Origin of the sequence: Marilutibacter maris, assembly GCF_003233695.1 — a bacterium.
GTDB classification, from domain to species: domain Bacteria; phylum Pseudomonadota; class Gammaproteobacteria; order Xanthomonadales; family Xanthomonadaceae; genus Marilutibacter; species Marilutibacter maris.
The window spans coordinates 961,611-1,188,957 of the sequence record NZ_CP029843.1 but is presented as its reverse complement, the minus strand read 5'-3'; the positions used below and the strand labels follow the sequence as shown (position 1 = coordinate 1,188,957).

205 protein-coding genes, 2 tRNA genes, 2 pseudogenes and 1 riboswitch (2 of these 210 only partly in view) are annotated in these 227,347 nt (G+C 69.1%); of the genes and pseudogenes, 113 read left to right on the top strand and 96 right to left on the bottom strand.

What is annotated here, in order from left to right; translation table 11 throughout:
• The 7 genes in view from C9I47_RS05355 to C9I47_RS05325 are tightly spaced (at most 2 nt apart) and all read left to right on the top strand, a layout consistent with a single transcriptional unit that may run on beyond the window.
• A protein-coding gene (locus C9I47_RS05355) for an acyl-CoA desaturase (RefSeq protein ID WP_111265835.1) crosses the window boundary here: on the top strand, window positions 1–682 show its 3' portion. 296 nt of this gene lie to the left of the window's left edge; only the last 682 of its 978 coding nucleotides appear in the window; the start codon falls outside the window, past its left edge; the stop codon is at window positions 680–682.
• A gap of 2 nt (window positions 683–684) precedes the next feature.
• Window positions 685–1,965 carry an NAD(P)/FAD-dependent oxidoreductase gene (locus tag C9I47_RS05350; RefSeq protein WP_111265834.1) on the top strand — a complete coding sequence of 427 codons (1,281 nt, stop codon included), beginning with the start codon at window positions 685–687 and terminating at the stop codon, window positions 1,963–1,965.
• Window positions 1,962–2,738 carry a DUF1365 domain-containing protein gene (locus C9I47_RS05345; protein ID WP_111265833.1) on the top strand — a complete coding sequence of 259 codons (777 nt, stop codon included), beginning with the start codon at window positions 1,962–1,964 and terminating at the stop codon, window positions 2,736–2,738. The genes C9I47_RS05350 and C9I47_RS05345 overlap by 4 nt, the downstream gene beginning before the upstream one ends.
• On the top strand, window positions 2,735–3,994 hold the full coding sequence (locus C9I47_RS05340; protein WP_111265832.1) for an SAM-dependent methyltransferase: 1,260 nt from the start codon (window positions 2,735–2,737) through the stop codon (window positions 3,992–3,994). The genes C9I47_RS05345 and C9I47_RS05340 overlap by 4 nt, the downstream gene beginning before the upstream one ends.
• Window positions 3,994–4,803, top strand: a complete 810-nt coding sequence (locus C9I47_RS05335) for a DUF1295 domain-containing protein (protein ID WP_111265831.1) — start codon at window positions 3,994–3,996, stop codon at window positions 4,801–4,803. The genes C9I47_RS05340 and C9I47_RS05335 overlap by 1 nt, the downstream gene beginning before the upstream one ends.
• Window positions 4,800–5,885: an SAM-dependent methyltransferase gene (locus tag C9I47_RS05330; protein WP_111265830.1), complete on the top strand. Its 1,086-nt coding sequence runs from the start codon at window positions 4,800–4,802 to the stop codon at window positions 5,883–5,885. The genes C9I47_RS05335 and C9I47_RS05330 overlap by 4 nt, the downstream gene beginning before the upstream one ends.
• Window position 5,886: 1 nt before the next feature.
• Window positions 5,887–6,414, top strand: coding sequence for a lipocalin family protein (locus C9I47_RS05325; RefSeq protein ID WP_111265829.1), 528 nt, complete (start codon window positions 5,887–5,889; stop codon window positions 6,412–6,414).
• 17 nt (window positions 6,415–6,431) lie between these two features.
• Here C9I47_RS05325 and C9I47_RS05320 read toward each other — a convergent pair whose 3' ends face one another.
• The 5 genes from C9I47_RS05320 to uvrB all read right to left on the bottom strand — a co-directional run bounded on the left by C9I47_RS05320 (window position 6,432) and on the right by uvrB (window position 14,228).
• Window positions 6,432–9,539 (bottom strand): error-prone DNA polymerase, encoded by a 3,108-nt coding sequence (locus C9I47_RS05320; RefSeq protein ID WP_111265828.1) that lies wholly within the window; start codon window positions 9,537–9,539, stop codon window positions 6,432–6,434.
• Complete coding sequence (locus C9I47_RS05315) at window positions 9,536–10,942, bottom strand: Y-family DNA polymerase (RefSeq protein WP_111265827.1); 1,407 nt, start codon at window positions 10,940–10,942, stop codon at window positions 9,536–9,538. The genes C9I47_RS05320 and C9I47_RS05315 overlap by 4 nt, the downstream gene beginning before the upstream one ends.
• A gap of 6 nt (window positions 10,943–10,948) precedes the next feature.
• The gene (gene imuA / locus C9I47_RS05310; RefSeq protein ID WP_111265826.1) at window positions 10,949–11,557 is read right to left on the bottom strand and encodes a translesion DNA synthesis-associated protein ImuA; all 609 of its coding nucleotides are present in this window, start codon (window positions 11,555–11,557) and stop codon (window positions 10,949–10,951) included.
• Window positions 11,558–11,991: 434 nt separating this feature from the next.
• Window positions 11,992–12,066 (bottom strand) — tRNA-Val (locus tag C9I47_RS05305).
• 98 nt (window positions 12,067–12,164) lie between these two features.
• Window positions 12,165–14,228, bottom strand: a complete 2,064-nt coding sequence (uvrB, locus tag C9I47_RS05300) for an excinuclease ABC subunit UvrB (RefSeq protein WP_111265825.1) — start codon at window positions 14,226–14,228, stop codon at window positions 12,165–12,167.
• Between the two features lie 150 nt (window positions 14,229–14,378).
• On the opposite strand from uvrB, the gene C9I47_RS05295 reads away from it, so the two are divergent.
• Both C9I47_RS05295 and C9I47_RS05290 read left to right on the top strand, forming a co-directional pair.
• On the top strand, window positions 14,379–14,933 hold the full coding sequence (locus C9I47_RS05295; protein ID WP_190238651.1) for a GspH/FimT family pseudopilin: 555 nt from the start codon (window positions 14,379–14,381) through the stop codon (window positions 14,931–14,933).
• Window positions 14,934–14,992: 59 nt separating this feature from the next.
• Window positions 14,993–15,069 (top strand) — tRNA-Asn (locus C9I47_RS05290).
• Window positions 15,070–15,554: 485 nt separating this feature from the next.
• Here the strand turns inward: C9I47_RS05290 and C9I47_RS05285 are convergent.
• The 7 genes from C9I47_RS05285 to C9I47_RS05255 form a co-directional block, all read right to left on the bottom strand.
• Window positions 15,555–18,872, bottom strand: coding sequence for a pilus assembly protein (locus C9I47_RS05285; protein WP_223250284.1), 3,318 nt, complete (start codon window positions 18,870–18,872; stop codon window positions 15,555–15,557).
• A gap of 860 nt (window positions 18,873–19,732) precedes the next feature.
• A complete protein-coding gene (locus C9I47_RS05280; RefSeq protein WP_111267979.1) occupies window positions 19,733–20,191 on the bottom strand; it encodes a type IV pilin protein in 459 nt (152 codons plus the stop codon).
• Window positions 20,192–20,223: 32 nt separating this feature from the next.
• Window positions 20,224–23,427 carry a pilus assembly protein gene (locus C9I47_RS05275; RefSeq protein WP_223250283.1) on the bottom strand — a complete coding sequence of 1,068 codons (3,204 nt, stop codon included), beginning with the start codon at window positions 23,425–23,427 and terminating at the stop codon, window positions 20,224–20,226.
• An 11-nt stretch (window positions 23,428–23,438) separates the two neighbouring features.
• A complete protein-coding gene (locus tag C9I47_RS05270; protein WP_111265822.1) occupies window positions 23,439–23,975 on the bottom strand; it encodes a pilus assembly PilX family protein in 537 nt (178 codons plus the stop codon).
• The gene (locus C9I47_RS05265) at window positions 23,972–24,910 is read right to left on the bottom strand and encodes a PilW family protein (protein ID WP_223250282.1); all 939 of its coding nucleotides are present in this window, start codon (window positions 24,908–24,910) and stop codon (window positions 23,972–23,974) included. Before C9I47_RS05265 ends, C9I47_RS05270 begins: the two co-directional genes overlap by 4 nt.
• A gap of 71 nt (window positions 24,911–24,981) precedes the next feature.
• Window positions 24,982–25,494, bottom strand: coding sequence for a type IV pilus modification protein PilV (pilV, locus tag C9I47_RS05260; protein WP_223250281.1), 513 nt, complete (start codon window positions 25,492–25,494; stop codon window positions 24,982–24,984).
• Entirely contained in the window at window positions 25,491–26,075 is a 585-nt protein-coding gene (locus tag C9I47_RS05255; RefSeq protein ID WP_111265820.1) for a GspH/FimT family pseudopilin, read from the bottom strand. Before C9I47_RS05255 ends, pilV begins: the two co-directional genes overlap by 4 nt.
• Before the next feature lie 145 nt (window positions 26,076–26,220).
• On the opposite strand from C9I47_RS05255, the gene C9I47_RS05250 reads away from it, so the two are divergent.
• On the top strand, window positions 26,221–27,255 hold the full coding sequence (locus C9I47_RS05250; RefSeq protein ID WP_111265819.1) for a sensor histidine kinase: 1,035 nt from the start codon (window positions 26,221–26,223) through the stop codon (window positions 27,253–27,255).
• A gap of 9 nt (window positions 27,256–27,264) precedes the next feature.
• Here C9I47_RS05250 and ppnN read toward each other — a convergent pair whose 3' ends face one another.
• The 5 genes from ppnN to grxD form a co-directional block, all read right to left on the bottom strand.
• Window positions 27,265–28,656 carry a nucleotide 5'-monophosphate nucleosidase PpnN gene (ppnN, locus tag C9I47_RS05245; protein ID WP_111265818.1) on the bottom strand — a complete coding sequence of 464 codons (1,392 nt, stop codon included), beginning with the start codon at window positions 28,654–28,656 and terminating at the stop codon, window positions 27,265–27,267.
• A 123-nt stretch (window positions 28,657–28,779) separates the two neighbouring features.
• Window positions 28,780–31,944, bottom strand: coding sequence for a TonB-dependent receptor (locus C9I47_RS05240; protein ID WP_111265817.1), 3,165 nt, complete (start codon window positions 31,942–31,944; stop codon window positions 28,780–28,782).
• Between the two features lie 251 nt (window positions 31,945–32,195).
• Window positions 32,196–32,792, bottom strand: coding sequence for a YhgN family NAAT transporter (locus C9I47_RS05235; RefSeq protein ID WP_111265816.1), 597 nt, complete (start codon window positions 32,790–32,792; stop codon window positions 32,196–32,198).
• Between the two features lie 120 nt (window positions 32,793–32,912).
• A complete protein-coding gene (locus C9I47_RS05230) occupies window positions 32,913–33,671 on the bottom strand; it encodes an SDR family NAD(P)-dependent oxidoreductase (RefSeq protein ID WP_111265815.1) in 759 nt (252 codons plus the stop codon).
• Window positions 33,668–34,015, bottom strand: coding sequence for a Grx4 family monothiol glutaredoxin (grxD, locus tag C9I47_RS05225; protein WP_111265814.1), 348 nt, complete (start codon window positions 34,013–34,015; stop codon window positions 33,668–33,670). Before grxD ends, C9I47_RS05230 begins: the two co-directional genes overlap by 4 nt.
• A gap of 193 nt (window positions 34,016–34,208) precedes the next feature.
• Between grxD and sodB the strand changes: the two genes are divergently transcribed.
• Window positions 34,209–34,787, top strand: a complete 579-nt coding sequence (gene sodB / locus C9I47_RS05220; protein WP_111265813.1) for a superoxide dismutase [Fe] — start codon at window positions 34,209–34,211, stop codon at window positions 34,785–34,787.
• Window positions 34,788–35,248: 461 nt separating this feature from the next.
• Here sodB and C9I47_RS05215 read toward each other — a convergent pair whose 3' ends face one another.
• A complete protein-coding gene (locus C9I47_RS05215; RefSeq protein WP_111267976.1) occupies window positions 35,249–36,388 on the bottom strand; it encodes a 5-(carboxyamino)imidazole ribonucleotide synthase in 1,140 nt (379 codons plus the stop codon).
• 35 nt (window positions 36,389–36,423) lie between these two features.
• Window positions 36,424–36,933 (bottom strand): 5-(carboxyamino)imidazole ribonucleotide mutase, encoded by a 510-nt coding sequence (purE, locus tag C9I47_RS05210; protein WP_111265812.1) that lies wholly within the window; start codon window positions 36,931–36,933, stop codon window positions 36,424–36,426.
• A gap of 183 nt (window positions 36,934–37,116) precedes the next feature.
• Here purE and C9I47_RS05205 point away from each other — a divergent pair, with 183 nt between their 5' ends.
• The 3 genes from C9I47_RS05205 to C9I47_RS05195 all read left to right on the top strand — a co-directional run bounded on the left by C9I47_RS05205 (window position 37,117) and on the right by C9I47_RS05195 (window position 38,661).
• Window positions 37,117–37,386: a Trm112 family protein gene (locus tag C9I47_RS05205; RefSeq protein ID WP_111265811.1), complete on the top strand. Its 270-nt coding sequence runs from the start codon at window positions 37,117–37,119 to the stop codon at window positions 37,384–37,386.
• Window positions 37,383–38,258 carry a carboxylating nicotinate-nucleotide diphosphorylase gene (nadC, locus tag C9I47_RS05200; RefSeq protein WP_111265810.1) on the top strand — a complete coding sequence of 292 codons (876 nt, stop codon included), beginning with the start codon at window positions 37,383–37,385 and terminating at the stop codon, window positions 38,256–38,258. The genes C9I47_RS05205 and nadC overlap by 4 nt, the downstream gene beginning before the upstream one ends.
• 82 nt (window positions 38,259–38,340) lie before the next feature.
• Complete coding sequence (locus C9I47_RS05195; protein ID WP_111265809.1) at window positions 38,341–38,661, top strand: DUF3301 domain-containing protein; 321 nt, start codon at window positions 38,341–38,343, stop codon at window positions 38,659–38,661.
• A 607-nt stretch (window positions 38,662–39,268) separates the two neighbouring features.
• Here the strand turns inward: C9I47_RS05195 and C9I47_RS05190 are convergent.
• The 6 genes from C9I47_RS05190 to C9I47_RS05165 all read right to left on the bottom strand — a co-directional run bounded on the left by C9I47_RS05190 (window position 39,269) and on the right by C9I47_RS05165 (window position 44,637).
• Window positions 39,269–39,805: a ClpXP protease specificity-enhancing factor gene (locus tag C9I47_RS05190; protein WP_170288305.1), complete on the bottom strand. Its 537-nt coding sequence runs from the start codon at window positions 39,803–39,805 to the stop codon at window positions 39,269–39,271.
• A 163-nt stretch (window positions 39,806–39,968) separates the two neighbouring features.
• Entirely contained in the window at window positions 39,969–40,604 is a 636-nt protein-coding gene (locus C9I47_RS05185; protein ID WP_111267974.1) for a glutathione S-transferase N-terminal domain-containing protein, read from the bottom strand.
• A gap of 193 nt (window positions 40,605–40,797) precedes the next feature.
• Window positions 40,798–41,535: a cytochrome c1 gene (locus tag C9I47_RS05180; RefSeq protein WP_111267973.1), complete on the bottom strand. Its 738-nt coding sequence runs from the start codon at window positions 41,533–41,535 to the stop codon at window positions 40,798–40,800.
• A gap of 76 nt (window positions 41,536–41,611) precedes the next feature.
• Window positions 41,612–42,871: a cytochrome b gene (locus C9I47_RS05175; RefSeq protein WP_111265808.1), complete on the bottom strand. Its 1,260-nt coding sequence runs from the start codon at window positions 42,869–42,871 to the stop codon at window positions 41,612–41,614.
• A gap of 3 nt (window positions 42,872–42,874) precedes the next feature.
• Window positions 42,875–43,522, bottom strand: a complete 648-nt coding sequence (gene petA / locus C9I47_RS05170) for a ubiquinol-cytochrome c reductase iron-sulfur subunit (protein ID WP_111265807.1) — start codon at window positions 43,520–43,522, stop codon at window positions 42,875–42,877.
• A gap of 188 nt (window positions 43,523–43,710) precedes the next feature.
• The gene (locus C9I47_RS05165; RefSeq protein ID WP_111265806.1) at window positions 43,711–44,637 is read right to left on the bottom strand and encodes a lytic transglycosylase domain-containing protein; all 927 of its coding nucleotides are present in this window, start codon (window positions 44,635–44,637) and stop codon (window positions 43,711–43,713) included.
• 154 nt (window positions 44,638–44,791) lie between these two features.
• Between C9I47_RS05165 and miaB the strand changes: the two genes are divergently transcribed.
• Together miaB and C9I47_RS05155 are read left to right on the top strand one after the other, a co-directional pair.
• Entirely contained in the window at window positions 44,792–46,240 is a 1,449-nt protein-coding gene (gene miaB / locus C9I47_RS05160) for a tRNA (N6-isopentenyl adenosine(37)-C2)-methylthiotransferase MiaB (protein ID WP_111265805.1), read from the top strand.
• Window positions 46,241–46,260: 20 nt separating this feature from the next.
• Window positions 46,261–46,917, top strand: coding sequence for a phosphatase PAP2 family protein (locus C9I47_RS05155; protein ID WP_111265804.1), 657 nt, complete (start codon window positions 46,261–46,263; stop codon window positions 46,915–46,917).
• A 15-nt stretch (window positions 46,918–46,932) separates the two neighbouring features.
• Here the strand turns inward: C9I47_RS05155 and C9I47_RS05150 are convergent, their stop codons facing one another.
• A complete protein-coding gene (locus C9I47_RS05150; RefSeq protein ID WP_223250280.1) occupies window positions 46,933–48,174 on the bottom strand; it encodes a bifunctional alpha/beta hydrolase/OsmC family protein in 1,242 nt (413 codons plus the stop codon).
• A 102-nt stretch (window positions 48,175–48,276) separates the two neighbouring features.
• Here C9I47_RS05150 and msrB point away from each other — a divergent pair, with 102 nt between their 5' ends.
• Window positions 48,277–48,723: a peptide-methionine (R)-S-oxide reductase MsrB gene (gene msrB / locus C9I47_RS05145; RefSeq protein WP_111265802.1), complete on the top strand. Its 447-nt coding sequence runs from the start codon at window positions 48,277–48,279 to the stop codon at window positions 48,721–48,723.
• Window positions 48,724–48,938: 215 nt separating this feature from the next.
• Here msrB and C9I47_RS05140 read toward each other — a convergent pair whose 3' ends face one another.
• From C9I47_RS05140 to C9I47_RS05120, 5 genes are all read right to left on the bottom strand, one after another.
• Window positions 48,939–50,042: an ABC transporter permease gene (locus C9I47_RS05140; RefSeq protein ID WP_111265801.1), complete on the bottom strand. Its 1,104-nt coding sequence runs from the start codon at window positions 50,040–50,042 to the stop codon at window positions 48,939–48,941.
• Entirely contained in the window at window positions 50,039–50,980 is a 942-nt protein-coding gene (locus C9I47_RS05135; protein WP_111267972.1) for an ABC transporter ATP-binding protein, read from the bottom strand. Before C9I47_RS05135 ends, C9I47_RS05140 begins: the two co-directional genes overlap by 4 nt.
• A 40-nt stretch (window positions 50,981–51,020) precedes the next feature.
• Window positions 51,021–51,680 (bottom strand): glutathione S-transferase family protein, encoded by a 660-nt coding sequence (locus tag C9I47_RS05130; RefSeq protein ID WP_111267971.1) that lies wholly within the window; start codon window positions 51,678–51,680, stop codon window positions 51,021–51,023.
• A 67-nt stretch (window positions 51,681–51,747) separates the two neighbouring features.
• Complete coding sequence (locus C9I47_RS05125; protein ID WP_111265800.1) at window positions 51,748–52,737, bottom strand: HlyD family secretion protein; 990 nt, start codon at window positions 52,735–52,737, stop codon at window positions 51,748–51,750.
• The gene (locus C9I47_RS05120; RefSeq protein ID WP_111265799.1) at window positions 52,734–53,453 is read right to left on the bottom strand and encodes a TetR/AcrR family transcriptional regulator; all 720 of its coding nucleotides are present in this window, start codon (window positions 53,451–53,453) and stop codon (window positions 52,734–52,736) included. Before C9I47_RS05120 ends, C9I47_RS05125 begins: the two co-directional genes overlap by 4 nt.
• A 138-nt stretch (window positions 53,454–53,591) precedes the next feature.
• On the opposite strand from C9I47_RS05120, the gene C9I47_RS05115 reads away from it, so the two are divergent.
• The 8 genes and pseudogenes from C9I47_RS05115 to C9I47_RS05080 form a co-directional block, all read left to right on the top strand.
• Complete coding sequence (locus tag C9I47_RS05115) at window positions 53,592–53,846, top strand: hypothetical protein (RefSeq protein WP_141482876.1); 255 nt, start codon at window positions 53,592–53,594, stop codon at window positions 53,844–53,846.
• Between the two features lie 196 nt (window positions 53,847–54,042).
• Window positions 54,043–55,038: a PhoH family protein gene (locus C9I47_RS05110; RefSeq protein WP_407067501.1), complete on the top strand. Its 996-nt coding sequence runs from the start codon at window positions 54,043–54,045 to the stop codon at window positions 55,036–55,038.
• Window positions 55,039–55,048: 10 nt separating this feature from the next.
• Window positions 55,049–55,531, top strand: a complete 483-nt coding sequence (gene ybeY, locus C9I47_RS05105; protein ID WP_111265796.1) for an rRNA maturation RNase YbeY — start codon at window positions 55,049–55,051, stop codon at window positions 55,529–55,531.
• Window positions 55,532–55,677: 146 nt separating this feature from the next.
• On the top strand, window positions 55,678–56,586 hold the full coding sequence (locus C9I47_RS05100) for an HlyC/CorC family transporter (protein WP_111265795.1): 909 nt from the start codon (window positions 55,678–55,680) through the stop codon (window positions 56,584–56,586).
• Entirely contained in the window at window positions 56,579–57,874 is a 1,296-nt protein-coding gene (locus C9I47_RS05095) for a lipoprotein N-acyltransferase Lnb domain-containing protein (protein ID WP_111265794.1), read from the top strand. The genes C9I47_RS05100 and C9I47_RS05095 overlap by 8 nt, the downstream gene beginning before the upstream one ends.
• A 40-nt stretch (window positions 57,875–57,914) precedes the next feature.
• Window positions 57,915–58,904, top strand: a complete 990-nt coding sequence (locus C9I47_RS05090; protein ID WP_111267970.1) for a magnesium and cobalt transport protein CorA — start codon at window positions 57,915–57,917, stop codon at window positions 58,902–58,904.
• Between the two features lie 430 nt (window positions 58,905–59,334).
• Window positions 59,335–60,090: an ankyrin repeat domain-containing protein gene (locus C9I47_RS05085; RefSeq protein ID WP_407067500.1), complete on the top strand. Its 756-nt coding sequence runs from the start codon at window positions 59,335–59,337 to the stop codon at window positions 60,088–60,090.
• Between the two features lie 66 nt (window positions 60,091–60,156).
• Window positions 60,157–60,963, top strand: a pseudogene (locus tag C9I47_RS05080) (Mbeg1-like protein); the annotation flags it as partial.
• Window positions 60,964–61,269: 306 nt separating this feature from the next.
• Here C9I47_RS05080 and C9I47_RS05075 read toward each other — a convergent pair.
• The 5 genes from C9I47_RS05075 to C9I47_RS05055 form a co-directional block, all read right to left on the bottom strand.
• Entirely contained in the window at window positions 61,270–62,310 is a 1,041-nt protein-coding gene (locus C9I47_RS05075) for an ArsA family ATPase (protein WP_111265791.1), read from the bottom strand.
• A 7-nt stretch (window positions 62,311–62,317) separates the two neighbouring features.
• A complete protein-coding gene (locus tag C9I47_RS05070; RefSeq protein ID WP_111265790.1) occupies window positions 62,318–62,596 on the bottom strand; it encodes a cory-CC-star protein in 279 nt (92 codons plus the stop codon).
• Window positions 62,596–64,281, bottom strand: coding sequence for a carbon starvation CstA family protein (locus C9I47_RS05065; RefSeq protein WP_111265789.1), 1,686 nt, complete (start codon window positions 64,279–64,281; stop codon window positions 62,596–62,598). The genes C9I47_RS05070 and C9I47_RS05065 overlap by 1 nt, the downstream gene beginning before the upstream one ends.
• Before the next feature lie 194 nt (window positions 64,282–64,475).
• The gene (locus tag C9I47_RS05060) at window positions 64,476–65,738 is read right to left on the bottom strand and encodes a DUF819 family protein (protein ID WP_111265788.1); all 1,263 of its coding nucleotides are present in this window, start codon (window positions 65,736–65,738) and stop codon (window positions 64,476–64,478) included.
• Window positions 65,739–65,799: 61 nt separating this feature from the next.
• Window positions 65,800–67,869 carry an alpha/beta hydrolase family protein gene (locus tag C9I47_RS05055; protein ID WP_111265787.1) on the bottom strand — a complete coding sequence of 690 codons (2,070 nt, stop codon included), beginning with the start codon at window positions 67,867–67,869 and terminating at the stop codon, window positions 65,800–65,802.
• Window positions 67,870–68,059: 190 nt separating this feature from the next.
• Between C9I47_RS05055 and C9I47_RS05050 the strand changes: the two genes are divergently transcribed.
• Window positions 68,060–69,787, top strand: coding sequence for a peptide MFS transporter (locus tag C9I47_RS05050; protein ID WP_111265786.1), 1,728 nt, complete (start codon window positions 68,060–68,062; stop codon window positions 69,785–69,787).
• Between the two features lie 76 nt (window positions 69,788–69,863).
• Here the strand turns inward: C9I47_RS05050 and C9I47_RS05045 are convergent, their stop codons facing one another.
• The 5 genes from C9I47_RS05045 to rfbB form a co-directional block, all read right to left on the bottom strand.
• On the bottom strand, window positions 69,864–71,861 hold the full coding sequence (locus tag C9I47_RS05045) for an alpha/beta hydrolase family protein (RefSeq protein ID WP_111265785.1): 1,998 nt from the start codon (window positions 71,859–71,861) through the stop codon (window positions 69,864–69,866).
• Between the two features lie 231 nt (window positions 71,862–72,092).
• Window positions 72,093–72,995, bottom strand: coding sequence for a dTDP-4-dehydrorhamnose reductase (gene rfbD / locus C9I47_RS05040; protein WP_111265784.1), 903 nt, complete (start codon window positions 72,993–72,995; stop codon window positions 72,093–72,095).
• Window positions 72,992–73,549, bottom strand: coding sequence for a dTDP-4-dehydrorhamnose 3,5-epimerase (gene rfbC, locus C9I47_RS05035; RefSeq protein ID WP_111265783.1), 558 nt, complete (start codon window positions 73,547–73,549; stop codon window positions 72,992–72,994). The genes rfbD and rfbC overlap by 4 nt, the downstream gene beginning before the upstream one ends.
• Window positions 73,546–74,430: a glucose-1-phosphate thymidylyltransferase RfbA gene (gene rfbA, locus C9I47_RS05030; RefSeq protein ID WP_111265782.1), complete on the bottom strand. Its 885-nt coding sequence runs from the start codon at window positions 74,428–74,430 to the stop codon at window positions 73,546–73,548. The genes rfbC and rfbA overlap by 4 nt, the downstream gene beginning before the upstream one ends.
• A 10-nt stretch (window positions 74,431–74,440) precedes the next feature.
• Entirely contained in the window at window positions 74,441–75,493 is a 1,053-nt protein-coding gene (gene rfbB / locus C9I47_RS05025) for a dTDP-glucose 4,6-dehydratase (protein WP_111265781.1), read from the bottom strand.
• A gap of 488 nt (window positions 75,494–75,981) precedes the next feature.
• Here rfbB and C9I47_RS05020 point away from each other — a divergent pair, with 488 nt between their 5' ends.
• Genes C9I47_RS05020 through C9I47_RS05000 form a run of 5 tightly spaced genes read left to right on the top strand, consistent with a single transcriptional unit; the run spans window position 75,982 to window position 81,109 of the window.
• Window positions 75,982–76,893 carry an STM4015 family protein gene (locus C9I47_RS05020; RefSeq protein ID WP_111265780.1) on the top strand — a complete coding sequence of 304 codons (912 nt, stop codon included), beginning with the start codon at window positions 75,982–75,984 and terminating at the stop codon, window positions 76,891–76,893.
• A 27-nt stretch (window positions 76,894–76,920) separates the two neighbouring features.
• A complete protein-coding gene (locus C9I47_RS05015; protein ID WP_111267969.1) occupies window positions 76,921–78,036 on the top strand; it encodes an STM4014 family protein in 1,116 nt (371 codons plus the stop codon).
• A complete protein-coding gene (locus C9I47_RS05010) occupies window positions 78,029–78,850 on the top strand; it encodes an STM4013/SEN3800 family hydrolase (protein WP_111265779.1) in 822 nt (273 codons plus the stop codon). Before C9I47_RS05015 ends, C9I47_RS05010 begins: the two co-directional genes overlap by 8 nt.
• Complete coding sequence (locus C9I47_RS05005) at window positions 78,847–80,205, top strand: STM4012 family radical SAM protein (RefSeq protein WP_111265778.1); 1,359 nt, start codon at window positions 78,847–78,849, stop codon at window positions 80,203–80,205. Before C9I47_RS05010 ends, C9I47_RS05005 begins: the two co-directional genes overlap by 4 nt.
• A 19-nt stretch (window positions 80,206–80,224) precedes the next feature.
• On the top strand, window positions 80,225–81,109 hold the full coding sequence (locus C9I47_RS05000; protein ID WP_111265777.1) for an STM4011 family radical SAM protein: 885 nt from the start codon (window positions 80,225–80,227) through the stop codon (window positions 81,107–81,109).
• Window positions 81,110–81,288: 179 nt separating this feature from the next.
• Here C9I47_RS05000 and ssb read toward each other — a convergent pair whose 3' ends face one another.
• Window positions 81,289–81,786: a single-stranded DNA-binding protein gene (gene ssb, locus C9I47_RS04995; protein WP_111265776.1), complete on the bottom strand. Its 498-nt coding sequence runs from the start codon at window positions 81,784–81,786 to the stop codon at window positions 81,289–81,291.
• Window positions 81,787–82,054: 268 nt separating this feature from the next.
• Here ssb and C9I47_RS04990 point away from each other — a divergent pair, with 268 nt between their 5' ends.
• Entirely contained in the window at window positions 82,055–83,068 is a 1,014-nt protein-coding gene (locus C9I47_RS04990) for a polyprenyl synthetase family protein (protein WP_111265775.1), read from the top strand.
• 23 nt (window positions 83,069–83,091) lie between these two features.
• On the opposite strand, the gene C9I47_RS04985 is transcribed toward C9I47_RS04990, so the two are convergent.
• The 4 genes from C9I47_RS04985 to C9I47_RS04970 all read right to left on the bottom strand — a co-directional run bounded on the left by C9I47_RS04985 (window position 83,092) and on the right by C9I47_RS04970 (window position 89,343).
• A complete protein-coding gene (locus C9I47_RS04985) occupies window positions 83,092–83,892 on the bottom strand; it encodes a dienelactone hydrolase family protein (RefSeq protein WP_111265774.1) in 801 nt (266 codons plus the stop codon).
• Window positions 83,893–83,960: 68 nt separating this feature from the next.
• The gene (murD, locus tag C9I47_RS04980) at window positions 83,961–85,379 is read right to left on the bottom strand and encodes a UDP-N-acetylmuramoyl-L-alanine--D-glutamate ligase (protein WP_111265773.1); all 1,419 of its coding nucleotides are present in this window, start codon (window positions 85,377–85,379) and stop codon (window positions 83,961–83,963) included.
• A complete protein-coding gene (gene murL, locus C9I47_RS04975) occupies window positions 85,360–86,751 on the bottom strand; it encodes a UDP-N-acetyl-alpha-D-muramoyl-L-alanyl-L-glutamate epimerase (protein WP_111265772.1) in 1,392 nt (463 codons plus the stop codon). The genes murD and murL overlap by 20 nt, the downstream gene beginning before the upstream one ends.
• Before the next feature lie 9 nt (window positions 86,752–86,760).
• Window positions 86,761–89,343: a bifunctional aspartate kinase/diaminopimelate decarboxylase gene (locus tag C9I47_RS04970; protein ID WP_111265771.1), complete on the bottom strand. Its 2,583-nt coding sequence runs from the start codon at window positions 89,341–89,343 to the stop codon at window positions 86,761–86,763.
• Between the two features lie 204 nt (window positions 89,344–89,547).
• Between C9I47_RS04970 and C9I47_RS04965 the strand changes: the two genes are divergently transcribed.
• A complete protein-coding gene (locus C9I47_RS04965) occupies window positions 89,548–90,444 on the top strand; it encodes a PhzF family phenazine biosynthesis protein (RefSeq protein WP_111265770.1) in 897 nt (298 codons plus the stop codon).
• Window positions 90,445–90,755: 311 nt separating this feature from the next.
• On the opposite strand, the gene C9I47_RS04960 is transcribed toward C9I47_RS04965, so the two are convergent.
• Together C9I47_RS04960 and C9I47_RS04955 are read right to left on the bottom strand one after the other, a co-directional pair.
• Entirely contained in the window at window positions 90,756–91,472 is a 717-nt protein-coding gene (locus C9I47_RS04960) for an alpha/beta fold hydrolase (protein WP_190238610.1), read from the bottom strand.
• 9 nt (window positions 91,473–91,481) lie between these two features.
• On the bottom strand, window positions 91,482–91,919 hold the full coding sequence (locus tag C9I47_RS04955; protein ID WP_111265768.1) for an OsmC family protein: 438 nt from the start codon (window positions 91,917–91,919) through the stop codon (window positions 91,482–91,484).
• A gap of 328 nt (window positions 91,920–92,247) precedes the next feature.
• On the opposite strand from C9I47_RS04955, the gene fusA reads away from it, so the two are divergent.
• The 4 genes from fusA to C9I47_RS04935 all read left to right on the top strand — a co-directional run bounded on the left by fusA (window position 92,248) and on the right by C9I47_RS04935 (window position 95,935).
• On the top strand, window positions 92,248–94,299 hold the full coding sequence (fusA, locus tag C9I47_RS04950; protein WP_111265767.1) for an elongation factor G: 2,052 nt from the start codon (window positions 92,248–92,250) through the stop codon (window positions 94,297–94,299).
• Window positions 94,296–94,955 (top strand): hypothetical protein, encoded by a 660-nt coding sequence (locus tag C9I47_RS04945; RefSeq protein WP_111265766.1) that lies wholly within the window; start codon window positions 94,296–94,298, stop codon window positions 94,953–94,955. The genes fusA and C9I47_RS04945 overlap by 4 nt, the downstream gene beginning before the upstream one ends.
• 42 nt (window positions 94,956–94,997) lie before the next feature.
• Window positions 94,998–95,321, top strand: a complete 324-nt coding sequence (locus C9I47_RS04940; protein WP_111265765.1) for a helix-hairpin-helix domain-containing protein — start codon at window positions 94,998–95,000, stop codon at window positions 95,319–95,321.
• A gap of 104 nt (window positions 95,322–95,425) precedes the next feature.
• Window positions 95,426–95,935, top strand: a complete 510-nt coding sequence (locus C9I47_RS04935) for a hypothetical protein (protein ID WP_111265764.1) — start codon at window positions 95,426–95,428, stop codon at window positions 95,933–95,935.
• A gap of 84 nt (window positions 95,936–96,019) precedes the next feature.
• Here the strand turns inward: C9I47_RS04935 and C9I47_RS04930 are convergent, their stop codons facing one another.
• Window positions 96,020–96,610 carry a carboxymuconolactone decarboxylase family protein gene (locus C9I47_RS04930; protein ID WP_111265763.1) on the bottom strand — a complete coding sequence of 197 codons (591 nt, stop codon included), beginning with the start codon at window positions 96,608–96,610 and terminating at the stop codon, window positions 96,020–96,022.
• Window positions 96,611–96,709: 99 nt separating this feature from the next.
• On the opposite strand from C9I47_RS04930, the gene C9I47_RS04925 reads away from it, so the two are divergent.
• Window positions 96,710–97,165, top strand: a complete 456-nt coding sequence (locus C9I47_RS04925) for a putative toxin-antitoxin system toxin component, PIN family (protein ID WP_111265762.1) — start codon at window positions 96,710–96,712, stop codon at window positions 97,163–97,165.
• Between the two features lie 9 nt (window positions 97,166–97,174).
• Here the strand turns inward: C9I47_RS04925 and C9I47_RS04920 are convergent, their stop codons facing one another.
• The 3 genes from C9I47_RS04920 to C9I47_RS04910 form a co-directional block, all read right to left on the bottom strand.
• On the bottom strand, window positions 97,175–99,439 hold the full coding sequence (locus tag C9I47_RS04920) for a DUF5916 domain-containing protein (protein WP_111265761.1): 2,265 nt from the start codon (window positions 99,437–99,439) through the stop codon (window positions 97,175–97,177).
• Between the two features lie 171 nt (window positions 99,440–99,610).
• Window positions 99,611–100,411 (bottom strand): 3-hydroxybutyrate dehydrogenase, encoded by an 801-nt coding sequence (locus C9I47_RS04915; protein WP_111265760.1) that lies wholly within the window; start codon window positions 100,409–100,411, stop codon window positions 99,611–99,613.
• A 155-nt stretch (window positions 100,412–100,566) separates the two neighbouring features.
• Window positions 100,567–101,070, bottom strand: a complete 504-nt coding sequence (locus tag C9I47_RS04910; protein ID WP_111265759.1) for an SET domain-containing protein — start codon at window positions 101,068–101,070, stop codon at window positions 100,567–100,569.
• A gap of 150 nt (window positions 101,071–101,220) precedes the next feature.
• Here C9I47_RS04910 and C9I47_RS04905 point away from each other — a divergent pair, with 150 nt between their 5' ends.
• From C9I47_RS04905 to C9I47_RS04835, 15 genes are all read left to right on the top strand, one after another.
• Window positions 101,221–101,676: an SUF system Fe-S cluster assembly regulator gene (locus tag C9I47_RS04905; RefSeq protein WP_111265758.1), complete on the top strand. Its 456-nt coding sequence runs from the start codon at window positions 101,221–101,223 to the stop codon at window positions 101,674–101,676.
• 19 nt (window positions 101,677–101,695) lie between these two features.
• Window positions 101,696–103,189 (top strand): Fe-S cluster assembly protein SufB, encoded by a 1,494-nt coding sequence (gene sufB, locus C9I47_RS04900; protein ID WP_407067499.1) that lies wholly within the window; start codon window positions 101,696–101,698, stop codon window positions 103,187–103,189.
• Window positions 103,186–103,587: a lysozyme inhibitor LprI family protein gene (locus C9I47_RS04895; RefSeq protein WP_111265757.1), complete on the top strand. Its 402-nt coding sequence runs from the start codon at window positions 103,186–103,188 to the stop codon at window positions 103,585–103,587. Before sufB ends, C9I47_RS04895 begins: the two co-directional genes overlap by 4 nt.
• A 34-nt stretch (window positions 103,588–103,621) precedes the next feature.
• Window positions 103,622–104,386, top strand: a complete 765-nt coding sequence (sufC, locus tag C9I47_RS04890) for a Fe-S cluster assembly ATPase SufC (RefSeq protein ID WP_111267967.1) — start codon at window positions 103,622–103,624, stop codon at window positions 104,384–104,386.
• A 1-nt stretch (window position 104,387) separates the two neighbouring features.
• Window positions 104,388–105,683, top strand: a complete 1,296-nt coding sequence (gene sufD / locus C9I47_RS04885; RefSeq protein WP_111265756.1) for a Fe-S cluster assembly protein SufD — start codon at window positions 104,388–104,390, stop codon at window positions 105,681–105,683.
• Window positions 105,680–106,936 carry a cysteine desulfurase gene (locus C9I47_RS04880; RefSeq protein WP_111265755.1) on the top strand — a complete coding sequence of 419 codons (1,257 nt, stop codon included), beginning with the start codon at window positions 105,680–105,682 and terminating at the stop codon, window positions 106,934–106,936. The genes sufD and C9I47_RS04880 overlap by 4 nt, the downstream gene beginning before the upstream one ends.
• Before the next feature lie 415 nt (window positions 106,937–107,351).
• The gene (locus C9I47_RS04875) at window positions 107,352–107,876 is read left to right on the top strand and encodes a GNAT family N-acetyltransferase (RefSeq protein ID WP_111265754.1); all 525 of its coding nucleotides are present in this window, start codon (window positions 107,352–107,354) and stop codon (window positions 107,874–107,876) included.
• A gap of 64 nt (window positions 107,877–107,940) precedes the next feature.
• A complete protein-coding gene (locus C9I47_RS04870) occupies window positions 107,941–108,264 on the top strand; it encodes a Rieske (2Fe-2S) protein (protein WP_111265753.1) in 324 nt (107 codons plus the stop codon).
• 272 nt (window positions 108,265–108,536) lie between these two features.
• Window positions 108,537–110,879 carry a catecholate siderophore receptor Fiu gene (locus C9I47_RS04865; RefSeq protein WP_111265752.1) on the top strand — a complete coding sequence of 781 codons (2,343 nt, stop codon included), beginning with the start codon at window positions 108,537–108,539 and terminating at the stop codon, window positions 110,877–110,879.
• Between the two features lie 74 nt (window positions 110,880–110,953).
• The gene (locus tag C9I47_RS04860; RefSeq protein WP_111265751.1) at window positions 110,954–111,646 is read left to right on the top strand and encodes a Fe2+-dependent dioxygenase; all 693 of its coding nucleotides are present in this window, start codon (window positions 110,954–110,956) and stop codon (window positions 111,644–111,646) included.
• Between the two features lie 118 nt (window positions 111,647–111,764).
• Window positions 111,765–112,406: a PepSY-associated TM helix domain-containing protein gene (locus C9I47_RS04855; RefSeq protein WP_111265750.1), complete on the top strand. Its 642-nt coding sequence runs from the start codon at window positions 111,765–111,767 to the stop codon at window positions 112,404–112,406.
• Between the two features lie 61 nt (window positions 112,407–112,467).
• Window positions 112,468–112,983: a DUF2271 domain-containing protein gene (locus tag C9I47_RS04850; protein ID WP_111265749.1), complete on the top strand. Its 516-nt coding sequence runs from the start codon at window positions 112,468–112,470 to the stop codon at window positions 112,981–112,983.
• A gap of 76 nt (window positions 112,984–113,059) precedes the next feature.
• Window positions 113,060–113,881, top strand: a complete 822-nt coding sequence (locus C9I47_RS04845) for a DUF4198 domain-containing protein (protein ID WP_111265748.1) — start codon at window positions 113,060–113,062, stop codon at window positions 113,879–113,881.
• A 24-nt stretch (window positions 113,882–113,905) separates the two neighbouring features.
• On the top strand, window positions 113,906–114,967 hold the full coding sequence (locus C9I47_RS04840) for an FAD:protein FMN transferase (RefSeq protein WP_111265747.1): 1,062 nt from the start codon (window positions 113,906–113,908) through the stop codon (window positions 114,965–114,967).
• Window positions 114,964–116,640, top strand: a complete 1,677-nt coding sequence (locus C9I47_RS04835) for a sulfite reductase subunit alpha (protein WP_111265746.1) — start codon at window positions 114,964–114,966, stop codon at window positions 116,638–116,640. The genes C9I47_RS04840 and C9I47_RS04835 overlap by 4 nt, the downstream gene beginning before the upstream one ends.
• 58 nt (window positions 116,641–116,698) lie before the next feature.
• Here the strand turns inward: C9I47_RS04835 and C9I47_RS04830 are convergent, their stop codons facing one another.
• Both C9I47_RS04830 and C9I47_RS04825 read right to left on the bottom strand, forming a co-directional pair.
• The gene (locus C9I47_RS04830) at window positions 116,699–117,331 is read right to left on the bottom strand and encodes a HutD/Ves family protein (RefSeq protein ID WP_111265745.1); all 633 of its coding nucleotides are present in this window, start codon (window positions 117,329–117,331) and stop codon (window positions 116,699–116,701) included.
• Between the two features lie 269 nt (window positions 117,332–117,600).
• A complete protein-coding gene (locus C9I47_RS04825; RefSeq protein ID WP_111265744.1) occupies window positions 117,601–117,942 on the bottom strand; it encodes a ComEA family DNA-binding protein in 342 nt (113 codons plus the stop codon).
• 307 nt (window positions 117,943–118,249) lie between these two features.
• On the opposite strand from C9I47_RS04825, the gene C9I47_RS04820 reads away from it, so the two are divergent.
• Window positions 118,250–119,758 (top strand): M20 family metallopeptidase, encoded by a 1,509-nt coding sequence (locus C9I47_RS04820; protein WP_111265743.1) that lies wholly within the window; start codon window positions 118,250–118,252, stop codon window positions 119,756–119,758.
• A gap of 79 nt (window positions 119,759–119,837) precedes the next feature.
• Here the strand turns inward: C9I47_RS04820 and cysN are convergent, their stop codons facing one another.
• The 3 genes from cysN to C9I47_RS04805 all read right to left on the bottom strand — a co-directional run bounded on the left by cysN (window position 119,838) and on the right by C9I47_RS04805 (window position 123,482).
• Window positions 119,838–121,736 carry a sulfate adenylyltransferase subunit CysN gene (gene cysN, locus C9I47_RS04815; RefSeq protein ID WP_111265742.1) on the bottom strand — a complete coding sequence of 633 codons (1,899 nt, stop codon included), beginning with the start codon at window positions 121,734–121,736 and terminating at the stop codon, window positions 119,838–119,840.
• Window positions 121,736–122,653, bottom strand: coding sequence for a sulfate adenylyltransferase subunit CysD (gene cysD, locus C9I47_RS04810; RefSeq protein ID WP_111265741.1), 918 nt, complete (start codon window positions 122,651–122,653; stop codon window positions 121,736–121,738). The genes cysN and cysD overlap by 1 nt, the downstream gene beginning before the upstream one ends.
• A gap of 76 nt (window positions 122,654–122,729) precedes the next feature.
• Window positions 122,730–123,482: a sulfite exporter TauE/SafE family protein gene (locus C9I47_RS04805; protein WP_111265740.1), complete on the bottom strand. Its 753-nt coding sequence runs from the start codon at window positions 123,480–123,482 to the stop codon at window positions 122,730–122,732.
• A 166-nt stretch (window positions 123,483–123,648) separates the two neighbouring features.
• On the opposite strand from C9I47_RS04805, the gene C9I47_RS04800 reads away from it, so the two are divergent.
• The 5 genes from C9I47_RS04800 (at window position 123,649) to C9I47_RS04780 (ending at window position 130,739) form a co-directional block, all read left to right on the top strand.
• A complete protein-coding gene (locus tag C9I47_RS04800) occupies window positions 123,649–125,496 on the top strand; it encodes an assimilatory sulfite reductase (NADPH) flavoprotein subunit (protein ID WP_111265739.1) in 1,848 nt (615 codons plus the stop codon).
• Window position 125,497: 1 nt separating this feature from the next.
• Window positions 125,498–127,213, top strand: a complete 1,716-nt coding sequence (gene cysI, locus C9I47_RS04795; RefSeq protein WP_111265738.1) for an assimilatory sulfite reductase (NADPH) hemoprotein subunit — start codon at window positions 125,498–125,500, stop codon at window positions 127,211–127,213.
• Window positions 127,210–128,001, top strand: coding sequence for a phosphoadenylyl-sulfate reductase (locus C9I47_RS04790; RefSeq protein ID WP_111265737.1), 792 nt, complete (start codon window positions 127,210–127,212; stop codon window positions 127,999–128,001). The genes cysI and C9I47_RS04790 overlap by 4 nt, the downstream gene beginning before the upstream one ends.
• A gap of 440 nt (window positions 128,002–128,441) precedes the next feature.
• The gene (locus tag C9I47_RS04785) at window positions 128,442–129,449 is read left to right on the top strand and encodes a WD40 repeat domain-containing protein (RefSeq protein WP_190238609.1); all 1,008 of its coding nucleotides are present in this window, start codon (window positions 128,442–128,444) and stop codon (window positions 129,447–129,449) included.
• Between the two features lie 120 nt (window positions 129,450–129,569).
• On the top strand, window positions 129,570–130,739 hold the full coding sequence (locus tag C9I47_RS04780) for a hypothetical protein (protein WP_111265736.1): 1,170 nt from the start codon (window positions 129,570–129,572) through the stop codon (window positions 130,737–130,739).
• 289 nt (window positions 130,740–131,028) lie between these two features.
• On the opposite strand, the gene C9I47_RS04775 is transcribed toward C9I47_RS04780, so the two are convergent.
• The gene (locus C9I47_RS04775) at window positions 131,029–132,015 is read right to left on the bottom strand and encodes a LysR family transcriptional regulator (RefSeq protein WP_111265735.1); all 987 of its coding nucleotides are present in this window, start codon (window positions 132,013–132,015) and stop codon (window positions 131,029–131,031) included.
• Between the two features lie 265 nt (window positions 132,016–132,280).
• Here C9I47_RS04775 and cysG point away from each other — a divergent pair, with 265 nt between their 5' ends.
• From cysG to C9I47_RS04740, 7 genes are all read left to right on the top strand, one after another.
• The gene (gene cysG, locus C9I47_RS04770; protein WP_111265734.1) at window positions 132,281–133,783 is read left to right on the top strand and encodes a siroheme synthase CysG; all 1,503 of its coding nucleotides are present in this window, start codon (window positions 132,281–132,283) and stop codon (window positions 133,781–133,783) included.
• A gap of 101 nt (window positions 133,784–133,884) precedes the next feature.
• Entirely contained in the window at window positions 133,885–134,844 is a 960-nt protein-coding gene (gene cysK / locus C9I47_RS04765; RefSeq protein ID WP_111265733.1) for a cysteine synthase A, read from the top strand.
• 299 nt (window positions 134,845–135,143) lie between these two features.
• Window positions 135,144–136,199, top strand: a complete 1,056-nt coding sequence (locus tag C9I47_RS04760) for an aminoglycoside phosphotransferase family protein (protein WP_111265732.1) — start codon at window positions 135,144–135,146, stop codon at window positions 136,197–136,199.
• Entirely contained in the window at window positions 136,196–136,921 is a 726-nt protein-coding gene (gene murU, locus C9I47_RS04755) for an N-acetylmuramate alpha-1-phosphate uridylyltransferase MurU (RefSeq protein ID WP_111265731.1), read from the top strand. The genes C9I47_RS04760 and murU overlap by 4 nt, the downstream gene beginning before the upstream one ends.
• A 127-nt stretch (window positions 136,922–137,048) precedes the next feature.
• Window positions 137,049–137,663 carry an RNA polymerase sigma factor gene (locus C9I47_RS04750; protein WP_190238608.1) on the top strand — a complete coding sequence of 205 codons (615 nt, stop codon included), beginning with the start codon at window positions 137,049–137,051 and terminating at the stop codon, window positions 137,661–137,663.
• 8 nt (window positions 137,664–137,671) lie between these two features.
• On the top strand, window positions 137,672–138,067 hold the full coding sequence (locus C9I47_RS04745) for a hypothetical protein (RefSeq protein WP_145985424.1): 396 nt from the start codon (window positions 137,672–137,674) through the stop codon (window positions 138,065–138,067).
• A gap of 8 nt (window positions 138,068–138,075) precedes the next feature.
• Window positions 138,076–138,870, top strand: a complete 795-nt coding sequence (locus C9I47_RS04740; RefSeq protein ID WP_190238607.1) for a PDZ domain-containing protein — start codon at window positions 138,076–138,078, stop codon at window positions 138,868–138,870.
• A gap of 97 nt (window positions 138,871–138,967) precedes the next feature.
• Here C9I47_RS04740 and hda read toward each other — a convergent pair whose 3' ends face one another.
• Genes hda through C9I47_RS04725 form a run of 3 tightly spaced genes read right to left on the bottom strand, consistent with a single transcriptional unit; the run spans window position 138,968 to window position 142,085 of the window.
• Window positions 138,968–139,675, bottom strand: coding sequence for a DnaA regulatory inactivator Hda (gene hda, locus C9I47_RS04735; protein WP_111265727.1), 708 nt, complete (start codon window positions 139,673–139,675; stop codon window positions 138,968–138,970).
• The gene (locus tag C9I47_RS04730; RefSeq protein WP_211371838.1) at window positions 139,672–140,901 is read right to left on the bottom strand and encodes an AI-2E family transporter; all 1,230 of its coding nucleotides are present in this window, start codon (window positions 140,899–140,901) and stop codon (window positions 139,672–139,674) included. Before C9I47_RS04730 ends, hda begins: the two co-directional genes overlap by 4 nt.
• An 8-nt stretch (window positions 140,902–140,909) precedes the next feature.
• Complete coding sequence (locus C9I47_RS04725) at window positions 140,910–142,085, bottom strand: DUF2066 domain-containing protein (RefSeq protein WP_111265726.1); 1,176 nt, start codon at window positions 142,083–142,085, stop codon at window positions 140,910–140,912.
• Window positions 142,086–142,282: 197 nt separating this feature from the next.
• On the opposite strand from C9I47_RS04725, the gene purM reads away from it, so the two are divergent.
• The 4 genes from purM to C9I47_RS04705 all read left to right on the top strand — a co-directional run bounded on the left by purM (window position 142,283) and on the right by C9I47_RS04705 (window position 145,712).
• A complete protein-coding gene (purM, locus tag C9I47_RS04720; RefSeq protein WP_111267965.1) occupies window positions 142,283–143,308 on the top strand; it encodes a phosphoribosylformylglycinamidine cyclo-ligase in 1,026 nt (341 codons plus the stop codon).
• Between the two features lie 4 nt (window positions 143,309–143,312).
• Window positions 143,313–143,969, top strand: coding sequence for a phosphoribosylglycinamide formyltransferase (gene purN, locus C9I47_RS04715; RefSeq protein ID WP_111265725.1), 657 nt, complete (start codon window positions 143,313–143,315; stop codon window positions 143,967–143,969).
• 76 nt (window positions 143,970–144,045) lie between these two features.
• Entirely contained in the window at window positions 144,046–144,849 is an 804-nt protein-coding gene (locus C9I47_RS04710; protein WP_111265724.1) for a DUF3108 domain-containing protein, read from the top strand.
• A gap of 155 nt (window positions 144,850–145,004) precedes the next feature.
• On the top strand, window positions 145,005–145,712 hold the full coding sequence (locus C9I47_RS04705) for a DUF3108 domain-containing protein (RefSeq protein ID WP_407067498.1): 708 nt from the start codon (window positions 145,005–145,007) through the stop codon (window positions 145,710–145,712).
• An 84-nt stretch (window positions 145,713–145,796) separates the two neighbouring features.
• Here C9I47_RS04705 and murA read toward each other — a convergent pair whose 3' ends face one another.
• The gene (murA, locus tag C9I47_RS04700) at window positions 145,797–147,053 is read right to left on the bottom strand and encodes a UDP-N-acetylglucosamine 1-carboxyvinyltransferase (RefSeq protein WP_111265723.1); all 1,257 of its coding nucleotides are present in this window, start codon (window positions 147,051–147,053) and stop codon (window positions 145,797–145,799) included.
• Between the two features lie 22 nt (window positions 147,054–147,075).
• Window positions 147,076–147,306: a BolA family protein gene (locus C9I47_RS04695; protein ID WP_111265722.1), complete on the bottom strand. Its 231-nt coding sequence runs from the start codon at window positions 147,304–147,306 to the stop codon at window positions 147,076–147,078.
• Between the two features lie 210 nt (window positions 147,307–147,516).
• On the opposite strand from C9I47_RS04695, the gene C9I47_RS04690 reads away from it, so the two are divergent.
• The 17 genes from C9I47_RS04690 to C9I47_RS04610 all read left to right on the top strand — a co-directional run bounded on the left by C9I47_RS04690 (window position 147,517) and on the right by C9I47_RS04610 (window position 161,652).
• Window positions 147,517–148,530, top strand: coding sequence for a KpsF/GutQ family sugar-phosphate isomerase (locus tag C9I47_RS04690; RefSeq protein ID WP_111265721.1), 1,014 nt, complete (start codon window positions 147,517–147,519; stop codon window positions 148,528–148,530).
• 115 nt (window positions 148,531–148,645) lie between these two features.
• The gene (locus tag C9I47_RS04685; RefSeq protein ID WP_111265720.1) at window positions 148,646–149,218 is read left to right on the top strand and encodes a KdsC family phosphatase; all 573 of its coding nucleotides are present in this window, start codon (window positions 148,646–148,648) and stop codon (window positions 149,216–149,218) included.
• A complete protein-coding gene (lptC, locus tag C9I47_RS04680; protein WP_111265719.1) occupies window positions 149,215–149,781 on the top strand; it encodes an LPS export ABC transporter periplasmic protein LptC in 567 nt (188 codons plus the stop codon). The genes C9I47_RS04685 and lptC overlap by 4 nt, the downstream gene beginning before the upstream one ends.
• Window positions 149,762–150,322 (top strand): lipopolysaccharide transport periplasmic protein LptA, encoded by a 561-nt coding sequence (lptA, locus tag C9I47_RS04675; protein ID WP_111265718.1) that lies wholly within the window; start codon window positions 149,762–149,764, stop codon window positions 150,320–150,322. The genes lptC and lptA overlap by 20 nt, the downstream gene beginning before the upstream one ends.
• The gene (gene lptB / locus C9I47_RS04670; RefSeq protein WP_111265717.1) at window positions 150,322–151,041 is read left to right on the top strand and encodes an LPS export ABC transporter ATP-binding protein; all 720 of its coding nucleotides are present in this window, start codon (window positions 150,322–150,324) and stop codon (window positions 151,039–151,041) included. The genes lptA and lptB overlap by 1 nt, the downstream gene beginning before the upstream one ends.
• Before the next feature lie 143 nt (window positions 151,042–151,184).
• On the top strand, window positions 151,185–152,612 hold the full coding sequence (locus C9I47_RS04665; protein WP_111265716.1) for an RNA polymerase factor sigma-54: 1,428 nt from the start codon (window positions 151,185–151,187) through the stop codon (window positions 152,610–152,612).
• A 166-nt stretch (window positions 152,613–152,778) separates the two neighbouring features.
• Window positions 152,779–153,108 (top strand): ribosome hibernation-promoting factor, HPF/YfiA family, encoded by a 330-nt coding sequence (gene hpf / locus C9I47_RS04660; protein WP_111265715.1) that lies wholly within the window; start codon window positions 152,779–152,781, stop codon window positions 153,106–153,108.
• Between the two features lie 171 nt (window positions 153,109–153,279).
• Window positions 153,280–154,230 (top strand): HPr(Ser) kinase/phosphatase, encoded by a 951-nt coding sequence (hprK, locus tag C9I47_RS04655; protein ID WP_111265714.1) that lies wholly within the window; start codon window positions 153,280–153,282, stop codon window positions 154,228–154,230.
• A 74-nt stretch (window positions 154,231–154,304) separates the two neighbouring features.
• Window positions 154,305–155,141 (top strand): RNase adapter RapZ, encoded by an 837-nt coding sequence (gene rapZ / locus C9I47_RS04650; RefSeq protein ID WP_111267963.1) that lies wholly within the window; start codon window positions 154,305–154,307, stop codon window positions 155,139–155,141.
• Between the two features lie 188 nt (window positions 155,142–155,329).
• Window positions 155,330–155,680 (top strand): EF-hand domain-containing protein, encoded by a 351-nt coding sequence (locus C9I47_RS04645; RefSeq protein WP_111267962.1) that lies wholly within the window; start codon window positions 155,330–155,332, stop codon window positions 155,678–155,680.
• Window positions 155,681–155,761: 81 nt separating this feature from the next.
• Window positions 155,762–156,112 (top strand): hypothetical protein, encoded by a 351-nt coding sequence (locus C9I47_RS04640; RefSeq protein ID WP_111265713.1) that lies wholly within the window; start codon window positions 155,762–155,764, stop codon window positions 156,110–156,112.
• Window positions 156,113–156,257: 145 nt separating this feature from the next.
• Window positions 156,258–156,650: a PTS sugar transporter subunit IIA gene (locus C9I47_RS04635; RefSeq protein ID WP_111265712.1), complete on the top strand. Its 393-nt coding sequence runs from the start codon at window positions 156,258–156,260 to the stop codon at window positions 156,648–156,650.
• Between the two features lie 20 nt (window positions 156,651–156,670).
• Entirely contained in the window at window positions 156,671–156,940 is a 270-nt protein-coding gene (locus C9I47_RS04630) for an HPr family phosphocarrier protein (RefSeq protein WP_111265711.1), read from the top strand.
• Window positions 156,941–156,954: 14 nt separating this feature from the next.
• Window positions 156,955–158,676: a phosphoenolpyruvate--protein phosphotransferase gene (gene ptsP, locus C9I47_RS04625; RefSeq protein ID WP_111265710.1), complete on the top strand. Its 1,722-nt coding sequence runs from the start codon at window positions 156,955–156,957 to the stop codon at window positions 158,674–158,676.
• A 261-nt stretch (window positions 158,677–158,937) separates the two neighbouring features.
• Window positions 158,938–160,299, top strand: a complete 1,362-nt coding sequence (gene mgtE, locus C9I47_RS04620) for a magnesium transporter (RefSeq protein WP_111265709.1) — start codon at window positions 158,938–158,940, stop codon at window positions 160,297–160,299.
• 27 nt (window positions 160,300–160,326) lie between these two features.
• Entirely contained in the window at window positions 160,327–160,713 is a 387-nt protein-coding gene (locus C9I47_RS04615) for a nuclear transport factor 2 family protein (protein ID WP_111265708.1), read from the top strand.
• Between the two features lie 93 nt (window positions 160,714–160,806).
• A complete protein-coding gene (locus C9I47_RS04610) occupies window positions 160,807–161,652 on the top strand; it encodes a carboxylesterase family protein (RefSeq protein WP_190238606.1) in 846 nt (281 codons plus the stop codon).
• A gap of 195 nt (window positions 161,653–161,847) precedes the next feature.
• On the opposite strand, the gene C9I47_RS04605 is transcribed toward C9I47_RS04610, so the two are convergent.
• From C9I47_RS04605 to C9I47_RS04595, 3 genes are read right to left on the bottom strand one after another with little or no spacing between them, the layout of a single operon-like run.
• Window positions 161,848–162,801, bottom strand: a complete 954-nt coding sequence (locus C9I47_RS04605) for an aspartate carbamoyltransferase catalytic subunit (RefSeq protein ID WP_111265707.1) — start codon at window positions 162,799–162,801, stop codon at window positions 161,848–161,850.
• A 16-nt stretch (window positions 162,802–162,817) separates the two neighbouring features.
• On the bottom strand, window positions 162,818–163,312 hold the full coding sequence (gene ruvX / locus C9I47_RS04600; RefSeq protein ID WP_111265706.1) for a Holliday junction resolvase RuvX: 495 nt from the start codon (window positions 163,310–163,312) through the stop codon (window positions 162,818–162,820).
• The gene (locus C9I47_RS04595) at window positions 163,305–163,871 is read right to left on the bottom strand and encodes a YqgE/AlgH family protein (protein WP_111265705.1); all 567 of its coding nucleotides are present in this window, start codon (window positions 163,869–163,871) and stop codon (window positions 163,305–163,307) included. The genes ruvX and C9I47_RS04595 overlap by 8 nt, the downstream gene beginning before the upstream one ends.
• 163 nt (window positions 163,872–164,034) lie before the next feature.
• Here C9I47_RS04595 and C9I47_RS04590 point away from each other — a divergent pair, with 163 nt between their 5' ends.
• Window positions 164,035–164,601 carry a DNA-3-methyladenine glycosylase I gene (locus C9I47_RS04590; RefSeq protein WP_111265704.1) on the top strand — a complete coding sequence of 189 codons (567 nt, stop codon included), beginning with the start codon at window positions 164,035–164,037 and terminating at the stop codon, window positions 164,599–164,601.
• A gap of 126 nt (window positions 164,602–164,727) precedes the next feature.
• Here the strand turns inward: C9I47_RS04590 and C9I47_RS04585 are convergent, their stop codons facing one another.
• The 6 genes from C9I47_RS04585 to C9I47_RS04565 all read right to left on the bottom strand — a co-directional run bounded on the left by C9I47_RS04585 (window position 164,728) and on the right by C9I47_RS04565 (window position 173,962).
• Entirely contained in the window at window positions 164,728–165,210 is a 483-nt protein-coding gene (locus C9I47_RS04585) for an FKBP-type peptidyl-prolyl cis-trans isomerase (RefSeq protein ID WP_111265703.1), read from the bottom strand.
• Between the two features lie 229 nt (window positions 165,211–165,439).
• The gene (locus tag C9I47_RS04580) at window positions 165,440–165,688 is read right to left on the bottom strand and encodes a hypothetical protein (protein WP_111265702.1); all 249 of its coding nucleotides are present in this window, start codon (window positions 165,686–165,688) and stop codon (window positions 165,440–165,442) included.
• A 134-nt stretch (window positions 165,689–165,822) separates the two neighbouring features.
• On the bottom strand, window positions 165,823–166,209 hold the full coding sequence (locus tag C9I47_RS17440; protein WP_223250277.1) for a hypothetical protein: 387 nt from the start codon (window positions 166,207–166,209) through the stop codon (window positions 165,823–165,825).
• A complete protein-coding gene (locus tag C9I47_RS04575; RefSeq protein WP_223250276.1) occupies window positions 166,145–170,950 on the bottom strand; it encodes an RHS repeat domain-containing protein in 4,806 nt (1,601 codons plus the stop codon). Before C9I47_RS04575 ends, C9I47_RS17440 begins: the two co-directional genes overlap by 65 nt.
• Before the next feature lie 737 nt (window positions 170,951–171,687).
• Window positions 171,688–172,818 carry a PilT/PilU family type 4a pilus ATPase gene (locus tag C9I47_RS04570; RefSeq protein WP_111265700.1) on the bottom strand — a complete coding sequence of 377 codons (1,131 nt, stop codon included), beginning with the start codon at window positions 172,816–172,818 and terminating at the stop codon, window positions 171,688–171,690.
• Between the two features lie 106 nt (window positions 172,819–172,924).
• Window positions 172,925–173,962 (bottom strand): type IV pilus twitching motility protein PilT, encoded by a 1,038-nt coding sequence (locus C9I47_RS04565; RefSeq protein WP_111265699.1) that lies wholly within the window; start codon window positions 173,960–173,962, stop codon window positions 172,925–172,927.
• A 169-nt stretch (window positions 173,963–174,131) separates the two neighbouring features.
• On the opposite strand from C9I47_RS04565, the gene C9I47_RS04560 reads away from it, so the two are divergent.
• The 3 genes from C9I47_RS04560 (at window position 174,132) to C9I47_RS04550 (ending at window position 176,550) form a co-directional block, all read left to right on the top strand.
• The gene (locus C9I47_RS04560) at window positions 174,132–174,860 is read left to right on the top strand and encodes a YggS family pyridoxal phosphate-dependent enzyme (protein WP_111265698.1); all 729 of its coding nucleotides are present in this window, start codon (window positions 174,132–174,134) and stop codon (window positions 174,858–174,860) included.
• A gap of 307 nt (window positions 174,861–175,167) precedes the next feature.
• Window positions 175,168–176,019 (top strand): pyrroline-5-carboxylate reductase, encoded by an 852-nt coding sequence (gene proC, locus C9I47_RS04555; RefSeq protein WP_111265697.1) that lies wholly within the window; start codon window positions 175,168–175,170, stop codon window positions 176,017–176,019.
• A gap of 9 nt (window positions 176,020–176,028) precedes the next feature.
• Complete coding sequence (locus C9I47_RS04550; protein WP_111265696.1) at window positions 176,029–176,550, top strand: DUF4426 domain-containing protein; 522 nt, start codon at window positions 176,029–176,031, stop codon at window positions 176,548–176,550.
• 36 nt (window positions 176,551–176,586) lie between these two features.
• On the opposite strand, the gene C9I47_RS04545 is transcribed toward C9I47_RS04550, so the two are convergent.
• Both C9I47_RS04545 and pdxH read right to left on the bottom strand, forming a co-directional pair.
• Window positions 176,587–177,387 carry an ABC transporter substrate-binding protein gene (locus C9I47_RS04545; protein WP_190238605.1) on the bottom strand — a complete coding sequence of 267 codons (801 nt, stop codon included), beginning with the start codon at window positions 177,385–177,387 and terminating at the stop codon, window positions 176,587–176,589.
• A 5-nt stretch (window positions 177,388–177,392) separates the two neighbouring features.
• Window positions 177,393–177,995: a pyridoxamine 5'-phosphate oxidase gene (gene pdxH / locus C9I47_RS04540; protein WP_111265695.1), complete on the bottom strand. Its 603-nt coding sequence runs from the start codon at window positions 177,993–177,995 to the stop codon at window positions 177,393–177,395.
• A gap of 17 nt (window positions 177,996–178,012) precedes the next feature.
• Between pdxH and C9I47_RS04535 the strand changes: the two genes are divergently transcribed.
• On the top strand, window positions 178,013–178,840 hold the full coding sequence (locus C9I47_RS04535) for a kinase (RefSeq protein WP_111265694.1): 828 nt from the start codon (window positions 178,013–178,015) through the stop codon (window positions 178,838–178,840).
• Window positions 178,841–178,862: 22 nt separating this feature from the next.
• Here the strand turns inward: C9I47_RS04535 and C9I47_RS04530 are convergent, their stop codons facing one another.
• Complete coding sequence (locus C9I47_RS04530) at window positions 178,863–179,066, bottom strand: dodecin family protein (protein ID WP_111265693.1); 204 nt, start codon at window positions 179,064–179,066, stop codon at window positions 178,863–178,865.
• A 147-nt stretch (window positions 179,067–179,213) separates the two neighbouring features.
• On the opposite strand from C9I47_RS04530, the gene C9I47_RS04525 reads away from it, so the two are divergent.
• Both C9I47_RS04525 and aroB read left to right on the top strand, forming a co-directional pair.
• Window positions 179,214–179,756 (top strand): shikimate kinase, encoded by a 543-nt coding sequence (locus C9I47_RS04525; protein WP_111265692.1) that lies wholly within the window; start codon window positions 179,214–179,216, stop codon window positions 179,754–179,756.
• Window positions 179,753–180,856: a 3-dehydroquinate synthase gene (gene aroB / locus C9I47_RS04520; RefSeq protein WP_111265691.1), complete on the top strand. Its 1,104-nt coding sequence runs from the start codon at window positions 179,753–179,755 to the stop codon at window positions 180,854–180,856. Before C9I47_RS04525 ends, aroB begins: the two co-directional genes overlap by 4 nt.
• 113 nt (window positions 180,857–180,969) lie before the next feature.
• Here the strand turns inward: aroB and C9I47_RS04515 are convergent, their stop codons facing one another.
• Window positions 180,970–181,611: a cysteine hydrolase family protein gene (locus tag C9I47_RS04515; RefSeq protein WP_111265690.1), complete on the bottom strand. Its 642-nt coding sequence runs from the start codon at window positions 181,609–181,611 to the stop codon at window positions 180,970–180,972.
• A gap of 95 nt (window positions 181,612–181,706) precedes the next feature.
• On the opposite strand from C9I47_RS04515, the gene C9I47_RS04510 reads away from it, so the two are divergent.
• From C9I47_RS04510 to hemE, 3 genes are all read left to right on the top strand, one after another.
• Window positions 181,707–182,669: a GlxA family transcriptional regulator gene (locus C9I47_RS04510; protein WP_111265689.1), complete on the top strand. Its 963-nt coding sequence runs from the start codon at window positions 181,707–181,709 to the stop codon at window positions 182,667–182,669.
• A 27-nt stretch (window positions 182,670–182,696) separates the two neighbouring features.
• Complete coding sequence (locus tag C9I47_RS04505) at window positions 182,697–182,951, top strand: WGR domain-containing protein (RefSeq protein ID WP_111265688.1); 255 nt, start codon at window positions 182,697–182,699, stop codon at window positions 182,949–182,951.
• Window positions 182,952–183,078: 127 nt separating this feature from the next.
• The gene (hemE, locus tag C9I47_RS04500; RefSeq protein ID WP_111265687.1) at window positions 183,079–184,146 is read left to right on the top strand and encodes a uroporphyrinogen decarboxylase; all 1,068 of its coding nucleotides are present in this window, start codon (window positions 183,079–183,081) and stop codon (window positions 184,144–184,146) included.
• A gap of 75 nt (window positions 184,147–184,221) precedes the next feature.
• Here hemE and C9I47_RS04495 read toward each other — a convergent pair whose 3' ends face one another.
• The 3 genes from C9I47_RS04495 to C9I47_RS04485 form a co-directional block, all read right to left on the bottom strand.
• Window positions 184,222–184,857 carry a copper chaperone PCu(A)C gene (locus tag C9I47_RS04495; RefSeq protein ID WP_223250275.1) on the bottom strand — a complete coding sequence of 212 codons (636 nt, stop codon included), beginning with the start codon at window positions 184,855–184,857 and terminating at the stop codon, window positions 184,222–184,224.
• Between the two features lie 236 nt (window positions 184,858–185,093).
• The gene (locus C9I47_RS04490) at window positions 185,094–185,522 is read right to left on the bottom strand and encodes a DUF2946 family protein (protein WP_111265686.1); all 429 of its coding nucleotides are present in this window, start codon (window positions 185,520–185,522) and stop codon (window positions 185,094–185,096) included.
• Between the two features lie 100 nt (window positions 185,523–185,622).
• A complete protein-coding gene (locus tag C9I47_RS04485) occupies window positions 185,623–189,216 on the bottom strand; it encodes a hybrid sensor histidine kinase/response regulator (protein WP_190238604.1) in 3,594 nt (1,197 codons plus the stop codon).
• 252 nt (window positions 189,217–189,468) lie between these two features.
• On the opposite strand from C9I47_RS04485, the pseudogene C9I47_RS04480 reads away from it, so the two are divergent.
• From C9I47_RS04480 to C9I47_RS04470, 3 genes and pseudogenes are all read left to right on the top strand, one after another.
• Window positions 189,469–190,176, top strand: a pseudogene (locus C9I47_RS04480) (YceI family protein); the annotation flags it as partial.
• A 125-nt stretch (window positions 190,177–190,301) separates the two neighbouring features.
• Window positions 190,302–190,874 carry a cytochrome b gene (locus tag C9I47_RS04475; protein ID WP_111265683.1) on the top strand — a complete coding sequence of 191 codons (573 nt, stop codon included), beginning with the start codon at window positions 190,302–190,304 and terminating at the stop codon, window positions 190,872–190,874.
• A gap of 11 nt (window positions 190,875–190,885) precedes the next feature.
• On the top strand, window positions 190,886–191,467 hold the full coding sequence (locus C9I47_RS04470; RefSeq protein WP_111265682.1) for a YceI family protein: 582 nt from the start codon (window positions 190,886–190,888) through the stop codon (window positions 191,465–191,467).
• Window positions 191,468–191,494: 27 nt separating this feature from the next.
• On the opposite strand, the gene C9I47_RS04465 is transcribed toward C9I47_RS04470, so the two are convergent.
• Window positions 191,495–192,016, bottom strand: a complete 522-nt coding sequence (locus tag C9I47_RS04465; protein WP_111265681.1) for a DUF2938 domain-containing protein — start codon at window positions 192,014–192,016, stop codon at window positions 191,495–191,497.
• On the bottom strand, window positions 192,013–192,909 hold the full coding sequence (locus C9I47_RS04460) for a class I SAM-dependent methyltransferase (protein ID WP_111265680.1): 897 nt from the start codon (window positions 192,907–192,909) through the stop codon (window positions 192,013–192,015). The genes C9I47_RS04465 and C9I47_RS04460 overlap by 4 nt, the downstream gene beginning before the upstream one ends.
• Window positions 192,910–192,983: 74 nt before the next feature.
• On the opposite strand from C9I47_RS04460, the gene C9I47_RS04455 reads away from it, so the two are divergent.
• A complete protein-coding gene (locus tag C9I47_RS04455) occupies window positions 192,984–193,535 on the top strand; it encodes a helix-turn-helix domain-containing protein (protein ID WP_111265679.1) in 552 nt (183 codons plus the stop codon).
• Here the strand turns inward: C9I47_RS04455 and C9I47_RS04450 are convergent.
• Window positions 193,436–193,690, bottom strand: coding sequence for a glutaredoxin family protein (locus tag C9I47_RS04450; RefSeq protein WP_111265678.1), 255 nt, complete (start codon window positions 193,688–193,690; stop codon window positions 193,436–193,438). The genes C9I47_RS04455 and C9I47_RS04450 overlap by 100 nt on opposite strands.
• Before the next feature lie 95 nt (window positions 193,691–193,785).
• Here C9I47_RS04450 and C9I47_RS04445 point away from each other — a divergent pair, with 95 nt between their 5' ends.
• A complete protein-coding gene (locus C9I47_RS04445) occupies window positions 193,786–195,168 on the top strand; it encodes an L-serine ammonia-lyase (protein WP_111265677.1) in 1,383 nt (460 codons plus the stop codon).
• Between the two features lie 523 nt (window positions 195,169–195,691).
• Window positions 195,692–197,764: a glycosyl hydrolase family 18 protein gene (locus C9I47_RS18145; protein WP_407067512.1), complete on the top strand. Its 2,073-nt coding sequence runs from the start codon at window positions 195,692–195,694 to the stop codon at window positions 197,762–197,764.
• Between the two features lie 117 nt (window positions 197,765–197,881).
• Here C9I47_RS18145 and C9I47_RS04435 read toward each other — a convergent pair whose 3' ends face one another.
• The 3 genes from C9I47_RS04435 to metX are packed head-to-tail and all read right to left on the bottom strand — an operon-like array spanning window position 197,882 to window position 201,347.
• Window positions 197,882–199,009, bottom strand: coding sequence for a homoserine dehydrogenase family protein (locus tag C9I47_RS04435; RefSeq protein WP_111265676.1), 1,128 nt, complete (start codon window positions 199,007–199,009; stop codon window positions 197,882–197,884).
• Window positions 199,006–200,205 carry a cystathionine gamma-synthase gene (gene metB, locus C9I47_RS04430; RefSeq protein ID WP_111265675.1) on the bottom strand — a complete coding sequence of 400 codons (1,200 nt, stop codon included), beginning with the start codon at window positions 200,203–200,205 and terminating at the stop codon, window positions 199,006–199,008. Before metB ends, C9I47_RS04435 begins: the two co-directional genes overlap by 4 nt.
• Window positions 200,202–201,347: a homoserine O-succinyltransferase MetX gene (metX, locus tag C9I47_RS04425; protein ID WP_111265674.1), complete on the bottom strand. Its 1,146-nt coding sequence runs from the start codon at window positions 201,345–201,347 to the stop codon at window positions 200,202–200,204. The genes metB and metX overlap by 4 nt, the downstream gene beginning before the upstream one ends.
• Before the next feature lie 110 nt (window positions 201,348–201,457).
• A riboswitch (SAM riboswitch) is annotated at window positions 201,458–201,566 on the bottom strand.
• 143 nt (window positions 201,567–201,709) lie between these two features.
• Here metX and C9I47_RS04420 point away from each other — a divergent pair.
• The 5 genes from C9I47_RS04420 (at window position 201,710) to C9I47_RS04400 (ending at window position 207,444) form a co-directional block, all read left to right on the top strand.
• Window positions 201,710–202,843, top strand: a complete 1,134-nt coding sequence (locus C9I47_RS04420) for an NHL repeat-containing protein (RefSeq protein ID WP_170288340.1) — start codon at window positions 201,710–201,712, stop codon at window positions 202,841–202,843.
• A gap of 52 nt (window positions 202,844–202,895) precedes the next feature.
• The gene (locus tag C9I47_RS04415) at window positions 202,896–203,816 is read left to right on the top strand and encodes a peptidoglycan DD-metalloendopeptidase family protein (RefSeq protein ID WP_190238603.1); all 921 of its coding nucleotides are present in this window, start codon (window positions 202,896–202,898) and stop codon (window positions 203,814–203,816) included.
• A gap of 604 nt (window positions 203,817–204,420) precedes the next feature.
• The gene (locus C9I47_RS04410) at window positions 204,421–204,834 is read left to right on the top strand and encodes a pilin (RefSeq protein ID WP_111265672.1); all 414 of its coding nucleotides are present in this window, start codon (window positions 204,421–204,423) and stop codon (window positions 204,832–204,834) included.
• Between the two features lie 180 nt (window positions 204,835–205,014).
• Window positions 205,015–205,425 carry a prepilin-type N-terminal cleavage/methylation domain-containing protein gene (locus C9I47_RS04405; RefSeq protein WP_111265671.1) on the top strand — a complete coding sequence of 137 codons (411 nt, stop codon included), beginning with the start codon at window positions 205,015–205,017 and terminating at the stop codon, window positions 205,423–205,425.
• A gap of 69 nt (window positions 205,426–205,494) precedes the next feature.
• A complete protein-coding gene (locus C9I47_RS04400) occupies window positions 205,495–207,444 on the top strand; it encodes a hypothetical protein (protein ID WP_111265670.1) in 1,950 nt (649 codons plus the stop codon).
• 18 nt (window positions 207,445–207,462) lie between these two features.
• Here C9I47_RS04400 and C9I47_RS04395 read toward each other — a convergent pair whose 3' ends face one another.
• From C9I47_RS04395 to C9I47_RS04385, 3 genes are read right to left on the bottom strand one after another with little or no spacing between them, the layout of a single operon-like run.
• Window positions 207,463–208,404: a lysylphosphatidylglycerol synthase domain-containing protein gene (locus tag C9I47_RS04395; RefSeq protein WP_111265669.1), complete on the bottom strand. Its 942-nt coding sequence runs from the start codon at window positions 208,402–208,404 to the stop codon at window positions 207,463–207,465.
• Window positions 208,401–209,030 (bottom strand): class I SAM-dependent methyltransferase, encoded by a 630-nt coding sequence (locus tag C9I47_RS04390; protein ID WP_223250274.1) that lies wholly within the window; start codon window positions 209,028–209,030, stop codon window positions 208,401–208,403. The genes C9I47_RS04395 and C9I47_RS04390 overlap by 4 nt, the downstream gene beginning before the upstream one ends.
• Complete coding sequence (locus C9I47_RS04385) at window positions 209,023–209,880, bottom strand: glycosyltransferase family 2 protein (protein WP_407067497.1); 858 nt, start codon at window positions 209,878–209,880, stop codon at window positions 209,023–209,025. The genes C9I47_RS04390 and C9I47_RS04385 overlap by 8 nt, the downstream gene beginning before the upstream one ends.
• A 134-nt stretch (window positions 209,881–210,014) precedes the next feature.
• On the opposite strand from C9I47_RS04385, the gene pilB reads away from it, so the two are divergent.
• From pilB to coaE, 4 genes are all read left to right on the top strand, one after another.
• Complete coding sequence (pilB, locus tag C9I47_RS04380) at window positions 210,015–211,733, top strand: type IV-A pilus assembly ATPase PilB (protein ID WP_111265667.1); 1,719 nt, start codon at window positions 210,015–210,017, stop codon at window positions 211,731–211,733.
• Window positions 211,734–212,041: 308 nt separating this feature from the next.
• Window positions 212,042–213,301: a type II secretion system F family protein gene (locus C9I47_RS04375; protein WP_111265666.1), complete on the top strand. Its 1,260-nt coding sequence runs from the start codon at window positions 212,042–212,044 to the stop codon at window positions 213,299–213,301.
• A 3-nt stretch (window positions 213,302–213,304) separates the two neighbouring features.
• Window positions 213,305–214,168 carry a prepilin peptidase gene (locus tag C9I47_RS04370; RefSeq protein WP_111265665.1) on the top strand — a complete coding sequence of 288 codons (864 nt, stop codon included), beginning with the start codon at window positions 213,305–213,307 and terminating at the stop codon, window positions 214,166–214,168.
• A gap of 93 nt (window positions 214,169–214,261) precedes the next feature.
• Window positions 214,262–214,873, top strand: a complete 612-nt coding sequence (gene coaE / locus C9I47_RS04365; RefSeq protein ID WP_111265664.1) for a dephospho-CoA kinase — start codon at window positions 214,262–214,264, stop codon at window positions 214,871–214,873.
• Window positions 214,874–215,093: 220 nt separating this feature from the next.
• On the opposite strand, the gene C9I47_RS04360 is transcribed toward coaE, so the two are convergent.
• From C9I47_RS04360 to C9I47_RS04350, 3 genes are all read right to left on the bottom strand, one after another.
• Complete coding sequence (locus tag C9I47_RS04360) at window positions 215,094–216,044, bottom strand: Nudix family hydrolase (protein ID WP_111265663.1); 951 nt, start codon at window positions 216,042–216,044, stop codon at window positions 215,094–215,096.
• 117 nt (window positions 216,045–216,161) lie between these two features.
• A complete protein-coding gene (gene secA, locus C9I47_RS04355) occupies window positions 216,162–218,903 on the bottom strand; it encodes a preprotein translocase subunit SecA (protein ID WP_111265662.1) in 2,742 nt (913 codons plus the stop codon).
• A 1,115-nt stretch (window positions 218,904–220,018) separates the two neighbouring features.
• On the bottom strand, window positions 220,019–220,930 hold the full coding sequence (locus tag C9I47_RS04350; protein WP_111265661.1) for a M23 family metallopeptidase: 912 nt from the start codon (window positions 220,928–220,930) through the stop codon (window positions 220,019–220,021).
• Here C9I47_RS04350 and C9I47_RS04345 point away from each other — a divergent pair.
• Complete coding sequence (locus C9I47_RS04345; protein WP_190238602.1) at window positions 220,914–221,396, top strand: DUF721 domain-containing protein; 483 nt, start codon at window positions 220,914–220,916, stop codon at window positions 221,394–221,396. The two genes, C9I47_RS04350 and C9I47_RS04345, sit on opposite strands and share 17 nt — an antisense overlap.
• Window positions 221,397–221,674: 278 nt before the next feature.
• On the opposite strand, the gene lpxC is transcribed toward C9I47_RS04345, so the two are convergent.
• The 5 genes from lpxC to C9I47_RS04320 all read right to left on the bottom strand — a co-directional run.
• A complete protein-coding gene (lpxC, locus tag C9I47_RS04340) occupies window positions 221,675–222,586 on the bottom strand; it encodes a UDP-3-O-acyl-N-acetylglucosamine deacetylase (protein ID WP_111265659.1) in 912 nt (303 codons plus the stop codon).
• A 491-nt stretch (window positions 222,587–223,077) separates the two neighbouring features.
• Window positions 223,078–224,298: a cell division protein FtsZ gene (ftsZ, locus tag C9I47_RS04335; protein WP_111265658.1), complete on the bottom strand. Its 1,221-nt coding sequence runs from the start codon at window positions 224,296–224,298 to the stop codon at window positions 223,078–223,080.
• A 139-nt stretch (window positions 224,299–224,437) separates the two neighbouring features.
• Window positions 224,438–225,688 carry a cell division protein FtsA gene (ftsA, locus tag C9I47_RS04330; RefSeq protein ID WP_111265657.1) on the bottom strand — a complete coding sequence of 417 codons (1,251 nt, stop codon included), beginning with the start codon at window positions 225,686–225,688 and terminating at the stop codon, window positions 224,438–224,440.
• Window positions 225,685–226,422, bottom strand: coding sequence for a cell division protein FtsQ/DivIB (locus C9I47_RS04325; protein WP_111265656.1), 738 nt, complete (start codon window positions 226,420–226,422; stop codon window positions 225,685–225,687). Before C9I47_RS04325 ends, ftsA begins: the two co-directional genes overlap by 4 nt.
• Window positions 226,419–227,347: the 3' portion of a D-alanine--D-alanine ligase gene (locus C9I47_RS04320; protein WP_111265655.1), read on the bottom strand. Its footprint extends 61 nt past the window's final position; 929 of the gene's 990 nt are visible here — the last part of the coding sequence; its start codon lies off the right edge, out of view; the stop codon is at window positions 226,419–226,421. Before C9I47_RS04320 ends, C9I47_RS04325 begins: the two co-directional genes overlap by 4 nt.

Here is a 227,347-nt window from a genome sequence, read left to right as displayed (position 1 = left end):
CCGGACCTTTCGCGCATCGCGCGCGGTCCAGTTCGTGTTCGCGCTGATCGGCGCTTCCAGCGTGCAGCGCGGCCCCTTGTGGTGGGCCGCCCATCATCGCAACCACCATCGGCACGCCGACACCGTCGCAGACCCGCACTCGCCGAGCCAGCGCGGGTTCTGGTGGAGTCACGCCGGATGGTTCCTGACCCATGACGGTTTTCGCACCGACTGGGAGCGGATTCCCGACCTGGCGCGCTACCCGGAGTTGCGCTGGCTGGACCGCTTCGACACCGTCGTGCCGGTGCTGTTGGCGGCGGCGCTCTATGGCCTCGGCGCGACCCTGGAACGCTTCGCTCCGCAGCTGGACACGAATGGCCCGCAGTTGCTGGCATGGGGATTCTTCGTCTCGACGGTGGTGTTGTTCCACGCCACGGTCACCATCAATTCGCTCGCGCACCGGTTCGGTCGCCGCCGCTTCGAAACCCGCGACGACAGTCGCAACAACCTGTGGCTGGCCCTGCTGACCTTCGGCGAGGGCTGGCACAACAACCACCACTTCTTCCCGGGCACGGCGCGGCAGGGATTCCGCTGGTGGGAGGTCGACCTCACCTGGTACGGGCTGCGTCTGCTGGCGACCCTGGGCCTGGTGCACGACCTCAAGCCGGTGCCGACCTGGGTCCTGGCCAGGATGCGGAGCTGATCATGCGCATCGCCGTGGTCGGTTCCGGCATCGCTGGCCTCGCATCGGCGTGGAAGCTCTCGCGCCGGCACCGGGTGGTGCTTTACGAAGCCAACGACTACCTGGGCGGGCACACCCATACCCACGAGCTCGAGCAGGCGGGGCGCCGCTACGCGGTCGACAGCGGCTTCATCGTCTTCAACCCCGCGCACTACCCGCTGCTGTGCGCGCTTTTCGACGAACTTGGCGTGGCCTCGCGCCCCACCACGATGAGCTTTTCCGTGCACAGCGCGCGCAGCGGCTTGGAATACAACGCCACCTCGCTGGATGGACTGTTCTGTCAGCGGCGCAACCTGCTGTCGCCGCGTTTCTGGGGCATGCTCGGCGACCTCGCGCGCTTCTATCGGCGTGCGCCGGCACTGCTGGAAGGCGCCGGTCCCGGCCCCACCCTCGGCGACTACCTTGAGGCCGGCCGCTACGGAACCGCGTTCCGCGACGAACATCTGGTGCCGATGGCCTCCGCGCTGTGGTCGTCGCCGCCGGAGCGCATTCTCGCCTTCCCCCTCCGCTACCTGATCCGGTTCATGGCCAACCATCAGATGCTGACCCTGGGCCGGCGCGCGCCCTGGCGCGTGGTGGTCGGCGGCTCGGCCAGCTATGTGCGGGCGTTGCGCGCCCGCTGGCAGGTCCGGGAGCGTGTCGGATGTCCGGTGCGCGCGGTGCGGCGCGACGCCGACGGCGTGCGGGTGGAATCGGCGGCCGGAAGCGAGCGCTTCGACCACGTGGTGATGGCTTGTCACAGCGACGACGCGCTGGCGCTGCTCCCGGATGCCGACGCGCGCGAGCGCGACATCCTGGGCGCGATCCGCTACCAGTCCAACGACACGGTCCTGCATACCGACGCTCGCCTGCTGCCGCGCAACCGCAAGGCCTGGGCAGCCTGGAACGCGCATGTTCCTGACGACCCCGGCGCCCCCTGCACCGTCAGTTACTGCATGAACCTGCTGCAGGGGTTCGAATCGCCGGACCCGTTCGTGGTCACGCTCAATCGCAGCGATACGATCGACCCCGCACGGATACTGCGCCGGATGCACTATCGGCATCCGGTCTACGACCACGCCATGATCGCCGCGCAGCATCGCCGGGCCGAGATCCAGGGCCGGCGGCGCACCTGGTTCGCCGGGGCCTACTGGGGGTGGGGCTTCCACGAGGACGGCATCCGCAGCGCCTACGAGGCGGTCGACGCATTGGAGGCGAGGGCTTCGTCCGACTCGCACCATCGGCCCGAGACGGCGATCGCATGAGCGCGCCACTGGCCAGCGCGGTGTACGAAGGACGGGTATGGCACCGGCGGTACGCGCCCAGTCGCCATGCGTTCCGCTACCGGATGGCGCAACTGTATCTGGACCTGGACGAGATCGGGCAAGTGTTCGCCCACCGCTGGCTGTGGTCGGTGGATCGACGCAACCTGGCCGAGTTCCGCCGCGACGACTACCTGGGGCCGCACACCAAGCCGCTCGCCGACGCGGTGCGCGACCGCGTGGCCGAACGTCTTGGCCGCCGCCCCGAAGGCCCGGTGCGCCTGCTCACGCATCTGCGCTACGCCGGCTACGTGTTCAATCCGGTCAGCTTCTACTACTGCTTCCGGCCCGACGGACGCACGCTGGATGCGGTGCTGGCGGAGATCACCAACACCCCGTGGCGCGAACGGCACAGCTATGTGCTGCCGGTCGAGGAAGGCATCCGCTACGGCGACGGCTGGGAGTGGCGATTCGACAAGGCCTTTCACGTATCTCCGTTCATGCCGATGGCCTGCGCCTACCGGTGGCGACTCGATGCGCCCGAACGCAGGCTTCGCGTGCACATGCGGGTGAGCCATGAGCACCAGCGCACCTTCGACGCCAACCTGTCCCTGATCCGCCAGCCGCTCGACGGCCGCACGCTGGCGCGCGTGCTGTGGCGCTATCCGCTGATGACCGCGCAGGTGATCGGCTCGATCCACTGGCAGGCATTGCGCCTGTGGATGAAGCGGACGCCCGTGCACGACCACCCTTCTCCCGCCGACGGTGCCCCATGAATCGGATCGCGAACTTTTCGACTCCCCTCTCCTACGGTGCGATGGAACGCTGGTTGCGCGAGCAGTTGATGGCTCGTCTGGATGGCCTGTGCGGCGGTGCGCTGATCGTCCACGATGCGCTGGGCGAACGGCGCTTTGGCGGGACGGCGGACGGCGACCTGCCGACCGTGCATGTCCGCATCGACAATCCGGCGTTCTATCGGGCGGTCGCGGCGCAGGGCAGCGTGGGGGCCGGCGAGGCCTACCTGGACGGTCACTGGCGCTGCAACGATCTGGTGACCCTGGTGCGCCTGCTGGTGCGCAACCGGGCACTGCTGGACGGCATGGAGCGCGGCGTTGCCCGCCTGGGCGGGTGGGCGCTGCGCGGCTGGAACGCGCTGCGCCGCAATACGCGCGGCGGCAGCCGGCGCAACATTGCCGCGCACTACGACCTGGGCAACGATTTCTTCGCGCTGTTCCTGTCGCCGGACCTGATGTACTCGTCGGCGATGTTCGCCTCCCCGGACGAGGATCTGGAGTCGGCCTCGCGACGCAAGCTCGACACGGTGTGCCGCAAGCTGGCGCTGGCGCCCGGCGACCGGGTCGTCGAGATCGGTACCGGCTGGGGCGGATTCGCGCTGCATGCCGCCCGCCACCACGGCTGCCACGTCACCACCACCACCATCTCGCGCGAACAGCATGCCCTGGCCAGCCGAAGGATCGCCGAGGCCGGCCTGCAGGACCGCGTGACCCTGCTGCTGCAGGATTACCGCGATCTGCGGGGCGAGTACGACAAGCTGGTGTCGATCGAGATGGTGGAGGCGATCGGCGCGCAGTACCTGGACACCTTCTTCGACCGGCTCGGCCGCCTGCTCAGGCCTGGTGGCCGGGGCCTGTTGCAGGCGATCACCATCGAGGACCATCGCTATGTCCAGGCCCGGGACTCGGTGGACTTCATCAAGCGCTTCGTGTTCCCGGGCAGTTTCATTCCCTCGCTCACCGCGCTGCACCAGGCCAAGACCCGCGCCAGCGACCTGCAGGTGATCGGACAGGAGGACTTCGGTCCCTCGTATGCGCTGACCCTGCGCGCCTGGCGCAGACGGTTCATGACACGGCTGCCCGAAGTCCGCGCGCAGGGCTTCGATGAGCGCTTCATCCGGTTGTGGGAGTTCTATCTGGCCTATTGCGAGGGCGGCTTCATGGAGCGCTCGATCGGCGTCTCCCATCTGCTGATGGCCCGCCCAGGCCGCGCCCCGGCCGGAGCCACCGCTTCGTGATGAATCCGATACACGCACTCGCCGTGATCGGATCGCTGGCCATGGCCGCGATGAGCGTGGGCTGGTGGTGGCAACGCCGCCATGCCAATGCCGGCATCGTCGATGTGTTGTGGGCCGCCTGCGTCGGCGCCAATGCCGTGCTGCTGGCCATCATCGGCGACGGCGCATGGCAGGCGCGCGTCGCACTGGCCGTATTGGGCGGCAGTTGGGGACTGCGGTTGTCGCTGCACCTGTGGCGACGCGTGCGCGACGAACCCGAGGACGGCCGCTATCGCCATCTGCGCGCGCACTGGCACGGCCACCAGGGCAAGTTCTACCTGTTCTTCGTCGGACAGGCGGTGCTGGTGGTGATGTTCTCGTTGCCGTTCGCGGCCGTCGCCCGCAGTCCGGTCGCCGGATTCTGGCCATGGATCGCGCTGGCGGTGGCGATCGGCGCTGCCAGCGTGGTCGGCGAGGCCATCGCCGACCGCCAGCTGGCGCGCTTCCGCGCCTCCGCGGGCCGCTCCGACCGGGTCTGCGACCAAGGGCTTTGGCGCTACTCGCGGCACCCGAACTACTTCTTCGAATGGCTGCACTGGTTCGCCTATGCCGCGTTGGCGGTCGGGTCGCCCTGGGCGTGGCTGGCATGGTCGGGGCCGCTGGTGATGTACCTGTTCCTGCGCTGGATCAGCGGCATCCCGTACACCGAGGCACAGGCCTTGCGCACGCGCGGCGAATCGTACCGCGAGTACCAGCGGCGCACGCCGATGTTGATCCCCTGGTTTCCCCGCTCCCCCGCGAGCGTCCGTTCCGAGGAGGCAAGACGATGAACTCGATGGCAGAAGCGCTGCCCGGCGAACGCGCGGCATCCGGCGTTCTGGGACTGGCCGAACGCGGATTGCTGCCCGACGCGCTGATACGCACGGGCATCCGCCGCCTGTGCGCGCAACGCCTGCGCGAGGAGTCCGCAGGCGGGCTGGAGGGGCAGTCCGCGCGCCTGTCCCTGCGCCTGCGCGAACTGCTCCGGAGCCCGTTGGCCGTGCATACCGATGCGGCCAACCGCCAGCATTACGAACTGCCCCCGGCGTTCTTCCGGCACTGTCTGGGCCGGCGCCTGAAGTACAGCGCCTGCTTCTATCCCGAAGGCACGCGGACCCTGGACCAGGCCGAGGAGGCGATGCTGGCCCTGTATGAACAGCGCGCCGCGCTGGCCGACGGCCAGGACATCCTGGAGCTGGGCTGCGGCTGGGGTTCGCTGACGTTGTGGATGGCGGAACGCTATCCGAACGCGCGCATCACCGCCGTGTCCAACTCGCACTCGCAGCGCGAGTTCATCATGGCGCGCTGCGCCGAACGCGGCCTCGGCAATGTTCGCGTGATCACCGAGGACGTCAACCGTCTGCAGTTGGCGCCGGCAAGCTTCGATCGCTGCGTGTCGGTGGAAATGTTCGAGCACGTGCGCAACCACGGCGAGCTGATGCGCCGCATCCACGACGGCCTGCGGCCCGGTGGGACGCTGTTCGTCCACATCTTCGCCCACCGCCAGCTGATGTATCCGTTCGAGATCGAGGGCGAGGACAACTGGATGGGACGGCATTTCTTCACCGGCGGCATCATGCCGTCGGCCGACCTGCTGCTGTTCTTCCAGGAGCGACTGCAGTTGCGTCAGCGCTGGCTGCTGGATGGCCGCCACTACCAGCGGACCGCCGAGCACTGGCTCGAGCGCCACGACCGCAATCGCGATGCGGTGCTGGCGGTGCTGAAGGAGGCCTATGGCGATGCCGCTGCACCGCTCTGGCACCAGCGCTGGCGGATGTTCTGGATGGCCTGCGCGGAAATGTTCGGCTATCGCGACGGACAGGAATGGCTGGTCGCTCACTACCGTTTCGAGCGTCCCCGGCCGGGGCAGTGACATGCGACCGCTCCGACTCGCCCTGCTGATCGCGCTCATCGTCGCGGCAACCGCCTGCCGCTCCGGCAACGTCAAGCCAGACATTGCGCCGGTGGCGAACGTGGACGTGCCCCGATTCATGGGCGACTGGTACGTGATCGCACACATTCCGTCCTACCCCGAACGCGAGGCCTACGCCGCGGTCGAGTCCTATGCGCTCAGGCCCGACGGACGCATCCAGACCACGTTCCGCTTCCGCAAGGGCTCGCTGGATGGCCCGCGGAAGACCATGCGACCGATCGGAACCGTTCGCCCCGACAGCAACGGCGCGGTCTGGGACATGCAGTTCGTATGGCCGATCCAGGCCGAGTACGTGATCGTCTACCTGGACGAGGATTACCGGCAGACCATCGTCGGCCGCAGCAAGCGCGACTATGTCTGGCTGATGGCGCGCACACCGGACATTCCCGATACCGACTACCGGGCCCGGATCCGCCAGATCGAGGCGTTGGGCTACGACGTATCGAAGATCCGCCGGGTGCCGCACTGACGGACGATCGCCGTGGGCTAACGGAAATCCCGGCTGCGCGCGTCGATCCCGTCCAGCAAGGCGTCGACGCATTGCATCCGCTCGACGATCAGATGCTGGACGCCGTCGACGCGCTCCAGCCGCCCGTCGATCGCCAGCAGGCGGCTGTCGACCAGGACCCGGTGCTGGCGCTCGGCGACGTGGTGCCAGACCACCGCGTTGACCATGCCGTCCTCGTCCTCGAGGGTGACGAAGGTGACCCCGCTGGCGGTCTGCGGCCGCTGGCGCATGCGCACGATGCCGGCGAAGCGCACCCGGCGCCCGTGCGCGAGCGTGGCCAGCTCCGAGGAGCGCCGGAACCGGCGTGCGGCCAGCTGGCGGCGGATGAAGCTCATCGGGTGCCGGCCCAGGGTGGTGTCGGTGGTCGCGTAGTCGGCCTGCATGTCCTCGAACGCGCTGGGCACCGGCAGCGACGGTGTCGGCTCGACCGTGGCCGGCACGCCGTCGAACAACGGCAGCGGTTTCTCCACCCCCGACACCTTCCAGCGCGCGCGATGGCGGTGCCCTGCCAGGCCCTTGAGCGCGGCCGCATCGGCCAGCAGGGCCAGGTGACGCGGGTCGAGACCGGCACGGCCGGCGAGGTCGGCGGCATCGATAAAGGAACGCTGCCCGCGTGCGGCGGTCAGCCGCTCGGCGGCATCCTGCCGGAAGCCGGCGATCATTCGCAGGCCCATGCGGATCGCGGGCTGTCCCGCGCCTTCGGGACGCATGGGCTCCAGCGTGCAATCCCAATGGCTGTAGCGCGCGTCCACCGGCAACACCCGGATGCCGTGCCGGCGCGCGTCCTGCAGGATCTGGTCGGAGGTGTAGAAGCCCAGCGGCATGCTGTTGATCAGGCTGGCGGCGAAGGCGGCCGGTTCGTGGCACTTGAGCCAGGCGCTGGCGTAGGCGATCAGGGCGAAGCTGGCCGAGTGGCTTTCCGGGAAGCCATAGCTGCCGAAGCCCTTGATCCGCTCGAACAACTGCTCGGCGTACTCGCGGCTGTAGCCGCGCTCGAGCATGCCGGCGGTCAGCCGCTCCTGGTGCGGCTCCAGTCCGCCGCGACGCTTCCAGGCCGCCATCGAGCGGCGCAGCTGGTCGGCCTCGCCGGGGGTGAAGCCGGCCGCGGTCACCGCCAGTTGCATCACCTGCTCCTGGAACAACGGCACTCCCAGGGTCCGCTCGAACACCCCCTGCAATTGCGGCGGATAGTCGATCGCCTCCTCGCCGCGGCGCCGGCGCAGATAGGGATGGACCATGTCGCCCTGGATCGGTCCGGGGCGGACGATCGCGACCTGGATCACCACGTCGTAGAAATCCTTCGGGCGCAGCCGCGGCAGCATCGACATCTGCGCGCGCGACTCGATCTGGAACACGCCGACGGTGTCGGCCCGCCCCATCATCGCGTAGGTCGGCTTGTCGTCGGCCGGGATCGTCGCCAGGGCCAGGTCGCGGCGCCCGGTATCGCGCAGCAGGTCCAGGCATTTGCGCACCGCGGTCAGCATCCCCAGCGCCAGGCAGTCGACCTTCATCAGCCCGAGCGTGTCCAGGTCGTCCTTGTCCCACTGGATCACGGTGCGCTCGTCCATCGCCGCGTTCTCGACCGGCACCAGGGTGTGCAGCGGATATTCGGAGATCACGAAGCCGCCCGGGTGCTGCGACAGGTGGCGCGGGAAGTCGATCAACTCGCCGGTCAGCGCGATCACCCGTTGCATCAGCGGCGTGTCCGGGTCGAAACCGCGTTCGCGCAGCGCCTCCGGCAACGGCGCGCTGCTGCTCCAGTGATGCAGGGTCGCGGCCAGTTCGTTGACCTGGTCCGGCGGCAGCCCCAGCGCCCGGGCCACGTCGCGGATCGCGCTGCGCCCCCGGTAACTGATCGCGACCGCGGTCAGCGCGGCGCGCTCGCGGCCGTAGCGCTGGAACACGTACTGCAGCACTTCCTCGCGGCGCTCGTGCTCGAAATCGATGTCGATGTCCGGCGGCTCGTTGCGCTCGCGCGAGACGAAGCGCTCGAACAGCAGATTCATCCGCGAGGGATCGAGTTCGGTCACTCCCAGCGCGAAGCACACCACCGAGTTCGCCGCCGAACCGCGACCCTGGCACAGGATCCCGCGTCCGCGCGCAAAGCGGACGATGTCGTGCACGGTCAGGAAGTACGATTCGTAAGCCAGTTCGGCGATCAACGACAGCTCATGCTCGATCAGCGCGCGGGCCTTGTCCGGCACCCCGTCGGGCCAGCGCGTTCGCGCGCCCTGCTCGGCCAGATGGCGCAGCCAGCTGGTCGGCGTATGCCCCTCCGGCACCAGCTCGCGCGGATAGGTATAGCGCAACTGGTCGAGGCTGAAACCGCAGCGACGGGCGATACGCACGCTTTCGGCCAGCAACGCCGGCGGATGGATCGCCGCCAGCGCGCGGCGGGTGCGCAGATGACGCTCGCCGTTCGGGAACAGCCGCCATCCCGCCTCGGCCAGGGTGCAGTGATGGCGGATCGCGGTCAGGGTGTCCTGCAACGCGCGGCGACGGCGCACGTGCATGTGGACGTCGCCGGCGGCGACCATCGGCAGCCGGTGGTGCGCGGCCAGCCCGGCCAGCGCCTGCAGGCGTCGCTCGTCGTCAGCGCCGCGATGCAGTTCGACCGCCAGCCACAGCCGCCGCGGGAACAGCCGCTTCAGCCACTCGATATCCTGGTCCGGACTCGACCGCACCTGGCACAGCAGGCATGACAGACCGTCCATGCCATCGTCGAAGTCCTCGCGCAGGCAGCGGTATTCGCCCTTCCTCGCCCGCCGCCGCGCCAGCGTGATCAGCCGGCACAGGCGCTGGTAACCGGCCAGCGTCTCGCACAACAGCACCAGTGTCGGGCCGTCCTCGACACGGAACTCGGCGCCGACGATCAGCGGTACCCCGGTCTCCTTCGACGCCTCATGGGCACGGACGATACCGGCCAGCGAACATTCGTCGGTGATCGCCAATGCCGCATAGCCCTGCTCGCGGGCGCGCTCGAACAGCTCGGCCGCGGTCGAGGCGCCGCGCTGGAAGCTGAAGGCCGACAGACAGTGCAGCTCGGCGTAGTCCGGCAACGCGTCGACGGCATCCGGCGCGCTCATGCGAACCATCCGTGCAGCATGAACGGGCCGCGCTCGCCCGGCGCGGTGAAGGCCCAGGCACGCTGGCCTTCGCGGGTCTGCACCACGTAGTAGTCGCGGCGCACATCGCCACCGTCCCACCATCCGGACTCGATACGCTCGGGCCCGGCCAGGATGCGCAGGTCGAAGCCGCGCAGCGGCACCGGCTGCGGCAGCAACCAGGCCGGGCGCGGCGGCAGCGATGGCGGCAGCAGCGAATCCGGCGCCTGGCCCGATGCCCGCTCGGGCCGGTGCTCGGCCCGCACCGACAGGTCCTGTACCGCGGCGTCGCCGAGCCGTGCGCGCAGGCGTTCGCGCAACTGCTCCCACGGCAGCGCCTGCTGCGGGCGGGTGTCGAACAGGTCGCGCGCCAGCGGCACGAACGGCGGCAACTCCTCGGCGACCAGCACCATGCCGCGGGTGGCGGCCGGCAAACTCAGATGATCGAGACGGCTGCGGGCCAGATCGAACAGCACCGCGGCCTCGCGCTCGGCGCTGAGCAGGCCCACGGCCAGCTCGCTGTCGGCATGACGTTCGTGCTCGAAGCGCAGCACGAAACGCTGCACGCCGCCGTCGCGCGAGGACAGGAACGCGGCCAGGTCGCCGACCAGGCGACGCAGCGGGAACAGCAGCGCGGTGCTGGACTCGACCTCGTACTCGAACTCGATCCGGGCCTCGAAGCGGTCCGGCGGCTGGAAGTAGCGCAGTGGCGGCGACTGCCGTCCGCGCATCGCGTCCAGTTGCGCGAGCACCTCCGGCGGAAAGCGTCGCACCAGGCTCTCGCGCACCAGCGCGAACACCGCCCCCAGCGTGCGCAGGCCCGAGCGCGCCAGGGTCGCGACCACGTTGCGCGGCAGGCCGCTGCGTTCGACCGGCACCTGCGCCAGCGCGGTCTCGACCCGGCCTTCATCGACACCCAGGCCGTCATGGACATGGGCCAGCACATGCGCCGCATGCGGGTAAGGCGCGGCCACCAGCCGGTGACGGAAGCCCAGTGCCTCGAGCTCGATGCGCAGGCGTCGCTCGATCGCCGGCCAGTCGCCGAACAGGGCGCGGCTGGCGCCGACCTCCAGCACCAGCGCGTGCGGGAAGTCCGTGCAGACCTGCGAACTGAAGCCGTAGGCCCAGGTCGCCAACAGGGTCCAGGCCTGGAACTCCTGGCGCGGGTCGTGGGCCTGGATCGCGAACTCGCGGGTCAGCACCTGCGCGGCCGAGAGCAGCATGCCGCGACGCAGGCCAAGCCGGCGCGCGGCCGGACTGACCGCATGCAGGACGCGCCGCTGGGCCGGACCGCTCACCAGCGCCAGCGCGGCGTCGGGATCGCTCTGCTGGCGCAGGACCGCGTCCATCGCCAGTTGCGGCAGGAGCAGGCAGGCCCAACGCATCGCGGCTCACTGCGCCAGCGTCAGCGGTCGCGCCGGCACGACCCCGCCGCGACACTTGAGCACCCGCACCTGGCCGGCCTCGAACCGCAAGCGCAGCGGTGCCGGCGACGGATTGCGCGCCTGGCGCGCATCGCGGAACACGAAGCCCAGGCACTGCCCGCTCTCGGCGGCGACCTGCAACCGGCGCAGCGCCTTGTCGTCCGCCTTCTGCGGCCAACACAGCACCGCCGCACAGGCGGCCGAACGCAGGCACTGCTCGGCCGCCCACAGCGCATCGCGGGGCGCGGCCTGCACGACCTGCACGCGGCGCAGGTCGAGCCCGGCCCCGGCCCAGGCCGGCGCATGCGGCCGATACGGCGGCGCGATCAACACCACCCGCCCTCCGGCCGTGCTCAACCGGGCCAGCACGGGCCACAGCAGGGCCAGCTCGCCGACGCCATCGTCCGACATCAGGATCTCCGACAGTCCGGTCGCCGGCCAACCGCCGCTCGGCAGCGCCGCATCCAGCATGGGATGCCCGGTGGGCTGGGCCGATGCCGGCACCTCCACCGTGGCCTGTCCACGCCAGACCCGGCCGGAACCGAGCAGCGAATCGATGGCGACGACCGCCCCCATCACACGGCTCCGGAAGCCGGCAGGGACGCGCTATCAGGAGCTTGGGCAAGTGGCATGGAGACAGTCTCGCGGGCGGATGGCGCACAGCCTGAGACAGCTCATGGTATCTCAATTTAGTAGCAATGCTACTAACGACCTCGACCATTGGTCGGCTCGCGTACCTGGCGGTCCCGACGCCGGAATGCGTGCCGCAGCGACCCGGCAAGCGTCCGGGCAGGCGCTCGAGACAAGCATCGGACAGAAAGCGACGGCCCCGGACAGGTGGCTCGCGGACGGGCATCGCATGCCTGGCGCCGGCCGCTCATGCTGCTGTGCGGAACCCGGCACTTGAACATGCGGCCGGCTCATCGTCCGCCCCATACGAAAACAGCCCCGAACCGTCACCCAGGACAATTCGGAGCTGCTCGTTGGGCCATCGATGCGACCCGATAGTTTGGTGGGCGGTACAGGGTTCGAACCTGTGACCCCTACCATGTCAAGGTAGTGCTCTACCGCTGAGCTAACCGCCCGTCCCGCCGGCCAAACCACCCGGCGAAGGGCGCGCAGTGTATCCCACCCGATCGGCTTCGACAATACCCGGATCGATGATCGGCGCGCGGATCTCGATTCAGCCGGCGAAGCCCTGCTCCTTCAGCCGATGGAGTTCGTCGCGGACCGCCGCCGCCTGCTCGAACTCCAGGTCGCGGGCGTGCTGGTACATGCGCTGCTCCAGCTCCTTGATCCGCGCCGCCAGTTGCCTGGGTTCCATCGAGGCGTAGTCGGCGGCGGGCTCGGCGACCTTGCGGCCACGGCCGCGGGTGCGGGCGGCGTCAGGCTCGGCGCGGGCGCCTTCCATGATGTCGGCCACCGCCTTGTTGATCGATTGCGGGGTGATGCCGTGCTCGGTGTTGTGCTCGACCTGCTTCTGGCGGCGGCGGTCGGTCTCGTCGATCGCCGCCTGCATCGACTTGGTCACCCGGTCCGCGTACAGGATCGCCTTGCCGCGGACGTTGCGGGCGGCGCGGCCGATGGTCTGGATCAACGCCCCGGTCGAGCGCAGGAAGCCCTCCTTGTCGGCATCGAGGATCGCCACCAGCGACACCTCGGGCATGTCGAGGCCCTCGCGCAGCAGGTTGATGCCGACCAGCACGTCGAACTTGCCCAGGCGCAGGTCGCGGATGATCTCCACCCGCTCGACGGTGTCCACGTCCGAGTGCAGGTAGCGCACCCGTATGCCGTGCTCGCCGAGGTACTCGGTCAGGTTCTCGGCCATGCGCTTGGTCAGGGTGGTGATCAGCACGCGGTCGCCCATCGCGACCCGCTCGTGGATCTCGCCCATCACGTCGTCGACCTGGGTCGCCACCGGGCGGATCTCGACCTCGGGATCGATCAGGCCGGTCGGCCGCACCACCAGCTCGATCACCTCGTCGCCGGAGTGCCGCAGCTCGTAGGGGCCCGGGGTCGCCGACACGAAGATGGTCCGTGGCGAACGGCCTTCCCACTCCTCGAACTTCAGCGGCCGGTTGTCCAGCGCCGACGGCAGGCGGAAGCCGAATTCGACCAGGGTTTCCTTGCGCGAGCGGTCGCCCTTGTACATCGCGCCGATCTGCGGGACGGTCACGTGCGACTCGTCGATCACCAGCAGCGCGTCCGACGGCAGGTAGTCGAACAGGCACGGCGGCGGCTCGCCGGGCATGTGCCCGGTCAGGTGACGGGAATAGTTCTCCACGCCGTTGCAGTAGCCGACCTCGGCCAGCATCTCCAGGTCGAACTGGGTGCGCTGGGCCAGGCGCTGGGCCTCGACCAGCCGGTTGTCCGCGTAGAGCTGCTCCAGGCGCACGCGCAGCTCCTCCTTGATCGTCTCGATCGCGTCGAGCACGGTGCGCCGGGTGGTGACGTAGTGCGAGCCGGGGTAGATCGTGTAGCGCTGCTGCTTCTCGCCGGTCTCGCCGGTGAGCGGGTCGAACAGGGTCAGCTGCTCGATCTCGCCGTCGAACAGCTCGATCCGCAGCGCCTCGTCGTCGCTCTCGGCCGGATGCACGTCGATCACCTCGCCGCGCACCCGGTAGGTGCCGCGACGCAGCTCGGTGTCGTTGCGGGTGTACTGCATCTCGGTCAGGCGCCGGATCAGCTCGCGCTGGTCGATCCGCTCGCCGCGCACCATGTGCAGGACCATGCGGAAGTACTCGTTCGGATCGCCCAGGCCGTAGATCGCCGAGACGGTGCAGACGATCAGGGCGTCGCGCCGCTCCAGCAGGGCCTTGGTCGCCGACAGCCGCATCTGCTCGATGTGTTCGTTCACCGAGCTGTCCTTCTCGATGAAGGTGTCGGAGGACGGCACGTAGGCCTCGGGCTGGTAGTAGTCGTAGTAGCTGACGAAGTACTCGACCGCGTTGTGCGGGAAGAACGCCTTGAACTCGCCGTACAGCTGCGCGGCGAGGGTCTTGTTGTGGGCCATCACCAGGGTCGGCTTCTGCACCTGCTGGACCACGTTGGCGATCGTGTAGGTCTTGCCCGAGCCGGTCACGCCCAGCAGGGTCTGGTGGGCCAGGCCGTCCTCGAACCCCGCCACCAGACGCTCGATCGCCTGCGGCTGGTCGCCGGCGGGGCGGTACGGGGAGACCAGCTGGAATCCGCTGGCGGAGGCATCGTCCGCGGCTGCGGCGCGTATCGCGGTACGGCTGTCGTTCATGTGGGGAAGCGCGGCCGGGCCTTTCAGTGTAGTCAGACAATGGGATGGGGGCGACGGGCGCTTTTCCTACCCCTGCCCGGCCAGCGCACCGATACGGAGGCGACCGGTGCGCGGCGCAGGATCGGGTTTCCCGGCAAGGAGCCCGACGACATGAGAACACCCGGCACCCGAACACCCCGCATCGCCCGCAACAGCGGCTTCACCCTGATCGAACTGGTGGTTGCGATGGCGCTGGCCGCCGTGGCCGCCGCCATCGCCCTGCCCTCGCTCGCGGCGCTGATCGAGCGCGATCGAAACACGGAGGCGCTGCATCGGCTGACGGTCTCGCTGGCACTGGCGCGGATCAGCGCGATACGGCAGGGCCGGCCGGTCAGCGTCTGCCCCAGCCGGGACGGCCGCCACTGCCTCCAGGAAGGGCTCTGGAGCGGCGGCTGGCTGGTGTTCTCCGACCCGCGACGGCGCGGCGAGCCGGCCGCGCCGTCGGCGATCATCGAGGCCTTCGAGGGCACCGGCGGCGGCCTGCGGGTCAGCACCACGCCCGGGCGGTCCCGGGTCACCTACGACGCCCTGGGCTGGTCGGCCGGCAGCAACGCGACCTTCCGGATCTGCTCGGCGGAGGGCCTGATGCTGGGCAAGGTGGTGGTCAACAACGCCGGGCGGACCCGGATGGAGCGCCCGCGGACCGCAACCGCCTGTCCCGGCTAGCGGATTTCGCCCGTCGGGGGCTTGACCCCGGCCGGACAGGCCTTACAATTCACGTCCCCGCCCGAATAGCTCAGCTGGTTAGAGCACTTGACTGTTAATCAGGGGGTCGTTGGTTCGAGTCCAACTTCGGGCGCCAGATTCCAGAAAGCAAAGAGCCCGCCTCCGGCGGGCTTTTTGTTGTCCGCTCGAAGCCGGGATCGCGCTACCGGCAGCCGTCGGCCGAGGCCGTGCGGCCCACCCCGCCCTTGAGGCCCCGCGGGCTCAGGGTCGGGGCCGGCACTTGCTGCCATCGCTTGCCTGCCTGCACGGCGGCACGGCCTGAGCGTGCAACCGAGCCCAGGGGCCCCGTAGGCGCTCCGTTGAAGCGGAGGCTGTGGTACGTGGCAACGTCGGTATCGCGGCCCGGGCAGTGCCGCCAGCGCCCCTGTCGCGGGACATGCCGATCACGGGGAAGCGCTTGATGAACCGCGGGCCCGCTCCGTCAGGCAAGCGGTCGCCGCCCCCGTCGTGGCGCCGGCTCGGTCAGAGGGAAGCCCGCACGCCACGACGCCCGCGGCCCGAGCGGATCCGGTTGTGGTTCACGGCCGTTTCACGGGTTTCCAATGCGGGTCGTGGTGCGCGTCAGTTCCTCAATATCTCGCGCCAGGAGATTCGGCCGGGCGCGACCGGATTGTTGACATTCACGTCGTCGGTATTGCCCTTGGTGCCGCCGGCGCCGAGCAGCTTGTCGAACAACACGCCATCGCCGACCATCCCCACGTCGAGCTCCAGCGAACCTATAGCGTTGCCATTGAGCTCATCGTCAGAGAACACACCATCGCCATCGGCGTCGAAGAAATAGTCGGTGACGCTGGCCCCGGTGAAGGGATTCAGCACATTGACAAATCCCCTGCCGCCCGGCGCGCATGGATCGTCGCTGGGAACGATGCTGGAGAATTGCAGCACCTGCGCGACCACATCGGGATTCCCGATCATCCGCTCGCCCTCGGCCGTGCCGGGGGCCGGCGGCGCAAAGTCGACATACCACCCCTCCTTGTCGGGCGGCATGGCGGTGCTGGAAGGCTCGAACGTACGCACCCGGCGCCCGCCGACGACCCCTGCCGCGGCCGTCGTCCGCTTCACCAGGTCGGCACGCGAGGCGATTGCCGCCGCCTCGTCGATCAAGCCATACATGGTCTGCACCGACTTGTCCTGCGGATCGGCACTGGTGATGTAGCGGCCGGTGCCGAAGAATACCCAGCGCCTGAAAGTCCCCGGCTCGACCGCAGTGGTCACACCACCACTGATCGGCTGGCGGTTGCCATCGGCGTCCCTGGCGACGAACAGCGGCACCGGCGTGCTGCCGACCTTGTTGGCGGACTCCCACCTGCTCTCATTGCTGTTGCTGAGATCGAACTTCCACAGATTGCCGAGCAGGTCGCCGGCATAGACATGATCCACGTCCCCGTCGAGGTCTTCGTCCACGCCCCTGGGCGAGGACAGGCCGTTGTTGACCGAACCGTCCGCCGGAATCGTCGCCAGGACCGTGCCGTCGGCGATATCGATGACGATCAGGTAGGCCTTGTCATCAGGGCTGTTGACACCGTTGCCGATGATCACGCCGGTCTTGCCGTTGTTGAGCCTGGCGATGAACGGGTCGCCAATTACCTGCCCCATGTCCGGAACCGAGGCCAGATCCCACTCGACATCGGACGCGCCGAAGCTCCGGGGGTTGGTGACGTCCAGCGCGAACACGCCACTGCCTCCCCGCCCCATCGTTCCGACCAGGACATTCCTGTTCGGAGTCTGGGCCTTGGTGGAAACGACGACCGGCCCATCGACGAAGTACTTGTGCGCGTAGTCCGGCGCGACCAGCGTCTTGAGGTCGGTCATTGCAATGCCGCCGGGTATGTAGGCGAAACGCTCGACTCCCGAGCTCGCGTCGAAGGCGTGCAGCATGCCGTCATTGCTTCCGACGAATACGGTGTCGTTGTCCCTCAGATACGCCGGCGAACTATGGATGATGTCGCCGAGCAGGCCCACGCGATCGCGGAAGCTGCCGCCATTGCGTATTTCCTGCGAGGTATCGCCCTTCAGATAATTGGCAACAGCAGCCCCGTTCGACGCGGCGGGCGCGGCCACCGTATTCAGCGCCCCGATCTGCGACAGGGTCGGAAACGCGGCGCCGGTGGTTGCGAGATCGGAAGTGAAGATCTTGCGACTGGCAAATGCGGGCAATTGCTGGGATGCCTCCCATTTCGGATTCGAGCCATCGATTCCCGACGCCGTCACTGCCAGCCCTCTCAGCTCGCCTGTCCACTGCCCACCGACGAAGGTCGCCTGGAACAGGGTGCTACCGGCCTGCAGCGAAGTACTGCTGGCCGCCACGCTCGAGCTTGAGCTGGTGTTGTTGGCAATCGCCGCCAGCGCATCCTGCAGGCCCTTCGCAAATGCAGCCGGGTCGCTGGCGGCGACGAACTTGCCGCGGCTGTTGACCGCCGCGTGGAACAGATCGTCGATGCGGTGGCTGTCCTCCTCGTCGAGCGGGTTCGGCCATGAAAGCCCGCCATCGGTCAGGTCGTTGCTGGCCCCGGACGCGTTGACCGCGGTCTTTGGATCAAGCGTGCCCCGCAGGCCGATCGAGATGCCAAAGGTGACCATGTGCTGCCAGAACGCCGGATTGCCCGGCGACTGCGGCACGATATTGTCCAGATCCGGACGCAGGTCGTTCTTCCAGTAGTGCATCGCGACATCGGCCAGGGTCGGGCCACGGTTGTCCCTGTACGGACGCGAAGGCCTATAGGTGTACTTGGCGCTGTTCGGGCCGGTGATGGTGTCGCCCGCGATGCTGTCGGCATCGCCCTTGTTGGAAGACCCGCTGTTCCAGTAGCCGTCGGTGGTCAGGATCGCGAAGTTCTGCCGGCACGCGAACTGCCTGCCATTGCCGTTCTTCAATCCACCACCTGGGCCGTCGTCGGACGTGCTTGAGTAGTAACCGCCGGCGCGATCCAGCGCCGGCAACAGCGGGGTTCCGTTGTATGCACGCGTACCGTGCAGGCGGTTGAACCAGGTGGCGCGGTTGTTGCCGCGGAACAGGCCGTTGTCGGCATTGACCGGAATCAGGAACTCGGGATTGCCGGCGCCGTCGCCGTTCGGCCCCCAGATCGTCGTGAAGCCGACCCGGTACTTGTCGCCATCCAGCGACTGGAAGGCCTCGCTGGAGCCGGCCTTGGCCGACTTGATCCGGGTACGGTGATAGGAAAACCATCTGGCGTAGTTCTGCCGCTCCTGAGCGTCGGTGCGACCGGTCGGTGTCGCCCAGGTGCAACCGTTGTTCCAGAGGCCCGTGCCCGACGCGTATCCGCATCGCAGGACCCGGCCTGCATCGCCCGCAAAGCTGTTGTCGAGGATGTAGTAGCGCCAGTAGTTGGCGCCATTGGACAGATAGGCGGTGGCGGTATTGCCTTTGTTCTTGGGCACGTGGAAGTACTGGATGCCGCCACAGAATGTTATGGGTTGCCCGTTGAACTCCTCGACGCTGCAACTCTTGGGGTCTCTGAGATTGATGGACGCACCGCCAGCATGATTCAAACTCGCGTAGACCGCGTTATACGTCGTGCCGCCGGTTCGCCGCGTTCCATCGGCCTTCATCCACGGCCTGTAGGTAATCGCAGGGTTGTAGTGGACGGTATTGGAGACGTAGGTAAAGTCGGAGATACCGAGGCTCACCGTCGGAACCGTCGCGCTACTCATTGTCGGCAGTGCCATCGAGCCTGAGTCATCGAGAATGAACAGAATGTTCGGCGGCACGCCGTTGCCGGCACGTGGCGGTACGGGTGGTACGGTCAGCGCCGCCTGCACCGGCAGGCCCATCAAGGTAGCGACAAAAGCGACGGTTGCGATCTTGAACAGGCGCGGCGCAGCGGATTTCAAACAAGGTTCTTTCACGTCGGTCTCCATCAGGATCCGGCGAAGTTGGATGCGGGCTGGCGGTGGCACGACCGGCCGCCGCCCTGCGCACAGTCACCCGGCAACCGGCTTCAGGCGCAGCGGATGGAAAGGCTCGATGAAGCGGACATCACTCCGCTCCAGCGCCGGCAGCGTCCAAGCGTGTGCGTCGCCCTTTCAATCAGCACTTCTCAATCAATACTTCGTTGATTGCGGCCAGCGCCGGACATGAGTGACCAATAAAGAACATGGTCGCGACCTGTTCCCGACATCAGGCGCGACCAGAGCCGCGAAAACAGCCCCGGCAACGCCAGGACTTTGTCGTTTCCCTGCTGAGAAGCGCCACCGCACGGAGGGCACACTCAATGCGCCTTCTACCGGCGCGCGCGTCAGGAAAGAAGCGGGAAGAACAACCCGGCGCCCGTCGTGATCCAGCACTCCCCCGGGAGCCGAACACGCGAGTTCCCGGGGACGCGTATTCTCGCGTTCGGCAGCAATCGGCCCGCCATCAAGGCTCGATGATCGAATCGAGCCCCCCACCGCGATGCAACGGACCCGGTCGCACGGCAACCCATCCGCATGCCCGCGTCCACCGGAGCCGGCCCGCTCGTGGAGGCCACGCCACCTGGATAGCCGCGCATCGCGGTGATCGGAGCCGGGGGCGTCGAGAAAAACGGGGACAGCACCGCACCTGCCCGGTCCGGATCATGAAGTCATCGGCCGAGGACGAATGCGCGGCCTGGAACAGGCGCGGACAACCATGCGCCATCAGGGGCGTCCAGGCATTCCCGACTTCGGGCGCCGGATTCCGGACAACAAAAAAGCCCGCCTGGGGCGGGCTTCTCTGCTGTCCGGTTGAAGCCGGGGTCGCGCTACCAGCAATCGTCGGCCGAGGACGCGCTGCCCGACTCGCCCTTGATGCCCTGCGAATTCAGGGTCAGGGTCGCGCACTTGGTGTCATCGCTCGCCTGGCTGCCCTGGGGTATCGCCTGCAGGGTATAGCTCTGCGCATCCGCTGCGACCAGATTCACGTTGTAATAGGTCGCCACCTCGGCATCGCAGCCCGGCAGTGCCGGTGCCGCGCCACCGCCGGCCACATCGACATAGGCCATGTTGGTCGTGTAGTAGCGCTCCATGAACTGGGCCTGCTCCATCAGGCAGCCGGTCGCCGCCGAGCGGCGGCTCTTGGTCACCGCCCAGTCGTAGCTGGCAACCGCGATCCCGGCCAGGATCGCGACGATCGCGACGGTGATCATCAGTTCGATCAGGGTGAAGCCCCGCACGGCACGAGGGCCGCGGCCCGGGCGGGTCCGGTTGTTGTTCAGAGTCATCTCACTGGTTTCCATACGGGTTCCCATGCTCGTCAGTTCCTCAGCACTTCGCGCCAGGAGATTCGGCCCGGAGCGACCGGATTGTTGACACCGACCGAACCGGTTTCACCCTTGGAACCGCCGACGCCGATGATCTTGTCCAGCAGCACGCCGTCGGTGTTCATGCCCACGCCGGTGTCGACCGAGCCGACCGGCACGCCGCCGACGGTGTCGTCGGTGTATTCGCCGTCGCCATCGATATCGAAGAAGTACTCCGAAACGCTGGCACCGGTGAACGGGTTGATCGCGTTGATGAAGCCCGAGCCACCGGGCACGCACGGGTCGTCGCTGGGGATGATGCTGGAGAACAGCAACACCTGTCCGGCCACCGCCGGGTCGCCGATCATCCGCTCGCCCTGCGCGGTGCCCGGGGCCGGCGGCGCCAGGTCGACGTACCAGCCCTTCTTGCCCGCGGGCATCGTTGTTGAAGCGGCCTCGAACCCTCTCACCGTACGACCGTCGATCACACCAACCGCCACCGTCGTCCTCGCCACCAGGTCGGTGCCGCGATTGCCGATCCGCGCGCCCTCGTCCATCAGGCCGTACATGGTCTGCACCGAGTGGTCGGTCTGGTCGGCATCGGTCAGATAGCGGCCGGTCCCGAAGAACACCCAGCGCTTGAAGCTGGTGGGATCCACCGCGATGCTCACGCCGCCGCTGATCGGCTGGCGATTGCCGCTGCCATCGGTCGCGGTGAACATCGGCACCGGGGTACTGCCGGTCTTGTGCGACGACTCCCACTTGCTGGTGTTGCTGTCGCTCAGATCGAACTTCCACAGGTTGCCGCGCAGGTCGCCGGCATAGACGTAGTCGACATCGCCGTCGCCGTCCTCGTCCCAGCCCTTCGGCGAGGACAGGCCATTGGCGGTGTCGCTGCTGGTCGGGATGTTCGCGATGACCGAGCCATTGCTGATGTCCAGCACGATCAGATAGGCCTTGTCGTCTGGGCTGTTGACGCCGTTGCCGATCACCACGCCGGTCTTGCCGTTGTTGAGCTTGGCGATGAAGGGCTTGCCGATGACGTTGCCCATGTTGGCGATCGCGTCCTTGTCCCATTCGACATCGGAAGCACCGAAGCCGGTGGAACTGGTCACGTCCAGCGCATAGATGCCACGGCCGCCGCGGCCCAGGGTCCCCACCAGGATGTTCTTGTTCGGGGTCTGGGCCTTGCTCGACACGACGATCGGGCCATCGACGAAATAGCGGTGGGCGTACTTGGGATCAGACAACGTCTTCAAGTCGTTCATCAGCACGCCGCGCGGCACATAGGCGAAGTGCTCGGCGCCGGTGTCGGCGTTGAACGCATGCAGCATGCCGTCGTTGGCGCCGACGAAAACCGTGTCGGTCGACTCCAGGTAATAGGGCGAGCTGTGGATGATGTCGCCCAGCGGGCTCACCCGGGTCCGGAACGGACCGGAGTTCTTGGACTCCCTGGAATCGTCGCCCTTCAGGTAGTTCGCCACCTCCACGCCGGTACCGCTGGCCGTGGTCAGGCCGACGGTCTGGGTCACGGTCGGGAACGTCGCTCCGGCGGCCAGCGGCGGCAGCGAGGCGTCGTAGGTGAAGACCTTGCGGGCGTTCCAGGCGGGAAGCTCGTCCGAAGCCTGCCAGAGCGGAGTGGTGTCATCGATGCCGCTCGTGGTGACCGAGTAGGCCTTCAATTCGCCGCTCCACTGCCCGCTCACGTAAACGGCCTGGAACAGCTTGGTATCGGTGCTGATCGAGGTGGAGTTGGCGGCGACGCTGGACGCCGAACCCTTTCGGGCCTGGATCGCCGCCAGTGCGTTGCGAAGGCCTTCCGCGAACTCGTCCGGGTTCGAGGCCGCGACGAACTCGCCACGACCGTTGACCGCCGCGTGCCAGAGGTCGTCGATGCGATGGGCGTCCTCGGCATCGAGCGGATCCGGCCAGGACTTGGTGCCGGCGGTCAAGGCCGGCAGATCGACCTTCGGATCCAGGGTGCCGCGCTGTCCGATCGAGATGCCGAAGGTCACCATGTGCTGCCAGAACGCCGGGTCGGCACCGGAGGTCGGGACATTGTTGCTCATGTCCGGCCGCAGATCGTTCTTCCAGTAGCGCATCGCCATGTCGGCCAGCGTGCCGGAGTAGTTGTCGCGATACGGCCTTTCGGCAAGATACTGGGTGTAGGTGGGTACCGGACTCAGGTTCGGATCCGGGGTGTGGGTCGAACCGTTGGCGTTGTCTTCGTTGCTGCCCTCCTGACCCGAGTTCCAGAAGCCGTCGGTGGTCAGGATCGCGAAGTTCTGGCGGCAAGTGATCTGCGATGCGCCCGCTTCGGGACCCCAGGGTCCGGAAGTCGATGCCCCCTTGAAATACTCGCCCGACCGCTTCAGCGCCGAGTGCAGAGGCGTCACGCCACTGCTGATCGCGCCATAGAGGCCCGAGTACCAGGTGGTCTTGTTGGTCGTGCCCTTGGCGGCATTGTCCCGGAACAGGCCCCCATCGCTGCCCACCGGAATCGGGAGTTCGTTGCGGTTCCAGATCGTATCGAAGCCGACACGCATGTTCTCGTCGAGCTCGGCGAAGGCATAACCCGCACCGGCCTTGGCCGACTTCATGCGGGTGCGATGATACGAATACCAGTTCGCGAAGTTCTGCCATTCCTGGGCAATGGTCCTGCCCCAGGGAAACGAGGAAATCCCACTGCAGTTCCAGCTGCCGCCACTGTACTCGCACTCCTGGGCGAGGCTACCCGGACCCAGCGTATAGCGGGTGTAACTCGAGTTGGCGGTAAGGTCCGTGGCCCCCGACTTCAGGACGTAGAACGTCCGTTCCCCGGTCGTAAGGTTGGCGGTGCTTCCGCTGGCAAAGTCAGCGCTTGAAAACGCCGCTGTTGCGGGCGTGTCGGGCATGTAGCTGCCATCGGCCCGCTGCCAGCCGCGATAGACCCGGGCGGGATCGTAGTAGATCGTGTTCCTGACAACCGCCCGATACCGGGGTTGGTCACTGATGCTGCTCTCATTGCTGATGTTCTGCGGCATCGCGAAATACCCCATCGAACCCGAGTCATCGAGGATGAAGCGGATGTTCGGAGGTGCGCCGTTGCCGGAGCTGGGCGGGACGGCGGGAATCGTCAGTGCCGCCTGCACCGGCAATCCCATCAGGGTGGCGAGGAAGGCGACGGTCGCTGCCTGCAGCAGGTGCGGCGCGGCTTTTTTCAAACGGGGGGTTTTCACGTCGGCCTCCATCAGGGTCCGGCGAAGTTGGATTGCAGGATGACGGTGGCGCGATTGGCCGCCGTACTGCGCGCGGTCACCCGGTAGCGCGGCTTCAGGCACAACGGGTGCACCGGTATCTCGCTGTCGCACTTGGGCCAGCTCGGCGCCTCGCCCATGTATTCGACAAAGTACTGCGGCGCGATCGCCAGGCCGCCCATCGCCGCGGCAGCGTTGGTCCAGTAGCCACCGGCCTCGTTGAGCCAGCGCTCCGGCAGGGTCGGATCGGGGGTATCGCACAGACCGCCGTTGCAGCCGCCGCCGCCGATCGCCGGAAATCCGGCATGACCGTTGGCCAGCACCTGGGCTTCGGCCTCGCGCAACGCGGCTTCGGCCGCCTGGAAGCCGAGCCCACGATCGCGCAGGTTGGCGGTCATCCGCTCTTCCATCACCGTGCCGCGCAGGCTGGCGAGTCCGAGCAGGGTCATCACCAGCAGCAGCACCAGGACGACGACCAGGACCGCGCCATGCTGGTGGCGTGCGTGGGTTTTGGGTATGCGCCGCATCATGAGTTGCGATTCCTCAGCGTCACGGTATGAACCAGCGTCCTCTGCAGGACGTTGCCGTCGACCCCGACCTCCTCGGGACTGTCCAGGGTCAGCTCGATCCGCGCCGCCAGCACTTCGTTCCAGCGCGCGGCGACCGCTGTCGCGTCTCGATAGGTGGTATCGCCCGGCAGCAGGTAGGTGATCTGCATGTCACTCACCCCCTCGGTAATCTCCTCTGCGACCGTCGCCACCGTGGCGCCGCTGCGGCGCAGTATCTGGCGGTACAGCGCGCGGTTGTTGTTGGCATTGGTGCCGATGTACCAGCGTGCCGAGTGCAGCTTGACGATCGTCGAGTTCGGGCCGTAGGTGTAGGGGGTACCGTTCGTGGTAGTGCAGTCCACCGGCACACCCAATCCCTTGGTGCAATTGCCCGGAGTCACCGGGCTACCCGTATTGTGGACGACGGTGTCATTGGTGCCCGGCTGCGCATTGGTGACCTGGACGATCGAGGCCTGGCGGTAGTCGCAGACCATCACGATGTCGCCATCGTTCAGGCCATGGTCGACGGTGTTGACCTTGAACTGGGCCGAGGTCGGCACGTGATCGGTCACGGTCACGCCGTTGGAATCGCCCGACTTCAGCTCCACCGCGTCGGTGCCGGCGACCCGGTTGGCCGGGTTGTCGACGGCGAAGGCGCCATCCACGCCCAGCACCCCCGTACTCCAGTCGGCCCACCAATCGCCGGCGGTGGTATTGACCACGTTGGCGGTTGGCAGGTTCCTCGCGCACGGGGTGCCGCCGGCCTCGCGCACGTCGCGGGCCATCAGCTCGAACGCCACCCGCGTGCTCTCCTGCACCCGGCCGAGGTTCTCGGTGGCGCGGTAGGTCTGGCGGTTGGACAGGAACACGCTGATCGCCGCGCCGGTGATGAACAGCCCCAGCACCAGCGCCACCATCAACTCGATCAGGCCGATACCGGCCGCCGTCCGGCGTCCCTGCGATGGGTTTCGATTTCCGATTGTTCGCTTCATAGCCGTGTCGTGGTGCTGATTGTCTTGGGGGTGGCGGCCGCCTGTTCCTCGGCCCGGCGATCGTCCCAGCGGACGGTGATCCGCACGATCTGGTTGCCCGCGTCCACCATCTCGATCTGTCCGCACGCGCTCGGGCCCAGCGACCGCGGCTGCTGCATCGCGCTGAGCCACTCGCGCTGATCGGTCTGGGCCAGGGTTCCCGCGGCTGGCGGCGCGCAGGTCATGCCCATCGTGTAGCCGCCGGCGGTCGCGACGTCGCGGTTGGCGCGCATCGCATCCATGATCGAGTAGCTATAGACCACCGCCATGCTCTGCTCGGCCGAGCTCTGGCTGTTGCGAAGCGCGGTGGCCTGCATCGCGGCAATACCGAGCAGGCCGATCGCCATCACCAGCACCGCGACCAGCACCTCGATCAGGCCCGCGCCGCGGACGGCGCCGGGTGCGGACCTGCGGCCCCGATGCCGGCGAGCCGCGCCAGCGGCCATGTTCTTCTGGACAAGGATCGTCACGGGCATGCTCCCCCGCCATTTGCCTGGGATGTGGAAACGCGGCTGCCGGCGGCGACATTGAGCACGCGCTGGTTGCGCTGCGGCTGATCGGTCGGAATGCACACGGTCACCGCGCCGACCAGCAGCGCGTCGTTGACGTCATAGGCCAGACCATCGGGCCGGAAGACGATCGAGTTGCCGTTGTCGGTGATGGTATTGCCGACGGTCACCTCGACCGGCGCCTCCACGCTGCTGATACGCAATACCGTGTCGCCGACGCCAAAGGCGCCGTTGCCGCTGCTGTCGATGATGGTGATCCAGCTCTGCCAGGCGCCACCGGCCGAACAGGTGGCGTTGTCGGTGCTGCGGCAGACCGCGACCCGACGCCCCTGCCGCACCGCCTCGATGCGCGCGGTCTGCACCGCGGCGACCATCTCGTTGACGCCACTGGCGAGGCGGTTGCTGTTGATCAGGCCGGTGAAGCTCGGCACCGCCAACGCGATGACGATCGCCAGTACCGAGACGGCGACCAACAGTTCGATGAGGGTAAATCCGTGCGGCCGCGACGCGACCCTGGACGACCCGACAAGTCTTGCTGGCACCTGACTTTCCCCTAGCACGGTTCCGTTCGGGTAACGTAAGCGCCACCGGGTAGCAATGCCACCCTGTGCCGACAGGCGGACGGCACAGCGGTCCAGGCGGCCTCACCGGACCCCTTCTGCAGATCCGCGCACCCTTTTACCGGACATGTCGCGTACCGCACCCGCCACCGCACTGCAGCCCCTGGACGCCCTGTGGCAGCCCTCCGTGCTGATCTCGGTACTGCTGGCCGGCGAATGCCTGGCCAGCGTGCTCGCGCTGGCCCCGGGCATCAACGCGAACCGCTGGGTCTACTTCGGCCTGGCCTCGATGCTGATCCAGTGGATCTCGCTGCTCACCCTGCTGGCCCTGTACCTGTTCCGTCGCCGGCTGGCGACGCGCCCGCCGCAACAACTGGCCTGGATCGCGACCGGCCTGCTGCTGCTCAACACCTGGCTGGTATCCGGCGCGACGCGCCTGAGCCTGGGGCCGGACTGGCCGCTGGACGGTGACGGCTGGAGCGGACTGACCCTGCGCTTCACCGGGATCGTGCTCGCGGTCACCCTGCTTGGTCTGGCCGCGTTCCAGAACCACTGGCGCACGCGGCAGATGGCGATCCGCGCCAAGCAGGCCGAGCTGGAAGCGCTGCAGGCACGGATCCGTCCGCACTTCCTGTTCAACACGCTGAACACCGGGGCGGCGCTGGTGCATCAGCGGCCGGAGGCGGTCGAGCAGTTGCTGCTGGACCTGTCCGACCTGTTCCGGGCGGCGCTGGCGGGGCCGCAGCAGATCGCCCTGGAGGACGAACTGGCCCTGGCGCAACGCTATCTGGAGATCGAGGCACTGCGGTTCCGCGAGCGCCTGCGGGTGACCTGGAAGCTGCCCAGGCAGATTCCCCAGGTCACCGTGCCGGCACTGACGATCCAGCCGCTGGTCGAGAACGCGATCCGTCACGGCATCGAACGGCGGCCGAAGGGCGGCGAGATCGAGATCGCGGTGACGACCGCGCCGGAGCGGGTCATCGTCCGCATCAGCAATCCGCTGCCCGCCAGCGACGCGCCGGACAATCCGGGCCACCGGGTCGGCCTCAATGCCGCCCAGGAGCGGGTGGAGGCGCTGACCGGCGGCCGCGGCAGCGTCACCACGCAGCGCGAGGGCGAGCTCTACGTGGCGACGATACGGCTGCCGGTCGGCGCGAGCTGAGCTACCGGCTCAGCCCAGCACCCGGTAGCAGGGCTGGTAGTCGCCCTGGATCTTCATCCGCCGCTGTTCGACGAAGGCGCGCAGCAACTGGTCCAGCGACTGCATCATCTCGGGGTCGCCGTGGATCTCGAACGGCCCGCGCTCGTCGATGTGTCGCATGCCCTCTTCCTTGACGTTGCCGGCGACGATGCCCGAGAACGCGCGGCGCAGGTCCGCCGCCAGCTCGTGCGGCTTGCGCCCCTTGTGCAGGTCGAGCGCGGCCATCGCCTCGTGGGTCGGCCGGAACGGTTGCTGGAACTCCAGCGGAATGTCGATCGACCAGTTGAAGAAGAACGAGTCCTTCTGCGCGATGCGATGCTCGCGGACCTTGCGGATGCCGGCGGTCATCTTCTTCGCCACCTCGGTCGGATCGGCGATGACGATCTCGTAGCGCGAGGTCGCCGCCTCGCCCAGGGTCAGGCGCAGGAAGCGGTCGATCTGCTCGAAGTACGGCGCGGACGCGGTCGGACCGGTGAAGATCAGCGGGAACGGCAGCTCGGCATTCTCTTCGCGCAGCAGGATGCCGAGCAGGTAGAGGATTTCCTCGGCGGTACCGACGCCGCCGGGGAACACGATGATGCCGTGGCCGATGCGGACGAAGGCCTCCAGGCGCTTCTCGATGTCCGGCATGATCACCAGGTGGTTGACGATCGGATTGGGCGACTCGGCCGCGATGATGCCCGGCTCGGTCACGCCGATGTAGCGCGGGTGGCGGCGACGCTGCTTGGCGTGGGCGATGTTGGCGCCCTTCATCGGCCCCTTCATCGCGCCCGGACCGCAGCCGGTGCAGATGTCGAGTCCGCGCAGGCCCAGCTCGTAGCCGACCTGCTTGGTGTAGATGTACTCCTCGCGCGAGATCGAATGGCCGCCCCAGCACACCACCAGGTTGGGATCGGCCGGCTCGAGGATGCGCGCGTTGCGCAGCAGGCCGAACACCGCGTCGGTGATGCCGTCGGTGCTGTCGAGATCGCGGCCGCCGTCCTCGCCCAGCTCGATCGCCCGGAACGCCAGGTCGCGCACGACCGCGAACAGCAGCTCGGCCACGCCGCGGATGATCTCGCCGTCGACGAAGGCCATCGCCGGCGCATTGCTCAGGTCGATCCGCATGCCGCGGTCCTGCTGATGGACCTGGATGTCGAAGTCCTTGTACTGCTCCTGCGCGGCGCGCGGGTCGTCGGACACGCTGCCGGTGGTCAGCACCGCCAGCGCGCAGCGGCGCAGCAGGTCGTGCATGCCGCTGGAGGCGTCGCGCAGGCGCGCGACCTCGTCGCGCGACAGCACGTCGAGGCCGCCGCTGGGGTAGATGCGGGCGTTGACCGTGGGCAACGGGGTATGGATCGGGGCACGGGGGGCCTGGCTCATTCTCTTTTCTCTTCCTCTTCTTCGTTTCTCTTTCGCAGCCGATCGACTCTAGCGCACGGCCGCCCACAAAAAAACGGCCGGGGTCGCCCCCGGCCGTTTTCCTACAGCTTGGTCATGCGTCGATCAGAACTCGTAACGCAGGGTCAGCAGCACCGACCAGCGCGAAACCACGCGCGGCACGCGGCCCTCGTAGGGACGCAGGCCCTGCCAGGACGGGTTGTCGGCCTGGCCCAGGTCGTACACGTAGGTGCCGTCCGCATTGATCCCGCCCAGACGCGCCAGATAGCGGGTATCGAAGCCACCGATCTCGTCGGTCACGCCCCAGTCCTTGTTGAGCATGTTGAGGAAGTTGTAGATGTCCAGGCGGACAACCGACTTGTGGCCCTCGAAGAAGCCCGGCAGTTCCTGCTGAATGCCGAGGTCGACCTGGTTGACCCACGGCAGGCGGGTGGCGTTGCGGCCGGCGATCTCGCCGCGATGCGCCTGCAGGTACGGGTTGCTCGCGATGAAGTCGTGGAACGCGGCGATCTGCTCCGGCGTGGCCGAACCGTAGCTGACGTTCGGATCGTTGACCAGCGGGATGTAGGCCGGATCCTGGAAGATGCCGTCGCCGTTGAGGTCGCCATTGACGAGCCAGGTGTACGGCAGACCGTCATGCCCGTTGTAGAAGGCGGTGATGCTGGTCTTGTAGTCGCCGAAGAACGCGTGCTCCCAACCCACCGAGGCCTTGATCGAGTTGCGGATCTCGCGGCTGGCGGTGGTCGCGAACTCCTGGTTCGGATTCACGCGCGACACGTACTGGTAGCTCGACCAGGCCTGCGAGCTGGCTTCCGAACCGACTTCGGTGGCCTTGGTGTAGGTGTAGCTGATGTTGCCGTACCAGTTGTTGGCCAGCGGCTTGTTCAGCGAGAAGGTCACCGAGGTGGAGCTGCCCTCGTCGGTGTTGCCCAGCACCGTGGAGTTGAAGCTGTAGTCCGGATTCCGGCCACAGTTCTTGTTGGAGCTGGAGGTCGAGCCGCCCAGGTCGCACCAGTAGCTGTTGCGGCCGTCGGCCAGGGTGCCCTGGGCCTCGCCGATGTTCAGCGCGCGGTAGACCGCGGCGTCCTTGGCGCGGATGTTCTGCACCTCGACCGAACCGATCAGGCCGTACCACGGCAGCTCGGCGTCGTAGCCCAGGCTGGTCTTCCACACGGTCGGCAGCTTGAAGTCCGGATCGATGACGTCGATCTGGTTGGACGGGCTGCCGGTGGCCGGGATGTTCTGGTTGTACGGATCCGGGCTGAACGGCGCATCCGACGGGTCGAAGTTGCGGTAGGACAGCGCGGTCACGCCACCGTTGTTCTGGTACGGGTTGGCCAGCCACACGAACGGCGGCACGCTCTGGAACGCACCGATGCCACCGCGCAACTGCGAGTAGCGCGGGGTGTCGAACATGTAGTTGAACGACACGCGCGGCAGGACGACCTTGTTGTCCGAACCCAGCTTGTAGTCGTTGCGGAAGCCGAAGGCCTCCTCGAAGCCCGGGCTGCGCTCCGGCGCGTCGTCCACCTTCGGAAGGTTGACGCGGACGCCGTAGGTCAGCGACAGGTTGTCATTGACCTGCCAGGTGTCCTGCAGGAACGGGCTGACCTGGGTGTAGACCAGCGCCGCGGCGGTGTCGTTGACGTCGAAGCCCGGCGCCGGCGTGCGCAGGTTGTAGACGTCGTAGTTGCCGGCGGCGAAGTCGGCGAGGCTGTTGAACACGTACGAACCGTGCAGATCGCGGCCGTACAGGTTGAACACGTCGTGACGCAGGTAGTCGAAACCGCCCTTGATGGTGTGATCACCGGCGTAGTAGGTACCCGCGACCGAGGCCGAGAAACGCTTGGTGTTGATCTGGTTCTCGTGGCGGTTGTTGTCCTCGCCGATGAAGATGGAGCCGCCGTTCGCGGTCTCGATCTCCACTTCCGGCTGATTGACCGGATTGCCGTTGACCTGGTCGAACTTCTGGTGGCTCAGCTTGATCTCGGTGGAGAAATTCTGGGTCCAGTCGCTGAACAGCTGCAGCGAGGTGTTCTTGGTGATGTTGTCGATGTTGTACCAGTGGCTGCTCAGCACGACGGTATCGGAGCGCGCGTCGTACGGCGAGGGGCGGAACTCCTCGGTCTGCTGGTAGGTCAGGCTGGCGCGGTGGTAATCGTTGATGTTCCAGTCCAGCTTGGCCAGGTAACGCTTGTTGTCCAGGTTGACGCCGGTGGAGCCGTAGGTGCCCGGCTGCAGGCCCAGGCTCTCGGCGATCGCGATCGCGTCCTGGACGTCCTGCTGGGTGACGTCGCCGTTGGCGATGCCGTCGGAGGTCGAGGAACCGCCGAAGTTCTTGATCTTCTGCTCCTCGTACGAGGCGAAGAAGAACAGGCGATCCTTGAGGATCGGGCCGCCCAGGGTCGCGCCCCAGGTGGTGTCGGTGTCGAAACCGGTGTAGTCCTCACCGTCGAGCTTGCCCATCAGGCTGTCGGCGTCGCGCAGCGCGTAGTACACCGAGCCGTGGAACTCGTTGGTGCCCGACTTGGTGACCGCGTTGACGGTCGCGCCGACGGTGTCGGAGGCGACGTCGTAGTCGGACACCTTCAGATCGTACGCGGCGATGGTGTCGACCGAGATCGGGGTGCCGATGTAGGGCATGCCGTTGGCGTTCAGGCCGAAGGGGTCGCCCTGCGACATGCCGTCGACGGAGATGTTGTTGTAGCGGTTGTTGACGCCCGCCACCGAGATCGAGCCGTTGCCGGCGTCGGTGACCTGGATGCGCGGGTCGAGGCGCGCGATGTCGTCGAGCGCGCGGTTGCCCTGCGGGGTGAGGTCGAGCTGACGTCCGCTGACCGAGGTGCCGACGCCCTTGTTGTCCGGATTGAACACGTCCAGGCCCGGCGAGGCCACCGCCATCACCGCTTCCAGCGTCGTCGTGTCGCCGAGGACGGCGTTGATCGCGTTGACCTGGTTGAGGTTCAGGTAAACGCCTTCCTCGATATCGGTACCCGCGCCGTCCTTCTCCACGGTGATCGTGTACGGACCGCCGACGCGCAGACCGCGGGCGTTGTAGCGGCCGCTGGCATCGGTGGTCGCGTAGTTGACCGTACCGGAGTCGACGTGACGGATGGTGACCTGGGCGCCCGCGACGGGCTGGCCGCTAACATCGGTGACCGTACCGCCGACGCCGGCGGAGGTGGACTGAGCGAACACAGGCGCGGTGGCAAGAGCGGCGAGCAGACCGATGGTCAGCCTGGACAGCCGGACGCGGTTGTTATGAGTCATTGGACATGAGCCTCAATTACACGGGAGTTGAGCGCAGGCAGCCCTCTGTCCCGACGCAAGTCGGAGCTGCCCACGACGAATATTGATTTTCCTTGGCACCCAGAATCCCGGCTGACGCGATGCGCCCCCTCCGGGTTAACGGCACTTTAACACGTTAGGTCACCGATGTGACAGACGTGTGACGAGTGTGGAACTTCAAGGAAAATCGCCCGCGAATCCCCTATTCAGGCAATTTTTGACCGTCATTGCCGTCACGGCGCTGCAATCTGCAGGTAGGTTCCCAGGCCATCCAGGAACATCTGTACCGAGATCGCGACCAGCAACATGCCCATCAGCCGCTCGATCGCGGTCAAGGCCCGCCGGCCCAGCAGCTTGTACAGCAGGGTGGCCGAGAACAGGATCGCCGCGGTCGCCCCCCAGGCGATCATCAGCGCCAGGCTCCAGTCGGCCAGCCGGGTCGGTTCGTTGCTGCCCATCAGCATGACCGCGGCCATGCCCGAGGGCCCGGCCACCAATGGTATCGCCATCGGCACGATGAACGGTTCGCCGTCGGGCAGCTCGCCCATCAGCCCTTCCGGCGGCGGGAAGATCATCCGGATGCCGATCAGGAACAGGACGATGCCGCCGGCGATCGCGACCGACTCCTGGCGCAGGTGCATCAGCTCCAGCGCGTACTTGCCGCCCCACAGGAACATCATCAGCACCGCCAGCGCGATCAGCAGCTCGCGGGCGAGCACGATCCTCTGTCGCCGCGGCGGCAGGTTGCGCAGCAGGCTCAGGAACACCGGGATGTTGCCCAGCGGGTCCAGGATCAGGAACAGCAGCAGGGCGGCGGAGGCGATGGTCATGGTCGGTCTCGCGGCGGCGCGGGGCGCCCGCCTTGCCGGCGGACGCTCCCGGGATGGCCCCCGTCGCCGGCGGCGGCAGCGTCGGCACCGGGTGACGGGGTCATGGATCTGGCGATTGGATCAGCCGTCCTGGCCGGGTTCGGGCGTCCACACCTGGCCACGATGGGCCATGCCGGCCGACGATAGCAGGGTCACGCAGGCCGGCGCATACGCCGCCGGGTCGCGGACCCGGTCGTCGGTCTCGTCGGCATAGGCGCGCGAGCGCAGCGGCGTGCGCATCGGTCCGGGCCGCAGGCCGCTGACCCGGACCGGGCCGTTGGCCAGTTCCTGGTGCAGCATCCCGACCAGGGCGGCGAGCCCGTGCTGGGCCAGCCCGTAGCCGCCCCAGTAGGCCTGGCCGACCAGCGCCGGATCGTCGACCGCGAACACCACCGCGGCGTCGGACGCGCGCGACAGCAGCGGCAGGCAGGCCTGGGTCAGCCACCAGCGCGCGGTCAGATTGACGTGCAGCGCGCGCGCGAACACCGCCGGATCGGTCTGCGCGAGCGGGGTCAGCCCGCGGAACTCGGCCGCGCAGTGCAGCAATCCGTCGAGCCGGCCCAGCTCGCCCTCGATGCGGGCGGCCAGCTCGGCGTAGTCGTCGGCCGAGGCCCCTTCCAGGTCGAGCGGATACAGCAGCGGCTCGGGGCCGATCGCGGCGACCGCGTCGTAGACACGGTTGAGCCTGGGCAGCTTGCGGCCGAGCAGGACCACGGTCGCGCCGGCGCGCGCGCAGGCCTGCGCGGCAGCCGCGCCGAGCCCGCCATGGGCGCCGGCGACCAGGACCGCGCGCCCGTCGAGAGCGGGCGCCGCCGCCGGGTTCGAAGCCGGATCGCTCACGAGTCGCGACTTTCCGTGGACACCCCCGCCGCCTGGGTCTCGCCGATCATCCGCGCCAGCTCGCCGGACTCGAACAGCTCCAGGGTGATGTCGCAGCCACCGATCAGCTCGCCGTTGAGGAACAGCTGCGGGAAGGTCGGCCAGTTGGAGAAGCGCGGCAGGTTGGCGCGCACCTCCGGGTCCTCCAGCACGTTGACGGTATGCAGCTCGGTGGCGCCGGCCTCCTTGAGCGCCTGCACCGCGCGGCTGGAGAAACCGCACATCGGGAACTGCGGGGTTCCCTTCATGAACAACACGATCGGATGACCCTCGACCTCGGCCTGGATCCGCTCAAGCACGGACATGTGACACTCCTGGGATGGTTTTTCCCGCAACCGGTATGGGCACGGTCGACGGGCGTGGGGATACAATCGCTCATTGTAATCCTTCGCAGAGTCCCCGATGCAGCCGCCTCCCGGCGGCCAGCGACGGCCTCCCTTCAGCCATGACCCGGGCGCGATGCCCGGCGTCGAGTCACCCAGCCAAAAGGAGTCCCCCATGGCGATCGAACTGCCTGCCCTCCCCTACGACCGCGCCGCGCTTGAGCCGCACATCTCCGGCGAAACGATCGACTTCCACTACGGCAAGCACCACAAGACCTACGTCGACAACCTCAACAAGATGATCGAGGGGACCGAGTTCGCCGAGCTGTCGCTGGAGGAGATCATCCGCAAGTCGCAGGGCGGCATGTTCAACAACGCGGCGCAGATCTGGAACCACACCTTCTACTGGAACTGCCTGTCCCCGAACGGCGGCGGCGAGCCGACCGGCAAGCTGGCCGAGGCGATCAACAAGGCCTTCGGCGACTTCGCCACGTTCAAGGAAGAGTTCACCAAGACCGCGGTCACCACCTTCGGCTCCGGCTGGGGCTGGCTGGTGCAGCGCGCCGACGGTTCGCTGGCGCTGGCGAGCACCTCCAACGCCGCCACCCCGCTGACCGGCGACGACACCCCGCTGCTGACCTGCGACGTGTGGGAACACGCCTACTACATCGACTACCGCAACGCCCGTCCGAAGTACCTGGAGGCGTTCTGGAGCCTGGTCAACTGGGACTTCGTCGCTTCGCAGATGAAGTAAGCGCCCGGCGACCGCCGGATACGCGAACGGCCGGGGCGACCCGGCCGTTTTCGTTTATCGGGCATGCCGAACAACCATCGCGGCTTACGCCGCTCCTACAGCATGGATGGGACCCAGCCCCCTGAGTCAGGGGGCGATTCGTGCCGCAGGCACGAATGGGGGTGTGGCAGCGCAACGGCGGGGCCCATGGTTTGCGCAGCAAACTTTGGGAGGTATCCGGGCGCGGCCCGGATGCCGCCCCCCTGAGTCAGGGGGCGATTCGTGCCGCAGGCACGAATGGGGGTGTGGAAGCGCAACGGCGGGGCCCAGGGTTTGCGCAGCAAACTTTGGGAGGTATCCGGGCGCGGCCGGACATCGCCCCCTTGTAGGAGCTGCGTAAGCTGCGACCGAGTTTTCCCGCGAAAGCCTCATCGCGGCTTACGCCGCTCCTACAGTTGAATGCACCTAGGCTTGAGCCTGCCTCAACCCAGCCGCGCGATCACCGGCGCCGCCTGCGCCTCGCGCCCGAGCGCGGCGCCGACGCGCTGCAGGGCATCGGCAAGCGCGGCCGGCGTATCCGCGCGCAGCGTCGCGTGGCCGACCTTGCGTCCGTCGCGCGGCGACTTGCCATAGTCGTGCCAATGGCCGCCGGGCTCGTCGAGCACCGGCAGCGGGTCCGGCATCGCCCCGATCCAGTTCAGCATGCAGGCGTGGCCGAGCATGCCGGTGTCGCCCAGCGGCAGGCCCAGCACCGCGCGCAGGTGATTCTGGAACTGGCTGGTCTGGCTGCCTTCGATGGTCCAGTGGCCGGAGTTGTGCACGCGCGGCGCCAGCTCGTTGGCCAGCAGTTCGCCGTCGCGGCAGAAAAGCTCCAGGGCGAACACGCCGACGTAGTCCAGCGCCTCGGCCAGTTTGCGCGCGTACTCGATCGCGGTCGCGCGCAGCTCCGGATCGGCGCTGGCCGGCGCCAGGCTGGCCGAGAGCACGCCGTCGACGTGCCAGTTCTCGGTCAGCGGCCAGGTCCGGAACTCGCCCTCGCGGCTGCGCACCGCGACCACCGACAGCTCGCGCTGGAAGGAAACGAAGCCCTCGACGATCAGGCCGACCGTCGCCGCCTGCGCGCCCAGCGCCTGCCAGGCCGCGTCCAGGTCGGCCGGCGACTTGATCCGGAACTGGCCCTTGCCGTCGTAGCCGAGCCGGCGGGTCTTGAGGATGCACGGGGTGCCGACCTCGGCGATCGCCGCATCCAGTCCGTCGCGGCTGTCGACCGTGGCGAACGCCGGCACCGGAATGCCGAGCTCGCGGAACAGGGTCTTCTCGGCAAGCCGGTCCTGCGCCACCGCCAGCGCGCGCGGGTTCGGGAACACCGGCACGCGCGCGGCCAGCCATTCGGCCGACTCGGCCGGCACGTTCTCGAAATCGAAGGTGGCCACGTCGACCCGCGACGCGAACTCGGCCAGCGCCGACTCGTCGCGGTAGTCGCCGACGACCATCGGCGCGAACTGGCCCGCGCAGGCGTCGGCGGCGGTGTCCATGACCAGGAAGCGCAGGCCCAGCGGCGCGCCGGCCAGGGCCATCATCCGCGCCAGCTGGCCGCCGCCGAGAATCCCGACCGTGGTCATCGGCCGATCGGCGGCCGCCCCGGGATCATTGGCGCTCATCGGCGCGGATCGTCGTTGCCGGCGACATCCTCGGTCTGTTTCTGGCGGAACGCATCCAGCGCCGCCCCGATCTCCGGCCGCTCGACCGCCAGCATCGCCGCCGCGAACAGGGCGGCATTGGCGGCGCCGGCATTGCCGATCGCGAAGGTCGCCACCGGAATCCCGGCCGGCATCTGCACGATCGACAGCAGCGAGTCCATGCCGTTGAGCGCCTTGCTCTGCACCGGCACGCCCAGCACCGGCACCGGCGTCTTCGCCGCCAGCATGCCGGGCAGGTGCGCGGCGCCGCCGGCACCGGCGATGATCGCGCGCAGCCCACGGCCACTGGCGCTGGCGGCGTACTCGAACAGCACGTCCGGTGTGCGATGCGCGGAAACCACGCGCACCTCGTGCGGCACGCCCAGCAGCTCCAGCCGCGCGGCGGCATGCTGCATGGTCTCCCAGTCGGATCGCGACCCCATCACGATGCCCACCAGCGGGGCGGGATCGGCCTTGCTGTCTGTCATGGCTTGGCCCAACGTCGGAACATTATTGGAAGCCGGGTATTCTAGGGCTTCCTGCCCCTCACCCGGTAGGAATCCGTCGTCCGCCCCGGCGCCGACGGCGCCAATCCGCCGCTCCCGGGCCGCGTTGCCGAGTCCACGCATCCGCCCGGGACACACGCCCGCCTTCGAAATTTCCGGATGCCCATGGACCGCAAGCTGCTCGACCTGCTCGTCTGCCCCACCACCCGCCAGCCACTGTCGCTGCTCGACGGCTCCGGTCTGGCGAAACTGAACGCCGCGATCGCTGCCGGCGGCGTCGTCCGCGGCGACGGCAGCCCCCAGGGCGCGGCGCTGGCCGAGGCCCTGATCACCCGCGACCGCAAGACCGTCTACCGCGTCGACGACGGCATCCCGGTGCTGCTGGCCGAGGACGCGATCGCGACCGCCCAGGTCGAAGGCATGGAGACGCCATGAACGCGCCGGCGGGGCCGACCGCCCCCGACCCCACCCGGGTCGCGGCCGACGTGGCCGCCGCGCTGGCCGAGGACCTGGGCGACGGCGACGTCACCGCCGCGCTGCTGCCCGACGCCCCCGACTGCGCCTACCTGCTGTGCAAGGAGGACGCGGTGGTCTGCGGCCGGCCCTGGTTCGAGGGCTGCCACCGCGCGCTCGACCCCGAGGTCCGGATCGACTGGCGGGTGAGCGAGGGCGACCGCGTCGCCGCCGGCACGGTGCTGGCGATCCTGCAGGGCCGCAATCGCGCCCTGGTCAGCGCCGAGCGCGCGTCGCTGAACTTCATGCAGACCCTGTCGGGCACCGCCACCATCACCGCCGCCCATGTCGATGCGGTGCGCGGCACCGGCACCGGCATTCTCGACACCCGCAAGACCCTCCCCGGGCTGCGCCATGCGCAGAAGTACGCGGTCCGTACCGGCGGCGGCGTCAATCACCGGATGGGCCTGTACGACACGGTGATGCTGAAGGAGAACCACGTCCGCGCCGCCGGCTCGCTGACCGCGGCGATCCGCGCCGCGCGCGCGATGCAGCCGACGCTGCCGTTGATCGTCGAGGTCGAGTCCATCGAGCAACTGCGCGAAGCCCTGACCGAGGGCTGCGACCGTGTGCTGATCGACGACTTCACCCCGCAGATGCGCCGCGAGGCGGTCGCGATCGCGCGCGCGGCGCCGTTCGACGGCCGCATCCCGCTGGAGGTGTCCGGCGGCGTCGACCTGGCCGGGCTGCGCGCGATCGCCGAGGACGGGGTCGATTTCATCTCGATCGGTGGGCTGACCAAGCACGTCCGCGCGATCGACCTGTCGCTCAAGCTCGGCCCACCGCCGGGCTGAGCCCCGCCGCCCTCTTGATCCCGGTCGCCGCCGCCAGCATCTGGGGTTGACCGGGCCCGATGCCCCCAGTCCACAAACGCCCATGCCCACCGCGATCGTGCTGATGCTCCTAGGTGCCCTAGGCTATGCCTGGTGGAACGCGTCCCGCGCCGCCGCCGAACAGGCCGAGCGGCTCGGCCGCCAGGCCTGCCAGGCCGCCGGCGTGCAGTGGCTGGACCAGACCGTGCATGTGACCGACCTGCGCCTGTGCCGCCACGACAATGGCTGGCTGGGGCTGGAGCGGACCTTCCGCTTCGATTATTCGCTCAACGGCGACGACCGCCACAGCGGTCGACTGACCCTGCGCGGCGATCGGCTGGTGACCTTCAGCGGACCGGTACTGCCGTCGCGGGAGCACCCGTAGCAGCGGCACGCCGCGACCGGACCTTCATCGGAGCGCCCCATCGCGGCTTACGCCGCTCCTACGGGATGCGATACAGCACGGCCTCAGCCCCCTGAGTCAGGGGGCGATTCGTGCCGCAGGCACGAATGGGGGTGTGGAGACGCAACGGCGGGGCCCAAGGTTTGCGCAGCAAATTTTGGGAGATATCCGCGCGCAGCCGGATATCGTTCCCCCCCTGAGTCAGGGGGCGATTCGTGCCGCAGGCACGAATGGGGGTGTGGAGACGCAACGGCGGGGCCCAAGGTTTGCGCAGCAAACTTTGGGAGATATCCGGGCGCAGCCGGATATCGTTCCCCCCTGAGTCAGGGGGCGATTCGCATCGCAGATGCGAATGGGGGTGTGGAAGCGCAACGGCGGGGCCCGAGGTTTGCGCAGCAAACCTTGGGAGATATCCGCGCGCAGCCGGATATCGTTCCCCTGTAGGAGCGGCGTGAGCCGCGATGCTGTGTCCGCTCAAGGCCCACCCCCCTGACGTGCGTGGCGCCAATGGGGGCGGATAACGGCGGGGCCCAAGGTTTGCGCAGCAAGTCTTGGGGTTCCCGGCCCCAGCCCGGAGACCGCGAGCGGACTATTTGACGATGCGCAGATGCCCGGTGCGGCGCGGTCCGCTGGGCGGGGTGTCGTCATCGCCCTCGGTGGAGGACGCGCTCGGCACCGCACTGAGCGACGGGGCCGCGGCCGGAGCCTCCTGCCCGCCCTCGTCCGACGCATCCGCCTCGCCCTCCTGCAGCGGCTCGGACGCCTCGCCATCGGCGGCTTCGGCGCCGACCGCGGCGTCCTCCGGCAGCGCCATGCCCTGCCCGGTCTCGCGCGAATAGATCGCCAGCACCGCTTCGATCGGCACCAGCACCGAGTGGCTGACCCCGCCGAAGCGTGCGCTGAAGCTGATCAGCTCGTTGCCCATCTCCAGGCGCGACACCGCGCGCGCGGCGACGTTGAGGATGATCCGCCCCTCCTTGACCGCATGCGCGGGCACCTGCACGCCGGCCCGGGTCGCGTCGACCAGCAGGTGCGGAGTCATGTCGTTGTCGGCGATCCATTCGTACAGCGCACGCAGCAGGTACGGGCGATGGCTGGTCATGGCGGGGGCGTCGCTTGCGGGCATATCGTCAACTGCTGGGGCGGGCGGCGCCGCCGATGGATGGAGAAAGCGGGCGCGGCACGGCCGGCGGCTCGGTTGCCCACAGGGTACACCCGTTGCGCGGACGGCAAAGCCGCCGCGGCCACCGTTCATGGTCGCGCGAGCGTCCCGGCGGCAACCGCGGGTTTCAAATGGGCAGGTCGTTCAGCTTGCGCTCGTCGTCGCTCAGGCTGCGGGCGAAACCGGGGCTGCGGAAGATCCGGTTGCCGTAGTCCTCGATCGCCTTGCCGTCCTTGGGCAGCGGCACCCCCAGCGACGGCAGCCGCCATACGATCGGCGCCATCGCGCAGTCGGCCAGGCTCATTTCCGGATTGAGGAAGAACTTGCTGGCCTTGAACAGCGGCACCGACGCGGTCAGCAGTTCCTTCAGCCGCTTGCGCCCGGCATCGGCCTGGGCCTTGTTGCCGAGCTGGATCGCCTGCACCTGCGGCACCCAGTCGTGCTCGAGCCGCAGCATCGCCAGGCGCAGGCGCGCCCGCGACAACGGATCGACCGGCATCAGCGGTGGATGCGGATAGCGCTCGTCGAGGTACTCGCTGACCACGCTGGCGGCGTACAGCACCAGTTCGCGCTCGACCAGGGTCGGCACCGAGTGGTAGGGATTGAGATCGACCAGGTCCTCGGGCGGATTCTGCGGATCGACCGGGATCAGATCGTAGGTCACGCCCTTCGCCGACAGCACCAGCCTGACCCGATGGCACAGCACGCAATCGGTCGAGGAAAACAGTGTCAGGGCATTACGCATACGTGGGCTCGCCGCCATCATCGACCTCTCCAGGGGACCGGCGGTGATGATCTCGCCCCGGTCATGAAGACGCCGTCCACCCCTTGTGAACGGTCGCCAAGACCCCGAGCCTGCCTGTTCAGCGTGCGTCCGTAAAGTGCCGCAGCGGCCGCGGCACCAATGCGCGGGGGCCCCGGCCGTCGGCCGGCAACCCCGGGATGCCGCGCGAGCCTTACTTCACGTCGCGCCAGAATTCCTTCTTCAGCAACCAGGCCAGGAAGGTGAACATCGCCAGGAACAGGATCGCCCAGACGCCGATGCTCTGGCGCTTGAGCGCGGCCGGTTCGCCGGCGTACTCGAGGAAAGCAGTGATGTCGCGCGCGGCCTGACTGAAGCCCTCGGCGTCGAGCTTGCCGGCATGGGTGACCTTCAGGCCGGTGACCGGCCGCTCGCCGGTCTCGTCGGGCTCGCCGAACTCGGCGTGCTGCAGGCCCTGCAGCTCCCACAACGGGTTCGGCATCGAGGCGTTCGGGAACAGCTTGTTGTTCCAGCCCAGCGGACGCGACTCGTCCAGATAGAACGACTTCAGGTAGGTATAGATCCAGTCGCTGCCGCGCGAGCGCGCGGTCAGGCTCAGGTCCGGCGGCACCTGGCCGAACCAGGCGCCGGCCTGCTCGGCCGTCATCGCGACCTGGATCTGCTCGCCGAACTTGGCGCCGGTGAAGTTGAGGTTGTTCATCACCTCATCTTCGGTCAGGCCCAGGTCCTCGGCCATGCGCGAATAACGCAGGTACTTGAGCGAGTGGCAGCCCGAGCAGTAGTTCATGTACAGCTGGGCGCCACGCTGCAGCGACGCGCGGTCGCCCAGATCGGTGCCGGCGTGCTGCAGGTCGCCGCCACCGGCGGCGAGGGCGCCGGCCGAGACCAGCAGTCCGGCGGCAAGGATGGCGAGCTTCTTGAAGGTACGCATCATCTGGAAAGACTGGCCTTTCATTGAGACGTTCGCGCCAGGACGCGCGGGCTCTTGAGCGGGAACCTGCATCATGTCAGTCATGCATCGTCACCCGTTCCGGCACCGGCTTGGTCCTGTCGAGCTTGGTCCACACCGGCATGGTGATGAAGAAGGCGAAGTAGAAGAAGGTCAGCACGCGACCGACGATGGTCTCAACCGGGTCGGTACCCGGGCCGGCGCCGATCTTGCCCAGCCAAAGGAACGACGCCGCGAACGCCAGCAGCATCACCCAGGAGAACACGCCACGGTAGCGGTAGGACTTGACCTTGGCGCGGTCCAGCCACGGCACCAGGAACAGGATCGCGATCGCCGAGAACATCACGATCACGCCGGCCAGCTTGTCCGGCACCACCCGCAGCATCGCGTAGTACGGCGTGTAGTACCACACCGGCTTGATGTGCGCCGGAGTGACCAGGCGGTTGGCCTCGACGAAGTTGTCGTGCTCCAGGAACCAGCCGCCGAACGCCGGCGCGAAGAAGATGATGAAGGCGGCGATGATCAGGAAGAAGCCGACACCGAACAGGTCCTTGACCGTGTAGTACGGGTGGAACGGAATGCCGTCCTTGGGCTTGTTCGCGTCCCAGCGGTTGCCCTTGGGGCCCTTCTTGATCTCGACGCCGTCGGGATTGTTGGAACCGACCTCGTGCAACGCGCCCAGGTGCAGCACGACCAGCAGCAGCAGCACCAGCGGCAGCGCGATCACGTGCAGGGCGAAGAAGCGGTTGAGGGTGGCGTCGCCGGGCAGGTAGTCGCCCATGATCCACTCGACCAGGCCGTTGCCGATCACCGGGATCGCGCCGAACAGCGAGATGATCACCTTGGCGCCCCAGAACGACATCTGGCCCCACGGCAGCACGTAGCCCATGAAGGCCTCGGCCATCAGCACCAGGTAGATCAGCATGCCGAGGATCCAGACCAGCTCGCGCGGCTTCTGGTAGCTGCCGTACATCAGGCCGCGGAACATGTGCAGATAGACCACGACGAAGAACAGCGACGCGCCGGTGGAGTGCATGTAGCGGATCAGCCAGCCCCACTCGACGTCGCGCATGATGTACTCGACCGACGAGAACGCTTCCGCGGCCGACGGCTTGAAGTGCATCGTCAGGAAGATGCCGGTGACGATCTGGTTGACCAGCACCACGATGGCCAGCGAACCGAAGTAGTACCAGAGGTTGAAGTTCTTCGGCGCGTAGTACTCGGTCATGTGCTTGCGGTACGCCGGCATCATGCCGGGCGCGCGCGCGTTGACCCAATCCATCACGTTGTTGGCGGTACGGGCGATGATGTTGGACATGACTTACGCGGCCCCCGAGGTGTTGGACTGCGAGGGATCGACACCGATGACGATGGTGTTGTCGTCGGCGTAGTGATGCGGCGGCACGACCAGGTTGGTCGGCGCCGGGACGCCCTGGAACACGCGGCCGGCCATGTCGAAGCGCGACTTGTGGCAGGGGCAGAAGTAGCCGCCCTTCCACTCCGGATCGAACGGTTCGGGGCGGATCTCGGCCTTCATCTCCGGCGAGCAGCCCAGATGGGTGCACAGGCCGACCAGGACCGAGACGTCGGGCTTGATCGAGCGCAGCTCGGGATTGCCCTCCAGCACGTAGGCCGGCTGCTGCTCCGGGTTCTCCGACATCGGATCGCGCAGGTGGCTGTCCAGGGTCGGCAGCGCGTCGAGGATCGCCTTGGAACGCTTGACGATCCAGATCGGCTGACCGCGCCACTCCAGCACCAGGCGCTGGCCTTCCTGCAGCGCGCTGATGTCCGCGGTGACCGGCGCGCCGGCGAGCTTGGCTCGGGCGCTCGGGTTCCAGGACTTGATGAACGGCACTGCCGCAATACCCGCGCCGACGGCGCCGACCACGGCGGTGGTCGCCGTCAGGAACCGGCGTCGACCGGTATTGACGGGCTCGTGGATAGGATCGTTGACCCCTTGGTTGGCCATCCGGCACTCCGCAAACACAAGAATTCGAAGTCCACCGCGTGCCCGCCACTGGCGACGGCTCGCGGCTCATAAAGACGGGAAAGTGTAACGGAAGCCTTAACGGCCAGACAATCCATGGACGCGATCCGTGAGCCCGATCGCGCCCCGGCGGGGCCTGCGGCGGCCCCGGAACCCGCTCCCGGCGGGCCTCAGCGCTGGACCACGGCCTGCCGGTAGCGCTCGGCCAGCACCCCGACCCGCTGCACGTAGCGCTGGGTCTCCCGGTACGGCGGCACCCCGTTGTACTTGTCGACCGCGCCCTCGCCGGCGTTGTAGCCGGCCGCGGCCAGGGTCAGGTCGCCGTTGAAGCGCCGCAGCAGCCAGGCCAGGTACTGCACCCCGCCGCTGATGTTCTGGGTCGCGTCGAAGGCGTCGCTGACCCCGAAGCGGCGCGCGGTCGCCGGCATCAGCTGCATCAGGCCCTGGGCGCCGGCGCGCGAGATCGCGCTGGGGTTGTAGGCGGACTCGGCGTGGATCACCGCCCGCACGATCGCCTCCTCGACCCCGTAGCGCAGGGCGGCGGCGGCGATCTCGTCGCGGTAGGCCGAGGTATTGAGCCGGATGGTGCCGAAATTGACCCCACCGCCGGCCGAGCAGGCGAAGCAGGTCTCGATGAAGCTGTAGTTGATCGTGCGCACCGGGCCGGCACTGGCCAGGTTGCGCGGCCGGCTGCTGGTGTAGTGGCGGACCCCGTCCTTGATGTACGAGTAGACCTGACCGGACACCACCCGCGACCCGGGCGAACCGCGGCGCACGCTCTGGATCGGCGCCGCGTTGGTCATGCCGCCGCTACCGGCGGCGCCGGCGGTCTGGCCGGCGGATGCCGTCGTCGCCTGGATGCTGGCGCCGGAGGTGGTGCTGCCGACCGCCGCGGCAGGCGCGGGCGGCGGGGCGGCGGGGGCCTGCGAGCGCCCGCCGCGGTAACTGGTCACCGCCGTGCACTTGCTGCCCTTGACCCGCTTGCTGACATAGCTGGGGACGCCGTCGGCGCCCTCGCAACGGTAAATGGTGCCCGCCACCGCCGGAGCGGTGGACAGCAGGCAGACGATCCCCAGAAGCGCCAATCCCCCTTTCATGGTCGCGAGTGTCTCCCCAAACAGACCGAATTGCCACCTCTCCCGCTCTGGAAACGCGACTTTTCACCGGTTTCGGCCGCCAAAGCCGCTAGACTGGCAGGCTTCGCAGTGCTGACCGGCACGGAATAACCGCCGAACTCCCGGGATTACGACCATGTCCGAACTCCACCCCCTGCCGACCGCCGGGTCGATCCAGGCCGCCCCCGCCGCCCCCCGCGCGCCCGGCCAGGCACCGGCGCCGAAGCTGTTCATCCAGACCCACGGCTGCCAGATGAACGAGTACGACTCGGCCAAGATGGCCGACGTGCTGGCGGCGTCGGACGGTTTCGAGCTGACCACGGACGCCGAGGAGGCCGACGTGATCCTGGTCAACACCTGCTCGATCCGCGAGAAGGCGCAGGAAAAGGTGTTCAGCCAGCTCGGCCGCTGGCGCACGCTCAAGGACGGCGACCGGCCGGTGCTGATCGGCGTCGGCGGCTGCGTCGCCAGCCAGGAGGGCGAGGCGATCATCAAGCGCGCGCCGTTCGTCGACCTGGTGTTCGGACCGCAGACCCTGCACCGCCTGCCGGAACTGATCCGCGCCCGCCGCGAGCAGGACCGCCCCCAGGTCGACATCAGCTTCCCCGAGATCGAGAAGTTCGACCGCCTGCCCGAACCGCGCGCGGAGGGCCCGACCGCCTTCGTCTCGATCATGGAAGGCTGCTCGAAGTACTGCTCGTTCTGCGTGGTGCCCTACACCCGCGGCACCGAGATCAGCCGCCCGTTCGAGGACGTGCTGGTCGAGGTCGCCGAGCTGGCCGCGCAGGGCGTGCACGAGATCAACCTGCTCGGCCAGAACGTCAACGCCTACCGCGGCCCGATCGCCCCGCCCGAGGATGGGGAGAGCGACCCGGACGCCTCGCACGCCGACCTCGGCCTGCTGATCCGCACGATCGCCGAGATCGACGGCGTCGAGCGGATCCGCTTCACCACCTCGCACCCGCTGGAGTTCAGCGACTCCCTGGTCGAGGCCTACCGCGACGTGCCGCAGCTGGCCAACTACCTGCACCTGCCGGTGCAGTCGGGTTCCGACCGGGTGCTGGCGGCGATGAAGCGCGGCTACACCGCATTGGAGTTCAAGCAGAAGATCCGCAAGCTGCGCGCGGTGCGCCCGGACATCTCGATCAGCTCGGACTTCATCGTCGGCTTCCCCGGCGAGACCGACGCCGACTTCGAGAAGACCATGAAACTGATCGAGGACGTGGGCTTCGACCAGTCGTTCTCGTTCATCTATTCGCGCCGCCCCGGCACCCCGGCCGCGGACCTGGAGGACAGCGTCTCCAGCGAGGAGAAGCACGCCCGCCTGTCGCGCCTGCAGGCGACGATCAACGCCAACGCCCGGCGCATCTCCGAGGCGATGGTCGGCAGCGTGCAGCGGGTGCTGGTCGAGGGGCCCTCGCGCAAGGACCCGAACGAGCTGACCGGCAAGACCGAGAACATGCGCTCGGTCAACTTCGCCGGCCACCCGCGCCTGATCGGACGCTTCGTCGACGTGACGATCACCGAGGCGATGAGCAACTCGCTGCGCGGCCGCGTCCACACCCGCGACGGCGAGACCGCCTGAGCGGCCGGACGCCCGACGCCATGACCCCGGGGGCAACGGACGCCCGACCGCTCGCCTTCGCTACCCGCCTGGCGGCGGTGCTGGCGGTGGTGGCCGTCGGTTCCCTGCTCTACCTGTGGATCAACGCCCATCCGACCCGTTCGCCGGCCCTGCTGCCGGTCACCGCGCTGGACCGGGCGATCGGCTGGCATGCATGGACGATCTGGCCGTACTGGCTGCTGCTGTGCATCAACCCCTTCCTCGCCCTGGGGCTGCGCGATCGCGCACTGCTGTGGGCGGCGTTCAAGGCCTACGTGGTCGCGATGGGGCTGAACATGGCGATCTGGCTGGCCTGGCCGACCCGGATCGTCCGCCATGCCCTGCCCGACGACCTCGGCGGCGCGACCCGCGCGGCCTGGGACCTGCTGTACGCGCTGGACGAGCCCCATACCTGCTTCCCGTCCGGCCACATCACCATCCCGGTGGTGGTGATGGTCGCGTTCGCCCGCCAGCATCCGGCCTCGCGGCCGTGGATCTGGCTGCCGACGCTGCTGTTCCCGACCATCGTCAGCACCGGCCAGCACTATGCGATCGACCTGTTCGCCGGCATCGCGACCGCGGCCGTGGGCCTGGCCTGGGCCGGGTTGCTGCGCCGACAGCCGCGGGCGGCGACGGCGGTCGCGATGGCGCGCGACTGATCCGTCCGGCGCCGCTCAGTCGACCTCGCGGGTCAGGATGACCGGGTCGCTCTCCAGCGTGCGGTGCACCGGGCAGCGGTCGGCGACCCGCAGCAGGTCGGCGCGCTGGTCCGGATCGAGCGCACCGCTCAGCCGTATCCGCCGCGTGATGCGTTCGATATGGCCGTCCTTACGATCGCATTCGGCGCAGTCCTCGGCATGGACGCGGTCGTGCTGCAGCCACACCTGCACATCGTCCAGCGGATAGCCCTTGCGTCGCGCGTACAGCCGCAGCGTCATCGATGTGCAGGCGCCCAGCCCCATCAGCAGCAGGTCGTAGGGGTTCGGCCCCTTGTCGCCGCCGCCCTGCGCGACCGGCTCGTCGGCGACCAGCGCGTGGCGGGAGGTGAACAGGCCGCGCAGGAAGCCACGGTCGAGCTCGGTCACCAGCACATCGCCCTCGGCGACCGCCACCGGCGCCTTCGGTACCGGTGCGGCCAGCGCATCGATGTCGAGATAGCGGCTGGCCCAGGCCGCCAGGGCGGTGGCGACGTACTCGGCGTCGGCCGCGCGGCTCAACAGATGATCGGCCTTGTCGAGCGAGATGAAGCTCTTGGGATGCAGCGCGGCGTTGTAGATGCGCGCGGCCTCGGCGATCGGCACGACTTCGTCGACCGGCGAGTGGAACACCAGCAACGCGCGCCGCAGCTTGCCGATATGGGCCTCGGAGGCGTTGGCCTCCAGATCGTCCAGGAACTGGCGCTGGATGGTGAACTCGCGGGGACCGATCCGGACCCGGGCATGGCCCTGCCCGCGCAGGTCGGCCTCGGCATCGGCGAGCAGATGGCGGACATGCTCGGCGGTGGCCGGCGCGCCGATCGTCGCCAGCGCCTTCACCTCCGGCAGCGCGTGCGCGGCCGCCAGCACCGCCGCGCCCCCGAGACTGTGGCCGATCAGCAGGCTCGGCGGGCGGTACTCCTGGCCCAGCGCGGCGGCGGCGGCCAGCAGGTCGGCGACGTTGGAGGAGAAGTTGGTATTGGCGAAGTCGCCATCGCTGCCGCCCAGACCGGTGAAATCGAAGCGCAGCACCGCGATACCGCGCGCGGCCAGGGCCCGGCTGATCCGGCTGGCGGCAGCGATGTCCTTGCCGCAGGTGAAGCAATGGGCGAACAATGCGTACTGCCAGCGGCCCGGATCGCCGCCTTCCGGCAGCTCCAGCAACCCCGACAGGGTCTGGCCCTGGTCGTTGGCGAATTCGAGCTTGATTCGTGTGTTCACGGCGCCCCTTGCGAACGGCTGATGGCGGGACGCCACCATAGCTTGACGCCTGTGTCAGAGTGGTGGATGCGCCTGCGCCGCGGCGCGCCCTGGAGAACGACGATGCTGACCTGGCAGGACCTGCTCGCCTTCGCCGAGAACGGCAATCCCGAACCCGATCGCCGGGTCGAGAAAAGCGATGCCCAATGGCGCGCCGAGCTGAGCCCCGAGCAGTACCGGGTCACCCGCCAGGCCGGCACCGAGCGCGCGTTCAGCAATCCGATGTGCGGCCTGCTCGAACCCGGGCGCTATCACTGCGTCTGCTGCGACACCCTGCTGTTCGACGCCGACGAGAAGTTCGACTCCGGCACCGGCTGGCCCTCCTTCACCCAGCCCGCGCGCGCCAACGCGATCGCCTACCGCCGCGACGACAGCTACGGCATGCACCGGGTCGAGACCGTGTGCAACACTTGCGACGCCCATCTGGGCCACGTGTTTCCCGACGGCCCGCCGCCGAGCGGACTGCGCTACTGCATGAACGCGGTCGCGCTGCGCAAGGCCGAAGCCTGAATCTCCCGCAGGAGCGGCGCGAGCCGCGGCTCCAGCCGTCCCGGGAAAGCCCATCGCGGCTTACGCCGCTCCTACGAAATGCGGTACAGCATGGCCCCAGCCCCCTGAGTCAGTGCCGTAGGCGCGAATGGGGGTGTGGCCGCGCAACGGCCGGGCGCAGTTCGTCGGGAATCGCGGCTTGCGCCGCTCCTGCGCGGATGCCGCAGCCGGCGCGGTCAGTCCAGGCGCTTGCGGAAGCGCTGGATCGCCAGCGTCATCATCGCCGCGGTGAAGCCGATCAGGGCCAGCACGTCCGGCCACAACTCCCACAGGCTGGCGCCGCGCAGCATGATGCCGCGGATCAGGCGCAGGAAGTGGGTCAGCGGCAATGCTTCGGCGATCCACTGCACCACCGTCGGCATGCCGGCGAACGGGAACATGAAGCCCGACAGCAGGATCGAGGGCAGGAACACGAAGAAGGTCATCTGCATCGCCTGGAACTGCGAGCGCGCCTTGGTCGAGATCAGCAGGCCCAGGGTCAGGTTGGCGAGGATCAGCAGCACCGCCGCCAGATACACGTGCAGCACCCGGCCCAGTACCGGCACCTGGAACAGCCACAGCCCCAGCAACAGCACCACCGTGGTCTGGACCAGGCCGATCACTGCGTACGGCAGCACCTTGCCGACCATCAGTTCGGAACGGCTGATCGGGGTCGCGATCAGAAGTTCCATGTTGCCGCGCTCGCGCTCGCGCACGATCGCCACGCCGGTGAACAGCACCATCGTCATGGTCAGGATGACCCCGATCAGGCCCGGCACGATGTTCACCGCCGAGCGCCGCTCCGGGTTGTAGAACGCAACCACGCCGATCGGCTCCGCCGCGCCCGGGCGCGCTGACGCGGATGCACCGGTGGCGCCGGCGATCGGCATCCGGGCGAGCTGGATCGCCGCGCTCTGGACCACGGTGTCGCTGCCGTCGACCATCACCTGGACCGCCTCGCGGCCATCGAGGCGTCGGCGCTCGAAATCGGCGGGGATCACCACCCCGACGCTGATGTCGCCCCGCCGCAGCATCGCGACCAGCTCCTGCGGCGTGTCGGCATCGGCGCTGGACCGGATCACCCCGGTGGCGAGCATGTCCATCACCACCGCGCGCGAGCCGCTGGTGCCGGCCTGGTCCACGATCGCGGCGTCGAGACCGCGCAGGTTGAGGTTGATCGCATAGCCGAACAACACCAGCTGCATCACCGGAATGCCGATGATCATCGCCAGGGTGATCCGGTCGCGACGCAACTGCCGCATCTCCTTGATCACGATCGCCAGCAGCCGTCGCCAGTTCATGCCGCCTCCTCGTTGTCGCCGCCGGCGGCCGCCGTACGGCCGCGGGTCGCATCGACGAACACGTCCTCCAGGTTCGGCGTCACCGCCGCGACCTCGGCCTCGCAGCCGGCCTCGCGCAGCACCTCGCGGATGCGCGCGTCGGCGTCGCCGTCCTCCCGGGTCAGCACCCGCAGCGCGTTGCCGATCTGGGCGACGCTGAGCACGCCGGGCACCGCCAGCAGCCGCTTCTGCGCCTGCCGCGGCTGACCGGCAAGGACTTCGACCGTGCGCCCGGCCAGTGCGCCGGTCAGTTCCGCCGGGGTGCCGTCGGCGACCAGCACGCCGCGATCCAGGATCGCCAGCCGGTGGCAACGCTCGGCCTCGTCCATGTAGTGGGTCGACACCAGCAGGGTGGTGCCGGCATCGGCCAGCTCGAACAACTTCTCCCAGAAGTCGCGGCGCGACTCGGGATCGACCGCGCTGGTCGGCTCGTCGAGGAACAACAGCTCGGGCTCGTGGATGGTCGCCGCCGCCAGCGCCAGCCGCTGCTTCTGTCCGCCGCTCATCGTCCCGGCCAGCTGTTTCTGGCGGTCGCCGAAATGGTACTGCTCGATCAACGTGTCGATCCGCGCGCGGGTGCGCGGCTTCGGTACGCCTTGGGCGGCGGCCATGAACTCCAGGTTCTCGCGCACCGACAGGTCCTCGAACAGGGAGAAGCGCTGGGTCATGTAGCCGATCCGCTGGCGCAGCGTCTCGGCCTGCTCGGGCACCTTCAGGCCCAGCACCTCGACCGTGCCGGCGTCGTGGCCGAGCAGCCCGCACAGCATCCGGATCGTGGTGGTCTTGCCCGAGCCGTTGGGGCCGAGAAAGCCGTACACGTGCGCGCGCGGCACGGTCAGATCGACCCGGTCGACCGCGACCAGCGCGCCGAAGCGCTTGCTCAGTCCGCGTGCGCGGATCGCATGATCGGTGGCCTGGCTGGAGGGCGCGTCCATCGTCTCAGGACTCGTAGTCGGCCAGGTGGACCGGCGGCAGTGCGCGCGCCTCGGCCAGCCACTCGCGGACGCTGTCGCGCCCTATCAGGCGCTCGCCCCAGGCCTGCACCGCCGGCCAACCGGCGGGCTGTGGCAGATGCGCCTGCAGCCGCATCAGCGTCGGCACGAATGCCAGATCGGCCAGCGACAGGTCGCCGAACAGGTAGGGACCGCCGCCGGCTTCCAGTTGCCGCTCCCAGGCATCGAAGACGCGCGCGGACTGCTGGCGTTCGTCGGCGCTCATGGCCCGGCGCCGAGGGTAGAAGCTGCTCTCGAACGACAGTCGCGGGCACAGTCCGGACAGACCCGAATGCTGCCAGGCGAGAAAGGACCTGGCCCGGGCCCGCGGTCCCGGCTGCGCGGGCAGCAGGACGCCGCCGCCAAGGTCGTTGGCGTATTCCATGATCGCCAGCGAATCGAAGATCACCGCCTCGCCATCGACCAGCACCGGCACCGCCGCCGGCGGCGAGAACTCGCCGATCCGGGCGAGGTTGGCATGGCGCTGGGGGCGGCGGATGTCGACCACCCGCTCCTCGAACGCCACGCCGGCCTCCTTCAACGCCAACCAGGCCCGGAACGCCCAGCTCGACGCGTTCCGGGTGCCCGAGTACAGGATTCTGCTCATGAGCGCTCCCGGTTCCAGCGATGGGTGGGCCCGCGCCGGGTCGGAGTGAATGCGCATGCGGCGGCCGTCATCGCGCGGCCCCGGCGCGGTCGCCATCGCGCTGCGGCAGGAACCGCACCTGGACCGGCAGGCCGACCGCCAGTTCGCGTGCGGCCTCGCCCTCCAGGGCGATCTCGGCCAGGTAGCTCAGCCGCGCCGCGTCCTCGCCGGTCAACGCGTAGTACGGCGTGAAGCTGGGTTCGCTGCGGATCATCCGCACCCGGCCGTCGAACTCCGCGTCCAGGCCTTCGACGCGAACCTTCGCGGGCTGGCCGACGCGGATACCCGCGCGGACCGGCTCGGGCACGTAGACCCGGGCATGCGGCGCCTCACCGACCAGCAACAGCGCCAGCGGCGCGCCCACCGGCGCCTGATCGCCCAGCTTGTACGGCAGGCTCTCGACGATCGCATCGCGCGGCGCGACCAGCGACAGTTTGTCCAGAGTCACCTGCTGGGCGGCGGCCTCGGCGCTGGCGGCAACCTCGGCCGCCCGGCCCTGGGCGACCCGCTCGCCGCGGGTGCCATGCTCCAGTTCGAGCAGCGCCGCCTGCGCCGCCCGCACCTGCGCACCGGCATTGCCGGCGGCGGCGCGGGCGCGGTCGACCTCGGCCTGCGACACCAGTTGGCGCCGCCCCAGCGGCTCGACGCGGGCGAAGTAGGCCTGTGCGTCGGCGGCCTGCGCGCGCGCCGCCGCCAGTTGCGCGCGGGCCTGGTCGATCGTTTCGCCGCGCGGCCCGGCCTCCAGTTCGGCCAATGCCTCGCCGGCCTGGCGCGCCTGCGCCTGCAGGGCCTGCAGGCGCGCGCCGGTGCGGTCGGGCTCCAGTTGCATCACCCGTTCGCCGGCCCGGACCGCCTGCCCTTCGCGCACGTCGATCGCGACGATGCGCTCGGCCGCCGGCGCCGGCAGGGTGATCCGGTCCCGCTCCAGCGTGCCCAGTGCGTCCGGGGTGTCGCGACTGCATGCCGCCGACAGGCTCAATGCCAGCACAACGGCCAGGGTTGCGATCGAACGCTTCATGCCTGCTCCTCGGGTTCGGCCATCGACGCGGGTGCGGCCAGCTCCAGGCCGCGTTCGAGCAGCGCCAGGGTATGCCGGCGCAGCCCGTCGTAATCGAGGTCCTCGGCCTGGAACAACTGCCGCCAGATCGGCGCGCCGGCGACCGGGAACAGGGTCAGGCCGACCAGGGACACCATCAGCAGGCGCGGATCCAGATCGGCGTTGATCTCGCCGCGCGACTGCGCGCCGGCGAAGCGTTCCGCCATCATCAGCGGCAGTTGCGGACCGACCCGTTCGAACAGCACGTCGCGCAGGCTGCCGCCCTCGCACAGCACCTCGCGCACCCACAACGACGGCAACCACGGATGCTCGGCGACCAGCATCCCCACGCCCTGCACGAAGCCGCCGATCAGGCCCGCGATGTCGTTGCCCTCGCCCATGACCCGCTCGCGGAGACCGCCGAACGCCGGCAGCAGGCGTTCGTTGATCACCGCCTCGCGCAGTTGCGCCTTGTCGCCGAAGTAATAGTGCAGCAGGGCCGGATTGACCCCGGCGCGGTCGGCGATCCGCTTCAGCGTGGTGCCGGCGATGCCCTGCTCGACATAGCACGCGATCGCCGCGTCCAGGACCCGCTCGCGCTGGTCGGGGGCGTCGGCGCCGGGCCGGCCGGGCGCGCGTCGCGCGGCCTTGCCGGCGGCGGTCCGGGACTTCCTGGCGGGGGGATGACGAGTGCTCATGGCCATATTTAATTAAATAATTAATTTGATTGCAAGCCCCCATAGCCCCGGAGCCGGCGATCGCGAACGCCCCGATCCGGCAAGCCACCGGCGCGGCGACGGCGCTATCGTGGACATCCGCCACCGGTGCGACCGCGCATGTCCCCGCCCAGCCGACGCCAACACCGCCCCCTGCGCCAATGGTTGCGCGGCAATGCCCTGGCGCTGTGGCTGTGGACCCTCGGCCTGCTCGGCGTGGTCCGCTTCGTGACCCGGGCGATGCGCGACGGCGGTGGCGGCGCCGACACCGTCGCCTGGCTGTACCTGGGCGGAGGCATACTGGTGTTCCTCGCCGGCGTCGCGACCTGGGTCGGCGGCGCGCGACGCGATCGCGCGACGACGCGTCCGGACTGAACGCGGACGCTTCCCGCACGCCGCATCCGGCGACGCGCGGCTTTGCGAAAAAGGCCGTACCGGCGCAAGCTTGACGACAACCACGGCCTGGTCGCCGTCGACTCATTCCCCCAGGGGACATCTTCGCGAGCCGTCCCGCCCCATGGCTGGCCGCCGATCCTCGCGAACGCCCCGCTCCAACAACGAAGAGCCCTCCTTGAACGACGTCAGCACCCGTACCGCCACGTCCGAATTCGCCCTCGATCCCGCCGACGCCGAGCGCCTGGCCAACCTGGCCGGACCGTTCGACAGCCACCTGCGCCTGCTGGAACTCCGACTCGGCGTGGAGATCGCCAACCGCGGCAACATCTTCCGCATCACCGGTCCCGGCGACGCCGTACAGCGCGCGCAGAAACTGCTGCGCGCGCTGTGGGACGACGCCGGCGGCGAGACCCTCGACGAGTCGGCGATCCACCTGCGCCTGGCCGAAGCCGGCGCCGACCGGATCGAGACCGGCTACGAACCGCAGGAGGTCTCGATCCGGGTCAAGCGCGGCACCGTCCGCGGGCGTGGCGCCAATCAGCAGAAATACCTGCACGCGATCGCCACCAACGACATCAACTTCGGCATCGGTCCCGCCGGCACCGGCAAGACCTTCCTGGCCGTGGCCAGCGCGGTCGAGGCGCTCAACGAGGGCCGCGTGCACCGGCTGATCCTGGTCCGGCCCGCGGTCGAGGCCGGCGAGAAGCTCGGCTTCCTGCCCGGCGACCTGACCCAGAAGGTCGACCCGTACCTGCGACCGCTGTACGACGCCCTCTACGAGATGCTCGGCGTCGAGAAGGTGGCCAAGCTGCTGGAGAAGAGCGTGATCGAGATCGCGCCGCTGGCCTACATGCGCGGACGCACCCTCAACGATGCGTTCGTGATCCTCGACGAGGCGCAGAACACCTCGATCGAGCAGATGAAGATGTTCCTGACCCGGATCGGCTTCGGCAGCACCGCGGTGGTCACCGGCGACCTGACCCAGATCGACCTGCCCCGCCACCAGAAATCCGGGCTCAAGGACGCGCTGGAGGTGCTGCGCGGCGTCGACGGAATTGCCTTCACCTTCTTCGAGTCGCGCGACGTGGTCCGGCACCCGCTGGTCGCGCGGATCGTCAATGCCTACGACGCGCGCGACGGCGCCGACAGGGAAACCGGGCCCCAGGAGTAGACTGGCAACCATGACCAGAGGTCCGATCCGTCTCGATGTCGCCGTCCACTACGGCCTGCCGCGCGCCGGCATCCCGGCGGCGGTCAGTTTCCGCAAGTGGGTGGCGGCGGCGCTGGAAGGCCGCATCCGCGAGGCCGACCTGGCGATCCGCCTCGTCGACGCGCGCGAGGGCCGCTCGCTCAACCGCCACTACCGCGGCCGCGACTACGCCACCAACGTGCTCAGCTTCCCGGCCGAGATACCCGAGGGCCTGCCGAAGAACGTCAAGTTCCCCTTGCTCGGCGACCTGGTGGTCTGCGCGCCGGTGGTGGCCCGCGAGGCCCGCGAACAGGGCAAGCCGCTGGCCGCCCACTACGCCCACATGACCGTCCACGGCGCCCTGCACCTGCTGGGCTGGGACCACGAGGACGAGCGCGAGGCCGAGTGCATGGAGAACCTGGAGCGCGAGATCCTCGCCTCGCTGGGCATCGCCGACCCCTACGGCGACGCCTGAGCGCACCGCCGATCCCGCCGCGGACGCCGTCCGGCGGGCATCCCCGGCCCCACTCCCGGACCCGCAAACCGGGACAGGCGACAGGCCACGATTCCGAGGTAGACTGGCCCCGGCGCCCAACCCCCGCGGGCGTTTTTGCAGACGCAATGTCCGAGGACGACAGTAGTACCCAAGCCCAGGAACACACCGACCGGCACCACGAGAAGCCGCACGAGGGCAAGCACCCGGAAAAGCGGCGCTCCTGGCTGGACCGGATCAGCTCGGTGCTGTCGGGCGAGCCCAGCTCCCGCGAGGACCTGGTCGAGCTGCTCCGCGACGCCCAGGCCGACGGCCTGATCGCCGCCGACACCCTGGCGATGATGGAAGGCGCGATCGGCGTTTCCGACCTCAGCGTCGGCGACGTGATGGTGCCGCGCTCGCAGATGGTGATGCTCTCGGCCGAAGCGCCGCTGATGGATCTGATGAGGGAGGTGGTCGAATCCGGCCACTCGCGCTTCCCGGTCCATGGCGAGGACAAGGACGAGATCCTCGGCATCCTGCTGGCCAAGGACCTGCTGCGCGCGGTGATCGCCGCCGAGGACGGCCCGCTGGGCATCCATGAACTGCTGCGGCCGGCGGTGCTGATTCCCGAATCCAAACGCCTGGACGTGCTGCTGCGCGAGTTCCGCCTCAGCCGCAACCACATGGCGATCGTGATCGACGAGTACGGCGGCGTCGCCGGCCTGCTGACGATCGAGGACGTGCTCGAACAGATCGTCGGCGAGATCGACGACGAGCACGACGATGCCGAGGACCCCAACGCGCTGATCGCGGCCCAGGCCGACGGCCAGTACGTGGTCGACGCGCTGACCCCGATCGACGACTTCAACGAACGTTTCGGCGCCGACTTCGACGACGACGAGTACGACACCATCGGCGGCCTGGTCATCGCCGCGATCGGGCACCTGCCCGAAGCCGGCGAGGAGCTGACCCTGGGCCGCTTCGTGTTCCGGGTCTCCAGCGCCGACGCGCGCCGGGTGCACGCCTTCCACGTGGGCATCCTCGGCGATGCCTGAGCGCCGCGGACCCGCGGCCCGCCTGCGCGGCATCCTCGCCGGCGGTCTGTGGGCCCTGGCACTGCTGGCCGCGCCGACCGGTCTCCTCGCCCAGGGCGCGGCGCCCGCGGACCCGGCCGCTCCGGCGCCGGTCGCGGCGCAAACCGGAACCGACGACGCTGCGGCGGCGCCCCGGATCGGCATGGTGACGATGCTGCCGGGCGAGGTGTTCTTCGAGCGCTTCGGCCACAACGCGCTGCTGGTCGACGCGCCCGCGAGCGGACAGGCGATCGCCTACAACTTCGGCTTCTTCGACCCCGGCGAGTCCGACTTCGTCGCCCGCTTCGTCCGCGGCGACATGCGCTACAAGCTCGCGGCGATCCCGTTCAACGACGACCTGCGCTACTACGACCACGTCGGCCGCGGGGTCTCGGTGCAGTGGCTGGACCTGACCCCGGCGCAGGCCAGGCAACTGGCCGACGCGCTGGCGCGCAACGCCCGCCCCGAGAACGCGCGCTACCGCTACGACTACTTCCTCGACAACTGCTCGACCCGGGTCCGCGACGCGCTCGACGGCGCGCTCGACGGCGGTCTCCATCGGCAGTTGCAGGGGCGCTCCCACGGCACCAGCTTCCGCAGCGAGGCGCTGCGCCTGGCGCGTCCGGCGCCGTGGATGTGGCTGGGCTTCGATCTGGGCCTGGGACCGGCCGCGGACGCGCCGCAACCGCTGTGGGGCGAGTCCTTCGTGCCGATGCGTCTGGCCCGCGCGCTGCGCGAGGTGAAGAACCCCGCCACCGGCCGGCCGATCGTCGCCGCCGAGGAACGGCTCCTGCCGCAACGGCTGCCGCCGGAACCAGTCGAACAGTCGATCGCCTGGTGGCCGTGGGCGCTGGCCGGCGTCCTGCTCGCGTTCGCGCTGATCCGGCTGTCGGCCCGCCGCCCGCGCGCGGTCGCCGCATTCGCACTGCCGTTCTGGACCCTGTGCGGCCTGCTCGGCGCGCTGATGCTGTTCATCTGGTTCGGCACCGAGCACCGCTTCGGCTGGGCCAACCGCAACCTGCTGCTGATGAGTCCGTTGTGCTGGTTGTCGCTGCCGGGCGCGTGGCAGGTGCTGCGCGGCCGCCGTCCCGGCGCCTGGCTGCCGCGACTGCTGCTGGTCGTCGCCGCGCTGCCGCTGGCCGCGCTGTTCTTCTACTGGCTCCAGGTCTATCCGCAGCGCAACCTCCACTGGATCGTGCTGCTGGCCCCCGTCCACATCGGCCTGTGGATGGCCTTCCGGCGCATCCGCGGCGACGCCATCGGCGACTGAGGCGGTTGCCGGGCCCCGGAGCAGCGTGCACGATGCGCGCATGCACACCGGCAACCCGCGCTGCGTCGTCAACTGCTCGGCCTACGATCACCGCGGCCAACGTCGCGACATCGTGCTCGACGAGATTGCCGAGGCCATGGCCGACCGCGAGGTCCGCTTCGTCTGGGTCGGCCTGTACCAGCCCGAGGAGGCCCTGCTGGAGCAGCTGCAGGCCACCTTCGACCTGCACGACCTCGCCGTGGAGGACGCCCACAACGCCCACCAGCGCTCCAAGATAGAGGGCTACGGCGGCTCGCTGTTCATCGCCCTGCGCACCGCCCAGCGCGTCGACGACGCAATCGGCTTCGGCGAGACCCAGATCTTCGTCGGCGAGCGTTACTTCATCACCGTCCGCCACGGCGCCTCGATCAGCTACGCGCCGGCCCGCGCACGCATGGAGCGCGAGCCCGAACTGCTGCACCACGGCCCCGGCGCGGCGCTGTACGCGGTGCTCGACATGATCGTCGACAACTACCAGCCGATCGTCGACGAATTCGACACCGAGCTGAACCTGCTGGAGCGCGACATCCTCGGCGAGACCTTCCATCCGCGCGTGGTCCGGCGGCTGTACACGCTCAAGCGCGAACTGACCCGGCTGCGGATGTCGGTCTCGCCGCTGCAGGACCTGCTGGGCCAGCTCAGCCGCACCCGCCACGCACTGATCGACGACGACATCCAGCCCTACTTCCGCGACGTCCACGACCACGTGCTGCGGATGAACGAGATCACCGACATGCTGCGCGAGATGCTGACCGCGGCGGTCAGCACCAACCTGTCGCTGGTGACGGTGCAGCAGGGCGAGACGGTCAAGCGGCTCGGCGCCTGGGCGGCCCTGCTGGCCGCGCCGACCCTGATCACCAGCTGGTACGGCATGAACTTCGTGCACATGCCCGAGCTCGACGAGCGCTACGCCTATGCGGCGCTGATCGGCGTCGTGTCGCTGACCAGCTATGCCCTGTACCGGCTGTTCCGTCGCGCCGGCTGGCTGTAGGCGTCCGTCCACGACCTCCACGCGGCTCGCGCAGTGTGATGCCAATCACAATTTTTCAGGCTCTCACCATACGGACCAGTCGGGAAACCGTGATAGGCTCGGTCGCAGTGGGCCAAGGAGTGGCCTGTGACCCGTTCCGCAGCCGGTCGTGCCGGGCCTGCGGGTCTGCAACGCAGGGAAGAGTGAGCGAGTGTATGCCGATACACGACCGAGCGATGACGCGGCGATGCGGAGCCACAGCCCCGGCCCTCCAGGCCGTCCCCGAGTCGCCGCCATGCGATGTTGCCCGCCCCGACCGCAGACTGCCTGCGGCGCCGCGACGCACGCCGCGCCCGACGGCCATCCCGGGGCGGCACGATCCTACGCCGAACGAAGCACAGACCAAGGCCCCTGTCATCGCGACCCATCTTCGCGACCGGAGCGATCCGAAATGCGTAAAGCAGTCACCCTGTTGGCGGCCTTCGTCGCCTCCATCCTCATGGTTTCATGCACCGCAGGACCCAGCAGTGCCAAGGAGCAAAATCGCATGTCAGCATCCATGAAAGAGACCAGCACCCCGTTCAGCGATCCGTCGATCCAGCCGTTGGCCGATGCCGTGGCCGCCGGCGATCTCGATCGCATCCGCGAGCTGGCGCCCGCCCACGACCTGTCCACGCAGGGCGAGGACGGCGTCACCCTGCTCGAATGGGCGATCTGGAACCAGCAGCCCGCCGCCCTGGCGACCCTGCTGGAGGTCGGCGCCGATCCGGCCCAGCCGGCCACCGACCAGGACACCGTCGCCCACATGGCGGCGATGGTCGAGGACCCGCAGTACCTGAAGGTCCTGATCGACCACGGCGCACCGGTCGACACGGTCAGCCCGCGTGGCGGCTGGACGCCGGTGTTCCGTGCCGTACAGAGCCGCCGCAACGCGCAGATCGACATGCTGATCGGCGCCGGCGCCGACCTGCAGCGAAAGGATTCGATGGGCAATGGCCTGCTGCACGTCGCCGCCAACGTGAACGACGCCGAGGGCGTACTGCGCCTACTCAACGCGGGTGTCGATCCAGATGCCGCCAACGGCCGCGGCGAGACCTTCCAGCAGGCCCTGTTCGCCGGCTCCGACGCGCGCCTGAACGCGCCGGCGCGTGCCGCACGGCAGGAAGTCCGCGACTGGCTGAAGGCCAAGGGCATCGCCACGCCCTGAGCCCGCCCGAACCGTAACGTCGATTAACCGACAGGCCCGGATGGCCTGTCACCGCAAGGAGCTGCGATGAGAGCCCAGCAGGAAACATTCTCTTCCCAACCCGGTCACGGCGACAGCTTCGCCGACCAGATCGCCGGCCGCCAGCCGCACGAGATCGACCGCCAGTTGTCCGCGATCCTGCAGGACAACTACAACTGGACCGACGAGCGTCGCGGTCGCGACTTCGAAGCCTCCAATCCGCCGGAAGGCTGGTCGCGCATGAGCGACGCGGTGCTGCGCGATGCCGGCATCGACCCGAGCCTGCTGCACGACGGCAAGAGCGGCTTTGGCGCCAACTTCTACATCAACGAGCACGACCACGTGGTGCTGGCCTTCACCGGCACCGACGAAGGCCGCGACTGGAAGCACAACCTGCGCCAGGGCCTGGGCCTGCGCGACGCCCAGTACGACCAGGCGATCGCCCTGGCCGGCCAGGCCGAGCGTGCCTACGGCGACAATCTGGTGATCACCGGCCACTCGCTGGGCGGCGGCCTGGCCGCGGCGGCGAGCATGGTCCACGAAGTGCCCGCGGTCACCTTCAACGCCGCCGGCGTCAACGACCGCACCCTGGAGCGCTATGGCTTCGATGCCGACGTGCTCAAGCAGGAGGCCGAGCAGGGCCTGATCCGCAGCTACGCGGTCAAGAGCGAGATCCTGACCCACCTGCAGGAAGACAGCTTCCCGCTGAAGTACGCGATGCCCGACGCGCCCGGCACCCGGATCGAACTGCCGGACCCCGATCCGCTGTCGTTCTTCCAGCGCATCGTGCCGGGCAAGATGCTGATGCACCGGGTCGACCTGCACTACATCGATTCGGTGATGGAGGCCCAGGACGCCGCCGGGTTGTCGGTGCGCCACTCCGACTTCGGCGCCATGCGCTCGGGACAGGACGCCAACTCGCGCCTGGAACGCTTGCTGGCCGGGCAGATCGACCCGTCCACCCAGCAGGCCTGGGACAACGAACGCGCCGCGAACCGCCCCGCGCTGGAGGCGACCCGCAACCAGGACCAGGCGCAGCAGCAACAGGCTGCCGAGCAGGCCGCGATGGGCCGCTGAGCCCGACAACGCCGGAAACATGGCCGCCGCTCCCCTTCCGGGGGGGCGGCGGTTTCATTTTGCCGGTCGTGCCGACGCTGGCGCTCAGGCCAGGCCCGCGGCGAACGCTTCCAGCGCCTCGCGACCGACCGGCTCGCCCGCCAGCAGCGGCAACTGCAGCAGCGGCAGACCCGGAAGCGCCGCGCGCAACTCGTCGATGTAGGCCTGCTCCAGTCGCGCACGCCCGGCAAGGAAGTCGCCGGCGTCGGTGGGCGAACGCTTGTTCACCACCAGGCCGCCCACCGCCACCTTCGAGCGCCGCAACTGCGCCTCCAGCTCGATCGTCTCCAGCACCGGCAGACGTTCGGCGGTCAGCACGATGACGAAGGCGGTGCGGGCGCGGTCGCCGACCACCTCGCGCAGATGCTCGAAGCGATGGCGGCGGCGGTTGAGCAGGCCGCGGATACGGTCGTCGCGGCTGTCGCCCGCGTCCTCGCCGGCGGAGCCGGACGGATGCTTGCCCAGCACCTGCGCGCCGACCGAGTCGTCGCGTCCCAGCCCGCGCAGCAGTTCGCCGAAGTGACGGCTGCGCGCCTGCCGATGCAGCATGCCGTCGACCCAGGCCGACATCATCTCCGGCAGCGCCATCAGCCGCGCGGTGTGCCCCGAGGGCGCGGTGTCGAACACCAGCAGATCGTGGCCGCCCTGCCCTTCGTCCCGGTCCGGCCCGCCGTCGAGCCCGCCGTCAAGCCCACCAACCAGCTCGGCGATGCGCTCCAGCAGGGCCGCCTCGTGCATGCCCGGCGTGTCGCGCGACAGCGCCATGTGCTTGTCGACCTCGCCGGCCAGGTGCTCGGGCATCAGCCGGCGCAGGGCGGCGCCGACCTCGTCCAGGTGCGCGCGCGCGGTCTGCTCCGGATCCAGTTCGAGACCGTCCAGGTTCGGCGCCAGTCGCCGCACCCGCGCACCGACCTCGCAGCCCCACAGGTGGCCGAGGTTGTGCGCCGGGTCGGTCGACACCAGCAGCACGCGCCTGCCCTCGTTGGCCATCGCCAGCGCGGTCGCGGCGGCGACCGTGGTCTTGCCGACGCCGCCCTTGCCGCCGACGAACAGCACCCGCCGCGAACGCGCCAGCTCCAGCAGCATCGCGGCCTCAGCAGCAGCCGATGTGGTCGAGCGGCGAGCGCTCCATGCCCATCCGCCGATGCCAGTCGTGGAAGCGCTCGTACATCACCGGCATCAACTCCATCGTGTAGCAGGCGGCGGGATTGGGCACGCCGAGCGTCTCGGCGAACACCAGCAGCATGAACAGATCGTCCTCGTCGCGTCGGGCGCGGGCGAAGGTCCGCCGGTACGGCGCGACGTAGAACTCCTGCAGTCCGGCCGCGATCCGCGCCAGCGGGGTGTCCTCGCGCGGGCCCTTGTCCGCCATCAGCGCGGCCCGGCCTCGGTCGCCGGCTGGTCGCCGCCGGCGCCGCGCGCCATCGCCACGATCGCCTCCATCGCTACCCACAGCGCCGCGACCAGGATCACGATGTCCATGCCCAGCAGCAGCCAGTTCTGGTCGGCGTAGAACTTGCCCAGCTGGACCAGCAGCGCCATCACCGACATCACCAGCAGGAACACCAGCGGGATCGCGGTGAACCATACCGGGCGCCGCTGCTTGATCAGGATCACCGACAGGATCGCCAGGGTCAGGCCCGCCAGCAACTGGTTGGTGGTGCCGAACAGCGGCCAGATCACCATCCCGCCGGAACCGTCGCCGCCTGCGCCGAAGGCCAACGCCAGGCAGGTGCCCAGCGCGACCAGGGTCGCCAGCCAGCCCTTCTGCACCGGCTTGACGCCGACGATCTCGGCCGCCTCCTGGACCACGTAGCGCTGCAGGCGCAGGCCGGTGTCCATCGTCGTCGCCGCGAACAGGATCGCCATCACCGACAGGATCGTGCTGCCCAGGCCCGGGTCCAGGCCCAGGCCGTTGGCGAGGATGTTGCCGCCGCCATTGACGAAGGCGACCACGCCGCCGGAGCCGAACTTGTCGTAGATGCCCTGCCACTCGCCCAGGCTGGCGAAGCCGGCGGTGCAGGCGATGATCGCGGCCAGCGCCAGCATGCCCTCGCCGATCGCGCCGAAGTAGCCGACGAAGCGGGCGTCGGTCTCCTTGTCCAGTTGCTTGGAACTGGTGCCGGAGGCGACCAGGCCGTGGAAGCCGCTGATCGCGCCGCAGGCGATGGTCACGAACAGCAGCGGCACGATCCCCGGCGTCCCCTCCGGAACGTCGGCGTTGACCGCCGGCGCGACGATTTCCGGCGCGAAGAACAGGGTCGCCGCGTACATCAGGCCGAGACCGACGAACAGCTGCAGGCCGTTGATGTAGTCGCGCGGCTGCAGCAGCACCCACACCGGCAGCAGCGAGGCGATGCCGGCATAGGCGAACAGCAGGATGATCCACTGCGCCTTCGGTCCGAATCCGAGCACCGACTCGGGCAGGGTGATCGGGAACGACTGGCCGAGGAAGATCAGCGCGTACAGCACCACCACGCCGATGATCGACGGCCACAGCAGCGGCACCTTGAAGCGGTAGATCGCCTGGCCGATGCACAGCGCCACCACGATCGCGCCCCAGGTCGGGATCACCGAGGCGGGGTTGGCGACCAGCAGGTTGGAGATCACCACCGCGAACGCCGCGTTGACCATCAGCAGCAGCAGGAAGATCACCACCAGGAACAGGTTGCGCGCGCGGTTGCCGATCACGGTGCCGGTCAGGGTGCCGATCGACTTGCCCTTGTTGCGCACGCTGGCCCACAACGCGCCGAAGTCGTGCACACCGGCGAAGAACACCGTGCCCAGCGTGACCCACAGGAAGGCCGGCAACCAACCCCAGATCACCGCGATCGCCGGACCGACGATCGGTGCCGCGCCGGCCACCGAGGTGAAGTGGTGGCCCCACAGCACGAACTTGTTGGTCGGGACGAAGTCGACGTCGTCGCGCAGCTCGTGCGCGGGGGTGCGGAAGTCCGGATCGAGCCGGTAGATCTTCTCGGCGATGAACTTCGAGTAGAAGAAGAAGCCGATCGCCATGATGGCGAGGCCGACGATCATTAGCGCGATGGAACTCACGGCATGCCCTCCGTCCGCCCCCGGTCGACCCGGGGCGTCTGGCCCGGAGCATGGAACGTCGAAGGGCGGATTGGAAGCCGAAAACGCCGCCAGAGCGGGCTTTGCGACTAAAGTTGCAGCGATCGGGACGCGTTTTTTGCGCCGCAACACGAGGCGTCCGGACCGGCTCCGGACGCCGCTTCAACCCGCCACGGTCAGCCTGCCACGACCCTCAGCATCTGTCCGGTCAGGTAGGCGCAATAGGTGCCCAGCGCATAGCCCAGCACCGCCAGCAGCACGCCGACCGGCGCCAGCGCCGGATGGAACGCGCTGGCGACCACCGGCGCGGAGGCGGCGCCGCCGACATTGGCCTGCGAGCCGACCGCCATGAAGAACAGCGGCGCCCGGATCAACTTGGCCATGATCAGCAGTAGGCCGGCGTGCACGCTGATCCAGATCAGGCCCAGCGCGAACAGCCAGGGCCTTTCCAGCAGCGCGCCGATGTCCATGTGCATGCCGATCGTCGCCACCAGCACGTACAGCATCGCCGAGCCGACCCTGGACGCGCCGGCGCCCTCCAGCGAGCGGACGCGGGTGAAGCTCAGCCCCAGGCCGATCGTGGTCGCGAACACCACCATCCAGAAGAAGCCCGAGGTCAGACTGTAGGCCTCCAGGTCCCAACTCTCGGGCAGGCTGCCGATCCAGGCGACCATCGGCTCGGCGAGGAAATGCGACAGACCGGTCGCGCCCAGGCCCACGGCGAGGATCACCATCAGGTCGGTCAGCGAGGGCATCCGCGAGTGCTCGGCCTGGTAGGCCTCGATCCGCCGCTTCATGTCCTCGATCGCCGAGGTGTCGGCACCGGTCCAGCGGTCGAACGCTTCCGAGCGCGCGGCCAGGAACAGCAGCACCGCCATCCACACGTTGGCGACCAGCACGTCGACCGCGATGAACTGGCCGAACAGGTTGCTGTCGACCTCGAACACCTCCTTCATCGCCGCCTGGTTGGCGCCGCCACCGATCCAACTGCCGGCGACCGTGGTCATCCCGCGCCAGGTGTCGCCGGCCACCGTCTCCGGATGGATCACACTCATCGCACCGAACGCGACCACCGCACCGAGCATCACCCCGATGGTGCCGGTCAGGAACATGATCACCGCCTTCGGTCCCAGGCGCAGGATCGCGCCCAGGTCGATCGCGATGCACAGCAGCACCAGCGCACTGGGCAGCATGTAGTCGCGCGCCACCGGGTACAGCCCCGAGGCATTGCCGTCGATCAGGCCGATGCTGTTGTACACCGCCGGGATCAGATAGCACAGCAGCAGGGCCGGCACGTAGGTGTAGAACTTCTTCCAGAAGCCGTCGGGACGCGACGCGGTCCAGAAGATCGCGCCGAGGGTGACGGCCAGCAGGCCCATCACGACGGCGTCGTTGGTGATCAGCGCGGTGCTGGTGGAAGGATCGGTGGCTGCGGCCATGGGAACTCCGGTACGACGGATGGTGCGTCCCGTCGGGCGACGGGACGGCGCGGGTAACGGCTTACTGGCCGATGTGCTGCTTCAGCCAGCCGTTGACCGTGTCGTGCCATTGCACGCTGTTCTGCGGCTTGAGCACCCAGTGGTTCTCGTCCGGGAAGTACAGGAACTTCGACTCGATGCCCTGGCGCTGCAGCGCGGTGAACGCGGCGATGCCCTGCTCGACCGGGATGCGGTAGTCGAGCTGGCCGTGCACGATCAGCATCGGCACCCGCCAATCCTCGACGTGGTTGACCGGGTTGAACTTCTCGTAGCCGGCGGGATTGGCGAACGGAGTGCCGCCGTTCTCCCACTCGGTGAACCACAGCTCCTCGGTGGCGTAGCCCATCATCCGCTGGTCGAACACGCCGTCGTGGTTGACCAGGCACTTCCACGGCTGGTTCCAGTTGCCCGCGATCCAGTTGATCATGTAACCGCCGTAGCTGGCGCCCAGCGCGCAGGCGCGGTCGCCGTCGAGGAAGGCGTACTTCTGCTGCGCCGCGGCCCAGCCCTTCTGCAGGTCCTCCAGCGGACGGTCGCCCCAGTGGCCGCTGATCGAATCGGTGAATGCCTGGCCATAACCGGTGGAGCCGTGGAAGTCGATCATCACCACCGCGTAGCCCTGGCCGGCATAGGTCTGCGGATTCCAGCGGTAGCTCCAGCCGTTGCCGAAGCTGCCCTGCGGACCGCCGTGGATGATGAAGGCGACCGGATAGGTCTGGCCCTCGGCGTAGTTCCACGGCTTGACCACGTAGCCGTACACGGTCTCGTCGTTCCAGCCCTTGAAGCTGAACTGCTCGAAGTCGCCGAATTTCACCTCCGGCAGCATCTCGCCGGCGTCCGGGGTGATCGCACGCAGTGCCGCCGCATCGGTGCCGGTGGTTAGGATCACGTTGCCGCTCTTCAGGCTGGCGCGGGTGAAGGCCAGGGTCGGCCCGGCCAGCTGCACCGACGACACGCTGCCGTCGCCGACCAGCTTGCGCGGTTCGCCGCTGGCGATGTCGACCGCGTACAGCGGATGCTCGCCCAGCTCCTGCACCGCGGTGTAGATCGTCGCGCCGTCCGCCGACAGGGTGATGCCGCCAGCGGAGCGGTCCCAGTCCGGCGCGATCTCGCGGGTGGTGCCGCTGGCCATGTCCATCGCCATCAGGCCGAAGCGGTCGGCTTCGAAGCCCGGGCGCTTCATCGCCTGGTAGTACAGCGTGGCGCCATCGGCGCTGAAAGTCGCGCCGGTGTCCCAGGCCTTGTTGGTCGCGGTCAGGTTCTTCGCCCGGCCGCTGCCGTCGGCGTTGACCTGGTAGAGGTCGAAATTGGTCGACCACGGTTCCTCGCGATCGGCCAGTCGCGCGCTCAGCACCAGCGACTGCCCGTCCGGCGCCCAGGTGTACTCGCTGCTGTCGCCGAACGGCTTCGACGGCACGTCGCCGATCACGTCGGCACCGACCAGGGTCGCGGTCTTCGCCGGCGCATCGCCCAGGCGGGCGACGAACACGCGGTTGAGGCGGCCGTCGTTCCAGGTGTCCCAGTGGCGGATGAACATGCGGTCGAACACCACCCCGCTCTGCTTGGACGCGCCGCGCTCGTCCAGACGCGCCTTGTTGCAGGCCAGGTCGCCGGCGCAGTCGGGGAAGGCCTCGGCGTTGAAGGCGACGCGGCCGCCGTCCGGCGAGATCCGGAAGCCGCCGACATCGACCGGGAAGTCGGTCAGCTGGCGCGGCTGGCCGCCGGCCACGTCGATCGCGTACAGCTGCGAGGAGCCGGACTTGCCGCTGAGGAAGTAGACCTTGCGACCGTCCGGCGAGAACGCCGGCGAGTTGACGCTCCAACCCTCCGGGGTCAGCCGTTTCGGCGGCGCCGCGTCGCGCGCGAACAAGTCCTCGATCCACAGGCTGCTGCTGGCCTTGTTCGCCTCCAGATCGGCCTCGCGCTTGGCGAACACGATGTGGCGACCGTTCGGCGACAGCGCCGGCGATGAAAAGCGGTCCATCGATGCCATGTCGCGCACGTCGAAGCCGCGCTCGGCGGCGGACGCGGGAAGGCTGGCGGGCAGCGCGGCCGCGATCAGCAGCGGCAGGACGGCGTGGCGAAGGCTCATGGAAGGCTCCAGCAGGGGGCGAAACGCTCGATGTTAGGGCGCATGGCCGGCGCGGGCAAAGTCCGCAGGCCATGCCACCGGATGCTGCGGCGCAACAGAAAACGCGCGCCGCCGACGCCGGGACCGCCGGCGCGCCACCGCTATACTCGCCGGATTTCCCGCGCCCCGCGCGCGCAATACGGAGCCTGCCGTGACCGCAAGCGCTGCCACCCGCGTCAACACCGACGACTTCCTCGGCCATCCCAAGGGCCTGTTCGTCTGCTTCTTCACCGAGATGTGGGAGCGCTTTTCCTTCTACGGCATGAAGGCATTGCTGCTGCTGTACATCCTGAAGTACCACCTGTTCGGCGACGATGCCGGCTACGACCTGCTCGGCGCCTACGGCGGCCTGGTCTACGCGGTGCCGGTGATCGGCGGCCTGCTCGCCGACCGCTATCTGGGCATGCGCAAGGCGGTGCTGCTGGGCGGCGTGCTGCTGGTGCTGGGCCACATCGGGATGGCGTTCGAGGGCGAGCAGGCCAGGATGGTCGCCGGCAAGGTCGTCCGCGACGAGGGCGCGCTGCAGGTGTTCTACCTGTCGCTGGCGCTGATCATCATGGGCGTGGGCTTCCTGAAGCCGAACATCTCGACCATCGTCGGCAAGCTGTACGCCGAGAACGACCCGCGTCGCGATTCGGGCTTCACCCTGTTCTACGCCGGCATCAACGTCGGTGCGCTGTTCGCCTCGCTGATCTGCGCCTTCCTCGGCGAGACCTACGGCTGGAGCTACGGCTTCGGCGCCGCCGGCGTCGGCATGCTGGCCGGCCTGGTGATGTTCGTATGGGGCCAGAAGTACCTGCACGGCCATGCCGAACCCAACGACCCGGCCAAGCTGGCCCACCGCGTCGGCCCGCTGTCGCGCGAGTGGTGGATCTACCTGGGCAGCCTCGGTGGCGTGGCGGTGGTCTGGCAGCTGATCCAACGCACCTGGACGGTGCATGGCGCGATGCATGTGATCGCGGTTCTGCTCGCGATCTGGTTCATCTGGTTCCTGTGGAAGCACTGCACGCGCATCCAGCGCCAGCAGATGATCACCCTGGTGCTGCTGATCTTCGGCGTGCTGATCTTCTTCACCCTGTACGAGCAGACCTACGGCTCGTGGGTGACCTTCACCGACCGCCTGTTGACCAAGGACATGTTCGGCCTGTCCGACAACGGCTACGTGCCGGCGCTGCCGTGGGCGGTGTACTCGCTGGCCGCCAGCCCGCCGCTGATGATCGCCGCGCTGATGGCCAGCGACCGCGGCCGCGACGACGTCGCCAAGGGCCTGGTGGTGCTGATGGTGATCGGCCTGTTCGTCGCGATCGCCCACGACATCGTGCTGGTCAAGCAGACCGCCGGTTCGCTGACCTTCCTCGGCGCGTTCTTCATCGTGGTGCTGGCGCCGATCTTCTCCTGGCTGTGGCCGTGGCTGGACAAGCGCGGGCTCAACCCGAGCAAGCCGGCCAAGATGGGCGTCGGCCTGATCTTCGCCGGCCTGGCTTTCGTGCCGATGCTGATGGCCGCGCAGCACGCCGGCAGCAGCGGTGCGATGGCCAGCGTGTGGTGGCTGGTGCTGGCCTACTTCGTGCTGGAGATCGGCGAGATGTGCCTGTCGCCGATCGGCCTGTCGGCGGTGACCCAGCTCTCGGTCGCCCGCGTGGTCGGGCTGATGATGGGCGCGTTCTGGCTCGCCACCGCCTATTCGGAGGTGCTGGCCGCGCAGTTCGGCAAGCTCGCCTCGCTGGAGATCGCCGAGGGCGCCGCGATCGACATGGCCGAAGCCGCCGGCAAGTACGGCGAACTGTTCTGGCTGATGGTCTGGATCGGCATCGGCTCGGGCGTCGTGTTCCTGGTGCTGACTCCGCTGGCCCGACGCTGGATGCACGGGGTGAAGTAACCCCCCGCCCGGCACCACATGCGACAACGGCGCCCTTGGGCGCCGTTGTCGTTTACATCGCTGCGTCAGCGGACGCTCACTTGCCGGTGTCCGCGGCGCCCCCCGCCGCGGCCGTCGCGACCTCGCCGCCGAGGTGCCGGGCCAGGAACGCCAGCAAGCCTGTGTAGTACTCGCGCTTGTTTTCTTCCTTGTAGAAGCCGTGACCCTCGCCGCTGAAGTAGCTCGCCTCGACCGCGACCCCGGCCTCCTTGAGCGCCTTTTCCATCAGTTCGGTGTGCTTGGGCGGCGCGACTTCGTCCTCCTTGCCCGCAGCCAGGAACACCGGCACCTTGATCCTCTGTGCGATCCGGTTCGGAGACGCCGCGGCCAGCGCCGCGGTGTCATCGCCCACCCAGTCCCGCGACCAGTTGCCCAGACGACGGTTGTTGCTCGCATCCTCGCCCTGCATGACCGGCAGATCGTAAACGCCTACATAGCCGGCGGCGCACCGATACAGATCCGGCTCCTTGGCCACGCCCATCAATGACGCATAGGCGCCGTAGCTGGCGCCGTACAGGCAGATCCGTGCGGGATCGGCATGTCCCTGCTCGATCGCCCAGCGGGTCGCGTCGGTGAGGTCGTCCTGCATCGCCAGTCCCCACTGCCTGACGCCTGCCTGCTCGAACGCCTTGCCGTAGCCCTGGGAACCGCGGAAATTCACCCGCAGAACCGCATAGCCCGCATCGGCAAGCAACTGTACTTCCGGGTCGAACCCCCAAGTGTCGCGCACATAGTAGGGCCCGCCGTGCGGCAATACGATCGTCGGCAGCCCCCGGCCATCGCTGCCCCTGGGCACGGTCAGGTAGCCCTGCAGTTCCAGGCCATCACGGGCCGGAATGGTCACCGGCCGGGTCGCGGCCATCGTGTCGGGGTCAATCCATTCGGCACGGCTCAGGACGTGCTCGGCCTTCTTCTCGACGGTGTCGTAGAGGAAATAGTCGCCCGGAGACGTATCGCTCCAGACCGCGGCAAGGACATAGCGGTCGTCGTCGCTGCGGGACGTGATTACCACCGCCTGCCCCTGGAATGCCGCTTCCAGGCTCTTGTACAGGCGGGCCTCGGTGGACTGCGGATCGAAGAACACCGTGCGGGGCCTGCCGTCCATGTACATCACACCGACAGGCTCGTGCGAGTTGTTCCGGTAGATGACCCGGTACGGATCGACCCGGTCATCACGTGCCAGCTCGCGCGCGTCCGTCCAGTTGCCGACGTCGTAGGCCACGATCGCGTCGGGTCCGCGGGCGCGCTCGGCCCGGAAATAGGCCACGCTGTTGTCGCGGGAAAAGCCCAGGGGCGACTCGATCAGACCGGTCACGGCCTCATCGCGTATCAGCTCCCAGTCGGCGCCTGACGCAGCCCGGTAGTAGAGCTTGCTGACGTTGTCGACGCCGGCACCGAGGGCGAAGCGCACCTCGCCTTCGTTGTCGGTGGTCAAGGTCGCGTTGCGCACCGGCGATGTCGCGATCTTGCTGCGCCTGCCGGTGTTGACGTCCAGGCGGTCGGCGCGCGTGTAGGGGTTCTCGTTGAACGGGGTGGCCGACACCACGACATAGGTATCGTCCCCGGGCAGGTCGTCGACCAGGAATGCCGCGACGCGCTCGGCCTTCTTGGGCTGGATGCGGGTTCCCAGCCCGTTGCCGCCGACCGACTGCCCCACCAGGATCTCGGGGTTGCCGCCGTCGGCATCGATCGCATACAGGTTACCGTCCGCAAGCGGCTGCGCCAGCAACCCGAACTTCTGGGCGGTGCTGATCACCACCCGCTCCGGATTCACCCAGTCGAAGTCGATCACGTGGATATTCCGCCCCGGGGTGAAGGTACCGGTCACCTCGCCCGTCTCTCGGCTGAGGATCGCCAGCGAAGTCCGGTCCTCCTGCAGCACGGTCGCGGCGTAGTAGTCGCCGTTCGGGGATATCTTGATGTCCGAAAAACTGTCGCGCTTGATGTAGTTGTCGACATCGACGGCCTGGGCATCGGCCATGCCGCACAACGTCGCCGCACCGGCGATCGCGGCAGCAAGAATGAGCTTGTTCATCCGACTCTCCGTTTACGCGGCCGGCACAGTCCCCCTGCTTCAGCCACCCAATTGATCCAGTCACCTGACCATGATCGTGCCGTCGCGACGGCGAGGGCGCCATCCGCGTGGCCGGCCGTCCTGTCGCCGGCGCGGTCGCCACGACCGGTCGGTTGCAGTCTAGCCGCGGCGCCCATGCGACGCACGGCGGGGTCGGGGCGGGTCGATGGCGTCCGCCGGACCCGGGCCGCGTCAGAGCGGATCGTGCGCCGACAGGGTCCGCGACAGCGCGTCTTGCCACCGCGGCAGTTCGATCCCGTAGCGCTCGGTCAGGCGCCGCGTGTCCAGCACCGAATAGGCCGGCCGATGGGCTGGAGTCGGGTACTCGGCGGTGGTGATCGGGGTGACTTTCGGTGCCTGCCCGATACGCCCGATGGCCACGCCGAGCCGCATGATCTCGCTGGCGAACTCCTGCCAGCTGCATTCGCCGGTGCAGGTCAGGTGCAACAGCGCCGACGGCCCCACGCCATCGGCGAGGATTCGCGCGCTGACGTCGGCGATCAGCCAGGCCGGGGTCGGGCTGCCGACCTGGTCGGCGACCACGCGCAACTCATCGCGCTCGCCGGCCAGGCGCAGCATCGTGCGCAGGAAGTTGTGCCCATGCAGGGCATGGACCCAGGCGGTTCGCAGGATCAGGTGTCCGGCGCCGCTGGCCTGGACCGCCAGTTCGCCGGCCAGCTTGCTCTCGCCATAGACACCCAGTGGCGCGGTCGGATCGTCTTCGCGATACGGACGCGTGCCCTGGCCGTCGAACACGTAGTCGGTCGAATAATGCAGCAGCGGGATGCCGGCCGTCGCGCAGGCGGCCGCCAGCGCCGTCGGTGCCTCGGCATTGATCCGGAACGCCAGCTCGCGCTCGCTCTCGGCCTTGTCGACCGCGGTGTAGGCGGTCGCATTGACCACGGCGTCGGGCCCGACCCGATCGACGACGGCAGCGATCGCGTCGAGGTCGGACAGATCCAGCGGCAGTGCCGCGCCCGCCCCCGCTTCCAGGCGCCCATCGCGGGTGGTGACGATCAGTTCCCCCAGCGGCGCCAGGCTGCGTCGCAGTTCGCGGCCGAGCTGGCCGTTGCCTCCCAGCAGCAGCAGCTTCATGGCACGAACAACGGCAGCCGTTCCTCGGCGACGTCCTTCAGAAACGGCGCGCGTGCGTCCTTCTCCGACAGTTGCGGCGCGCCGACCGGCCAGTCGATCGCCAGGTCCGGATCGTCCCAGCGGATGCCGGCATCGGCCTCGCGGTCGTAGGTCGCGGTGCACAGATAGGTGAACACGGCGCGCTCGCTGAGGGTGACGAAGCCGTGGGCGAAGCCCTCGGGAATCCAGAAGTGGCGCTTGTTCTCCGCGCTCAGATGCACCGCGGCCCAACGCCCGAAATGCGGCGAGCCACGACGGATGTCGACGGCCACGTCCCAGACCTCGCCCTCGATCACCGACACGTACTTGCCTTGCGGCCGTGGCCACTGATAGTGCAGTCCGCGCAGCACGCCCTGGCTGGAGGAGGACACGTTGCCCTGCACGAACGCGGGCCTCAGCCCGTGCTCGGCCAGCTTGTCGTGGTTGAACGACTCGAAGAAGAAGCCGCGCGCATCGCCGAACACCTGCGGCTCGATCACCAGGCAGCCGGGCAGACCGCTCTCGATCACCTTCATGGCACGAACCCTCGCTTGGTCAGCCCCAGCAGATATTCGCCGTAGCCGTTCTTGGACAGCGGACGGGCCAGCTCGGCCAGCTTGTCGTCGTCGATCCAGCCGTTGTTCCAGGCGATCTCCTCGGGGCAGCAGACCCGCAGCCCCTGCCTCGCCTCGATCGTCTCGATGTAGTTGCAGGCTTCCAGCAGCGATTGGTGGGTGCCGGTGTCGAGCCACGCATAGCCGCGGCCAAGCTGCTCCAGATGCAGCGAGCCCTCGTCGAGATAGCGCTTGTTGAGATCGGTGATCTCCAGCTCGCCGCGCGGCGAGGGCTTGAGGTCGGCGGCGATGTCGCTGGCGCGGCCATCGTAGAAATACAGACCGGTGACCGCGTAGTTGGAGCGCGGCTGGCTCGGCTTCTCCTCCAGGCTGACTACCCGGCCCTGGGCATCGAACTCGGCCACGCCGTAACGCTCCGGATCGCGCACCCAGTAGCCGAACACGGTCGCGCCCTGCTCGCGGGCGTCGGCGCGCTTGAGCATCGCAGTCAGTCCGGGGCCATGGAAGATGTTGTCGCCCAGCACCAGGCAGCTGGGCTGACCGGCCAGGAACTCGCGTCCGATCAGGAACGCCTGCGCCAGCCCATCCGGGCTGGGCTGCACCGCGTACTCGAGGTTCATGCCCCACTGCGAGCCGTCGCCGAGCAGACTGCGGAACAACGGCTGCTCGTGCGGGGTGTTGATGATCAGCACATCGCGGATGCCCGCCAGCATCAGCACGCTGAGCGGGTAGTAGATCATCGGCTTGTCGTAGACCGGCAACAGCTGCTTGCTGATGCCCTGGGTGATCGGATACAGACGGGTGCCGGAACCTCCGGCGAGGATGATGCCCTTGCGTGCCATGCGTACTCCCTCAGCCCTGGCCGATGCGTTCGAGACGGTAGCTGCCATCGAGCACGCGTTGCACCCACGGCTGGTTGTCCAGATACCAGTCGACGGTCTCGGCGATACCGCGCTCGAAGGTGTATCGCGGCTCCCAGCCCAGCTCGTTCTTCAGCTTGCTGGCATCGATCGCGTAGCGGCGATCGTGGCCAGGACGATCGGCGACGAAGGCGATCTGGCTCTCGCGCGGCTTGCCATCCTCGCGCGGACGACGTTCGTCGAGCAAACGGCAGATGGTCTTCACCACCTCGATGTTCTGCTTCTCCGAGTTGCCGCCGACGTTATAGGTTTCGCCGATGCGTCCCCGCTCCAGCACGGTACGGATGGCCTCGCAGTGGTCGCGCACGAACAACCAGTCGCGCACCTGCCTGCCGTCGCCGTAGACCGGCAGCGGTTCGCCGGCCAGGGCCCTGGCGATCACCAGCGGGATCAGCTTTTCCGGGAAGTGGTACGGCCCGTAGTTGTTCGAGCAGTTGGTGGTCAGTACCGGCAGACCGTAGGTGTGGTGGAAGGCGCGCACCAGGTGGTCGGATGCGGCCTTCGACGCCGAATACGGCGAGTTGGGCGCGTACGGCGTGGTCTCGCTGAACTTGCCGGTCTCGCCCAGGCTGCCGTAGACCTCGTCGGTGGACACATGCAGGAAACGGAACGCGTCCCGCGCCGCCGGCTCCAACGCCTTCCAGTAATCGCGAGTCTTCTCCAGCAGGCTCAGAGTGCCGACCACGTTGGTCTGCACGAACGCGGCGGGGCCATCGATCGAGCGGTCGACATGGCTCTCGGCGGCGAAATTGATCACCGCATCCGGCCGGTGCTCGGACAGCAACCGCTCGACCAGCCCGGCATCGCCGATGTCGCCCTGCACGAACACGTGATTGGGGTCGCCCTCAAGCGAGGACAGCGTGTCCATATTGCCCGCATAGGTCAGCGCATCGAGGTTCACCACCCTGATGCCCTGCGCCACCGCGCCCAATACGAAATTGCCCCCGATGAATCCGGCTCCGCCGGTCACAAGCCAGGTTGGCATCAACTACTCCAATGACTGTCAATTGAAAGGAAATCGGCGCCGATCGCATCCGCCCCGTCGTCCGGCGCACAGCACCCGCGGCCGCCCGCCACATTCTGACAGAAACGGAATGCCTTTTATTTTCAACCAGATACAGCAAGCCGCCGGCCATGAAGCCCGACTTTCGTCGGACATGCGGCCGACCCCAGCCATTGCGTATACACGGTTGCAAAAAGAGCGCTGTCTGCCTGGCCAGGAAGGATAGCCCAAGCTCCGCGGCCGGCGCAGGCAGACGGTCCCAGTCCGTCCACGCGCCCCGCCTCCGCCATGGTGGCGTTCAGATTCGCGCGCGGCGGGCGCGCGAACGAACCCGGCGCCCACCGCTGGTATCACCGCCACCCACAAGGCCAGACCCGGGCAACCCTGCCGCAATCGGCCTCTGCTAACCTCCAGCCCCTGCCGGACGCGCCATCCCGGACCTTCCACACCACCTGCACAGGGACGTTTCCATGACCATTGGCGAATACACACAGACCTATCGCGGCAAGCCGGTCGTCGATTTCAGGATGGGCGACAAGGCCAGCGATGGCGATGTGGTCTACCGCCTCTACCAGGAGTACGACAGCGAGGAGAGCCAGGGCGAGCTGCTCGCCCACCTGTTCTCGCAGGTCGACCCCGGCTCGATCGAAGCGCTGATCATCGGCCCCTGGTCGGAAGCCCACGACGACGGTCCGGAGGGCTATCTCAACGGCCTGATCGCGCGCCGGGACGAGTTGTCCGCGCTGCGCGCCCTGTTCGTCGGCGACATGACCTACGAAGACTGCGAGATCTCGTGGATCATCCAGTGCGGCTACAACCCGTTGCTGGAGGCGTTCCCGCTGCTGCAGTCGCTGCGCATCCGCGGCTCGAGCTCGCTGGAGCTGCGGGCCTTCGAGCACGCGCACCTGCAGGAGCTGGCGATCGAGTGCGGCGGTCTGCCCTCGACCCTCGTCGAGGCGATCGCGGGGTCGAAGCTGCCGGCCCTGCGCCACCTGGAGCTGTGGCTGGGCGACGAGAACTACGGCTTCGACGGCGAGCTGGCGACCTACCAGCGCCTGGCGCAGGCGATCGGACCCGGGCGCCTGGATTACCTCGGCCTGCGCGACGCCTGCATCAGCGACGCGCTGGCGACCTGGCTGGCGACGCAGCCGTGGCTGGGTTCGCTGAAGGTCCTCGACCTGTCGCTGGGCACGATCGGCGACACCGGTGCGCAGGCGCTGGTGGAGAGCGCCCACCTGGGCGGCATCGAGCGGATCGACCTGAGCCATCACTACATCTCGGCGGCATGGCAGCAGAAGCTGCAGGCGCTTCCCTGCACGGTCGTGCTCGACGATCCCGAGGAGGAGGACGACGGCGAGCGCTATGTCGCGGTCGCCGAATAGGCCGTGAGCGGCAGCGCCCGCTGGTTGCTGGTCGGCCCGCGTTCCAGTCGCAGGATCGCGGGCATGCAGGCGGCGCTGCGCGCACGCGGACTGCCTGCCGCGGTGGTCGTCGACTACGCCGACCTGCTGACCGGCGCCATCCGGCTGGAGACGGTCCTCGCCGGGCATCCCGACGCCCTGGTCAAGCTCGAGTCGCCCGGCGAAGCCCCGGCCCTGCATGACGCGCTGGTGCGGCGCGGCTGGGAGCTGGCCGGCGGACCGGGCGCACCGCCGGCGCCACTGCAACACGGTGAACTCGCCCATCAGCAGTACTGGTCTGCCGGCTTCACCGCCGTGCTGGCGGCGATGCCCGCCGACGCCCGCTACCTCAATTCCCCGGCGGAGCTGTCGCTGATGACCGACAAACTGGCCTGCCAGCAGCGGCTGGCCGACGCGGGCGTCGAGGTGCCGCCATTGTTCGGCGCCATCGCCGGCCATGACCAGTTGCACAGCCGGCTCGACACGCACGCCTGCGACAGCGTCTTCATCAAGGCCCGTTATGGCTCATCGGGGGCCGGCGTGCTGGCCTACCGGCGTCATCGCGCCGGCCGCGAGGTCGCGACCGGCCCGATCGAGCTGGTCGTCGACGGTGGCCGCACGCGGCTGTTCAACTCGTTGCGCCAACGTCGTTACGAGGACCGCGCGCAGATCGCCCGCCTGGTCGATGCGCTCGCGCACCAGGGCGCCTATGTCGAACGCTGGATTCCCAAGCCCGCCGTCCCCGGCGCGGAGGGCGGCCATTTCGACATCCGCGCGGTCGCGCTCGATGGCCGCCCCCGCCAGCGCATCGCCCGCTGCTCGCGCGGGCCGCTGACCAACCTGCACCTGGGCAACCGGCGCCTGCCCGTCGACGCCTGTCTGGACCGGGGGGGACAGGGCTGCCTCGAGAGCGCCGTGGCCCGCGCCGCCGCCGCATTCCCGTCCAGCCGGATGATCGGCTTCGACCTCATCGTCCGCGGTCCCCGCGCCTGGGTGCTGGAGGCCAACGGTTTCGGCGACCTGCTGCTGGACGTGCGCCACGAGGGCCGCAGCGTCTACGAGGACCAGGCCCGTCTCGGCCTGCGCGAGGCGCCGCGCCCGCTCGGCGAGCCTGCCCATGTCTGACCTCGCCCTGCCCGACATGAATGCCGTTGTCGGCAGCCACGACGTCGTGCTGCTGACCCTGGACACCCTGCGCTTCGATGCCGCCCAACGCTGCTTCGAGCGCGGCGAGCTGCCGGTGCTGGCGCCGCACCTGCCGGCGGACGGCTGGGAGCGCCGGCACACACCGGGCAGCTTCACCTATGCCGCCCACGCGGCGTTCTTCGCCGGGTTCCTGCCGACCCCGGCGCGGCCGGGGCCGCATCCGCGCCTGTTCGCGCTGGAGTTCGAAGGCAGCGAGACCACGTCGGCGCACACCCACGTGTTCCGCGACTGCGACAACATCGTCGCCGGCTTCCGTCGCGCCGGCTATTGGACGCTGTGCATCGGCGGCGTCGGTTTCTTCAACAAGCGCAATCCGCTGGGCTCACAGTTGCCGTCGCTGTTCGAGGAAAGCCACTGGCGGCCGGAATTCGGGGTGGTCGCGGCGGATTCGACCGAACGCCAGGTCGAACTGGCCTGCAAACGCCTGGACAGCCCGCAACTGGCCGGCAGGCGCTGCTTTGTCTTCATCAACATATCCGCGGTGCACCAGCCCAACCGGCACTATCTCGACGGTGCCGTCCACGACGATTTCGAAAGCCACTGCGCCGCGCTGCGCCATGTCGACGCGGCGCTGGCGCCGTTGCTGCAGGCCTTGCGGCGACGCGGCCCGGCCTTCGTGATCGCCTGCTCCGACCACGGCACCGCCTACGGCGAGGACGGCTTCCACGGCCACCGCCTCGCCCACGAGGTGGTGATGACCGTGCCGTACGCGCATTTCTTCCTATCGCCATGACCACGCCACCGCTCGCCGACCTGCTGCGCCTGCCGCCCTACCAGGCCTACTCGTACTCCTATCCGCACAAGACCGCCTACCGTCCGCTCGAACCGGCGCGACCGCTGTCGGCGCTATGGGCCGGCGAACGCCGCGACGCCCTGTTCCTGTACCTGCACATCCCGTTCTGCTCCTACCGCTGCGGCTTCTGCAACCTGTTCGCCCTGGCCCGCCCCGACGCGGCCCGGGTCGAGGCCTACCTCGACCAGATGGAGCGGCAGCTGGAGGCGACCACGACCGCGCTGGACCAACACCGCTTCGTGCGCTTCGCCCTGGGCGGCGGCACCCCGACCTATCTCGATGCGTCGCAGCTGCGGCGCGTCTTCGACATGGTGCGCACGCACGCCTCGATCGACCTGCACGCGATACCCGCCGGCATCGAGGCCTCGCCGGAGACGATCGACGCGGAGAAGATGCGGGTCTGCCGCGAGGCCGGCGTCGACCGGATCAGCATGGGCGTGCAGAGCTTCAGTGACGTGGAGGTGCGCGCGCTGGTGCGTCCTCAGCAGCGCGACGTGGTCGATCGCGCCATCGCCGCGATCCGCGAGGCCGGGTTCCCGACCCTGAACCTGGATCTGATCTACGGCATCGAAGGACAGAGCGTGGCCAGCTTCCTGACCTCGATCGACACCGCCCTGGCCTACCGTCCGGAGGAGCTGTACCTGTATCCGTTGTACGTGCGCCCGGTGACCGGTCTGGGACGCATCGCCGGCAAGGAAGGCAAGACCGGATTCCGGCTGCAGCCGGAACCGTTGGACGAGCGCCTCGACCTGTACGAGGCTGGCCGCGACCATCTGCTTGCCGCCGGCTATACCCAGGTGTCGATGCGGATGTTCCGTGCGCCGCATGCGGTCGACGCCGACGGTCCGGTCTACTGCTGCCAGAGCGACGGCATGGTCGGGATCGGCTGCGGCGCACGCTCGTATACCACCCACCTGCATTATTCGAGCGAGTACGGCGTCAGCCGGCGCTCGGTGGCCGAGATCCTCGACGACTACCTCGCCCGCGACGGTGCGTCCTTCGCCCGGGCCGACTACGGCATCGCCCTGGACCTGGACGAGCGTCGTCGCCGTCACGTGATCCAGTCGCTGCTGATCCAGCCGGGCCTGGACCGCGAGGATTACCGACAGCGCTTCGGCAGCGACTGTCTCGACGACCTGCCGCAGCTGCGCGACCTGCTGGAACTGGGCCTGGCGCGCTTCGACGCCTCGCGGCTGGCGCTCAACGACGCCGGCATGGCCCGCTCCGACACCATCGGGCCGTGGCTGGTGTCCGACCCGGTCGCCACGCTGATGCGCGACTACCGTGTCGGCTGAGGCACCAATCGAGGCGAGCATGCACCTGAGCGTGCTCTATCGCGGGCGCCTGAGCAGTTGCAATTACGACTGCGGCTACTGCCCGTTCGCCAAGACCTACGACGACCGCGAGACCCTGCGCCGGGACGCCGAGGAACTGGCGCGCTTCGTCTCATGGGCGGAGCGGGCGCGGCACCCGCTATCGGTCCTGTTCACGCCCTGGGGCGAAGGACTGGTCCGGCGCCACTACCGCGACGCCATGGTCAGACTGAGCCGTCTGCCACACCTGCGCCGGGTCGCGATCCAGACCAACCTCTGCGTCGGCCTGCGCTGGCTGGATGAGGCCGATCTCGACGCGCTGGCGCTGTGGTGCACCTATCACCCGGACCAGGTCGACCGCGACGCCTTCCTCGGCCGCTGCCGCAAGCTGGACCGCCGTGGCGTCCGCTACAGCGTCGGCATGGTCGCGATGCGCGAGCACCTGGACGAGATCGAGGCGATGCGCGCCGGTCTCCCCGCACACGTGCCGCTCTGGCTCAACGCCTACGACGAGCGCCCGCCGGGCTACTACTCGGCGGCGGAGGTCGAACGGCTCGCTCTTATCGACCCGCACTTCCGCTACAACCTCGACCCGGCGCCGAGCCTGGGCGCGCCCTGTTGGACCGGTGAGAACGTGATATCGGTCGACGGCAACGGCGAGGTCAGGCGCTGCCACTTCGTATCAGAACGGCTGGGCAACCTGTACGACGGCTCCTTCGCCGCCGGCCTGCGCGAACGCGCCTGCCCGAACGCCTGCTGCGACTGCTACATCGGCTACGTCCACCGCAAGGACCTGCCGTTCCAGGCCGAGTTCGGCCGCGGGCTGCTGGAACGCATTCCGCTGCGGCAGGCCTGGGCCATGCCCGCGGCGGCGGCGGGGCGCTGAGCGACGCAACTGCCGCCATGGCACCCTTCATCGACCCGATCGGTGGAGGACACGCAACGGCGGCGCCGACGTCTACTCCGGCACGTCGGTGGCCCGGTCTCAGCCACCGGGGAATGCAGAAAGGGCCCGCACCTGGCGGGCCCTTCCGGGAGCAACGCTGGCTAAGCCGGTGCCGCGACTCAGAACGGGATGTCGTCGTCGGCGAAATCGTCGGCGAAGTCGTTCGACTTGGCCGGCGGGGCCTCGCGGCGCGGCTGCGCCTCCTGGCGGGCGGGCGCGCGCTGCGGGCGGTCGTTGCCGCCACCGCGGTACTCGCCACGACTACCGCCACCGCCGCCGTCGCCACGGCCGCCGAGCATCTGCATCTCGTCGGCGATGATGTCGGTGGAGTATTTCTCCACGCCGTCCTGGCCGGTGTACTTGTCGTAGCGGATCGAGCCCTCGACATAGACCTGGCTGCCCTTGCGCAGATACTCGCCGGCGATCTCGCCGAGCTTGCCGAAGAACACCACGCGGTGCCATTCGGTGCGCTCCTGGGTATTGCCGTCGCGGTCCTTGCGCACGCTGGTGGTGGCCAGGCTGATCCGGGTCACGGCCATGCCGCCCTGGGTGTATTTGGTGTCGGGGTCGTTGCCGAGGTTGCCGACCAGGATCACCTTGTTGATACCACGCGCCATGTACGGGTCCTATGGGTTGTTGCTGGAGGTCTGCGGCGGCTGCGCCGTCTCGGCGGCCGCGCTACGGGCATCTCAGTATACCCCCGGCCCCGGCGCCATCCGAACCCGCCGCGGCGAAGGCTAGGAAGCTTCCTAGCCGCCGTGATGGCCGCCCTGACCCGCAGATGAACATGCCCGCCGGCCGCGACGGCGGCCGCGGCGACCGCAATGCCGGGGCGCGGCGGCGCCTGCCGCTATAATTCGGCGTCTTTCCGCTTGCAGCACCGTCATGTCAGCACAGCCCCAGGCCGCCGTACCGGACCTCGCCGCCATCCAGTCGCTCGCGCGCGCCGACATGGATGCGGTCGATGCGCTGATCCGCCAGCGCTTGGCCTCGGACGTGGTCCTGATCAACCAGGTCGCCGAGTACATCGTCGGCGCCGGCGGCAAGCGGCTGCGGCCGATGCTGTTGCTGCTGGCGGCCGGTGCGACCGGTGGCGGCCGCCGCGCGATCGGCCGGCATGCCCACCAGCTGGCCGCGGTGGTCGAGTTCATCCACACCGCCACCCTGCTGCACGACGACGTGGTCGACGAATCCGACCTGCGCCGCGGCCGCAAGACCGCCAACGCGGTCTGGGGCAATGCCGCCAGCGTGCTGGTCGGCGACTTCCTGTACTCGCGCAGCTTCCAGCTGATGGTCGAACTCGACCGCATGGAGGTGATGCGGATCCTCGCCGACACCACCAACCGGATCGCCGAGGGCGAGGTGCTGCAGTTGCTGCACGTGCGCAACCCGGATACCGACGAGGCCGCCTATCTGCGGGTGATCGAGCGCAAGACCGCGGTGCTGTTCGCGGCCGCGACCCGGCTCGGCGCCCTGGTCTCCGGCGACGGCGTCGACCCGGCGGTCTGCGACGCCCTGCACGATTACGGCCTCAACCTCGGCTACGCGTTCCAGATCGCCGACGATGTGCTCGACTACGCCTCCGATGCCGAGACCCTGGGCAAGAACCTCGGCGACGATCTGGCCGAGGGCAAGGCCACGCTGCCGCTGATCCACGCGATGGCGCACAGCGACGCGGCGACCCGCGCGCGCCTGCGCACCGCGGTGGAGGAAGGCGATACCGAAGCGCTGCCCGAGGTGCTGGCCGCGATCCACGCCTGCGGCAGTCTGGACTACAGCCGCGGCCGCGCGGACGCCTATGCCGCCGCCGCCGAGGCCGCGCTCGAGCGCATCGGCGACAACGATTACAGCGCCGCGCTGCGCGGGCTGGCCCGCTACGCGGTCAGCCGCGACCACTGATTCAGGTCAACGCGCGATCCCGGTCAGCGCGAACCGGCGAAGCGCTCGTCCAGGAACAGCCGCATCATCGCCATCGCACGGCGCGCCGCACGCGCGTCGTAGCGGCAGTTGCTGTCGGCCGGATTGCCGGCGTCCTCCTCCTGGGCGAAGCAGTGGCGGGCGCCGCTGAAGTCGACGAACTGCCAGTCGGCGCCGGCCGCGTCCATTTCCTGCTCGAAGGCACGGATGTCCTCATCCGGCACCGAGGCGTCGTCGGCGCCATTGAGCACCAGCAGCGGTGTGGCGATCTGTCGGCCCTCGCCCGGCAGATAGGTCTTCAGGCCACCGTGGAAGCTGATCACGCCGGCCAGCGGTTCGCCGGCGCGGGCCAGTTCCAGCGCCACCGAGCCGCCGAAGCAGAAGCCCAGCGCGGCGATCCGCTCCCGATCCAGCGGCACCCGGTCCGCCTGCGCCTTCAGCGCCGCCACCGCCCGCGCGGCCCGCTGGCGCAGCACGGTGCCGCCATCGGCGTAGGCGCGGCCGACCTGTTCGCGCGCCTGCGCATCGTCCTTCGGATGCACGTCCTTGCCGTAGACGTCGGCGACCAGCACCACGTAGTCCTGCCCGGCGATCTGGCGGGCCTTGGCGATCGCGGCGTCGCTGACGCCCATCCAGTTGGGCATCATCACCAGCCCCGGACGCGGCGCCTCGACGGCGTCGTCATGGACCAGCCGGCCCTCGAAGACCTGCCCGTCGATCTCCCACTCCACGGGTTCGACCCGCATCGCCGCGAACGCGGGGGCGATGGCCAGCAACAGGGCGACAACGGCGACAAGTCGGTACATGGTCCGGCTCCGGCAGCGTGGGCGAACCCGGAGCCTACCGCGTCGGTGCCGCCGTCGCAGCGGCCGTCTCAGGCGATGCCCAGTCCCGGGATCGCGCTGATGCCGTCGGGGTCGAAGCCGGCCAGCCCGGCGAAATGGCGCCCGCGCGCCACGTAGTCGCGATACGGCCCGAAACTGGGCGCCCCCGGCGACAGCAACAACACGCCCTCGCCCGCCAATGCCTCGCGCGCGAGCGCCATCGCCTGTTCCAGCGAATCGGCCTGATGCAGCGCAAAGCCCGCGTCGGCGGCTTCCGGCGCCAGCAGCGCGGCGATGCGGGGGCCGTTCTGGCCCATGGCGACGATCGTCGCCGGCGCTCGCGTGCGCATCGCCGTGGCGAAGTCGGACCAGTCCAGGCCACGATCGTGGCCGCCGACCAGCAGCGCCACCCGGCGTCCGGCGAAGCAGTCCAGCGCGGCCAGGGTCGCGTGCGGGGTGGTGCTGATCGAATCGTTGACGTATTCCACGCCGTCGCGCGTGCCCAGCGACTGCAGGCGATGCGGCAGCGGCCGGAAGCCGGTGGCGGCCGGCGCCAGCGCCGCCGCGTCCAGGCCCAGCGCCTCCAGCGCGGTCAGCACCGCGCACAGATTGCCGCGGTTGTGGCGGCCCGGCAGCGGCATGCCGGCGGTATCGAGCAGCTCGACATCGCCGCGGTACAGACGATCGCCGCGCAGGTGCCAGCCGCCCTCGTCGCCGTACCAGCGCAGCTCGCTGTCGGGCAGCCGCAGCGCGGCGAGTGTCGGGTCCGCGGCATTGAGCACGGCAATGCGCGGGCGTGCCGCGGTGACCAGCTTCAGCTTGTCCTCGACGTAGCGCTGCTGCGAGCCGTGCCAGTCCAGATGCTCGGGAAAGACATTGGTGACGACCGCGATCCGCGGCCGCGCGCCGCTGGCGGCGACGTCGCCGGTCTGGAAGCTGGACAACTCGATCGCCCAGTAGTCCGGCGCGGGCCGGGGATCGAGCAGTTCCAGCAGCGGCAGGCCGATGTTGCCGGCCAGGGCGGTACGGTGCCCGCCCGCGCGCAGCAGGTGCGCCAGCAGCGCGGTGGTGGTGCTCTTGCCCTTGGTCCCGGTCACGCAGACCGCATCGGCGACCACACCGTCGGCGCCGGCACGCTCGCCGAACCACAGCGCGGTACCGCCGACGAAGCGGGTGCCGCGCGCGGCGGCCGCCCGCACCTCGTCGCGGTACGGACTGATTCCCGGCGACTTCACCACCAGCGCATGCGCGGCCAGCGCATCGGCCCCGGCACGGGTCCGCACGCTCAGGCGGGCATCGCCCAACCCGCGAGGCTCGGCCGCCTCGGCGTCGCTGCAGAACAGGGTCAGCGGCAACTGCGGGCAACGCTCGCGGATTGCCCGGTAGGCGGCGCGGCCTTCGCGGCCCCAGCCCCACAGGGCGATCGCGCCGCCCGCGGCGGCAATCGACTCAAGCCCGGAAATACGCATCCAGCCGTTCCGCCAGCGCCGCGGGAATGCGGTGTTCCTCGTCCGGCACCAGCAACGGCTCCACCGCGAGTTCGGCACGGTCGAGCTGCGGCTCGATCTCGCGCGCGAAACGCTCCACCAGCGCATCGCCGCGCCATTCGGCGCGGGTCGCCAGCAGCGCCATCGCCGCGCGCGACTCGCGCCCCTCGCCGACGCACTCGAACGGTTTGTGCTCGCGGAACTCCAGCAGCGCGTCGTAGCCGGCGGTCTGGTCCGGATCGTCGAGCAGGTTGCGACCGAAGATGCCGACCAGCCGCGGCTTGGGCATGAACGGCGCCAGCGCCAGGAACACGAAGTGGCACTTCGGACAGACCCCGCACCAGCGGTTGGCGGGACGCTCGCCGAGGATGTGGAAGTTGCGGTTGCAACTGGAGAAATGACCGTCGTAGCGGTCGCTCTTCGCGAACTGGCGCGCCACCGCCAGCTCGCTCAACGGCCGCAGCAGCGAGTAGTAGTGCAGGTCGGCGGCGACGTGCCGCTGCACATGCTCGCCGAATGCCTTCTCGAACGCCCAGCCCTTGGACCACTGGTGATTGACCTCGCTGGTCACGCTGCCGTCGGCGGCGAGGATCAGGCTGCCGTAGCTGGCCGAACGCTCGTTCGAGAACACCACCTGGTCGGCGCCGCGCAGGACCGCGGTCAGCACCAGGATCGCCGAGTTCACCGCGGTCACCGGGATATGGCCGTTCCACGCCCCCTGGCGGTTGTACTCGAACAGCTCCGGCGCCAGCGCGCGGCCGATGTTCAGGGTCGGCAGGCCGGTGCGCTCGGCGCAGGCGCGGATCAGCTGCGACCCGCCGATCCAGCTCACGCTCTGCTCGACGCCCAGCGTCCGCAGCGCCTCGATGCTGACCAGCGAATCCTTGCCGCCGCCGATCGCGACCAGGGCGTGCCGGTCCAGGCCCAGCCCGGGCGCCGGCGCGGCCGGGTCGGCCTCGTGCGGGAAACGTATCCGCCCATGCAGGTCGAGGCCGTTGCGATAGGCGAACTCGCCCAGGCCGTTGATGTAGATCGTTTCGATCAGCCGCGCGGTATCGGCATCGATCGTGTAGCCGTCGATGCGGATGCGCTTGGGCACCGCCGCCTTGTAGTAGCTGACGCCGGCGATCAGGTGCAGCAGCCGCAGCGCGTGCTCGATCGCCGCGGCGCGCGCCGGGTCCGCTGCGGCACCGCCGTCGAAGAACGGCGCACCCGGCACGGTGACGGTCTCGACCAGCTCGGGGCCGTCGTCGAAGGCATAGACCAGCTGCGCCACGCCGGTGGCGGGATCGAAACCGCAGCGGACGAACCGGAACGATTCGACCGCGTCGCGCTGGAACCTGTTGTCACTCATTCCGTTCACTCATTCAATGACATCCTCGGCCGGCAGGGCCCGCAGGTTGTAGGTACTCGCCATCGCGTAGCCGTAGGCGCCGGCGTCCGCGATCAGCATGATGTCGCCCGGCGCGGTACCGGCCGGGAGCTTGACCCGATGACCGAACACGTCGCTGGACTCGCAGATCGGCCCGACCACGTCGAACGCGCCGTCGGTGGCCGCATCGAGCTGCTGCAGGTTGACGATCTCGTGCCAGGCGTCGTACAGCGCCGGACGCACCAGCACGTTCATGCCCGCGTCCAGACCGACCCGCAGGATGCCGTCCTTCTCGACCACCTGGGTCGCGCGCGCCAGCAGCACGCCGCCCTCGGCGACCAGGAAGCGGCCCGGCTCGATCGCCAGCTCGAACGCCGGATGGATCGCCTTGACCTCGGCCAGGCCGTCGGCCCAGTCCCGCAGGTCGAACGGCTCGTCGTCCTGGCCGTAGGGAATCGGCAGTCCGCCGCCGATGTCCAGCACCTGCACGCTGCCGATGCGGCGGGCGAAGCCGGCCAGCTCGTCGTACATCTGCCGCCAGTGCGCGCGCGTCTCCACCCCGCTGCCCAGGTGCGCATGCACGCCGACGATGCTGATCTCCAGCGCGCGCGCGGCATCGACGAACTCGTCCACGCGCGCGGCGGCGAGGCCGAACTTGGAGGTCTTGCCGCCGGTGTTGACCTTCTCGTGGTGGCCGTCGCCGTGGCCGAGGTCGATGCGCAGCCACAGACTGCGGCCGCGGAAGATCTCCGGCCAGCGGCGCAGCGCCTCGACATTGTCGAGGGTCACGGTCACGCCCCGCTCCAGCGCGGCGGCGTATTCGTGGTGAGGCGCGAAGCTCGGCGTGAACAGCACCCGCGCCGGATCCAGTTCCGGCAGCACCTCGAACACCCGCTGCAACTCGCCTTCCGACACGCACTCCAGCCCGAAGCCCTCGGCGACCAGCGCCTTGAGCACCGCCGGGTGCGAATTGGCCTTGATCGCGTAGTAGCGGCGGTCGACCGCTTCGATCGCGGCCAGCTGGCGCGCGCGCTCGCGCACGGTCGGCAGGTGATAGACGTAGCGCGGGGTGTCGGCGGCGGCCAGCGCCAGCAACTGCTCGCGCCGCCCCTTCCACCACGGCACCGGCTTCGGCCGCAGCTGGCCCTGGATCTCGCGCCAGCGCGGCCCGAACACCTGCGCCTCGTGCACCGGCATCGCGCCGCTGTCGATCAGCTCGGCGTGCAGGATCGGCAGCATGCCGTCGGCGTCGGCCTCGTCGATGACGAAAGTCAGGTTGAGGTCGTTGGAGGACTGCGAGATCAGGTGCACGCGCTCCTTGCCGAACGCCGCCCACACCCCCGACAGCTTGTGCAGCAGCGAGCGGATGCCGCGTCCGACCAGGGTGATCGCCGCGCAGGACACGATCACCTTGACCCGGCAGATCTGCTCCAGGTCGGCCGACAACGCTTCCAGCACGTTGGTGCTGACCAGGTTCTCGCTGGGATCCAGCGACACGGTGACGTTGGTCTCCGAGGAACCGATCAGGTCGACCGACAGGCCGTGATGCTTGAACTTCTCGAAGATGTCGGCGAGGAAGCCGACCGACTGCCACATGCCGACGCTTTCCATCGACACCAGCACGATGCCGTTGCGGCGGCTGATCGCCTTGACCCCGGGAATCGTCGCCGCCAGCGTGTCGATGCGGGTGCCCGGCAGCTCCGGGCGCTCGGTGTCGAGGATCGCCATCGGCACGCTGGCGTGCCGGCACGGGCCCAGCGAACGCGGATGCAGGACCTTGGCGCCGGTGGTCGCGATTTCCTGCGCCTCGGCGTAGTCGAGCCGGGTCAGCAGGCGCGCGTCCGGCACCTCGCGCGGGTTGGCGCTGAACATGCCCGGCACGTCGGTCCAGATCTCGACCCGCTGCGCCTTGAGCAGGCCGCCGAAGTACGCCGCCGAGGTGTCCGAGCCGCCGCGGCCGAGCACCGCGGTGCCGCCGTCGCCGTGGCGGGCGATGAAGCCCTGGGTGATCAGGAGCGGGTTGGACTGCGCGGCGAAGCGTTCGGCGAAGCCCGCGTCGGCCTCGCGCCGGCAGTTCACCGACAGCCGCTGGGCCCAGCCGCTGGCATTGGGCAGCGACACCGCGTCGAGCCAGTCGCGCGCATCGCACCAGCCGAAGTCGTGACCGCTGGCGCGCAGGTAGGCGGCGCCGAGGGTCGAGGACATCAGCTCGCCCTGGGCCAGCACCTCGGCCTGCCAGTCCAGCGCCAGCGACGCCGCGCGCGGATCGACGGCGAGCGCGCGCAGGGTCTCCAGACGCTCGCCCAGCACCGTCTCCGGGTCCAGGCCGAGTTCGTCGCAGAACGCGCGGTGGCGCTCGGCCAGGGCGTCGACCCGCGCCGCGATGCCGTCGCCGGCGCAGATCGCGGTCAGCTCGTTGGTGACGCCGGACAGGGCCGAGACCACGACCAGGACCCGCACGCCATCCTCGGCCCTGCGTTTGGCAGCCAGCGTCCCGATGGTGTCCCAACGGTTGCGACGCGACACCGATGTCCCGCCGAACTTGAGTACGACCCAACGCTGTGTTTCTGCCACCGCCTTGCCTCTGGGTTATGTCGATATGGGAAAACGAACCGGCACTGGCGGCCGGTCCGGCCTAGAATCGTCGCCCCGCATCGTCATCGCGAATCCGCGGCGACATCCCGCCAGGCAGATCCATCCGGTCGCGGGATATTCATTCCAAGCCGGCGATTCTAGAGCAACTGCCCTCCCTTCTCCCCCCGAAATCCCGTTTCCGTCATGACCCGTCGTTATCTGCAAATGGATGTATTCGCCGACCGCCCCGGCGCCGGCAACCCGCTGGCCGTGATTCCTGACGCCGAAGGCCTGGACGACGACGCGATGCAGGCGATCGCACGCTGGACCCGGCTGCCGGAAACCACCTTCGTATTCGCTCCGACCCGCCCCGGCGCCAGCTACCGGGTGCGCATGTTCAGCCCGCGCCGCGAAGTGCCGTTCGCCGGCCACCCGAGCATCGGCACCGCCCACGTGGTGCTGGAGGCCGGCCTGGCCGCTCCGGTCGACGGCCTGCTGTGGCAGGAGGGCGCGGCCGGCGTGCTGCCGCTGGCGGTCGACGGCGAGGGCCCGCAGCGGACGATCTCGGTGCGGACGCCGCGGGCTTCGGTGGTCGAGGTCGCCGATGCCGACGATCCGCGCCTGGCCCAGCTCCTGGCCGGGTTGGCGGCGGGCGGGCCGGATGCCGCGGTGCTGCCCCCGGCCCTGGTCGACGGCGGCCGCCGCTGGTGGCTGGCCGAGCTGGCCGACGAACGGACCCTGCGCGGCGCCGATCCGGACTGGGACGCGATCGAGGCGCTGGCGCACGCGACCGGCAGCATGGGCCTGTGCGCATTCGCCCGCGCCGAGGCCGGCAACGGCGACTACGACCTGGTCGTGCGCGCCTTCGTCGGCGCCACCGCCCGTTTCGAGGACGCCGCCTCCGGCGCCGCCAACGCGACCCTGGCCGCCTGGCTGGCCCACAACGACGCCCTGCCCGGCGCGGGCGGCCGCTACGTGGTCAGCCAGGGCCGCGAGGTCGGCTACGACGCCCGCCTGCAGCTTCGGGTCGACGGCGACGGCGAAGTCTGGTCCGGCGGCCGCATCTGCAACGTGCTCAGCGGCCGCATCGACTGGCGCTGACCGGGGCGCCCCGCGCACGACCGCGGGTGGCTATGAGGGCCTCGTCGCGGCTCACGCCGCTCCTACGACATGCCCCGCCCCCTGAGTCAGGGGGCGATTCGCGCCGCAGGTGCGAATGGGGGTGTGGAAGCGCAACGGCGGGGCCCAAGGTTTGCGAAGCAAACTTTGGGGATTCCCGGGCGCAGTCCAGGGATCGCAGCTTACGCAGCTCCTACAGGAGCGGCGGCCTTCTCTCGTAGGAGCGGCGTGAGCCGCGATGGGGCTTTCGTGGGAAAGCCCGGCCGCCACTTACGCGGCTCCTGCGGGCACGCCTACAGCCTCGCCGTGGCCGCTTGCGGCCGGCAGGCCCGCCACCAGTCCAGCACCCGCCCCGCCACCACCGCCGCGTCGCGGCCCAGCAGCGGTCCGACGTGGCTGGCGCCGGCCAGTTCGAACAGATCGCCCCGCCACGCCGTCGCCAGCGCGCGGGTCAACGCCGGCGGCACGTCCTCGTCGGCACCTGAAGCGATGCACAGCAATGGACGGCGCGGCGGGGCCAGCTCGATGCCGGCGTGCGCCTGCGCCAGCACCTGCCCGGATTCGTCGCGCCAGCGCCGGAACGCGAACAACGCGGTCGCCGGGTCGGCCTCGGGAATCGCGCGGCGGGTCGAGACCAGCCGCGCCTGCTGCCGCCACGGCACCCGCGCCGGCCACTCGCGCGCCGGCAGCTCCCATGCCCACGGCGCCGGTGGCAGCGGATTGACCAGCACCAGCGCATCGGCGGCATCGGCGATGGCCGCGGCCAGCAGCCCGCCCAGGCTCGCGCCGACCAGCAGACGCGGGCCGGGCAGCGCCGACAACGCCGCCCGGGCCTGCGCGAGGTAGTCGTCCAGCGCGGTCGCCTCCAGCCCGTCGGCCGCCGGCACCAGGTCCGGGGCCGCGACCGCCAGCCCCTGCGCTTCCAGCAGCGGTCGCCAGCGGGCCCACTCCCAGCCGCCGCCACCGGCACCGTGCAACAACAGGGCATGGCCGCGGGCGCTCGCCGCCACCGCCCGCACTCAGCCCTTCAGCGTGGCCGACAGGCTGACCGGCACCGCCAGCGCGCGCGAGATCACGCAGCCGGCCTTGGCGCCTTCGGCGATCTGCTGGAAGGTGGCGTCGTCGATGCCCGGCACGCTGGCCTCCACGACCAGGTTCACTCCGGTCACGGTCGGCCCCGGGTCCATGCCCGGCTCCATCGTCACCTCGGCGCGGGTCTGGATGCGGTCGGGGGTGAAGCCCGCCTTGCCCAGCACCGCCGACAACGCCATGCTGAAGCAGCCGGCGTGGGCGGCGGCCAGCAGCTCTTCGGGATTGGTGCCCTTCTCGTCGCCGAAGCGGGTCTTGAACGAATAGTTCTGGGCCTCGAACAGGCCGCTCTGCGGAGTGCTCATCGTGCCATTGCCGGCCTGCAGGTCGCCCTGCCAGACCGCGTCCGCGTATCGTTTGAACGCCATTGCCGTCTCCTCGATGGGTGGGGGGGCCGCGCCGGCCCGGGGGCGACGCGGACCGCCTATCGTGGCACGCCGGTGGCCGAGCGCCGTGAGCGCGGCGTCACGACGCGGCCGGGACTTGACCCGGTCCGGCGACAGCGCGAGCCTTGAGGCCCGGCCCGGAACCCCAGCGGCTCCGACCGGGACCCGCCATGACCGCCCGCCGAGCGCCTTCCGCCTCGGACGGCAGCGTTTCCGACGCGGACAGCCATGACGACGAGCGCGGATCGTTCCGCGAAAGGCCCGGCCGACCGTGGCCGGACTTCCCAAGAACCCCGGGAGGTACGACGTCATGCCCTACTCCACAGCGAGCATCCGCAACGTGGCCCTGGCAGGCCACCCCGCCGCCGGCAAGACCACCCTGTTCGAAGCCCTGCTGCACGCCGGCGGCACCGTCCAGACGGCAGGCAGCATCGAGCGCGGCACCACCCTGTCCGATTTCGACCCGATGGAGAAATCGCGCGGCCACTCCTTGGACGCGGCGATCGCCAGCACCGACCACGGCGGCATCCATCTCAATCTGATCGACACCCCCGGCTACCCCGATTTCCGCGGCCCGGCGCTGTCGGCGCTGGCTGCGGTCGAGACCGTGCTGGTGGTGGTCGACGCCGATCACGGCGTCGAATACGGCACCCGGCGGATGATGGACTACGCGCGCGAACGCAAGTTGTGCCGCGCGATCGTCGTCAACAAGATCGACCACGACGGCGCCGATCCGGCGCGGGTGCTGGAAGAACTGCGCGAGAGCTTCGGTCCGGTCTGCCTGCCGTTGAACCTGCCCACCGGCAACGGCAGCGGCGTCGTCGACTGCTTCGGCAATTCCGCCGGCGACAGCGACCTCGGCCCGGTCGCCGACTGGCACCAGCGGATCATCGACCAGGTGGTCGAGGTCAACGAGACGGTGATGGAACACTACCTCGACCTCGGCGAGGACGGACTGGGCGGCGACGAGCTGCACGATGCGTTCGAACAGTGCCTGCGCGAGGGACATCTGGTGCCGGTGGTGTTCTGCTCGGCGCGCGACGGCACCGGGGTGAAGGAGCTGCTGGCGATCGCCGAGCGGCTGTTCCCGCATCCGGGCGAGGCCAATCCGCCGCCGTTCGAGAAACGCAACGGCGCCGGCATGGTCGCGGTGCAGGCGCGTCCGGATCCGGACGCGCACGTGATCGCCGACGTGTTCAAGGTCGTCAACGACCCCTTCGTCGGCAAGCTGGCGGCGTTCCGCGTCTACCAGGGCACGGTCCGCCGCGACAGCCAGTTGTTCGTCGACGACGGCAAGAAGCCGTTCAAGGTCGGCCACCTGTTCAAGCTCAGGGGCAAGGAACACATCGAGATCGAGCAGGCCGTACCGGGCGACATCGCCGCGGTCGCCAAGGTCGACGACCTGCATTTCGATGCGGTCCTGCACGACAGCCACGACGAGGACCAGATCCACCTGGCGCCGCTGGACTTCCCCCGGCCGATGTTCGGGCTGGCGGTCAGCGCCACCCGCAAGGGCCAGGAGCAGAAGCTCGCCGCGGCCCTGCACAAACTGGCCGAGGAGGACCCCTGCTTCGTCGTCGAGCACGAGGCCGAGACCAACGAGACGGTGATCCGCGGCCTGTCCGACCTGCATCTGCGGGTGAATCTGGAGCGGCTGCAGGAGCGGCACGGCGTCGAGGTCGCGTCGCGGCCGCCGCGGATCGCCTACCGCGAGACCGTCAGCGGCAAGGCCGAGGGGCATCACCGGCACAAGAAGCAGACCGGCGGCGCCGGCCAGTTCGGCGAGGTGTTCCTGCGCATCGAGCCGCTGCCGCGCGGCGGCGGCTTCGAGTTCGTCGACGAGGTCAAGGGCGGCACCATCCCCGGCCAGTTCCTGCCCGCGGTCGAGAAGGGCGTGCGCCAGGTGCTGCAGGGCGGCGCGCTGGCCGGCTACCCGATGCAGGACATCCGGGTGATCGTCTACGACGGCAAGCACCACCCGGTCGACAGCAAGGAGGTCGCCTTCGTCGCCGCCGGCAAGAAGGCCTTCCTCGACGCGGTGCAGAAGGCGCGGCCGCAGGTGCTGGAGCCGATCGTCGACCTGGAGGTCAATGCGCCGGAACAGCACATGGGCGACATCAGCGGCGGTCTGGCCTCCAAGCGCGCGCGGATCAACGGCACCGACGCCCTGCGCGGCGGCGAGATCGTGGTCAAGGCGCAGGTGCCGCTGTCGGAACTGGAGGGCTACGCGGCCGAGCTGAAGTCGGTGACGGCCGGACGTGGCCGCTACTCGCTGGACTTCAGCCACTACGAGCCGGTGCCGGCGCAGGTGCAGCAGAAGCTGGTCGACGCCTACAAGCCGCATCACGAGGAGGATGGATGAACGGGAACGCGACCCATCCCAAATACCTGGCCTACCTGCGGCAGCGCCAGCAGCTGGACGAGCGCCTGCTGGCGGTGACCGAACGCTATGAAAAGGCGCTGCTGACGCTGTCCGGCGGCGCCATCGCGATCTCGCTGACCTTCCTGGAAAAGATCGCGATCGCACCGACGGCGGCCAGTGTGCCGGTGATGGGACTGTCGTGGCTGTTCCTGGTCTTCGCGGTCCTGCTCGGGTTCGTGTCGATCTACTTCTCGTCGGTCGCGGTGGAGCGCGCCCGCGCCGAGAACGAAGACGATTACGCCAACTTCCTCCGCGCCGAAAGCGGATCTGGAGAGGGCCGCAACCCTCCACCCGGCCGGGCCAGATTGCTGTCGACCTATATCAAGCGCTGCAGCTTCGCGGCGACCGCCTGCCTGGTGGCGGGCCTGTTCCTGCTGTGCACATTCGCGACACTCAACCTGTTTTCGAGCACCGCTCAAGGAGAACGCAGCATGCCCGACCTCGAACACACCCCATTGCAGGGCCCGCAAGGACAGGCCCCCGAAGACACCCACAGGGGCTCCTACACCCCCGAGCGCCAGGAGCAGGGGCCGCCTGCGGGCAAGCCCGGCGAGAACGGCGGACAGGACCAGGACGATGCCTCCGATGGCGGCTGAACACGGCGATCGCGGGCACCCGGCGCGGCGCAAGGACGGCTGATGGGCAAGGCACACCGCCTGGCCGAAGCGCAGCGGCTGGAGGACATCCCCAACATCGGCCCGTCGATGGCCGACGACCTGCGCGCGCTCGGCATCGACGCGCCGGCGGAGCTGCGCGGCCGCGACGCGACCGGGCTCTATCTGCAGCTGTGCGCGCTGACCGGCCTGCGCCAGGACCCCTGCGTGCTGGATACCTTCATCGCCGCGGTCGCGTTTGCCGAGCACGACGACGCGCGCCCGTGGTGGGCCTTCACCGCGCAGCGCAAACGCGACTGGCCGGCGGTCGAAGCGCGTTTGCCGGCCGACCTGCGCCGCATGCGATGACAGCCGCGTGGAAGAGGCCCATCGTCAACCGCTCGCTTCATGAGGCTTCCACGGCGATGATGGAACGCTGTCGAACGTCATCCGTCGTACGGAGCTGGAGCCCCATGACGCCGAACCAGGTGCCGAGCCACCGACCTCCACCCGCGGGCATCGCCGGCGCCGCGGCGATCATCGCGATCGCGCTGGCGGCGCCGTCCGCAACGGCGCAGACGCCATCGCAACCGCCCGACCTGTCGCCACTGGAAGGCCGCACCCGGGTCAGCTACGAGTACCGGCTTCCGGAAGGCCATCCGGCCACCGAAGCGATGCGCCAGGCAATCCTCGACGCCGCCACCCGCCAGCGCGACAACCAGGGCGGCGATCTCTACATCCGCTACTCGACCCTGCGCGGAGGCGTCTTTCCGCACGACGGCGCACGCCCGCTGCCGCCGCGCGACGCGTTGCCGGAACAGGGCGTCTCCGGCGACCGCTTCTCGGCCAGCGTCTGCGGCAACCGCCGCCAGCAGCGCTGGGATTTCGTGTGGAGCGACGGCACCACGCCGGGCTGGCGGCTGATCGGCTACCACAACCACCGGGTCAAGCGCTGCGAGCCGGGCTGGGAAGCCAACCCCTGACCCGTCGCGGCGTCATCGTCGCGCGATCACCGGACGGAGTCGGCAGGAGCGGCACAAGCCGCTCCTACGATCCGCCCCGCGACCTCAGACGTGCTTGCCGCGCGTCCAGCCCTCATGCGCGAGCCACTGGCGCCCGGACGCCTCGGCGCCCTCCTCCAGGGTCGTCGCCATCGAATCGTTCCAGCGATTGAGGTAGCCGAACAACGCGATCACGCCGAGGATCTCGACGATCTCGCCATCGTCCCAGTGCTCGCGCAGACGCGCATGCAGGCCCGGCTCGACCGCATTGGGGACCTGCGAGGCGGCGACGGCGAACTCCAGCGCGACCCGCTCGGCCTCGCTGAACGCCGGGTGGCTGCGGAACTCCCACACATGCTCCATCTGGGTCGCCTCGGCGCCGTAGCGCTCGGCGGCGCGGATCGTGTGCGCCTGGCAGTAGCGGCAGCCGGTGGCATGGCTGGAGACATAGCCGATCAGCCGCTTCAGCGCGCTGGTGACCCGGCCCTGGTTCTGCATCACCGCCACGTTGAGGCCGATGAAGGCCTTGGCGATCGCGGGCCGCCGCATCATCGTCAGCACGCTGTTGGGGCAGAAGCCCAGGGTCTCGTTGAAGAACTTCGCCAGTTCGGCGACTTCGGCATCGCTATCGGCGGGCAGGGGATCGACCAGCGGCATCGCGCATTCCATCCTGTCAACGAAGGAAGCGGCAGCTTACACCCCGGTCCAGGGCCGGAGTCGCGGTCACCTCGGCCACAGCTGGTAGCCTTCTGCGCCATGGCCCCGTCCCCCGCCCCCGCGCGCATCGTCCTCGACACCAATGCCTGGCTCGACCTGCTGGTGTTCGCCGACCCGCGCATCGCCGCCATCGAGGCCGCGTTGTCCGGAGGCCGGCTCGAGGCCATCACCAGCGAGCCCTGCCGCGAAGAGTGGCGGCGGGTGCTGGGCTATCCGCTGCTGTCGCTGGCGCCGCCGCGACGCGAGGCGCTGATGACCGCATTCGACGCCCGCGCCCGCATCGTCGAGGTCGCACCAGCGGGCGCCGAGCTCCTGCCGCAATGCCGCGATCGCGACGACCAGAAGTTCCTCGAACTGGCCCTGGCCGGCGGTGCCCGCTGGCTGATCAGTCGCGACAAGGCGCTATTGCGGCTGAACCGCCGCACCCGTCGCGACGGCCTGTTCGAGATCCTGGTGCCGGAGGCCTGGCGCCCGTCCCTCGGACCGGTCCCCTGATCGCTGGAATCAGATCTCGAAGCGGTAGGACAGCTTGACCAGGAACTGCTCGTCGTCGCGCAACTGGAAGCTGTCCTCCAGCGCCGGGAACGGACCGTCGGCATCCTGGGTCAGGTCGAAGCCGCCGCGGCCATAGACCACGTACAGGTACGACAACGGCGCCAGCTCGTAGCGGTAGCGGATCTGGAAGCCGAGGTTGCGCACGCTGAAGTCGTCGACCGGCTCGGCGCTGGCGACCGCACGGCCGCTGCCGTCGATGCGCCAGGCCTGCTGCAACTCTGCGTCCAGACCGATCGCCTGCAACTTGATCCTCAGCTCCTGGCGCGTGTCGATGGTCCAGTCCAGGCCCGCCTTCAGTCGCACGCTGCGCTCGTCGAAGCCGCCGACCAGGTTGTCGCGCTGCCACACCAGCCAGTCCGGGATGCGCTCGTAGTAGAGCCCGCCGTAGATGCTGAAGGCGTCGCTGACGAAATAGGTCGGACGGAACTCGAAGTCGTAGCCGACCTTGTCGTTGCCGGCCAGGCCGCCGCTGAACATGTCGGCGTAGAGCAGCCAGGCCCAGTCGCCCTTGCGCGGCCGCGAATACTCGAAGTAGCTGTTGAAGTTGGCCGGCATCTCGATCACGCCGTTGCCGCGGGTCAGCCGGTCGTTGACGCCCGAGGAGTTGAGGTTCAACTGCATGTATTCGGAACTGCCGTCGCGCAGCTGGCTCTGGCGGCTGATCCGGAACTGGTCGTTGAGCCTCTGGCCATGGTCGTTGGAGGTGTGGCTGACCCGCGCGCGCCAGTCCTTGGAGCTGTAGCGCGAGGTCTCCTCCAGACCGGTGAAGCGGCGCTGCACCTGCCAGTGGCCGTAGTTGAGGTTGTTGCGCGCCAGATAGCCGAAGTCGTTGATCTGCAGGGTGTCGCCGAAATGCATCGCCAACCACTGCTGGCGCCAGCCCGCGTCCATCTCGTAGTTGACGAACACACTGCCGCCGGAGCCGCGTTCGGTCTCGCCGTCGTCGTCGATGCGACTGCCGATCAGGCGCGACTCGACGCTGACCCGGTCGCTCGGCCGCCAGTTGTGGTCGACGCCGAACACGGTCGCCTCGCGATCCAGGAACGGCCGCTCGACCCGGGTCAGCATCGCACCCAGATTCTGCCCCTGGAAGTCGCGCACCAGTCGCAGCGCGGCAAAGGTGCGACCGGCATCGTCGGCCTCCTCGGCCAGGAACACGCCGTACTTGGTGCCGCCCAAGCTGCCGTTGAGCTTGATCGCGGCATCGATGTCGCCGGCACCGTCGCCGTCGTCGGCCGGACCGCCGACCCGGCGGGTATACAGCAGCTGGCTGTCGTCGGACGGCGTGGTGAACTCGAACAGGCCCTGGTTCTCGGTGAAGAACGGGCGCTTGTCGCTGATAAAGGTCTCGGTCGCGCTGAAGTTGATCACCAGGTCGTCGCTCTCGACCTGGCCGAAGTCGGGGTTGACGGTCGCGGTCAGCTGGAACTGGCCGTTGGGCTTCCAGAACAGGTCCAGGCCGCCTTCGAAGTCGCCGGACCCGCCGATGTTGTCGTACAGCCCGGACACGTAGGGGGTGACCGCCAGCAGCGACTGGCTGTACTGGGCGACCTCAACCGGCTCGAATTCGGACAGGTAGCGCGGCCGCTCGAAGCTCGCGCCCGGCCAGGCCATGCGCTCGCCGGTCGAGCCGATCACCCGGTCGAGCTGGATGCCGATCGTGCGCATGCCGTTCTCGCCCTTGCGCATCGGCGCGATGTACCAGGGGATCAGCATCTCGACCGACCAGCCGTCGCCGTCCTCGGACACCGCGTGCAGCCAGTGGCCGTCCCAGTCGTCGTTGAACTGGTTCTCGTTGGTGATGACCGAGTCGGACACGCCGCCGGTCGAGGCGACGGTGAAGTTGTAGCCGGTACGGCCGTCGCCGTCGAAATCGACCATCAGGTTGACCCGGTCGACCTGGGCGTTGAAGTCGCGCTGGACCCTCTGCCGGGTCCAGGTCACCGATTGCGGCTGCGGATTGCGGAACGCGATCGCCAGGCCGTCCGGGGTCGCCATGATCCAGGCCTCGGTCGTCAGCGAGCCCGGCTCAAGATTCAGCGGCTGGACCTTGCGGAAGCCGGTGACGTGACGGGCTCCCTGCCATTCGCCAGGGTCGATGCGGCCATCGACCTCGATCGCGGCGACCGGCAGCGCGACGCACAGGAGCGACGGGAACAACGAGCACGACAACGGGAAACGACGGACGCGGGGACGGGTCGAACTGGGGAGCATGGGAGATGGCCGGGCGGGATCTGTGCGGAATCGGCGCACAGGCTATGCGTATCCGGCGCCATCCCCGACTGGCACAAGTCATGGCAACCTTGCGGCCCCGTCGCGCATCCGTGTCCGGATCGGCGCCGCCCGCTGCGGGTGTCCGCCCGCGTCGCCGCGGGCAGTCCGACGCTACTGCATGTGCCAGCCGTGGCTGACGATCAGGCTCTGCCCGGTCAGCGCCGCGCTTGGGAATTCGCACAGGAAGCGCACGGCCTGGGCGACGTCCTCGACCGTGGTGAAGATGCCGTCCACGGTCTGGCCGAGCATCACGTTGCGGATCACCTCGTCCTCGCTGATGCCCAGCTCCTTCGACTGCTCCGGGATCTGCTTGTCGACCAGCGGGGTGCGCACGAAGCCGGGGCAAACCACGTGGCTGCGCACGCCGCGCTCGCCGCCCTCCTTGGCCAGCGTCCGCGACAGCCCGAGCAGGCCGTGCTTGGCGGTCACGTAGGCGGACTTGAGCTTGGAGGCCTGGTGCGAGTGCACCGAGCCCATGTAGATCACCGTGCCGCCGCGCGGCTTGCCGTCGGCGCCCTCGGCGTACATGTGCGGCAGCACCGCGCGGGTGGTCAGGAAGGCGCCGTCCAGGTGGATCGCCAGCATCTTCCTCCAGTCGGCGAAGCCGTACTGCTCGATCGGATTGACGATCTGGATGCCGGCATTGGAGACCAGGATGTCGATCGGCCCGAGCGCCTGCACCGCGTCGGCGATGCCGCGGTTGACCGCATCCTCGTCGGTCACGTCCATCGCCACCGCCAGCGCGCGTCCGCCCGCGGCGACGACCGCATCGGCGACGGCCTGCGCGCCGTCCAGGTTGAGATCGGCGATGACCACCGCCGCGCCCGCGCGCGCCAGCTCGTGCGCGATCTCCTTGCCGATGCCGCTGGCGGCGCCGGTGACGACCGCAACCTTGCCCTCAATCGATTTCATGCCGGATTCCTCGCTGGTTCTCCTTCCCTGCTCGGCGGGAAGGCCGGATGGGGGACGCGCCGCGGATGCGGCGGCCAGGCGATCAGTCTGGGGCCGCCCCGGTTACCGTGCCATTGCACGATCGGACAAAGGCGGCGCGCCGCCGGCCATGCCGCTCAATGCTTCTTCTTTTTCTTCTTGCCGGACTTCTTCTTTTTCTTCGGCTGCAGCATCGTGCCGGTGCACTTCTTGGCCCCGCAGCGGCAGGCCCAGATCGCCTTCAGTTCCTTGGTGTGCTTCTCGGCCAGGGTGATGCCGTAGTTGTAGGACAGCTCCTCGCCCGGCTCGATGTCGCGGACCGCCTCGATGAAGACCTTGTCCTTGCGCCGGTCGTCGCCCTCGTCCTCGTCGAGAATCGCCTCGCAGTTGGGCTTGCAGCTGTGGTTGATCCAGCGCGCGATGTTGCCGCGCACGTTGGCGTCGATCACGTACTCGTCGTTGAGGGTGAACAGGAAGGTATGGCCGGACCCGACGTCGCCGGTATCGCCGGCATCGACCTCCTCGTGGGTCCGCAGCGTGCCCCTGTACTCGACGATGCGCTCGCCCTTGCTGATCGGTTCCTTCGCGAACACGCCGTTGCCGTGGATCTGGGAACGGCGGGCGACAATCTTGCTTGGCATGGGGACTCCCGGGTTGGCTCCCGGCCATTCTGACCCGGATCGCATGACAACGGCCAATGCGCCCGGCCTGAACGCCGGAGGTGACCGCCCTTGGCCTGCCCGCGCCAAATCCGTACAATTCCGGTACGGATTAACGAGCACCGTCCCCACATGCTCCGCGTCACCAAGCTCACCGATTACGCGACGGTCGTCCTGACCGTGCTCGCGGCCTGCCCCGACGACGTGCTCAGCGCGTCGGAGCTGGCCGATCGCGCGGGCCTGGAGGCGCCGACCGTGGCCAAGGTGCTCAAACCGCTGGCGCAGGCGGGCCTGGTCGAAGGCTTTCGCGGCGCCAACGGCGGCTACCGCCTGGCCCGCCCCGCCGACCGGATCAGCCTGATCGAGGTCGTCGAGGCGATGGAAGGCCCGCTCGGCATGACCGAATGCAGCGTGCATGCCGGCAACTGCACGATCGAGAGCCAGTGCGGCGTGCGCGCGAACTGGCGCCGCATCAACGACGTGGTGGTCGCCGCGCTGCGCGAGGTGACCCTGGCGCAGATGCTGGCGCCGCCGGCGACCCCACCACCCGACCCGAAGCGCATCGACCTGCGCCTCGCCAATGCATGAACCGACAGTAGGCAGCCCCATGGCCACCGAATCAACCATCGAAACGCGTGCCGAAGCCCCCGACGCCGCACTGCCCGAAGCCAACCGCGACATCCACGCGCGGCTGGGCCGCAAGTACGACGCCGGCTTCGTCACCGACATCGAATCCGACAGCCTGCCGCCGGGGTTGGACGAGGACATCATCCGCCAGCTCTCCGCGCGCAAGAACGAGCCGGAGTGGATGACCCAGTGGCGCCTGCAGGCGTACCGGCACTGGCTGACGATGCCGATGCCGAACTGGGCCAAGCTGCAGATCGCCGCCATCGACTTCCAGGCGCTGAGCTACTACAGCGCGCCCAAGGGCCCGAAGTACAACTCGCTGGACGAGGTGCCGCAGGAGCTGCTCGACACCTACGAGAAGCTCGGCGTGCCGCTGCACGAGCGCGCCAAGCTGGCCGGCGTCGCGGTCGACGCGGTGTTCGACTCGGTCTCGGTCGGCACCACCTTCCGCAAGGAGCTGGCCGAGAAGGGCATCATCTTCTGCTCGATGTCCGAGGCCATCGCCGAGCATCCCGAGCTGGTCCGCCAGTACCTGGGCAGCGTGGTGCCGACCGGCGACAACTTCTTCGCGGCGTTGAACTCGGCGGTGTTCTCCGACGGCAGCTTCGTGTTCATCCCGCGCGGGGTGCGCTGCCCGATGGAGCTGAGCACCTATTTCCGCATCAACGCCGGCCACACCGGCCAGTTCGAGCGCACCCTGATCGTGTGCGAGGACAAGGCCTACGTGTCCTACCTGGAAGGCTGCACCGCGCCGATGCGCGACGAGAACCAGTTGCATGCGGCGGTGGTCGAGCTGGTCGCGCTGGAGGACGCCGAGATCAAGTACTCGACCGTGCAGAACTGGTATCCGGGCGACGAGGAAGGCCGCGGCGGCATCTACAACTTCGTGACCAAGCGCGCCGAGTGCCGTGGCGCCCGCAGCAAGGTCAGCTGGACCCAGGTCGAGACCGGTTCGGCGATCACCTGGAAGTACCCCTCGTGCGTGCTGCTGGGCGACGACTCGGTCGGCGAGTTCTACTCGGTCGCGCTGACCCATCACCGCCAGCAGGCCGATACCGGCACCAAGATGATCCACGTCGGCGCCCGCACCAAGAGCAAGATCATCAGCAAGGGCATCAGCGCCGGCCGCGGCCAGAACACCTACCGCGGCCTGGTCAAGGTCGAGAAGGGCGCGGTCGCCGCGCGCAACCACACCCAGTGCGACAGCCTGCTGATCGGCAAGAAGTGCGGCGCGCACACCTTCCCCTACATCGAGGTCAAGCAGCCCACCGCGACCGTCGAGCACGAGGCGACCACCTCCAAGATCAGCGAGGACCAGTTGTTCTACTGCCGCTCGCGCGGCATCGGCGAGGAGGACGCGGTGTCGATGATCGTCGACGGTTTCTGCAAGAGCGTGTTCCGCGAGCTGCCGATGGAGTTCGCGGTCGAGGCCAAGAAGCTGCTGGAAGTCTCGCTGGAGGGCTCGGTCGGATGATCCGCCGCAGCCTGGCCATCGCCCTGCTCGCGCTGCCCGGCCTGGCGGCGGCCCAGCAACCGGTCTGCGATCCCGCGGGCAGCCAGCAGGAAATGAACGCCTGCGCCTTCGACGCCCTTGCCGAGGACGACGCCGAACTCAACCGCGTCTATCGCCAGGTGCTCGCCAGCCGTCCCGACGATGCGCTGTTCGCGCAGAAGCTGCGCGATGCCCAGCGCCTGTGGATCCAGCTGCGGGACGCCGATCTCGATGCGCTGTTCCCGGTCGCCGATGGCGTGGACCCGAGGATCGAGTACGGCTCGATCTACCCGCTCGAACGCGCCGAGGCCAAGACCCGGATGACCCGCGAGCGTACCCGCTACCTGCGCGAGCACTGGCTCGACGACAACGGCCGTTGAGGCCGCCCCACGAATGACCCGCGAAGCGAACTCCATGCTCAAGATCGAAAACCTCCACGCCTCCATCGGCGGACGCGAAATCCTCAAGGGCCTGTCGCTGGAGCTGCGGCCCGGCCAGGTGCACGCCATCATGGGCCCCAACGGCGCCGGCAAGTCCACGCTGGGCAACATCCTGGCCGGCCGCGAAGGCTACGAAGTCACCGCCGGCTCGGTCAGCTTCGGCGATCAGGACCTGCTCGCGCTGGAGCCGGAGGAACGCGCCACCGCCGGCGTGTTCCTGGCGTTCCAGTACCCGGTCGAGATCCCGGGGGTGAACAACACCTATTTCCTGCGCACCGCCCTCAATGCCCAGCGCAAGGCGCGCGGCGAGGCCGAGCTGGATTCGATGCAGTTCCTCAAGCTGGTGCGCGAGAAGCTGGCGGTGCTGCACCTGAAGGACGAACTGCTGCACCGCGGCGTCAACGAGGGCTTCTCCGGCGGCGAGAAGAAGCGCAACGAGATCTTCCAGCTGGCGCTGCTGGAGCCCAGGCTCGCCATCCTCGACGAGACCGATTCCGGCCTCGACATCGATGCGCTGAAGACCGTCGCCGAGGGCGTCAACGCCCTGCGTTCGCCGGAGCGCGCGTTCCTGGTGATCACCCATTACCAGCGCCTGCTCGACTACATCAAGCCCGACGTGGTCCACGTGCTGGCCGACGGCCGCATCGTCGAGACCGGCGGCCCCGAGCTGGCGATGGAGCTGGAGCAGCACGGCTATGCCTGGCTCAAGGACCGGATCGCGCCGGAAGCGGGTGCCTGAGATGACCGCCCTGCTCGACTCCTTCCGCGACGCCTTCCAGGCCCTGCCGGCGCGCGATGCCGCCGGCCTGGGCGAGAGCCGTGCCGCCGCGCTGGAGGCCGCGCTGCGCGACGGCATGCCGCACGCGCGCGTCGAAGCCTGGAAATACACACCGCTGCGCGCGCTCGAACGGCGCGCGTTCGCCGCCGCCGACGGGACCGTCGCCGACTTCGATCCGGCCCTGCTGGAAGCGATTCCGTCGCCGCGGCTGGTGTTCGTCAACGGGCGCCTCGACGAGGCCCACAGCGACATCGCCGGCCTGCCGGACGGCTTCACGGTCGCACCGCTGTCGCAGGCCCTGGCCGGCGGCGACGCGCGCGAGGTCAATTTCCTCGCCCGCCGCTTCGAGCGCGGCGACGAGGTCTTCGCCCGCCTCAATGCCGCGCTGGCGGCCGAGGGTGCGGTGGTGCGCGTGGAGGCCGGCGTGTCCGTCGCCGCGCCGCTGCACCTGGTGTTCATCGGCGCGGCATCCGATGCCGACCGCGCCTGGCACCTGCGTCACCTGATCGAGCTGCGCGAGGGCGCGGCGCTGACCGTGGTCGAACACCACCTGGGCAGCGGCGCCCACCGTCACCTCGGCAACGGCCTGCTGCACGCCCACCTCGGCGCGCGCGCGCATCTGGTGCATGCGCGCGTGCAGGACGAGGAGACCGGCGCCACCGCGATCTCGCGTACCGACGCGGTGCTGGCGCGCGAGGCCCGCTACCAGCGCATCGACCTCGAACTGGGGGCCGCACTGAGCCGTCATGAACTGAATATCGCCCTGCACGGCGAACGCGCCGTCGCACAGGCCAATGGCGTGCTGCTGGCCACCGGCAAGCGCCATCTCGACACCCGCCTGGGCATCGACCATGCCGGTCGCGACAGCCGCTGCGAGCTCATCTGGCGCGGACTCGGCGCCGGCCGCTCGAAGGCGGCCTTCCACGGCGGCATCGTGATCCGCGAAGGCGCCGACGGCGTCGAGGCCGCGTTGTCGAACAAGAACCTGCTGCTCAGCGACGGCGCCGAGATCGACAGCCAGCCGGTACTGGAAATCCATGCCGACGAGGTCCAGGCCGCGCACGGCGCCACCGTCGGCCAGCTCGACCCGACCGCGCTGTTCTATCTGCGCAGCCGCGGCGTGCCGGCGGCGCAGGCACGCGCCCTGCTGACCCGCGCGTTCTGCCGCGAGACCCTGACGGTGATCGAGGACGCCGCGCTGCGCGAGGCGCTGGCGGCCCGGCTCGACGCCGCACTGGACCGACTGGAGACCGCATGAACGTTCCGCCCGCCCCGCTGTCCGCAGACCCCGCAGCCGCGGTCGACTGGGCCCGGGTCCGCGCCGACTTCCCGGTGCTGACCCGCGAGGTCCACGGCAAGCCGCTGATCTACCTGGATTCGGCCAACACCGGGCAGAAACCGGCATCGGTGATCGAGGCGGTCGACGATTTCTACCGCCGCCACAACGCCAACGTCAGCCGCGCGGTGCATGCGCTCGGCACCGAGGCGACCGAAGCCTACGAGGGCGCGCGCGGCAAGCTGGCGAAGTTCCTCAACGTCCGCGCCGACGAACTGGTGCTGTGCAGCGGCACCACCTTCGCGATCAACCTGGTCGCCTATTCGTGGGCGCTGCCCCGGCTCGGCCCCGGCGACGCGATCGTGCTGACCCGGATGGAGCACCACGCCAACATCGTGCCGTGGCAGCTGGTCGCCCAGCGCACCGGCGCCACGATCAAGGTCGCCGAACTCGACGATCGCGGCGACCTCGACCTCGAAGGCCTGCGCGCCCTGCTCACCCCGGAGGTGAAGCTGCTGGCGCTGACCCACGTGTCGAACGTGCTGGGCACGGTCAATCCGGTCCGCGAGATCTGCCGCGAGGCGCGCCGCCGCGGCATCGTCACCCTGGTCGACGGCTCCCAGGCCGCGCCGCACCGCCCGCTCGACATCGCCGCGATCGGCTGCGACTTCTATGCGCTGACCGGCCACAAGATGAGCGGCCCCACCGGCACCGGCGTGTTGTGGGCGCGCCGCGAGCACCTGGAGGCGATGCCGCCGTTCATCGGTGGCGGCGAGATGATCAAGGAGGTCCGCTTCGAGGGCACCGTGTTCAACGATCCACCGCACAAGTTCGAGGCCGGCACCCCGAACATCGCCGGCTTCGTCGGCCTCGGCGCCGCGGTGGACTATCTGTCGGCGCTGGGGATGGCGCGGATCGAGGCGCGCGAACAGGCGCTGCTGGACTACGCGACCGCGGCGCTGTCGGCGATCGACGGCCTGCGCATCTTCGGCGCGCCGAAGGAAAAGGCGGCGGTGATCAGCTTCCTGGTCGAGGGCGCGCACGCCCACGACCTGGCGACCCTGCTCGACCTGGAGGGCGTGGCGATCCGCTCCGGCCACCACTGCGCGCACCCGCTGATGCAGCACTTCGGGGTCCCGGCGACCTGCCGCGCATCGCTCGCCTTCTACAACACCTTCGAGGAGATCGACGCCTTCGCCGCGGCGATCGACAAGGTCCGCAGGCTGTTGGTGTAGGCCTCCCTGTTTCCCAAGGCGCTTTGCCTTCGTAGGAGCGGCGTAAGCCGCGATCGGACGATACGGTGAAAGCTCCATCGCGGCTTACGCCGCTCCTACGAAGAGCGATCGTCCGCCTCATCCCCCCAGCCCCCTGAGTCAGGGGGCGATTCGCGCGCAGCGCGAATGGGGGTGTGGAAGCGCAACGGCGGGGCCCGAGGTTTGCGCGGCAAACCTTGGGAGATATCCGCGCGCAGCCGGATATCGTTCCCCCCTGAGTGAGGGGGGCGATTCGCGCGCAGCGCGAATGGGGGTGTGGCAGCGCAACGGCGGGGCCCAAGGTTTGCGCAGCAAACTTTGGGGATTCCCGGGCGCGGCCAGGGAATCGCGGCTTACGCCGCTCCTACGGAAGCGTCGACACCGGTAATATTCCGCCATGCACGCACTGACCTTCAGCCTCGCGACCGAGGCCGACATTCCCGCCCTGGTCGAGCTGGTGACCTCGTCCTACCGCGGCGACGCCAGCCGCGCCGGCTGGACCACCGAAGCCGACCTGCTCGACGGCAACCGCATCGACCCGGAGGTGTTGCGCGAGGACATCGTCCGCCCGCGCAGTCGCGTCCTGCTCGCCCACCGCGACGACGCGCTGATCGCCTGCGCGCATGTCGCCGAACAGGACGGCGCCGGCTACTTCGGCATGTTCTCGGTGGCCCCGACCGCGCAGGGCGGCGGGCTGGGCCGGATCGTGCTGACCGAGGCCGAGCGCCTGGCGCGCGAGGACCTGGGCCTGGCGACGATGCGGATGACGGTGATCGACGTGCGCGACGAGCTGATCGCCTGGTACGAGCGCCGCGGCTACCGGCGTACCGGGATCAAGAAGCCGTTCCCGTACGGCGACGAGCGCTTCGGCATCCCCAAGCGCCCGGACCTGCGCTTCGAAATACTCGAGAAGCCGCTGTAAGCTGGTCCTCCCGGCAGCCGGCGCCGCGAATGCGCCAAGCCCCCGAACTCGCGAGACACCGTACATGGGCGACTGGATCAGCGTCTGCGCCACATCGCAACTGCTCCCCGGCGAATCGACCGTGGCCTGGGACGGCGACACCCCGATCCTGGTCGTCAATTACGACGGCGACTACTACGCGCTCGAGGACAAGTGCTCGCACGAGGACTTCGAGCTGTCGGCCGGCCCCTTCGACGGCGAGGAGGCGACGATCGAGTGCGTGCTGCACGGGTCGAAGTTCGACGTACGCGACGGCCGCTGCCTGAATCCGCCCGCCTACACGCCGGTGGCGAAGTTCCCGACCAAGGTCGAGGACGGCCTGGTCTGGACCCGCGACGACCGCGACTGAACCCGCCGCCGCGATCGGCGGCGTCGCAACCCTTTCCGCTTCCCCGCTCCGGTCCCCGGCGGGATACGCACGCCCGGCCGCCGGCACCGGCCAGACGATGAAGCAATTGCGAATCATTCTTGCTTGCGTTTAAATAGCAGCCCTCGACGGGCTGTCCGCAGCCACGGGCCCGCCCCGAACCGGCCCTGCCCCGAAACCGGCACTCCGTCCTGAAACCCTTTGCAGACACGCCCGGCCCCGTCTGGACCGGGTGTATTCATGACGGAAATTCGATGAATCACATCAAGAGCCGCAAGCACCCCATCCGCTCCTCCCGCCCGCAGGATTCGGCCGCTGGCCGCCATCTGGGGGTCGCCACGCTGGCGACCAGCCTGGCACTGGCCGCCCCGATCGCGGCGCATGCCGCCACCGCGGGCGACGCCGGCATGGGCGCCGCCGATGCGACCACCCTGGACGAGGTCCAGGTCCACGGCCATCGGGTCAAGCGCTACGGCGCCGATACGGTCTCCTCGCCGAAGTTCACCCAGCCGCTGCTGGACACCACCCAGACCATCGACGTTATCGGCAGCGACCTGTTCAACGAGCAGGGCGCGACCTCGCTGACCGAGGCGCTGCGCAACAGCCCCGGCGTCGGCACCTTCTACGTCGGCGAGAACGGCAACACCACCACCGGCGACGCGATCTACATGCGCGGCTTCGATACCTCCGGCAGCATCTTCGTCGACGGTGTCCGCGATCTGGGCTCGATCACCCGCGACGTGTTCAACATCGAGCAGATCGAGGTCACCAAGGGCCCGGCCGGCACCGACACCGGGCGCAGCTCGCCCACCGGCTCGGTCAACCTCGTCACCAAGCGCCCCTTCCTCGGCGACAGCACCCACACCTCGCTGTCGATCGGCACCGACAGCCAGACCCGCGCCACCGCCGACTGGAACCAGACCTTCGGCAGCGGCAACGCCTTCCGCATCAACCTGATGGCCCAGGACAGCGACGTGCCAGGGCGCGACACCATCGAGCAGAACCGCTGGGGCCTCGCCACCTCGCTGGGCTTCGGCCTCGATGGCAACACCCGGGTCTATGTCGACCTCATGCACGTCCAGCAGGACAATCTGCCCGACGGCGGCGTGCCGACGGTCGGCCTGCCCGGCTACAGCAGCCCCGACCCGACCCGGCCCGAAATCGGCCAGGCGCCGCGCGTCGATTCGTCGAACTTCTACGGCACCCTGTCCGACTTCGACGACGTCACCGCCGACATGCTGACGCTGGCGGTCGAGCACCAGTTCGACAACGACATGGTGCTGCGCAACACCACCCGCTGGGGCCGCAGCCATCAGGAATACATGCTGACCGCCTTCATGGTCCGCGACGTCAACATCACCACCCCGGATCTCGCCGACCCGTCGGGCTGGACGATCACCCGCAACCTGCCGACGTTCAAGGACCAGCGCTACACGATCGCGACCAACCAGACCAGCCTGACCGGCAGCTTCCGCACCGGCGCGGTCGAGCACGACTTCAGCACCGGCATCGAGCTGATCCGCGAGGAGGTCGACAACGACGGCATCGGCGCGCTCGACGGCACCACCTGGCCCGACGCCGATCTTTACGACCCAAGCCCGAACGTGGGCGGCCTGCGCTGGGGTCGCACCGGCGCCGACAGCGATGGCCGTACCGACACCGTCGCCGTCTACTTCTTCGACACCCTGAAGTTCGGCGAGCGCTGGCAGCTCAACGGCGGCCTGCGCTTCGACCGCTACGACACCGAGTTCAGCAGCCTCGCCGCCTGCGGTACCCGCCGCGGCCCGGACTGCGACGGCCAGCCCACCGGTACGGTCCTGCCCCACGTCAATGCGAAGACCTCCGACACCCTGTTCAACTGGAAGGTCGGCGCGCTGTTCAAGCCGACCGCCGACTCCAGCCTCTACGCCAACTACGCGATCTCACAGCAGCCGCCGGGCGGCAGCAACCTCGAGCTGAGCGCTTCGGCCAACAACGCCAACAATCCGGTGTTCGACCCGCAGGAAGCGCGTACCGGCGAGATCGGCGCCAAGTGGAACCTGGCCGACGACAACCTGATGATCACCGCGGCGCTGTACGACACCCGGATCGAGAACGAGATCGTGCAGGATCCGGTCGACCAGCAGTACTACCAGAACGGCGAGAAGCGGGTCCGCGGCATCGAGATCAGCGCGGTCGGCCAGATCACCGAGGCCTGGTCGGTCTCCGCCGGCTTCACGACCATGGACACCGAGGTCGTCGAGGGCCCGCCGGTCACCAGCAACGGTTCCCGCGACCTGGCCTACACCCCCGACCGCGCGTTCACCGCCTGGACCAGCTACCAGTTCGCGTCCGGCCTGATGCTCGGCGGCGGCGCCCGCTACAACGGCGGCCTGACCCGCGGCGCCGACGGCGCGATCGGCACCCCGACCCATACCGACGATTACTGGGTGTTCGACGCGGTGGCGAGCTACCGCTTCAGCGAGCAGTGGGACGTCCGCCTCAACGTCTACAATCTGTTCGACGAAGAGTATGTCGCGGCGATCAACAAGAGCGGCTACCGTTACACCCCGGGCCAGCCGCGCAGCGCACTGCTGACCGTCAACTACCGCTTCTGAGCCGGAACGCCAGGCACGACGAAGCGCGACGCCTCCCCATCCCCGGGGAGGCGTCGTCGTCTGGAGCAACGACCATGCTGATGCACATCCCCGATGTCCTGACGCCCGCCGAGGTCGCGTCGATGCGCGACGCCCTGGCCGGCGCTGAGTGGATCGACGGCCGCGCCACGGTCGGTGCGCAGGGCGCCCAGGTCAAATCGAACCTGCAGCTGGCCGACGACTCCGCGCTGCGCCACCGGCTGGGCGAGCAGGTCCTCGCCGCGCTGGCGCGCAATCCGCTGTATTTCGCCAGCGTGCTGCCGGCGCGCACCCTGCCGCCGCGGTTCAATTGCTACCGCGGCGGCGGCCAGTACGGCTTCCATGTCGACGGCGCGGTGATGGCGCTGGCGGCGTCGGCCGGCCAGGCGACCGGTTTCCTGCGCAGCGATGTGTCCTGCACGCTGTTCCTCAACGATCCCGACGACTACGACGGCGGCGAACTGGTCATCCACGACACCTACGGCGAACACGAGGTGAAGCTGCCGGCCGGCGACCTGATCGTCTATCCGTCGAGCAGCCTGCACCGGGTCGAGCCGGTCACCCGCGGCGAACGGCTGGCCTCGTTCTTCTGGGTCCAGAGCCTGGTCCGCGACGAGACCCGGCGACGCCTGCTGCTGGAGATGGACCGTTCGATCCAGTCGCTGACCGCGGCCAACGCCGATCGCGAGGACCTGCTGCGCCTCACCGGCGTCTACCACAACCTGCTGCGGCGCTGGAGCGAGCCGTAGCGCGGCGGCCCCGCTGGAGCCGACCGGAGACGGCGTTTGCCGCCAGACTCGGAATTGCGAGTCATTCTCATTTCTGCTGTAATGCCGGGCCCCTGATCCGATCACCGGACCGTCCCGCTTGAGCCCATCGACCCATGCCGACCTGGCCGCTGCCCAGCAGCGCCGCGGTTACTGGCTACGCACCCTGCACCAGTGGCACTGGATCAGCGCCGCGCTCAGCCTGATCGTCCTGCTGCTGTTCACGGTCACCGGGATCACCCTGAATCACGCCGCCCAGATCGAGGCCGAGCCCAGCGTCTCCAGCCGCAACGGCACCCTGCCGGCCAGCGTGCTCAAGAGCCTGCAGGACGAGACCGCCAGCGACGCGCCGTTGCCCAATGGCGTGCGCCGCTGGCTCGACAGCGAGCTGGGCATCCGCATCGACGAACGCGCGGCCGAATGGTCCGACGGCGAGGTCTACGTGTCGCTGCCGCGCCCCGGTGGCGACGCCTGGCTGGCGATCGACCGCGACAGCGGCGGCGTCGAATACGAACTGACCACCCGCGGCACCATCGCCTGGCTCAACGACCTGCACAAGGGCCGCAACACCGGCCCGGTATGGCGCTGGTTCATCGACATCTTCGCGATCGCCTGCCTGCTGTTCGCGCTGACCGGCCTGTGGCTGCTGCAACTGCACGCGCGCCAGCGCGGCGCGACCTGGCCGCTGGTCGCCGCCGGCCTCGCGGTCCCGGTCGTGCTTGTCATCCTTTTCATGCACTGACGCGTTCCCTTCCTGGCCGCCGGCCGCATGCCGGCACCAATCCCCATCTCCGGAGTCGACGATGACGCTTCCCCGCCTGGCCCTGACGCTCGCCCTGCTCTCCCCGTTCGCGGCCGCCGCCGCCGACATGGACATCACCGTCGAGGTGCCGCGCCTCAACGTCGCCGAGTACCACCGGCCCTACGTGGCGATCTGGATCGAGCGCCCCGACAACAGCGTCGCCGCCAACCTGGCGGTCTGGTACGACGTCGACATGCGCGACAACGAGGGCACCAAGTGGCTGAAGGACATGCGCCAATGGTGGCGGCGCAGCGGCCGCACCCTGCGGATGCCGGTCGACGGCGTCAGCGGCGCGACCCGTCCGGTCGGCCAGCACCAGGTCAGCTTCGACAGCGCGCGCAAGCCGCTGGCCGACCTGGCTCCGGGCAACTACACCCTCGTCGTCGAAGCCGCACGCGAAGTCGGGGGCCGCGAGGTCGTCAGCATTCCCTTCACCTGGCCGGCCGCCAGCGCATCGCAGCAGCAGGCGCGCGGCAGCAGCGAGCTCGGCCTGGTCCGGCTGTCGCTCAAGCCCTGACGCCGCCGCCGCGTACCCCGATCACCCAATCACCCCAGTCGGCGGACATGCCCGCCGGTCGTTCAAGGAGCCTTCGATGAAACTCGGTCGCGCCACCCTCGCCGTCACCCTCACCGCCGCCCTGACCCTGGTCGCCGCGCCCGCCGCGCTCGCCCACAAGGCCTGGCTGCAGCCCTCGCAGACGGTGTTCTCGGAGAAGGGCGCCTGGATGACCGTCGATGCCGCGGTCTCCAACGACCTGTTCTACTTCAACCACGTGCCGCTGCCGCTGGAGCGGCTGCAGGTCACCGCGCCGGACGGCAGCACGATGCAGCCGCAAAACGGCAGCACCGGCAAGCTGCGCAGCACCTTCGACCTGGAACTGGCGCAGGAAGGCACCTACCGGATCGCGATGGTCAACCACGGCATGTTCGCCAGCTACAAGCTCGACGGCGAGAACCGCCGCTGGCGCGGACGCGCGGAGGACTTCGCCGGCGGGATCCCGGCCGGCGCGACCGAGGTCAAGGCTTCCGAGAGCCTGGGCCGGGTCGAAACCTTCGTCACCGTCGGCCAGCCGGACAGCACCGTATTCAAGCCCAGCGGCCGCGGCCTGGAACTGGCCCCGGTCACCCATCCCAACGACCTCTACGCCGGCGAGTCGGCGACCTTCCAGTTGCTGCTCGACGGCCAGCCCGCCGCCGGCCTGGGCGTGGAGATCGTGCCCGGCGCGACCCGTTACCGGAACCAGCAGGACGAGATCCAGGCGACCACCGACGCCCAGGGCCGGTTCTCGGTGACCTGGCCGCAGGCCGGCATGTACTGGCTGGAGGCCAGCCACAGCGACGGCAAGACCACCCTGCCGCAGGCCGGCGAGCGCCGCGCCAGCTACGTGGCGACCTTCGAAGTGCTGCCGCTGTAAATCGCGCGCCGCATGCGTCCCGTCATGCCCAGACTCGACCGGCTGCTGAGCGGCCTGCTGCCAGGTGGCCTGCTGCTCGTCCTGCTGCTGTTGCCGCAGATCGCCGCGGCGGCGCGCCTGCATGAGCTGTCGGGCCGCACCATGGGCACCACCTGGCAGGTCCGGGTGGTGTCGGACGCCGAGCCCGCGCGGTTGCGGGCCGGCATCCAGGCGCAGCTGGACGAGGTCGTCGCGCAGATGAGCACCTGGGAGGACGGCAGCGACATCAGCCGTTTCAACCGCGCCGACGCCGGCAGCGTGCACGGCCTGCCGGCAGCCTTCTTCGAGGTGCTGGACGCGGCGCTGGCGTTGGCCGCCGACACCGGCGGCGCCTACGACCCCACCGTCGGGCCGCTGGTCAACCTGTGGGGCTTCGGCCCGGACGGCGAACGCAGCGCCCCACCCGACGACGCGGCGATCGCCGGGGTCATGGCCCGCAGCGGCTGGCAGCGGCTGGCCCTGGACCGCCGCACCCGCACCGTCGCCCAGCCCGGCGGGCTGTACCTGGACCTGTCGTCGATCGCCAAGGGCTATGGCGTCGATCGCGTCGCCGGCTATCTCGACGGCACCGGCAGCGAAGCCTGGCTGGTCGAGGTCGGCGGCGAGCTGCGCTCCCGTGGGCGCAAGCCCGACGGCCTGCCCTGGCGGGTCGGCATCGAGCAGCCGGCACCGGACGATCGCCGCGATGCCCCGGCATCCGGCGACGAACAGCCGCAGCTGTCCGGCATCGTGCTGGAACCGGACGACCTCGCGGTGGCGACCTCCGGCGACTACCGGCACTACTTCGAGACCGGGCAGGGCCGCTTCTCGCACACCATCGACCCGCGCAGCGGACGCCCGGTGACCCACGGCCTGGCCTCGGTCACCGTGCTGCACACCTCGTGCATGCAGGCCGACGCGCTGGCCACCGCGCTGACCGTGCTCGGCCCGGACGCCGGCTACCGCTACGCGGTCGAACGCGGGCTGGCGGTGCTGTTCTTCGTCCACGACGGCGACGGATTCCAGCGACGGATGACGCCCGCGTTCGAGCGGCAGTTGCAGCCATGACCGCGACCGCCCCCCGCCGGCGCCGGATCGACGCCGGCCCGATCGGCAATGCACTGGTGCTGGTCGCGCTGATCGCGGTCGCGGTGCTGGCGACGCGCTGGCAGGTCGAGCCGATGCAGTGGCGCGATCCGGGACCGGGCCGCTGGTGGTTCGCCGGCATCGTGTCCGGGCTGTGGGCGGGGTTCACCGGCGCCATCGTGCTCACGCGCCGGCTGCGGCAGAGCGCGGACGCCGCCGCGACCGCGGGCATGGTCGACGGTCCCGTCGACTGGCTGGTCGCCCATGCCAGCCAGACCGGCTACGCCGAGCAACTGGCCCGGCTGAGCGTCGAGGCCCTGCAGGCGGCCGGCCAGCGCGTGCGTCTGGTGCCGCTGGGCCGGCTCGATGCAGAGACCCTGGCCGCCACGTCACAGGCGCTGTTCATCGTCAGCACCACCGGCGAAGGCGACCCGCCGGACCCGGCACTGCCGTTCGTGCGCCGCACCCTCGACCGCGAAGCCGCACTGGGCTCGCTGCGCTACGGCCTGCTCGCGCTGGGCGATCGCGAGTACGACGCGTACTGCGCGTTCGGCCATCGCCTCGACGGCTGGCTGCGCCACAGCCACGCCCATCCGCTGTTCGACATGATCGAGGTCGACAACGGCGATGCCGGCGCGCTGCGCCTGTGGCAGCAGCATCTGGGCCAGCTCACCGGGCGCACCGATCTACCCGACTGGAGCCGTCCGGCCTACCAGCGGTGGCGCCTGCGCGCGCGCCGTCACCTGAATCCGGGCAGCCTTGGCGGACCCGCGTTCGAGATCCGCCTGCAGCCGGACGACCCGGCCCTGCTCGACTGGAGCGCCGGCGACATCGCCGAGATCGGTCCCTGCCATGCCGACGCCGACATCGACGCCTGGCTGGCAATGTCCGGCGTCGACGGCGACACCGCGACCGAGGTCGACGCAACCACGCTATCGCTGCGCGAGCGTCTGGCCGGCTCGCAGCTGCCGGCGCCGGCCGACGTCGAAGGCCTCGATGCCCAGCGCGTGGCCGAGGGCCTGCAGCCACTGCCGCATCGCGAGTACTCGATCGCCTCGACACCCGGCGAAGGCCATCTGCGCCTGCTGGTCAGGCAGATGCGCCATCCCGACGGGCGCCTGGGCAGCGGCAGCGGCTGGCTGAGCGAACATGCGCGCATCGGCGACCCCATCGCCCTGCGCATCCGCAGCAATCGCGCCTTCCACCTGCACGACGACGATCGCCCGCTGATCCTGATCGGCAACGGTACCGGCCTGGCCGGCCTGCGCGCCCTGCTGCAGGCGCGGATCGAACGCGGGCACGCCCGCAACTGGCTGCTGTTCGGCGAGCGCCAGCGCCGCCACGACCTGCACTTCGGCGACGAGTTGCGCCAATGGCAGGCGCAGGGCTGGCTCGACCATCTCGACCTGGCGTTCTCGCGCGACGGCACCGCCGTTTCCGGCCAGGCGCATGGTCCCGGGCGCTACGTGCAGGACCGTTTGCGCGAGCAGCGCGAGCGCCTGGGCGAGTGGATCGCCGCTGGCGCCGCGATCCATGTCTGCGGAAGCCTGCAGGGCATGGCGCCGGGCGTGGACGCGGTGCTGCGCGACTGCCTCGGCGACGAGGCGGTCGACCAGTTGATCGAGACCGGCCGCTACCGCCGCGACGTCTACTGATACGGGACGCCCCCTCGGGGCCGCGGCGGCAATCTCCCGCGTCGCCGCAATGGAGCGCTCAGCGCGGCTGCAGACGCATCAGCCAGGCCTCGCCGCCGCCCTCCAGCACATGCCGCAAGCGCGTTGCACCCGCCGGCAGCACCGCGGTGTCGCCCGCCTCTATCCGTCCCAGTCCTGACGCGTCGGCGAACATGCCCTGGCCGGCGATCAGATGCACCAGCCAGGTGCTGCCCGGCTCGATGAAGATCACCATCGGCCCCACCAGCGGCCGGTGCCAGGACGTGGTGTCGACCCGTTCGCGCCGCCACATCAGGTTGGCGACCTCGACACGGCCGTCGAGCGGACTGCCGACCAGCGCGTCCTCGCCGCGGAACCGCCAGCGCTGATGCGGAGGTCTCAGCTCCTGCTCGATGCCGTCTCCATGCAGGCGCAGACCCTCGCCGGACAGCAGCATCTGTTCGCGCTCGATGCCGTCGAACCGGGAGAACGGCGCTTCGGCGTCGATCTCGGCAATCGACAGTCGCCAGTCCCACGCATCCGAGGGTAGCGCTTCGGCCACCGGGGAAGCGGACTCCAGCCGCCCTTGCGCGACCTCCCGGGTCCAGCCCAGACCGTTGCGCCAACGGATCCGGTCGTATGCGAACGACGGAATGACCCTGGCGATGTTGCCGATGACGGAAGCGGAATCCATCTGCGCAGTCTATCGGTGCAGGCCGCTCCGCGTCCCGCCGCCGCCCACGCCGGGATCAGCGCTGGGACGCATCGACGACCGGCCAGGGGCGGAGCGCCTCGCCGACGCCGGCACACCGCCACAAAAAAAACCGCCCGCGACGACTCCCTCCGCCGCGGGCGGTGCACTTCCCTGTCCGGGGGCCTGACCCCGATTCCGCCAGACGTCCGTGCCTGACGGTGTCCGGTGACCGCATCCATGCGGGCCGGCCATGCGATTCCGGTTGACGCTCAGTTGCGGCCCGGACTCGAGCGCGCCGCGCCGGCGGCAGGACGCCGCGGTGTCGCGTAGCCCACCATGATCAGGTCGCGGTTCTTCTCGACCGTCTTCAGTCCGATGCCGCTGACCAGGGCCAGTTGCTCGACGCTGCGGAACGGCCCGTTGGCCTCGCGGTACTCGACGATGGCCTCGGCCTTGGCCGGTCCGACGTTGATCAGGACCCGGTCGAGGGTGGCCGCGTCGGCGGTGTTGATGTCGACCTTCTCGCTGGCGGCCGCGGTGGCGGTCAGCACGCTGCCGACCAGCAGCAGGGCGAGGGCGACGGATTTCATGATCTGTTGGAAGGATTTCATCTGAGGTCCTTTCTCGTTGGCTGTTTGCGGAACGTCCTTGATTGCCATCCGGACCACGGCCAATCCCTGCGGGTCCGGCGGCAGGACCAGTCTCCCCAGACGCCTGGAGCCAGAGTATCGGCGCAGTTGCCGGAACACAGCCGGGAAATCTCCCGACCCGACCTAGGAAATTTCCTAGGCCCGCCGGCACGGACGCCCCGCACCGCCGCCCCGCCAGGCCGTTTGCCCGGCTTCGGCACTCGGCGCCGCCGGGCCGGACCCGCCCCAGGCGTTAAAATGGCGGTTCACCCGGTTCAGAGGTCCCCCAATGGATACCAGCCCCATCGATCCCTCCGTCATCGAGAACTTCGTCGGCGGCAAGTGGGACGACGAGATCGTTCCGCAGCTCGTCGAGTACATCCGCATCCCGAACAAGTCGCCGATGTTCGATGCCGACTGGGTGGCGCATGGCTACATGGAGGACGCGGTCAAGCTGATGACCGCCTGGGCCGGCGCCCAGAACATCCCCGGCATGCAGATGGAGGTGGTCCGGCTGGAAGGCCGCACGCCGCTGATCTACATCGACATCCCGGCCGCCAACGGTGGCAGCGACGACGACTGCGTGCTGCTGTACGGCCACCTCGACAAGCAGCCGGAAATGACCGGTTGGGACGACGACCTGGGCCCGTGGAAGCCGGTCCTGCGCGGCGACCGCCTGTACGGCCGCGGCGGCGCCGACGACGGCTACGCGATCTTCGGATCGCTGACCGCGATCAAGGCGCTGCAGGAGCAGAAGCTGCCGCATGCGCGCTGCGTGATCGTCATCGAGGCCTGCGAGGAGTCCGGCAGCTACGACCTGCCCGCCTACGTGGACCACCTCGCCGACCGCATCGGCAAACCGTCGCTGGTGGTGTGCCTGGACTCGGGCTGCGGCAACTACGACCAGCTGTGGTGCACGACCTCGCTGCGCGGGCTGGCAGGCGGCAACCTGACGGTCAAGGTGCTCGAGGAGGGCGTGCACTCCGGCGACGCGTCGGGCATCGTGCCGTCGAGCTTCCGCGTGCTGCGCCAGCTGCTGTCGCGGATCGAGGACGAACACAGCGGCCGGATCACCCTGGACGGCCTGCACGTGGAGATCCCGGCCGAGCGGCTGGAGCAGGCCCGTCGCGCCGCCGAGGTGCTCGGCACCGCGGTCTACGACAAGTTCCCCCTGGTCGACGGCCTGGTGCCGATGAGCGACGACCTTGCCGAGCTGGTGCTCAACCGCACCTGGCGGCCGGCGCTGTCGGTCACCGGCATTGGCGGCATCCCGTCGCTGGACTCGGCCGGCAACGTGCTGCGCCCGCATACCGCGGTCAAGCTGTCGCTGCGGTTGCCGCCGACGCTCAACGGCCGCCAGGCCGGCGAGCTTCTCAGCGACGCGCTGCTGCGCGACCCGCCCAACGGCGCCCGGGTGTCGCTGGAACTCGAAAAGGCCTCCGCCGGCTGGAACGCGCCTGCGATGTCGCCGTGGCTGGACAAGGCTATCGACGCCGCCAGCCGCGAGTTCTACGACGCGCCGGCGATGTACATGGGCGAAGGCGGCTCGATTCCGTTCATGGGCATGCTCGGCGAGAAATTCCCCGGCGCGCAGTTCATGATCACCGGCGTACTCGGCCCGCACAGCAACGCGCACGGTCCGAACGAGTTCCTGCACATCCCGATGGGCAAGAAGGTCACCGCCTGCGTCGCCCGGGTGATCGCCGAGCATCACCTGGCCGGCCAGCGCGGCGAGACCACCGGCGCCGCGGTCGCCCCCGACAGCGGCGACCGTCACGGCGACCACGGCTGCTGCTGACCGCCCCATCGTCGCGGAAGAAAAAGGGCCGGATCGCGCGATCCGGCCCTTTCTCGTTGCCGCGGCGCAACCCCGCCCGTCAGTCGAGCAGCTTGCGTATCACCTGTTCGGCCAGGTCCTCGGCGCTTTGCGAAACGGTATCCAGGACCAGTTCCGCCGTCTCCGGCTGCTCATAGGGCGAGTCGATGCCGGTGAAGTTCGGGATCTTGCCTGCGCGCGCCTTGGCGTAGAGCCCCTTCACGTCGCGCTGCTCGGCGACATCCAACGGCGTGTCGACGAAGACCTCGATGAACTCGTCCTCGCCGAACAGCTCGCGCGCCATCCGCCGCTCGGCGCGGAACGGCGAGATGAAGCTGACCAGCACGATCAGGCCGGCATCGGTCATCAGCCTGGCGACCTCGGCGACGCGGCGGATGTTCTCGACGCGGTCCTCGTCGGTGAAGCCCAGGTCCTTGTTGAGACCGTGGCGGACGTTGTCGCCGTCGAGCACGAAGGCATGCCGTCCCATCGCGTGCAGGCGCTTGTCGACCAGATTGGCGATCGTCGACTTGCCCGAACCCGACAGGCCGGTGAACCAGACGCAGCGCGCGGCCTGGCCCTTGCTGGCCGAGCGCGCCGCCTTGTCGACATCGACGTGCTGCCAGTGGATGTTGCCGGCGCGACGCAGCGCGAACTCCAGGGTGCCCGCGGCCACGGTCGCGTTGCTCATCCGGTCGATCAGGATGAAGCCGCCCAGCGCGCGGTTGTCGCGATAGGCCTCGAACGGGATCGACTGGTCCAGGTGCAGATTGCACAACGCGACCTCGTTCAGCTCCAGATGCTTGGCCGCCAGCCTGTCCTGGGTGTTGACGTCGATCTTGTGCTTGATCTCGGTGACCGTCGCGCCGACCGTGCGTGCGCCGATCTTCAGCCAGTACGGGCGCCCCGGCAGCAGCGAATGCTCGCCCATCCATAGCAGGTGGGCGGCGAACTGATCGGACAGCTCCGGCGGCTGCGCGCTGGCGGCGATCACGTCGCCGCGGCTGATGTCGAGCTCGTCGGTGAGGGTCAGGGTCACCGCCTGGCCGGCGCCGGCATGGGCGAGATCGCCGTCGGCGGTCACGATGCGCGCGACCTGCGAGCGACGTCCGGACGGCAGCGCGACCACGCTGTCGCCGGGCCGGACGGTGCCCGCCGCGATGGTGCCGGCGAAGCCGCGGAAGTCCTGGTTCGGACGGTTGACCCACTGCACCGGCAGGCGCAGGCCGGTCCCGGCCTGATCGCGCCGCGGATCGACCGTCTCCAGGTACTCCAGCACGCTCGGACCGCCGTACCAGGAGGTCTGCGGCGAGCGTTCGATCAGGTTGTCGCCCCGCAGCGCCGACAGCGGCACCGCCTGCACATGCTCGATGCCGAGCTGGGCGGCCAGTTCGCGGTAGCCGCCGACGATGTCGTCGAATACCGCCTGGTCGTAGCCGACCAGATCCATCTTGTTGACCGCCAGCAGGACATGGCGGATGCCCAGCAGCGACACGATGTAGCTGTGCCGGCGGGTCTGGGTCAGCAGGCCCTTGCGGGCGTCGACCAGCACCACCGCGACATCGGCGGTCGACGCGCCGGTCGCCATGTTGCGGGTGTACTGCTCATGGCCCGGGCAGTCGGCGACGATGAACTTGCGCTGCTCGGTGCTGAAGAAACGGTAGGCGACATCGATGGTGATGCCCTGCTCGCGCTCGGCCGACAGGCCGTCCACCAGCAGCGCGTAGTCGATCTCGCCGTTCTGGGTGCCGTGGCGGCGGCTGTCGGACTCCAGCGCCGCGAGCTGGTCGTCGAACAGGCGCTTGGTGTCGTACAGCAGACGCCCGATCAGGGTGCTCTTGCCGTCGTCGACGCTGCCGCAGGTGATGAAGCGCAGCAGGCCCTTGGTCTCGTGCTGTTCGAGGTAGGCGGCAACCGCCTGCCCGGCGTCCAGGTTGACGGTGTCGGTGGAAGCCTCCATCAGAAATAACCCTCCTGCTTCTTCTTCTCCATCGATGCGGTCGGGTCGTGATCGATGACCCGGCCCTGGCGCTCGGAGGAGGTGGCGACCAGCATCTCGGCGATGATCTTCTCGAGCGTGTCGGCGTCGGAATCGATCGCGCCGGTCAGCGGATAGCAGCCCAGGGTGCGGAAACGCACCCGGCGCATCCGCGGCACCTCGCCCTCGGCCAGCGGCATGCGCGCGTCGTCGACCATGATCAGCGCGCCATCGCGCTCGACCACCGGCCGCTCGGCGGCGAAATAAAGCTCCGGCACCGGAATCTTCTCGCGATAGATGTAGAGCCAGATGTCGAGCTCGGTCCAGTTCGACAGCGGAAACACGCGCACGCTCTCGCCCTTGTTGACCCGCGTGTTGTAGACGTCCCACAGCTCCGGGCGCTGCGCCTTCGGATCCCAGCGGTGCTGGGCGCTGCGAAAGCTGAAGATGCGCTCCTTGGCGCGCGACTTCTCCTCGTCGCGGCGGGCGCCGCCGATCGCGGCGTCGAAGCCCCATTTGTCCAGCGCCTGCTTCAGCGCCTGGGTCTTCATCACGTCGGTATGGACGGTGGCGCCGTGGGAGAACGGCCCGATGTCCTGGGCAAGACCATCGGGATTGGTATGGGTGCGCAGTTCGACCCCGGTCTCGGCGGCACGACGGTCGCGGAACGCGATCATCTCGCGGAACTTCCAGCCGGTATCGACATGCAGCAGCGGAATCGGCGGACGCGCGGGGGCAAACGCCTTGACCAGCAGGTGCAGCAGCACCGAACTGTCCTTGCCCACCGAGTACATCATCACCGGATTCTGGAACTCGGCGGCGACCTCGCGGAGGATGTGGATGCTCTCGGCCTCGAGCCGGTCGAGATGGGACAGTGCGCTATCGGGGAGATTGGGCATCGGGAAGACTTGGATTCTCTGGGGGCCGGCTCTGGCGGCCAGGCTTTGACAACAGCGTTTAGCCGATCATTCTGGCCTATATCAGGCCGTAGTGCTTCAGAAGGGTCCTGACACTCAGGCCGATCACGACCAGGCCGACGACGATCAGCATCGGCCTCGGATTGATCCGCTTCACCAGCCAGGCACCGAACGGGGCCGCGATCACGCCGCCGGCCGCCAGTCCCAGGATTACCTGCCAGTGACTGATACCGAGAGTGAACAGGAATACCAGCGAGGCGGTCAGGGTGACGAAGAATTCGACCGCGTTCACGGTACCGACGGTCAAGCGGAAGGCATTGCCGCGGGCGAGCAGATTGCTGGCGACGATCGGGCCCCAGCCGCCACCGCCCATCGCGTCGATCAGTGCGCCGAAGAACCCCAGCGGTCCGACGTGGCTGGCGACCTCGCGCGAGGGGAACGCCCGGAACGCCTTGACGATGATGACCACGCCCATCAGCAGCAGATAGGCCGCGACCCAGGGCCGGATCGCCTCGCCCGGGATGCTCGACAGCAGGTAGGCGCCGACACCGGCACCGACGATGGCGGGGAGCAGCAGTTTCCTGAACAGGCGCTTGTCGATATTGCCGAAGGCATGGTGCGAGGCCGCCGACGCGCCGGTGGTGAAGCATTCGGCGGTATGCACGGTGGCGCTGGCGACAGCCGGCGGCACGCCCAGTCCCAGCAACAGGCTGGAGGCGGTCACCCCGTATGCCATCCCCAGCGCGCCGTCGATCAGCTGCGCGGCAATGCCGATGGCGATGTAGTAGAGCAGCTCGGGAGCCAGTTCCATGAATGAGCGCGAAAAGCATGACTGCATGCGACGCGGCAGTATCGGAAGCCCTCCTCGACGCCGCAAGTTCGCGAACGGCATAACCGCATAACCAGCGATCCTTTCCGCCGCGCCGGGGCGCTGCCTAGTCTCGATTCCACCAGACCGTGGTTCCGAGACCGCTGCGATGCCCGCCTCCCCTGCCCCCGCCCCGCTGACCGACGCGCAATCCGGGCTGCTGACCCGCCTCACCGACGACCTCGACGGCGCCGGCCTGTGGTGGATCTCCGGCTATGCCGCCGGACTCGCCCGTGCCCGGGCGCTGCCTGCCGGCGCCCCCGTCGCGGCCGCCGTCGCCGCGGCCCCGCCGGTTGCCGACGCCGCGCCGACGGTGACCGTGGTCTACGGCAGCCAGACCGGCAACGCCCGCCGGCTCGCCGAGAAGCTGTCCGCGGAACTGGAAGCCACCGGCGCATCGGTGCGCCTGCTGCGCGCCGACGCCTACCCGACCCGCGAACTGAAGGACGAGAAGCGGCTCTACATCGTGATCAGCACCCAGGGCGAGGGCGACCCGCCGGACGACTCGATCGGACTGGTCGAATTCATCCGCGGCCGCCGTGCGCCGAAGTTGCCGCAGCTGGGCTATGCGGTGCTCGGGCTTGGCGACTCCAGCTATCCGCAGTTCTGCGAGATCGGCCGGATCCTGGACGAGCGCCTCGCCGAACTGGGCGCGGCGCGGCTGTTCGAGCGCGGCGACGCCGACCTCGACATCGAAAGTGTCGCGACCCCATGGCTGCAACGCGCGGTCGACGAAACCCGCACCCTGGTCGCCGCCGCTACCGCCTCCGCCGCGCCGGCCCACAGCGCCACCGTCACCCCGTTGCGTCCGCTGCAGCAGAGCGCGCCGGCGCACGACCGCGATCGTCCGTTCCAGGCCGAACTGCTGGCCGGCCATCGGCTGAGCGCCGCCAGCGGTCCGCGCTCGCCGCAGGGTCGCGACGTGCGTCATTTCGAACTCTCGCTGGAAGGGTCGGGCCTGCACTACCAGCCCGGCGACGCGCTGGGTATCTGGCCGCGCAACCCGCCGGCCCTGGTCGACGAAGTGCTGGCGACGCTGAAGCTCGACGGCGATGCCACGGTCCAGGCCGGCGGCGATGAGCGTCCGCTGCGCGAATGGCTGGGCGCGCGCCGCGAACTGACCCGGCTGTCGCGCCCGTTCCTGGCCGCGCATGCCGAACGCGCCGGCGACGGCGACCTGCTGGCCCTGCTGCAACCCGAGCGCCGCGACGACCTCGCGCGGTTGTTCGACAGCCACCAGATCGCCGACCTGCTGCACCTCCATCCGGCCGACTGGAGCGCGGACGCTCTGGTCGACGCACTGCGGCCGATGGCGCCGCGACTGTATTCGATCGCCTCCAGCCAGAAACATGTCGGCGACGAGGTCCACCTGACCGTGGCCCACATCGAATACGAAGCCGGCGAGCGCACCCGCTGGGGCAGTGCGTCGAACTTCCTCGCCCGCGCCGCCGAGGGCGACCGCCTGCCGGTCTATGTCGAAGCCAACGAGCGCTTCCGGCTGCCGGCCGACCCGGATCGCGACATCATCATGGTCGGCCCCGGCACCGGCGTCGCACCGTTCCGCGCCTTCGTCCAGGAGCGTGCCGAGATCGATGCGGACGGGCGCAACTGGCTGTTCTTCGGCAATCCGCACTTCCGCACCGACTTCCTCTACCAGTTGGAATGGCAGCGCGCGATCCGCGACGGTCATCTGCACCGGGTCGACCTGGCGTTCTCGCGCGACCAGGCCGGGAAGATCTATGTCCAGAATCGCATCCGCGAACAGGGCCGCGCGCTCTACGACTGGCTGGAGAACGGCGCGCATTTCTATGTCTGCGGCGCGATCGCGATGGGCAAGGACGTGCACGCGGCCCTGCTCGACGTGGTCGCCGAGCACGGCGGCAAGTCGCGCGAGGACGCCGAGGACTATCTGAACCAGCTGCAGCAACAGGGCCGCTACGCCCGGGACGTCTACTGAGATGAGCACGCATTCGGTCGAAGACATCAAGCGCGCCAGCGCCGGCCTGCGCGGCAGCCTGCTGGAGAGCCTCGCCGATCCGCTGACCGGATCACTGCGCGAGGACGACCAGACCCTGATCAAGTACCACGGCAGCTACCAGCAGGACGACCGCGACGTGCGCGAAGCGCGCCGGGTCGCGAAACTCGAACCCGCCTACAGCTTCATGATCCGCACCCGCACCCCCGGCGGTGTGGTCACTCCGGCGCAATGGCTGAAGCTGGACGCGATCGCGACCACCTACGCCGAACGCGGCCTGCGCATCACCACCCGCCAGGCGTTCCAGTTCCACGGCGTGATCAAGACCGAGCTGAAGGCGACGATGCAGGCGATCAACGCCACGCTGATCGACACCCTCGCCGCCTGCGGCGACGTCAACCGCAACGTCGCGGTCTCGGCCAATCCGCACCAGTCGTCGCTGCACGCGACGGTGTACGCGCACGCGGCCGAGGTCTCCGAGCACCTGCTGCCGAACACCCGCGCCTACTACGAGATCTGGCTCGACGAGGAACAGGTCGCCGGCGGTCCCCAGATCGACGAACCGGTCTACGGCGAAACCTACCTGCCGCGCAAGTTCAAGATCGGTTTCGCGGTACCGCCGTACAACGACGTCGACGTGTTCGCCCAGGACCTGGGCTTCATCGCCATCGTCGATACCGACTCCGCCGGCAACGCCTCGATCGCCGGCTACAACGTCGTGGTCGGCGGCGGCATGGGCGCCACCCACGGCGATGCCGAAACCTATCCGCGCCTGGGCAACGTGATCGGCTTCGTCCCGGTCGATGCGCTGAAGGCGGTCGCCACCGCCGTGGTCACCACCCAGCGCGACTGGGGCAACCGCGAGCTGCGCAAGCGCGCACGCCTGAAATACACCATCGACGACCATGGCCTTGAGGCATTCACGGCCGAGGTCGAGAAACGCGCCGGGATCGCGTTCGCACCGGCACGGGCGTGGGCGTTCGAGCACAACAACGACCGCTTCGGCTGGGTCGAGGGCGAGGACGGGCGCTGGCACCTGACCCTGGCCCTGCCCGCCGGCCGCATCGTCGACGGCGACGGCGTCCGCCACCTCAGCGGCCTGCGCGAGATCGCGCGCGTGCTCGGCGAGGCCGACGAGGACGCCGAGTTCCGCATGACCGCCAACCAGAACCTGGTGATCGCCAACGTCCCGGCCGCACGCCGACAGGCGGTCGACGCCCTGGTCGCGGTGTACGCACTGGACATCCACCGCGGCGCCAGCCCGCTGCAACGCGACGCGATCGCCTGCGTGGCGCTGCCGACCTGCGGCCTGGCGATGGCCGAGGCCGAGCGCTACCTCCCCGATCTGGTCGCACGGGTCGACGCCCTGCTGCGCCGGCACGGCCTCGACGATGCGCCGATCAATCTGCGCGTCAGCGGCTGCCCGAACGGCTGCTCGCGTCCCTACCTGGGCGAGATCGCCCTGGTCGGCAAGGCCCCCGGCCGCTACAACCTGATGCTCGGCGCCGACCATCGCGGCCAGCGGCTCAATACCCTGCACCGCGAGAACATCGACGAGGCTGCGATCCTCGCCGAGCTCGACACCCTGTTCGCGCGCTACGCCGGCGAACGCCAGGCCGACGAGGGCTTCGGCGACTTCCTCGTGCGCAGCGCCGTCGTCGCCTATCGGCATCCCTCGAACTACGAGGTCTCCCCATGAGCCAGTCCCCGAACGGCACGCCCTCCAGGCACAGGTCCGGCAACGGTCTGCCCCCCGATCCGATCACCGCCGCCGAGTCGCCCAAGGCGCTGGCCGAGCTCAATCGTTGGCTGGCCCAGCGCAGCGCCGAGGATCGCGTCGCCTGGGCGCTGGAGAACACCGCCGGCGAGCATGCGCTGTCCTCCAGTTTCGGCGCCCAAGCCGCGGTGTCGCTGCACCTGGTGACGCGTCAGGCGCCGAAGATCCCGGTGATCCTGATCGACACCGGCTACCTGTTTCCCGAGACCTACCGTTTCATCGACGGTCTGAGCGAGCGCCTGGACCTGAACCTCCAAGTCTATCGCCCGCGGGTCAGCAACGCCTGGGCCGAAGCGCGGCTGGGCCGGTTGTGGGAAAAGGGCCTGGACGGCATCGAACGCTACAACCGCATCCACAAGGTCGAGCCGATGCAGCGCGCGCTCGAGGAGCTGGGCGTGCGCACCTGGATCGCCGGCCTGCGCCGTACGCAGTCGGAAAGCCGCGCGAACATCGACGTGCTGGAGCTGCGCAACGGCCGCTGGAAGCTGCACCCGCTGGCCGACTGGAGCGACCGCGACGTCTGGCAATACCTGAACCAGCACGACCTGCCCTACCACCCGCTGTGGCACCAGGGCTACGTGTCGATCGGCGACGTCCACACCACCCGCCGGCTGGAACCGGGCATGCGCGAAGAGGACACCCGCTTCTTCGGTCTCAAGCGCGAGTGCGGCCTGCACTTCGACAACGAGGACGACGCGCAGGCGGCCTGAGTCCCCGCACGGCGTACAAGCCCGATTCTCGTAGGAGCGGCGTGAGCCGCGATGGGGCTTTCATGGGAAGGCCCTCGCGGCTTGCGCCGCTCCTACAGGGGGAGGATATCCGGCTGCGCCCGGAAACTCCCAAAATTTGCCGCGCAAACCCTGGACTTGGACCCCGCCGGGGCGCGGCCACGCCCCCATTCGCATCCGCAATGCGAATCGTCCCCCGACTCAGAGGGCTGGGCCATCGGTCCCGCTCCTGTTCAACATCTCCGCGACCGACGTCCGCAACTGACATTGCGTGCCCGGTGTTCGGTCCGGAGCCATCGTTTCCCTTGAGAGGCAACACGTCCCAGTCACGCCCACGATCCCTGTGGCATCCTGCGCGCCCCCGGCCCAACGGCTCTCGACACCAGGAGGCTCCCGCAGTGCTTCGCGTTCTCGTCCCGCTCATGCTCGCCACCGTCGTGGCGCCCACGGCCCACGCCGCCGACATGAGGCTCTCCGACGCCATCTATGCCCTCGCGTACAGCGGCGACGGCAGCCGGCTGGCCGCTGGAGGCCTGGATGGCGAGATCAAGGTCTGGGAACTTTCCGGGAATGCACTGGTGACGGAGACGGCGGTCGAACAGACGGTCGCTGCGATGAGCCTGTCGCACGATGGCCGCCGCCTGCTTGCCAACCAGGAGGGCATGGATCCCCGGGCCAGTCTCATCGATGTCGATACCGGACAGATCAGCCAGCAATACATGCTGGGCACGAGAAGCCGATCGTATGTCAGCCTCGGCAGCAGCATCGGATTCTCGCCCGATGGCGCACGGGTCATCCTGGGCAACACCACCGCCAGCGGTGCCGGCATCTTCGATACCGACAGCGGTGAGCTCGTCGCCCGCTTCGATGGCGGCAAGCCGCGGCAAGGCGATTGCGCCATCAACGATGGCTGGAGCACCCTGGTCTGCACCTACGACGGGCCGTCCGGCTTTCGCACGGAGGGCCATGCCGAGCTGACGATGTGGAACGTAGCCAGCGGCGAGCAGATCGCCGACTTCTCGCTGGAGCCGTTGAGAGACGCGGGGAACGTCCGCTTTCTCGATGAGCGTCGCATCGTTGTCGGTGATTCGTGCATGAACGATACCGGATGCGGCGTAGCCGTGGTCGATCTGGAAACACAGACCATCACCCGCCAGTTCAATCCGCTGATCGAGCCCGGCGAGGAAGTCGGGAAGTTCAACCAGCCCCTGGTGCAGGCCATCGCCATCAGCGCGGACGGCAAACGCATCGCGGCCGGGGACGAATGGGGGCGCTATGCCGTGTGGCGGCTGGCGCCACTGGAGTTGCTGGGCATCGGCAAGGTCTCCGAGCAGCGGATACGCGCGGTCGCCCTGTCCCCCGACGGCCGGCATGTGGCCGTGGCCGGCGACGATGGGCAGGTGCACGTCAGGCCGGTCCACGGCGACTGACGCGATCGCCACGCCAGCGGACGCGACCGCGTCCGCCGCACTCGTCGCAGGTGGAGACCATGACCGTCCGCGACAACGCCTGCGCCCCGTTCCTCGCCTCGGAGCCCCGTCTTGAAGCCAATGCAAATCGACATGCGCCGCAGCCTGGCGGCGATCGCCCTGTCGGCCTGCCTCGTCCTGCAGTTGGGCGGATGCGTCACCACCGGATCATCATCGGCCCGGTTCGAAGGACTGGGCGATCTGCCCGGTGGGAAGTTCGCCTCTTTCGCCGCAGCCGTATCCGCGGACGGGAGCACCGTGGCCGGGCAAGGCAGCGTCGCGGATGGCAGGACCGAAGCATTCCGCTGGGCCGGCGGGCGGATGCAGTCGCTGGGCGTGTCGCAGCCGGGCGCATCGTCGCTGGCCGAAGCGATTTCGGCAGACGGCTCCACGATCGTGGGCACCCGCTTCTTCCCCACCGGCGCATCGCCTTCGCAGGCCGTTGTCTGGAGGGATGGAACGCTCCACGGATTGAATGGTTTCCCGTGCGGCGACCTGGGCTGCAGCGCGTCCGGCGTTTCCGGCGACGGCTCGATCGTGATCGGGCAAAGCCGGTGGCGGAACGGCGAAAGGGAGCGGGCGTTCCTGTGGACGCGGGAAGACGGCATGCAGGACCTGCAGGAACTGATCGAAAACCGACACGGCGCCGACCTGCGCGCCTGGGTGCTGGGCCGCGCGGAGCATGTTTCGGACGACGCTACCGTCATCGCGGGCCTGGGACTGTGGAACGACACGGCCTACGACGCCTATCGCTGGGTCGAGGGCGGATCTGGCGAGGTGTCCCTGTCCGGCCTGGGATCGGTGGGCACCCTCTCTCCGGAAGGCTTCGCACTGGCGGGCAACATCGGCACCCGGTTCGCACGCTCCGGGGATCTGGTGCTATGGACGGACCGGGAAACGGCGGTGCTGTCGGTCGCCGACGGCGGGCCTCCGTTCATCGCCGAGGGCATGTCCTCATGCGGAACGACGGTGGTCGGATTCGGGGATTTCGGCGACGGCGAAGAGGCGTTCCTGTGGACCGCTGCCGATGGCATGCAGCGCCTGAAGACGGTGCTTGAAACGGACTACCGCCTGGACCTGACAGGCTGGACCCTGCGCAGGGCGGAGGACACGTCCAACGACGGCAGCGTGATCGTCGGCTCGGGTATCAACCCCGACGGCAACCACGAGGCATGGCGAGCAGTCCTGCATGGCGGGAAGTCCGGATCGGAAATGACGCGCGCCACGCAGCGGGAGGCGTGCGGGAAATGACCGGCGCCACCGGGACGACAGCAATCGCGGGACCGGCTCCGTAGGAGCGGCGTGAGCCGCGATCCCCGGGCCGCGCCCGGACATCTCCCAAAGTCTGCGGCGCAAACCTTGGGCCCCGCTGTTGCGCTTCCTCCCCCCATCCGCATCTGCGATGCGAGTCGCCTCTCCCTGGGGGCCGGGTCCGTCCCATATCGCATCTCGTAGGAGCGGCGTGAGCCGCGATGGTTTCATGGGAGGGCCCCGGGATCGCGACTTAGCCGCTCCTACCGAAAGCCTGCGCGGCCGGCGCCTACAAGGTCAGCGTCTGGGTCAGCTCGATCCAGCTCGGCGGCAGCGGCCAGTCGGCCTCGGCATTGCCCTCCAGCACCCGTCGCACGTCGTGGCGGTCGATCTGCGGCGCGATCGCGTGGATCAGCTCCAGCGCGTAGTCGCGCGACACCCGCGAGCGCGGCAGCACCGCCCAGGCGATGCATTCGGGAACCGCCGCCGGCGCCGGCAGCACCACCAGGTCGGCCGCCTCCTGCACGCCCAGCGCCATCTCCGCCAGCAGGCCCACGCCCATGCCGGCGCGCACATAGGTCTTGATCAGATCGGCGTCGCGCGCGGTCATCGCCAGTTGCGGCTCGACGCCCTCGCCGGCGAAGGCCCGCTGCAGCGACGACTCCGGACGGATCGAGGATTCGTAGCTGACCAGTGGATGGCGCGACAACTCGATCAGGGTCGGCGCGCGGCCGATCGTGGCCAGCGGATGCGACCGGGGCACGATCACCTTGCGCTGCCAGCGGAACAACGGCACCGCCAGACCGCCGTCGGGCACCTGGCCGGCGGTGCTGAGCACGGCCAGATCGGCGGCACCGTGGGCAAGCTGTTCCAGCACCTCGCCGTCGGCGACCGGCTCCAGGTGCACGCTGATGCGCGGATAGGCACGCTTGATGCTCGCGATCGCGCCCGGCAACACATGGCGGGCCTGGGTATGGGTCGTGGCCAGCACCAGCCGGCCGACGTGCTCGCCGCGCTCGTTGGCCGCATAGGCGCGGATGTTGGCGGCTTCCTCCAGGATCCTGCGCGCATGCGCGATCACCCGCTCGCCGGCCGGCGCCACCGCCTCCAGGCTGCGGCCGCGGCGCATGAACAGCTGGAACCCCAGCTCCTCCTCCAGCTGCTTGAGCTGTTTGGACAAGCCCGGCTGGGTCGCGTGCACGCGCTCGGCAGCCAGGGTGATGTTGAGGCCGGCATCGACGATGGCAACAAGGTAGCGGAGCTGGGTCAGGGTCATCGCAGATCGGGTCCGGTGATGTCGGCCGTTGATGCCGAGGGCCGGCGTCCGGGCGTGTTCGGCGCCGTGCGCTGGCCTGGAGCACGGGCACGAGACCACCCGCCATGGCTGCCAGTGAAGCTAGCCCAAGCGCCATGACCCGTCCAGCGTGGCGCCCGCTATCGCTTATGACCGCTGGGCATGGTTGCCGGTCGATTGCTCATTTCCCCTCGCCGGGTCGGGGTCCTAGCGTCTGGGGTCCGCACTGCCGACACCCGCTCTCCCGATGTCCGCTCGTCACACCCCCTCCAACCCGCGAACGCCCCGCCAGGAGCCGGCCGCCGCACGCACGCCGGCGCTGTTCCCGTTGTTCCTGGACCTGCAGGACCGCCGCGTTCTCGTGGTCGGCGGCGGGGCGGTCGCACGGCGCAAGATCGAGGCCCTGCGCGCGGCCGGCGCCCGTGTCGTGGTCGGCGCGCCCGAGCTGGAGCCGGCGATCGCGCAACGGGTCGACGACGGCGACATCGAGCACCTGGCCGCGTCCTTCGATCCGGCCTGGCTCGACGACGTCTGGCTGGTCGTCGCCGCCACCGACGACGCGGCCGTCAACCGCGCGGTCGCCGCCGCCGCCGAATCGCGACGCCTGTGGGCGAACGTGGTCGACGATGCCGAACTGTCGAGCGTGCAGGTGCCGTCGCGGGTCGAACGCGGCCGCCTGCAGGTCGCGATCTCCAGCGGCGGTGGCGCGCCGATGCTGGCCCGGCACCTGCGCGAACGGCTTGAGACCCAGCTCGACGAATCGCTGGGCGAGCTGGCGGAACTGCTGACCGTGCAGCGCGAACGGATCCGCCGGCGCTGGCCCGATATCGGCGCGCGCCGCACGTTCTTCGAGCGCCTGCTCGCCGGCCCGGTACCGCAGCGACTGCGCCGCGGCGACAGCGCCGGCGCGCGACGCGCATTCGAGCAGGCGCTTGCCGAAACCGCTCCCGTGCCCACCGGCAGCGTCGCCCTGGTCGGCGCCGGGCCCGGCGATCCGGGCCTGCTGACCCTGCGCGGCCTGCGCGTGCTCAACGAGGCCGACGTGATCCTGCACGACCGCCTGGTCAGCCGCGAAGTGCTGGCCCTGGCCCGCCGCGACGCCGAGCTGATCGAGGTCGGCAAGAAGGTCGGCGGCAATCACGACGCCACCCAGTCGCGCATCCACGCGCTGCTGGTCGAGCATGCCCGCGCCGGCAAGCGCGTGGTGCGACTCAAGGGCGGCGACCCGTTCGTGTTCGGCCGCGGCGGCGAGGAGCTGGAGGTCCTGCACGCGCACGGCATCGATTTCGAAGTCGTGCCCGGGATCACCGCCGCGGTCGCCTGCGCCGCCTATGCCGGCGTGCCGCTGACCCATCGCGACCACGCCCAGTCGGTGCGCTTCGTGACCGCGCTCGGCCGCGACGGCGGCGACCCGATCGACTGGCCGGCGCTGGCGCAGGAGCGGCAGACCCTGGCCTTCTACATGGGCGTATCCGGGCTGGAGCGCGTGCGCGACCGGCTGATCGCCCATGGCCGCAGCGCCGACACCCCATTCGCCCTGGTCGAGAACGGCACCCGCGCCCGCCAGCGGGTGGTCGTCGGCACCCTCGCACAGTTGCCGCAGACCGCCGCCGCGCACGCGGTACAGGCACCGGCGCTGTTGATTCTGGGTGAAGTCGCCGCCTCGGCCTCGGTACTACACTGGTTCGGGCCCGCCCCGCTGCGCCTGGAAGACGCGCCCGACGCCGCCGCCATTCCCTGGGCGGCCTGAGCCCGGGAGACCCGTGCCCACGGCCGCAGCCGGTCCCGGAGCACGTCATCCCTGAGGCCCGCCCCCGTTCCGTTCTCCCCATCCCGTCACCGGAGCACACCATGGCCCTGTACGACAGCATCCTCGACACCGTCGGCAGCACGCCGATCGTCAAACTCCATCGCATCGCGCCCCGCCACGTCAGCCTTTACGCCAAGGTCGAGTCGTTCAACCCCGGCGGCTCGGTCAAGGACCGGCTGGCGCTGGCGATCATCCTCGACGCCGAACGCAAGGGCCTGCTCAAGCCCGGCCAGACCGTGATCGAGGCGACCAGCGGCAATACCGGCATTGCCCTGGCGATGGTCTGCGCCGCGCGCGGCTATCCGTTCGTCGCGGTGATGACCGAGACCTTCTCGATCGAGCGCCGCAAGCTGATGCGCGCCTACGGCGCCAGGGTGATCCTGACCCCGGCCGCCGAGCGCGGCAGCGGCATGGTGCGCAAGGCGCAGGAACTGGCCGACAAGCACGGCTGGTTCCTCGCCCGCCAGTTCGAGAACGAGGCCAACCCGGCCTATCACCGCCAGACCACCGGCCCGGAGATCCTCAGCGACTTCGCCGGCCGGCGCCTGGACTATTTCGTCAGCGGCTGGGGCACCGGCGGCACCATCACCGGCGCCGGCGAGGTGCTCAAGCTGGCGCGTCCCGACATCCAGGTGATCGCCAGCGAACCGGCCGGCGCGGCGCTGCTGTCGGGCAAGGAATGGCAGCCGCACAAGATCCAGGGCTGGACCCCCGACTTCCTGCCGGACGTGCTCAGCCGCACCATCGCCGACCAGATCCTGCCGATCGCCGACGAGCTCGCCCGCGACACCTCACGCCGGCTGGCGGCCGAGGAAGGCGTGTTCGTCGGCATCTCCGCCGGCGCGACCGCCGCCGCCGCGCTGCAGGTGGCCGAGAAGGCGCCGGAGGGCTCGGTGATCCTGGCGATGCTGCCGGACACCGGCGAGCGCTACCTGTCGACCTTCCTGTTCGAGGGCATCGCCGAAGGCTCCGACGACGAGTGGCTGGCCGCCCAGGGCTGACTCCCACGCCTGCAGCGCAGGCCACGACTGGAGGCTTGCGCAGCTCCCACGGGACGCCGACGTTGTGAGTGGATTTCGTAGGAGCTGCGTCAGCGGCGACCGGGGCCTTCCCGGGAACGATATCCGGCTACGCCCGGATATCTCCCAAAGTTTGCTTCGCAAACCTTGGGCCCCGCCGTTGCGCTGCCCCCCATTCGCACCTGCGGCGCGAATCGCCCCCTGACTCAGGGCTCCGCGCCCGCGCTGCGTGGTCGTCGGGCGTTTATGCTGTGCGTTCCGGAAACAGCCTACCCTCCCGCATGACCGATACCGACGCGCGCGCCCACGACCGCCTGGCCTGGGCCCGCGCCGCCACCGGGGATCCCGGCCTGGAACTGGAGCGCGCGTCGTTCGACGCCGGCCATCGCAGCTACTGGCGGACCCTCGGGTCGGCGCCGAGCCGGGGCCTGACGAGCCAGAGCCTGACGAGCCTGATCCTGATGGATGCGCCGCCCGGGCTGGAGGACGTGCGGCCGTGGCTGCGCGTCCACGCCCTGCTCGAACACGGCCGCGTGCGCGTACCGGCGGTGATCGCCAGCGACGACGCGGCCGGTTTCCTGCTGCTGGAGGACCTCGGCGGCCCAACCCTGGCCCAGATCATCGATGCGGACAGCGCCGATGCCCACTTCGACGCCGCGATCGAACAACTGTTGCGGCTGCAGCGGATCGCGCCGCCGGCCGACCTGCCGGTGTTCGGCGAGGCCCTGTTGCAGCGCGACGCCGGCCTGTTCGAGGAGTGGTTCCTGCGCCGTCACCTCGGGGTGAATCTTGATTGCGCCGACGCCGAACGGCTGCAACTGGTCCAGCGCCGGCTGATGGACAACGCGCTGGCCCAGGCGCGGGTGCTGACCCATCGCGACTACATGCCGCGCAATCTGATGCCGGTCGCCGGCGGCCCGGCGGTGCTGGACTTCCAGGACTGCGTGTCCGGGCCGATCGCCTACGACCCGGTCAGCCTGTTCAAGGACGCCTTCCTCGACTGGCCGCTGGCGCGGGTGGACGGATGGCTGGCGCACTACCACGCCCGCGCCCTGGACGCCGGTCTGCCGGTACCGCCGCTGGAACGCTTCCTGCGCGATGCCGACTGGCTCGGGGTGCAGCGCCACCTGAAGATCCTCGGCATCTTCGCCCGCCTCCATCACCGCGACGGCAAGTCGCGCTACATCGCCGACGCGCCGCGCTTCATCGCCTACCTAGACGAGGTGCTGCCGCGGCATGCCCCGCTGCAGCCGCTGCGCGAGCTGCTCGACGAGGCGATACGTCCCGCCTTCGAGCGCATGCCGGACGCGTCCGCGACGACGGGCGACGGCGCATGAAGGCGCTGATCTTCGCCGCCGGCCTGGGCGAGCGCATGCGCCCGCTGACCGAACGCACGCCCAAACCGTTGCTGAGCGCCGGCGGCAAGCCGCTGATCGTCTGGCACCTGGAGAAGCTCGCCGCCTGCGGCATCCGCGACGTGGTGATCAACACCAGTTGGCTGGCCGAACAGTTCCCGCGGGCGCTGGGCGACGGTGCACGCTGGGGCCTGCGCCTGCACTACGCCTACGAAGGCGCGACGCCGCTGGAGACCGGCGGCGGCATGCTCCACGCACTGCCGCTGCTGGCCGGGACCTCCGACGCCGACGCGCCCTTCCTGCTGGTCAACGGCGATGTCTGGACCGACTACGACTTCGCCCGCCTGCCGCGCGAGCCCGACGGCCTCGCCCACCTGGTGATGGTCGACCGCCCGGCCCACGCGACCCACGGCGACTTCGCGCTCGACGAGGACGGCCGCGTGCGCGCCGACGGCGTGCACCGGCTCACCTATGCCGGCCTGGGGGTCTACCGTCCGCGCCTGCTGGACGGCTGGCAGAAGCGGGTCGGCGATTGCGCGCATGTCGACGGCAAGCCGCGGTTCCGTCTCGCCCCGGTGCTGAAGGCGCACATGGGCGCGGGCCTGATCGGCGGCGAGCACCACCGTGGCGGCTGGACCGACGTCGGCACCCCGCAACGCCTGGCCGAACTCGACGCCCGCCTATCGGCCACGCCTTCGGGCTGAGCGCCTGCCTACCACCTCTGCGTAACCGACAGGCGCCACAGGGGCGCTGAGGGCATCACGCGGCCGATGCGGCGGGTGTGCGACGGTTTCCCTGTCCCAGCCGTACAGGTCCATCATGGATCAGGCCGTGACTCACCTCGTCGACGAACCCGAATTGCTGCGCAAGGCCCGCTGGGGCAATCGCAAGGCATTCGCCGAACTGTACGCCCGCCATGCCGACGCCGTGCATGCGCTGGCGCTGCGCCTGACCGGCGACCCGGCCGCGGCCGAGGACCTGACCCACGATGCCTTCGTCAAGATGCTGCGCTTCATCGGCAGCGTCCGCAGCGACCGGCCGGTACGGCCGTGGCTGAAGAAGGTGGTCGCCAATGCCGCAATCGACCGGCTGCGCCACGAGCACCGCCACCTCTATGTCGACACCGGCGACGAGGGCCCCGACAGCGAGCTGTGGGCCGGCCCCGACGCCGACCCCTCCGGACAGGTGGACGCGACCGCACTGCTGCAACGGCTCAGCCCGCAGGCCCGTACCCTGGTATGGCTGCACGAGGTCGAGGGCTGGTCGCACACCGAGCTGGCCAAGCGCTTCGGGCGCACGCCGAGCTGGTCGAAGTCGCTGCTCGCGCGCGCGCTGACCCGGCTGCGTGAGACGCTGGACGCCCCCTCCGACACCGGCCCCCCCGAACAGGAACAGGAACGACAACAGGACCCGATCGAACCCCGGACCCACCGTACTGTCAGATGAGCATGCCGATGAACGACCACGACCCCCTGCTGCGTCGCCACCTGCGCGCCCTGCCCGATCCCGCGGCACCGGCCGGCCTGCGCGAACGTGTGCTGGCCGCGCACGGACATCGCCGCCTGGCGATCCACGGCGCCACCGGCATCGCCGCGGCCGTGGTGTCGGTGGCGCTGATCCTGCCGGTGCTGCCGTCAGTCGAGCAGGCGCCGCCGAGCGCACGACGGGCCGCGCCGCCTGCAGCCGCGCATGGCCACGCGGCGACCGCGCGCCTGCGCGCGATCGACCGCGCCCTGCAAGCCGCCTACGAACGCGGCGCCAGCGATGACGAGATCGCACCGCTGTGGCGGGTCCGCGAATCGCTGGTGTCGTCGCTCGCCTCCACGACCGACGCCGGTAATCCATCCTGATGCCCACCATGCCGCGATTGATCCGCCGCCTTCCGTGCGTGCTCCTGGCGCTCGGGCTCGCGCCCGCCGCCGCCTCCGGGCTGCCGCCGTCGGCGACCGCGACACTGTTGCCCGCCACCCTGGCGATGGCCAGCGGCGGCAACGCGCTCGACGCCGTGGTCGACGTCCGCCGTCCGCATGCGGACGGCCTGATGGTGATGGCGGTGACCCCCGGTGGCAGCGGCGACCGCATCGGCCTGCGGGTCGGCGATCGCATCCTGGCGGTCAACGACCGCCCGCTGACCGGCACCCTGGAGCCGTCGAAGGTGATGAACGAGGCCCTGGCCACCCGGCGCGACCTGGAACTGCGGGTATCCCGCGACGGCCGCGAGCTGACCCTCAGCGGTACCGCGGCCGCGGACACCGCCGCCGCGGTGGCGCCGGGCTGCGGCTACGTCACCAACCGCGGCACCCTGCCGCACGTCAGCGACCGCCTGCACCCGGTCGAGATCCTCGACATCGACGGCCGCGGCCGCCCGGTCGACGCCAACCGCCATCGGCTCGAAGCCGGCCTGCACGTGGTGATCGTCGGCGAGCGCATCGAGGACATCCGCTTCGACCCGCTGCAGCAGGCCCAGCGCTCGCGCATGCGCTCGCGCGAAGGCGCGCGCGCCGGCAAGGCGCTGGTGGTCGATGTCCGGCCCGGCGTGCGCTACCGGCTGGGCGCGCGCTTCCTCGACCGCAATCTCAGCAGCCGCGCGATCAGCGAGAACGCGTACTGGGAACCGCTGGTCTGGCAGGAGGTCGAGGACGCCTGCGACTAGCCGAGCGTCGGACGGGCCACGCTCACCGCGCCCGTGCGCGGGTAGGGAATGGGATGCGGGAAAACGCCGGATCGGAGCGCGTCCGACCGCCGGCGGCTCAGTCCAGGCCGAGGCTGTCGCCCAGCGCCTGGCGCAGGAACGGTACGGTCAACCGGCGCTGCGCCGCCAGCGAGGCACGGTCGAGCCGGTCCAGCAGCGCGGTCAGTCCGCTCAGATCGCGTCCGGCCCGCTTCAGCAGCCAGTCCAGCGCGGCCGCCTCCAGCACCAGTCCACGCCGCTGCGCACGCTGCGACAGCACCGCGCGGCGGCCGTCGTCGTCGAGCGGCTCCAGCACCACGCGCGCGCATTGCGACAACCGCGAACGCAGGTCCGGCAGGCTCAACGCCAGCTCGGCCGGATTGCCGCGCGCGGCGTACAGCAGGCAGGCGCCGGACGCGCGTGCGCGGTTGTGCGCATCGAACAGAGCGACCTCGTCCTCACGCCGTCCGGCGACCGCCTCCAGTCCGTCCAACGCGACCAGGTCGTTGCCTTCCAGCGCCTGCAACGCATCGCCCAGACGCCCTGCCGCGGCCTGCAGCGGCAGGAACGCGACCCGCCGACCGGCCGCCTCGGCGGCGGCACAGGTCGCCAGCATCAGGTGGGTCTTGCCGACTCCGGCCGGGCCGGCCAGGTACAGCCAATCGCGACCGCTTCCGGCGGCGATCGCCTGCAACTGCGCCAGCACTCCGTCCGGCGCGCCGATATAGGTCTCGAAACGCTGGTCCGGCGGGTAGCGCAGCGCCAACGGCAACTGCGGACCGGTCACCCGCGATCCTGCCCTTCGTCGTCCCCGGCGACCGTGCCGACGCCCGTCTCGCGCTCGGTCGCCAGCGCGCTGGCCGGCACTCCGGTGTCGCCAAGACTGGCGACCACCACCGGCACCGCGCCGGGCTCGGCCACGCCACCGGCCTGCTCGCCGGCGTACAGGCGGCTGTGGGTATAGCGCTCCTGCGCGTACCGCAGCAGCACGTTGGCGACCGCCGCGACCGGCAGCGCGATCAGCATGCCGAGGAAGCCGAACAGCTGGCCGCCGGCCATGATCGCGAAGATCACCGCCATCGGGTGCAGGCCGATCCGGTCGCCGACGATCCTCGGGGTCAGCACGTAGCCCTCCAGCATCTGGCCGAGCACGAACACGCCGGCGACCATCAGCACCAGGGTGAAGTCGCCGTCGGGCTGGATGAATGCGGCCACCAGGCCCAGCACCACACCGGTCGCGGTGCCCAGATAGGGCACGAAGCTGATCAGCCCGGCGACGATGCCGATCAGCAGGCCGACCTTCAGGCCGACCACGCTCAATCCGATCGCGTAGATCGCGCCCAGCGCCAGCATCACCAGGATCTGGCCGCGCAGGAACGCCGACAGCACCTCGTTGGACTCGTGCGCCAGGCGCCCGACCGTACCGATATGGTTGCGCGGCACCAGCGCGGCGACCCGCTCGACCAGCTTGTCCCAGTCGCGCAGGAAGTAGAAGGTCAGGATCGGCAGCAGCACGATGTTGGCGACCCAGGCGACCACCGCGATGCCGGAGCGCGACACGTAGCCGAACAGCGAAGCGGCGACGCCGCCGGCCTCCTGCCAGTGGCTGCGCGCCAGCTGGATCAGCGCCTGCGGATCGAGCCAGCCGACCAGCTCGATGCCGGTGCGCTGCTCGACCCACGGCAACGCGGTCTCCAGCAGCCAAGTCTGCGCCTTCGGCAGCAGCTCGATCACGGTCATGATCTGGCGCTCGATCATCGGCACCAGGATCAACAGCGCCAGCACCAGCAGCAGTGCCATCAGGGTGAACACCAGGGCGACGGCGACATTGCGCGAGCGCCCGGATCGCTCGATCCGATCGACCAGCGGATCGCCGAGCCAACCCAGCAGCGCGCCCAGCACGAACGGCGTCAGGATCGGCCCCAGCGCCCACAGCAGCCACAGCAGGGCCAGCGCCAGCGCGCCCCATTGCAGCCGCTTGAGGAAGCGGGCGATATCGTCGAGCGATTCCATCGATTGCATCAGCGCACCAGATAGACGTCGGGAGCCGGCGTCTCGGTGCCGCTCTCGTCATCGGGGTCGGTGTCGATCACCGGGCCCGGCTCGGTCGGCATCGTGGGCGACGCGGGTTGCAGGGCGACCAGCACGTCGCCGTCGTCGACCATCCGCTTCAGCCCCGGCAGCCCGGTCAGCAGCTCCAGTTCGAGCACGATGCTCTCGGCATCGGCGTGCAGCGGCTTGATCGCGCGCACCACCGCCAGCTTCTGCAGGTAGCCGGACAGGCGCATGTAGTCCTCGCTGCTGTCGAGGCCGCGGAAGGTGACCGCATAGTTGCCGGCCGGGCCCACCGCGCTGCGCTTGGCATAGCGCTTGGTCAGGGCGTCGGCGGCACCGTCGGCGCCGGTGGCCATCACCATGCGCGCGTCTGCGCCGCTCTCCGACCAGCGCGCCAGCACCCGGCCACGGTCGACGAAGATCCAGTCGGCGGCCCAGCCGCCATTCCTGCGGTACAGCTTGCCGATCAGCTGCATCGGCGGGCTGTAGCGCTGCGAGGCGCGGGCGACGGCGGCGGTATCGCCACGCCAGATCGCACCGACCACCGCGTGCTCGGCGGCGCTGCCGCCGGGCAGGCCGAGCCGGTAGCCGCGCTGCACCGCACGGTCCAGCACCGAGCGCGCGGCATTGGCCTTCGACAGGCCGACCAGGCGCGGGCCGCTGCCGTCGTCGATCGCCAGCCACAGCACCGGCTTGGGCCGTGGCGCCGGCCACACCGGAATGCCCAGGGTCGAGGCCAGCGCATCGACGCCGTCCTCGTCGTAGCGCGCCACCAGCAGGGTCTGGTACCTCGGGGCGCCGCTGGAGGAGATGCTCTCGTCCTGACGGTAGTCGTAGCCGGTCACGAACTCCTCGGCCCGGCGCAGTTCCTGACCCACGCCCGGGCGCGAAGCCGCCGAGCGATCGCCCGAGAGCTTGCCGAGCACCTGCGCCAGGCCGCGCGCGAACGCCGACTTGCGCTCGGCCTCGCCCTGGCCGCGCACGACCACTTCGGCGGTGTAGATGTCGCCGGCACTGGCGCGGTCGCCCTCGACGCGCTGCGCCGCCGCCGGGCCCGCCAGCAGCAACAGCAGCAACAGGATTGGGGTGGTCCGGATCGCGGACCGGGACAGGTGGAAGGCCGTACGCAGGGCGCCAGTCATGCAGGTTTCGCCGTCTGGATTACTATCGGAATGCCTGGAATGGTGCCGCAGCCGGGCCGGTACGTCCATCGACAGCGTCGATCGAACCGCCGCCACGCCCGCCGCCACGCCACGCCCGATACGCGACTGCCGCGCGTGCGACTGCTAAAATTGCCGTCCTTGCCGCCCTTCGCGACCGTACCGTGACTCCCACTCCCCTGACCTACCGCGACGCCGGCGTCGACATCGACGCTGGCAACGAGCTCGTCGAGCGCATCAAGCCCCTGGTCAAGCGCAGCTTCCGGCCCGAGGTGATGGGCGGCCTGGGCGGCTTCGGTGCGCTGTTCGACCTGTCCAACAAGTACAAGGAGCCGGTGCTGGTGTCCGGCACCGACGGCGTCGGCACCAAGCTCAAGCTGGCCCAGCAGCTCGGCCGCCACGACACCATCGGCATCGACCTGGTCGCGATGTGCGTCAACGACGTGCTGGTGCAGGGCGCCGAGCCGCTGTTCTTCCTCGACTACTTCGCCACCGGCAGGCTCGACATCGACACCGCCGCCGCGGTGGTCGGTGGCATCGCCCGCGGCTGCGAGGAGTCCGGCTGCGCGCTGATCGGCGGTGAAACCGCCGAGATGCCGGACATGTATCCGCCGGGCGAGTACGACCTGGCCGGCTTCTGCGTCGCCGCGGTCGAGAAATCGAAGCTGCTCGATGGCGGCCGCACCGGCGACGGCGACCTGCTGATCGGCATCGCCTCGTCCGGCCCGCACTCCAACGGCTACTCGCTGATCCGCAAGATCTACGAGCGCGCCGGCAGCCCGGCCGGGCATGCCCTGGCCGACGGCCAGACCCTCGCCGACGCGCTGATGGCGCCGACCCGGCTGTACGTGAAGCCGGTGCTGGAACTGCTGTCCGCGCACGCCGAAGCGATCCACGCGATGGCGCACATCACCGGCGGCGGCCTGACCGAGAACATCATCCGGGTGATCCCCGACGGCCTGGGCATCGACGTCGATGCGTCCAGCTGGCCGCTGCCGCCGGTGTTCGAGTGGCTGCAGCGCGAGGGCGCGGTGCCGGCCGAGGAGATGTGGCGGACCTTCAACTGCGGCATCGGCTTCGTACTGGCGGTGGCGCCCGCCGACGCCGCCGCGGTCGAGGCCGACCTGGCGCGCCTGCAACTGCCGAGCTGGCGCATCGGACGGGTGACCCGGGCCAACGGCGATTCCCGCGTCAAGATCGGCTGAACGCATGCGCCGGATCGCCGTGCTCGCCTCCGGGCGGGGCAGCAACCTGCAGGCGCTCATCGATGCGATCGCCGCCGGCAGGCTTGCCGCGGAAGTGGTCGGGGTGTTCTCCGACCGCGCCGGTGCCGGTGCGCTGGAACGGGCCCGAGCCGCCGGCATTGCGGCCGTGTCGCTGCGCCCACGGGACTTCGACTCCCGTCCCGCCTTCGATGAAGCGCTGTTCAGCCGCATCGACGGCGTTCAGCCCGACCTCATCGTCTGTGCGGGATACATGCGACTGCTGAGCGAACACGTCGTCGAGGCGCGGGCAGGTCGCATGATCAACATCCACCCATCGCTGCTGCCGGCCTTCAAAGGCCTGCACACCCACCAGCAGGCGCTGGACGCCGGTGCGACCGAGCACGGCGCCAGCGTGCATTTCGTCACCGCCGAGCTGGACGGCGGCCCGGTGATCGCCCAGGCGCGGGTGCCGGTGCTGCCCGGAGACGATGCCGCGCGCCTGGCCGAGCGCGTGCTGGCGCGCGAGCATCCGCTGCTGCTGGCCACCGTCGGCGCCCTGGTCGAGGGCCGGGTGCGACTGCTGGCCGGCCGGGTCGCCGATCGCGGTCGACCGCTGGCCGCACCGCTGCAACTTGGCGATGACGACCGCCTGCTAGGCTGACCGCCGGTCGTCGCGCGTCGCCCCCGTCGCGCCAGGACGCCAACCACTTCCAGACGCCTCCTCCCCCGGACCCCACATGCCCCGCCTTCCCGCCCGCGCCATCGTCGCCCTGCTCTCCGTTGCCCTGGCCGCCATGGCGCCGGTGACGGACGCGCATGCCGCCGCGCCGGTCGCGGCCCCGGACTCGACCGCATCGGCCGCGCCCGAACCGGCACCGGCACTGGAACCCTTCATCGCCCGCTACGAGGTCCTCAACGGCGGCCACACGCTCGGCAATGCGACCCTGCAGGTGGTCGAACTGGATGCGCCGCGCTGGCGCGTCGACCTGACCATGGGCGGCCGCGGCCTGTTCAGGCTCGCCGGCATCAACGCCGAGCAGAGCACGGTGTTCGAGGACACCGCCGCGGGCTTCCTGCCGCTGAGCCAGGCCACCGTGCGCAAGACCCTGTTCACCCGCAAGCGCACCACCGGCAGCTATGACTGGCAGGCCCGGCAGGCGCTGTGGAGCGGCGACATCAAGGAATGGCGCCAGCGCCCGGTTCCGCTGCAACCCGGCGACATGAGCGGCCTGTTGATCAATCTCGCGGTGATCCGCGACGCCGAGCCGGGCAAGACCCTGCACTATCGCTATGTCGACAACGGCCGTGCCCGCCCCCATGTCTATCGGGTCGACGAGGCGCTGGAAGGCGTCCGCGTCGGCGAACTCAGCTACAACGCGATGCGGGTGACCCGGCTGCCGATCGAGGACGGCGCGCCCGACAACGAAGAGACCGTGATCTGGGTGGTCGAGGGCGTGCCGACGCCGGTCCGCATGCTGCAGCGCGAGGACGGCGAGGACACCTACGACCTGCGCCTGATCGATTACGGAACCGCCGAATGAAGCGACGGTCTTCCGCCATGGACGGAGTTTCCGCGGACCCGGCCGGCTGTCGTCGGCCACCGCGAGCGCGGGTCCGGGCCGATGCCGGCCCCGCGATGCCCGAACGCCCCCGGAAGACGGGCGCCCGGGCCCCAATGACAACGGGAGTGCGATAGATGAACCCTGCACCGAACCTGTACAAGCGACTCAAGCCGATCGCCGGCCTCGCCCTGACCGCGATGCTGGCGGCGGGTGCGCTGCTGCCGGCCCGCGCGATCGAGCCGTTCACCGCCGACTACAAGGCCAGCTTCATGGGCATGGAGGCGAACGGCCAGATGATCCTCGCCCGCGATGGCCAGGACCGCTGGCGCTACAGCCTGAACGTGCGCAACGCGCTGGCCGACCTCAGCCAGGTCACCGTGTTCGAGATCAAGGATGGCCAGTGGCGTCCGCTCACCAGCAACGACACCAACAAGGTGCTGGTCAAGCGCTCGCGCAAGAGCGCGACCTACGACTGGTCGCGTGGCGAGGCGCGCTGGAGCGGAGACGTGAAGCCCGACCGCGCCGGCCCGATCGCACTGCGTCCCGGCGACATGGATGCGCTGCTGATCAATCTGGCGATCGTGCGCGACCTCGCCGCCGGCCAGCCGTTGCGCTATCGCATGGTCGACGACGGTCGGGTCAAGCAACTGGACTACACCACCGCCGGCCGGGAAACCATCGACATCGATGGCCAGGCCCGCACCGCGACCAAGGTGGTCAGCGACGACGGCCGCCGTCAGACCACCGCCTGGGTGGTCGAGGGCCTGCCGGTGCCGGCGCGCATCGTCCAGCGCAACAAGAACGGCGACGCGCTGGAACTGACCATCCAGTCGCTGCGCTGATCGTCACGGCGGGGCCGCGGGAGTCGGCCCCTGCCGGTCGGTCCGCCTGGGTCGACTCGGCCGGATCGACTCAGCCAAATCGAATCAACTGATCCTGCGAATGCGGGCACCCAGCCCCGACAGCTTTTCCTCGATGTTCTCGTAACCGCGATCGAGGTGGTAGATGCGGTCGATCGTGGTCTCGCCATCGGCGACCAGGCCGGCCAGGATCAGCGAGGCCGAGGCGCGCAGGTCGGTCGCCATCACCGGCGCGCCGCTGAGCCGCTCGACCCCGCGCACGACCGCGGTGTGGCCATCGACGCGGATGTCCGCGCCCAGCCGCAGCAGCTCGTTCACGTGCATGAAGCGGTTCTCGAAGATCGTCTCGTTGATCACCCCGACCCCGTCGGCGACGCAGTTCAGCGCCATGAACTGCGCCTGCATGTCGGTCGGAAAACCCGGGTGCGGCGCGGTGGTGATGTCGACCGCGCGCGGCCGCTTGCCGCCCATGTCGAGGCTGATGCGATCGCCGTCGACCTCGATCGCGGCGCCGGTGTGGCGCAGCTTGTCGATCACCGCGTCGAGCGTGTCCGGACGCGCGCGTCGGGCGGTGATGCGGCCGCCGGTCATCGCCGCCGCGACCAGGAAGGTGCCGGTCTCGATCCGGTCCGGCACCACCGAATGGCGGCCGCCGTGCAGGCGTTCGACGCCCTCGACCACGATCCGGTTGCTGCCGGCGCCCTCGATGCGCGCGCCCAGCGCCTTCAGGCACTCGGCCAGGTCGACGATCTCCGGCTCCATCGCCGCGTTCTCCAGCACGCTGGTGCCCTCGGCGAGGGTGGCGGCCATCAGCACGTTCTCGGTGGCGCCGACGCTGACCATGTCGAACACGCAGCGCGCGCCCTTCAGCCGCTCGGCGCGGGCCTTGATGAAGCCGTTCTCGACGCTGATCTCCGCGCCCAGCGCCTGCAGGCCCTTGATGTGCTGGTCGACCGGGCGCGAACCGATCGCGCAACCGCCGGGCAGCGACACCTCGGCGTGGCCGTAGCGGGCCAGCAGCGGCCCCAGCACCAGCACCGAAGCGCGCATGGTCTTGACCAGCTCGTAGGAGGCAACCTGGCTGTGGACCGTGGTCGGGTCGACGGTGATGCCGTACTGCTCGTCGATGGTGATGCCGGCGCCGAGTTCGCCGAGCAGCTTCACCGTGGTGACGACGTCGTGCAGGTGCGGGACGTTGCTGATTTCCACCGGCCCATCGGCCAGCAGGGTCGCGCACAGGATCGGCAGGACCGCGTTCTTGGCGCCGGAAATCTGGACTTCACCGGTGAGCGGGCGCCCGCCCTGGACAACGATTTTCTGCATGGGGGTTCCGGTTCGGGGCCGCTCAGGCGGCTTCTTCGGGGGTCAGGGTCTTCAGCGACAGGGCGTGGATCTCGCCGCCCATGCGTTCGCCGAGGGTCGCGTAGACCAGGCGGTGGCGGGCCAGCGGCAGCTTGCCGCGGAAGGCCTCGCAGACCACGGTGGCCTCGAAATGAACGCCGTCGTCGCCGCGCACGTCGGCGCGGGCACCGGGCAGGCCCTGTTCGATCAATGACTGGATGGTGGCGGGGGTCACGGGAAATCCTTGCGAATGCAGGCTTGGCGGAAATGGAGCGTAACGGGAAGCGATGGCGGTCCGAGCATCTGATGAAGCGTGGCTGCGCGCCGATGCGCGGCCGCGGGGCACTCACGGGCAATCGCGCCGGGAACCGCCTAGAATTGGCGGCTTAGCCTAGCCCAATCCCCTCCCGTCATAAATCCCGGCCGCGCGCCGGTTCACCTGCCGATGGCCGCATCCCCTTCCACTGCAAGTCCCCTCGCCCCGGTTACCGACGACGGCCTGGCCGCCTGCGGGCGCCGCGTCTTCGAGATCGAGGGCCAGGCGCTGGCCGCGGTCGCCGACCGGGTCGGGGCCGAATTCGCCGCCGCCTGCCGGCTGGTGCTGAACGCGTCCGGCCGGGTGGTCTGCACCGGCATGGGCAAGTCCGGCCACGTCGCCCGCAAGATCGCCGCGACCCTGGCCTCGACCGGCACCCCGGCGTTCTTCGTCCACCCGGGCGAGGCCGGGCACGGCGACCTGGGCATGGTCACCGACGCCGACGTGGTGCTGGCGCTGTCCAATTCCGGCGAGAGCGACGAGGTGCTGATGCTGCTGCCGGTACTGCGTCGCCAGGGCAATCCGCTGATCGCGATGACCGGCCGTCCCGGCTCGACCCTGGCCCGCGAGGCCGACATCCACCTGGACGTCACCGTGCCGGCCGAGGCCTGTCCGCTGGACCTCGCCCCGACCTCCAGCACCACCGCCGCGCTGGCGATGGGCGATGCGCTGGCGGTCGCGCTGCTGGAGGCGCGCGGCTTCACCGCCGACGATTTCGCCCGCTCGCACCCGGCCGGCTCGCTCGGCCGGCGCCTGCTGCTGCACATCACCGACGTGATGCACGCCGGCGACGACGTGCCGCGGATCGGCGCCGACGCCACCGTCAGCCAGGCCCTGGTCGAGATCACCCGCAAGCGGCTGGGGATGACCGCGATCGTCGACGGCGATGGCCGCCTGCTCGGCCTGTACACCGACGGCGACCTGCGCCGCAGCCTCGACGACGCCGCGGTCGATCTGCGCGCGACCCGGATCGGCGACGTGATGACCCGTGCGCCCAAGACCATCGGCGCCGACGCGCTCGCGGTGGAGGCGGCGCGGATGATGGAGACCCACAAGATCAGCGGCCTGCTGGTGGTCGATACCGACAACCGCGTCGTCGGCGCCCTCAACATTCACGACCTGTTGCGGGCGCGGGTAGTTTAAAGACGGATACGTGGCGGAAAGGGCCGGAAACGGGCAAGCGCTCTTCACCCTCTCCCGCTTCTCGCTCCTCGCTCCACCTCTCATTCCTCACTTCTCACCTCCCTCTCCTCGCTTCATGCCCTACAGCCACCTCAACGACTACCCCGCCGACATCCGCGAACGCGCCGGGCGCATCCGCCTGGTCTGTTTCGATGTCGACGGCACGCTGACCGACGGCCACCTCGGCTTCGACAGCGAGGGCCGCGAGTTCAAGGCCTTCCACGTCCACGACGGCATGGGCCTGGTGATGCTGCGCAAGTCCGGGATCGCCGTGGCCTTCGTCACCGCGCGTGCCAGCGCGGTCGCCGAACAGCGCGCCGACGAGCTCGGCGTGGAGGCCCACACCGGGGTCAAGGACAAGCTCGCCTGCGTGCGGGAGATCGCCGCGCGCCTGGGGATCGGCCTGGACGAGGTCGCCTTCATGGGCGACGACCTGCCGGACCTGAAGGTGATGCCGCACGTCGGCCTGTCGGCGGCGCCGGCCAACGCCCACCCCTGGACCCGCGAGCGCGTCCACTGGCGCACCTGCGCGGCCGGCGGCCACGGCGCGGCCCGCGAGTTCTGCGACCTGCTGCTGGCGGCGCAGGGCCACGCCGAGACGCTGTTGAACGACCTCACCGGCGCCGGCGGCGACGGAACCCGGGCATGAGCTGGCGCAGCCTCGTCACCGTGGTCCTGTTCGCCGGCGTCCTTGCCAGCGGCTGGGTGCTGTGGCACCAGCGCGGCGGCGACACCGCGCCGGCCACCGCCGCGGAACTGCCCGACTACATCCTCAACGACTTCGAGCTGATCGCCCTCGACGCCCAGGGCCAGGAGTCGTTCACCCTGCGCGCTCCGCGGCTCGCGCGCGACCCCGGCACCAAGACCCTCGACATCGAGACCCCGCTGTTCCTGATTCCGCCCGCCGCCGACAGCCAGGGCGGCGCCTGGGAGGTGCGCTCGAAGACCGCCTGGGTCAGCGAGAGCGGCGACGAGATCCGCCTGCGCGGCCAGGTCCAGGCCGACGGCGCCGATTCCGGCGGCAGCCCGGTGACCATGCGCACCGAACAGATGGACGTGTTCCCGGAGGCCAAGCGGGCGGTCTCGCCGGTTAAAGTGACGCTCACCCAGCCCGGGCTCATAATGAACGGTCGTCAGCTCGAGGCCGACCTCGAGCGCAACCGGATCACCCTCAAGGACACCCGCTCCCGATATGAGAACACCGAACGCTAGCCGCGCCGCACTGACGCTGGCCGCGCTGTTCCTGGCCACGCTGTCCCTGGCCGCGCTTCCGGCCGGCGTGCAGGCGCGCTCGTCGGACCGGGGCAAGCCGATGCTGATCAACGCCGACGATGCCGACCACGCGCTGGACGAGAGCCAGCCGACCGTGCTCAGCGGCAACGTCGTGATCACCCAGGGCACGCTCGACATCCGCTCGGCCCGCGCCGACGTCACCACCCGCAACAACGAACCGACCCGGGTCGTGCTGACCGGCAGCCCGGCCCGGCTCAAGCAGGAGATGGACGACGGCAGCCCGTTCTCGGCCAATGCCAGCCGGATCGTCTACGACCTGACCTCCGACACGGTCACCCTGACCGGCAACGTGACCGTGAACCAGCGCGGCAACACCATGAACGGCCCGCGCGTGGTCTACAACATGAAGACCGGCCGGGTACAGGCCTCCGGCACCGGCACCGGTTCCGGGAACGGTCGCGTCAGCATGCGCATCGAACCCAAGAACCCGACCCCCGCCGACGAGTCGGGGAACGACTGATGCTGGTCGCCGAGGGCCTGCGCAAGGCCTACCGTTCGCGCGAGGTGGTCAAGAACTTCGGTCTGACCCTGGACGCCGGCGAGGTGGTCGGCCTGCTCGGACCCAACGGCGCCGGCAAGACCACCTGCTTCTACATGATCGTCGGCCTGATTCCGGCCGACGCCGGCCGCATCGAGCTGGACGGCAAGAACATCACCGCCGAGCCGATGTACGCGCGCGCCAAGTACGGCGTCGGCTACCTGCCGCAGGAGCCGTCGGTGTTCCGCAAGCTCGATGTCGCCGACAACATCCGGCTGGTGCTGGAACTGCGCGAGGACCTCGACAAGGCCGGTCGCGAACGCGAGCTGGCCAGCCTGATGGACGAGCTGCAGGTCACCCACGTCGCCGACCAGCTCGGCGCCAGCCTGTCCGGCGGCGAGCGCCGGCGCGTCGAGATCGCCCGTGCGCTGGCGGCGCGACCGCGCCTGATCCTGCTAGACGAGCCGTTCGCCGGCGTCGACCCGATCTCGGTCGGCGAGATCCAGCGAATCGTGCGCCACCTCAAGAATCGCGGCATCGGGGTGCTGATCACCGACCACAACGTGCGCGAAACCTTGGGAATCTGCGACCGCGCGTATATCCTCAACGACGGTGGCGTGCTCGCGCAGGGGGCTCCGGACACGCTGCTGGCGAATCCGGACGTGCGCCGCGTGTACCTGGGGGAAACCTTCCGTCTCTGATGCGGGGTCCCCGGTTGCCGGCGGCGCGACGCCCCGGCACGACCGCGGGGAGCGCGCATTGACGGCGCATCGCCTCGCGGCGGCGGGGGCGCAACGGCCGGGCGCCTGCCCCAAGCCCGACAGCCCGCGATCCCGACAAGGCCATGAAGCCCCGCCTCCAACCCTCACTCGGACAGAATCTGGTCATGACGCCGCAGCTGCGTCAGGCGATCCGGTTGCTGCAACTGTCCGCCGCCGAGCTGGAACTGGAGCTGGCCGACGCGATCGAGACCAACCCCCTGCTCGACTGGACCGAGTCGTCGACCGAGGTCGGCGCCGATGGCGATCCGGCGACCGAGGCCGGCACGCACGAGACCCGGGGCGAGGACGTACAGGTCGAGGCGGTCGACGAGTGGGCCCCGGGCGACGGCGAGCCCTGGTACGAACGGGTCGGCCCCTCCGACGGCGGCCACGACGACCACGCCGCCGAGCAGGTCGCCAGCGACGACACCCTGCACGACCACCTGCTGTGGCAGTTGCACCTGAGCCACCTGTCGCCGCGCGACCGCCGCATCGGCGTGATCGTGATCGAGGCGATCGAGGACGACGGCTATCTGCGCGAACCGCTGGACGCGATCGCGGCGTCGCTGGCGCCGGACATCCAGGCCAGCGAGGAGGAAATCCTCACCGTGCTGCACACGATCCAGCGTTTCGACCCGGTCGGGGTCGGCGCGCGCGACCTCGGCGAATGCCTGCGCCTGCAGCTGGAGCCGATGGCGGACGACACCCCCGGCAAGGCGCTGGCGCACCAGTTGGCCAACGGGCCGTTGCAGCGCCTGGCCCGGGTCGGCGTCGAGGGCCTGGCCCAGGAAATGAAGCTCGATCCGGGCGAGGTCGAGGTCGCGGTGCAACTGCTGCGCTCGCTCGACCCGCGTCCCGGCTCGCAGGTCGGCGGCACCGGCAACGACACCTACGTCGCCCCGGACGTGGTGATCTGGCGCCAGCACGGGTTGTGGCGGGTCTCGCTGGCCGAGAGCATGCGCCCGCGCATCTCGATCCACCGCGGCTACGAGGGCATGATCCGCGGCGCCAGCGCTTCCGACGCCAGCTACCTGCGCGGCCACCTGCAGGAAGCGCGCTGGCTGCTCAAGAGCCTGGAGGCGCGCGGCGAGACCCTGCTCAAGGTCGCCCAGTGCCTGATCCGCCAGCAGGCCGGCTTCCTGGAGTTCGGCGACAGCGCGCTGCGTCCGCTGACCCTGCGCGAGGTCGCCGCCGAGGTCGGCCTGCACGAATCCACCGTCTCGCGGGCGATCGCCCGCAAGTACGCGCGCACCCCGCGCGGCACCATTCCGCTGCGCGGCTTCTTCGCCTCCGGGGTCAGCAACGACAGCGGCGGCGAGTCCTCCAGCACCGCCATCCAGGCGATGATCCGCGGGCTGATCGATGCCGAGGATCCGCGCAAGCCGCTGTCCGATGCGCGCCTGGCCGAGACCCTCAAGACCTCCGGGGTCAGCGTGGCCCGGCGCACGGTCGCCAAGTACCGCGAGGCGATGAACATTCCATCGTCTCAGGATCGCGTGAGAATAGGCTGAGCGCGCCCGCCCGCCGGCGCCATCGCCCCGCCGCGGTACCGCCCATCGGGGTATGCCCGCTGCGGCGGCTATCGTGCGATGCTGTAGTTCCGGAGCCGCGCTGGCATCCGCGGCGGCACCCGGTTACCCACAGCGGTCAACATAGCCATCAACCAGGAGGTCTGCGATGCGTATCGAAACCCACGGCCAACAGATCGATGTCACTCCGGCCCTGCGCGACTACGTCGAGACCAAGCTGTCGCGCCTGGAGCGTCACTACGAGCAACCGTTGGACGTGCGTGCCCAGCTCAGCCTGGACAAACCCGAACACAAGGCCGAGGCGACCGTCAGCATCGCCGGCCGCACCCTGCATGCCGACGCCAACGCGATCGACATGTACGCCGCGATCGACCTGCTTGCCGACAAGCTCGATCGCCTGCTGCTGAAGCACAAGGAAAAGATGGTCGACCACCATCGTGGCGAGAGCCTGGCCCGCAACGGCGACCTCGGCGCCTGAGCCGGCGGGTCGGCGCGCGTCCCACCCGTCACCGCGCGGGCGTCATGGCCGGCTACCATGGCGCCCCGGCCCCAAGGCAGCGACCGAGTGAATGATCGACTGGACACGCCCTCCGACCCGCGCCAAGGATGCGCAGATGAGCAGAACACGGCACCGCCCGGGGCGCCGGGCATGAACGCGAGCATCAGCGCCGGCGAACTGTTCGAGCAGCAGCGCGAGCGTCTCGACCTGCGCTGGATCGCGGGCGAGGCCGGCGCCGCGCGGATGCTGGAGTCGGTGCAGACGGTCGCGCGGCGGCCGTCGCTGGCCGGCTATCTCAACACCATCTATCCGAACAAGGTCCAGATCCTCGGCACCGAGGAACTGGCCTGGCTGGACTCGCTGGACTCGCGCCTGCGCTGGGAGACGATCGAGAAGATCATCCAGTCGCGGCCGCTGGCGATGGTGATCAGCAAGCAGCAGCCCTGCCCCGAGGACCTGCGCGAGGCCGCCGAGGAGTCCGGCACCCCGCTGTGGGTCTCGCCGCGCCGCGGCCACGAACTGCTCAACCACATGCAGTACCACCTCGCGCGCACGCTGGCGCCGCGGGTGACCCTGCATGGGGTGTTCATGGAAATCTATTCGATCGGCGTGCTGATCACCGGCGAGTCCGGCTCGGGCAAGAGCGAACTGGCCCTGGAGCTGGTCACCCGCGGCCACCGGCTGGTCGCCGACGACGCCCCCGAGTTCACCCAGATCGCGCCGGACGTGCTCGATGGCACCTGCCCGGACATGCTGCAGGACCTGCTCGAAGTGCGCGGTCTGGGGGTGCTCAACATCCGCGAGATGTTCGGCGACACCGCGGTCAAGGGCAACAAGTACCTGCGCCTGGTGATCCACCTCACCCGGCCGATGGCCGAGCCGCTGCCGACCGGGATCGAGCGCCTGACCGGCGACAGCGGCACCCGCCGCATCCTCGACCTGGACGTGCCGACGATCACCCTGCCGGTGATGCCCGGCCGCAACCTGGCGGTCCTGGCCGAGGCGGCGACCCGCCTGCACAGCCTGCGGATGAAGGGCATGGACCCGGCCGCCGCCTTCATCGCACGACACAGCAATTTCCTGGAACGGGGGGACGCGTGAGCACGGGGACCGACACGGACGCCGATACGGCCGCCGCCAACAACGCCGCACCGGTACTGGTCATCGTCAGCGGCATGTCCGGCTCGGGCAAGTCGGTGGCGTTGAAGACCCTGGAGGACCTGGGCTACTACTGCGTCGACAACCTGCCCGCCGACCTGCTGCCGCAGTTCGTGCGCAGCGTGCACAGCGACGACGGCGCGCCGCCCAAGCTGGCGGTGGCGATCGACGTGCGCAACCGCCACAGCGATCTGGCCAACATCCCCGAGTGGCTGTCGACGGTCGGCGGACTGGGTTTCGACCCGCACCTGGTCTATTTCGAAAGCAGCGACGAGGTGCTGTTGCGGCGCTATGCCGACACCCGCCGCCGCCACCCGCTGAGCCGGCTGGGGCTGCCGCTGGCCGACGCGCTCGCGCTCGAGCGCCAGGTCTCGCGTCCGCTGCGGCGGATCGCCGATACCGTGATCGACACCAGCGAGATGAACGTGCACCAGTTGCGCCGGCACATCATCACCGGGTTCGGGCTGGGCGGCGACAGCGCCGTCTCGCTGCTGTTCGAGTCGTTCGCCTACCGCCATGGCGTGCCCGCCGACGCGGACTTCGTGTTCGACGCCCGCGGCCTGCCCAATCCGCACTGGAACGCGGTCCTGCGACCACTGTCGGGTCGCGACAGCGGCGTGCGCGAATACCTCGACCAGCAGCCCGACGTGAACCTGTACCTGTCGCAGGTGAGCGGCTTCCTCGATACCTGGCTGCCACGGATGATCGAGGACACCACCCGCAGCTACGTTACCGTCGCGTTCGGCTGTACCGGCGGCCGCCACCGTTCGGTCTATCTCGCCGAACGCATGGCCGAGCATGCGCGCGGCCAGGGCTGGGACGAGGTCGCCGTCCATCACCGCGAACTGGACTGAGCGCGCGCCTCCGTTCCCGGCGACAACGTCCCGTCTCCGCCCCCGTGCGGGTGAATGCCCGCTGACACGGTTTCCGCTCGTGTTCACCGAATTACGGAACCTTTATCCGTTGCTCGCGCCGGGATCGCACCTGCATCGATAGCGTCGGACACGCACCCACCAGGACCTGCGTATCCGAGGAGACGAAGATGGCGACCCCCACCGTGTGCGGCCCGGGGCGACGACGACCGTTGGCGGCGATGCTGACCTGCGTGTCGATCGTACTGGCGTCGGCGGCGTTCGCCGCCGGCCCGCGACCGGGGCCACAGGAAGCCCCTCCCCGCAATCCGCCGCCCGTCAGCGCGCCCGAGCCCGAGCGCGCTCCCGGTCCGGACGCCTTCACCGCGCTCGACCGCAATGCCGACGGCCTGCTCTCGCGCGAGGAGGCCGCGGCGGACGCGGCGCTGGTCCTGCGCTTCGACCAGGCCGATCGCGACGACGACGGCCTGCTGACGGCGGAGGAATTCGCCGCCATGGACGACCAGCCTCCGCTGCCCTGACCCCGCTCCTGCGAGGTCCCGCAACCGCGTATCGTCCGCGTCCGGCCGATGCGTCCCACCCCCACCGAAAGGGAGACTCCCATGAACCACGCTCCGAAAACCGCCGATCCGGACCATCGCCGCCGCTGGACGATGGCGGCGCTCCCGGTCGCCACCCTGCTCGCGCTGGGCCTGGCCGCCTGCGAACCGGCGGCGCCTCCATCCGGATCGACACCGCCGGCGGAGGACATGGCCGCACCGGAAACCAGCACGCCCGCGGACACCGCACCGGCCGATGACATGAGCGCACCGGAGACGGAGACCGAGAACGCCTACCCGTCGCCGATGCCCGAGCCGCTCGACGAGCGCGAACAGCCGCCGTCACCGATCGCGCCGGAGCCCGCGGTCGAACCAACGCCGGAGCCGGCGCCCGACGACACCCCTCAGCCCTAGCATCCACCGGCGTCGCCCGGACGATCCGGCGACGCCCACCTTCAACCAGGTACGGGCAGCCGATGGCTGCCCGTACTGCGTTTGCGCGCGAACCGATCGCATCGATCGCTACCGGCGGGTCGCCCGGCTCTGATAAGTTGATGGGATGAGCGTCGGCATCCTCCTCGTCACCCATCAAGGCATCGGCAGCGCGCTGCTGGCGGTGGCCACGCAGTTGTTGCGCAACCTGCCGCTGAGCACCGAAGCCTTCGAAGTGCCGTTCGGCGCCGATCCGGACCAGTTGCTGCCGCAGGCCAGCGCCGCGCTGCGGCGGGTCGACGGCGGCGATGGCGTGCTGGTGCTGACCGACGTCTATGGCGCGACCCCGAGCAACCTCGCCGCCCGGGTCGCACGGCTGGGAACGCCGGTGCGCCGGGTATCCTCGTTGAATCTGCCGATGCTGCTGCGGGTGATGAACTACGCCGAGCTCGGCCTGGACGAACTGCCCGCGATCGCCGCCGCGGGCGCGCGCAACGGCGTCATCCTGGACGACGCCTGAGAACGGCCCGAGGACTCCCCATGATCGAACGCGAACTGACCGTATCCAACCGCCTCGGCCTGCACGCGCGCGCGACCGCCAAGCTGGTCCAGGTGCTGTCCGCGTTCCGCAGCAACGCCACCCTCGTCGCCAAGGGCCGCGAGGTCAACGCCAAGAGCATCATGGGGGTGATGTTGCTGGCCGCCGGCCAGGGCACCGCGGTCCGGCTGCGGGTCGAGGGCGAGGACGAGGCCGCCGCCACCGAAGCGATCGTCGCGCTGTTCGAGCGCCGCTTCGACGAGGACAACTGAGGAGACCGGCGCGGATGCGGCAGGAGTTCAACGGCACCGGAGCCTCGCGCGGAAGCGTGCTCGGCCGTGCCCGCGTCCGCCTGCCGCACGCACTCGAGGTCGTTGAGGAGCACATCGCCGGCGAGGCGATCGACGACGAGCTGGCTCGCCTGCACGCGGCGATCGCGGTCGTCCGCGAGGAGATGCATACGCTGCGCGAGCGCCTGCATGGCGCGCTCGCCCACGAGGTCGGCGAGTTCCTCGACCTGCATACGCTGCTGCTGGACGATCCGGAGCTGCTGCAGGGCCTGAACGAACTGATCCGGATCGGCCGCTATACCGCCGACTACGCGCTGCGCCTGCAGCGCGACCGCATCGCCGCGGTGTTCGAGGACATGGACGATGCGTATTTCCGCAGCCGGGTCGAGGACATCGACCAGGTCATCGGCCGCGTGCATGCCGCGCTGCACCGCCGCCAGGGCGAGATGCAGGGCCTGGCCGGCGACATCCTGATCACCGACACCGTGGCCCCGGCCGAGATCGCCCAGTTGCAGGCGCACGGGGCGATGGCGATCGTCACCGCCAGCGGCAGCCCGCTCTCGCACAGCGCGATCCTCGCCCGCAGCCTGCACCTGCCGCTGGTGGTGGGCGTCCCCAACGTGCTGCAGAAGATCAACGACGGCGACACGTTGATGATCGACGGCGGCAGCGGCCTGGTCGTGCTCGAGCCCAATGCCGAGGACCTGCGCGGGCATCGCGCGCGGGCACGCGAGCTCAAGCGCGAACGCAAGGAGCTGCACCGCCTGCGCCGCGAACCGACCCGCACCCGCGACGGCGTCGACATCAAGCTCTACGCCAACGCCGAGTCGCGCGAGGACGTCGCCGAGGCGCACGCGCTGGGCGCGGCCGGGATCGGGCTGTACCGCACCGAGTTCCTGTTCCTGCAACGCCGCGAGCTGCCGGACGAGGACGAGCAGTTCCGCGCCTACCGCGATCTGGTGCTGGGCATGACCGGCCGCACCGTCACCGTGCGCACCGTCGACCTGGGCGCCGACAAGGCCGACCACACCGGACTGGCCCTGCGCGACGAGCCCAACCCGGCGCTGGGCCTGCGCGGCGTGCGCCTGTCGCTGGCCCGTCCCGACGTGCTGGAGACCCAGTTGCGCGCCCTGCTGCGCGCCTCCGGTTACGGTCCGCTGCGGATCCTGCTGCCGATGGTCAGCAGCCGCGCCGAGATCCGCGCGGTGCGCGGCCACCTGGCGCGGATCGCCGGCGAGCTGCGCGCGCAGGGCCATGCGATCGCCGAGCAACTGCCGCTGGGCGCGATGATCGAGGTCCCGGCGGCGGCGATCGCCCTGGCCAGCTTCATCGACGAGGTCGACTTCCTGTCGATCGGCACCAACGACCTGGTCCAGTATCTGCTCGCCGCCGACCGCATCAACGAGGCGCTGGGCGAGCTCTACACACCGCTGCACCCGGCGGTGGTGCGGGTGCTGCGCGACGTGATCCGCCACGCCCACACCCGCGGCGTGCCGGTCGCGGTATGCGGCGAGATGGCCGGCGACGCCAGCTTCGCCCCGCTGCTGCTGGCGCTGGGACTGACCGAGTTCAGCCTGCACCCGTCGACGATGCTGGAACTGCGCCAGGTGATCCGCAATCACGACCTGGCCCGGTTGCGCAGACACAGCGCCGGGTTGATGCGCGCGCGCGACCACGCCGCCCTGGCGCGCTGGCTCGACAGCAACACCGGTCACTGAACGCCGCGGCCGCACGCCGGGGTGTGCAGCCACGCCCGCAACGGCGATAATCACGCCCGGACGCATTGGAAGCGTCGTCCCCGGAACGGCCTGCCCGGCCAGGCCCTCCGGGAGAGTCGCACCGCAGTCCGCCACCCTGCCGCCTTGCGGAGGGCGCCGGGACGGTTGCGGCGCCCGACCTGGAACCGGGCCGACCCCGTCGTCCGGTTCTTCCGACCGCGCCGCCGACCACACCGCTGAGCCCCACAACCGGAGCCCTGCATGGCCGAAGCCGTCCGCCACGACAAGACCGCACGCCAGTTGCGCCTGCTATCGGATGCGCTCGACAGCGGCCGCCTGGGCCCGGTCCGGCGGCTGGTCAATACCTTGTCGCCGGCGGAGATCGGCAACCTGCTCGAATCGCTGCCGCCGGCCAAGCGCACGGTGGTCTGGGGCCTGGTCGACGCCGAGGACGACGGCGAGGTGCTGGTCCACGTCGGCGACGAGGTCCGCGAGAGCCTGCTCGCCGAGATGGATCCGGACGAGATCGTCGCCGCGGTCGAGGACCTCGACATCGACGACCTCGCCGATCTGGTCGAGGACCTGCCGGACACGGTCATCGACGAAGTCCTCAAGTCGATGGACCGCGAGAACCGCGACCGCCTCGAACAGGTCCTGTCCTACCCCGAGGACACCGCCGGCCGCCTGATGAATCCCGACGTGGTGACCGTGCGCGCGGACACCACCGTCGACGTCGTGCTGCGCTATCTGCGCCTGCGCGGCGAGCTGCCCGAACACACCGACCATCTGTACGTGGTCAGCCGCCGCCACCAGTACCTGGGCCGGATCGCGCTGGCCTCGCTGCTGACCTGCGAGCCGGGCGACCCGATCAACAAGCTGGTCGACGACGAGCAGCCGGCGATCGACGTCGACGAATCCGCCGACGAGGTCGCCCGCCAGTTCTCCGACCACGACTGGCTGAGCGCGCCGGTGGTCGACGACGGCAACGTGCTGCTGGGCCGCATCACCATCGACGACGTGGTCGACATCATCCGCGAACGTGCCGAGCACCAGGCCCTGGGCGCGGCCGGCCTGGACGAGGAAGAGGATCTGTTCAGCCCGATCCGACGGGCGATGCGGCGGCGCCTGATCTGGTTGACGATCAACCTCGGCACCGCCTTCCTCGCCGCCAGCGTGGTCGGCCAGTTCGAGGCCACGATCGAGAAGATCGTCGCCCTCGCGGTGCTGATGCCGATCGTCGCCGGCATGGGCGGCAATGCCGGCACCCAGGTGCTGGCGCTGATGGTGCGCGGCCTCGCCCTGGGCCAGGTCGGCGCCTCCAACGCCGGCGTGCTGCTGTGGAAGGAAGTCCGGCTGGCCCTGCTCAACGGCCTGACCCTCGGCTCCCTGCTCGGCATCGTGGTCTGGTTCTGGTTCCGCGACTGGCAGCTGTCGCTGGTGATCGCCTCGGCGCTGACCCTGAACCTGCTGTTCGCCGCCACCGCCGGGGTGACCGTGCCGCTGACCCTGAAACGGCTGGGCTTCGACCCCGCGCTGGCCAGCAGCATCTTCCTGACCACGGTCACCGACGTGCTGGGCTTCTTCACCTTCCTCGGCCTGGCGACCCTGGTGTTGCTGCACTGAGCCTGCGGCACGGACGGCGGCGACCTCATGGACACCGTGGCACTGCAGGCCCATCTGCTCGAACTCGAACAGCGCCTGCTGCAACCGGCGACGCGCGCCTCGGTGGCGGCGCTGGACGGGCTGGTCGCCGACGACTTCGTCGAGATCGCCAGCAGCGGCCGCGCGTTCGGCAAGGACGAAGTGCTGACGCGACTGCCGCGCGAGGCGGGCCTCTTCCAGTACCGCATCGAGGACTTCTCGCTGCGCCTGCTGGGCGCGGGCCTGGCCCTGGCGACCTATCGGGCGACGATCGTCGATGCCGACGCCGCACGGCCAGCACGGCATTCGCTGCGCAGCTCATTGTGGCGACACGAGGATGCCGGCTGGCGCATGGTCTTCCACCAGGGCACGCCGATCGCAGCGGACCGGGATTGAAGCTCGCGCGCTGACCCCGGCAGCGGCCGCCGCGTTGCGGTAGCCTGCCCCCTGCACGCTTCCCGCTCGAACCGCACCCGGAGCCCTCCCGCCATGCCCCTCACGTTGCGCCGGACCCTGTCCCTGATGGCCACCTCGATGCTGCTCGCCCTGACCGTCGCCTGCACGACCACGCCATCCGCATCGCGGTCCGCCGACGCGTCGTCCGAGCCGGTCGCGGCGGGCGAGTTCGTCCGCCGCACCGTCCGCCTCGATGGCGTCGAGCGTGTCTACCAGGTCTTCGTGCCCGCCTCCACGCGCCTGCAGGACGCCGCCGGCCGACGCCCGGTGGTGCTGTTCCTGCACGGCTCCGGCGAGCGTGGCGCCGACGGCGACAAGCAGACCGCGGTCGGCCTGGGCCCGTTCCTGCGTGCCCATGCGCAACGCTTTCCGGCGATCGTGGTGTTCCCGCAGTCGCCGGCCGAGCGCTCCTGGGACGGCGATGTCGCGGCGATGGCCCTGGCCACGCTCGACGCGGCGACGGCGGAGTTCGGCGGCGACCCCGACCGCACCTATCTGACCGGCCTGTCGCGCGGCGGCTACGGCACCTGGGAGCTGGCGCTGCTGCAGCCGCAGCGCTTCGCCGCGCTGGCCCCGGTCTGCGGCGGCATCACCTCGCCGCGCGCCGAGTCGCCGCTGGCGGTCGAAGCGGTGGCCGGTGCCGCCGATCCGTTCGAAGCCACCGCCACGCGCCTGCATCATCTGCCGGTCTGGATCTTCCACGGCGGCCGCGACGACGTGGTGCCGCCGCAGCAGTCGCGACGCATGCACGCCGCGTTGCAGGCCGCCGGCGCCGACGTCCGCTACACCGAGTTTCCCGACGCCAACCACAACGCCTGGGACGCGACCTACAACTACGCGCCGATGTGGGACTGGATGTTCGGACAGCGGCGCCGCTGAAACAGCGCACAGACGCGGCGTGAGCCGCGATGAAGCGTTCACGGCAAGGTCCGATCGCGGCTTACGCCGCTCCTACATGCGCACCGGGTGGAGCTCGGCGAGGACGCGCGTCGCGGCCCCGTCGCCGCAGGCAACGTCAAGCGCACGCCAGACTCTGGCTCCCGTAGGAGCGGCGTAAGCCGCGATCGGCTCCGGCTACCGCCGCAGCAGGCTTTCCAGCACCGCCATCCGCACCGCGACGCCGTTGGCGACCTGGCGCAGCACCAGCGAACGCGGGCCGTCGGCGACCTCGTCGGTGATCTCGACGCCGCGGTTCATCGGCCCCGGGTGCATCACCACCGCCTCGGCGTCGGCGCGGGCCAGGCGCGCGGCGGTCAGGCCGTAGTCGCGGTGGTAGTCCTCCAGCGAGGCGACCAGGCCGTCCTCCATGCGCTCGCGCTGCAGTCGCAGCATCATCACCGCATCGACCCCGTCCAGCGCGGCGTCGAAATCCTGGCTGACGATGCAGTCCTTCAGCGTGTCGTCGTCGGGGAGCAGCGCCCGCGGTCCGCAGACGCGGATCTGGCCGGCGCCCAGGGTGCGCAGCGCGTGCAGGTCCGAGCGCGCGACCCGCGAGTGCTTGACGTCGCCGACGATCAGCACCTTCAGCGACGAAAAGTCGCCGCCCTTGGCCTGGCGCAGGCTGAGCATGTCGAGCAGGCCCTGGGTCGGGTGCGCGCTGCGGCCGTCGCCGGCATTGATCAGGTGGGTGCCTTCGGCGGCCTCCGCGGCCAGCGCGGCGACCGCGCCGTCGTGCTTGTGGCGAACGATGAAACCGCGCACGCCCATCGCCTCGATGGTCTTCAGCGTGTCGCGCGCGGTCTCGCCCTTGCTGGTCGACGAGGTCGAGGCGTCGAAGTTCAGCACGTCCGCGCCCAGCCGCTGGGCGGCGAGCTGGAAGCTCAGCCGGGTCCGGGTCGAAGGCTCGAAGAACAGGGTGCAGACCGCGGTGCCGGCCAGTGCGCTGCGCGCGTCGTGACCCTCGGCATAGTGCTGGGCGCGGTCGAGCAGGGTCAGCATCCGCTCGCGCGGCATGTCCCGCAGGCCGATCAGGTGGCGCGACGGGTCGACCGCAGCGTGCGGCGCGGTGGCGGAAGGCGTTGGGCTCATGGGGTCCGGGGCGGTATCAGTGGGAAGCGTCGGAAGACGGCGGGGTGCCGATTTCCGTGGCGTCGTCGGGGGCGGCCAGCCAGCGTTCGACGATGACCGCGGCGGCCATCGCATCGAGCACCTCGGCATCGCGGCGGCGGCGGCGGCCTTCGGCGCGGGCGCCGGCGAAGCGTTGCGCGGCCTCGACCGAGCTGGCGCGCTCGTCGACCAGGGCCACCCCCAGCCGGTAGCGTGCGTGCAGTTCGCGGGCGAACGCATGGGCGCGCCGGCGGTTGGGCTGATCGCCGCCGTCCAGGGTCATCGGGTCGCCGACCACGAAGCCGTCCGGCCGCCACTCCTTGCAGAGACGATCGATCGCGGTCCAGTCGGGGCCATGGCCGTGCACGTCGACCACCGCCAGCGCACGCGCGCCATTGCCGAACGCGCTGCCGACCGCGACGCCGATGCGGCGGGCGCCGACGTCGAATCCAAGTACCGTGCCGTCGCGTCTCATCACGGCCGCCTCAGGCATGCCCCGCGTAGTCGGCGAGATGGGCGAAATCCACGCCAATGCGACCGGCCGCGGCCTGCCAGCGCGCGTCCAGCGGCATCGAGAACAGCAGCTCGGCGTCGGAGGGTGCGGTCAGCCAGTCGTTGTCGGCCAACTCGCGCTCGAGCTGACCCGAGCCCCAACCGGCGCAGCCCAGCGCCACGGTCGCGTTGGCCGGCCCCTCGCCGAGCACCATCGCCTCGAGAATCTCGCGCGAGGTGGTCAGGTACAGCTGCTCGCCGATCTGCATCGTCGAGTCCCAGTTCAGGCCGCCGTCGTGGAGCACGAAACCGCGTTCGGGGTGGACCGGGCCACCGGCCAGGACCGGCTGCGCGCGCAGCGAGTCGCTGCCGCCTTCGACCCCCATCTGGCCCAGCACCTCGCCGAGGGTGTACTCGGAGGCGCGGTTGACCACGATGCCCATCGCGCCGTCCTCGTCGTGCTGGCAGATCAGCGCGACGCTGCGCGAGAAGTTGGTGTCCGCCAGCGAAGGCAGGGCGATCAGGAGCTGGTTGGCGAGCGGCGTAGTGGGCACGGACATGGCCGTCATTCTAGCGCCTCGCCAGCGGCTCGCGTGGGTCCGCGCGACGCGCTATGGTCATGGGTCCGGCGTCTGCCCGGCCGCGCAGCGACGGTCGGCGGCGGCCCTCCACCTCGACCCTTCCAGCCTGCCGGGCCCGCCGCCCGGCCGCGAGGAGTATTCCATGTCAGGTTATTGCGACATCGCGCCCGGCCACCCGCTGCACGGCCCCTATCACGACCGCGAGTACGGCGTGCCGCAGCGCGAGGAGGCGGTGCTGTTCGAGCGCCTGTTGCTGGAGATCAACCAGGCCGGGCTGAGCTGGGAAACCATCCTGCGCAAGCGCGAGGGCTTCCGCCGCGCCTACGACGGCTTCGACGTCGACGCGGTCGCCGGCTACGGCGAGGCCGAGCGCGCACGGCTGCTGGCCGACGCCGGCATCATCCGCAACCGGCTCAAGGTCGACGCGGCGATCCACAACGCCGGGGTGATCCGGGCGATGCGCGACAGTCACGGCGGCTTCGCCGACTGGCTCGACGCGCATGCCCGCGACGGCGACGCGCCTCGCGACAAGGCCGCGTGGGTGAAGCTGTTCAAGCGCACGTTCCGCTTCACCGGCGGCGAGATCACCGGCGAATTCCTGATGAGCCTGGGCTACCTGCCCGGCGCCCACCGCGCCGACTGCCCGGCGATGCGACGCATCGCCCGCGAGCATCCGCGGCTGCCCTCGGTCGTCGCGCTGACCGGCTGAGCGCCGGCCCTTCCCCGCCCCGCGGACATGAAACGGCCCGGACCGCAGGCGCGATCCGGGCCGGGATGTCGTCGCACGTGGCCGCGGCACGAGGCCACGACCATCGCCGGCGCTACCGCAGGCGGATCAGGCGTGCTCGCCGCCCGCGCCGTGGGTGTGGCCGTGCTGCTGCTCGTCCTCGGTCGCGTCGCGCACCTCGGTGATCTCGACGTCGAAGTGCAGGGTCTTGCCGGCCAGCGGGTGGTTGCCGTCGACGGTGATGGTGCCCTCGCCGACCTCGGTCACGGTCACCAGTAGCGGACCGTTGCCGGTCTGGGCCTGGAACTGCATGCCCGGCTGCACGTTGTCGATGCCCTGGAAGGCCTCGCGCGGCACCTGCTGGACCAGACCGTCGTGGCGGACCCCATAGCCCTCCTCGGGCGCGACATCGACCTTGAGCTTGTCGCCGGCCTGCTTGCCGGCCAGGGCCTTCTCCAGCCCGGCGACGATGTTGCCGGCGCCGTGCAGATAGCTCAGCGGGTCGCGGCCGCTGGACGAGTCGATGACCTGACCGGCATCGTCGGTCAGGGTGTAGTGGAAGGAAGCGACGCGACGGTCGGCGATCTCCATGGGAGCCTCCATTGTCTAGGGAGTGTGGGAATACGCCGAAAAGGCCGGAGCACTGACAGACGACGCAAAGAAATAGCCGCTCAAGGCGGCCAGAACGGGAAGTCTGGACGTGGCGGGCGGTGAGTGCAAGTTTGGGGGGGGGCAGGCGCATATTCCCGCGCCGCAGATACCGCCGGTCCGGTGATCGCACCTGGATCGGTATGCCCCATCGAGTCCGGTATGCGACGGGTCAGATATCCCGCGGGCCGGCACTGGCCCGACTGAGCAGGACGAGACCGGTCCAAGCGTCCGGGTAGTGGACGGCGCCGGCCTGGGGCGACTCGATCAGGACTCCGGCGCGCAGATAGCGCCAGTCGTCTGCCGAATAGCCTACAGAAAACTCACCGGTAGCGATAACGGCCACGACGACGCCTGTCATGCCGCCGCCGAGATCCACCCTGTCGCCGATCAGGACGGCCGTTCCGTCCTCGTAGTTCATACCACCCCCACCACATCACCCGGTTGGGCCGTGCTCAAGCGCTTGGCTTCGCAGGCGCGGAGCTCGTGTTTGCTAGTCGCGTTATAAAATGAACCCGGCCTCACCTTTCGCACCAATGACATTGACACCACCGATCAGTCGGCAAGGTAACGGTCCACAATAAAACCAAACTGCCGCTCAAAGTAACTACACATCGCCTCAGCCGAATCAGCATCGTCCATCACAACATCTGACAACTCAAGGAAACACAGAGGAGAGCTCCCCACGCTAAACCGCCTTCCAACAACGCTTATAACACCAAACCGAGGAATCTCAGGCATTGACTCTTTACCCGAAAAAACGAACGAAACTTCGTCGTCAACACAGGGCAAAACTGGCAACTCCAATTCACCCCAGATCGACGCATACGCCGTCGCAGGAGAGCTAAAAACTGGAATATTCACTCCAACTTTCATACTATTTTCCAAAAGGCGCACGAGGAACAAACAATGTTCGAGCGGCTTGCTCTTCTTGCGAAACATCACAGTTCATCAGCTTCCCCAACGAGATCATTGTCTCAATCGCCTTGATTCGCCCAGCCAACTCGTCACCATGGCCCAACCAGCTTGTGTTACCAATAGCTGGATTCTTTTCAGCAAACGCATATAGATATAAATTCTGCGGGTCAAAAAACATCTTAGCCATCTTTCCCTTTGCAACGTAAATATGTTGCTGCAACGCCGCCTTCAACGCCGCACACTTATCATCTTCGCCCTTGCAGTATCTTTGATAATAAATCGTCTGCTCTCGCGTCATTTTAGGGCGGCCACTCACCAGGTCAGACATGTACTGAGTGAGCCCATCCCAAACTTCACCAGGCGTCGGCCCCCAGCCACTAGAGTGATCCGCACCACCTCCTGGTCCCGACCATCCCGGATTATAGGGGGGACGACGTAGAGCACTTTGCAACCCAAGAGGATCAGCCGAAGCTAGAGGCAAGCCATCTACATATCCATACGTTGAAAGCCCTCCCATCAATCCAATCGGATCACTCTGCAGGTAACGCCCCACTCCCGCCTCATAATCCCGGAAGTAGTTGTAGTTCAGTCCGCTCGCGGCATCGTAGCGCTGGCCCGGGAAGCGCATGTCGAGGACGAAGGCGGTGCTGTCGCCGTCGGGGTCCGGGTTGGGGGCGCTGTTGCCGAAGGCTTCGCTGGCGATGTCCCAGGTCCAGACCGCGACGTCGCGCTGGGGTTCGATCACCGCGCGCGGGGTGCCGAGGTGGTCGGGTTCGATGTAGTGCAGGCGGTTGGCGGTTGTCGCGATGCCGTTGAGCAGGCCCACCGGCAGGTCGTCGAGCCAGATCGCCTGCTGCTTCGGTGCGCCGCTGGCGTCGTAGTCGCCGACCCAGTGGCCGGCTTCGTCGTAGACGCTGTAGGTGACGTCGCTGCCCAGGTGGCGATGCACGCGCTCGCCGCGGCCATTGTAGCCGTAGTGCATCGTCACCGCGCCGCCCTGCTTGACCGCGCTCAGGCGGTTGGCGGCGCTGTAGACGTATTCCTTCGTGCCGCCGATGGCGGTGGTGTTGCCGACCGCGTCGTAGCCGCGGGCCACACCGGCGACCGCGCCGAGTCGGTGGCTGTCGGTCGGATAGCTGTAGGCCTGGGTGCCGCCGGCATTGGTGAAGCTGGTGCGGTTGCCGGTGGCGTCGTAGCCGTAGCTTTCGATCGCGGTGTCGGTCGGGCCGTCGCGGAACGCGGTCAGCCGGCTCAGCGCGTCGTAGTCCAGGCGCACCCGCGGCGGGTCGGCACGATCGGCGCCGTGCAGGCTGGTCAGGTTGCCGACCGCGTCGAAGCGGAAGCCCAGATCCAGTCCGCCACCGCTGGTAGGCGAACCGGTGTCGGTGCTCAGGATCGACTGCGGGCGGTAGTCCAGGTCCAGCGTGCGCGACAACGTGCGGCCGTTGCCGAAGGTCCAGGCCCCGACCGGGCCGAACGGGTACCAGCTGGCGTTGCTCAACAGCACTTCGCGGCTGCCGCCGGGTGCGGTGACGCCGATTTCGCTGGTCCGGCCCTGGCCGTCGCGGACGTAGTCGACCTCGGTGCCGTCCGGGTAGGTCATCAGGCTCAGCTGACCGGCCTGGGTGTAGGCGTAGCGCAGGGTGAAGGACTGGCCATTGGTGACCTGGACCTTGCGCACCAACTGGCCGAAGCGGTCGTAGCAGTAGTCGGTGTGGCCGCTGCCGTCGCTCATCCGGCTCAGGCGGCCGATCGCGAAGGTCTCGCCGGCGGCGCAGCCGGGCTGGACGCTGTCGTAGGCATAGGCCACGTCCAGGCTGCTGTCGCTGTAGCTCACCGAGGTCAGGCGGTTGAGCGCGTCGTAGCCGTAGCCGGTGGCCTCGCCGCGGGCGTCGGTCTGGCTGCTGCGGTTGCCGGCGTCGTCGTGCTGGTAGGAGGTGACGCCGGTGTCGGGGCTGTCGAGCTGGGTCAGATCGCCGAGGCCGTTGTAGCTGTAGACCGTGTCCAGCCCCTTCGGGTCGGTGACCTGGGTCAGGTTGTCGAGCGCGTCGTACTCGAACGCGGTCGAAGCCTCGATGCCGCCGACGTCCCGCAGGCTGCCGATCAGGCGGTTGAGCGGGTCGTAGTCGTTCTGCGTCACCCGGCTGAGCGCGTCGGTGACCGTCTCCAGGTTGCCGTTGGTGTCGTAAGTGAAGTCGGTCGGGTTGGCGCCGGCATCGGCCTGGGTCGCCAGCTGGCCGAGCTGGTTGTAGACCCGCGACAGGGTACGCTTGAGGGCGTCGTTCTCGCCCAGCACCTCCTCCTTGATCCGGTTGCCGGCGTTGTCGAGGGTGTAGTGCAGACGGTTGCCGTCGGCGTCGACGATGTCGGTCAGCCGGTGCGCGGCGTCATAGACATAGGAGGTGAAGCTGCCATCGGGCAGGGTCACGCTGCTGACCAGGCCGGTCGGCAGGTAGGCGATGGCGGTGATGCGGTCGTCGGCCTCGCTGTTGTCGTCGCTGCCGCGGACCTTGCGCGCGGTCATCCAGCCACGCGGGTGGTACTCGAAGTCGGTGACGACGTCGTTGGCGTCCCTGACCGACAGCACCCGGCCGGCGCCGTCGTAGCGCAGGGTCTCGGTGACATGGCCAAGCGCGTCGGTGACCTTCCACAGATCGCCCTTGCGCCAGGCGCAGGTCGTCGGCGAGGTCGCGCAACTTCCTTCATTGCTGGCGCGGTACGTATAGAACGTCTTGTCGACTATATCCGTTCGAGGGCCATCCACATGGGTAACGAGCCCCACCTTTGGACAGGTTCCCGCGGTTACATCTGCCGACTCGCAGTAAGTTGTCGCGATGAGTCGCGAAACTCCTGTCGCCGGGTCGGTCCGAGCGTAAGTAAGCTCCTGTCCGCGTCCGTTCAAAGTCCTTGTTTCTTCGGCTACCAGCTGCCCAGCAGCATCGAACGTCTTTCGCGACGTGATCTTCCCAAACTTGAGGTCGCGCTCTGTCTCGATGCGTCGCTGTTGCGCGGTTCCAACCGCCACCAACCTACTGCTCTCGTAATTGGAGGTGTAACCGTAAGTGGTCGTCGTACCACGCGCATCGGTCCACTCTACGATGCGGCTGTCAGCATCATATTGATGGGTCGCGGAGCCGGCGCTGTCGCTGATAGACACTGGCTTGCGATAAAGATCCGCAGAGAACTCATAGGTACGGAGCGCACCAGAAGCCAAGTGCACAACGGCATGACTATTATCGGGATATGAATACGTAACAACCTGCGATTCAGAACCCGACTCGCCAGAAGACCGATAGGTTATCCGACCCGAAATGTCATAGCCGAAACTGCGCTCGCGCCCCCCTTCCGAAAGCACGCCCGTCAACAGATTATTGTCTGCCGCCGCCGCCAATGCAGGCTCACCGTAAACAAAGGACTTCTGAGCCCCGGAGCTCCAATCTATACCTGCCACATTTCCAACAGTGTCGTACGAAATGTCTACACTCTGCTCGCCCGTGCTGACGGAAAGGAGGCGACCACCCTCATATGAAAGATTCACAGATCTTCCATTGTGGGTCTTGACCGACTCGATTCGCCCGTTCTCGTCACGCAATATCCTCGCTCTCGGAGCGCCTATAGGACCAAAAGACGCCAACAAGCCATCCTCATCGAACCGATACTCTTGGCTACCTGTCCGATATATAAAGCTGCCGTTCGCGTTCTCCCATGCAAGCTCATCAGGGCGCCCGTCGATCTTGTACGTGTTCCCTTCGACATGCCTCAAGTAGGAAAACAGGCCAGGCTCGACCTCAATTACCGCCCCACTGGAACCCCACTCAATTTTCCTGTCGAGGTCCGGCATCCATGCGCGCTTATTCGAATCGTAAGAAATATTGACGCGCACACCATCAAGCGACACCAGATTTTCCCGCACGGAATGCTCTCCACGGGAGACATCCACTCCATCTTCATCGCACAGGCCACACCCAAAATCGAACTTCTTCCTTATTTCATACGAATTATTATCTTTGCAAACCACTGGCCAGCCAGCCGCTTGCAAGTCGACTCCCGACACCGAAACCTCCCCTAAAGAAATTCTGCCTTCAGGGCACTTGTAGACGTCATATTTATATATATTCCAATGGTCATTCCCAGAATACTCGCCGTCAATATAAACTTGATAGTTCGCAGTTTTCCCGCCCCGGATAACAACACCATATCCATCCGCGAAATTACCGGCATCCATCAAGTTGGAATATCCATACGAAATGACCGCCCCCCAATCACCCTCCATGCCATCAGGCACATAGACCTCTCCAGTGCCTCCCTTGCTGACATCCGGGATCCACGTACTTAGCGCCTGCTGCAACTCACTCTCTGCGCTGCACTTTGGCTTGGCAAAGGGAACCGAATAGGAAGCACACGCCCCCGGATTCTCTTGACTCCAGAGTGTCTCAATCCAACGCTCACCATATGCGGCGGGGAAGTATTCTTCGACAGGCAGCAGATCAGTTTCGTACTGATAGACCCATTCCGCCGACTCAAGAAACGGCGGATACGGCCCAACCAGAAACTGATCGGTTTGATGCAGCGGCTGACCACCGGCCGCCGCAGTAGCGGCGTCATAGGCCTGCGGGAAGGACGGGAAACATGCGTCCTCGTAGCAGTAACTGATCGGCGATGCGGACTGCGCCGCTACTGGGGCGCTCGCGGCCAGGTGCATGGCCAGAGCGGATACGAACAGAACGACCAGCCTCACGGGCCGACCCAGCGAAATCTTCATCATGCTTCAGCACTCCGTTGCCGGCATTCAACGCCAATGCGATGCCGAGCCAGACTTCGAGCTCGCTGATCAGCTCAAAGCAGAGTCGCACTCGCCGTAGAGTCGAATTCCCTTTCAATCATCAAGCGCGCTCACCTGAGGCAGTGAACGAACGCACCTTCCAAAGAAGGTCATCCAACGCTATCACCCGAACTTGACAGAACGCAACAGATCTTGGAGCCGGTATGAAACACCTCAAGCAACTACGGCGCAGCCTGGCTACAACTTCCGTGCATCAGCACGCCACGATCAACTGCCTTCGACAAGACTCGGTGCTCGAAGGAAGCCCTGAGCACCCATCAACTCCTGTTCGCAGCGGCGCAACAAGCTCAAATTGATGCGCTCCAGCAAAACAAAAGGGCAATATCGGCAAATTGAGTCTGCGTAGCTTCAGCGTGCGGTTGACCGCGCATAGCTACTGCAATCGATTGAATGGAGTACTCCAACAAGGTTGCGGCACTCCATCCAGGCGCCAAGGGAGGTCGAAGCCAACACACAAGCGAACTACGCAGATGCATTCGACACGAACTAAGCAGCACCAGATGCGCCGCCACAGGCTGCGTAGCTCAGACCGTTTCGAGCACTAGCGACGCCAGCGGGCCTAGACATCAGAGGCGGATCAAGCCGGAGCAAAACGCGCGCTCAGCCTACACAGGCCACATGCCCCTTCCAACACCCAAGCAGCGGGGTTGGCCGCAGCGCTACCGCGCCTCGGCCACCTCGACCCCATCCAGCCCCTGGGCCAGGGTCTGGGCATCGCCGCCCTGGGCGAGCTTGATGCGCAGGCGCACCTCGTTCTGCGAGTCGGCGTAGCGCAGCGCGTCCTCGTAACCGATCTCGCCGGCCTGGTAGAGCTCGAACAGGCTCTGGTCGAAGGTCTTCATGCCCTGCTGGACCGAGTCCTTCATCACTTCCTTCAGCTTGTGGATCTCGCCGTCGCGGATGTAGTCCTGCACCAGCGGAGTGCCGAGCAGGATTTCCATCGCGACCCGGCGCGCCTTGCCGTCGGGGGTCGGAATCAGCTGCTGCGCGACCACACCCTTGAGGTTCAGCGACAGGTCCATCAGCAGCTGCCCGCGGCGATCCTCGGGGAAGAAGTTGATGATGCGATCCATCGCCTGGTTGGCGTTGTTGGCGTGCAGGGTGCACAGCACCAGGTGGCCGGTCTCGGCAAAGGCGATCGCGTGGTCCATGCCCTCGCGGGTGCGGACCTCGCCGATCATGATCACGTCCGGCGCCTGGCGCAGGGTGTTCTTCAGCGCCGCGTCCCAGGTGTCGGTGTCGATGCCGACCTCGCGCTGGGTGATGATGCAGCCCTCGTGCTTGTGCACGAACTCGATCGGGTCCTCGATGGTGATGATGTGACCGGTCGAGTTCTGGTTGCGGTAGCCGATCATCGCCGCCAGCGAGGTCGACTTGCCGGTGCCGGTGGCGCCGACGAAGATGATGATGCCGCGCTTGGTCATCGCCAGCGTCTTGATGATCGGCGGCAGGCTCAGTTCCTCGACGGTCGGAATCTTGGTCTCGATCCGGCGCAACACCATGCCGACCTGGTTGCGCTGGTAGAAGCAGCTGACGCGGAAGCGGCCGACACCGGAAACGCCGATCGCGAAGTTGCACTCGTGGGTCTTCTCGAACTCCTCGCGCTGCTGCGGGTTCATCACGTTGAGCACGAGGTCGCGGCTCTGCTGCGGGGTCAGCGCGCTCTGGGTGATCGGCGAGATCTTGCCGTGGACCTTCATCGACGGCGGCATGCCCGCGGTGATGAACAGGTCCGACGCCTTCTGGTGCGCCATCAGCTTGAGGAAGGAGGTGAAGTCGATCGTGCTCATTGCATGTGCCTCCATGAGGCCGGATTGTCTTTCCCGGCGGGGCCGGCGCGTCCCCGCCGCCCCACCCTGTCCAACACCCCCGATTCGGCGGGGGCGATGCGCGGAATCAGTCGAACAGGCGCTTGTCCTTGGCGTACTCGCGGGCCTGCTGGCGCGCGATCATGCCGCGCTTGACCAGGTCCTGCAGGTGCTGGTCGAGCGTCATCATGCCGTGCTGCTGGCCGGTCTGGATCGCCGAATACATCTGCGCGACCTTGTCCTCGCGGATCAGGTTACGGATCGCCGGGATGCCGACCATGATTTCCCATGCCGCGGTACGGCCGCCGCCGACCTTCTTCAGCAGCGCCTGGCTGATCACCGCGCGCAGCGACTCCGACAGCATCGAGCGCACCATCGGCTTCTCGCCGGCGGGGAACACGTCGATGATGCGGTCGATGGTCTTGGCCGCCGAGCTGGTGTGCAGGGTGCCGAACACCAGGTGGCCGGTCTCGGCCGCGGTCAGCGCCAGGCGGATCGTCTCCAGGTCGCGAAGCTCGCCGACCAGGATGTAGTCGGGATCCTCACGCAGCGCCGAGCGCAGCGCCTCGTTGAAGCCATGGGTGTCGCGGTGCACCTCGCGCTGGTTGATCAGGCACTTCTGCGAGGTGTGGACGAACTCGATCGGATCCTCGACCGAGAGGATGTGCGCGTACTCGTTCTTGTTGACGTGGTCGAGCATCGCCGCCAGCGTGGTCGACTTGCCCGAACCGGTCGGGCCGGTCACCAGGATCAGGCCCTGCGGCTGGTCGATCAGCTCCTTGAAGATGCGCGGGCAGCCCAGGTCCTCCAGGGTCAGCACCTCGGACGGAATGGTACGGAACACCGCACCGGCGCCGCGGTTCTGGTTGAACGCGTTGACGCGGAATCGCGCCAGGCCCGGGATCTCGAACGAGAAGTCGACCTCGAGGAATTCCTCGTAGTCGCGGCGCTGCTTGTCCGACATGATGTCGTAGACCAGCGCGTGCACCTGCTTGTGGTCCAGCGCCGGGATATTGATCCGGCGGACGTCACCATCGACCCGGATCATCGGCGGCAGACCGGCCGACAGATGCAGGTCGGATGCTTTGTTCTTTACCGAGAACGCCAACAGCTCGGCGATATCCATGCGTGCTCCCCCGCACTACTGATCGGCCCCCTGTCGGGAACCTTTAGGACTGGAACGATACTACCCCTGCGGGGCAGTATAGCCCCGGACCCACGACGCAAATCCAGCGCAGGCCAGCAACTGCGGCATCGGTCGCAAAGCCGCCTGCCGGCGACCCGTACCGACTCCGATGACCCCATCCGTGCACGCCAACCCTCCGCACGACGCCTTGCGCGACACCTTGCAAGGTATTGATAACGCGGCACAAAGCGCCGGCCGGCCAGTCCCGCGCCTGCTCGCGGTCAGCAAGACCCAGCCGGCGGCGGCGGTCGCCCGCCTGGCCGCGGCCCTGCGCGAACGGCAACCCGACCGGATTCCCGCTTTCGGCGAGAACTACGTCCAGGAAGCCGCCGCCAAGCAGGCCGAATTGGCTTCCGGCACCGACGTCGCCGCGATCGAGTGGCACCTGATCGGCCATCTGCAGTCGAACAAGGCGCGCGAGGCGGCGACCCTGTTCGACTGGGTCCAGACCGTGGACCGCGCCAAGCTGGTCGACGCGCTCGCCCGCCACCGCCCCGCCGGACGCGAACCGCTGAACCTGCTGATCCAGGTCAACATCGACGACGAATCCGGCAAGCACGGTTGTCGGCCGGACGCGATCGCCGCCCTGGCCGCGGCCATCGCCGGCCACGCCAACCTGCGCCTGCGCGGGCTGATGGCGATCCCGGCCCCCGCGCCCGAGCCGGCGGTCCGCCGGCAGGCCTTCGCCGACATGCATCGCTGCTTCCGGGCGCTGCGCGAGGCCCATCCGCGCGTCGACACGCTGTCGATGGGCATGAGCGACGACTACCCGCTGGCGATCGCCGAGGGCGCGACCATGGTGCGGATCGGGACGGCGCTGTTCGGACGGCGGAGCTGAGGGTCAACAACCCTCAGGTCTTCGTAGGAGCGGCGTAAGCCGCGATCGGGTTTCACGGCAAGGCCCATCGCGGCTCACGCCGCTCCTACGGTGTAAAGGCGTGTGACCCGCCCCCTAAGCGCTGAAGACGCGAATGGGGGTGTGGGAGCGCAACGGTGGGGCCCAAGGTTTGCGCAGAAAACTTTGGGGATATCCGGGCGCAGCCCCGGAATCCCGGCCTACGCCGCTCCTACGGGGCCGGACCGACGGGGCCGGGGGCTGGCCGCGCTTGTTATCCTCGTGCCTCCGACACATCGCCCCTGCCTCCATGTCCGCTGCCAGTTCCGAATCCACCGCCGTCAGTCCTGCCACCATCGCCTTCATCGGTGGCGGCAACATGGCCCGCAGCCTGATCGCCGGCCTGGTCGCCCGCGGCACCGCGCCGGCCTCGATCCGCGTCGCCGAGCCGGTCGAAGCCCTGCGCGACAGCCTGCGGGCCGACTACGGGGTGGTCACCGTCGCCGATGCCGCCGAGGCGATCGCCGACGCCGGGGTCTGGGTGTTCGCGGTCAAGCCGCAGGTGATGCGCACGGTCTGCGACGCGGTGGCAGCGACCGCGGCCGAGACCGACCCGCTGGCGGTGTCGATCGCCGCCGGCATCACCTCGGCGCAGCTCGATCGCTGGCTCGGCGGCGATCGCGCGGTGGTGCGGACCATGCCCAACACCCCGGCCCTGCTCGGTGCCGGCATCACCGGACTGTTCGCCAATCCACGCGTGAGCGACGCCCAGCGCGATGCCGCCGAGCGCATCCTCGCGACCGCCGGCGAGACCGTGTGGATCGACGACGAGGCGCTGATGGACGCGGTCACCGCGGTCTCCGGCAGCGGCCCCGCCTATGCCTTCCTGCTCGCCGAGGCGATGCAGGCCGCCGGGCAGGCCCAGGGCCTGCCCGAGGACACCGCCCGCACCCTGGCCGCGCAGACCCTGCTCGGCGCGGCGCGGATGCTGGTCGAGTCCGGCGAGACCGCCGAGGTGCTGCGCAAGCGGGTGACCTCGCCCGGCGGCACCACCCAGGCGGCGATCGAGACCTTCGAGGCCGGCGGTTTCCGTGCCCTGGTCGATGCCGCGATCACGGCCGCGACCCGCCGCGGTCGCGAGCTTTCGGCCGCCAACGACTGAGGGATCGGCATGCGCAACCACCGCTCACGGATCGCATCCGCGCCACTGCGCGCGCTCCTGGCCACCGCCCTGCTGGGCGCCATTGTGGCCGGTTGCGGCCGCGAGTCGTCGACACCGCCGCCACCGCAGGGGCTCGCGATGGAGGAGGCGACCGTCCGTGCCGGCGACGTCACCGTCCGCGCCAGCGTGGTCCCGACCACGCGCCTGGGCGAGGCGGTGGCCCGCCAGTACGGCATCGAACGCGAACCCGGCCGGGTACTGGTCCTGGTCGGCGTCCGCAAGGGCCCGGAGAGCGACGAAGTCGCGCTGCCCGCGCAGGTACGGATGCAGGCCAGCGATCTGCGCGGCGTCGCCGAGCGCCAGGTGCTGCGAGAGGTGCGCGACGAGACCGGCCCACAGCCGGCGCTGATCGACTATGTCGGCACGGTGAAGGTGACCCCGCCCGACACCCTGCGCTTCGACATCCAGGTCGAACTCGACGGCCAGGCGCCGATCCGCCTGCTGTTCAATCGCGACGTGTTTCCGGACTGAGCGCGCAGCGACGCAAGACCGCGGAAGCGTCCGCGCTCAACCCGCGCGCCGCGCCGCCCAGCCCCGCATGATCGCCTCGATCGCGCGCACCCCGTCGGTCAGCGCCGCCGGCCCGGGCTGCAGGATCAGCGGCGACTTGACCTCGTGCAGTTCGCCGTCGCGCACCGCCGGGATCGCATTCCAGCCGGGGCGCGCGGCGACCTTTTCCGGACGGAACTTCTTGCCGCACCAGGAGCCGATGACGATGTCCGGCGCGCGCCGGATCACCTCGTCCGGATCTTCGAGAATGCGTTGTTTCGCCAGCGGCTCGGCGGCGCGTTCGGGAAAGATGTCGTCGCCACCGGCGATGCGGACCAGCTCGGCGACCCAGGCGATGCCGGTGATCGGCGGCTCGTCCCACTCCTCGAAGTAGACGCGCGGCCGCCGCGGCAGCGCCGTCGACGCCGATTCGATCGCGTCCAGCCCGCACCGCAGCTCGTCGGCCCAGGCATTGGCGCGATCGCCGGCACCGACCATCGCCCCGAGCCGGCGGACGTAGTCGAGGATGCCGTCGACGCTGCGGTGGTTGCTGATCCAGACCTCAATTCCGTGCCGGACCAGCTCGGCGGCGATGTCGGCCTGGATGTCGGAAAAGCCGATCGCGAAATCGGGGCACAGCTTGAGGATCTCGCCGATCTTGGCGCTGGTGAAGGCGCTGACCTTGGGCTTTTCCTTGCGCGCGCGCGGCGGCCGCACGGTGAAGCCGCTGATGCCGACGATGCGGTCCTGCTCGCCGAGCGCGTACAGCGTCTCGGTCGGCTCCTCGGTCAGGCAGACGATGCGGCGCGGTCCGATCATGGCGCTCAGGGGAACAGCATGCGGCGCGACCATTCGCCGGCACGGTCGCATTCGTACAACTGGCGCTCGTGCAGGCGGAAGTCGGCGCCGTACCAGAACTCGATCGCCGACGGCCGCACCCGCAGTCCGGTCCAGCGCGCGGGCCGCGAGACGTCGCGACCGTCGAACTCCTGCTCGGCCTGGGCCAGGCGCTGCTCGAAGGTGTCGCGCGAATCGAGCGTCTCCGACTGCTTCGACGCCCAGGCGCCGAGCTGGCTGCCGCGCGGACGGGTCGCGAAGTAGGCGTCGGCCTCGTCGTCGGCGACGATCTCGACCGCCCCCTCGATCCGCACCTGCACGCCGTTGCGCACGCGCGGCCAGTGGAACAGCAGGGCGGCATGCGGATTGGCCTGCAGCTCGCGGCCCTTGCGCCCGTCCAGGTGGGTGTAGAACACGAAACCGCGCGCGTCGTGCGCCTTCAACAGCACGATACGCGCGGACGGCCGCGCGTCCAGGCCGGCGGTGGCCACGGTCATCGCGGTGGGATCGGGTTCGCCGGCGGCGCCCGCTTCCGCGAACAGGCGGTCGAAGGTGGCCAGGGCTTCGGTCAGCAGGGGTGAGGTGTCCATGGCGCTATTGTGGGGCGATGGCGCGAGCTCCGCACCCCCCTGCCGATGGCTTCGATCCGGCCTTCGTCGCCGACGTGCTCGACGACGCGCTGGGCCACCGCGGGCCCGGTCACGGCGTGCGGGTGTATGCGATCGCCGGCCTGCAGGGCTCGGGCAAGTCGACCCTCGCCGCCCAGCTCGCCGCGCTGGCGCGGGCACGCGGCCTGCGCTGCGCGAGCCTGTCGATCGACGACTTCTACCTCGGCCGCGGCCAGCGCCGGCGACTGGCGCGCCGCGTGCATCCGCTGCTGGCGACCCGGGGCCCGCCGGGCACCCACGACGTGGCCCTGGCCTGCGACACGCTCGACGCACTGTGCGCGGGCCGGTCGGCACGGCTGCCGCGCTTCGACAAGCTCGCCGACACCCGCCTGCCGCCATCGCGCTGGCGCGACAGCGGCCGCGTCGACCTGGTGCTGTTCGAAGGCTGGTTGCTGAAGACGCCGCCGCAGGACGCCACCGCACTGGCCGCGCCGATCAACGCACTCGAACGCGACGAGGACGCCGACGGCCGCTGGCGGCGCTGGTGCAACCGGGCGCTGGCGGACGCCTACCCGCCGCTGTGGTCGCGGCTGGACCGGTTGTTGTTCCTGCAGCCGCCCGGCTTCGAGGTGGTGCCGCAATGGCGCTGGCAGCAGGAATGCCGCCTGCAGGCGTCGCGCCCACACCACCGCGGCATGACCCGTCCGCAATTGGAGCGCTTCGTCCAGTTCTACGAACGGGTCAGCCGGCAGGCATTGCGGACCCTGCCCGGCCTCGCCGAACGCACCGTGCCCCTGGACGCCCGGCGTCGACCGCTGCCCGCTTGAACGGCGCTCGCCCCGCGCACGGTCAATCGACGACGAAGGTCACCTTCAGGTTGACCCGCCATTCGGTCACGCTGCCGTCGGGCGAGGTCACCACCTTGATCTCGTTGACCCAGGCGCCCTGGATGTTCTTCACCGACTCGGCGCACTTCTTCAATCCGGACTTGACCGCGTCCTCGACGCCGGTCTTGGACGCGGCATTGAGTTCGATGACCTTGGCAATGGACATGGCAGGTTCCTTGTGGAATGGCCGGGCGACAGCGCCCGGGCCGACGCTACGTGCCGCCGCGTTAAGCGCATGCGACCATGCCGTGCACGCGGCGCGAACACGCCCGTGCGCGGCGCCGGGAGGGGGCGGTGGCCTACAATCGCGGCGATGAATCCCGCCCGCAACCTGATCCTGGTCGGCCCGATGGGCGCCGGCAAGACCTGCATCGGCCGCCTGCTGGCCGAGCACTACCGGCTGCGCCTGCTCGACGCCGACCACGAGATCGAGCGTCACACCGGCACCACCATCGCAAGGATCTTCGAATGCGAGGGCGAGGCCGGCTTCCGCAGCCGCGAGCGGGCGATGCTGGAAACCCTGCTGGGCGATGACGACCTGCTGCTGGCCACCGGCGGCGGGGCCGTGCTCGACCCGCTCAACCGCGCACTGCTGCGCGCGCGCGGCTTCGTCGTGCACCTGAGGATCAGCCCGGCCCAGCAGCTGGAACGCCTGCGCGACGACCGCAGCCGGCCGTTGCTGGCCCGCCCCGATCGCGAAGCGGTGCTGCGGCAGATGGCCGGCGTCCGCGACCCGCTGTATGCCGAGGTCGCCGACCTCGCCTTCGACACCGGCAGTCTGACCGCCGGCGAGGCCGCGCGCCGGCTGCAGCACGAACTCGACCTCCACTGGCAACGCAACGGAGCAACCGCATGACCGCCATCCAGACCGTCCACGTCGGCGGTTCGGCCCCGTACACGGTGACCATCGCCCCCGGCCTGATCGACGACGGCGCGGTGCTGACCCAGGCCCTGCGCGGCCGCCATCTGCTGCTGGTCAGCGACGCCAACGTCGCCCCGCTGTACGCCGCGCGGGTCGAGGCGGCGGCGCGCGCGGCGCGTCCGGCGCTGAACATCGGTCGCTTCGTGATGCCGGCCGGCGAACACGAAAAGACCCTCGCCCGCTTCGGCGAGTGCCTGGATGCGCTGGCGACGCTGGGCGCGACCCGCGACGCCGCGGTGCTGGCGCTGGGCGGCGGGGTGATCGGCGACCTGGCCGGCTTCGCCGGCGCCTGCTGGATGCGCGGCATCGACGTGATCCAGGTACCGACCACCCTGCTGGCGATGGTCGACTCCTCGGTCGGCGGCAAGACCGCGGTCGATCTGCCCAGCGGCAAGAACCTGGTCGGCGCCTTCCACCCACCCCGCGCGGTGGTCGCCGACACCACCGCCCTGCGCAGTCTGCCCGACCGCGAACTGCGCGCCGGCCTGGCCGAGGTGGTCAAGTACGGCGCGATCTTCGATGCCGGCTTCCTGGACTGGCTGGAGGCGCATGCCGACGCACTGCTCGCGCGCGACGATGCCGCGCTCGCCGAGGCGGTCGCCCGCAGTTGCCGCTACAAGGCCGACGTGGTCGAGCGCGACCCGTTCGAGCACGGCGACCGCGCGCTGCTGAACTTCGGCCACACCTTCGGCCACGCGATCGAGACCGAGCAGGGCTACGCCGGCGCCAGCGGCGACGGCCTCAACCATGGCGAAGCGGTCGCGGTCGGCATGGTGCTGGCCGCGCGCCTGTCGGCCGATCTCGGCCTCGCCCCGGCCGCCGATGCCCGGCGCCTGCAGGACCTGCTGCAGCGGTTCGGGCTGCCGGTCGCGGTGCCGCCGGGCCTGCCGCCGGAAGCGCTGCTGGCGCGGATGCGGCTGGACAAGAAGGCCGACGCCCGCGGCCTGCGCTTCATCCTGTGGGACGCCGCCGGCGCCGCGCGGGTGGTCCGCGACGTGCCCGACGCCGCGGTGCTGGCGGTTCTGGGCGCCTAGAAACACCCGCTCCTACGAAAAGCACCGGGGATCGCGGCTCATACCGCTGTCAGACGGATCCGCTGCCCTCATGCGTGCCCCGCGGCTGTCCGCGGCGGGGCACGCCGGCGGCCTCAGGCCGCCTGTTGCCGCTCGCGGGCGCGCCGGTTCGAGGCGACCGGGTTGTCGGCCAACACCGCTTCGTCGGAGTCCAGCAGACCGGCCCAGCGCGCGGTGTCGAGCACCGCGGCGAAGTTGCTGTGGAACACCACGCTGAATACCCGGTGGATCTCCTCGGCGCTGGCGTGACCGGCGGCGTTCTCGTACGGCAGGGTGCCGGTCGCATCGCTGAGGAACTCGACCGCCAGTCCCGAGTGCGCGGCCTCGAACACGGTCGCGGCGTCGCAGTTGTGGGTCATGTAACCGATCACGGTAATGGTGTCGATGCCGCGCTCGGCCAGCCACTCGCGCAGGCCGGTGCCGGTGAACACGCTGGCCATCGACTTGTTGACGTAGTGGTCGCGCGGGCGCCCGGCGACCTCCGGGTGCAACGCCCAGTTGGGCGAACCATCGGCGAAGGCCGGCGAATCCGACGGCTCGGTGTGCTGCACCACCACCACCGGTACGCCGGCGGCGCGGGCCGCGTCCATCGCCCGGCCGATATTGGCCAGGCTCTGCCGCGGCGGCGGGTACTCGATCGGCAGTTGACCCTCGAAGTACTCGTTCTGCACATCGACGACGATCAGGGCGCGCTTGCGCGGGGCGGGGGTGTTCATGGGATTGCTCCGGTTGTGTGGGGGTGGAGCCATTCTTGGTCGCGACGGCCCCTCCCGAAAGTGGCCCGAATGACATTCTTGGATATAATCGGGCCATGTCCGTGCCCCGCCCCACCACCGTCGCCGTAGTCGTCTTCGACCGGATCAGCCCGTTCCACCTGGGCGTGCCCTGCGCGGTGTTCGACGACCGCAACGGCGACGGCCAGCCCCGCTTCGAACTGCGCGTGTGCGCGGACGGCCGGCGCCGGCTGCGCACCGATGCCGGCTTCGAGATCCGGGTCGATCACGACCTGGACGGCCTGCACGGCGCCGACATCGTGATCGTCCCGGCCTGGCCCGATCCCGACCTGCGTCCGCCCGCCGCGCTGCTGGAGGCGCTGCGGGCCGCCCACGCGCGCGGCGCCTGCCTGGTCGGGCTGTGCCTGGGCACTTATGTGCTGGCCGAGGCCGGTCTCCTCGACGGCCGCCCGGCGACCACCCACTGGGCCAGCAGTGAACATTTCGCCCGCCGCTACCCGCGGGTCGCGCTGCAGACCGACGTGCTCTACGTCGACGACGGCGACATCCTGACCTCGGCCGGCACCGCCGCGGCGATCGACTGCTGCCTGCACCTGCTGCGGCGCGAGCACGGCGCCGAGGCCGCCAGCCGGGTCGCGCGGATGCTGGTGGTGTCGCCGCACCGGCGCGGCGGCCAGGCGCAGTACATCGAGCGGCCACTGCCGGACTCCTCCGGCGACGAGCGCCTGGCCGGGGTCCTGGAGTGGGCCCTGCAGAACCTCGAACAACCGCATCGTCTCGACGACCTCGCCGAGCGCGCACTGATGAGCCGGCGCACCTTCACCCGCCGCTTCCGCCAGGCCACCGGCGCCACCGTCCACCAATGGCTGCTGAGCCAGCGTCTGTCGCGCGCGCAGCAGCTGCTGGAAACCACCGACCAGCCGCTGGAGACGATCGCCGCGCGTACCGGCTTCGGCTCGGCGGTGTCGCTGCGGCAGCGGTTCACCGCCACCTTCAGCACCTCGCCCTCGGCCTGGCGTCGCGAGTTCCGCGGCGCATGACGCCACTCGCGTACAATTGCCGTCCTTATGCGCCTGCTCCTGCAACAACGGCCCGACGGCCCCGAAGCGCCACGCTTCGTGCAACTGTTCCTGCAGCCCGATCTGCTGGGCGGCTTCACCCTGGTCCGCGAGTCCGGCCAGATCGGTGGCCGCAGCAGCGTGCGTCGCGAACAGTTCCTCGACCATGCCAGCGCGATCAAGGCGATGGAGCGGGTACGCGACCAGCAGATCAAGCGCGGCTTCCAGGTGATGTTCACCCAGGGCGAGGCGACACGCTCGTGAGCCCCCCCGCCGGCCGTTCAGCCCTCGCCGGACGCCCGGTGAAGGATGGCCGGGCAGCACGATCCGAGGCCGACGCGGTCGCACCAAGAGTGGCCCCCCTCTTTCCCCCAACGTCGAATCCCATCCCGTGACCCTCAAGAACGATCGCTTCCTGCGCGCCCTGCGTCGCCAACCCGTCGACCGCACCCCGGTCTGGCTGATGCGCCAGGCCGGCCGCTATCTGCCGGAGTACCGCGCCACCCGCAAGCAGGCCGGCAGCTTCCTGGCGATGGCCAAGAACCCGGAACTGGCCTGCGAGGTGACCCTGCAGCCGCTGCGTCGCTTCCCGCTCGATGCGGCGATCCTGTTTTCCGACATCCTGACCGTGCCCGACGCGATGGGCCTGGGCCTGTATTTCGTCGAGGGCGAGGGACCGAAGTTCCGCCACCCGGTCCGCAGCGCCGACGACATCGCCCGGCTGGCGGTGCCGGACATGGAAACCGAGCTGCGCTACGTGACCGACGCGGTGCGCACGATCCGCCGCGAGCTCGACGGCAGCGTCCCGCTGATCGGCTTCTCCGGCAGCCCGTGGACGCTGGCCTGCTACATGGTCGAGGGCGGCGGCAGCAAGGACTTCGCCAAGGTCAAGTCGCTGGCGCTGAACGACCCGGCCGCGATGCACCGCCTGCTCGGCGTGGTCACCGACGCGGTGATCGCCTACCTGTCGGCGCAGCGCGCGGCCGGCGCGCAGGCGCTGCAGGTGTTCGACACCTGGGGCGGCGTGCTGAGCCCGCGGATGTACCGCGAATTCTCGCTGCGCTACCTGCAGCGGATCGCGCGCGAACTCGAGCGCGGCGATGGCGACCAGCGCACTCCGCTGATCCTGTTCGGCAAGGGCAATGCCGCCTACCTGGGCGAGCTGGCCGACAGCGGCGCCGAAGCGGTCGGCGCCGACTGGCTGGTCGAGCTCGGCGACGCCGCGCGCGCGGTCGGCGGCCGGGTCGCGGTGCAGGGCAACCTCGATCCGGTCACCCTGTACGCCTCGCCGGACGCGATCCGCGACGAGGTCGGACGCGCACTGGACAGCTGGCGCGACGGCAACGGCGGTTCGCGCGAGGGCCACGTGTTCAATCTCGGCCACGGCATGTCGCCGGACATGGACCCCGAGCACGTCGCGGTGCTGGTCGACGCGGTGCACACGCTCAGCGCGCGCTGAGCGCACCGATCGCGGACACATGAAGACGGCGCCCGAGGGCGCCGTTTTCGTTCTCGCTGGCGACGGCCGCGCGGCTCAGTGATGTCCGCCGTGGTGGTCGCCGTCGCCCGCCTGCCCGGCCGGCCCCGAGGCGCCGAGGGCCAGCACCCGGAACTCGACCTCGACCTCGCCGGCATGTTCGAACACCAGGGTCGCCGGCACCGTGTCGCCCTCGGCGAAGGGCCGGGCCGGCTGCATGAACATCAGGTGGTAGCCACCCGGCGCCAACCGGATCTCGCCGCCGGCCGGGACCTCCAGTCCCTCTTCCAGGTGACGCATCCGCATCATCCCGTCGACCGTGCGCATCTCGTGCACTTCCACCCGCTCGGCCGCCGGACTGTGGATCGACAGCAGCCGGTCGGCATCGGCACCGCCGTTGCGCAGGGTCAAGAAGCCGCCGGCGACCTTCGCGCCCGGCGGCATCGCCCGCATCCAGGCATCGCCGGCACCGACCCCGGACGGCATCGGCATCGAGGCCACGGTCCCGTCGGCCGGCATGGCCGCGACGGTATCGGTGGCCGGCTCGGCCGGCTGCGGCGCGGGCTGCTGCGATTCGGGCGGGGACTGCGGCGAGCAGGCCGCCAGCGCGGCGGTCACGGCCGCGGCGACCGCGAGGACCCGCAGCCGCGGCGCGCGGACGGGCAACAAGGTGCGGGAGGACAGCAAATTCATCGGTACTTCTCCAGTGAATCGAACAGGGTCAGGCAACGGCTGCGGTTGCGCCGTTGCGACATCCGGGCAGGCACGGCCACAGAATGCGCCAGGACGGCGGGATGGCCCCGGAGCCGCTCGCTCAGGCACGGGCCATCGCGACGCGCGCGGCGTCGCGGAACGGATATCCGGCATGAAAACTCCGGGATGCGAAGGGTGTACACGAACGGGACGTCCGCGCTTCGGATTTCCGCGTCTCAGAACGCCCGCGGCGGTCCGCGCGAGCCCAGACCGCAGGGATATCGCCATTGCGCGTGCGGATCGTCGCCGCACGGCGACCCCGACGACGTCCGCCGCGGCGGCGGGAACGCCAGCAGCCACAATGCGAGCAGCAACAGCGACGCCAGCAGCGGGCAGTAGTCGCAGTCGGCGCCGGGAAGGTCGGAAGGCGTCGTGCCGGTGTCGGTATCGGCGCCGCCACTGGGCAGCGGCAGGTACCTGAGCCCGGCGACGGTGCAGATCGCGCCCAGGTAGACGCCGGGCCCGGCCAGGCCATCGCTCTGCGACCGCGATTCGGCGAGCCGTCCCAGGGTCGGCAGCAGCACCAGCAACACGGCGGCGAGCAGGGCCAACCTGAGCATGCCGGCCTGGAACGAGCTGGACTGGAGCGGACGAAAACGGATCACGCGCGCATTGTAGCCACCGCCCTCCGGGGTCGGGCATGCCGCGATTGTCGATCGCCGCGCCCGGACGCGGCCGGCGCCGCGTCCGCGATCGAGGCGGCCCTCAGCCCGCCGCCGTCGCCGTGACCGCCTCCAGCACCCCGGCCAGCATCGCTCCGGTGACCGGCTTGCGTATGAATCGGTCGAATCCGGCGTCCAGTGCCTCCCGCTCGACCGGCGCGTCGGCGCGCGCGGTGATCGCGATCAGCGGCGCCTGGATGCCCTGGGCGCGCAGTTGACGCGCCAACGACAGCCCGTCCATGCCCGGCAGGTCGAGGTCGAGCATCACCGCGTCGAAACGCGCCCGCGCCGCCACCTCGGCCAACGCGGCCAGACCGTGCTCGACATGGACCACCCGGTGGCCCTGCGCCTGCAGCAATCCCACCAACACCCCGGCGACGGTGCTGTCGTCCTCGACCAGCAACAGCTCCAGCGGCCGCGATGCGGGCTCCGGCGGCGTCCGCGCGCCGCGCTCGGAGGCGCCACCGGTCGCCGCCGGCTCCGCCGCGCTCTCGGCGAACGGCAACACGACATGGAAGCGCGCGCCGCGCCCGGGCGCGCTGTCGATCTCGATGCGCCCGCCCATCGCCTCGACCAGCTCGTGGCAGATCGCCAGACCGAGGCCGCTGCCGCCGTAGCGGTCCGCGGTGCGCGCACCGTCGGCCTGCTCGAAACGCCGGAACAGGCGCCCCTGTTGCTCCTCGCTCAGTCCCGGCCCGGTGTCCTCGACCATGAAGCGCAGCGCGCCATCGGCATCGCGGGCGACGTGCAGGCCGACATGACCGACCTCGGTGAACTTGATCGCGTTGCCCAGCAGGTTGAGCAGGATCTGCCGGACCCGTTTGGCGTCGCCGTTGAGCCGCGGCGGCAGGTCCTCGCCGAAACCGGACACGAACTCCAGGCCCTTGGCCCGGGCCAGCGGAGCGTTGAGCCCGACCACCTCGCGCAACAATCGCTGCGGCTCGAATGGCGCGATCACCAGTTCCAGCTTGCCCGATTCGATGCGGGCCAGATCGAGCGCATCGTTGACCAGCCGCAACAGGTGTTCGCCCGCCTGCTTGATCGACTCGGTGAACTCGCGCTGTTCGCTGTCCAGGTCGGTCCCCAGCAACAGCTCGCTCATGCCCAGCACCCCGGTCATCGGCGTGCGCACCTCGTGGCCGAGGGTGGCGAGGAAGCGGGTCTTGGCCAGCGACGCCTGGGTTGCGATCTCGCGTTCGTGCTCGGCACGCTCGCGCGCATGCAACTGGCGCAGACGGTCACGGTAGACATCGGCGCCCCACCACAGCAACAGCGCGGCCAGACCGCCGAATCCGGCCCACGCCGCGGGCGTGTTCCACCACGGCGGCTGCACGGTGAAGCGCATGAGCTTTTCCGCCGACGCGTTGCCGAGCGCGTCGTTGGCGCGCACGTGCAGGGCATAGCTGCCCGGGGTCAGTCCGGAGAACTCGCGTTCGCCGCGGCTGCCATGGCCGATCCAGTCCGGATCGTAGCCCTCCAGCCGGGTGAAGTAGCGGATCGCCTCCGGATCGTCGAAGGCCATCAGCCGGAACTGCACCCGCAGCTCGCGGTCGTCGGCGGTGAGCGCCTGCAGGGCCTCGCCGGACACCGTCCGCCACTGGCCCTCACGGCGCACCTCGAAGCTGTCCCATTGCAGGCGCGGCTGCGCGGGCGGCGGGTCTTCGCTGGCGGAGTCGACCAGGGCCACGCCGCCGTCGTCGAGCGCGCCGACCAGCAGGCCATCGGGGGTCAGCACCGTGGAGTGATCGACGAACTGATGGCTGGACAGGCCGTCGGCGAGGCCGAAACGGCGCAGCCGGCCGGCTTGGTGATCCCAGCGGTACAGGCCGCGCGCGGTTGCCAGCCAGACCCGGCCGCGGGCATCGACGTGCAGGCCGCGGCCCTCGATCGCCGGGATGTCGTGTTCGGTCCCGATCCGCGCATCCCGGGCCCAGCCGTCGCCATCGCGGTGGAAGCGCTCCAGGCCCGACAGCCGATGCAGCCACATCCGGTCCGGTCCGTCGAAGGCGAATCCGTAGACCCGGTCGCCGGCCAGGCCGGGCACCGGCTCGAAGCGCGCCGCGTCCGCGGCCAGCCGCAGCACACCGGTATCGCCGGCGACCCACGGCACCCCATCCGGATCGAAGTCCAGCGCCTCCAGGTCGACCATGCCCAGCCCGCCCTCCTCTCCGGCGGGGATGTGGGTGAGCACGCGTCCGCTGTCGGGGTCGCGCTGCTGCACGCCACCGCCGGAGGCGACCAGCCAGAAGGTCCCGTCGGGCGCCTGCCTCATCAGCGGGATCGCGCCGCCAGGGGTCGCGTCGACAGTGTCTTCCGGCGACCAGTCGCTGACCACGCCGTCGCCGTCGACCCGCAGCAGACTGCCGCGCATGCCGGCGGTGCCCAGCCACAGGCGGCCGCGATCGTCCTCGACGATGGAGATCGGCCGCCAGTCGGTCAGCGCCTGGCGGGTCGCGTCGGAGATCGGATGGACGATGCCGGTCTCGTCGAGGTAGTCCAGCTCGCCGCGCTCCCCGACCATCCACAGGCCGCCGTCGATGGACGCCGCCATGCCGAGATACAGCGAACTGGTGAGGCCGCCGCCCTCGCCGTGGGTGAGTTGGCTGACCTCGCGCCAGTCCGGTCGCAGATAGCCCAGCCCACGTCCGGGCACCGGCAGCCACAACGCGCCGTTGTCCTGCATGTGCAGTTGCTGGATCGCGCGCGCCGGCCCATGCGTGCCGGTCCTGACCGGCACCGGGATCGCGCCCGGGGCGACCTTCCAGACGCTGCGTTGGGTCCCCAGCCACAAGTGCCCGACCCGGTCGTTGGCGACGCTGAGCACGGCATTGGGCTTGGCGAACATCGCCGACCATGCCGGGTCGTCCCAGACGCCTTCGCCGACGCGGCGGTGCAGGCCGGTGTCGGCGCCGACCCACAGCCCGTCGGCGCGCGGATTCACCGAATAGACCAGCGGCGCGGGCATTTCCCCGGGCAGCGGCACCCGCTCGATGGCCCGTCCGTTCCAGCGCGCGAGTCCGGACAGGGTGCCGATCCACAACGCGCCCTCGTCGTCGAACGCCAGCGAGGTGACGGTGCTCGAAGGCAGGCTCGCCGGATCGTCCTTGCGCGGCATGAAGCGGGTGATCCGGCCATCGGCGGCGAGCCGGTGCAGGCCGCCGCCATAGGTGCCGAACCACAGCTCGCCGGGACGACTGGCGATGGCGAAGGTGTCGTCGCTGCCGATCCGCGGTTCGGCGTCCATCCGGTAGTGGCGGAAGTGCTTGCGATCGGCTTCGAGCACGCTCAGTCCGCGCGTCTCCACCGCCACCCAGACCCGGTTGTGGTCGTCGACATGGACGAAGGTGATCAGATTGCCGGGCAGGCCGTCGGGATCGGCCGGATCGTGGCGCCAGACCCGCACGCCGGCGCCGTCGTAGCGGGCCAGGCCGTCGGTGGTCGCCAGCCAGATGTAGCCGTCGCGATCCTCGGCGATGCCGTTGATGTAACTGGCCGGCAGGCCGTGCTCGACACCGATCACCCGCACCCGCGGCACGTCCGGCATCGCCGCCCGCGCCGCTGGCGGCCAGATCAGCGACACCGCCAGCAGCGTCGCCAGCAGTGTCCCGGCCAGCCCTCTGGGCAAGTACCTCGTCATCGGCTCCGAGCCTCCCCTTGTCGCCGGCCGTCCGCGCGGCCGAGCGCGCCGCACGCGGACCGACGTGCCGGAGCGCGACCATACCGCAGCCGCGGCCCGCTGTCCGCCCGGCGGCGACCTGGGCCGCCCGTGGAGGATGACGCCACGGCCGGAACAAACCGTTGCCATCGGCGACTACATTTTTATGTACGGCCGGTTGGTATGGTGTCGGCAACCGCGCAGCCGCTCCCGCCATTCACCCCTTCGCCCCGAATGCCCTCGCCAGCCGCCTTCGCCACCCGCGCCCCGACCGCCGCCACGGCCGTGCGCACGCTCGCCTGCGCGGTGGCGCTGTCGACCGCTGCCGGCACGGCCACCGCCGTGCCGCCGGGTTATGCGCTGGACCCGGTGCATACCCGGGTGCTGGTCGCGGTCGGCCACGCCGGCTTCTCGAAGGCGCTGGGCACGGTCTCCGGCAGCCAGGGCTGGCTGTTGTTCGACCCCGACGACTGGAGCCAGGCCCGGCTCGACGTGCGGGTGCCGCTGGCGCAACTGGATTTCGGCGACGAGGACTGGAACCGCGCGGTTGCTGGCAGCGCCCTGCTCGACACCGCCCGTCACCCCGAGGCGCGATTCGTGTCGACCACGGTCACCGGGCACGACCCGAACCACGCGACCGTCTGCGGCGAGTTGAGCCTGCGCGGCCAGGTCCGCCGGCAATGCCTCGAGGTCACCCTGAACACCCTCGCCCGTCACCCGCTGCCGCCGTTCCGGCGCACGGTCGGCTTCTCCGCCCGCGGCGTCCTCAGCCGCGCGGACTTCGGCATCGACGCCTGGCGCTCGGTGATCGGCGACGAGGTCGAGCTGAGGATCGAGGCCGAGGCGGTGCGCGACTCCGGCGCGGTCGCCGCGCTCGATCCGGTCACCGACGAGGCGGCCGGGACCGGGGCCGCCGACGTAACCCACGACACCGCCAACACGTATCCGTCACTGGAGGCCGCGGCCGAGGCCGCGCTGGAGCAGGCCGCTCCGGCTTCCGACGCCTCCCCTCCCGACCCCGCCGGCACGACTTCCTGCGACCGCAACCACGACGACGAGCCCACGCCATGACCCTGAAGAACACCACAGACCGCTGGGGCGGCGTCAGCCAGTTCCTGCACTGGCTGATCATGCTGCTGATCCTGATCCTCGCCGTGGTCGGGCTGAGCCTGGACTCCCTGCCCAAGTCGCCGAAGTACTTCTGGGTCTACGACCTGCACAAGTCGACCGGTCTGGCGGTGCTGGCCCTGGTCGTGCTGCGGCTGGGCTGGCGCCTGTACGCCGGCAGCCCGGCGCCGGTCGCCGGCACCCCGACCTGGCAGGCACGGATCGCCGGGCTCACCCACTGGGCGCTGTACGCGCTGATCCTCGCGATCCCGCTGTCGGGCTGGCTGTACGACTCGGCCAGCGGCCTGCGCCCGCTGAAGTGGTTCGGCCTGTTCACGGTACCCAAGCTGTCGGCGCCGAACGAGGGCCTGCGCGATCTCGCCCACGAGGCGCACGAATGGCTGTTCTGGGTCCTGGTCGCCCTGGTCGCCGTGCACGTGGCCGCCGCCTTCTACCACCACATCTTCCAGCGCGACGACACCCTGACCCGGATGCTGCCGCGCCGCCGCAAGGCATCCCCCACCTCCCGATAGCGAGACCCCCCATGCCCAAGCCTTCCCGCCGCATTCCGTCCGTGCCGCGCCTGCTGTCGCTGCCGCTGCTGCTGGCCTCGATGGCCGCCGGCAATGCCCTCGCCGCCGACTACGAGCAGGTGCCCGGTTCGGCGCTGACCTTCGCCAGCCAGTACCAGGGCGAGGTCTTCGTCGGCCGCTTCCCGGACTTCAAGACCACCCTGAGCTTCGATCCGGCCGACCCGGCCGCGGCCCGGCTCGATGTGGTGATCCCGCTGGCAACCGCCAGCACCAGGAATCCCGAGCGCGACGAGACCCTGCTGGGCTCGGACTTCTTCGCCAGCGCGCGCTTCCCGCAGGCGCGCTACACCGCGACCGGCTTCCGTGCGCTCGGCGACGACCGCTACGCCGCCGACGGCACCCTCAGCCTGCGCGGGATCAGCAAGCCGGTGACCCTGACCTTCACCTGGACCCCGGGCGAGCGCCCGGTGCTGGCCGGCAAGGCCACGGTCAAGCGGCTGGACTTCGACGTCGGCGCCGGCGACTGGGCCGACACCGCCGACCTGCCCAACGAGGTCGCGGTCAGCACCAAGGTGTTCTTCCAGGCCAAGTGAGCCGGAGCGGGGCCGGACAGACCGGCCTCAACCGCACAGGCCCGGCGGCAGCAGGCCGGCCAGCTTCGCCATCCACGCCGCGAGGTACAGGCCCAGCCCGAATACCGCGTGCGCGGTGAGGCTGCGCCGGCGCGCGGCGGCCGGATCGGGAGTGCGGCGGGCGGCCAGGCCCGCGCCCATGCCGGGCTGCATCAGCAGGAACGGCGCGGCCACCGTGCCGACCCCGACCGCCAGCGCCGGCACCAGGGTCGGCGCGCAGGCCCAACCGGGCCCGGCAATGGCGAGCAGCACGCCGGCAAAGGCGATACCGGTCAGGTAGTGCGCGGTCCAGCCGATCGCCTTCTCGCCACCCACCGCCGGCGAGGCGGCGATGGGCGCGTGCCGGAAACGGCCGCGCGGCATCCAGCCCAGCCAACGGCCGACCAGGGCGAAGTCCAGTGGAGGCACACCGCTCAGGCGCTGGCGCGCGAACGCCCACAGGTCCATCAGCGCGGTCGCGCCGACGCCGATCACCGCCGCGGCGATCAGGGCCTCGCCGGCCGTGCTCATCGCCGCACCCCGGCCGGGTCGCCGCTGCGCGCTTCGATCCGCCAGCAGGCGGCGTCGAAACGGACCGATTCGCCGTCGACGAAGGGGTCGAAGGCCGGGCGCACGGCCGCGACGATGCGGGCCCGGGTGGCGCTGTCGACCCGATGCAGCGCCTGCCCCAACGCCCCCAGCCGGGTGAAATAGCGCTCCAGCGCGGATTCGGGCATGCCACAACCGACGTCCAGCGGCTGGATGTCGATGTCCTGCCAGCCGCCGGCATCGAGTATCCGCCGCACCCGCTCCGGATCGGCGAAGCCGAACTGTCCCGGTGCGCCGGGAGCCGGCGCCGACAATGGCATGGCCGCCTCCTGCAGCAGCGGCGCGGCGGCACGTCCGGCCACGGTCATGAACGGGTTCTGGTCCGGGCCGCGCCACGCCAGCACGCACAGCCGGGCGCCCGGGGCGGCCGCGCGGCGGAGATTGGCGAAGGCGGCCACGGGGTCGTCGAAGAACATCACCCCGAAGCGCGACACCAGCATGTCGAACGCGGCCGTCTCGAACGCATGGCGCTGCGCGTCGGCGACCACGAAGCGGGCGTTGGGCAGCGCCTCGCGCGTCCGCGCGGCTTCGATCATCGGCACCGACACGTCGACGCCGAGACACTCGCCGCCCGCATCCAGCGCCCGCGCCACCGCCCGCGTGGTCGCACCGGTGCCGCAGCCGATGTCGAGCACGCGCCGCGCCGACAACGCCCCGGCCGTATCGGCCAGACGCGCCGCCAGCGGCTGGAACAGGTGGTCGAGCAGGTCCTGATTGTCGACCCAGGCCTGTCCGCCGGTACCGTTCCAGAGCGCGGCCTGGCCGTTGCCGGCCTCGCTGGCGGACGCCGTGGCCGTCGTGGTTGCGCTGTGCATCGAAAGTCCTCCCGCTTGCCTGTGGTCGTGGATGGGCGCATCCTGCAACTTCAAGTCGACTTGAAGTCAAGCCCATGGGCGGCCACGCCAACGAACTGGATATCGCCGAGGTCGTGCGCCGCAGCGGCCTGCCGGCCTCGACCCTGCGCCACTACGAGGACAAGGGCCTGATCGCACCGGTCGGCCGCCACGGCCTGCGCCGCCAGTACGCGGCCGGCGTGCTCGAACGGCTGGCGTTGATCGCGCTGGGACGCGCGGCCGGCTTTTCGCTGGACGAGATCGCACCGATGCTGGCCGCCGACGGCCGGCACCGGATCGATCGCGCCGTGCTGGCGCAGAAGGCCGAGGCGCTGGACGCGACGATCCACCGGCTGGCGGCGATGCGCGACGGCCTGCGCCATGCCGCCGCCTGTCCGGCGCCCAGCCACATGGAATGTCCGACCTTCCGCCGCATCGTCCGTGCCGCCACCAGCGGGGTGATCGCGGTGCCGGAACGGGCGCGGCGGAAGCCGGGGCTGCCGACGCCTCAGCCGGCGAGGAAGTCGCGGACCCGGTCGGCGTCGAAGGGCCAGTCCAGCTCGGCGCCGCCTTCAGGCTCGCGCAACACCGGCACGCGGATGCCATAGCGCGCCTCCAGCACCGGGTCGTCGTCGATGAAGACGCTGTCGAACTCGGGCGCACGCGCCTGCGCGAGCACCTCCAGGGCGAGGTCGCAGAGGTGGCAGTCGTCGCGCTGGTAGAGCACCAGCCGCGGAAGGCTTGCGGATCGGGATTCGGTCATCGGAGCCGGACGCTAGCGAACGGTCGGGGGCGGCCCCGTAGAATAAGGCGTCGCCCCGCCTGCCATCCCTCGCGGGGACACACCGGAGTGGTTTCATGGCTGTCAGCTGTTTCGACCTGTTCAAGATCGGGATCGGCCCGAGTTCCTCCCATACCGTCGGCCCGATGCGCGCCGCCGCCCGCTTCGTCGAGCGCTGGTTGGTCGACAACGGCGACCTGGAGCGCACCGCGCGCGTCCGCGCCGAGGTGTTCGGCTCGCTGGCCCTGACCGGCCGCGGCCACGGCACCGACAAGGCCGTGCTGATGGGCCTGGAAGGCCACTGGCCGAACCTGATCGACCCGGACCTGATCCCGCCGGCGCTGGAGCGGATCCGCGCATCCAGGCGCATCAAGCTGCACGGCATCCACGAGATCGGCTTCGACGAGAAGCACGACCTGATCATGAACAAGCGGCAGAAACTGCCGTTCCACACCAACGGCATGCGCTTCACCGCCTTCGATGCCGACGGCAACGTGATCGCGACCCGCGACTATTACTCGGTCGGCGGCGGCTTTGTCGTCAACCAGGACGAGGCCGCGGAGGACCGCATCGTCGCCGACACCACCGAGGTCGCCTATCCGTTCCATTCCGGCGACGAACTGATCGGCACCGCGACCCGCGAGGGCATCGCGATCGCGCAGATGATGTACGCCAACGAGCAGGCCTGGCGCTCGCGCGAGCAGATCGACGCCGGCCTCGACGAGATCTGGGAAGCGATGCAGTCCTGCGTGCAGCGCGGCATCCGCGAGAGCGGCACCCTGCCCGGCGGCCTGCACGTCTCGCGACGCGCGCCGACCCTGTACGCGGAGCTGTCCTCGCGCCCGGAATCGGCGATGCGCGACCCGCTGACCACCCTGGACTGGGTCAACCTCTACGCGCTGGCGGTCAACGAGGAGAACGCCGCCGGCGGCCGCGTGGTCACCGCGCCGACCAACGGCGCCGCCGGCATCATCCCGGCGGTGCTGCACTACTACGACCGCTGCATCCCCGGCTCGACCCTGCAGGGGGTGCGCGACTTCCTGCTGACCGCCGCAGCGGTCGGCATCCTGTACAAGGAGAACGCCTCGATCTCCGGCGCCGAGGTCGGCTGCCAGGGCGAGGTCGGCGTCGCCTGTTCGATGGCCGCCGCCGGCCTGACCGCCGCCCTCGGCGGCAGCCCGGGCCAGATCGAGAACGCCGCCGAGATCGGCATGGAGCACAACCTCGGCCTGACCTGCGACCCGATCGGCGGGCTGGTGCAGATCCCCTGCATCGAGCGCAACGCGATGGGCGCGGTCAAGGCGATCAACGCCAGCCGCATGGCGATGCGCGGCGACGGCAAGCACAAGGTCAGCCTCGACAAGGTCATCAAGACCATGCGCGACACCGGCCGCGACATGCGCGACAAGTACAAGGAAACCTCGCGCGGCGGCCTCGCGGTGAACGTGATCGAGTGCTGAGGCGGTCCCCCGCCTCCCAGCCCCCACCCCTCAGCCCTCTCCTCCCTGTGCGCCCGCGTACGCCGGGCCGCGCGCTTGAGCCGTCGCGCCATCGCGACGGCCTGGGCGCGCCCGCGGCATGCTGCGCCGCAATACAAGCCAGCCAATTGACCTCTCAAGTCAATCTCAGTGTGTGAACACCGCTGCAAAGCCTTTGTTTATTTATTGACAACGATATCAATTGGACGCAGCGTCGGGGCCGAGCACGCCTGCGAACGAATGCGACCGGGCGCCGGTATCGGGCCCGGACAGCGCGGCCCGGCACCGGTCCGGACGCGCCGCATCGCACAGGGCGGCATTCGAGGAGGCCGCAGCCTCCCACGCGGTTCCGAAGGCCAGGGCGCCTTCGTTTTGTGAGTCAACGAGGGGTTTGGCGCCGGCCCGACACGGTCGGCGGCTTCACATCACATCGTTCCAGGGAGAGACACTCATGAAACACGCAGGACCCGGAAGTCTGTCGGCAAGACGGTTGTTGTCCAAAGCGATGCTGTCGAAAGGCCTGTTGTCGAGAAGTCTGTTGTCGACCGGCATGCTCGCCGCGCTGGCACTGGCGCCCCAGGCCACCCTCGCCGCCTCGTGCGCCGGCGTCCCCGAGTGGGATGCGGCCACCGTCTACAACCCCGGCGACAAGCTGCAGTACCAGGGCCGCCTGTACAGCGCCAACATTCCGATCTGGAATGCGCCGCCGACCCACTGCCCCAGTTGCGGCTGGTACCAGGACCTGGGCGCCTGCGACGGCGGCGGCGACAACGTCGCGCCGAGCGTGGCCCTGACCGCGCCGTCCAACGGCGCCCACTTCGCCGAGGGCAGCGACATCGCGATCAGCGCCTCGGCCAGCGACAGCGACGGCACCGTCGCCAGCGTGCAGTTCTTCCGCGGCGGCGTGTCGCTGGGCACCGACACCAGCGCGCCCTGGCAGGCGAGCTGGAGCGATGCCAGCGCCGGCACCCACGTGCTGACCGCGGTCGCCACCGACGACGACGGCGCCAGCACCACCTCGACCCAGGTGACGATCACCGTCGACAACACTCCGCCGCCGGTCGACGACACCGCGCCGAGCGTGCCCTCCGGGCTGGCCTCGTCGAGCCAGACCGCCAGCTCGATCACCCTGGGCTGGAACGCATCAACCGACAACCCCGGCGGCAGCGGGGTCGCCGGCTACGACGTCTACCGCGACGGCAGCCTGGTCGGCAGCCCGTCGCAGCCCTCGTTCACCGACAGCGGCCTGAGCGCCAACACCGGCTACAGCTATCGCGTGCGCGCCCGCGACGTCGCCGGCAACGCCTCGGCGCAGAGCGCGGCGATCAACGTGTCGACCCGCGACGGCGGCGATCCGCCCGCCGGCGACAAGCGGGTGATCGGCTACTTCACCCAGTGGGGCATCTACGGCCGCAACTACCGGGTCAAGCACATCGACACCAGCGGCGCGGCCGCCCACCTGACCCACATCAACTACGCGTTCGGCAACGTCCGCAACAACCGCTGCGAGGTCGGCCGGACCATCCCGTCCAACCCGAACACCGGCGAAGGCGGCGATGCGTTCGCCGACTACACCAAGGCGTTCTCCGCCGCCGAAAGCGTCGACGGCGTGGCCGACACCTGGGACCAGCCGCTGCGCGGCAACTGGAACCAGCTCAAGGAGCTCAAGGCCAAGTACCCGAACATCAAGGTGCTGATCTCGCTCGGTGGCTGGACCTGGTCGCGCGGTTTCGCCGAGGCGGCCAAGCCGGCCAACCGCGAGGCCTTCGTCGCCTCCTGCATCGACGCCTACATCCGCGGCAACCTGCCGGTCACCGACGGCGCCGGCGGCATCGGCGCGGCGGCGGGCGTGTTCGACGGCATCGATGTCGACTGGGAGTACCCGGCCGCCTGCGGCCTGAGTTGCGGCACCCCCGAGGACAACGCCAACTTCACCGCGCTGATGGCCGAGTTCCGCCGCCAGCTGGACGCGGTGCGTCCGGGCCTGCTGCTGACGATCGCCGCCGGCGCCGGCATCGACAAGATCAGGGCCACCGATCCGGGCGCGTACCACTCGTACCTGGATTTCATCAACGTGATGACCTACGACTTCCACGGCGCGTGGGATCCGCAGACCAACCATCACTCGGCCCTGTTCGACTCGCCCAACGATCCCTCGACCGGCGACCAGCGCTTCTACAACTCCAACGATGCGATCGAGGCGTTCCTGTCGCGCGGGGTGCCGGCATCGAAGCTGAACCTCGGCATCGGCTACTACGGCCGCGGCTGGACCGGCGTGGCCAACGTCGACAACGGCCTCTACCAGAGCGGTTCGGCGGCGCAGGGCACCTATGAGGCCGGCATCGAGGACTGGAAGGTGATCAAGAACAAGGCCGGCACGATCCATACCGACGCCAACGCGCGGGCGACGTGGAAGTACGACGGCAACACCTTCTGGAGCTACGACACCCCGGCGCTGATCACCGAGAAGATGAACTACGTGAAGGCGCAGGGCCTCGGCGGTGCGTTCTTCTGGGAGTTCAGCGGCGACGACGCCCAGGGCACCCTGACCCGCACCATCGGCGACGGCCTGAAATAAGCCGCCCAGCGGTTCCCGCTTGCCCCGCGGCCGACGCCGCGGGGCCTCGGGGCGCCGGCTACCCCCTCGGGCCCGGCGCCCCGGTTTTTCGTCGCGAAGCGTGGTCCCGCGATCGCCTCAGCCGCGCGCGATCCGCAACGCGTCGTCGAGCAGACCGGCGGCGGTGACCGTCGCGCCCGCGCCGGGCCCCTGGATCAGCAGCGGTTGCGCGTCGTAGCGGTCCGACCAGATCGCGACCCGATTGTCGGTGCCGGCACCGCCGGCGAGCGGATGATCGACGGCCAGCGCCGCCAGCCCGACCCTGGCGCTCCAGCCCGCGCCCTCGCGTTCCAGACGGGCGATGAAGCGCAACGTGTCGCCGTTGCGATAGGCCTGCGCATAGCGCTCGCGCAGCAGCGGGTCGAGCTGCGGCAGGGCCGCGTCGACGGCCTCGCGCGGCAGCGCGGCCAGCCCCGCGGGCACCAACGATTCGACCTCGACCGCGTCCTGCTCCAACGGCACCCCGGCCGCACGCGCCAGGATCAGCAGCTTGCGGCGGACATCCTCGCCGGACAGGTCCTCGCGCGGATCGGGCTCGGTATAGCCGGCGTCGCGGGCCTGGCGGACGAAGCCGGAGAACGGGCGCAGGCCGTCGTAGTGATTGAACAGCCAGGCCAGCGAGCCGGACAGCACCCCGGCGACCGCATGGATGCGGTCGCCGCCGGCGCGCAGTTCGCGGAGCGAGCGCAGCAACGGCAGGCCGGCGCCGACGGTGGCGGCATCGCCATAGCGACTGCCACCGAGCGCACAGGCATCCTCGACCGCGCGCCAGTCCGACAGCGCGGTGCCGCGCGCGAGCTTGCAGGCGGTGACCACGTCGATGCCGGCCGAAAGCCAGCCGGCATGACGCGCGGCGACCTCGGCGCTGGCGGTCGCGTCGATGACGATGCGGCGCCCGCCAGCGCCGAGTGCGGATGCGACCGCATCCAGATCGCTGGACCGGTCGCTGACGGCCAGCGCCGCCGATGCCCGCGACGGATCCACGCCGCCGGCGTCGCCCAGCGCACGCCGGGAGTTGGCGACATGCACCAGCTCAAGGCCGGCGCCGAAGCCGCGCGCGCGCCACTCGGCCAACCGCGCCAGCACCGCGCCGCCGACGGTGCCGGTACCGAGCAGGGCGACCCGCGCGACATCGTCGCGCTGCCCCGCCCGCGGCCCGGCGACGGTGCGGGAGGGCGTACACAGGTCCTCGGCCAGCGCGCTCATTGCGCCGCGCGCTCGCCTTCGAACGGTTTCGCGGCCGCCGCCAGCGCGCGCGCCAGCGCCGCCTCGACATCGGCCACCAGATCGTCGACCGCCTCGATCCCGACCGACAACCGCAACAGGCCATCGCCGATGCCGGCCGCCGCGCGCGCCTCCGCGCTCATCGCCGCGTGGGTCATCGTCGCCGGATGCGCGACCAGGCTCTCAACGCCGCCCAGCGACTCGGCCAGGGTGAAGCAGTCCAGACCATCTAGGAAGGCGCGCACCGCCGCCTCGCCGCCCTTGATCTCGACACTGAGCATCGCACCGAAGCCGCGCTGCTGGCGCGCGGCGACCGCGTGGCCCGGGTGCGCGGCGCGGCCGGGATAGTGGATCGCCGCGACCGCCGGATGCGACTCCAGCAGCTCGACCAGGGCGGCGGTGTTCTCCTGGTGCACGCGCAGGCGCGCATCCAGGGTGCGCAGGCCGCGCAGGGTCAGGAAGCTGTCGAACGGCGAGCCGGTCAGCCCGAGGCAGTTGCCCCACCAGGCCAGTTTGTCGCCCAGCTCGGCCTCGCGCGCGATCACCGCGCCGCCGACCACGTCGCTGTGGCCGTTGATGTACTTGGTGGTCGAATGCACGACGATGTCGGCGCCGAACTCGATCGGCCGCTGCAGCGCCGGCGACAGGAAGGTGTTGTCGACCACCGCCACCGCGCCATGCGCATGCGCGGCCTCGATCACGAAGCGCAGGTCGGTGATCCGCAGCAGCGGGTTGGACGGTGTCTCGATCCAGACCAGCTTGGGATTCGCCGCCAGCGCCTCGGCCAGCGCGCGCGGGTCGGTGAGGTCGACGGTGAGCAGGTTGAAGGCGCCCTTGGCGGCCAGCGCATTGAACAGGCGCCAGCTGCCGCCGTAGGCGTCATGCGGCACCACCAGGGTGTCGCCCGGCTGCAGGCAGGCATGCAGGACCAGGGTGATCGCGCCCATGCCGGTCGCGGTCACCACCGCGTTGTGGCCGCCCTCCAGTTCGGCCAGCGCCTCGGCCAGCAGGTCGCGGGTCGGATTGCCGCTGCGGGTGTAGTCGTAGGTGCGCTTGTCGTTGAAGCCGGCGAAGCTGAAGTTCGACGACAACACGATCGGCGGGGTGACCGCGCCGAAGGCGGGGTCGCGATCGATACCGGCCCGCACGGCGGCGGTACACAGGCTGCGGGTGCTCATGCGGGAATCTCCTGGTTCGAGGTCGGCGCGGGGGAAGCGGGGGCATCGGAGGCGCCTGCCAGTGCGGCGCGCAGGATCACGTCGATGTCGGCCTCCTCCTTGAGGAAGGCGTCGTGGCCGTAGGGCGAGCGCAGCACGTGCAGGCGCGGATGCGGGCAGGCGCCGGCATGCAGCGCGGCGAACAGCGCCTGCGCGTCGGCCAGCGGCACCAGCCGGTCCTCGGCCACCGCGACCACGCTGACCGGCACCCGGATCCGCGCAGGCTCGACCGCCTGCAGGTCGATCGACTCCGACAGGCGCAGGTAGGCGGTCGGCGAACTGCGACCGACGAAGCGCGCCGCGCAATGGTCCAGATAGTCCTCGGCGCCGACCCGTACCCGCCCTTCGACCACCCGCGCCGGCGCGAAGCGCTCGTCGAACTCCTCCGGGGTGCGGTAGCTCAGGATCGCGAACTGGCGCGCCAGGGCCAGGCCGTGGGTCTCGTCGCACTGCAGCGAGCCCAGCGCCACCGCGCGGCGCTGCAAGGCGCGCCAGGCGCTGGCGTAGGAGTGGGCGCGGTGGACGCCGCTGATCGCGACCAGCTGGCCCAGCCGGTCGCCGTGCAGGACCGCGAACTGCAGGCCCACCATCGCGCCGTAGGAGCTGCCGACGAAGGCGTCGATGCGTTCGATCCGCAGCGCGTCGAGCAGGGCCGCGACGGCCTCGGCCTGGTCGGCCGGATCCAGCGGCACATCGAGCGTGCCGTCGGCGCCCAGCCAGTCGAACGAAACGATGCGGCAGCGCCGCGGATCCAGCGCACGCCCCTCGCCGACCTGCGCCGGCCACCAGCCCGGTGCCGGAAAGGCACGACTGGGAGCGAGGTGGCGGTCGGCGGAGATGCCGCCGGCGACGAACACGACCGGCGCTTGCGTGCCGGCGGTCCGATCCTGGATCTCGTAGCGCAGCACCACCTCGCGCACGCCGGCATGGCGCAACGTCAGGGCGACCGCGATCTCGCCGCGCACCGCATCGCCGCGATCGACGGCGGAGACGTTGGCCGGGACGGGAACGGCGGCGGCGCAGGCGGGGCCGCCCGCGCCGAAGCGCGGCGGACAGGCGGCCTCGACGGGCTCGGATGCGTGGGTGCTGTGGGTCAGGCTCATGGCGTGGATCCGGTATGACGGGGCCATCGAGCCAGACGCAGCGTCCGCACCGCGGATGCGGGCAAACGACACGACCATCTTCCGGTGAGCCGTCCGGCGCATGCGCAAGGCATGCATCGGTCCGGCGGATCACCGCAGGAATTGGCACCTTGTGCAGCATTCACTGCACCGGTTGCCCCGACGTCAAAGGGCCTGTCCCTCAGTCGGTCTCGATGGATGGCCGGCAGTCTGCCAGCGCTTCCACGGCATGTCAATCGCTTTATTGCGATGAAGCGATCTATATTCTGCCGCACGCATCCGGCGACGGCACCGATTCAAAAGCGCTGGGCCGCGTCATGCCTTCCCGCATACACTCCGGACCGATGAACATTCGCCTCTCGACCCTGACGGCCACGGCCGCGCTGCTGGCCGCGGTGCTGACCGGCTGCGCCAGCGCCCCCGATGCCCGCAACACCTCCCGCTCCAGCGACGCCGCATTGACCGGTGCCGGCGGCCTGAGGCCGACCGCGGTGGTGCCGGAGAGCTTCGTGACCGACCCGGCCGACGGCGAGGAGCTGGACTCGCTGGCGACCTGGCCCACCGAGAACGGCGACACCTGGCTGATCGCGACCGCGAAGGCCAGCCACCGCCTGCTGGTATTCGACGCCGACACCGGGGCGCTGCTGCGCAGCGTCGGCGGCAAGGGCGAGGCGCTGGGCCGGTTCAAGCGGCCCAACGGTGTGACCGTGCAAGGCGACCACCTGTTCGTCGTCGAGCGCGACAACCACCGCGTACAGGCGTTCAGCCTGCCCGGGTTCGCGCCGCTGGCGGTGTTCGGCGACAGCGCGCTGCGCAGCCCCTACGGCATCTGGATCCATGAGCCGGTGCCGGGCGAGTATTCGGCCTACGTCACCGACAGCTTCATGTACGGCGAGAAGTACGACCGGGTGCCGGCATGGGAAGAGCTGTCGGAACGGGTCAAGCACTTCTCGATCCGCTTCGATCCCGCCAATGGCGCGCTCGATGCCCGCCTGCTCGGCCAGTTCGGCGATACCTCGCCGGAAGCGGCCCTGCGCATGGTCGAGTCGATCGCCGGCGACCCGGCCAACGACCGCCTGCTGATCGCCGATGAGGACCGCCGCCACGTGTCGACGCTGCGCGACTACACCCTTGCCGGCCAGTACACCGGTCGCAGCCTGCCCGACGCCTCGTTCGGCGCCGAGGCCGAGGGCGTCGCGCTGTGGAGCTGCCGCGACGGCGACGGCTACTGGATCGCGGTCGACCAGCTCGCACCGCTGACTGTGTTCCACCTGTTCGACCGGCGCACGCTCGAGCATCGCGGCAGCTTCAAGGGCGAGCTCACCTCCTACACCGACGGCATCACCCTGCACTCGGCGGCCACCCGCGGCTTCACCGGCGGCGCGCTGTACGCGGTGCACGACGACAAGGCGGTCACCGCGTTCGACCTGCGCGAGGTCGTGCGCGCCCTGGGCCTGAACCCCAATTGCACCGAGTGAGCGGCCGCGGATAATCGCGGTACGGTTCCTGTCTTCCGCACGCCCGCCGCGCATGTACGCTCCCCCACTCCTCCGGTTCGCCGCCGCCTTCGCACTGCTGGCGCTCGCCACGCCCGACGCCGGGGCCGGCAAGCTGTATCGCTGGACCGATCCGGACGGCATCACCCACTACGGCGACCACCGTCCCGAGGCGCCGACCGGAGCGGTCACCGAGATCCCGGTCCGCGCCGAGCCCTCGGCGATGGCGCGCCTGCGCATCGAGAGCGACGCGGGCCGATACCTGGCCTGGGCCGACAACACCCTGGACGGACCGATCGAGGTGATGCTGCACTTCAACCGGCAGACCAACGTGAACGGCATGCCGGCGCTGCCGGCGCGGGCGACCGTCCCGGCGCGCGGCAGTGCCCTGGTGTCGGTGCTGAGCCCGTCGGGCCCCGGCCACGACAGCCGCTTCGAACTGCGCCTGGACGCCCTGCCCGGCTCGCCGAACGCCCGACCGCAGGACGTCGAGTACCTGCTGCCATTGCAGCAGGACGCACTGCACATCGAACAGGGCTACGGCGGCAGCTTCAGCCATCGCGACCCGCAAAACCTGTACGCGGTCGACTTCGCCGCGCCGATCGGCACGCCGGTGCTGGCCGCGCGCGCGGGGCTGGTGATGCAGGTCGAATCCGACTTCGACCAGGCCGGCCTGAACATGGAGAAGTACGGCGGCCGCGCCAACCTGATCCGCATCCTCCACGACGACGGCACCATGGCGCTGTACGCGCATCTGCGCGAGGGTGGCGTGCATGTCAGGGTCGGCCAGCGGGTCCGCGCCGGCCAGGTCATCGGCCTTTCCGGCAACACCGGCTTCACCACCGGCCCGCATCTGCACTTCGTGATCCAGGTCAATCGCGGCATGCGCCTGGAATCGCTGCCGTTCCGGATGCGCGGCCCACAGGGCGGCCTGCGTTTCAGCCTGCCGCAGTGACCCCACCCCGCTTCAGCACCCGGCTGACCGATTGGCTCGGCAACGCGGGGCGCGCGCCACAACGCACCTGGACGCCACGCGGCACTCCTCCCTGACGCCTTGTCCGCAAGCCCGGGACACCCCAAGGCAACCAGGACCGCCGCAGGTGATCCGCTTGGACGGATGCGCTGGAACCGCCCGTTCAGTATCGATGGCGAAAAGCAGGACGGCGAGGCACTACCCCCAGCTCTCCCTGCCAGCTCTCCCTGCCAACTCCACCTCGCCCAATGCGGCGAGAGACCGGCACTGATAGCCTGGGAAGCCCACTTCCAGGCCGGCAGACAGGGAGACCGGAGCTGCCCTCCGTCACCTGAGCTCACCTCAAACTGACAATATTTGTCACATTCCCCCCGAGGCCTGACAAATAACGTCACTCAAAAAGTGAAATAAATCACAAAAACAAGGTGATGGTGACGGGATTTAGCCTTCATCCAGGCAAGTCTGGCCGCTTGGCACGGGATGTGCGTATCTCTCCCTGCACGTGCAGCAAGCACGGCAAGCCGATGGACCGGGGATCCGGGCCGGCAGGCACGTGAAGTTCAACCAACTCCTAGGGGAAACACCAATGAAGAAGCAGCAAGGCTTTACCCTGATCGAGCTGATGATCGTGATCGCGATCCTCGGCATCCTGATCGCCATCGCTCTGCCGGCCTACCAGGACTACTCGGTCCGCACCAAGAACACCGAGTGCCTGAACGTCGCCGCCGCCGCCAAGCTGGCCGTGGCCGACACCTACCAGTCGGACCGCGCCTTCCCGACCGACAACACCGCGGCGGGCTACAGCTTCTCGGCAAGCAGCTACTGCGCAAGCGTCGACGTCGGCGCCGCCGGCGCGATCACCGCAGTTACCAGCAACACCGGCGCCACCACCGTCGCCTCGTTCACGCTGACCCCCGCCACCGCGGCCGGCCGCATCGAATGGGACTGCGCCCACACCGGCGGCGACAACCCCGCCCAGATCCCGAACGAGTGCCGCTAATAACCGAATTACAACTTCGGTTGTTCACGGAGACCCCGGCCTTGCGCCGGGGTTTCTTTTTGTGACACGCAACCCAGAATAGATGGATTGATCGTTCAAGGTTGGCACGTTCATTGCGTCCGTATTTTCTTGGAATCCGCGCGCCACGCCCCGCGTAGCGCCATCATCAGGGGGGACGTCATGAAACACCGCACACAGGGGTTCACATTGATCGAGTTGATGATCGTGATCGCCATCCTGGGCATCCTGATCGCCATCGCCCTACCCGCCTACCAGGACTACTCGGTCCGCACCAAGAACACCGAATGCCTAAACATCGCCGCCGCCGCCAAACTCGGCGTCGGCGAGGTGTCGCACACGGTCAGCGGCTGGACCGCCAGCGACATCGGCTACAGTTTCATCTCCAGCAGCTACTGCGCGACCATCACGATCGACAATACCGGCACGATCACCGCCACCACCCAGAACACCGGCGCCGACACCATGGCCCAGTTCCAGCTGATTCCAACAAACGACGCGGGTCGCATTTCCTGGCAATGCATCGAAGTCAACAACGTTCCGGCAGCACAGGTTCCATCAGCCTGCCGTTGAATCAGCTACGCTTCGCACACACCGCATTCACCAACCCCGGTTCGCCGGGGTTTGTTTTGATCGCCACCCATGAGCTTCCACGTGACATCCCAACAACACGCCCGAATACTGATCTACGTAGCGCTCATTGGCACTGCATTCCTGTATTGGCCTGGCTTGTCCGGCCCCTTCATACTTGACGACCCATTCAACCTTGACCCCATCCAGCGCTGGCTGGATGGGCAGGCAAGCATCGCCGAGATCATCTTTGGAAACAGCTCGGGAGTCCTGGGTCGCCCGGTGTCCATGGCGAGCTTCTGGGTTACCGTCGCCAGTGGCGGGATGCACCCTTTCCCGTTCAAGTTCGGAAACCTGATTATCCACCTTGTCTGCGGGCTGCTGATCTGGCAGGTCGTTCGCCGAATACTGGCCCGGGACACACGGCTTGCCGCGCATGCCGAACTGCTCGGTGCAGGCGTCTCGATAGTCTGGCTGCTGCATCCAATCAATGTCAGCACCGTGCTGTACGCGGTACAACGCATGGCGCAATTGAGCACCCTGTTCGTCCTGGCCTCGCTCTGGGTCTACGTTTCCGGCCGGACATACCTGGAACAAGGCCACAGCCGAAAAGCCGCTGTTTACCTGTTTGCTGCATTTCCTGCGCTACTGCTGCTCGGCGTTTTCAGCAAGGAGAATGCTGCGGTTGCTCCTGCCCTATGCCTGGTCATAGAGCTGGCCTACTTCCGCAACCCACTTGACACAAAGCAGGTGAAAGGCTTCTTCGGCCTGTTCCTCGCACTGCCTTGCGTATTGGCGCTCACAGCCCTGCTCCTCTCCCCTGAGCGCCTGATTGGACTCTACGATACACGCGACTTCACCCTGACTGAGCGACTGCTCAGCCAATCCAGAGCGCTTTTTGAGTACATCGGCCTGCTGCTATGGCCCCGCGGCGGAGCTATGGGGGTATTTGTGGACGACTTCGCCACCTCAACGAGCTTGATCTCGCCCCCTTCAACGCTGCTGGCAATCCTCGGCCTGTTCGGCGTAAGCATATTTGCCTTGGCCCTTCGCCGGCGCGCCCCAAGCCTTTTTGCCGGATGGTTCCTGTTCCTCGTGGGTCACGGAGTCGAGTCGACGTTCCTGCCACTTGAGCTGTACTTCGAGCACCGCAACTATCTGCCCGGCTTCGGACTCATCGTGGCGCTGCTTGGACTTGCGTCTCTGGCAACGTCCAGCAAGATCCGACTCGACGCGCGCTTGGCCAGTGTCCTGACAGCATCTGTTGCCGTTCTGATCACACTGTGCCTGGGCTTGATAACAAGAGATCAAGTTCTGATATGGCGAAGCCAGGAAAGCATCGCCCGTCATGCACTGGAGAACCGTCCAACCTCCCTGAGAGCAATACTTGAGAACACCGGCATAGCCATCAAGAACAGCGACTACGCAACCGCAATGGCTCTCACGCGAAACCTGACATCAAGCGACAATCCGCGCCACAGGCTTCTTGGGCATATCCATAGCATCACCGTAGAGTGTCTGTCAGGCCGCGGCGGTTCGCCGGACGACCTGGAATCTGCGACGGAGGAGCGGCTCGACAAGGTATCTCTTTCCGAAGTCCAGGCATTTGGACCGCTTGCCAAGGCGGTGGCAGAAGGACGCTGCGACAAAGCGATCGACGCCTCACAAGTGGGCGACACCATCGTGAAGATTCTTGATCACACGCAAGCCCAGTCCGCAGCCTCAAAGCCCAAGTGGCTGATGAGGACGGCCGCCGCGCAACAGTACATGCGGGCCAATCGCTGGAGTGACGCCGAGGCTCAGGCAGAACTCGCGTGGCAACCCGGTGCCGACGCCGCAGTCGGAGCTTTGCTTACCCAGGTATACATACACAACGGCAAGAAGGAAAAAGCTTCAAGAGTTCTTTCGCAGGTCGCCGATCGCGTGGACGGCTACGAAATCGGCGGCCAGCGCGAGATTCTGCGTTTACAGCAGAAGATTGATGAGATGACAAGCTTAAAAGAAGAAGCACCCGCGTCCTAGCGACATCCGGCGACCGCCTTACCCGGCTTCATTCCGCCTGCCCCGCGAAGCCAGGGCCAGCAATAGCAGTCCCCCATCGCCAAGAAGCGTCAGCAACCTCAACGCTACCGCTAGCAACAGCGCCTGAGGAAATGAAATCAAGCCGGCAAGACCTCCAGCTATCACGGCTTCACGCACGCCAATGCCAGCAGGCGCGAACAAAGCCAGAATTCCGGCGACATGAGCCAATGCCAGGACGGCCACAGCCTGCCCTATTGGAACAGGCAGATCCGAAATTTCGCAGAGTATGAGCCAGAAAGCGGATCCAATCAGAACATGGGGCAACACATAAAGAGCAAGCAGCCCCAACGTGCTGATCAGACCCGCGGCTGGCTTCACCTTGCTCCCCGCGGGGCGATGCATATGATCGATCACGCGCACCGACACAGGAAACGCAGCAGCCACCACTGCAACGAGCAGGATACGCAGCATGTCCCAGTGGTAGGCGATCAGTGGCGGCAATGAGGTCAAGCTGCCCACTGCTGCCTCGGGCAGCAGCGCAATACCTACGACAATGCCGGAGCTGACATAGGCCAACTGTTCGACAAGAACGGACGCCCCCACTTCTCGCCAGCTCAAGTGCTCTCTGCGGGCAATCACTAGCTTGCCGAGGAGCAGGCCAAACTTCCCCGGCAGATAACGACCAGCCCATGCAAGAACCTGCGCGGGCATCCATTCAGATGCGGGGAGCCTTACGCCGTAGCGCCAATCTAGCCACAAGCGCCACAGTGCGCCCAGCAAAATGACCATGCCGCACCAGGCGATTACGAACCCGAAGGACTGAGGCAGCAGCAGAACCCCAAGCAGCCGGCCATCACCCAGCACGTCCATGCGCGCCAGACCCCATGCCATGGCAACGACGACGGCAATGACATAAAGCGCCTTCAGCGCGCGCAGCAGCTTGGTTCGCGCTTCGCTCACTGACGCGGCTTGAGTGACAGAACGGTCCATGGAATCGGCCGCGCTACGTCGCACACTTCAAAATGAGCCTGGACCTGTCTGCACAAGCCCCGGCTGGACCAGTGCTGGATATGGCCCGGCGTGTTGCCGAGATCACGAACGTACTTGCCCCGACAGAAGTTCAGGAATCGCCAAAGCGGCTCGCGGGGGGTGGACAGAATCACGGCTTCACGACTGACCCGCTGCAGCTCTACCAGGGCCCTCTCCGGGAACTCCAGATGCTCAAGCACCTCGAGCATCACCACCACGTCCACACTCTTGTCCGGAAGCGCCAGCTCGTAGACTGATTGGCGCGCGAACTTCGCTCCCGGATTTCTCGCCGCGGCCTTTTCCAGCAGGGTCTCACCGACATCCGACCCCAGGAAGGACGCCGACTCCGGCAACCATCGCAACAACCGCTGCGAGGAATAACCCGCGCCACAGCCAACTTCGAGCAGAGCGCTCCGCTCTCGCAGGTGGGGCGCCAACAGACGATGCACCGCCGAATAGAAGCGATCCAGGAGCATGCCACCGATCCGCCCGGCCTCTTCGTATTTGCCGGTGAACTCCCGATCTGGATCGTGCATGGTATCGGAGCGCTCAGTCACGTTCGCGGACATAGGTCAGAGAGGTGATCTGTTCGGATATCAACCCGATCAGGAACACGATCACCGCCGCGCTCCACAACAGGGCACTCATGTTGGTAAAGCGGCCGTAGTGCCAGAACGTCCACGCATAGTGACCCAGCCCCAACGCAGCGAAACCGGCCGAGGTCGGAGCGAAAAGCTTCAATGGCGAATACAGGGTGGCGATCTTGAAGATGATCAACAAGAATCGGATGCCATCGCGCAGCGGACGGATATGGCTGTTGGTACCGACCCGTCTGGCAACGTCGATCTGCACATAGGCGACCGGGTAGGCGCTGCGGAAGAAGGCCATCGTGCTGGTGGTCGGGTAGCTGAAGCCGTTCGGCAGCAGGTGCAGGAACTCGCGGAAGCGCTCGGCGCGGACCGCCCGGAAGCCCGAGGTCAGGTCCAGGATCCGGTGTCCGGTCATCCAACTGGCCAGGGTGTTGTACAGGCGGTTGGCCAGGCCGCGATGCAGGTTGGCCTGGCCGTTGCCGTCGCGGGCGCCCACGGCCATGTCGTAGCCGGCCCGGATCCGCTCCAGCAATAGCGGGATATGGGCCGGGTCGTGCTGGCCGTCGGCGTCCATGAACACGATCACCTCCCCGCCGGCGGCACGGGCACCGCGCTTGATCGCCGCGCCATTCCCCATCGAATACGGCGACGACAACACCCGCGCCCCGGCGTCCCGGGCGACCGCGGCGGTGTCGTCGGTGGAGCCGTCGTCGACCACGATGATCTCGGCCTCCGGCAAGACCTGCTTCAACGCCGGCAATGTCCGCGCCAGCCCCTCGGACTCGTTCTTGGCCGGCAATACGACTGAAATACGCATGATTCCTCCCCAGACCCGTCAATTTAACCTGAATCGACGACGGAAAAAGAGGCGCTGTGTCGAATCATGACCGATGACTCCCGCCGGGCCTGGGCTTTGCGGTAAAGTCGATCCAGAACGGCTTTGGGGGATCCATGAACACCGTCACGACCGCCAATCTCATCGGCATTACCGGCATCGCCCGACGCCTGGTCCTGGACGGGGCCCTCGACGAAGCGAGTGCCCGCGAGGCGATGGAATCGGCCACCGCCGAGAAGAAGCCGCTGGCGGCCTTCCTCGCCGAGAAGCGGCTGGTCTCCCAGCCGGCGCTGGCCGCCGCCAACTCGATCGAGTTCGGCATGCCGCTGTTCGACCCCGGCGCGCTCGACCCGGCCCAGTCGGCGGTCAAGCTGGTCAGCGAGGAGCTGATCCGCAAGCACAACGTGCTGCCGCTGTTCAAGCGCGGCAACCGCCTGTTCGTCGGCATCGCCGACCCGACCAACATCCATGCGCTGGACGAGATCAAGTTCCAGAGCAATCTGGTGGTGGACGCGATCCTGATCGACGAGGAGTCGATCAAGCGCAATCTCGACCGCTGGCTGGACAGCGCCGACGTCATGGAGGGCGGCGACGACGAGGGCCTGGAGAACCTGGAGGTCGGCAGCGGCGAGGACGATGCCGGCACCGACTCCGGTGTCGACGCCAAGGGTGACGACACCCCGGTCGTGAAGTTCGTCAACAAGGTACTGGTCGACGCGATCCGCCGCGGCGCCTCGGACATCCACTTCGAACCCTACGAGACCGAGTACCGGGTCCGCCTGCGCATCGACGGCCTGCTCAAGCAGATCGCCAAGGTCCCGGTCAAGCTGCAGGCCCGCATCGCCGCGCGCCTGAAGGTGATGTCCCAGCTCGACATCGCCGAGAAGCGGGTGCCGCAGGACGGCCGCATCAAGCTGAACCTGTCCAAGAGCCGGCAGATCGACTTCCGCGTCAGCACCCTGCCGACCCTGTTTGGCGAGAAGATCGTGCTGCGTATCCTCGACGGCAGCGCGGCCAAGCTGGGCATCGACAAGCTCGGTTACGAGGACGACCAGAAGCAGCTGTACCTGGAGGCGATCCAGAAGCCGTACGGCATGGTCCTGGTCACCGGCCCGACCGGCTCGGGCAAGACGGTGTCGCTGTACACCGCGCTGAACATCCTCAACGACGACACCCGCAACATCTCCACCGTCGAGGACCCGGTCGAAATCCGCGTGCCGGGCATCAACCAGGTGCAGATGAACATCAAGCGCGGCATGACCTTCGCCGCCGCGCTGCGCAGCTTCCTGCGCCAGGACCCGGACGTGATCATGGTCGGCGAGATCCGCGACCTGGAGACTGCCGAGATCGGCATCAAGGCCGCCCAGACCGGTCACATGGTGTTGTCGACCCTGCACACCAACGACGCACCGCAGACCATCGCCCGCCTGATGAACATGGGCGTGGCGCCGTTCAACATCACCTCATCGGTAACCCTGGTGATTGCCCAGCGCCTGGCCCGGCGCCTGCACGACTGCAAGCGCAAGGTCGAGCTGCCCGAGCACGCACTGCTGGCCGAGGGCTTCACCCAGGAGGAGATCGACGCCGGGCTGACCCTGTACGACGCGGTCGGCTGCCCCGACTGCACCGAAGGCTACAAGGGCCGTACCGGCATCTACCAGGTGATGCCGATGAGCGAGGAGATCCAGGAGATCGTGCTGGCCGGCGGCAACGCGCTGCAGATCGCCGAGGCGGCGCAGAAGGCCGGCATCAACGACCTGCGCCAGTCGGCCCTGCTCAAGGTCAGGAACGGGGTCACCAGCCTGGCCGAGATCAACCGCGTCACCAAGGATTGACCCGCGCATCCACGCCACATCCGGTGGGCGGTACCATCCGGAAACGGAGCCTCGCCCATCCCGACGGCGCGCTTTCCGCCCTGGATCCGACGCCAGACGGTACCGTGGCCGACGCAGGGAGGATTTAGGGTGTGACCGCAGCCGCTGTCCTGACGCGCAAGGTCAGGATATGCTTGAGGACGGCAATCCGGGCCTGAAGTCCGGGTGGCCGGTCGCCGGGACGGGGGAGCGTCGCGGTCAGGCCAGGGGATGACGCGGCCATTCCGGCGCGTCGCCATTGCTAATCATGTATTCACTGGGGGCTCTTCATGTCCGCTACCCGTACCGCAGCCAAGCCGCAACCCGCCGTCCGCCGGGCCAACCCGATGGAGATGTTCGTCTGGGAGGGCACCGACAAGCGCGGCAAGGTCATGAAGGGCGAGCAGCCCGCCAAGAGCGCGAACATGCTGCGCGCCGAACTGCGCCGCCAGGGCATCACTCCGAGGGTGGTCAAGGCCAGGGGCAAGCCGCTGTTCGCCGGTGCCGGCTCCAAACCGATCACCCCGCGCGACATCGCCATCATGAGCCGCCAGCTGGCGACGATGATGAAGTCCGGCGTGCCGATCGTGACAGCACTTGAGATCATTGCCGGCGGCCAGAAGAATCCCAAGATGAAGACCCTGGTCAATACGATCAGGGCCGACCTGGAAAGCGGCCTGTCGCTGTACGAGGCGTTGTGCAAGCACCCGGTACAGTTCGACGAGCTGTATCGCAACCTGGTCCGCGCCGGCGAGGCCGCCGGCGTGCTGGAGACGGTGCTCGACACCATCGCCAGCTACAAGGAAAACATCGAGAGCCTGAAGGGCAAGATCAAGAAGGCGCTGTACTACCCAGCCACGGTCATCGCGGTGGCGATCCTGGTCAGCGCGATCCTGCTGGTGTTCGTGGTGCCGCAGTTCGAGAAGACCTTCGCCAGCTTTGGCGCCGAGCTGCCGGCCTTCACCCTGATGATCCTCGCCGCCAGCGACTTCATGATCGCCTACTGGTGGGCTGTCCTGCTGATGGTGGTCGGCAGTGGCGTGGCCTTCGTGATGGCCAAGAAGCGGATTCCGGCCTTCGCGCACTTCCTCGACCGGATGTCGCTGAAGCTGCCGATCGTCGGCCAGATCCTGCACAACTCGGCGATCGCCCGCTTCGCCCGCACCCTGGCGGTGACCTTCCAGGCCGGCGTGCCGCTGGTCGAGGCATTGGACACCGTTGCCGGCGCGACCGGCAACGTGGTCTACGAGAAGGCCGTGCTCAGCATCCGCGACGATGTCGCGGTCGGCTACCAGGTCAACATGGCGATGAAACAGACCAACCTGTTCCCGCACATGGTGATCCAGATGGCGGCGATCGGCGAAGAGGCCGGCGCGCTCGACACCATGCTGTACAAGGTCGCCGAGTTCTACGAGGAAGAGGTCAACAACGCGGTCGACGCGCTGTCGAGCCTGCTCGAACCGCTGATCATGATCATCCTCGGCGTGATCGTCGGCAGCATGGTCGTGGGCATGTACCTGCCGATTTTCAAACTGGCGGCGACGATCTGACACATGGCGTATCTGGACCAGAACCCGGCCATCGGCTATCCGCTGGTGGCCGGCCTCGGGCTGCTGGTCGGCAGCTTCCTGAACGTGGTGATCCTGCGCCTGCCCAAGCGGCTGGAGTGGGAGTGGCGGCGGGACGCCCATGAGATTCTCGAGGACACCGACAACTACGACCCGCCTCCTCCGGGGATCGTGGTCGAGCGTTCGCACTGCCCGCACTGCAAGCACCAGCTGAGCTGGTACGAGAACATCCCGGTGTTCAGCTGGCTGGCCCTGCGCGGGCGCTGCCGCAGCTGCAAGACGCCGATCTCGGTCCAGTACCCGCTGGTGGAGCTGCTGACCATGCTGCTGGTGCTGGTCAGCGTCTGGCAGTTCGGCTTCGGCTGGCAGGGCTTCGGCGCGGCGTTGTTCTCCTGCTTCCTGATCGCCGGCTCGGGCATCGACTTCCGCACCCAGTTGCTGCCCGACCAACTGACCCTGCCGCTGATGTGGCTGGGACTGATCGCCAGCGCCGACAACCTGTACTTTCCGGTCAAACCGGCCCTGCTCGGCGCCGTCGCCGGCTATCTGAGCCTGTGGTCGGTCTGGTGGGTGTTCAAGCAACTGACCGGCAAGGAAGGCATGGGACACGGCGATTTCAAGCTGCTCGCCGCGATCGGCGCCTGGGTCGGCCTGAAGGGCGTGCTGCCGACGATCATGCTGTCTTCTCTGGTCGGCGCGATCATCGGCTCGATCTGGCTTGCCGTGAAGGGCCGCGACAAGGCCACGCCGATCCCGTTCGGCCCCTACCTCGCGATTGCGGGCTGGATCGTGTTCTTCTGGGGCGACCGCCTGATCTCCGCCTACCTCGAATACTCCGGGCTGGGTTGACGTCCCGCGGGGGCGACCCGGCCACGTTTCATGCCCCCAGGGCCTTGAGGCATGTGGCGCATCTCGCCCCATCGGCTGCGACATAATGCCGCCATGAGCGAATTCATCATCGGCATCACCGGCGGCGTCGCCTCGGGCAAGAGCGCGGTCACGGCCCGGTTCCAGGCCCTGGGCATCGTCGTCGCGGACGCCGATCTCGCCGCGCGCGACGCGGTTGTCGCCGGTTCGGAGGGACTGGCCGAGGTCGTCGCGGCGTTCGGCAGTCAGATCCTGACCGCCGACGGGCACCTGGATCGCGCGGCGATGCGCGCCCGGGTATTCGCCGACGTCGACGCCCGTTCCCGCCTGGAAGCGATCGTCCATCCGCGCGTGCGCAGGCAACTGATGGCCGAATGCCAGGCGGCGACAGGCGAGTACGCAATCGCCGCAATCCCGCTGCTGGCCGAGGGCGGGGGCCGCAACGCCTATCCGTGGTTGGACCGGATCCTGGTCGTCGATACCTCCATCGAAACCCAGCGCCGACGCCTGATGGCACGCGACGGGATCGATGCGGACCTGGCCGAACGCATGATCGCGGCCCAGGCCGACCGTCGGCAGCGGCTGGCGCTGGCCGACGACGTGATCGTCAACGATGGCCCGATCGAGGCGCTCGACGCGCACGTGGCGGCCCTGGACCGCCGTTACCGCGCCCTGGCCGCCGCATAGAGGCGCAAACACAGCCGTAGGAGCGGCGTAAGCCGCGATGAAGCCTTTCCATCGCGGCGCGGCTCACACCGAGCCTCTGGCTGTGCTCGGCGCTTGGCTAGCTTGTCGGAGTGGCTGGCCTTGCGATCCCCGTGCCCCATCGAGGCGATGTCCCGCAGGAGCCGCGTGAGCCGCGAGGGCCGGCTGCCCCATCCCGGCTCGCCCCGCGCCTGCGAACGCCCTACCCGCCCGGCCACAGCGCGCGGATCGCCGCCACGCCCTGGGCGCCGTGCTCGCGCGCCTCGGCCAGATCCCCGGGGCCGAGGCCGCCAATCGCGTATATCGGCATCGACACATGTTCGCGCAGCGCGGCGAAGCCGGACCAGCCCATCCCGGCAACGCCAGGATGGCTCGGCGTCGACCTGATCGATCCCAGGACCACGAAATCGCAGCCTACCGCCTGCGCATGCCTGAGCTCGTCGAGTCCGTGGCAGGAAGCGGCCACCATCCGCCCTGCCGGCAACGGGCGGCGCTTGCTCGTACCCAGCGTCGCGGCCTTCAGGTGCACCCCGACGCCCAGCGCCTCGGCCAGCGCGGGATCGTCATTGATCAGGACCTCCGCCTTGGCCTTGCGGCAGCGACGGATCGCGGCGGCGGCCAGGCGCTGCCAACGCTCCGCATCGACGCCCGGCGCGCGCAGCTGCACCCGGCGGACATCGCCCGCCAGCGCCGCGTCGAGCCCGGCCAGCCATCGCGCATCGTCGTCTCCGGGCGCCGGCGATACCAGATAGAGCCCCGGCTGCCGCAACGCCGCCACCACCGGCAGGTCCGCCGGAGGCATGGTGTAGCGGGCCAGCTTGTCCATCGGCACCCACGCCATGGCCTGCTGCTCGCGCGCGCGCGGCGTGCCGTCCCAGTCGTCGACATGGCGAACGTCCAGGCACAAGCGTTTGTGCGGGTAGCGCTGCGGAACCTTGATCAACGGCGCCCCGGGACGGACCCGGATGCCGAGCTCCTCATCGAGCTCACGGACCAGCGCCGCCTCAGGGGATTCTCCGGGCTCGCGCTTGCCGCCCGGAAACTCCCACGAGCCGGCCAGATCGCGCCCCTCGGTCCGGCGGGTCAACAGGACCCGGCCACGAGCGTCGCGGATCACCCCCGCGACCACTTCCACGATGCGTGAGGCCTTCATGGCCGTCCCTGGATCCTCTTGTCCGACGGGACGCCTCCGCGGCCCGCAACGCGTCCAACGCCTCTCGCCGCCGCGCCACCACCATGGGTAAGGCGGGGCGGCCTGGGGGGCGCGACGTCAGTCGAGCTGCCCATGGCAGTGCTTGTATTTCTTACCGCTGCCGCAGGGACACGGATCGTTGCGACCGACCTTGGGCATCGCCCTCGCGGCCTGCTGGAAACCCTGCCCCGGGGCCGCCGTGGCGGCGGCCTCCTCGTCGGCGCCGTAACCGCCCGAGTCCGCATGCTGGAACTGCATCTGCCGCGCCTTGGCCTCGGCGGCGGCACGCTCCTGCGCCTCCATCGTCGCGATCTCTTCCTCGGTGCGGATCCGCACCCGCGACAACAGGGTGACGACCTCGCGCTTGACCTTGTCCAGCATCTCGCTGAACAGCTCGAAGGCTTCCTTCTTGTACTCCTGCTTGGGCTGCTTCTGGGCGTAGCCGCGCAGGTGGATGCCCTGGCGCAGGTAATCCATCCGCGCCAGGTGCTCCTTCCAGTTCTGGTCGAGCACGTTGAGCATGATGTGCTTCTCCAGCTGGCGCATGGTCTCGGTGCCGAGCTGCGCCTCGCGCGCGGAGAAGTGCGCATCGACCGCCTTCAGCACGTGCTCCTCGATGCCCTCGGCATCCAGCGACTGGCTGTTGGCGACCAGTTCGGTCAGCGCGACCGGCACGCCCAGTTCGCTCTCCAGCGCGGCCTCCAGGCCCGGCAGGTCCCACTGCTCGTCGACCGAGTCGGCCGGCACGTGGCGCGCGACCAGCTCGGCGACCACGTCGTAACGGATGCCGTCGATGTTCTCCTGCACGCTGTCGGCGACCAGCAGCTCGTCGCGCTGCCCGTAGATGACCTTGCGCTGGTCGTTGTTGACGTCGTCGAAGTCGAGCAGGTTCTTGCGGATGTCGAAGTTGTGGGCCTCGACCTTGCGCTGCGCGTTGGCGATCTGCTTGGTCACCAGCGCGCTCTCGATGATGTCGTCCTCCTTCAGACCCATCCGCGCCATCACCTTCTGCACCCAGTCGGCGGCGAAGATGCGCATCAGGTTGTCTTCCAGCGACAGGTAGAAGCGCGACGAGCCCGGATCGCCCTGGCGGCCGGCACGACCGCGCAGCTGGTTGTCGATGCGGCGGCTCTCATGGCGCTCGGTGCCGATGATGTGCAGGCCGCCGGCCGCCTTGACCGCGTCGTGGCGCTGCTGCCATTCGGACTTCATGCGGGCGCGGGTCACCTCGTCCAGCGGCGCGCCGGCCTCGGCCTCGGCGGCCTCGATCTCGGCCTCCAGCGAGCCGCCGAGGACGATATCGGTACCGCGGCCGGCCATGTTGGTGGCGATGGTGATCGCGCCCGGCTGGCCGGCCTGGGCCACGATGTGCGCCTCGCGCTCGTGCTGCTTGGCGTTGAGCACCTCGTGATGGATCCCGGCCTCGCGCAGCTGGCTGCTGAGCAGCTCGGACACCTCGATCGAGGTGGTGCCGACCAGCACCGGCTGACCGTTGGCGTTGGCTTCCTTGATCTCGTTCAACACCGCCCGGTACTTGCCATTGCGGTTCAGGAACACCGCATCCGGGTGATCCTTGCGCTGGATCGGCTTGTTGGTCGGGATCACCACCACTTCCAGTCCGTAGATGTTCTGGAACTCGTAGGCCTCGGTGTCCGCGGTACCGGTCATGCCGGCCAGCTTGTTGTACATGCGGAACAGGTTCTGGAAGGTGATGCTCGCCAGCGTCTGGTTCTCGCGCTGGACCGGCACCCCCTCCTTGGCCTCGACCGCCTGGTGCAGGCCGTCGGACCAGCGGCGCCCGGCCAGGGTGCGGCCGGTGAATTCGTCGACGATGATGACCTCGCCGTCGCGGACGATGTAGTCGACATCGCGCTGGTAGATCGCGTGCGCGCGCAGCGCGGCGTTGAGATGGTGGACGACGGACAGGTTGTGGCCCGCGTACAGGGCGTCCTCGTCCTGCAGGATGCCGGCCTTGCGCAGCAACTGCTCGGCGTGCTCCTGACCGGCTTCGGACAGGTACACCTGCTTGCTCTTCTCGTCGACCCAGAAGTCGCCGATCGCGTCCTCGGACTGCTGGCGGACCAGGTTCGGGACGATGCGGTTGACCTTGATGTACAGCTCCGGCGACTCGTCGGCGGGGCCGGAAATGATCAGCGGGGTGCGCGCCTCGTCGATCAGGATCGAGTCGACCTCATCGACGATCGCGAAGTTCAGCTCGCGCTGGAAGCGATCCTCCTTCGACAGCGCCATGTTGTCGCGCAGATAGTCGAAGCCGAACTCGTTGTTGGTGCCGTAGGTGATGTCGGCGGCGTAAGCCTCGTGCTTGTCGCCATGCGGCATGCCCGGGTAGACCACGCCCACGCTCAGGCCCAGCCAGTTGTACAACCGCCCCATCCAGGCCGAGTCGCGCCGGGCCAGGTAGTCGTTGACGGTGACCACGTGCACGCCCTTGGCTTCCAGCGCGTTGAGGTAGACCGGCAGGGTCGCGACCAGGGTCTTGCCCTCGCCGGTGCGCATCTCGGCGATCTTGCCCAGGTGCAGGACCATGCCGCCGATCAACTGCACATCGTAGTGGCGCATGCCCAGGACACGACGCGAGGCCTCGCGGCAGACCGCAAAGGCCTCGGGCAGGATCTTGTCGAGCGATTCGCCGTCGCGGATGCGTTGCTGGAACTCCGGCGTCTTGGCCTGCAGCTCGGCGTCCGAGAGCTTCTCCATCTCCGGCTCCAGCGCATTGATCTTGACGACGGAGCGTTGCAGTTGGCGCAGCAGGCGATCGTTGCGACTGCCGAAGACACGGGTAAGCAGGCTGTTGAGCATTGACAGAACCGGTTGTTGGTGTGGGAGTCCCGACGGGTCGGGGCTCCTGTGGAACGGGCCAGCGCGTGCGCCAGGCCCCCAAAAAATAGAAAAGGGCGCCGCGCGCCCCCTCTGGCACTGCGATTGTAGCTGGGGGCGAGGAAGCCTGCTTGCAAGGCATTGCCTTGCAGGCTTCCGAGCGCCCGGAGCGGCTGTGCCGTGTAGGGCCGGACCGAGGAGGCTTGCTTACAAGGCACTGCCTTGTAAGCCGACGAGCGCCCGAGGCCCGTGGCCGAGGGCCAGAACGAGGAGACCTCCCCTCAAGGCACTGCCTTGCAGGCTTCCGAGCGCCCGGAGCGGCTGTGCCGTGTAGGGCCGGACCGAGGAGGCTTGCTTACAAGGCACTGCCTTGTAAGCCGACGAGCGCCCGAGGCCCGTGGCCGAGGGCCGGAACGAGGAGACCTCCCCTCAAGGCATTGCCTTGCAGGCTTCCGAGCGCCCGGAGCGGCTGTGCCGCGCACGGCCGAGGATGAGGCGCCCTTCCCCTCGGGGCCACCTTGGCCATCCAGGATCCCGTAGGAGCGGCGCAAGCCGCGATCCCCGGGCTGTGCCCGGGAATCCCCAAAGTTTGCTGCGCAAACCATGGGCCCCGCCGTTGCACTGCCATACCCCCATTCGCACCTGCGGCGCGAATCGCCCCCTGACTCAGGGGGAACGATATCCGGCTGCGCCCGGATATCTCCCAAAGTTTGCTGCGCAAACCTTGGGCCCCGCCGTTGCGCTTCCACACCCCCATCCGCACCTGCGGCGCGAATCGCCCCCTGACTCAGGGGGAACGATATCCGGCTGCGCCCGGATATCTCCCAAAGTTTGCTGCGCAAACCTTGGGCCCCGCCGTTGCGCTTTCACACCCCGATTCGCATCTGCGATGCGAATCGCCCCCTGACTCAGGGGGCTGCGGCCATGAAATCCAATGCAGGAGCCGATGGGCGTTTGCCATGAGCCCGGGGATCGCGGCTTATGCCACTCCTGCGATCCCGCTCTGTTCCCCTGCCCCACTCGCAAGAACGGGGCGTTTCCGCCCCGTTCCGATCTGTCCGCATTCGAATCGGCCTTTCTCGGCCAGCCCGTCCCGATCACCCCTTCAGCGGCGACTGCTGGCTGAGGAAATTGCGCGGATTGACCACGCGACCGTTCTCCCAGACCTCGAAGTGGACATGGGCGCCGGTCGAACGACCGGTCGAGCCGGCCTTGGCGATTTCCTGTCCGGCGCGGACCAGCTCACCGACCTTGCGGCTCAACCTGGAGTTGTGCGCATAACGGGTCACGTAGCCGTTGCCGTGATCGATCTCGACCACCTTGCCGTAGCCGGAGCGCACACCGGAGTAGCTGATCACGCCGTCGGCGACGGCGAACACCGGGTCGCCGGTGTTGGCGTCGAAGTCGATGCCCTTGTGCAGTGCGCGGCCACCGCGGAACGGATCGGCGCGGTAGCCGAAGCCCGAGGTGATGTAGCTGCGGGCCACCGGCGAGCGCGACGGCACCGCGTTGAGATCGAGCTGGCGGCTGAACAGCAGCGCTTCCAGCACCGAAAGCTGCTGGCCGGCGGCCTCGAACTGCGCGTCGAGCTGCTGCAGCCCTTCGTCCAGCTCCGGCTTGGAGATATCCTCGACCGGGCCGGCGCCACCGACGCCGACCGGCTTCTCGAAGTCGAACTCGCCGTCCTGCAACTGGCCGATCCGGGTCAGCCGCTCGCCGAGCGCGTTGAGGCGGTTGGCCTCGGCCTGCAGTTCGCCCAGACGGGCGGCCAGCGCATTGATCTCGCGCTGGGCCTCGCGACGGGTATCCTCGATCTGGGCCTGCTGGTCGGCGACCTGCACACGCAGGGTGGCGGTCATCGCGACGCCGGCTCCAAGTCCCACGCCCAGCCCGGTCGCGAGCAGCAGCGAGGCGCACAGACCGGGCCGGGCCGCACCGAACCGCTGTCCCTGCCAGAGCAGGTGGGCGGCGGCCCGGCGCGATGATTGAATGATGTTCTCGAAGGTCATATTTCCGATGTCTGATTCCAAAGCCAGGTCCCCGCGTCGTCAGCCGGCTCCGCAGGAGGCGCTCGATGCGCTGCTCGCGGAACCCGCCGGCGACCCGATCCGTCGTGCCCTCTGGCTCGACGAGGTGGACCGTCGCCTACGTCCCCATCTGCCGCCTTCACTGGCCCCGCACGCGAGGCTTGCGAATATCAATCACGGCAAGCTGGTTTTTGTCGTCGACGCTCCGGTGTGGCAATCCAGACTCAGGATGTCCGCACCGGAACTGCTCAACGTGGCCCGCTCCATCGGGCTTACTGCAACCGACGTGGTCATCAAGGCGTCGAAGACTCCCCATGCGCCGCCAAGACCGGCTCCACGTCAGCCTGTCCCCATGTCCGCACGCGCGAAGCAGGCGCTGCGGGCCGCCCTGGATTCGCTGCCGACCGCCGATTCGGGCGATACGGACGATTCCAAGTCCGGTCATTGAGGGAAAACGCCCACAAATGTCCGGGGGACGGGGCATCCTACTGGCGCAAATCCCGCCATTTGTTAACTAAAAAGAAATAAATAAGAAAATTTATGTTAGTTTTTAGTTAACTTGCGGGCATTTGTTCACGTCTGTGACGATCGCACGTTTGCGCCGTGCAGCCCTGCGCATCCCGTCCGTCAACACGCGCACGCGCTCCGAGCGCGCCGCTCGGGCGGCACGGATCGGAGGTCAAGAAGGGGAAACGGCGGGCGTCACGGGCCCGCGGCGCTGCCTGCTCAGGCGTTGATCGGAGTGCCGTAGGCCACCGGAACCGGCTGCCGCTCGTCGACGTAACTGACTTCTTCCCAGGTCGCGGGTTCGGCGATCAGCGCGCGCACCAGCTTGTTGTTCAGCGCATGCCCGGACTTGAAGCCCTCGTAGGCGCCGATGATCGGTCGCCCCGCCAGGTAAAGATCGCCGACCGCGTCGAGGATCTTGTGGCGGACGAACTCGTCGGCATAGCGCAGGCCGTCCTCGTTCAGGACCCGGAACTCGTCGAGCACGATGGCATTGTCCATCGAGCCGCCCAGGCCGAGATTGCGCTCGCGCATGAACTCCAGGTCGCGCATGAAACCGAAGGTCCGCGCGCGGCTGACTTCCTTGACGTAGGAGGCGGTCGAGAACTCGACCTCGGCACGCGACTGCGACGCCGGGATCGCCGGGTGGTCGAACTCGACGGTGAAGCCGATCCGGAACCCCTCGTGCGGGGTGAAGCGGGCGATCTTGTCGCCGTCGCGGACTTCCACCGGCCGGGTGATCCGGATGAAGCGTTTGGGCGCGTCCTGCTCGGCGATGCCGGCGGACTGCAGCAGGAACACGAACGGGCCGGCCGAGCCGTCCATGATCGGCACTTCCGGCGCGGACAGGTCGATGATCACGTTGTCGATCCCCAGCCCGGCCAGCGCCGACATCAGGTGCTCGACCGTCATGACCTTGCCGCTGCCACAGCTCAGGCCGGTGCACAGCATGGTCTCGGTGACCAGTCCGGCGCGCGCGGGGATCTCCACCACCGGGTCGAGGTCGACACGGCGGAACACGATGCCGCTGTCCACCGGGGCCGGGCGCAGGGTGAGGAACACCTTCTCGCCGCTGTGCAGGCCCACGCCGGTGGCGCGGATCAGATTCTTGAGGGTGCGCTGGCGCAACATGTTCGGGTGGGCCTGTCTATGTAGTTATGGTCTCGAAGCCCAGGCTGCCGGCCCCCGCAAATCCGTCGCCTTTCCGGACGATCCACGCGGGGGCGTCATGCCTGCATGCGTGCCATGGCGGCACGCCCAAAATCACGGGGGAGAATACCACGCATGTGGCTGAACCTGAACGAAAAGCCGGTTCAGCCGCCGCAGCTCGACCGCCTGTCATCGACGGCCGCGAAACTGACCGGTCCGGGTCGCGGACCGGTCGAAGGCCCCGGAGCGGGTCCGGGGCGAATATCCCGCCTGGCCGGGGACGAGTCCGGCCAATTCAGGGAGTTGGCCTGCCCGACTCGCGGGCGGCCACCGCAGCGCCGACGGTCAGTCGGCCTGCCGGCGCAGGGTGAGGCGCCGCGCTTGCGAGGCACTGCCTCGCGCGGCGTCGAACGCCTGGCCATGGATGGACAGGCCGGACGATCCGTCCTCTCGATGCATCGCCAAGGACGGCATCAGTCGGCCTGCCGGCGCAGGAACGCCGGGATGTCCAGGTAGCTGCTGTCGCTGCCGAAGTCGGCGGCTTCCGGAGCCGACGACGATGCCGCCGGCGCGGCGTCGGCCATGCCGCCGCGACGCAGGCTGCCGCCGAAGCTCGGAGCCGCCGGCGCCGGCGCCTCGTCCATCGCGCTGAACTCGGGCTGGCCGGTGGTGCCGTTGCGGACCAGTTGGATCGGCGCGCGCTGCTCGTTCGGACGCGACTGCTTGGAGACCGCCCGGTTCAGGCCGGTGGCGACCACGGTGACCTTGACCTCGTCCTGCATGTCCGGGTCGAGCACCGTGCCGATGACCACGGTCGCGTCCTCGGAGGCGAACTGCTCCACGGTGCGGCCGACCTCGTCGAACTCGGCCATGGTGAAGTCCGGACCGGCGGTGATGTTGACCAGGATGCCGTTGGCGCCGGACAGGTTGACGTCGTCCAGCAGCGGGTTCTGGATCGCCGCCTCGGCCGCGGCCTGGGCGCGGTCGTCGCCGCGGGCGGCACCGGTGCCCATCATCGCCAGGCCCATCTCGGACATCACCGTGCGCACGTCGGCGAAGTCGACGTTGATCAGGCCCGGACGCACGATCAGGTCGGCGATGCCCTGCACCGCGCCCAGCAACACGTCGTTGGCGGCGCGGAAGGCCTGGATCATCGTCGCATTGCGGCCGAGCACGGTGATCAGCTTCTCGTTCGGGATCGTGATCAGCGAATCGCAGTGGTGGCTCAGCTCCTCGATGCCCTTGAGCGCGACCTGCATGCGGCGGCGGCCCTCGAACGGGAACGGCTTGGTGACCACGGCGACGGTCAGGATGCCCATCTCCTTGGCCAGCTGCGCGACCACCGGCGCCGCGCCGGTGCCGGTGCCGCCGCCCATGCCGGCGGTGATGAACACCATGTCGGCGCCTTCCATCGCATCCATCAGGCGCTCGCGGTCCTCCAGCGCGGCCTGACGGCCGACCTCGGGGTTGGCGCCTGCGCCCAGGCCCTTGGTGACGTTGCTGCCCAGCTGCAGCTGCAGCTTGGCCCCGCAGTTCTTGATCGCCTGCGAGTCGGTGTTGGCGGTGATGAATTCCACGCCGTCGACGTTGCTGCTGACCATGTGCGCGACCGCGTTGCCGCCGCCGCCGCCGACGCCGATGACCTTGATGATGGCATTGGGTGCCATGCTCTCGACCAGTTCGAAATGTGCCATGTCCTCGTCCTCTGTCTGTGCAGTGCTAGTTGTTGTTGTGTTCTTGCATTGGGGAGATTGCGTGTGTTGCCGGTGCCATGTGGTGCTGCCTTCCGCCTCGCCTGCCGGGTCCCGGCGCCCTCGCCGGAACCTCGTGAAATCAGAATTCGCCGCGATACCAGTTCTTCAACTTGTTGAAGAACGAGCCGGCCCGCCCGGTCGGAATCACCGGGCGCCGCGGATGCTCGATCTGGCTGCCCATCAGCAGCAGGCCGACCCCGGTCGCATGGACCGGATTGCCGACCACCTCGCCCAGGCCGGTGACGTGCTGGGGAATGCCGACGCGCACCGGCATCTGCAACATCTCCTCGGCCAGCTCGACGACGCCCTCCATCTTCGAGGCGCCGCCGGTCAGGACCATGCCCGCACGCACGTGCTGCTCGAAGCCGCTGCGACGCAGCTCGGCCTGGACCATCTCGAACAGCTCCTCGTAGCGCGCCTGCACCGCCTGCGCCAGCGAGTGGCGCGGCATCCGCCGCGGCGGCCGGTCGCCGACCGAGGGCACCTGGATGGATTCCTCCGCGGTCGCCATCTGCGCCAGCGCGCAGGCGTAGCGGACCTTGATCTGCTCGGCCTCCGGCGTCGGCGTGCGCAGCATGTGGGCGATGTCCTCGGTGACCTTGTCGCCGGCGATCGGCAAACTGGCGCTATGCGCGATCGCGCCATGCACGAACACCGCGATGTCGGTAGTGCCGGCGCCGATGTCGACCAGCACCACGCCCAGTTCGCGCTCGTCGCTGGTCAACACCGCCTGGCTGGAGGCGAGCACGCCCAGGATCAGGTCGTCGACCTGCAAGCCGCAGCGCTGCACGCATTTGCTGACGTTGGCCGCGGCCGACTGCGCGCAGACCACCAGATGCGCATGCACCTCCAGGCGCACGCCGGTCATCCCGACCGGATTGCGGATGCCTTCCTGCGAATCGTCGAGCACGTAGTCGCGCGGGATCGCGTGCAGGATCTTCTGGTCGGCCGGGATCGCGACCGCCTTGGCCGCCTCCAGCACCCGGTCCAGATCGCCATGGCTGACCTCGCCGTCGCGGATCGGCGCGATGCCCTGCGAATTGCGGCACTGCACGTGGCTGCCGGAGATCGACGCGTAGACCGAGCGGATCTCGCAGCCGGCCATCAGCTCGGCCTCCTCGACCGCGCGCTGGATCGACTGCACGGTCGACTCGATGTCGACCACCACACCCTTGCGCAGTCCCCTGGACTCGTGCGAACCGATGCCGATCACCTCGATCGGATTGCCGGGCCCGCTGTGGTCGGGGGTGTACTCCCCCACCAGCGCCACCACCTTGGAGGTGCCGATGTCGAGGCCGACGATGAGCGACTTGTCGCCTTTGCGGTTCATGATTGTCCTTGCGTCTGCGGAGCTGCCGGGGTCTCGATCGCCTCGCCCCAGGTCAACGAAAAACCATTGGTGTAACGAAGGTCGGCGCGCGCCAGCCGATGCGCGCGCTGCGCGACCAGTTGCGGAACGACGCGGATGAAGCGACGCAGCCGTTCGTTCGGACGGGTCCGGCCGACCACGACCGTGGTGCCGCTGGCCAGGTCCAGCGTCCAGCTGCCGCGCGCGTCGAGCGCGACGCTGCGCACGCCGACGCCCAGCGGCGCGAACAGCGTGCGCGACTCGTTGTAGAAGCGGACCACGTCGGAGACCCGGGTGTCGGGACCGTCCAGTTTCGGCAGGTGCGCCGGCACCTCGATGCCGTCGGCCGGAAACAGCCGGCCCTGCTCGGACAGCAGGCGTGCATCGCCCCAGCGCGCGAACGGCCGGTGCTCGACCACCGACACCTCCAGCACGTCGGGCCAACGCTTGCGCACCTCGGCATGCTCGACCCAGGGCAGCGCCGCCACCGCCGCCTGCGCGGCTTCCAGATCGACCGCGAAGAAGCCCTGTTTGGCGTAGGGCATCAGCGTCTTCTGCAACGCGTCCGCGTCGACGCGCTGGAACTCCGCGGTCGCGCGCAGGCGGGTCAGCGGCCACTGCTCCTGGCCGATCCAGCCCTTGAGCACGGCGACCACCGGCAGCACCACCAGGGCCACCGCCAGGGTCCAGCCGATCAGGCGCACCAGCGCGTTCATGCGTGCGCGCCTCCTTCGCGACCTTCGACGCGGGTCTGCTCCGGCAGCGTCTGTTCCAGGATCAGCCAGCACAGGGATGCGAAATCGACGCCGAGTTCGGCCGCGGCTTTCGGCACCAGCGAGTGACTGGTCATGCCCGGCGCGGTGTTGACCTCGATCAGCTGCAGGCCGGTTTCGCGGTCGCGCATCACGTCGACCCGGCCCCAGCCGCTGCAGCCGGCGGCGCGGAACGCGGCCAGCGCGAGGCGGCCGATCTCCGCCTCCTCCTCGCCCTCCATCCCGGGGCAGATGTAGCGGGTGTCGTCGGCGACGTACTTGGCGTGATAGTCGTACCACTCGCCGGCCGGCTCGATCCGGATCGACGGCAGCGCGAGATCGCCGAGGATGCCGACCGTGAATTCGGGGCCCTGCACCATCCGCTCCATCAGCAGCTCGCCGTCATAGCCGGCGGCGAACTCCGCCGCGGCGGCCAGATCCTGTTCGCCGAGAATGCGGAACACGCCGACGCTGGAGCCTTCGCAGGAGGGTTTGACGAACACCGGCAGCCCCAGCGCACGCGCGGCGGCGACCAGGTCCTCGCCGGCGGCCAGGCGCGCGAAGCCCGGGGTCGGCAGCCCTTCGGCCATCCACACCTGCTTGGTGCGGATCTTGTCCATGGTCAGCGCCGAGCCGAGCACACCGGGCCCCGTATAGGGCACGCCGAGCGCATCGAGCAGGCCCTGCAGGACGCCGTCCTCGCCGCCGCCGCGGTTGCCGTGCAGGATGTTGAACACCCGATCCACGCCGCCGGCGCGGATCGCCTCGACCAGGGCCGGAATGCCATCGACGGCGAACGCGTCGATGCCGCGCGAACGCAGCGCCTCCAGCACATTGCGGCCCGAGTCCAGCGACACCTCGCGCTCGGCGCTGGTGCCGCCCATCAGCA

Bases quoted from the DNA above. Each gene is read 5' to 3' on its own strand.
- C9I47_RS04420 (WP_170288340.1), top strand. From the start codon at position 201,710: ATGAACATTCGCCTCTCGACCCTGACGGCCACGGCCGCGCTGCTGGCC.
- ftsA (WP_111265657.1), bottom strand. From the start codon at position 225,688: ATGAACCGCAAAGGCGACAAGTCGCTCATCGTCGGCCTCGACATCGGC.
- C9I47_RS05115 (WP_141482876.1), top strand. From the start codon at position 53,592: ATGTCCCCGCCCAGCCGACGCCAACACCGCCCCCTGCGCCAATGGTTG.
- C9I47_RS04470 (WP_111265682.1), top strand. From the start codon at position 190,886: ATGCCCAAGCCTTCCCGCCGCATTCCGTCCGTGCCGCGCCTGCTGTCG.
- C9I47_RS04825 (WP_111265744.1), bottom strand. From the start codon at position 117,942: ATGAAATCCTTCCAACAGATCATGAAATCCGTCGCCCTCGCCCTGCTG.
- C9I47_RS05285 (WP_223250284.1), bottom strand. From the start codon at position 18,872: ATGGAGACCGACGTGAAAGAACCTTGTTTGAAATCCGCTGCGCCGCGC.
- cysG (WP_111265734.1), top strand. From the start codon at position 132,281: ATGTCCGCTCGTCACACCCCCTCCAACCCGCGAACGCCCCGCCAGGAG.
- petA (WP_111265807.1), bottom strand. From the start codon at position 43,522: ATGGCCAACCAAGGGGTCAACGATCCTATCCACGAGCCCGTCAATACC.
- C9I47_RS04450 (WP_111265678.1), bottom strand. From the start codon at position 193,690: ATGACCGAATCCCGATCCGCAAGCCTTCCGCGGCTGGTGCTCTACCAG.
- lptB (WP_111265717.1), top strand. From the start codon at position 150,322: ATGCTGGTCGCCGAGGGCCTGCGCAAGGCCTACCGTTCGCGCGAGGTG.
- purN (WP_111265725.1), top strand. From the start codon at position 143,313: ATGCGCCGGATCGCCGTGCTCGCCTCCGGGCGGGGCAGCAACCTGCAG.
- C9I47_RS05235 (WP_111265816.1), bottom strand. From the start codon at position 32,792: ATGACCATCGCCTCCGCCGCCCTGCTGCTGTTCCTGATCCTGGACCCG.
- mgtE (WP_111265709.1), top strand. From the start codon at position 158,938: ATGGCCGAAGCCGTCCGCCACGACAAGACCGCACGCCAGTTGCGCCTG.
- C9I47_RS04830 (WP_111265745.1), bottom strand. From the start codon at position 117,331: ATGGATTCCGCTTCCGTCATCGGCAACATCGCCAGGGTCATTCCGTCG.
- C9I47_RS04780 (WP_111265736.1), top strand. From the start codon at position 129,570: ATGCAAATCGACATGCGCCGCAGCCTGGCGGCGATCGCCCTGTCGGCC.
- C9I47_RS04485 (WP_190238604.1), bottom strand. From the start codon at position 189,216: ATGACGAGGTACTTGCCCAGAGGGCTGGCCGGGACACTGCTGGCGACG.
- C9I47_RS04965 (WP_111265770.1), top strand. From the start codon at position 89,548: ATGACCCGTCGTTATCTGCAAATGGATGTATTCGCCGACCGCCCCGGC.
- C9I47_RS04510 (WP_111265689.1), top strand. From the start codon at position 181,707: ATGTCCGTGCCCCGCCCCACCACCGTCGCCGTAGTCGTCTTCGACCGG.
- C9I47_RS04920 (WP_111265761.1), bottom strand. From the start codon at position 99,439: ATGCTCCCCAGTTCGACCCGTCCCCGCGTCCGTCGTTTCCCGTTGTCG.
- C9I47_RS04930 (WP_111265763.1), bottom strand. From the start codon at position 96,610: ATGCCGCTGGTCGATCCCCTGCCCGCCGATAGCGATGCCGAAGTCGCC.
- C9I47_RS04445 (WP_111265677.1), top strand. From the start codon at position 193,786: ATGGCTGTCAGCTGTTTCGACCTGTTCAAGATCGGGATCGGCCCGAGT.
- C9I47_RS04590 (WP_111265704.1), top strand. From the start codon at position 164,035: ATGTCAGGTTATTGCGACATCGCGCCCGGCCACCCGCTGCACGGCCCC.
- C9I47_RS04820 (WP_111265743.1), top strand. From the start codon at position 118,250: ATGGATACCAGCCCCATCGATCCCTCCGTCATCGAGAACTTCGTCGGC.
- C9I47_RS04515 (WP_111265690.1), bottom strand. From the start codon at position 181,611: ATGAACACCCCCGCCCCGCGCAAGCGCGCCCTGATCGTCGTCGATGTG.
- coaE (WP_111265664.1), top strand. From the start codon at position 214,262: ATGAGCGAATTCATCATCGGCATCACCGGCGGCGTCGCCTCGGGCAAG.
- cysD (WP_111265741.1), bottom strand. From the start codon at position 122,653: ATGCCCAATCTCCCCGATAGCGCACTGTCCCATCTCGACCGGCTCGAG.
- C9I47_RS04565 (WP_111265699.1), bottom strand. From the start codon at position 173,962: ATGGATATCGCCGAGCTGTTGGCGTTCTCGGTAAAGAACAAAGCATCC.
- C9I47_RS04465 (WP_111265681.1), bottom strand. From the start codon at position 192,016: ATGAGCACGGCCGGCGAGGCCCTGATCGCCGCGGCGGTGATCGGCGTC.
- C9I47_RS05190 (WP_170288305.1), bottom strand. From the start codon at position 39,805: ATGCCCGCAAGCGACGCCCCCGCCATGACCAGCCATCGCCCGTACCTG.
- C9I47_RS05270 (WP_111265822.1), bottom strand. From the start codon at position 23,975: ATGATGCGGCGCATACCCAAAACCCACGCACGCCACCAGCATGGCGCG.
- ftsZ (WP_111265658.1), bottom strand. From the start codon at position 224,298: ATGGCACATTTCGAACTGGTCGAGAGCATGGCACCCAATGCCATCATC.
- C9I47_RS05005 (WP_111265778.1), top strand. From the start codon at position 78,847: ATGACCACGCCACCGCTCGCCGACCTGCTGCGCCTGCCGCCCTACCAG.
- C9I47_RS05095 (WP_111265794.1), top strand. From the start codon at position 56,579: ATGCCTGAGCGCCGCGGACCCGCGGCCCGCCTGCGCGGCATCCTCGCC.
- C9I47_RS04785 (WP_190238609.1), top strand. From the start codon at position 128,442: ATGCTCGCCACCGTCGTGGCGCCCACGGCCCACGCCGCCGACATGAGG.
- C9I47_RS04325 (WP_111265656.1), bottom strand. From the start codon at position 226,422: ATGAACGCGCTGGTGCGCCTGATCGGCTGGACCCTGGCGGTGGCCCTG.
- C9I47_RS05340 (WP_111265832.1), top strand. From the start codon at position 2,735: ATGAATCGGATCGCGAACTTTTCGACTCCCCTCTCCTACGGTGCGATG.
- C9I47_RS04635 (WP_111265712.1), top strand. From the start codon at position 156,258: ATGAGCGTCGGCATCCTCCTCGTCACCCATCAAGGCATCGGCAGCGCG.
- C9I47_RS04505 (WP_111265688.1), top strand. From the start codon at position 182,697: ATGCGCCTGCTCCTGCAACAACGGCCCGACGGCCCCGAAGCGCCACGC.
- C9I47_RS05175 (WP_111265808.1), bottom strand. From the start codon at position 42,871: ATGTCCAACATCATCGCCCGTACCGCCAACAACGTGATGGATTGGGTC.
- C9I47_RS05295 (WP_190238651.1), top strand. From the start codon at position 14,379: ATGAGAACACCCGGCACCCGAACACCCCGCATCGCCCGCAACAGCGGC.
- C9I47_RS04705 (WP_407067498.1), top strand. From the start codon at position 145,005: ATGAACCCTGCACCGAACCTGTACAAGCGACTCAAGCCGATCGCCGGC.
- ssb (WP_111265776.1), bottom strand. From the start codon at position 81,786: ATGGCGCGTGGTATCAACAAGGTGATCCTGGTCGGCAACCTCGGCAAC.
- C9I47_RS05055 (WP_111265787.1), bottom strand. From the start codon at position 67,869: ATGAGCCTTCGCCACGCCGTCCTGCCGCTGCTGATCGCGGCCGCGCTG.
- C9I47_RS04435 (WP_111265676.1), bottom strand. From the start codon at position 199,009: ATGAGCGCGCTGGCCGAGGACCTGTGTACGCCCTCCCGCACCGTCGCC.
- C9I47_RS04360 (WP_111265663.1), bottom strand. From the start codon at position 216,044: ATGAAGGCCTCACGCATCGTGGAAGTGGTCGCGGGGGTGATCCGCGAC.
- metB (WP_111265675.1), bottom strand. From the start codon at position 200,205: ATGAGCACCCGCAGCCTGTGTACCGCCGCCGTGCGGGCCGGTATCGAT.
- sufD (WP_111265756.1), top strand. From the start codon at position 104,388: ATGACCGCCCTGCTCGACTCCTTCCGCGACGCCTTCCAGGCCCTGCCG.
- C9I47_RS05265 (WP_223250282.1), bottom strand. From the start codon at position 24,910: ATGGTGGCGCTGGTGCTGGGGCTGTTCATCACCGGCGCGGCGATCAGC.
- C9I47_RS04405 (WP_111265671.1), top strand. From the start codon at position 205,015: ATGAAACACCGCACACAGGGGTTCACATTGATCGAGTTGATGATCGTG.
- C9I47_RS05140 (WP_111265801.1), bottom strand. From the start codon at position 50,042: ATGAACTGGCGACGGCTGCTGGCGATCGTGATCAAGGAGATGCGGCAG.
- C9I47_RS04545 (WP_190238605.1), bottom strand. From the start codon at position 177,387: ATGATCGGACCGCGCCGCATCGTCTGCCTGACCGAGGAGCCGACCGAG.
- C9I47_RS04370 (WP_111265665.1), top strand. From the start codon at position 213,305: ATGGCGTATCTGGACCAGAACCCGGCCATCGGCTATCCGCTGGTGGCC.
- murA (WP_111265723.1), bottom strand. From the start codon at position 147,053: ATGCAGAAAATCGTTGTCCAGGGCGGGCGCCCGCTCACCGGTGAAGTC.
- C9I47_RS05185 (WP_111267974.1), bottom strand. From the start codon at position 40,604: ATGGCGGCGAGCCCACGTATGCGTAATGCCCTGACACTGTTTTCCTCG.
- C9I47_RS04630 (WP_111265711.1), top strand. From the start codon at position 156,671: ATGATCGAACGCGAACTGACCGTATCCAACCGCCTCGGCCTGCACGCG.
- ptsP (WP_111265710.1), top strand. From the start codon at position 156,955: ATGCGGCAGGAGTTCAACGGCACCGGAGCCTCGCGCGGAAGCGTGCTC.
- C9I47_RS04985 (WP_111265774.1), bottom strand. From the start codon at position 83,892: ATGTACCGACTTGTCGCCGTTGTCGCCCTGTTGCTGGCCATCGCCCCC.
- C9I47_RS04345 (WP_190238602.1), top strand. From the start codon at position 220,914: ATGTTCTCGAAGGTCATATTTCCGATGTCTGATTCCAAAGCCAGGTCC.
- C9I47_RS05205 (WP_111265811.1), top strand. From the start codon at position 37,117: ATGGACCGCAAGCTGCTCGACCTGCTCGTCTGCCCCACCACCCGCCAG.
- C9I47_RS04775 (WP_111265735.1), bottom strand. From the start codon at position 132,015: ATGACCCTGACCCAGCTCCGCTACCTTGTTGCCATCGTCGATGCCGGC.
- C9I47_RS05350 (WP_111265834.1), top strand. From the start codon at position 685: ATGCGCATCGCCGTGGTCGGTTCCGGCATCGCTGGCCTCGCATCGGCG.
- C9I47_RS04385 (WP_407067497.1), bottom strand. From the start codon at position 209,880: ATGCGTATTTCAGTCGTATTGCCGGCCAAGAACGAGTCCGAGGGGCTG.
- C9I47_RS04955 (WP_111265768.1), bottom strand. From the start codon at position 91,919: ATGGCGTTCAAACGATACGCGGACGCGGTCTGGCAGGGCGACCTGCAG.
- rfbD (WP_111265784.1), bottom strand. From the start codon at position 72,995: ATGAAGCTGCTGCTGCTGGGAGGCAACGGCCAGCTCGGCCGCGAACTG.
- C9I47_RS05345 (WP_111265833.1), top strand. From the start codon at position 1,962: ATGAGCGCGCCACTGGCCAGCGCGGTGTACGAAGGACGGGTATGGCAC.
- C9I47_RS04560 (WP_111265698.1), top strand. From the start codon at position 174,132: ATGACCCCATCCGTGCACGCCAACCCTCCGCACGACGCCTTGCGCGAC.
- C9I47_RS05070 (WP_111265790.1), bottom strand. From the start codon at position 62,596: ATGGCGGACAAGGGCCCGCGCGAGGACACCCCGCTGGCGCGGATCGCG.
- C9I47_RS04915 (WP_111265760.1), bottom strand. From the start codon at position 100,411: ATGAAATCGATTGAGGGCAAGGTTGCGGTCGTCACCGGCGCCGCCAGC.
- lptC (WP_111265719.1), top strand. From the start codon at position 149,215: ATGAGCTGGCGCAGCCTCGTCACCGTGGTCCTGTTCGCCGGCGTCCTT.
- C9I47_RS05280 (WP_111267979.1), bottom strand. From the start codon at position 20,191: ATGACTCTGAACAACAACCGGACCCGCCCGGGCCGCGGCCCTCGTGCC.
- C9I47_RS04760 (WP_111265732.1), top strand. From the start codon at position 135,144: ATGACCGATACCGACGCGCGCGCCCACGACCGCCTGGCCTGGGCCCGC.
- hprK (WP_111265714.1), top strand. From the start codon at position 153,280: ATGAACGCGAGCATCAGCGCCGGCGAACTGTTCGAGCAGCAGCGCGAG.
- aroB (WP_111265691.1), top strand. From the start codon at position 179,753: ATGACCGCCATCCAGACCGTCCACGTCGGCGGTTCGGCCCCGTACACG.
- C9I47_RS04350 (WP_111265661.1), bottom strand. From the start codon at position 220,930: ATGACCTTCGAGAACATCATTCAATCATCGCGCCGGGCCGCCGCCCAC.
- C9I47_RS04730 (WP_211371838.1), bottom strand. From the start codon at position 140,901: ATGGAATCGCTCGACGATATCGCCCGCTTCCTCAAGCGGCTGCAATGG.
- C9I47_RS04550 (WP_111265696.1), top strand. From the start codon at position 176,029: ATGCGCAACCACCGCTCACGGATCGCATCCGCGCCACTGCGCGCGCTC.
- C9I47_RS04410 (WP_111265672.1), top strand. From the start codon at position 204,421: ATGAAGAAGCAGCAAGGCTTTACCCTGATCGAGCTGATGATCGTGATC.
- C9I47_RS04745 (WP_145985424.1), top strand. From the start codon at position 137,672: ATGAACGACCACGACCCCCTGCTGCGTCGCCACCTGCGCGCCCTGCCC.
- C9I47_RS05250 (WP_111265819.1), top strand. From the start codon at position 26,221: ATGTCGCGTACCGCACCCGCCACCGCACTGCAGCCCCTGGACGCCCTG.
- lpxC (WP_111265659.1), bottom strand. From the start codon at position 222,586: ATGTTGCGCCAGCGCACCCTCAAGAATCTGATCCGCGCCACCGGCGTG.
- C9I47_RS05180 (WP_111267973.1), bottom strand. From the start codon at position 41,535: ATGCGTACCTTCAAGAAGCTCGCCATCCTTGCCGCCGGACTGCTGGTC.
- C9I47_RS05085 (WP_407067500.1), top strand. From the start codon at position 59,335: ATGCGTAAAGCAGTCACCCTGTTGGCGGCCTTCGTCGCCTCCATCCTC.
- C9I47_RS04610 (WP_190238606.1), top strand. From the start codon at position 160,807: ATGCCCCTCACGTTGCGCCGGACCCTGTCCCTGATGGCCACCTCGATG.
- C9I47_RS04475 (WP_111265683.1), top strand. From the start codon at position 190,302: ATGACCCTGAAGAACACCACAGACCGCTGGGGCGGCGTCAGCCAGTTC.
- rapZ (WP_111267963.1), top strand. From the start codon at position 154,305: ATGTCCGGCTCGGGCAAGTCGGTGGCGTTGAAGACCCTGGAGGACCTG.
- ybeY (WP_111265796.1), top strand. From the start codon at position 55,049: ATGACCAGAGGTCCGATCCGTCTCGATGTCGCCGTCCACTACGGCCTG.
- proC (WP_111265697.1), top strand. From the start codon at position 175,168: ATGTCCGCTGCCAGTTCCGAATCCACCGCCGTCAGTCCTGCCACCATC.
- C9I47_RS04910 (WP_111265759.1), bottom strand. From the start codon at position 101,070: ATGCCAAGCAAGATTGTCGCCCGCCGTTCCCAGATCCACGGCAACGGC.
- C9I47_RS04895 (WP_111265757.1), top strand. From the start codon at position 103,186: ATGATCCGCCGCAGCCTGGCCATCGCCCTGCTCGCGCTGCCCGGCCTG.
- C9I47_RS04800 (WP_111265739.1), top strand. From the start codon at position 123,649: ATGCCCGCCTCCCCTGCCCCCGCCCCGCTGACCGACGCGCAATCCGGG.
- C9I47_RS04530 (WP_111265693.1), bottom strand. From the start codon at position 179,066: ATGTCCATTGCCAAGGTCATCGAACTCAATGCCGCGTCCAAGACCGGC.
- fusA (WP_111265767.1), top strand. From the start codon at position 92,248: ATGCCCTACTCCACAGCGAGCATCCGCAACGTGGCCCTGGCAGGCCAC.
- C9I47_RS05195 (WP_111265809.1), top strand. From the start codon at position 38,341: ATGCCCACCGCGATCGTGCTGATGCTCCTAGGTGCCCTAGGCTATGCC.
- C9I47_RS04400 (WP_111265670.1), top strand. From the start codon at position 205,495: ATGAGCTTCCACGTGACATCCCAACAACACGCCCGAATACTGATCTAC.
- C9I47_RS04585 (WP_111265703.1), bottom strand. From the start codon at position 165,210: ATGGAGATCGCCGACCGTCGCGTCGCTTCCTTCCACTACACCCTGACC.
- C9I47_RS05165 (WP_111265806.1), bottom strand. From the start codon at position 44,637: ATGAAAGGGGGATTGGCGCTTCTGGGGATCGTCTGCCTGCTGTCCACC.
- secA (WP_111265662.1), bottom strand. From the start codon at position 218,903: ATGCTCAACAGCCTGCTTACCCGTGTCTTCGGCAGTCGCAACGATCGC.
- C9I47_RS04525 (WP_111265692.1), top strand. From the start codon at position 179,214: ATGAATCCCGCCCGCAACCTGATCCTGGTCGGCCCGATGGGCGCCGGC.
- C9I47_RS05090 (WP_111267970.1), top strand. From the start codon at position 57,915: ATGCACACCGGCAACCCGCGCTGCGTCGTCAACTGCTCGGCCTACGAT.
- C9I47_RS05000 (WP_111265777.1), top strand. From the start codon at position 80,225: ATGCACCTGAGCGTGCTCTATCGCGGGCGCCTGAGCAGTTGCAATTAC.
- C9I47_RS04710 (WP_111265724.1), top strand. From the start codon at position 144,046: ATGCCCCGCCTTCCCGCCCGCGCCATCGTCGCCCTGCTCTCCGTTGCC.
- murU (WP_111265731.1), top strand. From the start codon at position 136,196: ATGAAGGCGCTGATCTTCGCCGCCGGCCTGGGCGAGCGCATGCGCCCG.
- murL (WP_111265772.1), bottom strand. From the start codon at position 86,751: ATGAGTGACAACAGGTTCCAGCGCGACGCGGTCGAATCGTTCCGGTTC.
- C9I47_RS04455 (WP_111265679.1), top strand. From the start codon at position 192,984: ATGGGCGGCCACGCCAACGAACTGGATATCGCCGAGGTCGTGCGCCGC.
- purE (WP_111265812.1), bottom strand. From the start codon at position 36,933: ATGACAGACAGCAAGGCCGATCCCGCCCCGCTGGTGGGCATCGTGATG.
- C9I47_RS05010 (WP_111265779.1), top strand. From the start codon at position 78,029: ATGTCTGACCTCGCCCTGCCCGACATGAATGCCGTTGTCGGCAGCCAC.
- C9I47_RS05020 (WP_111265780.1), top strand. From the start codon at position 75,982: ATGACCATTGGCGAATACACACAGACCTATCGCGGCAAGCCGGTCGTC.
- C9I47_RS04690 (WP_111265721.1), top strand. From the start codon at position 147,517: ATGGCCGCATCCCCTTCCACTGCAAGTCCCCTCGCCCCGGTTACCGAC.
- C9I47_RS04460 (WP_111265680.1), bottom strand. From the start codon at position 192,909: ATGCACAGCGCAACCACGACGGCCACGGCGTCCGCCAGCGAGGCCGGC.
- C9I47_RS04535 (WP_111265694.1), top strand. From the start codon at position 178,013: ATGGCGCGAGCTCCGCACCCCCCTGCCGATGGCTTCGATCCGGCCTTC.
- C9I47_RS04870 (WP_111265753.1), top strand. From the start codon at position 107,941: ATGGGCGACTGGATCAGCGTCTGCGCCACATCGCAACTGCTCCCCGGC.
- C9I47_RS04935 (WP_111265764.1), top strand. From the start codon at position 95,426: ATGACGCCGAACCAGGTGCCGAGCCACCGACCTCCACCCGCGGGCATC.
- C9I47_RS04615 (WP_111265708.1), top strand. From the start codon at position 160,327: ATGGACACCGTGGCACTGCAGGCCCATCTGCTCGAACTCGAACAGCGC.
- C9I47_RS04495 (WP_223250275.1), bottom strand. From the start codon at position 184,857: ATGAATTTGCTGTCCTCCCGCACCTTGTTGCCCGTCCGCGCGCCGCGG.
- C9I47_RS04875 (WP_111265754.1), top strand. From the start codon at position 107,352: ATGCACGCACTGACCTTCAGCCTCGCGACCGAGGCCGACATTCCCGCC.
- cysK (WP_111265733.1), top strand. From the start codon at position 133,885: ATGGCCCTGTACGACAGCATCCTCGACACCGTCGGCAGCACGCCGATC.
- C9I47_RS04835 (WP_111265746.1), top strand. From the start codon at position 114,964: ATGACCGCGACCGCCCCCCGCCGGCGCCGGATCGACGCCGGCCCGATC.
- C9I47_RS05335 (WP_111265831.1), top strand. From the start codon at position 3,994: ATGAATCCGATACACGCACTCGCCGTGATCGGATCGCTGGCCATGGCC.
- C9I47_RS04740 (WP_190238607.1), top strand. From the start codon at position 138,076: ATGCCGCGATTGATCCGCCGCCTTCCGTGCGTGCTCCTGGCGCTCGGG.
- murD (WP_111265773.1), bottom strand. From the start codon at position 85,379: ATGCGTATTTCCGGGCTTGAGTCGATTGCCGCCGCGGGCGGCGCGATC.
- C9I47_RS05315 (WP_111265827.1), bottom strand. From the start codon at position 10,942: ATGCGTTGGGCCTGCCTGCTCCTGCCGCAACTGGCGATGGACGCGGTC.
- metX (WP_111265674.1), bottom strand. From the start codon at position 201,347: ATGAGCCTGACCCACAGCACCCACGCATCCGAGCCCGTCGAGGCCGCC.
- C9I47_RS04645 (WP_111267962.1), top strand. From the start codon at position 155,330: ATGGCGACCCCCACCGTGTGCGGCCCGGGGCGACGACGACCGTTGGCG.
- C9I47_RS04990 (WP_111265775.1), top strand. From the start codon at position 82,055: ATGTCAGCACAGCCCCAGGCCGCCGTACCGGACCTCGCCGCCATCCAG.
- C9I47_RS05125 (WP_111265800.1), bottom strand. From the start codon at position 52,737: ATGAAGCGTTCGATCGCAACCCTGGCCGTTGTGCTGGCATTGAGCCTG.
- C9I47_RS05320 (WP_111265828.1), bottom strand. From the start codon at position 9,539: ATGAGCGCGCCGGATGCCGTCGACGCGTTGCCGGACTACGCCGAGCTG.
- rfbA (WP_111265782.1), bottom strand. From the start codon at position 74,430: ATGGCACGCAAGGGCATCATCCTCGCCGGAGGTTCCGGCACCCGTCTG.
- C9I47_RS04840 (WP_111265747.1), top strand. From the start codon at position 113,906: ATGCCCAGACTCGACCGGCTGCTGAGCGGCCTGCTGCCAGGTGGCCTG.
- C9I47_RS04580 (WP_111265702.1), bottom strand. From the start codon at position 165,688: ATGAACTACGAGGACGGAACGGCCGTCCTGATCGGCGACAGGGTGGAT.
- C9I47_RS04415 (WP_190238603.1), top strand. From the start codon at position 202,896: ATGTACGCTCCCCCACTCCTCCGGTTCGCCGCCGCCTTCGCACTGCTG.
- C9I47_RS05330 (WP_111265830.1), top strand. From the start codon at position 4,800: ATGAACTCGATGGCAGAAGCGCTGCCCGGCGAACGCGCGGCATCCGGC.
- C9I47_RS05130 (WP_111267971.1), bottom strand. From the start codon at position 51,680: ATGAGCAGAATCCTGTACTCGGGCACCCGGAACGCGTCGAGCTGGGCG.
- C9I47_RS05120 (WP_111265799.1), bottom strand. From the start codon at position 53,453: ATGAGCACTCGTCATCCCCCCGCCAGGAAGTCCCGGACCGCCGCCGGC.
- imuA (WP_111265826.1), bottom strand. From the start codon at position 11,557: ATGGGGGCGGTCGTCGCCATCGATTCGCTGCTCGGTTCCGGCCGGGTC.
- C9I47_RS04880 (WP_111265755.1), top strand. From the start codon at position 105,680: ATGAACGTTCCGCCCGCCCCGCTGTCCGCAGACCCCGCAGCCGCGGTC.
- C9I47_RS05060 (WP_111265788.1), bottom strand. From the start codon at position 65,738: ATGGCCGCAGCCACCGATCCTTCCACCAGCACCGCGCTGATCACCAAC.
- C9I47_RS04925 (WP_111265762.1), top strand. From the start codon at position 96,710: ATGGCCCCGTCCCCCGCCCCCGCGCGCATCGTCCTCGACACCAATGCC.
- lptA (WP_111265718.1), top strand. From the start codon at position 149,762: ATGAGAACACCGAACGCTAGCCGCGCCGCACTGACGCTGGCCGCGCTG.
- C9I47_RS04850 (WP_111265749.1), top strand. From the start codon at position 112,468: ATGACGCTTCCCCGCCTGGCCCTGACGCTCGCCCTGCTCTCCCCGTTC.
- C9I47_RS04725 (WP_111265726.1), bottom strand. From the start codon at position 142,085: ATGACTGGCGCCCTGCGTACGGCCTTCCACCTGTCCCGGTCCGCGATC.
- ppnN (WP_111265818.1), bottom strand. From the start codon at position 28,656: ATGAGCCAGGCCCCCCGTGCCCCGATCCATACCCCGTTGCCCACGGTC.
- grxD (WP_111265814.1), bottom strand. From the start codon at position 34,015: ATGTCCGTGCTTGAGCGGATCCAGGCCGAGGTCGAGGGTCATCCGATC.
- C9I47_RS04905 (WP_111265758.1), top strand. From the start codon at position 101,221: ATGCTCCGCGTCACCAAGCTCACCGATTACGCGACGGTCGTCCTGACC.
- pilB (WP_111265667.1), top strand. From the start codon at position 210,015: ATGAACACCGTCACGACCGCCAATCTCATCGGCATTACCGGCATCGCC.
- cysN (WP_111265742.1), bottom strand. From the start codon at position 121,736: ATGGAGGCTTCCACCGACACCGTCAACCTGGACGCCGGGCAGGCGGTT.
- C9I47_RS05325 (WP_111265829.1), top strand. From the start codon at position 5,887: ATGCGACCGCTCCGACTCGCCCTGCTGATCGCGCTCATCGTCGCGGCA.
- C9I47_RS05045 (WP_111265785.1), bottom strand. From the start codon at position 71,861: ATGAACAAGCTCATTCTTGCTGCCGCGATCGCCGGTGCGGCGACGTTG.
- rfbB (WP_111265781.1), bottom strand. From the start codon at position 75,493: ATGCCAACCTGGCTTGTGACCGGCGGAGCCGGATTCATCGGGGGCAAT.
- miaB (WP_111265805.1), top strand. From the start codon at position 44,792: ATGTCCGAACTCCACCCCCTGCCGACCGCCGGGTCGATCCAGGCCGCC.
- C9I47_RS04605 (WP_111265707.1), bottom strand. From the start codon at position 162,801: ATGAGCCCAACGCCTTCCGCCACCGCGCCGCACGCTGCGGTCGACCCG.
- C9I47_RS04805 (WP_111265740.1), bottom strand. From the start codon at position 123,482: ATGGAACTGGCTCCCGAGCTGCTCTACTACATCGCCATCGGCATTGCC.
- sufC (WP_111267967.1), top strand. From the start codon at position 103,622: ATGCTCAAGATCGAAAACCTCCACGCCTCCATCGGCGGACGCGAAATC.
- C9I47_RS04640 (WP_111265713.1), top strand. From the start codon at position 155,762: ATGAACCACGCTCCGAAAACCGCCGATCCGGACCATCGCCGCCGCTGG.
- rfbC (WP_111265783.1), bottom strand. From the start codon at position 73,549: ATGAAGGTGATCGAGAGCGGTCTGCCCGGCTGCCTGGTGATCGAGCCG.
- sufB (WP_407067499.1), top strand. From the start codon at position 101,696: ATGGCCACCGAATCAACCATCGAAACGCGTGCCGAAGCCCCCGACGCC.
- sodB (WP_111265813.1), top strand. From the start codon at position 34,209: ATGGCGATCGAACTGCCTGCCCTCCCCTACGACCGCGCCGCGCTTGAG.
- C9I47_RS05240 (WP_111265817.1), bottom strand. From the start codon at position 31,944: ATGACTCATAACAACCGCGTCCGGCTGTCCAGGCTGACCATCGGTCTG.
- C9I47_RS17440 (WP_223250277.1), bottom strand. From the start codon at position 166,209: ATGTTTCGCAAGAAGAGCAAGCCGCTCGAACATTGTTTGTTCCTCGTG.
- C9I47_RS18145 (WP_407067512.1), top strand. From the start codon at position 195,692: ATGCTGTCGAAAGGCCTGTTGTCGAGAAGTCTGTTGTCGACCGGCATG.
- C9I47_RS04790 (WP_111265737.1), top strand. From the start codon at position 127,210: ATGAGCCAGTCCCCGAACGGCACGCCCTCCAGGCACAGGTCCGGCAAC.
- C9I47_RS05075 (WP_111265791.1), bottom strand. From the start codon at position 62,310: ATGCTGCTGGAGCTGGCGCGTTCGCGGCGGGTGCTGTTCGTCGGCGGC.
- C9I47_RS04575 (WP_223250276.1), bottom strand. From the start codon at position 170,950: ATGATGAAGATTTCGCTGGGTCGGCCCGTGAGGCTGGTCGTTCTGTTC.
- C9I47_RS04945 (WP_111265766.1), top strand. From the start codon at position 94,296: ATGAACGGGAACGCGACCCATCCCAAATACCTGGCCTACCTGCGGCAG.
- C9I47_RS04845 (WP_111265748.1), top strand. From the start codon at position 113,060: ATGAAACTCGGTCGCGCCACCCTCGCCGTCACCCTCACCGCCGCCCTG.
- C9I47_RS04940 (WP_111265765.1), top strand. From the start codon at position 94,998: ATGGGCAAGGCACACCGCCTGGCCGAAGCGCAGCGGCTGGAGGACATC.
- C9I47_RS05215 (WP_111267976.1), bottom strand. From the start codon at position 36,388: ATGACCACGGTCGGGATTCTCGGCGGCGGCCAGCTGGCGCGGATGATG.
- pdxH (WP_111265695.1), bottom strand. From the start codon at position 177,995: ATGGACACCTCACCCCTGCTGACCGAAGCCCTGGCCACCTTCGACCGC.
- C9I47_RS04375 (WP_111265666.1), top strand. From the start codon at position 212,042: ATGTCCGCTACCCGTACCGCAGCCAAGCCGCAACCCGCCGTCCGCCGG.
- C9I47_RS05155 (WP_111265804.1), top strand. From the start codon at position 46,261: ATGACCCCGGGGGCAACGGACGCCCGACCGCTCGCCTTCGCTACCCGC.
- C9I47_RS04570 (WP_111265700.1), bottom strand. From the start codon at position 172,818: ATGAGCACGATCGACTTCACCTCCTTCCTCAAGCTGATGGCGCACCAG.
- msrB (WP_111265802.1), top strand. From the start codon at position 48,277: ATGCTGACCTGGCAGGACCTGCTCGCCTTCGCCGAGAACGGCAATCCC.
- uvrB (WP_111265825.1), bottom strand. From the start codon at position 14,228: ATGAACGACAGCCGTACCGCGATACGCGCCGCAGCCGCGGACGATGCC.
- nadC (WP_111265810.1), top strand. From the start codon at position 37,383: ATGAACGCGCCGGCGGGGCCGACCGCCCCCGACCCCACCCGGGTCGCG.
- hpf (WP_111265715.1), top strand. From the start codon at position 152,779: ATGCGTATCGAAACCCACGGCCAACAGATCGATGTCACTCCGGCCCTG.
- C9I47_RS04865 (WP_111265752.1), top strand. From the start codon at position 108,537: ATGAATCACATCAAGAGCCGCAAGCACCCCATCCGCTCCTCCCGCCCG.
- C9I47_RS05100 (WP_111265795.1), top strand. From the start codon at position 55,678: ATGTCCGAGGACGACAGTAGTACCCAAGCCCAGGAACACACCGACCGG.
- C9I47_RS04595 (WP_111265705.1), bottom strand. From the start codon at position 163,871: ATGTCCGTGCCCACTACGCCGCTCGCCAACCAGCTCCTGATCGCCCTG.
- C9I47_RS04665 (WP_111265716.1), top strand. From the start codon at position 151,185: ATGAAGCCCCGCCTCCAACCCTCACTCGGACAGAATCTGGTCATGACG.
- C9I47_RS04860 (WP_111265751.1), top strand. From the start codon at position 110,954: ATGCTGATGCACATCCCCGATGTCCTGACGCCCGCCGAGGTCGCGTCG.
- ruvX (WP_111265706.1), bottom strand. From the start codon at position 163,312: ATGCCTGAGGCGGCCGTGATGAGACGCGACGGCACGGTACTTGGATTC.
- cysI (WP_111265738.1), top strand. From the start codon at position 125,498: ATGAGCACGCATTCGGTCGAAGACATCAAGCGCGCCAGCGCCGGCCTG.
- C9I47_RS04685 (WP_111265720.1), top strand. From the start codon at position 148,646: ATGCCCTACAGCCACCTCAACGACTACCCCGCCGACATCCGCGAACGC.